The 225655-nt window shown below is 63.2% G+C and carries 225 protein-coding genes, 1 tRNA gene and 2 pseudogenes (1 of these 228 cut by a window edge); 127 read left to right on the top strand and 101 right to left on the bottom strand.

Annotated elements, in window-relative coordinates; all coding sequences use genetic code 11:
- Together ASR47_RS17875 and ASR47_RS17870 are read right to left on the bottom strand one after the other, a co-directional pair.
- Positions 1 to 1611: the 5' portion of a type II secretion system protein GspD gene (locus tag ASR47_RS17875; RefSeq protein WP_065309130.1), read on the bottom strand. It extends 345 nt beyond the left edge of the window; the window shows 1611 of its 1956 coding nt (coding positions 1-1611); its start codon is at positions 1609 to 1611; its stop codon lies beyond the left edge, outside the window.
- 157 nt (positions 1612 to 1768) lie between these two features.
- Positions 1769 to 2497 carry an ABC transporter ATP-binding protein gene (locus ASR47_RS17870; protein ID WP_065309129.1) on the bottom strand — a complete coding sequence of 243 codons (729 nt, stop codon included), beginning with the start codon at positions 2495 to 2497 and terminating at the stop codon, positions 1769 to 1771.
- Positions 2498 to 2707: 210 nt separating this feature from the next.
- On the opposite strand from ASR47_RS17870, the gene ASR47_RS17865 reads away from it, so the two are divergent.
- From ASR47_RS17865 to ASR47_RS17780, 18 genes are all read left to right on the top strand, one after another.
- Complete coding sequence (locus tag ASR47_RS17865; protein WP_065309128.1) at positions 2708 to 4411, top strand: GspE/PulE family protein; 1704 nt, start codon at positions 2708 to 2710, stop codon at positions 4409 to 4411.
- A 1-nt stretch (position 4412) separates the two neighbouring features.
- Positions 4413 to 5645: a type II secretion system F family protein gene (locus ASR47_RS17860; RefSeq protein WP_065309127.1), complete on the top strand. Its 1233-nt coding sequence runs from the start codon at positions 4413 to 4415 to the stop codon at positions 5643 to 5645.
- Between the two features lie 8 nt (positions 5646 to 5653).
- On the top strand, positions 5654 to 6190 hold the full coding sequence (locus tag ASR47_RS17855; protein ID WP_171898982.1) for a type II secretion system protein: 537 nt from the start codon (positions 5654 to 5656) through the stop codon (positions 6188 to 6190).
- A gap of 45 nt (positions 6191 to 6235) precedes the next feature.
- Positions 6236 to 6688 carry a type II secretion system protein gene (locus tag ASR47_RS28210; RefSeq protein WP_082989002.1) on the top strand — a complete coding sequence of 151 codons (453 nt, stop codon included), beginning with the start codon at positions 6236 to 6238 and terminating at the stop codon, positions 6686 to 6688.
- 169 nt (positions 6689 to 6857) lie between these two features.
- Positions 6858 to 7415 carry a pilus assembly FimT family protein gene (locus ASR47_RS28205; protein WP_082989001.1) on the top strand — a complete coding sequence of 186 codons (558 nt, stop codon included), beginning with the start codon at positions 6858 to 6860 and terminating at the stop codon, positions 7413 to 7415.
- Positions 7405 to 7998, top strand: coding sequence for a prepilin-type N-terminal cleavage/methylation domain-containing protein (locus ASR47_RS17840; protein WP_065309124.1), 594 nt, complete (start codon positions 7405 to 7407; stop codon positions 7996 to 7998). The genes ASR47_RS28205 and ASR47_RS17840 overlap by 11 nt, the downstream gene beginning before the upstream one ends.
- Complete coding sequence (locus tag ASR47_RS17835; RefSeq protein ID WP_065309123.1) at positions 7995 to 8894, top strand: prepilin-type N-terminal cleavage/methylation domain-containing protein; 900 nt, start codon at positions 7995 to 7997, stop codon at positions 8892 to 8894. The genes ASR47_RS17840 and ASR47_RS17835 overlap by 4 nt, the downstream gene beginning before the upstream one ends.
- Complete coding sequence (locus tag ASR47_RS17830; RefSeq protein ID WP_065309122.1) at positions 8891 to 9328, top strand: pilus assembly PilX N-terminal domain-containing protein; 438 nt, start codon at positions 8891 to 8893, stop codon at positions 9326 to 9328. The genes ASR47_RS17835 and ASR47_RS17830 overlap by 4 nt, the downstream gene beginning before the upstream one ends.
- 334 nt (positions 9329 to 9662) lie before the next feature.
- Positions 9663 to 10613, top strand: a complete 951-nt coding sequence (locus tag ASR47_RS17825; RefSeq protein ID WP_065309121.1) for an agglutinin biogenesis protein MshI — start codon at positions 9663 to 9665, stop codon at positions 10611 to 10613.
- On the top strand, positions 10610 to 11392 hold the full coding sequence (locus ASR47_RS17820) for an MSHA biogenesis protein MshA (protein ID WP_065309120.1): 783 nt from the start codon (positions 10610 to 10612) through the stop codon (positions 11390 to 11392). Before ASR47_RS17825 ends, ASR47_RS17820 begins: the two co-directional genes overlap by 4 nt.
- Complete coding sequence (locus ASR47_RS17815; protein WP_150127860.1) at positions 11389 to 12117, top strand: type II secretion system protein GspM; 729 nt, start codon at positions 11389 to 11391, stop codon at positions 12115 to 12117. The genes ASR47_RS17820 and ASR47_RS17815 overlap by 4 nt, the downstream gene beginning before the upstream one ends.
- Positions 12102 to 12470 carry a hypothetical protein gene (locus ASR47_RS17810; protein WP_065309119.1) on the top strand — a complete coding sequence of 123 codons (369 nt, stop codon included), beginning with the start codon at positions 12102 to 12104 and terminating at the stop codon, positions 12468 to 12470. The genes ASR47_RS17815 and ASR47_RS17810 overlap by 16 nt, the downstream gene beginning before the upstream one ends.
- Entirely contained in the window at positions 12460 to 14268 is a 1809-nt protein-coding gene (mshL, locus tag ASR47_RS17805; protein ID WP_245714394.1) for a pilus (MSHA type) biogenesis protein MshL, read from the top strand. Before ASR47_RS17810 ends, mshL begins: the two co-directional genes overlap by 11 nt.
- Entirely contained in the window at positions 14269 to 15165 is an 897-nt protein-coding gene (locus tag ASR47_RS17800) for an ExeA family protein (protein WP_065309118.1), read from the top strand.
- A 13-nt stretch (positions 15166 to 15178) separates the two neighbouring features.
- Positions 15179 to 16234 carry a tetratricopeptide repeat protein gene (locus tag ASR47_RS17795; RefSeq protein WP_065309117.1) on the top strand — a complete coding sequence of 352 codons (1056 nt, stop codon included), beginning with the start codon at positions 15179 to 15181 and terminating at the stop codon, positions 16232 to 16234.
- A gap of 270 nt (positions 16235 to 16504) precedes the next feature.
- On the top strand, positions 16505 to 16816 hold the full coding sequence (locus tag ASR47_RS17790; protein WP_150127859.1) for a hypothetical protein: 312 nt from the start codon (positions 16505 to 16507) through the stop codon (positions 16814 to 16816).
- Positions 16817 to 16839: 23 nt separating this feature from the next.
- Entirely contained in the window at positions 16840 to 17064 is a 225-nt protein-coding gene (locus ASR47_RS17785; RefSeq protein WP_065309115.1) for a hypothetical protein, read from the top strand.
- 50 nt (positions 17065 to 17114) lie between these two features.
- Positions 17115 to 17453: a hypothetical protein gene (locus ASR47_RS17780; RefSeq protein ID WP_065309114.1), complete on the top strand. Its 339-nt coding sequence runs from the start codon at positions 17115 to 17117 to the stop codon at positions 17451 to 17453.
- On the opposite strand, the gene ASR47_RS27110 is transcribed toward ASR47_RS17780, so the two are convergent.
- From ASR47_RS27110 to ASR47_RS17765, 3 genes are read right to left on the bottom strand one after another with little or no spacing between them, the layout of a single operon-like run.
- Positions 17389 to 17715 carry a hypothetical protein gene (locus ASR47_RS27110; protein WP_150127858.1) on the bottom strand — a complete coding sequence of 109 codons (327 nt, stop codon included), beginning with the start codon at positions 17713 to 17715 and terminating at the stop codon, positions 17389 to 17391. The two genes, ASR47_RS17780 and ASR47_RS27110, sit on opposite strands and share 65 nt — an antisense overlap.
- Positions 17716 to 17757: 42 nt before the next feature.
- Complete coding sequence (locus tag ASR47_RS17770) at positions 17758 to 18936, bottom strand: pyridoxal phosphate-dependent aminotransferase (RefSeq protein ID WP_065309112.1); 1179 nt, start codon at positions 18934 to 18936, stop codon at positions 17758 to 17760.
- Between the two features lie 25 nt (positions 18937 to 18961).
- A complete protein-coding gene (locus ASR47_RS17765) occupies positions 18962 to 19399 on the bottom strand; it encodes a putative toxin-antitoxin system toxin component, PIN family (protein ID WP_065309111.1) in 438 nt (145 codons plus the stop codon).
- Between the two features lie 29 nt (positions 19400 to 19428).
- Between ASR47_RS17765 and yaaA the strand changes: the two genes are divergently transcribed.
- Positions 19429 to 20199, top strand: a complete 771-nt coding sequence (gene yaaA, locus ASR47_RS17760) for a peroxide stress protein YaaA (RefSeq protein ID WP_065309274.1) — start codon at positions 19429 to 19431, stop codon at positions 20197 to 20199.
- Positions 20200 to 20233: 34 nt separating this feature from the next.
- Here yaaA and ASR47_RS17755 read toward each other — a convergent pair whose 3' ends face one another.
- Positions 20234 to 21037 (bottom strand): outer membrane protein assembly factor BamD, encoded by an 804-nt coding sequence (locus ASR47_RS17755; RefSeq protein WP_065309110.1) that lies wholly within the window; start codon positions 21035 to 21037, stop codon positions 20234 to 20236.
- A gap of 101 nt (positions 21038 to 21138) precedes the next feature.
- Between ASR47_RS17755 and ASR47_RS17750 the strand changes: the two genes are divergently transcribed.
- Positions 21139 to 22152 carry an RluA family pseudouridine synthase gene (locus ASR47_RS17750; RefSeq protein ID WP_245714393.1) on the top strand — a complete coding sequence of 338 codons (1014 nt, stop codon included), beginning with the start codon at positions 21139 to 21141 and terminating at the stop codon, positions 22150 to 22152.
- Positions 22152 to 22934, top strand: a complete 783-nt coding sequence (pgeF, locus tag ASR47_RS17745; RefSeq protein ID WP_065309108.1) for a peptidoglycan editing factor PgeF — start codon at positions 22152 to 22154, stop codon at positions 22932 to 22934. Before ASR47_RS17750 ends, pgeF begins: the two co-directional genes overlap by 1 nt.
- A gap of 26 nt (positions 22935 to 22960) precedes the next feature.
- Here pgeF and ASR47_RS17740 read toward each other — a convergent pair whose 3' ends face one another.
- Positions 22961 to 23161 (bottom strand): hypothetical protein, encoded by a 201-nt coding sequence (locus ASR47_RS17740; RefSeq protein ID WP_245714392.1) that lies wholly within the window; start codon positions 23159 to 23161, stop codon positions 22961 to 22963.
- 89 nt (positions 23162 to 23250) lie between these two features.
- On the opposite strand from ASR47_RS17740, the gene phaC reads away from it, so the two are divergent.
- From phaC to ASR47_RS17720, 4 genes are all read left to right on the top strand, one after another.
- Positions 23251 to 24993 carry a class I poly(R)-hydroxyalkanoic acid synthase gene (gene phaC / locus ASR47_RS17735; protein WP_065309107.1) on the top strand — a complete coding sequence of 581 codons (1743 nt, stop codon included), beginning with the start codon at positions 23251 to 23253 and terminating at the stop codon, positions 24991 to 24993.
- A gap of 223 nt (positions 24994 to 25216) precedes the next feature.
- On the top strand, positions 25217 to 25783 hold the full coding sequence (gene phaR, locus ASR47_RS17730; protein ID WP_065309106.1) for a polyhydroxyalkanoate synthesis repressor PhaR: 567 nt from the start codon (positions 25217 to 25219) through the stop codon (positions 25781 to 25783).
- Positions 25784 to 25965: 182 nt separating this feature from the next.
- Positions 25966 to 27321, top strand: coding sequence for a 30S ribosomal protein S12 methylthiotransferase RimO (gene rimO / locus ASR47_RS17725; protein WP_171898986.1), 1356 nt, complete (start codon positions 25966 to 25968; stop codon positions 27319 to 27321).
- A gap of 97 nt (positions 27322 to 27418) precedes the next feature.
- Positions 27419 to 28585: a cystathionine beta-lyase gene (locus tag ASR47_RS17720; RefSeq protein ID WP_065309104.1), complete on the top strand. Its 1167-nt coding sequence runs from the start codon at positions 27419 to 27421 to the stop codon at positions 28583 to 28585.
- A 58-nt stretch (positions 28586 to 28643) separates the two neighbouring features.
- Here ASR47_RS17720 and ASR47_RS17715 read toward each other — a convergent pair whose 3' ends face one another.
- A complete protein-coding gene (locus ASR47_RS17715) occupies positions 28644 to 29003 on the bottom strand; it encodes a DUF4870 family protein (RefSeq protein ID WP_065309103.1) in 360 nt (119 codons plus the stop codon).
- A gap of 86 nt (positions 29004 to 29089) precedes the next feature.
- On the opposite strand from ASR47_RS17715, the gene ASR47_RS17710 reads away from it, so the two are divergent.
- On the top strand, positions 29090 to 30940 hold the full coding sequence (locus ASR47_RS17710) for a serine hydrolase domain-containing protein (protein ID WP_171898981.1): 1851 nt from the start codon (positions 29090 to 29092) through the stop codon (positions 30938 to 30940).
- On the opposite strand, the gene ASR47_RS17705 is transcribed toward ASR47_RS17710, so the two are convergent.
- From ASR47_RS17705 to ASR47_RS27505, 4 genes are read right to left on the bottom strand one after another with little or no spacing between them, the layout of a single operon-like run.
- Complete coding sequence (locus ASR47_RS17705; protein WP_065309101.1) at positions 30941 to 31198, bottom strand: hypothetical protein; 258 nt, start codon at positions 31196 to 31198, stop codon at positions 30941 to 30943.
- Positions 31195 to 32040, bottom strand: a complete 846-nt coding sequence (locus ASR47_RS17700) for an MbnB/TglH/ChrH family RiPP precursor modification enzyme (RefSeq protein WP_065309272.1) — start codon at positions 32038 to 32040, stop codon at positions 31195 to 31197. Before ASR47_RS17700 ends, ASR47_RS17705 begins: the two co-directional genes overlap by 4 nt.
- Positions 32030 to 32959, bottom strand: coding sequence for a TIGR04222 domain-containing membrane protein (locus ASR47_RS27510; protein WP_065309100.1), 930 nt, complete (start codon positions 32957 to 32959; stop codon positions 32030 to 32032). The genes ASR47_RS17700 and ASR47_RS27510 overlap by 11 nt, the downstream gene beginning before the upstream one ends.
- Positions 32956 to 33684 (bottom strand): nucleotidyltransferase domain-containing protein, encoded by a 729-nt coding sequence (locus ASR47_RS27505; protein WP_065309099.1) that lies wholly within the window; start codon positions 33682 to 33684, stop codon positions 32956 to 32958. The genes ASR47_RS27510 and ASR47_RS27505 overlap by 4 nt, the downstream gene beginning before the upstream one ends.
- 166 nt (positions 33685 to 33850) lie before the next feature.
- Here ASR47_RS27505 and ASR47_RS17685 point away from each other — a divergent pair, with 166 nt between their 5' ends.
- On the top strand, positions 33851 to 35299 hold the full coding sequence (locus ASR47_RS17685) for a cyclic nucleotide-binding domain-containing protein (protein ID WP_082988996.1): 1449 nt from the start codon (positions 33851 to 33853) through the stop codon (positions 35297 to 35299).
- A 1-nt stretch (position 35300) separates the two neighbouring features.
- Here ASR47_RS17685 and serB read toward each other — a convergent pair whose 3' ends face one another.
- From serB to ASR47_RS17670, 3 genes are read right to left on the bottom strand one after another with little or no spacing between them, the layout of a single operon-like run.
- Positions 35301 to 36143, bottom strand: a complete 843-nt coding sequence (gene serB, locus ASR47_RS17680) for a phosphoserine phosphatase SerB (RefSeq protein ID WP_065309271.1) — start codon at positions 36141 to 36143, stop codon at positions 35301 to 35303.
- A 43-nt stretch (positions 36144 to 36186) separates the two neighbouring features.
- Complete coding sequence (mfd, locus tag ASR47_RS17675; protein WP_065309097.1) at positions 36187 to 39630, bottom strand: transcription-repair coupling factor; 3444 nt, start codon at positions 39628 to 39630, stop codon at positions 36187 to 36189.
- Positions 39631 to 39690: 60 nt separating this feature from the next.
- Positions 39691 to 40635: a 5'-nucleotidase gene (locus tag ASR47_RS17670; protein WP_065309096.1), complete on the bottom strand. Its 945-nt coding sequence runs from the start codon at positions 40633 to 40635 to the stop codon at positions 39691 to 39693.
- 117 nt (positions 40636 to 40752) lie between these two features.
- Here ASR47_RS17670 and ASR47_RS26575 point away from each other — a divergent pair.
- The 4 genes and pseudogenes from ASR47_RS26575 to ASR47_RS17645 all read left to right on the top strand — a co-directional run.
- Positions 40753 to 41208, top strand: a pseudogene (locus ASR47_RS26575) (methyl-accepting chemotaxis protein); the annotation flags it as partial.
- A gap of 346 nt (positions 41209 to 41554) precedes the next feature.
- Entirely contained in the window at positions 41555 to 43159 is a 1605-nt protein-coding gene (locus tag ASR47_RS28200) for a methyl-accepting chemotaxis protein (RefSeq protein ID WP_171898980.1), read from the top strand.
- Positions 43159 to 43935: a putative bifunctional diguanylate cyclase/phosphodiesterase gene (locus ASR47_RS17650; RefSeq protein WP_065309093.1), complete on the top strand. Its 777-nt coding sequence runs from the start codon at positions 43159 to 43161 to the stop codon at positions 43933 to 43935. Before ASR47_RS28200 ends, ASR47_RS17650 begins: the two co-directional genes overlap by 1 nt.
- A gap of 81 nt (positions 43936 to 44016) precedes the next feature.
- A complete protein-coding gene (locus tag ASR47_RS17645) occupies positions 44017 to 46800 on the top strand; it encodes an ATP-binding protein (RefSeq protein WP_065309092.1) in 2784 nt (927 codons plus the stop codon).
- Between the two features lie 4 nt (positions 46801 to 46804).
- On the opposite strand, the gene ASR47_RS17640 is transcribed toward ASR47_RS17645, so the two are convergent.
- On the bottom strand, positions 46805 to 47713 hold the full coding sequence (locus ASR47_RS17640) for a lipase secretion chaperone (RefSeq protein ID WP_065309091.1): 909 nt from the start codon (positions 47711 to 47713) through the stop codon (positions 46805 to 46807).
- A 9-nt stretch (positions 47714 to 47722) separates the two neighbouring features.
- Positions 47723 to 48640 (bottom strand): esterase/lipase family protein, encoded by a 918-nt coding sequence (locus ASR47_RS17635; RefSeq protein ID WP_065309090.1) that lies wholly within the window; start codon positions 48638 to 48640, stop codon positions 47723 to 47725.
- Between the two features lie 305 nt (positions 48641 to 48945).
- Between ASR47_RS17635 and ASR47_RS17630 the strand changes: the two genes are divergently transcribed.
- On the top strand, positions 48946 to 49659 hold the full coding sequence (locus ASR47_RS17630) for a TetR/AcrR family transcriptional regulator (RefSeq protein ID WP_082989018.1): 714 nt from the start codon (positions 48946 to 48948) through the stop codon (positions 49657 to 49659).
- An 87-nt stretch (positions 49660 to 49746) separates the two neighbouring features.
- Here the strand turns inward: ASR47_RS17630 and ASR47_RS17625 are convergent, their stop codons facing one another.
- Positions 49747 to 52074: a penicillin-binding protein 1A gene (locus ASR47_RS17625; protein WP_245714391.1), complete on the bottom strand. Its 2328-nt coding sequence runs from the start codon at positions 52072 to 52074 to the stop codon at positions 49747 to 49749.
- Positions 52075 to 52261: 187 nt separating this feature from the next.
- Here ASR47_RS17625 and ASR47_RS17620 point away from each other — a divergent pair, with 187 nt between their 5' ends.
- Positions 52262 to 54523: an OPT family oligopeptide transporter gene (locus tag ASR47_RS17620; protein ID WP_065309089.1), complete on the top strand. Its 2262-nt coding sequence runs from the start codon at positions 52262 to 52264 to the stop codon at positions 54521 to 54523.
- A gap of 323 nt (positions 54524 to 54846) precedes the next feature.
- Here ASR47_RS17620 and ASR47_RS17615 read toward each other — a convergent pair whose 3' ends face one another.
- Positions 54847 to 56538, bottom strand: coding sequence for a hypothetical protein (locus ASR47_RS17615; RefSeq protein WP_065309088.1), 1692 nt, complete (start codon positions 56536 to 56538; stop codon positions 54847 to 54849).
- 12 nt (positions 56539 to 56550) lie between these two features.
- The gene (locus ASR47_RS17610; RefSeq protein WP_065309087.1) at positions 56551 to 57240 is read right to left on the bottom strand and encodes a UPF0149 family protein; all 690 of its coding nucleotides are present in this window, start codon (positions 57238 to 57240) and stop codon (positions 56551 to 56553) included.
- Positions 57241 to 57435: 195 nt separating this feature from the next.
- Between ASR47_RS17610 and ASR47_RS17605 the strand changes: the two genes are divergently transcribed.
- A complete protein-coding gene (locus ASR47_RS17605) occupies positions 57436 to 57987 on the top strand; it encodes an SRPBCC family protein (protein ID WP_065309086.1) in 552 nt (183 codons plus the stop codon).
- A 67-nt stretch (positions 57988 to 58054) separates the two neighbouring features.
- On the opposite strand, the gene ASR47_RS17600 is transcribed toward ASR47_RS17605, so the two are convergent.
- The gene (locus ASR47_RS17600) at positions 58055 to 59560 is read right to left on the bottom strand and encodes a peptide MFS transporter (protein ID WP_065309085.1); all 1506 of its coding nucleotides are present in this window, start codon (positions 59558 to 59560) and stop codon (positions 58055 to 58057) included.
- Between the two features lie 310 nt (positions 59561 to 59870).
- Between ASR47_RS17600 and ppnN the strand changes: the two genes are divergently transcribed.
- From ppnN to ASR47_RS17580, 4 genes are all read left to right on the top strand, one after another.
- Entirely contained in the window at positions 59871 to 61241 is a 1371-nt protein-coding gene (ppnN, locus tag ASR47_RS17595) for a nucleotide 5'-monophosphate nucleosidase PpnN (RefSeq protein ID WP_065309084.1), read from the top strand.
- Positions 61242 to 61425: 184 nt separating this feature from the next.
- A complete protein-coding gene (locus ASR47_RS17590; RefSeq protein ID WP_065309083.1) occupies positions 61426 to 63153 on the top strand; it encodes a methyl-accepting chemotaxis protein in 1728 nt (575 codons plus the stop codon).
- Positions 63154 to 63176: 23 nt separating this feature from the next.
- Positions 63177 to 63803, top strand: a complete 627-nt coding sequence (gene cysC / locus ASR47_RS17585; RefSeq protein ID WP_065309082.1) for an adenylyl-sulfate kinase — start codon at positions 63177 to 63179, stop codon at positions 63801 to 63803.
- 55 nt (positions 63804 to 63858) lie between these two features.
- Positions 63859 to 64950, top strand: a complete 1092-nt coding sequence (locus ASR47_RS17580; protein ID WP_245714390.1) for a sulfotransferase family protein — start codon at positions 63859 to 63861, stop codon at positions 64948 to 64950.
- Positions 64951 to 64992: 42 nt separating this feature from the next.
- Here the strand turns inward: ASR47_RS17580 and lysS are convergent, their stop codons facing one another.
- The 4 genes from lysS to ASR47_RS17560 all read right to left on the bottom strand — a co-directional run bounded on the left by lysS (position 64993) and on the right by ASR47_RS17560 (position 69002).
- On the bottom strand, positions 64993 to 66522 hold the full coding sequence (gene lysS / locus ASR47_RS17575; RefSeq protein ID WP_065309080.1) for a lysine--tRNA ligase: 1530 nt from the start codon (positions 66520 to 66522) through the stop codon (positions 64993 to 64995).
- 22 nt (positions 66523 to 66544) lie between these two features.
- A complete protein-coding gene (locus tag ASR47_RS17570) occupies positions 66545 to 67225 on the bottom strand; it encodes an HAD family hydrolase (protein WP_065309079.1) in 681 nt (226 codons plus the stop codon).
- Between the two features lie 15 nt (positions 67226 to 67240).
- Positions 67241 to 68345, bottom strand: a protein-coding gene (gene prfB / locus ASR47_RS17565) for a peptide chain release factor 2 (RefSeq protein WP_150127855.1) whose coding sequence is annotated in 2 segments (ribosomal slippage) — positions 67241 to 68263 and positions 68265 to 68345 — 1104 coding nt in all. Because the reading frame shifts where the segments join, the coding sequence is not laid out codon by codon here.
- 303 nt (positions 68346 to 68648) lie between these two features.
- The gene (locus tag ASR47_RS17560) at positions 68649 to 69002 is read right to left on the bottom strand and encodes a hypothetical protein (protein WP_065309077.1); all 354 of its coding nucleotides are present in this window, start codon (positions 69000 to 69002) and stop codon (positions 68649 to 68651) included.
- A gap of 101 nt (positions 69003 to 69103) precedes the next feature.
- Between ASR47_RS17560 and ASR47_RS17555 the strand changes: the two genes are divergently transcribed.
- Entirely contained in the window at positions 69104 to 71116 is a 2013-nt protein-coding gene (locus ASR47_RS17555) for a bifunctional 2',3'-cyclic-nucleotide 2'-phosphodiesterase/3'-nucleotidase (RefSeq protein ID WP_065309076.1), read from the top strand.
- A 26-nt stretch (positions 71117 to 71142) separates the two neighbouring features.
- A complete protein-coding gene (locus tag ASR47_RS17550) occupies positions 71143 to 71613 on the top strand; it encodes an SEL1-like repeat protein (RefSeq protein ID WP_065309075.1) in 471 nt (156 codons plus the stop codon).
- Here the strand turns inward: ASR47_RS17550 and ASR47_RS17545 are convergent, their stop codons facing one another.
- Both ASR47_RS17545 and ASR47_RS17540 read right to left on the bottom strand, forming a co-directional pair.
- Positions 71614 to 72030, bottom strand: coding sequence for a hypothetical protein (locus ASR47_RS17545; protein ID WP_065309074.1), 417 nt, complete (start codon positions 72028 to 72030; stop codon positions 71614 to 71616). It abuts the gene before it with no gap.
- A 16-nt stretch (positions 72031 to 72046) separates the two neighbouring features.
- On the bottom strand, positions 72047 to 72955 hold the full coding sequence (locus ASR47_RS17540; RefSeq protein WP_065309073.1) for a hypothetical protein: 909 nt from the start codon (positions 72953 to 72955) through the stop codon (positions 72047 to 72049).
- Positions 72956 to 73266: 311 nt separating this feature from the next.
- On the opposite strand from ASR47_RS17540, the gene ASR47_RS17535 reads away from it, so the two are divergent.
- The 4 genes from ASR47_RS17535 (at position 73267) to ASR47_RS17520 (ending at position 78104) form a co-directional block, all read left to right on the top strand.
- Complete coding sequence (locus ASR47_RS17535; RefSeq protein ID WP_065309072.1) at positions 73267 to 74424, top strand: ABC transporter substrate-binding protein; 1158 nt, start codon at positions 73267 to 73269, stop codon at positions 74422 to 74424.
- Positions 74425 to 74532: 108 nt separating this feature from the next.
- Positions 74533 to 75423 carry a branched-chain amino acid ABC transporter permease gene (locus tag ASR47_RS17530; protein WP_065309071.1) on the top strand — a complete coding sequence of 297 codons (891 nt, stop codon included), beginning with the start codon at positions 74533 to 74535 and terminating at the stop codon, positions 75421 to 75423.
- A 7-nt stretch (positions 75424 to 75430) separates the two neighbouring features.
- Positions 75431 to 77371, top strand: coding sequence for a branched-chain amino acid ABC transporter ATP-binding protein/permease (locus ASR47_RS17525; protein WP_065309070.1), 1941 nt, complete (start codon positions 75431 to 75433; stop codon positions 77369 to 77371).
- 10 nt (positions 77372 to 77381) lie between these two features.
- Positions 77382 to 78104, top strand: coding sequence for an ABC transporter ATP-binding protein (locus tag ASR47_RS17520; protein ID WP_065309069.1), 723 nt, complete (start codon positions 77382 to 77384; stop codon positions 78102 to 78104).
- On the opposite strand, the gene ASR47_RS17515 is transcribed toward ASR47_RS17520, so the two are convergent.
- Complete coding sequence (locus tag ASR47_RS17515; RefSeq protein ID WP_150127854.1) at positions 78083 to 78772, bottom strand: hypothetical protein; 690 nt, start codon at positions 78770 to 78772, stop codon at positions 78083 to 78085. The genes ASR47_RS17520 and ASR47_RS17515 overlap by 22 nt on opposite strands.
- A 170-nt stretch (positions 78773 to 78942) precedes the next feature.
- Between ASR47_RS17515 and ASR47_RS17510 the strand changes: the two genes are divergently transcribed.
- Positions 78943 to 81072: a TonB-dependent receptor plug domain-containing protein gene (locus ASR47_RS17510; RefSeq protein ID WP_245714389.1), complete on the top strand. Its 2130-nt coding sequence runs from the start codon at positions 78943 to 78945 to the stop codon at positions 81070 to 81072.
- Between the two features lie 16 nt (positions 81073 to 81088).
- Here the strand turns inward: ASR47_RS17510 and ASR47_RS17505 are convergent, their stop codons facing one another.
- Complete coding sequence (locus ASR47_RS17505) at positions 81089 to 82003, bottom strand: LysR family transcriptional regulator (protein ID WP_065309067.1); 915 nt, start codon at positions 82001 to 82003, stop codon at positions 81089 to 81091.
- A 102-nt stretch (positions 82004 to 82105) separates the two neighbouring features.
- Here ASR47_RS17505 and ASR47_RS17500 point away from each other — a divergent pair, with 102 nt between their 5' ends.
- Entirely contained in the window at positions 82106 to 82891 is a 786-nt protein-coding gene (locus ASR47_RS17500; protein WP_065309066.1) for an SDR family NAD(P)-dependent oxidoreductase, read from the top strand.
- 27 nt (positions 82892 to 82918) lie between these two features.
- Here the strand turns inward: ASR47_RS17500 and ASR47_RS17495 are convergent, their stop codons facing one another.
- The 6 genes from ASR47_RS17495 to ASR47_RS17470 form a co-directional block, all read right to left on the bottom strand.
- Positions 82919 to 83239, bottom strand: coding sequence for a DUF2288 domain-containing protein (locus tag ASR47_RS17495; protein WP_065309065.1), 321 nt, complete (start codon positions 83237 to 83239; stop codon positions 82919 to 82921).
- Between the two features lie 37 nt (positions 83240 to 83276).
- Complete coding sequence (locus ASR47_RS17490; protein ID WP_425402741.1) at positions 83277 to 83975, bottom strand: RES family NAD+ phosphorylase; 699 nt, start codon at positions 83973 to 83975, stop codon at positions 83277 to 83279.
- Between the two features lie 2 nt (positions 83976 to 83977).
- Positions 83978 to 84415, bottom strand: a complete 438-nt coding sequence (locus tag ASR47_RS17485) for an antitoxin Xre/MbcA/ParS toxin-binding domain-containing protein (protein ID WP_065309064.1) — start codon at positions 84413 to 84415, stop codon at positions 83978 to 83980.
- A gap of 118 nt (positions 84416 to 84533) precedes the next feature.
- Positions 84534 to 85502, bottom strand: a complete 969-nt coding sequence (locus ASR47_RS17480) for an IS1595 family transposase (protein ID WP_065309063.1) — start codon at positions 85500 to 85502, stop codon at positions 84534 to 84536.
- A 356-nt stretch (positions 85503 to 85858) separates the two neighbouring features.
- On the bottom strand, positions 85859 to 87559 hold the full coding sequence (gene recJ / locus ASR47_RS17475; RefSeq protein ID WP_065309062.1) for a single-stranded-DNA-specific exonuclease RecJ: 1701 nt from the start codon (positions 87557 to 87559) through the stop codon (positions 85859 to 85861).
- Positions 87556 to 88668: a hypothetical protein gene (locus tag ASR47_RS17470; RefSeq protein ID WP_245714388.1), complete on the bottom strand. Its 1113-nt coding sequence runs from the start codon at positions 88666 to 88668 to the stop codon at positions 87556 to 87558. Before ASR47_RS17470 ends, recJ begins: the two co-directional genes overlap by 4 nt.
- A 41-nt stretch (positions 88669 to 88709) precedes the next feature.
- Here ASR47_RS17470 and ASR47_RS17465 point away from each other — a divergent pair, with 41 nt between their 5' ends.
- From ASR47_RS17465 to ASR47_RS17440, 6 genes are all read left to right on the top strand, one after another.
- A complete protein-coding gene (locus tag ASR47_RS17465) occupies positions 88710 to 89054 on the top strand; it encodes a hypothetical protein (protein ID WP_065309061.1) in 345 nt (114 codons plus the stop codon).
- 127 nt (positions 89055 to 89181) lie between these two features.
- Complete coding sequence (locus ASR47_RS17460) at positions 89182 to 90459, top strand: lipoprotein-releasing ABC transporter permease subunit (protein ID WP_065309264.1); 1278 nt, start codon at positions 89182 to 89184, stop codon at positions 90457 to 90459.
- A 49-nt stretch (positions 90460 to 90508) separates the two neighbouring features.
- Positions 90509 to 91768 carry a lipoprotein-releasing ABC transporter permease subunit gene (locus ASR47_RS17455; protein ID WP_065309060.1) on the top strand — a complete coding sequence of 420 codons (1260 nt, stop codon included), beginning with the start codon at positions 90509 to 90511 and terminating at the stop codon, positions 91766 to 91768.
- 15 nt (positions 91769 to 91783) lie between these two features.
- Positions 91784 to 92512, top strand: a complete 729-nt coding sequence (lolD, locus tag ASR47_RS17450) for a lipoprotein-releasing ABC transporter ATP-binding protein LolD (protein WP_065309263.1) — start codon at positions 91784 to 91786, stop codon at positions 92510 to 92512.
- Between the two features lie 14 nt (positions 92513 to 92526).
- The gene (locus tag ASR47_RS17445) at positions 92527 to 93336 is read left to right on the top strand and encodes a TatD family hydrolase (protein ID WP_065309262.1); all 810 of its coding nucleotides are present in this window, start codon (positions 92527 to 92529) and stop codon (positions 93334 to 93336) included.
- Entirely contained in the window at positions 93329 to 94549 is a 1221-nt protein-coding gene (locus tag ASR47_RS17440) for a PQQ-dependent sugar dehydrogenase (RefSeq protein WP_065309059.1), read from the top strand. The genes ASR47_RS17445 and ASR47_RS17440 overlap by 8 nt, the downstream gene beginning before the upstream one ends.
- Here the strand turns inward: ASR47_RS17440 and ASR47_RS17435 are convergent, their stop codons facing one another.
- From ASR47_RS17435 to ASR47_RS17425, 3 genes are all read right to left on the bottom strand, one after another.
- The gene (locus tag ASR47_RS17435) at positions 94550 to 96991 is read right to left on the bottom strand and encodes a TonB-dependent siderophore receptor (RefSeq protein ID WP_065309058.1); all 2442 of its coding nucleotides are present in this window, start codon (positions 96989 to 96991) and stop codon (positions 94550 to 94552) included.
- 86 nt (positions 96992 to 97077) lie between these two features.
- On the bottom strand, positions 97078 to 98121 hold the full coding sequence (locus ASR47_RS17430; RefSeq protein WP_065309057.1) for a FecR family protein: 1044 nt from the start codon (positions 98119 to 98121) through the stop codon (positions 97078 to 97080).
- Between the two features lie 7 nt (positions 98122 to 98128).
- Complete coding sequence (locus ASR47_RS17425) at positions 98129 to 98659, bottom strand: sigma-70 family RNA polymerase sigma factor (protein WP_082988993.1); 531 nt, start codon at positions 98657 to 98659, stop codon at positions 98129 to 98131.
- Between the two features lie 208 nt (positions 98660 to 98867).
- On the opposite strand from ASR47_RS17425, the gene ASR47_RS17420 reads away from it, so the two are divergent.
- Together ASR47_RS17420 and ASR47_RS17415 are read left to right on the top strand one after the other, a co-directional pair.
- On the top strand, positions 98868 to 99197 hold the full coding sequence (locus tag ASR47_RS17420) for a Rap1a/Tai family immunity protein (RefSeq protein ID WP_150127853.1): 330 nt from the start codon (positions 98868 to 98870) through the stop codon (positions 99195 to 99197).
- Between the two features lies 1 nt (position 99198).
- Positions 99199 to 99672, top strand: a complete 474-nt coding sequence (locus ASR47_RS17415) for a T6SS effector amidase Tae4 family protein (RefSeq protein ID WP_065309054.1) — start codon at positions 99199 to 99201, stop codon at positions 99670 to 99672.
- On the opposite strand, the gene ASR47_RS17410 is transcribed toward ASR47_RS17415, so the two are convergent.
- Complete coding sequence (locus ASR47_RS17410) at positions 99669 to 101657, bottom strand: helicase-related protein (protein ID WP_065309053.1); 1989 nt, start codon at positions 101655 to 101657, stop codon at positions 99669 to 99671. The two genes, ASR47_RS17415 and ASR47_RS17410, sit on opposite strands and share 4 nt — an antisense overlap.
- A gap of 131 nt (positions 101658 to 101788) precedes the next feature.
- Here ASR47_RS17410 and ASR47_RS17405 point away from each other — a divergent pair, with 131 nt between their 5' ends.
- Positions 101789 to 104209: a DNA internalization-related competence protein ComEC/Rec2 gene (locus ASR47_RS17405; RefSeq protein ID WP_065309261.1), complete on the top strand. Its 2421-nt coding sequence runs from the start codon at positions 101789 to 101791 to the stop codon at positions 104207 to 104209.
- A 60-nt stretch (positions 104210 to 104269) separates the two neighbouring features.
- On the opposite strand, the gene ASR47_RS17400 is transcribed toward ASR47_RS17405, so the two are convergent.
- Positions 104270 to 105193, bottom strand: coding sequence for a LysR family transcriptional regulator (locus tag ASR47_RS17400; protein WP_065309052.1), 924 nt, complete (start codon positions 105191 to 105193; stop codon positions 104270 to 104272).
- A gap of 156 nt (positions 105194 to 105349) precedes the next feature.
- Here ASR47_RS17400 and ASR47_RS17395 point away from each other — a divergent pair, with 156 nt between their 5' ends.
- The 5 genes from ASR47_RS17395 to ASR47_RS17375 all read left to right on the top strand — a co-directional run bounded on the left by ASR47_RS17395 (position 105350) and on the right by ASR47_RS17375 (position 108987).
- Complete coding sequence (locus ASR47_RS17395) at positions 105350 to 106111, top strand: sulfite exporter TauE/SafE family protein (RefSeq protein ID WP_065309051.1); 762 nt, start codon at positions 105350 to 105352, stop codon at positions 106109 to 106111.
- 7 nt (positions 106112 to 106118) lie between these two features.
- Entirely contained in the window at positions 106119 to 106814 is a 696-nt protein-coding gene (locus ASR47_RS17390) for an HAD family hydrolase (protein ID WP_065309050.1), read from the top strand.
- Between the two features lie 58 nt (positions 106815 to 106872).
- Positions 106873 to 107676, top strand: a complete 804-nt coding sequence (locus tag ASR47_RS17385) for an alpha/beta hydrolase (RefSeq protein ID WP_082988992.1) — start codon at positions 106873 to 106875, stop codon at positions 107674 to 107676.
- 124 nt (positions 107677 to 107800) lie between these two features.
- Positions 107801 to 108367, top strand: coding sequence for a dCTP deaminase (dcd, locus tag ASR47_RS17380; protein WP_065309048.1), 567 nt, complete (start codon positions 107801 to 107803; stop codon positions 108365 to 108367).
- Positions 108368 to 108615: 248 nt separating this feature from the next.
- The gene (locus tag ASR47_RS17375) at positions 108616 to 108987 is read left to right on the top strand and encodes a FlxA-like family protein (RefSeq protein WP_065309047.1); all 372 of its coding nucleotides are present in this window, start codon (positions 108616 to 108618) and stop codon (positions 108985 to 108987) included.
- Between the two features lie 9 nt (positions 108988 to 108996).
- Here the strand turns inward: ASR47_RS17375 and ASR47_RS17370 are convergent, their stop codons facing one another.
- Both ASR47_RS17370 and ASR47_RS17365 read right to left on the bottom strand, forming a co-directional pair.
- The gene (locus ASR47_RS17370; RefSeq protein ID WP_065309046.1) at positions 108997 to 110517 is read right to left on the bottom strand and encodes an ATP-binding protein; all 1521 of its coding nucleotides are present in this window, start codon (positions 110515 to 110517) and stop codon (positions 108997 to 108999) included.
- A 2-nt stretch (positions 110518 to 110519) separates the two neighbouring features.
- A complete protein-coding gene (locus tag ASR47_RS17365) occupies positions 110520 to 111209 on the bottom strand; it encodes a response regulator transcription factor (protein WP_065309045.1) in 690 nt (229 codons plus the stop codon).
- A gap of 205 nt (positions 111210 to 111414) precedes the next feature.
- On the opposite strand from ASR47_RS17365, the gene ASR47_RS17360 reads away from it, so the two are divergent.
- Genes ASR47_RS17360 through ASR47_RS17355 form a run of 3 tightly spaced genes read left to right on the top strand, consistent with a single transcriptional unit; the run spans position 111415 to position 112822 of the window.
- Entirely contained in the window at positions 111415 to 111858 is a 444-nt protein-coding gene (locus tag ASR47_RS17360; RefSeq protein ID WP_065309044.1) for a Spy/CpxP family protein refolding chaperone, read from the top strand.
- Positions 111855 to 112019, top strand: a complete 165-nt coding sequence (locus ASR47_RS27500) for a hypothetical protein (RefSeq protein WP_171898979.1) — start codon at positions 111855 to 111857, stop codon at positions 112017 to 112019. Before ASR47_RS17360 ends, ASR47_RS27500 begins: the two co-directional genes overlap by 4 nt.
- Positions 111977 to 112822 (top strand): dioxygenase family protein, encoded by an 846-nt coding sequence (locus ASR47_RS17355; RefSeq protein WP_065309043.1) that lies wholly within the window; start codon positions 111977 to 111979, stop codon positions 112820 to 112822. The genes ASR47_RS27500 and ASR47_RS17355 overlap by 43 nt, the downstream gene beginning before the upstream one ends.
- 9 nt (positions 112823 to 112831) lie before the next feature.
- On the opposite strand, the gene ASR47_RS17350 is transcribed toward ASR47_RS17355, so the two are convergent.
- The 6 genes from ASR47_RS17350 to ASR47_RS17325 all read right to left on the bottom strand — a co-directional run bounded on the left by ASR47_RS17350 (position 112832) and on the right by ASR47_RS17325 (position 121559).
- Entirely contained in the window at positions 112832 to 114280 is a 1449-nt protein-coding gene (locus tag ASR47_RS17350) for a DUF1501 domain-containing protein (protein WP_065309042.1), read from the bottom strand.
- Between the two features lie 11 nt (positions 114281 to 114291).
- On the bottom strand, positions 114292 to 116118 hold the full coding sequence (locus ASR47_RS17345; RefSeq protein ID WP_065309041.1) for a DUF1800 domain-containing protein: 1827 nt from the start codon (positions 116116 to 116118) through the stop codon (positions 114292 to 114294).
- A 411-nt stretch (positions 116119 to 116529) separates the two neighbouring features.
- Complete coding sequence (locus tag ASR47_RS17340) at positions 116530 to 117663, bottom strand: acyltransferase family protein (protein WP_065309040.1); 1134 nt, start codon at positions 117661 to 117663, stop codon at positions 116530 to 116532.
- Positions 117664 to 117805: 142 nt separating this feature from the next.
- Positions 117806 to 120064 carry an arginine/lysine/ornithine decarboxylase gene (locus ASR47_RS17335; RefSeq protein WP_065309039.1) on the bottom strand — a complete coding sequence of 753 codons (2259 nt, stop codon included), beginning with the start codon at positions 120062 to 120064 and terminating at the stop codon, positions 117806 to 117808.
- Positions 120065 to 120291: 227 nt separating this feature from the next.
- On the bottom strand, positions 120292 to 120777 hold the full coding sequence (locus tag ASR47_RS17330; RefSeq protein ID WP_065309260.1) for a dihydrofolate reductase: 486 nt from the start codon (positions 120775 to 120777) through the stop codon (positions 120292 to 120294).
- Positions 120778 to 120830: 53 nt separating this feature from the next.
- Positions 120831 to 121559 carry an alpha/beta fold hydrolase gene (locus tag ASR47_RS17325; protein ID WP_065309038.1) on the bottom strand — a complete coding sequence of 243 codons (729 nt, stop codon included), beginning with the start codon at positions 121557 to 121559 and terminating at the stop codon, positions 120831 to 120833.
- Positions 121560 to 121758: 199 nt separating this feature from the next.
- Between ASR47_RS17325 and ASR47_RS17320 the strand changes: the two genes are divergently transcribed.
- The 4 genes from ASR47_RS17320 to ASR47_RS17305 all read left to right on the top strand — a co-directional run bounded on the left by ASR47_RS17320 (position 121759) and on the right by ASR47_RS17305 (position 127587).
- Positions 121759 to 122334 carry a TerD family protein gene (locus tag ASR47_RS17320; protein WP_065309037.1) on the top strand — a complete coding sequence of 192 codons (576 nt, stop codon included), beginning with the start codon at positions 121759 to 121761 and terminating at the stop codon, positions 122332 to 122334.
- A gap of 68 nt (positions 122335 to 122402) precedes the next feature.
- The gene (locus tag ASR47_RS17315; RefSeq protein ID WP_065309036.1) at positions 122403 to 123653 is read left to right on the top strand and encodes a TerD family protein; all 1251 of its coding nucleotides are present in this window, start codon (positions 122403 to 122405) and stop codon (positions 123651 to 123653) included.
- 19 nt (positions 123654 to 123672) lie between these two features.
- Positions 123673 to 125013, top strand: coding sequence for a VWA domain-containing protein (locus ASR47_RS17310; protein WP_065309035.1), 1341 nt, complete (start codon positions 123673 to 123675; stop codon positions 125011 to 125013).
- A 330-nt stretch (positions 125014 to 125343) separates the two neighbouring features.
- Positions 125344 to 127587 (top strand): TonB-dependent receptor domain-containing protein, encoded by a 2244-nt coding sequence (locus ASR47_RS17305; RefSeq protein ID WP_342670545.1) that lies wholly within the window; start codon positions 125344 to 125346, stop codon positions 127585 to 127587.
- A gap of 4 nt (positions 127588 to 127591) precedes the next feature.
- On the opposite strand, the gene ASR47_RS17300 is transcribed toward ASR47_RS17305, so the two are convergent.
- Entirely contained in the window at positions 127592 to 128629 is a 1038-nt protein-coding gene (locus ASR47_RS17300; protein ID WP_065309033.1) for an SMI1/KNR4 family protein, read from the bottom strand.
- Complete coding sequence (locus ASR47_RS17295; protein ID WP_065309032.1) at positions 128629 to 128829, bottom strand: hypothetical protein; 201 nt, start codon at positions 128827 to 128829, stop codon at positions 128629 to 128631. The genes ASR47_RS17300 and ASR47_RS17295 overlap by 1 nt, the downstream gene beginning before the upstream one ends.
- A gap of 79 nt (positions 128830 to 128908) precedes the next feature.
- On the opposite strand from ASR47_RS17295, the gene ASR47_RS17290 reads away from it, so the two are divergent.
- Complete coding sequence (locus tag ASR47_RS17290) at positions 128909 to 129199, top strand: hypothetical protein (RefSeq protein ID WP_065309031.1); 291 nt, start codon at positions 128909 to 128911, stop codon at positions 129197 to 129199.
- Positions 129200 to 129207: 8 nt separating this feature from the next.
- Here the strand turns inward: ASR47_RS17290 and ASR47_RS17285 are convergent, their stop codons facing one another.
- Positions 129208 to 130179, bottom strand: coding sequence for a thymidylate synthase (locus tag ASR47_RS17285; protein ID WP_065309030.1), 972 nt, complete (start codon positions 130177 to 130179; stop codon positions 129208 to 129210).
- Positions 130180 to 130346: 167 nt separating this feature from the next.
- Here ASR47_RS17285 and ASR47_RS17280 point away from each other — a divergent pair, with 167 nt between their 5' ends.
- On the top strand, positions 130347 to 133109 hold the full coding sequence (locus ASR47_RS17280) for a bifunctional diguanylate cyclase/phosphodiesterase (RefSeq protein WP_082988991.1): 2763 nt from the start codon (positions 130347 to 130349) through the stop codon (positions 133107 to 133109).
- A gap of 125 nt (positions 133110 to 133234) precedes the next feature.
- Positions 133235 to 134668, top strand: a complete 1434-nt coding sequence (locus tag ASR47_RS17275; RefSeq protein ID WP_065309029.1) for an OmpP1/FadL family transporter — start codon at positions 133235 to 133237, stop codon at positions 134666 to 134668.
- Positions 134669 to 134966: 298 nt separating this feature from the next.
- On the opposite strand, the gene ASR47_RS17265 is transcribed toward ASR47_RS17275, so the two are convergent.
- From ASR47_RS17265 to wrbA, 9 genes are all read right to left on the bottom strand, one after another.
- Complete coding sequence (locus ASR47_RS17265) at positions 134967 to 136046, bottom strand: threonine aldolase family protein (protein WP_065309027.1); 1080 nt, start codon at positions 136044 to 136046, stop codon at positions 134967 to 134969.
- Between the two features lie 15 nt (positions 136047 to 136061).
- Positions 136062 to 136733 carry a leucine efflux protein LeuE gene (leuE, locus tag ASR47_RS17260; protein ID WP_065309026.1) on the bottom strand — a complete coding sequence of 224 codons (672 nt, stop codon included), beginning with the start codon at positions 136731 to 136733 and terminating at the stop codon, positions 136062 to 136064.
- 8 nt (positions 136734 to 136741) lie between these two features.
- On the bottom strand, positions 136742 to 138589 hold the full coding sequence (locus tag ASR47_RS17255; RefSeq protein WP_065309025.1) for an ABC transporter transmembrane domain-containing protein: 1848 nt from the start codon (positions 138587 to 138589) through the stop codon (positions 136742 to 136744).
- Between the two features lie 76 nt (positions 138590 to 138665).
- Positions 138666 to 139742, bottom strand: a complete 1077-nt coding sequence (locus ASR47_RS17250) for a lipocalin-like domain-containing protein (protein ID WP_065309024.1) — start codon at positions 139740 to 139742, stop codon at positions 138666 to 138668.
- Entirely contained in the window at positions 139742 to 142294 is a 2553-nt protein-coding gene (locus tag ASR47_RS17245) for an FtsX-like permease family protein (RefSeq protein WP_425402744.1), read from the bottom strand. Before ASR47_RS17245 ends, ASR47_RS17250 begins: the two co-directional genes overlap by 1 nt.
- A 41-nt stretch (positions 142295 to 142335) precedes the next feature.
- Positions 142336 to 142752 (bottom strand): DUF4124 domain-containing protein, encoded by a 417-nt coding sequence (locus ASR47_RS17240; RefSeq protein WP_065309022.1) that lies wholly within the window; start codon positions 142750 to 142752, stop codon positions 142336 to 142338.
- A gap of 2 nt (positions 142753 to 142754) precedes the next feature.
- A complete protein-coding gene (locus ASR47_RS17235; RefSeq protein WP_065309021.1) occupies positions 142755 to 144170 on the bottom strand; it encodes an FAD-binding oxidoreductase in 1416 nt (471 codons plus the stop codon).
- On the bottom strand, positions 144167 to 144580 hold the full coding sequence (locus tag ASR47_RS17230; protein ID WP_082988990.1) for a DUF2069 domain-containing protein: 414 nt from the start codon (positions 144578 to 144580) through the stop codon (positions 144167 to 144169). Before ASR47_RS17230 ends, ASR47_RS17235 begins: the two co-directional genes overlap by 4 nt.
- Positions 144577 to 145185, bottom strand: coding sequence for an NAD(P)H:quinone oxidoreductase (gene wrbA, locus ASR47_RS17225; protein ID WP_065309257.1), 609 nt, complete (start codon positions 145183 to 145185; stop codon positions 144577 to 144579). The genes ASR47_RS17230 and wrbA overlap by 4 nt, the downstream gene beginning before the upstream one ends.
- 68 nt (positions 145186 to 145253) lie before the next feature.
- On the opposite strand from wrbA, the gene ASR47_RS17220 reads away from it, so the two are divergent.
- A complete protein-coding gene (locus ASR47_RS17220) occupies positions 145254 to 146630 on the top strand; it encodes a YihY family inner membrane protein (RefSeq protein ID WP_065309020.1) in 1377 nt (458 codons plus the stop codon).
- Position 146631: 1 nt separating this feature from the next.
- Here ASR47_RS17220 and ASR47_RS17215 read toward each other — a convergent pair whose 3' ends face one another.
- The 3 genes from ASR47_RS17215 to ASR47_RS17205 are packed head-to-tail and all read right to left on the bottom strand — an operon-like array spanning position 146632 to position 150756.
- Complete coding sequence (locus tag ASR47_RS17215; RefSeq protein WP_065309019.1) at positions 146632 to 148617, bottom strand: DUF6630 family protein; 1986 nt, start codon at positions 148615 to 148617, stop codon at positions 146632 to 146634.
- Positions 148614 to 149444, bottom strand: a complete 831-nt coding sequence (locus tag ASR47_RS17210; protein ID WP_065309018.1) for an alpha/beta fold hydrolase — start codon at positions 149442 to 149444, stop codon at positions 148614 to 148616. The genes ASR47_RS17215 and ASR47_RS17210 overlap by 4 nt, the downstream gene beginning before the upstream one ends.
- A 1-nt stretch (position 149445) precedes the next feature.
- Positions 149446 to 150756, bottom strand: a complete 1311-nt coding sequence (locus ASR47_RS17205; protein WP_065309017.1) for an O-acetylhomoserine aminocarboxypropyltransferase — start codon at positions 150754 to 150756, stop codon at positions 149446 to 149448.
- Between the two features lie 196 nt (positions 150757 to 150952).
- Here ASR47_RS17205 and ASR47_RS17200 point away from each other — a divergent pair, with 196 nt between their 5' ends.
- Together ASR47_RS17200 and ASR47_RS17195 are read left to right on the top strand one after the other, a co-directional pair.
- Positions 150953 to 151558, top strand: a complete 606-nt coding sequence (locus tag ASR47_RS17200) for a 2OG-Fe(II) oxygenase (protein WP_065309016.1) — start codon at positions 150953 to 150955, stop codon at positions 151556 to 151558.
- 134 nt (positions 151559 to 151692) lie between these two features.
- Positions 151693 to 152139 (top strand): CBS domain-containing protein, encoded by a 447-nt coding sequence (locus ASR47_RS17195; RefSeq protein WP_065309015.1) that lies wholly within the window; start codon positions 151693 to 151695, stop codon positions 152137 to 152139.
- Between the two features lie 49 nt (positions 152140 to 152188).
- Here the strand turns inward: ASR47_RS17195 and ASR47_RS17190 are convergent, their stop codons facing one another.
- Complete coding sequence (locus ASR47_RS17190; RefSeq protein WP_065309014.1) at positions 152189 to 154450, bottom strand: putative bifunctional diguanylate cyclase/phosphodiesterase; 2262 nt, start codon at positions 154448 to 154450, stop codon at positions 152189 to 152191.
- Between the two features lie 281 nt (positions 154451 to 154731).
- Here ASR47_RS17190 and aroC point away from each other — a divergent pair, with 281 nt between their 5' ends.
- The gene (gene aroC / locus ASR47_RS17185; protein ID WP_065309013.1) at positions 154732 to 155826 is read left to right on the top strand and encodes a chorismate synthase; all 1095 of its coding nucleotides are present in this window, start codon (positions 154732 to 154734) and stop codon (positions 155824 to 155826) included.
- A gap of 114 nt (positions 155827 to 155940) precedes the next feature.
- On the opposite strand, the gene ASR47_RS17180 is transcribed toward aroC, so the two are convergent.
- Positions 155941 to 157437: an HDOD domain-containing protein gene (locus tag ASR47_RS17180; RefSeq protein ID WP_065309012.1), complete on the bottom strand. Its 1497-nt coding sequence runs from the start codon at positions 157435 to 157437 to the stop codon at positions 155941 to 155943.
- Entirely contained in the window at positions 157434 to 159173 is a 1740-nt protein-coding gene (locus tag ASR47_RS17175; RefSeq protein WP_065309011.1) for a putative bifunctional diguanylate cyclase/phosphodiesterase, read from the bottom strand. Before ASR47_RS17175 ends, ASR47_RS17180 begins: the two co-directional genes overlap by 4 nt.
- A gap of 384 nt (positions 159174 to 159557) precedes the next feature.
- Between ASR47_RS17175 and ASR47_RS17170 the strand changes: the two genes are divergently transcribed.
- From ASR47_RS17170 to ASR47_RS17155, 4 genes are all read left to right on the top strand, one after another.
- A complete protein-coding gene (locus ASR47_RS17170) occupies positions 159558 to 161276 on the top strand; it encodes an isovaleryl-CoA dehydrogenase (protein ID WP_065309010.1) in 1719 nt (572 codons plus the stop codon).
- 143 nt (positions 161277 to 161419) lie between these two features.
- Positions 161420 to 162070: a uracil phosphoribosyltransferase gene (gene upp, locus ASR47_RS17165; protein ID WP_065309256.1), complete on the top strand. Its 651-nt coding sequence runs from the start codon at positions 161420 to 161422 to the stop codon at positions 162068 to 162070.
- 22 nt (positions 162071 to 162092) lie between these two features.
- Positions 162093 to 162455, top strand: coding sequence for an Hpt domain-containing protein (locus ASR47_RS17160; protein WP_065309009.1), 363 nt, complete (start codon positions 162093 to 162095; stop codon positions 162453 to 162455).
- 309 nt (positions 162456 to 162764) lie between these two features.
- Positions 162765 to 162968 (top strand): cold-shock protein, encoded by a 204-nt coding sequence (locus ASR47_RS17155; protein WP_010398811.1) that lies wholly within the window; start codon positions 162765 to 162767, stop codon positions 162966 to 162968.
- Positions 162969 to 163178: 210 nt separating this feature from the next.
- Here the strand turns inward: ASR47_RS17155 and ASR47_RS17150 are convergent, their stop codons facing one another.
- Positions 163179 to 164090, bottom strand: coding sequence for a LysR family transcriptional regulator (locus ASR47_RS17150; protein ID WP_065309255.1), 912 nt, complete (start codon positions 164088 to 164090; stop codon positions 163179 to 163181).
- A gap of 172 nt (positions 164091 to 164262) precedes the next feature.
- On the opposite strand from ASR47_RS17150, the gene aceB reads away from it, so the two are divergent.
- Positions 164263 to 165861 carry a malate synthase A gene (gene aceB / locus ASR47_RS17145; RefSeq protein ID WP_065309008.1) on the top strand — a complete coding sequence of 533 codons (1599 nt, stop codon included), beginning with the start codon at positions 164263 to 164265 and terminating at the stop codon, positions 165859 to 165861.
- Between the two features lie 70 nt (positions 165862 to 165931).
- Here aceB and gloB read toward each other — a convergent pair whose 3' ends face one another.
- The gene (gloB, locus tag ASR47_RS17140; protein ID WP_065309007.1) at positions 165932 to 166741 is read right to left on the bottom strand and encodes a hydroxyacylglutathione hydrolase; all 810 of its coding nucleotides are present in this window, start codon (positions 166739 to 166741) and stop codon (positions 165932 to 165934) included.
- Positions 166742 to 166760: 19 nt separating this feature from the next.
- Between gloB and ASR47_RS17135 the strand changes: the two genes are divergently transcribed.
- The 4 genes from ASR47_RS17135 to ASR47_RS17120 all read left to right on the top strand — a co-directional run bounded on the left by ASR47_RS17135 (position 166761) and on the right by ASR47_RS17120 (position 168940).
- Positions 166761 to 167537 (top strand): class I SAM-dependent methyltransferase, encoded by a 777-nt coding sequence (locus ASR47_RS17135; protein WP_065309006.1) that lies wholly within the window; start codon positions 166761 to 166763, stop codon positions 167535 to 167537.
- Entirely contained in the window at positions 167530 to 167967 is a 438-nt protein-coding gene (gene rnhA, locus ASR47_RS17130) for a ribonuclease HI (RefSeq protein ID WP_065309005.1), read from the top strand. The genes ASR47_RS17135 and rnhA overlap by 8 nt, the downstream gene beginning before the upstream one ends.
- Before the next feature lie 101 nt (positions 167968 to 168068).
- On the top strand, positions 168069 to 168782 hold the full coding sequence (dnaQ, locus tag ASR47_RS17125; protein WP_065309004.1) for a DNA polymerase III subunit epsilon: 714 nt from the start codon (positions 168069 to 168071) through the stop codon (positions 168780 to 168782).
- An 83-nt stretch (positions 168783 to 168865) separates the two neighbouring features.
- Positions 168866 to 168940 (top strand) — tRNA-Val (locus ASR47_RS17120).
- 86 nt (positions 168941 to 169026) lie between these two features.
- On the opposite strand, the gene ASR47_RS17115 is transcribed toward ASR47_RS17120, so the two are convergent.
- The 30 genes and pseudogenes from ASR47_RS17115 to ASR47_RS16990 all read right to left on the bottom strand — a co-directional run bounded on the left by ASR47_RS17115 (position 169027) and on the right by ASR47_RS16990 (position 186208).
- On the bottom strand, positions 169027 to 170031 hold the full coding sequence (locus ASR47_RS17115) for a tyrosine-type recombinase/integrase (RefSeq protein WP_065309003.1): 1005 nt from the start codon (positions 170029 to 170031) through the stop codon (positions 169027 to 169029).
- Complete coding sequence (locus tag ASR47_RS27105) at positions 169920 to 170279, bottom strand: helix-turn-helix transcriptional regulator (RefSeq protein ID WP_150127851.1); 360 nt, start codon at positions 170277 to 170279, stop codon at positions 169920 to 169922. The genes ASR47_RS17115 and ASR47_RS27105 overlap by 112 nt, the downstream gene beginning before the upstream one ends.
- Positions 170276 to 170857 carry a hypothetical protein gene (locus ASR47_RS17110; RefSeq protein ID WP_245714387.1) on the bottom strand — a complete coding sequence of 194 codons (582 nt, stop codon included), beginning with the start codon at positions 170855 to 170857 and terminating at the stop codon, positions 170276 to 170278. The genes ASR47_RS27105 and ASR47_RS17110 overlap by 4 nt, the downstream gene beginning before the upstream one ends.
- Positions 170854 to 171087, bottom strand: a complete 234-nt coding sequence (locus ASR47_RS17105; protein WP_065309002.1) for a hypothetical protein — start codon at positions 171085 to 171087, stop codon at positions 170854 to 170856. The genes ASR47_RS17110 and ASR47_RS17105 overlap by 4 nt, the downstream gene beginning before the upstream one ends.
- Positions 171084 to 171404, bottom strand: coding sequence for a hypothetical protein (locus ASR47_RS17100; protein WP_065309001.1), 321 nt, complete (start codon positions 171402 to 171404; stop codon positions 171084 to 171086). Before ASR47_RS17100 ends, ASR47_RS17105 begins: the two co-directional genes overlap by 4 nt.
- A 110-nt stretch (positions 171405 to 171514) precedes the next feature.
- On the bottom strand, positions 171515 to 171784 hold the full coding sequence (locus ASR47_RS17095; RefSeq protein ID WP_065309000.1) for a hypothetical protein: 270 nt from the start codon (positions 171782 to 171784) through the stop codon (positions 171515 to 171517).
- The gene (locus ASR47_RS17090; protein WP_065308999.1) at positions 171781 to 172215 is read right to left on the bottom strand and encodes a hypothetical protein; all 435 of its coding nucleotides are present in this window, start codon (positions 172213 to 172215) and stop codon (positions 171781 to 171783) included. The genes ASR47_RS17095 and ASR47_RS17090 overlap by 4 nt, the downstream gene beginning before the upstream one ends.
- A complete protein-coding gene (locus ASR47_RS17085) occupies positions 172212 to 172973 on the bottom strand; it encodes a hypothetical protein (RefSeq protein WP_065308998.1) in 762 nt (253 codons plus the stop codon). Before ASR47_RS17085 ends, ASR47_RS17090 begins: the two co-directional genes overlap by 4 nt.
- Entirely contained in the window at positions 172970 to 173287 is a 318-nt protein-coding gene (locus ASR47_RS17080) for a hypothetical protein (RefSeq protein WP_065308997.1), read from the bottom strand. The genes ASR47_RS17085 and ASR47_RS17080 overlap by 4 nt, the downstream gene beginning before the upstream one ends.
- Positions 173284 to 173691: a hypothetical protein gene (locus ASR47_RS17075; RefSeq protein ID WP_150127850.1), complete on the bottom strand. Its 408-nt coding sequence runs from the start codon at positions 173689 to 173691 to the stop codon at positions 173284 to 173286. The genes ASR47_RS17080 and ASR47_RS17075 overlap by 4 nt, the downstream gene beginning before the upstream one ends.
- Positions 173688 to 173993 carry a DNA translocase FtsK gene (locus ASR47_RS27970; RefSeq protein ID WP_281218456.1) on the bottom strand — a complete coding sequence of 102 codons (306 nt, stop codon included), beginning with the start codon at positions 173991 to 173993 and terminating at the stop codon, positions 173688 to 173690. Before ASR47_RS27970 ends, ASR47_RS17075 begins: the two co-directional genes overlap by 4 nt.
- A 279-nt stretch (positions 173994 to 174272) precedes the next feature.
- A pseudogene (locus ASR47_RS17070) lies at positions 174273 to 175160 on the bottom strand (recombination-associated protein RdgC); the annotation flags it as partial.
- Between the two features lie 8 nt (positions 175161 to 175168).
- Positions 175169 to 175582, bottom strand: a complete 414-nt coding sequence (locus tag ASR47_RS17065) for a recombination protein NinB (protein WP_065308995.1) — start codon at positions 175580 to 175582, stop codon at positions 175169 to 175171.
- Positions 175579 to 175764 (bottom strand): hypothetical protein, encoded by a 186-nt coding sequence (locus ASR47_RS17060; protein ID WP_065308994.1) that lies wholly within the window; start codon positions 175762 to 175764, stop codon positions 175579 to 175581. Before ASR47_RS17060 ends, ASR47_RS17065 begins: the two co-directional genes overlap by 4 nt.
- The gene (locus ASR47_RS17055) at positions 175761 to 176396 is read right to left on the bottom strand and encodes a hypothetical protein (RefSeq protein WP_065308993.1); all 636 of its coding nucleotides are present in this window, start codon (positions 176394 to 176396) and stop codon (positions 175761 to 175763) included. The genes ASR47_RS17060 and ASR47_RS17055 overlap by 4 nt, the downstream gene beginning before the upstream one ends.
- A complete protein-coding gene (locus tag ASR47_RS17050; RefSeq protein WP_065308992.1) occupies positions 176393 to 176641 on the bottom strand; it encodes a hypothetical protein in 249 nt (82 codons plus the stop codon). The genes ASR47_RS17055 and ASR47_RS17050 overlap by 4 nt, the downstream gene beginning before the upstream one ends.
- The gene (locus tag ASR47_RS27715) at positions 176638 to 177390 is read right to left on the bottom strand and encodes a KTSC domain-containing protein (protein ID WP_217270584.1); all 753 of its coding nucleotides are present in this window, start codon (positions 177388 to 177390) and stop codon (positions 176638 to 176640) included. The genes ASR47_RS17050 and ASR47_RS27715 overlap by 4 nt, the downstream gene beginning before the upstream one ends.
- A 27-nt stretch (positions 177391 to 177417) precedes the next feature.
- Positions 177418 to 178902 (bottom strand): coiled-coil domain-containing protein, encoded by a 1485-nt coding sequence (locus ASR47_RS17040; protein ID WP_065308991.1) that lies wholly within the window; start codon positions 178900 to 178902, stop codon positions 177418 to 177420.
- Positions 178899 to 179669, bottom strand: a complete 771-nt coding sequence (locus ASR47_RS17035) for a lambda exonuclease family protein (protein WP_065308990.1) — start codon at positions 179667 to 179669, stop codon at positions 178899 to 178901. The genes ASR47_RS17040 and ASR47_RS17035 overlap by 4 nt, the downstream gene beginning before the upstream one ends.
- The gene (locus tag ASR47_RS28195) at positions 179666 to 180787 is read right to left on the bottom strand and encodes a RecT family recombinase (protein WP_065308989.1); all 1122 of its coding nucleotides are present in this window, start codon (positions 180785 to 180787) and stop codon (positions 179666 to 179668) included. The genes ASR47_RS17035 and ASR47_RS28195 overlap by 4 nt, the downstream gene beginning before the upstream one ends.
- A gap of 100 nt (positions 180788 to 180887) precedes the next feature.
- Complete coding sequence (locus tag ASR47_RS17025; RefSeq protein WP_065308988.1) at positions 180888 to 181121, bottom strand: hypothetical protein; 234 nt, start codon at positions 181119 to 181121, stop codon at positions 180888 to 180890.
- Positions 181118 to 181252, bottom strand: a complete 135-nt coding sequence (locus ASR47_RS28190; RefSeq protein ID WP_281218451.1) for a hypothetical protein — start codon at positions 181250 to 181252, stop codon at positions 181118 to 181120. The genes ASR47_RS17025 and ASR47_RS28190 overlap by 4 nt, the downstream gene beginning before the upstream one ends.
- The gene (locus ASR47_RS17020; protein ID WP_065308987.1) at positions 181249 to 181473 is read right to left on the bottom strand and encodes a hypothetical protein; all 225 of its coding nucleotides are present in this window, start codon (positions 181471 to 181473) and stop codon (positions 181249 to 181251) included. Before ASR47_RS17020 ends, ASR47_RS28190 begins: the two co-directional genes overlap by 4 nt.
- Before the next feature lie 10 nt (positions 181474 to 181483).
- On the bottom strand, positions 181484 to 181924 hold the full coding sequence (locus ASR47_RS17015; protein WP_150127849.1) for a hypothetical protein: 441 nt from the start codon (positions 181922 to 181924) through the stop codon (positions 181484 to 181486).
- A gap of 533 nt (positions 181925 to 182457) precedes the next feature.
- Positions 182458 to 182691 (bottom strand): hypothetical protein, encoded by a 234-nt coding sequence (locus tag ASR47_RS17010; protein ID WP_065308985.1) that lies wholly within the window; start codon positions 182689 to 182691, stop codon positions 182458 to 182460.
- Positions 182688 to 182912 (bottom strand): hypothetical protein, encoded by a 225-nt coding sequence (locus ASR47_RS17005; RefSeq protein WP_065308984.1) that lies wholly within the window; start codon positions 182910 to 182912, stop codon positions 182688 to 182690. Before ASR47_RS17005 ends, ASR47_RS17010 begins: the two co-directional genes overlap by 4 nt.
- Positions 182913 to 183003: 91 nt before the next feature.
- A complete protein-coding gene (locus ASR47_RS17000) occupies positions 183004 to 183186 on the bottom strand; it encodes a hypothetical protein (RefSeq protein ID WP_065308983.1) in 183 nt (60 codons plus the stop codon).
- An 866-nt stretch (positions 183187 to 184052) separates the two neighbouring features.
- Positions 184053 to 184580 (bottom strand): ATP-dependent Clp protease proteolytic subunit, encoded by a 528-nt coding sequence (locus tag ASR47_RS26565; RefSeq protein WP_171898978.1) that lies wholly within the window; start codon positions 184578 to 184580, stop codon positions 184053 to 184055.
- 122 nt (positions 184581 to 184702) lie between these two features.
- The gene (locus ASR47_RS16995) at positions 184703 to 185395 is read right to left on the bottom strand and encodes a hypothetical protein (RefSeq protein WP_150127848.1); all 693 of its coding nucleotides are present in this window, start codon (positions 185393 to 185395) and stop codon (positions 184703 to 184705) included.
- An 18-nt stretch (positions 185396 to 185413) separates the two neighbouring features.
- Positions 185414 to 186208, bottom strand: a complete 795-nt coding sequence (locus ASR47_RS16990) for a S24 family peptidase (protein ID WP_065308981.1) — start codon at positions 186206 to 186208, stop codon at positions 185414 to 185416.
- A gap of 54 nt (positions 186209 to 186262) precedes the next feature.
- Here ASR47_RS16990 and ASR47_RS26560 point away from each other — a divergent pair, with 54 nt between their 5' ends.
- From ASR47_RS26560 to ASR47_RS27960, 9 genes are all read left to right on the top strand, one after another.
- Positions 186263 to 186616, top strand: coding sequence for a transcriptional regulator (locus ASR47_RS26560; protein WP_082988987.1), 354 nt, complete (start codon positions 186263 to 186265; stop codon positions 186614 to 186616).
- Positions 186613 to 186753, top strand: a complete 141-nt coding sequence (locus tag ASR47_RS27495; protein ID WP_171898977.1) for a hypothetical protein — start codon at positions 186613 to 186615, stop codon at positions 186751 to 186753. The genes ASR47_RS26560 and ASR47_RS27495 overlap by 4 nt, the downstream gene beginning before the upstream one ends.
- 69 nt (positions 186754 to 186822) lie before the next feature.
- Positions 186823 to 187110 carry a hypothetical protein gene (locus ASR47_RS16980; protein WP_065308980.1) on the top strand — a complete coding sequence of 96 codons (288 nt, stop codon included), beginning with the start codon at positions 186823 to 186825 and terminating at the stop codon, positions 187108 to 187110.
- Positions 187111 to 187127: 17 nt separating this feature from the next.
- Positions 187128 to 187343 carry a hypothetical protein gene (locus ASR47_RS16975; protein WP_065308979.1) on the top strand — a complete coding sequence of 72 codons (216 nt, stop codon included), beginning with the start codon at positions 187128 to 187130 and terminating at the stop codon, positions 187341 to 187343.
- Between the two features lie 154 nt (positions 187344 to 187497).
- Positions 187498 to 187698, top strand: coding sequence for a hypothetical protein (locus tag ASR47_RS16970; RefSeq protein ID WP_425402740.1), 201 nt, complete (start codon positions 187498 to 187500; stop codon positions 187696 to 187698).
- An 11-nt stretch (positions 187699 to 187709) separates the two neighbouring features.
- On the top strand, positions 187710 to 187877 hold the full coding sequence (locus ASR47_RS27490) for a hypothetical protein (protein ID WP_171898976.1): 168 nt from the start codon (positions 187710 to 187712) through the stop codon (positions 187875 to 187877).
- Positions 187819 to 188691, top strand: coding sequence for a KilA-N domain-containing protein (locus tag ASR47_RS16960; protein WP_217270583.1), 873 nt, complete (start codon positions 187819 to 187821; stop codon positions 188689 to 188691). The genes ASR47_RS27490 and ASR47_RS16960 overlap by 59 nt, the downstream gene beginning before the upstream one ends.
- A gap of 97 nt (positions 188692 to 188788) precedes the next feature.
- Entirely contained in the window at positions 188789 to 189226 is a 438-nt protein-coding gene (locus ASR47_RS16955) for a helix-turn-helix domain-containing protein (RefSeq protein ID WP_245714385.1), read from the top strand.
- Positions 189223 to 191520 (top strand): DNA cytosine methyltransferase, encoded by a 2298-nt coding sequence (locus tag ASR47_RS27960; RefSeq protein ID WP_245714384.1) that lies wholly within the window; start codon positions 189223 to 189225, stop codon positions 191518 to 191520. Before ASR47_RS16955 ends, ASR47_RS27960 begins: the two co-directional genes overlap by 4 nt.
- A gap of 1 nt (position 191521) precedes the next feature.
- Here ASR47_RS27960 and ASR47_RS16945 read toward each other — a convergent pair whose 3' ends face one another.
- A complete protein-coding gene (locus ASR47_RS16945) occupies positions 191522 to 191779 on the bottom strand; it encodes a hypothetical protein (RefSeq protein WP_065308976.1) in 258 nt (85 codons plus the stop codon).
- A gap of 31 nt (positions 191780 to 191810) precedes the next feature.
- On the opposite strand from ASR47_RS16945, the gene ASR47_RS16940 reads away from it, so the two are divergent.
- Together ASR47_RS16940 and ASR47_RS16935 are read left to right on the top strand one after the other, a co-directional pair.
- The gene (locus ASR47_RS16940; protein WP_065308975.1) at positions 191811 to 192242 is read left to right on the top strand and encodes a hypothetical protein; all 432 of its coding nucleotides are present in this window, start codon (positions 191811 to 191813) and stop codon (positions 192240 to 192242) included.
- Entirely contained in the window at positions 192239 to 192853 is a 615-nt protein-coding gene (locus ASR47_RS16935) for a hypothetical protein (protein WP_065308974.1), read from the top strand. Before ASR47_RS16940 ends, ASR47_RS16935 begins: the two co-directional genes overlap by 4 nt.
- A 62-nt stretch (positions 192854 to 192915) precedes the next feature.
- On the opposite strand, the gene ASR47_RS16930 is transcribed toward ASR47_RS16935, so the two are convergent.
- Positions 192916 to 193533, bottom strand: a complete 618-nt coding sequence (locus ASR47_RS16930; protein ID WP_065308973.1) for a hypothetical protein — start codon at positions 193531 to 193533, stop codon at positions 192916 to 192918.
- Between the two features lie 56 nt (positions 193534 to 193589).
- On the opposite strand from ASR47_RS16930, the gene ASR47_RS16925 reads away from it, so the two are divergent.
- The 10 genes from ASR47_RS16925 (at position 193590) to ASR47_RS27485 (ending at position 201014) form a co-directional block, all read left to right on the top strand.
- On the top strand, positions 193590 to 194126 hold the full coding sequence (locus ASR47_RS16925; protein WP_245714383.1) for a Ref family recombination enhancement nuclease: 537 nt from the start codon (positions 193590 to 193592) through the stop codon (positions 194124 to 194126).
- Positions 194123 to 196750 carry a DNA methyltransferase gene (locus ASR47_RS16920; RefSeq protein WP_065308972.1) on the top strand — a complete coding sequence of 876 codons (2628 nt, stop codon included), beginning with the start codon at positions 194123 to 194125 and terminating at the stop codon, positions 196748 to 196750. Before ASR47_RS16925 ends, ASR47_RS16920 begins: the two co-directional genes overlap by 4 nt.
- Before the next feature lie 8 nt (positions 196751 to 196758).
- A complete protein-coding gene (locus ASR47_RS16915) occupies positions 196759 to 197082 on the top strand; it encodes a hypothetical protein (protein WP_065308971.1) in 324 nt (107 codons plus the stop codon).
- Positions 197075 to 197986, top strand: coding sequence for a hypothetical protein (locus tag ASR47_RS16910; protein ID WP_065308970.1), 912 nt, complete (start codon positions 197075 to 197077; stop codon positions 197984 to 197986). The genes ASR47_RS16915 and ASR47_RS16910 overlap by 8 nt, the downstream gene beginning before the upstream one ends.
- Entirely contained in the window at positions 197983 to 198837 is an 855-nt protein-coding gene (locus ASR47_RS16905; RefSeq protein WP_065308969.1) for a hypothetical protein, read from the top strand. The genes ASR47_RS16910 and ASR47_RS16905 overlap by 4 nt, the downstream gene beginning before the upstream one ends.
- Entirely contained in the window at positions 198834 to 199193 is a 360-nt protein-coding gene (locus ASR47_RS16900; protein ID WP_065308968.1) for a hypothetical protein, read from the top strand. The genes ASR47_RS16905 and ASR47_RS16900 overlap by 4 nt, the downstream gene beginning before the upstream one ends.
- A complete protein-coding gene (locus ASR47_RS16895) occupies positions 199190 to 199537 on the top strand; it encodes a PDDEXK family nuclease (protein WP_245714382.1) in 348 nt (115 codons plus the stop codon). The genes ASR47_RS16900 and ASR47_RS16895 overlap by 4 nt, the downstream gene beginning before the upstream one ends.
- Positions 199537 to 199962 carry a hypothetical protein gene (locus ASR47_RS16890; RefSeq protein WP_065308967.1) on the top strand — a complete coding sequence of 142 codons (426 nt, stop codon included), beginning with the start codon at positions 199537 to 199539 and terminating at the stop codon, positions 199960 to 199962. Before ASR47_RS16895 ends, ASR47_RS16890 begins: the two co-directional genes overlap by 1 nt.
- 81 nt (positions 199963 to 200043) lie before the next feature.
- On the top strand, positions 200044 to 200586 hold the full coding sequence (locus ASR47_RS16885) for a hypothetical protein (RefSeq protein ID WP_065308966.1): 543 nt from the start codon (positions 200044 to 200046) through the stop codon (positions 200584 to 200586).
- A 257-nt stretch (positions 200587 to 200843) separates the two neighbouring features.
- On the top strand, positions 200844 to 201014 hold the full coding sequence (locus ASR47_RS27485) for a hypothetical protein (RefSeq protein WP_171898975.1): 171 nt from the start codon (positions 200844 to 200846) through the stop codon (positions 201012 to 201014).
- 45 nt (positions 201015 to 201059) lie between these two features.
- On the opposite strand, the gene ASR47_RS16880 is transcribed toward ASR47_RS27485, so the two are convergent.
- Entirely contained in the window at positions 201060 to 201434 is a 375-nt protein-coding gene (locus ASR47_RS16880; RefSeq protein ID WP_150127847.1) for a hypothetical protein, read from the bottom strand.
- A gap of 165 nt (positions 201435 to 201599) precedes the next feature.
- Here ASR47_RS16880 and ASR47_RS28185 point away from each other — a divergent pair, with 165 nt between their 5' ends.
- From ASR47_RS28185 to ASR47_RS16775, 23 genes are all read left to right on the top strand, one after another.
- Positions 201600 to 201722: a hypothetical protein gene (locus tag ASR47_RS28185; protein WP_281218450.1), complete on the top strand. Its 123-nt coding sequence runs from the start codon at positions 201600 to 201602 to the stop codon at positions 201720 to 201722.
- Positions 201723 to 202159: 437 nt separating this feature from the next.
- Positions 202160 to 202408, top strand: coding sequence for a hypothetical protein (locus ASR47_RS16875; RefSeq protein WP_065308964.1), 249 nt, complete (start codon positions 202160 to 202162; stop codon positions 202406 to 202408).
- Positions 202409 to 202502: 94 nt separating this feature from the next.
- A complete protein-coding gene (locus ASR47_RS16870) occupies positions 202503 to 203144 on the top strand; it encodes a putative metallopeptidase (RefSeq protein ID WP_065308963.1) in 642 nt (213 codons plus the stop codon).
- Positions 203145 to 203174: 30 nt separating this feature from the next.
- Complete coding sequence (locus ASR47_RS16865) at positions 203175 to 203636, top strand: DUF2280 domain-containing protein (protein ID WP_065308962.1); 462 nt, start codon at positions 203175 to 203177, stop codon at positions 203634 to 203636.
- Complete coding sequence (locus ASR47_RS16860) at positions 203623 to 204903, top strand: terminase large subunit domain-containing protein (protein WP_065308961.1); 1281 nt, start codon at positions 203623 to 203625, stop codon at positions 204901 to 204903. The genes ASR47_RS16865 and ASR47_RS16860 overlap by 14 nt, the downstream gene beginning before the upstream one ends.
- A 14-nt stretch (positions 204904 to 204917) precedes the next feature.
- Positions 204918 to 206285: a DUF4055 domain-containing protein gene (locus tag ASR47_RS16855; RefSeq protein ID WP_065308960.1), complete on the top strand. Its 1368-nt coding sequence runs from the start codon at positions 204918 to 204920 to the stop codon at positions 206283 to 206285.
- Positions 206286 to 207623 (top strand): structural protein, encoded by a 1338-nt coding sequence (locus ASR47_RS16850; protein WP_065308959.1) that lies wholly within the window; start codon positions 206286 to 206288, stop codon positions 207621 to 207623. It abuts the gene before it with no gap.
- Positions 207624 to 207696: 73 nt separating this feature from the next.
- Positions 207697 to 208629, top strand: coding sequence for a hypothetical protein (locus ASR47_RS27100; RefSeq protein WP_150127846.1), 933 nt, complete (start codon positions 207697 to 207699; stop codon positions 208627 to 208629).
- A 134-nt stretch (positions 208630 to 208763) separates the two neighbouring features.
- On the top strand, positions 208764 to 209576 hold the full coding sequence (locus tag ASR47_RS16845; RefSeq protein ID WP_065308958.1) for a DUF6651 domain-containing protein: 813 nt from the start codon (positions 208764 to 208766) through the stop codon (positions 209574 to 209576).
- Between the two features lie 158 nt (positions 209577 to 209734).
- Positions 209735 to 211102, top strand: a complete 1368-nt coding sequence (locus tag ASR47_RS16840; protein WP_082988985.1) for a major capsid protein — start codon at positions 209735 to 209737, stop codon at positions 211100 to 211102.
- Between the two features lie 57 nt (positions 211103 to 211159).
- A complete protein-coding gene (locus ASR47_RS16835) occupies positions 211160 to 211531 on the top strand; it encodes a hypothetical protein (RefSeq protein ID WP_065308957.1) in 372 nt (123 codons plus the stop codon).
- Between the two features lie 52 nt (positions 211532 to 211583).
- Positions 211584 to 212096 (top strand): DnaT-like ssDNA-binding protein, encoded by a 513-nt coding sequence (locus tag ASR47_RS16830; RefSeq protein WP_065308956.1) that lies wholly within the window; start codon positions 211584 to 211586, stop codon positions 212094 to 212096.
- Positions 212093 to 212464 carry a hypothetical protein gene (locus tag ASR47_RS16825; RefSeq protein ID WP_065308955.1) on the top strand — a complete coding sequence of 124 codons (372 nt, stop codon included), beginning with the start codon at positions 212093 to 212095 and terminating at the stop codon, positions 212462 to 212464. Before ASR47_RS16830 ends, ASR47_RS16825 begins: the two co-directional genes overlap by 4 nt.
- Positions 212465 to 212467: 3 nt before the next feature.
- Positions 212468 to 212842 (top strand): hypothetical protein, encoded by a 375-nt coding sequence (locus tag ASR47_RS16820; RefSeq protein ID WP_065308954.1) that lies wholly within the window; start codon positions 212468 to 212470, stop codon positions 212840 to 212842.
- Complete coding sequence (locus tag ASR47_RS16815) at positions 212842 to 213339, top strand: hypothetical protein (RefSeq protein WP_065308953.1); 498 nt, start codon at positions 212842 to 212844, stop codon at positions 213337 to 213339. Before ASR47_RS16820 ends, ASR47_RS16815 begins: the two co-directional genes overlap by 1 nt.
- Positions 213336 to 213737, top strand: coding sequence for a DUF4128 domain-containing protein (locus tag ASR47_RS16810; protein WP_065308952.1), 402 nt, complete (start codon positions 213336 to 213338; stop codon positions 213735 to 213737). Before ASR47_RS16815 ends, ASR47_RS16810 begins: the two co-directional genes overlap by 4 nt.
- Positions 213738 to 213792: 55 nt before the next feature.
- On the top strand, positions 213793 to 214998 hold the full coding sequence (locus ASR47_RS16805) for a phage tail tube protein (RefSeq protein ID WP_065308951.1): 1206 nt from the start codon (positions 213793 to 213795) through the stop codon (positions 214996 to 214998).
- A 46-nt stretch (positions 214999 to 215044) separates the two neighbouring features.
- Positions 215045 to 215551 carry a BRO family protein gene (locus tag ASR47_RS16800; protein WP_065308950.1) on the top strand — a complete coding sequence of 169 codons (507 nt, stop codon included), beginning with the start codon at positions 215045 to 215047 and terminating at the stop codon, positions 215549 to 215551.
- Between the two features lie 122 nt (positions 215552 to 215673).
- On the top strand, positions 215674 to 216138 hold the full coding sequence (locus ASR47_RS16795; protein WP_065308949.1) for a hypothetical protein: 465 nt from the start codon (positions 215674 to 215676) through the stop codon (positions 216136 to 216138).
- Positions 216135 to 216485 (top strand): phage tail assembly chaperone, encoded by a 351-nt coding sequence (locus ASR47_RS28380; RefSeq protein ID WP_425402743.1) that lies wholly within the window; start codon positions 216135 to 216137, stop codon positions 216483 to 216485. Before ASR47_RS16795 ends, ASR47_RS28380 begins: the two co-directional genes overlap by 4 nt.
- Complete coding sequence (locus ASR47_RS16785; RefSeq protein ID WP_150127845.1) at positions 216486 to 221852, top strand: hypothetical protein; 5367 nt, start codon at positions 216486 to 216488, stop codon at positions 221850 to 221852.
- Complete coding sequence (locus ASR47_RS16780) at positions 221849 to 223318, top strand: hypothetical protein (protein ID WP_065308946.1); 1470 nt, start codon at positions 221849 to 221851, stop codon at positions 223316 to 223318. Before ASR47_RS16785 ends, ASR47_RS16780 begins: the two co-directional genes overlap by 4 nt.
- On the top strand, positions 223315 to 225655 hold a 2341-nt coding region (locus ASR47_RS16775; protein WP_425402739.1), incomplete at its 3' end, for a phage tail tip fiber protein. The genes ASR47_RS16780 and ASR47_RS16775, both read left to right, overlap by 4 nt.

Genomic DNA, 225655 nt, shown 5'->3' with positions numbered 1-225655 from the left:
TTGCACATTGGCCGTGGCCAGCGCCGGGTTCGGGTCCTGCACATAGCCGACGATGCGCGTGATGGTGGGGCGCACATTGAGGGTGACCACGTCGCTGTCGGAAATTTGCGGCGTCACACTCATCACGAAGCCGACCGGCACCGTTTCCAGCTTCGATTCATAGGTGGCCGGCGTGGTGATGGTGCCGGTCGAGCTGATCACGGCGGGCGTGACCTTGATGGTAAAGAAGACGTTGTTGTCGACCACTTTCAGCATCGCCGTCTGGTTGTTCAGCACGCTGATCTTGGGGCTGGACAGCACTTTCACCTTGCCGAACGATTCGAGCAGCTGGATGGTGGTGGAGAAACTGTCCTTCAGATAGTTCAGCACGAAGATGCCCGGCGTGGCGCCGGGCGTGACGGCGCTGGGCAGGGCCAGGTTGCCGACCTGGCCCTGGTTCAGGCGCAGGCTGCCCGTCAGGCGCGACCAGTTGATGCCCTGCTGGTATTCGCGGTTCAGCCGCACTTCCATGATGGTCGCCTCGATCAGCACCTGCCGCTTGGCGCTGCTGGTGACCAGGTCGAGAAATTCACGGATTTTTTCATGCTGGCGCCCGGTGGCGCGCACGGCGATCAGGCCGCCTTCGGTATTGACCACCACCGACGACGACGCGCCCTTGTTGGCCAGTTTCAGCAGCGGCAGGCCATTGGCGTCGAGCTGCGCCGCATTGTTATTGGCGGCCGTGTTCCGGTTGGGGGCCTGGCCCTGCGGCATGGCCGGCACTGGCGGCATCTGCGTGCCGTACTGGCCCGGCGGCAACGCCGCGGGATTGCCGCCAGGGTTCTGGCTGCCTTGCTGGCCCAAGGTTTGTCCTTGTCCTTGTCCTTGTCCTGGCGCCTGGCCCTGCATGGCCGTCAGTTGCTGGTTCAGCTGCGCCAGCGGGTCGGCCAGCGGATCGTTGAGCGTGGTCTCGCGCAGCAGGTCGCGGATATTCTTTTCCAGGCTGTACCAGAAATTGTTTTCCGAGCGGTTCACTACCAGGGTGGTGGAATTGTTGTTGCCATTGCCGCCGCTGCCCTGATTGCCGCTGGTGCCGGTGTTGCCAGCGCTGCTGCCGGCGCCGCCGCCCGCCGTGGAAATCTGCGTGGCGATATTGACGCTGCTGTTGGTGCTGCGCGCCATGTTCACGTAATCGATCTTGTAATTGCGCCAGACCGGCGCGTCCGGCATGACCAGCAGATTCTTGCCGTCGATTTCATAGCGCATGTCCACCTGGTTGCTGATACGTGACAGCAATTGCGGCAGGGTCTGGTTCAAGGCGTTGAGCGTGACATTGCCCGCGATGTCCGGGTGGATGTCGATATTCATGCCGGCGTCGCGCGCCAGTGCAAACAGCAGCGACTGCACCGGCACTTTGTGCACGGTGACGCTGTAGGTTTCGACCTTCGGCGCGGCCAGCGGCGCGGGCAGGGCGGCGCTTTGCCGCACCGGCTCGGGTATCGTTCCGGCAGGCCGTGGCGTTGCGCCGATATGCGCGGGCGACAGTGGCAGTTGTGGCGAGGCGCAGCCGGCAAGCAGGGCGCAGCAGGCCGCGGTGACGCAGGAAGCGAGCGCAGTAGAGGGGGTGGTCATGCGGCGTTCGCCCGTGAGGTCATGTTGTGCTTTTGTACTTTTATCCACCATGATCTCCTAAAAGCCACCGGGCCGCCAGCGCTTGCCGGCCGATCGGGAAAATAAACCACTTGTTGCCATGTTAATTCAGTTGTCAAATACGTCATTGCATGCTGCTTCATGCGTGTATGCAATTGAGAAAAGCCTGCTCCAGGCTGGCGTGCGGGCCGCCGCCGTGCAGCTGGCGGCATTGCGCCGGCGTGCCGACGAACACCATCCGGCCCTCGTGCAAGATCGCCATGCGGTCGCACAGCTCGTCGATGTCCAGCAGCGCATGCGAGGTGAGCAAGACCCCGCGGCCGTCGGTGCGCAATTGGCGCAGCGCCTGCTTGAACAGGGCGCGCGCCTGCGGGTCCAGCCCGCTCATCGGTTCATCGAGCACCAGTTGCTGTTTGCCCGACAGCAGGCAGGCGGCCAGTCCCAGCTTTTGCATCATGCCCTTGGAATAGCTGCGCGCCTGGCGCCGCAAGGCCTCCGGCGCCAGTTCCAGCGCGGCGCAGGCCCGCCTGGCGGCGCCTTCGTCCCACGCCACTTGCTGCAAGCCCAGCAGATAGCGCAAGAAATCGTGGCCGGAAAGGTAATACGGCGCCTGGAAACGTTCGGGCAAAAACGACAGCGGCGCGCGCGACGCGCTGTGCTGGTGGGCCTGGCCGAAGATGCTGATCTGGCCCGCGTCAAGCGTGCAGAAATCGAACAGGCAGTGCAGCAGGGTGGTCTTGCCGGCGCCATTCACGCCAGCCAGGCCGAACAGTTCGCCTGGCTTGAGCGCCAGGTCGACGCCGCGCAGCACAGGGTTGCCTTTCAACTGTTTATGCACGTTGTGGTAGCGGATGGCGCAGTCGCTCATGAGGGCAGGCAGAGGGGATCGGTCTTCATTATCGCCAAGGGCGCGTCCGCCCCGCAAGTGTTAGTTGGTGTTAGTTGGAACAGTGTTGGATTGCGTGGTGATCAAGCTGGCAAATAGTTTTTCTTTAAGAAACAACAGGTTCTGGAATAAAATGCCGGTGCAATACCAAGCCGTCAGGCGCGTGGGCGTCGAACCTGTTGAGGAGCAAGCATGGCAAGGCCAGAGAAAGTCCGGCTCGGGGAAATTTTGGTGCAGCAGAAGTTGCTGACGGAAGAACAGTTGGGCCTGGCCTTGACGGAACAGAAGCGTTCGGGCCGCAAGCTGGGCCGCGTGTTCATCGAGCATGGCTATGTGACGGAAGAGCAGATTTCCGGTGCGCTGGCGCGCCAGCTCGACATTCCCTACATCAACCTCAAGTTCTTCAATATCAACGCCGAACTGGTGCGCCTGCTGCCCGAAACGCAGGCCCGCCGCTTCCGCGCGCTGGTGCTGGAAGACCGCCGTGAAGGCTTGCTGGTGGGCATGTCCGACCCGACCGACCTGTTCGCTTACGACGAGATCGCGCGCCTGGTCAAGCGCAATATCGAGCTGGCGGTGGTCAACGAAACGGAAGTGCTGGCGGCGATCGACCGCATCTACCGCCGCACCGAAGATATTTCGACCCTGACGCGCGAGCTGGAGCAGGACCTGGGCGACGTTTCGGTCGACTTCGGCGCGCTGGCCGCCAATCCCGGCCTGGAAGAAGCGCCCATCGTCAAGCTGCTGCAATCGGTGTTCGACGACGCCACCCAGGTGCGCGCCTCGGACATCCATATCGAGCCGCAGGAAAGCCGGCTGCAGATCCGTTTCCGGATCGACGGCGTGCTGCACCTGCAGACCGAAGCCGATATCAAGATCGCGCCCTCGCTGGCGCTGCGCCTGAAACTGATGTCGGACCTCGATATTTCGGAAAAACGCTTGCCGCAGGACGGCCGCTTCGCCATCCGCGTAAAAAACCAGCGCATCGACGTGCGTATTTCGACCATGCCGACGCAATATGGCGAATCGGTGGTGATGCGGCTGCTGAACCAGGGCGGCACGGCGCTGCGCCTGGATGCGATCGGCATGCCGCCGGCGCTGGTGAAGAAATTTCGCGCCATCGTGCAGCGCCCGAACGGCCTGGTGCTGGTAACGGGCCCGACCGGTAGCGGCAAGACCACCACCCTGTATTGCGCGCTGGCCGAGCTCAATTCGGTGGAAAAAAAGCTGATCACGGTGGAAGACCCGGTCGAATACCGGCTGCCCGGCATCAACCAGGTACAGGTCAACGACAAGATCGAATTGAACTTCGCGCGCGTGCTGCGCTCGGCCCTGCGCCAGGACCCGGACATCGTGCTGGTGGGCGAGATGCGCGACCAGGAAACGGCCCAGATCGGCCTGCGCGCCGCGATGACCGGTCACCTGGTGTTGTCCACCTTGCACACCAATGACGCCGCCAGCACCCCGCTGCGGCTGATGGACATGGGCGTGCCGCGCTATATGGTGGGCAGCTCGCTGCAGGCTGTGCTGGCGCAGCGCCTGGTGCGCGTGATCTGCGAAAGCTGCACCACGCCCTATACGCCGACGCCGACCGAGGCCGAATGGCTGCGCATGGAACTGGGCGAACTGGTCGACCGCACCCAGTATCACCACGGCAAGGGCTGCTCGCACTGTAACGGCATGGGTTATCGCGGCCGTACCGGCGTGTATGAACTGCTGGAAATGACGCGTGAAGTGGTCGATGCCGCCAACCACGCCGACCCTTCGCACTTCCTGAAGGCGGCCAACGCCGAGATGGCCGGTGAAACCCTGCGCCGCCACGCGGTGCAACTGGTGGTCCAGGGCCGCACGACGATTTCCGAAGCGATGCGCATCAGCAACCAGAACGAGGAGTGACGTGCCGTTCTTTGCCTACAAAGCCCGTAGCGCCAGTGGCGAACTGCTGCAAGGCGTGATGGAGGGCGCCGACAGCGGCGCCGTGGCTAACCAGCTGATGGCTGGCGGCAGTACGCCGGTTGATATCGTGGAAACGAAGAAGGCGGTGACCACCAGCGGCGATATCAGCCTGTGGCAGCGTTTCTCGGAGAAAAAAGTCACTTCGATGGACGTGCAACTGTTCAGCCGGCAGATGTACACCCTGCTGAAAGCCGGCGTGCCCATCATGCGCGGCCTGGCCGGCCTGCAGGAGTCTGCCGTCAGCCCCGCCTTCGGCCGCGTCATCAAGGACATCCGCGAATCGCTCGACGCCGGGCGCGAACTGTCGGCCGCCATGGCGCGCCATCCGGCCGTGTTTACGCCTTTTTACCTGTCGATGGTGCGCGTGGGCGAAATGACGGGCCGCCTCGATGGCGTCTTCCTGCGCCTGTTCGATCATCTGGAGTTCGACCGCGACATGCGCGCGCGCGTCAAGTCGGCCACGCGGTATCCTACGTTCGTGATTGTCGCCATGATACTGGCGATGGCGGTCGTCAATATTTTCGTGATTCCCCAGTTTCAACAAGTGTTTGCCAGCTTCAAGGCTGAACTGCCATTGATGACGCGCATCCTGATCGGCACCTCGTCGTTTACCGTCAATTACTGGCCCGCCATGCTGGCCGTGATGGTGGCCGGGGTAGCCGGTTTCAAAGCATGGCTGCGCACGGTACCTGGCCGCTATAACTGGGACCGCTTGAAGTTGCGTTTTCCTCTCGCCGGCAAGATTTTACTCAAGGGCACCATGGCTCGCTTTGCGCGCAGTTTCGCCCTGTCCAGTTCCAGTGGCGTACCCATCGTGCAGGCGCTGACGGTGGTGTCGCAAACGGTCGACAACGCTTATTTATGTGCGCGCGTGGAGCAGATGCGCGATGGCGTCGAGCGCGGCGAGAGCATCTTGCGCACCTCGGTAGCGGCCGGCGTCTTCACGCCGGTGGTGCTGCAGATGATTGCGATTGGCGAAGAATCGGGTTCGCTCGATGAGCTGATGGATGAGATCGCCGCCATGTACGAGCGCGAAGTCGATTACGAACTGAAGACCTTGTCGGCTCAGATCGAACCCATTCTGATCACATTTTTGGGCGCCATGGTGCTGGTGCTGGCGCTGGGCATCTTCCTGCCGATCTGGGACCTGGGCCGCGTGGCCATGAACAAATGACAGGGCGTATGCCGATATCGCAGAAGCTGGTGCGCGGCCAGTGGGCAGGGCAGGGCTTTACCCTGTTCGAGTTGGCGGTGGTGGTGGCGGTGATCGGCATCCTCATCGTGGTACTGCTGAGCCGGGTGGCTTTTTACCGTGACGAGGCGGAGCGGCTAGCTTATGAGCAAACGCTCACTGCCTTGCGCACGGAAGTGCAGATGCAGACGTATGCCTTGATGATCGCCGGCCGGCCAAAGGAGATTCCTGCGCTGGCCGGCCAGAATCCCATGAACTGGCTGTCGCAGAAACCGGCCAATTATTTGGGAGAATTTTATTCCCCGGATGTAAAAAAACTTGTCACAGGCAATTGGTTTTTTGACAGGAGTGATGGAAAATTGGTATATTTGTTAAATCAAAGTAATACTTTTGATGCTAAGGGTTTCGACTTGCTGCAATTCAAGGTAAGCTTGTCGCAGGGAGCGGAAGTCGCGCTCGCCGGCGGTGCCGCAAAGGTTGAATTGGTGCTGCTGGTGAGCAAGAAAGTGCCGCAAAGTAGTCATTAGTATTTAAAATGCAAGCAGCTTGCTGTTTTTGGGTGAAACATTTACATGATTTTGGAGATCCGGATGAATAAGTCGTTACGCAGTTTCAAACAAGGTGCCCAAGCGGGTTTTACATTGATCGAACTGATCGTCGTTATCGTTATCCTGGGCATTCTGGCGGCGACCGCCATTCCCAAGTTTATCGACATGGGTACGCAGGCGCGCGTCGCCAGTGTCACTGCGGCGGAAGGTGCGTTGCGCGGCGGAGCTTCCCTGGCTCATGCACAATGGCTGGTGGGTGGAGGCAGCGCTCCTTCGATTACCATGGAAGGTGCGAACGTTGATATTACTGCGGGTTACCCGACTGCCGACACGATCGGCAATGCTGTGAATATGTCTGGCTATACGAATACCACAGCTGGCGTTTATGTGGTAGATGGACGTGCTACGTGCAGTGTCACCTATACTACAGCGACGACTGGCTTGCCGGGCATCGTGCGTAATATTGCTGGTTGCTAATAGCGCCAGAAGTATGCATTGAGAACAAATGTGCAGTACCCGCATGAATGGGGGCGCTGTGCAAAATGGAGCCCAACATGATTTTCGCTTGTTGGGCTTTTTTATGGGTGTCAGCGGACAGGCCCTGGCAGTTGAAGGTTAACGTTTTGGATTGCATGATGGCGTTCCTATGACGTTGAGATATCGGATTTTCATGACGTACACGCGCACGCGCGGCTTCACCATGATCGAACTGGTGGCCGTGATCGTGCTCGTCGGTATTCTGGCTGCCTTTGCCGCGCCGCGCTTCATCTCCAATGAAAGTTTCGATGCCCGCACCTTTGCCGACCAGAACATGAGCATGCTGCGCTATGCGCAAAAGCTGGCGATCGCGCAGAACCGGCCCGTGTTTGCTGTACTCAGCGCCAACCGCATTGCCCTGTGCTTCAATACCGCTTGCGACGAGGCCAACCGCGTGCTGGCGCCGGCCGGCGCCAATTCCGGCAGCAGCGCGACCGTGGCGCAATGCGGCGCGCCCGCCACCTGGTTTTGTGAAGGCCGGCCGAATAACGTCAGCTACACCATGCTGCCAGCCTATCCCGTGTTGTATTTCAATGCTCTCGGACGGCCTTTCCTGAACGGGAATGTCGATCCGGTGTCGACATTCGCGGGCCTGAATATCGAGATTGCGGGCGGCGGCAACACGCGCAATGTGGTCGTCGAAGCGGAGACCGGCTATGTCCACTAGCCGCAAGTGCGCGCCGGCGAGTGCGCAACGTGGCTTCACCCTGATCGAGCTGACGGTGTTTATCGTGATCGTCAGCGCGGCCGTGCTGGGCGTGCTGCGTGTGATCAGCTTTACCACCGCCAACAGCGCCGACCCGCAGCTGCGCAAGCAGGCGCTGGTGCTGGCCGAATCGATGCTGGAAGAAGTACAACTGGCGCGCTATACCTTTTGCAACCCGATTCAAGACCCGGCGGCCGAGACGGCCGCCAATGTTGCTGGCTGCGCCGTGCCGCAGAATGTGGGCGCCGCGCCGTCGACCCCTGATCGGCCCTATTACAATGTGACCGATTACGTGCGGGCTTTCAATACGCCGGTGGCATACCCGAAGGATGCGTCCGGTATCGATTTTCCGGCCGGCTACACCGTGACGGTGGCGGTCGCGCCCGAGGCGGCGCTGGGGCCCGCCGGTGCTCAAATCGCGCCGGTCAACGCCACGCCGGCCAACCTGGACGCGCTGCGCATCACGGTGGTGGTCACGTACGGCGGCAACCAGGCGATTACCCTGGTCGGCTACCGCACGCGCTATGCGCCCAATCTGATATGAGTCGCCTGCATTTGCGCCGCACGCGCGGCTTTACCATGGTCGAGCTGGTGGTGGTGATCGTCATCCTCGGCATCGTGTCGAGCATGGTGGCGGTGTTTGTCACCGTGCCGGTGCGCAGCTATATCGATACTGCCGCGCGTGGCGAGCTGGCCGATATCGCCGATACGGCCACGCGCCGCATCGCGCGCGACGTGCGCCTGGCACTGCCCAACAGCGTGCGGGTCGATTCCACCGGCCGCTACCTGGAGCTGCTGCTGACCAAGACCGGCGGGCGCTACCTGTCCGTCAACGACAATACGCCCGGCAATGTGCTGGCCTTCGATACCGATCCGGCGCCGGCCACGCCCGCCAATGTCTTCACCATCGTCGGCGCCGCACCCACCGGTGCGCAGGCCATCGTGCCCGGCGACTTTATCGTGGTCAACAACCTCGGTGGCGGCATGCCACCCGTCGATGCTTATTTTTGCAATGGCAAATGCAACCGGGCCACGGTGTCGGCCGTCAACGGCACCAATATTACCCTGGCCGCCAATCCGTTCCTGGTCAGCGATCCGGCCACGCTGTCGATACCGTCGCCGGGCAACCGTTTCCAGGTGGTGACGACACCCGTCACCTATTTCTGCGCACCCGATGGCAATGGCGGCGGCACCCTGCGGCGCTTTTCCGGCTATGCGATCGGGCCGAACCAGCCGGTCAATGCGGGCGCCGCGCCGCTGAGCAATGCGCCCGTCAGCGCCTTGCTGGCAGGCCGGGTAAACGAATGCCGATTTATTTTCACCGAACTGGCCAACGTCCAGCGCGGCCTGGTGTCGATCAGCCTGGTGCTGGGCACGGCCACCAGCAGCAGCGGGCAGATCGCGCTGCAACAGCAAGCACAAGTCAACAATACGCCATGAAGACCAGATTTCAATGCCAGCGCCAGCGCATTTGCCGTCCAGCCCGCGGTTTCGGCATCGTCACCGCCGTATTCCTGCTGGTGGTGCTGGCCGGACTGGGCGCCGCGCTGGTCAACCTGACCACGGTGCAGCACACTACGTCCTCGCTCGATATCCAGGGTGCGCGCGCTTACCAGGCGGCGCGCGCCGGCATCGAATGGGGCTTGTTCCGCCAGTTGCGCAACAACAATTGCGCTGCCAGCAGCAGCTTCGTGGTGCCGGCCAATGGCTTTACGGTGACCGTGCAATGCATCCTGACCGTCGGGCCCGGCGCCTTGCAGCGCTTCCAGGTGGTGGCGGTGGCATGCAACCAGCCGGTGAATGGCGACTGTACGGCCACCGCGACCAGCACCAGCAGCGATTACGTGCGGCGCAGCTTGCAGGCGGAGTTCTAAGTAACCCCCAATAAATTCTTGTGATTTCTGACTTCCATAAGCGGCGTTCTGCAAGATGGCCGACGAGGCTTGCCTGCTGCTAGCAGTGCTCGCACTGCGTCGCAACCGGCGCCTTGCATAGCATCCGTTCTGTTCGTCATAACTTCACAATCATTTCCTGGCGATTACTTAGCAAGTTGGCGCAAGTGCTTGATTATCCGTGGTCTTTTCGCGAATATTTATTGTCAATTATTAATTTTTTAGCCTGCAACGCAGCGCGATGAATTAAAATTGACTCAATACATTATTCTGGTGGCAACATCGCCGTCGGTACTTTTGATCGTGGATTGGTGGCATGGCTTTATTCGCAAGAGCAAAAAAACGGGAGGGCTTGCTGGCGACGGCATGGACGAACGAGGGCGTGTGCGCCGCGCTCGTGCAGCTGCGTACCGGCGACAAGCCCCAGGTGAAAGCCGTGCTGTGGCATGCGGGCGCAAAACTGGCGGCGGCACCGGCTCCGGCCATGGAAAAGCTGAACAAGGAAATGCAGGCCGCGTCCTACCGTTGCAGCACCTTGCTGGGCGCGGCCGACTACCAGCTGCTGTCGCTCGAAGCGCCCAATGTGCCAGCCGAGGAACTGAAGACGGCGGTGGGCTGGCGCCTGAAGGATATGCTCGATTTTCCTTTGGCGGACGCCACCATCGACGTGTTTGACATACCGCCTGACCAGAATGCGCCCGTGCGCGGCCAGTCGGTGTTTGCCGTGGCGGCCAGAAATGCTGCCGTGGCCCAGCGCCAGGGCAACTACGCGGCCGCGAAGATAGCCTTGTCGGTGATCGATATTCCGGAAATGGCGCAGCGTAATATTGCCGCGTTGCTGGAAACGCCGGGGCGTGGCCTGGCCATGCTGTCGTTCGACGGCGATGGCGGCTTGCTGACAGTGAATTTCAATACCGAGTTGTATCTGTCGCGCCGCATCGACGTCAAGCTGACCCAGCTGGCCGAAGGCAGCGACGATCAAAAACAGCAGTATTACGACAAGATCACGCTGGAATTGCAGCGCTCGTTCGACCATTTTGACCGCCAGTTTCACTTCATTAATGTGATCAAGCTGATACTGGCGCCGACCGGCACCGACGGCCTGCACGGCTACCTGGCCGACAATCTGTATATGCCGGTCGAGGTGCTGGACCTGTCGGCCGTGTTCGACCTTGCTGGCCTGGCGCCACTGCAGGATGCGGTTGGCCAGGCGCGCTTTTTCCTGACCCTCGGCGCGGCGCTGCGCCAGGAAGCGGCCGCGCCATGAGCCAGCAGATCAACCTGTTCAATCCCGCTTTCGAAAAACGCAAGCAGGTGCTGGCGGCGGCCACGATGGCCCAGGGATTGGGGCTGATCGTGCTGCTTGGTGCCGGCCTGTACTGGTATGGCGCACGCCAGGTGGGCCTGCTTGAAGTTGCTGCGGCGCAATCGAAGCTGCTGCTGGCCGAGCGCGAGGCGCGCCGCGCCAAGGTGGCGGCCGAGTTTCCCGCGCGCCTGAAAGACCCGGCCGTCGGCCAGGCGCTGGCGCAGGCCGAGGCCGATCGCACCGCCTTGCTGGAAGCACAAAAAATCCTCGCCGGCGGCGCCTTGGGCAACACGCAAGGGTATTCATCCTATTTTCGCGCCTTTGCCCACGCCAGGGTCGACGGCTTGTGGCTGACCGGCGCCAGCATCACGGGCGTGGGCGGCCAGGTCGGCTTGCAAGGCCGGGCCTTGCGGCCGGCGCTGGTGCCGGCGTATATCAATGCGCTGGGCCACGATCCTGTGCTGCGTGGAAAATCGTTCGCGCGGCTCGATATCGCCGCCAGCTTGCCGAAAACGCCGGCCGATGCCGCAGCCCCGCCAGTCGCCGCAGCCCCGTCGGTGCCGCTGTCGGCCTTGCCGGCCCTGGCCAACCTGCCGCCCGGGACATTGCCGGCGCCAGCCGTGGGTGCACCAGCCGCAGCGCCGGTGGCGCCGGCCGCCCCGCGCCTGCCTTTGTCGTATGTGGAATTTGATTTGCAATCGAAGGCTGCGCCAGCCGAAGCGGGAGGCCCGGCACCATGAAAGACCAAAGCTTGAAACAGGGCTGGCACAAGCTGGCCGCCAGACTCGACGCCCTGACCCTGCGCGAGCGCGTGATGGGATTTGGCGCCGGCGCCGCGCTGCTGATTTTCCTGCTGTTTTCGCTACTGCTCAATCCCCTGTTTGCGAAACAGAAGATGCTCAATGAAACCATCGCCCGGCAACAACAGACGATGGCCACCATCGATGCCGAGATCTTGCTGAAAATACGCGGCAACAGCGTCGATCCCGATGCGCAGGAGCGCCATTCGCTCGAGCGCCTGCGTCAGGAAATGACCGGCCTGGGCACCACCTTGCGCACGGCCCAGAGCGGCCTGGTGGCGCCGGACCGTATCGTGTTCCTGCTCGAACGGTTGCTGCGCCAGCATGCCAGGCTGCGCGTGGAGTCGCTCAGGACGCTGCCTTCCGCGCCGGCGGGCACTGCCGCCGCCGCCGCGCCGGTGGCGGGCGCGGTACCGCCCGCGCCAGGAGCTGCCACGCCAGCCGCATCCCTCATCAAAACCTCGCCGCTGCTGTACCGCCATGGCGTGGAGGTGGTGCTGCGCGGCAGCTATATCGATATGGTCAACTACATGGAAGCGCTCGAGGCGATGCCGACGCGTGTTTTCTGGGGTGACGCCAGGCTGGAAGTGGAACAGTACCCCGACGCCAGCCTGCGCCTGACCCTGTTTACCCTGAGCCTGGATGACAAATGGATTTCACTTTGAAGGTGGCGGCGCTGGCCCTGCTGGCGGCCTTGTTGCCGCAGGCAATGGCGCAAGGACTGGTCGACCCGACCCGTCCGCCCGATGCGCCGCTGCCCGGCAATCAGGCCGGCGCCATCGACAGGCGCGTCGCGCCGCAGCTGCAATCGGTACTGGTGGCCAGCAGTGGGCGCCGGGTGGCGGTCATCGACGGGCGCACGGTGCGTGTCGGTGACAAGGTGGGCGCGGCCAGCGTGGCCGCCATCGGCGACACGACGGTGTCGCTGCAGCGTGGCAAGAAGATCGAAACCATCCGGCTGTATCCGCAAGCGGCAGGGCAAAACAAGGCAGGGAAGAAGCAAATTCATGCATATTAATCAAGACAAGGCCAGCATGTTCAAGTTAACCAGAATGGCCGCCGCGCTGGGCCTGTCCGCCAGCCTGTGCGCCTGCGTCGCGCCGGCCCAGCGCGATACCTATGATGCGATCAAGGCGCAGGTGGCAAGCGCCGGCACCACCACCAGCGCCGCGACGCAGTCGGACGCGGTCGACAACGCGCTGCTGCCGCCCGTCTCCGCTTTGGCCAGCCAGCTGCCCAAGGCGCGCGCGGTGCTCGACGAGCGCTTCAACGTGGCGTTCAACAATGTCTCGGCGCGCCAGTTCTACAATTCGATTGTCACCGGCACGCGCTACAACATCCTGGTCCATCCCGATGTGCAGGGCAATGTCTCGGCCAACCTGAAGGACGTGAGCCTGTTCGAGGCGCTCGACGCCGTGCGCGAGATGTACGGCTACGATTACAAGGTCGACGGCACGCGCATTTCGATCCGGCCACTGACGATGCAGACGCGCATGTTCCAGGTCAATTATCTGACCGGCAAGCGCAAGGGCAGCTCCAACCTGCGCGTATCGTCCACGTCCGTCAACAGTGTCGGCAGCAGCAGCAGCGGCCAGAGTTCGGGCGGCGGCAACAACCAGTCTCAGTCGCAGCAGCAACCGGGTCAGCCAGGCCAGGGCGGGCAGGGGGCGGTGCAGGACAGCGCCAACGTCAGCACCAGTTCCGACAGCGATTTCTGGAAGGAACTCAAGGAGTCCCTGGTCGCCATCGTCGGTGGCGACGCCGATGGCCGCAAGGTCGTGCTCAGTCCACAGTCGGGCGTGGTGGTGGTGCGGGCCATGCCGGAAGAACTGCGCAATGTCGACGCCTATCTGAAGGCGACGCAATTGTCGGTCGACCGCCAGGTGATCCTGGAAGCGAAAATCATTGAGGTCGAACTGAACGACAACTTCCAGACCGGCGTCAACTGGGCCTCGTTTGCCTCCATCAAGAGCGGCCACGCCAACCGTATTTCGACCGGTTTCCTGGCGCCCGGCAGCAGCCTGGCGCCGCTGCCGTTCGCCGGCGGCCAGCCGCCGGCCATGGCCAATGGCGCCAGCGGCATTTCCGCCAGCACCGGTTTCGGCCTCAGTTCGGCGGCCAACGCGGCCGGCTCCATGTTCGGCCTGGCGCTGCAGACCAGCAATTTTGCCGCCATGATTTCCTTCCTGGAATCGCAAGGCAGCGTGCATGTGCTGTCGAGTCCGCGTATCGCCACCATGAACAACCAGAAGGCCGTACTGAAGATCGGCACCGACGAGTTTTTCGTCACGGGCGTGAGCACCACCGTCACCTCGACCGGCACCAACGGCGGCAACACCTCCAGCCCCAACGTCACCTTGCAGCCTTTCTTTTCCGGCGTGGTGCTCGACGTGACACCGCAGATCGACGAGAACGGCAATATCATTTTGCACGTGCATCCGTCCGTCAGCCAGGTCACCACCGTCACCAAGGATGTCGACCTGGGCAGCGCGGGGTCATTGAAGCTGCCGCTGGCCGCGTCGAGCACATCCGAGATGGACAGCATGGTGCGCAGCCAGGATGGCCGCATCGTGGCGATCGGTGGCCTGATGCGCCAGTCGACCACCAATGACCGCTCGCAGGTGCCGGGCGCCGGCAATGTGCCGCTGCTCGGCGCGCTGTTCCGCAATACCGGCCAGGTAGTGCAGAAGCGCGAGCTGGTGGTGCTGATCAAGCCGACCATCGTCGAAGGCGCCAACAGCTGGAATGCCGACCTGCTCGATTCGGGCAAGCGCATCGAGGCGCTCGACCCGCGCCGTCCGGCGGAGCGGCCTTAAATGTACCAGGCCCATTTCGGCTTGCGCGAGGCGCCGTTCGGCCTCACGCCCGATACCAGTTTCTTCTTTAACGGCCCGCAGTCGCAAAAGGCGCTCAACACCTTGCTGGTGGCGGCGCGCAATGGCGAGGGCTTTATCAAGATCACCGGCGAAGTGGGCACCGGCAAGACTTTTTTGTGCCGCAAGTTCATGCAGTCGCTGGGGCCTGACTTTGTCACCGCGTATATTCCGAATCCCAACCTGCCGCCGCAGGCGCTGATTCTGGCGCTGGCCGATGAATTGTCCGTGCTGCTGCCGAAAGACGCCGACCAGCATCAGCTGCTCAAATCGATCAACCTGCGCCTGCTGAACCTGGCGGCGCAGGGCAAGCATGTGCTGCTGTGCCTGGACGAAGCGCAGGCGATTCCCCTCGACAGCCTCGAAGCGTTGCGCCTGTTGACCAACCTGGAAACGGAAAAGCGCAAGCTGCTGCAGATCGTGCTGTTCGGCCAGCCGGAGCTGGACGCCAAGCTGGCGCGCCCCGAGATACGCCAGCTGGCCCAGCGCATCACCTTTCACTACGACCTGGGGCCGCTGTCGCGCGACGATGTCGAGTTCTACGTGGCGCACCGCCTGCGCGTGGCCGGCTTTGACGGCGCGCGCCTGTTCAGCCGTGGCGCGGTGGCGCGGCTGTATGTCGCCAGCGGCGGCATCCCGCGCCTGGTCAACATCATGGCGCACAAGGCGCTGATGGTGGCCTATGGCGAAGGGCGCCAGCAAGTCAGCCGCAGCCACGTGGCGCTGGCCGCCAGCGACACGGTGGCCAGCAAGGCGCCCTGGCGCGCGCGCTGGCCCTGGCTGGCCGGCGCCGGCGTGCTGGCCGCCTGTACCCTGAGCTGGACCTTACTGAACCGATGAGACGAGATTGTAGATGAGCCTGATTAACAAGATGTTGCAAGATCTCGATGCGCGCAGCAAGGATGGCCATGGCCAGGGTGCCGACACGGGTGGCATCCGCTCGGTGCCGGAACGCGAGCGCGGCCTGCCGCGCGCGGCCGTGCTGGGCGGTGCGGCCGGCCTGACGGCGATTGCCATCGCGCTGGGCTGGCTCTACCTGAAGCGCCCGGCAGTGCCGCCGGTGCTGGTGAATGTGGCGCAAGCGCCGGTGGTTGTTCCGGCGCCGGTTCCCGTTCCCGTTCCCGTGCCGGTTGCTGTGCCCGAGCCTGTTGCAGTTGCCGCGCCCCAGCCTGAACCCGTCGCCGAAGCTGCCGCTGCCGCACCGATGGCGCGCGAACTCAAGGCAAGCGAACCGCGCCGCGTGGCGCCCAGGCCAGTGACGGCAGCGGTTGCCAGGCCGGCGCCCGTCATCAGCGAAAAAATCATCGAAGGCAAGCAGGTCACGCCGCAGCAAAGCATCGACAATACCTGGCGCCGCGCGCTGGGCGACTTGCAGGACGGCCGCGTCGACGAGGCCATCGTCGGCCTGCAGCGCACCCTGCAGCGCGATCCGCGCCACCAGGGCGCGCGCGAAACGCTGGTGCGCCTGCTGCTTGAAGCGCAGCGCCCCGACGACGCCATGCGCCAGCTGCAGCAAAGCCTGGCGCTGGACCCGAAACAGCCGGCCCAGGCGATGATGCTGGCCCGCTTGCAGCTCGACAAAGCCGGTGGCGGCGCGGCCGCGCTCGACACCCTCAAGCGCAGCCTGCCGTTCGCCGCCGACCACCTCGACTACCGCGCCTTTCTGGCCGGCGTGCTGCAGCGCGAACAGCGCTACCATGAAGCGGCCGAACAATACCAGCTGGCGCTGCAGGCCGCGCCCGACAACAGCGTCTGGTGGATGGGGCTGGGGATCGCCTTGCAGGCCGACAATCAACTGGCGCAGGCGCGCACGGCATTCGAGCGGGCGAAAGGCTTGCAGACCCTGTCGCCGCAATTGCAGGCCTTTGTCGAGCGCAAGCTGGTGCAGCTGGCGGCGGCTGGAAAATAAGACGCGCCATGGCCCTGTGCTTCAATCTGGCGCATGGAAGGAAACCGCTGTGTTGACGGTGCGCAGGGCCTGGCGTACGGCCGAACGATAGGCTCGACATGCGGATAATCAGGCTGCTTTGTATCCTCGTCGCATGCATGGCGTCGATTGCGGTGGTGAAATGGGGCATGCATGAAATGCGGCTGGACCGGTGCCTGGATCATGGTGGGCGCTGGAATGCCGGGAGTGCGGCTTGTGAAGGCTTGCCGCCTTAAACACAGGGGAGTTGACTTGACTGCTGAATTGATGACATCGGGTGTACCCCTCAGGCGCGGGCAAAAAATGTCGCGTGTCGCACTGGTCTTTTTCGCGCTGCTGTTCGCCGCTGGCGCCTGTATGGCCGGGGCGTGGCCGGTGCACGTGAGATTGTTTTCCCTGACGATCTGCGCACTGTTTCTTTGCGTTGCCGCCAACAGGAATGCCATAGCGTCGCCAGGCAAGAGTTTGCTGTGGAAAACCATGCCGCCGCTATCGCGTGCGGCGTGGCTGGCGTGTATTCTGTTGTTTGCGTTGTCAGCTGTCTTGCGGCTGGCAGATATTTGACTTTTTCTTGACGAAGGCACCCCATGAAAAACCTCCCGCAACTGCGCGCCCGTCTCCTGGTATTCGGCGGCCTGCTCGGCATGTCCGCCTATCAGATCATGCTGCATGTGCAGCATCCGGCCCTGATCGACAACGATCTGGTGCACGGCCTCTGGCTGGGCGCCTGTTTCGGGCTTGAGCTGCTTGGGCTGTATTTGCTGGCCAAGCAAAGCCGGGTACCGGTGGCGCGCAAGCCGGATCGTTCGTAGCCACGGTGCCTGGCAGCGAATTCAAACCGCATCAAACTGCCTGATACGCCATGGCCCTGTACTTCAATCTGGCGCATGGAACCAAGCCGCTGCCTCATGCGGCCGACTTCCCGTGGCCGTTCGATATCGACCTCTGCTTCGAGCCTGTACCGCATCCCGTCACGTTCAGCGAAGGCGTCGGCCATGGCGCCGCCGGCTGTGCCGTGTCCGCCGTCGACGCGCTGCAGCCAACATGGCGGGCGCATTTCGACATCACGCAGTCATGGTGGCTGATTCCCTATATCGAGCGCCTTTCGCAAGGCGTGCCGCTGCCTCGCGCTGAAATCATGCGCCGCTATGTCGATCTGCATGGCAGGCAGCCGGAGTGCTACCAGTCGAGTTACGCTTGACGACAATGTCAGTGTCCGGCCGCCGGCAGCACCGCCGTATCGCGTCGATCACGATCTCGTGTGAGAGTTGCTGCTGGCGCAGGCGCGAACGCCACCAGGCCCAGTTGACGCCCAGCACGAACAGGATAAACACGGCAAACTTGGTCAGCGCGGCCGGTAGCGAGATGAACATGCCCCACACATTGAAGCCCACCAGCATCGGCACGATGGTGAAGCCGATGGTCATGCCGAGGATGATCGCCGCCAGGGAGAATGAGCTCAAGGCCATGCCGGCGCGGATGTCGCGCACTTCATGAACGAAGGTTCAGATCGTCCGCAGCCGCGCCAACGCCAGGTTCAGCGTCTCGTCCCGCTTGGCAAAGCAGAAGCGCACGATGCCCGACTCCTTGCCCTGCGCGTAGAACGCCGAGACGGGAATCGCCGCCACTTTCAGTTCGGTGGTCAGCCACTCGGCGAATTGCGCTTCGCTGTCCTGCGAGATGGCGGAATATTTCACGCATTGAAAATAGGTGCCGTCGGCGGGCAGCAGTTCGAAGCGGCTGCCGGCCAGGCCGGCGCGGAACAGGTCGCGCTTGCGCTGGTAAAAGGCGGGCAGCTGCAGATACGGTTGCGGATCGGCCATGTAGCTGGCCAGGCCGTGCTGCATCGGCGTGTTGACGGTAAACACATTGTACTGATGCACCTTGCGGAACTCCGCCGTCATGGTCGAGGGCGCCGCCACATAGCCGACTTTCCAGCCCGTCACATGATAGGTTTTGCCGAAGCTCGAAACGATAAACGCGCGCGCCGCCAGTTCGGCGTGGCGGCTCAGGGAAGCGTGCGGCACGCCGTCGTAGACCATGTGTTCATAGACTTCGTCCGACAGCAGCACGATCTGCGTGCCGCGCACGATGTCGGCCAGTTTTTCAAGGTCAGCCACGCGCACGATGGTGCCGGTCGGGTTGTGCGGGGTGTTGATGATGATCAGCCGCGTTTGCGGGCTGACGGCGGCGGCCAGCTTGTCCCACGGCACGCTGTAGCCGCGCTCGTCCACTTCCATGGCTACCAGCACCGGCACGCCGCCGGCCAGCGCGATGGCCGGCAAATAGCTGTCGTAGGCCGGTTCGATGACGATTACCTCGTCGCCCGGATGCACGCAGCACAAAATCGCCGTGGTCAGGGCCTGGGTGGCGCCAGCGGTGACCGTGATTTCGCTGGCGGCGTCGTAGTCATGGCCGTACCGGCTGGCGATCTTGGCCGCGATCGCCTCGCGCAGGGGCGCCGCGCCCGTCATCAAAGGATACTGGTTGTTGCCGGCGCGCATGGCGTCGCTGACGGCATCGATCAATGCCGGCTCGCAGTCGAAATCGGGAAACCCCTGGCCCAGGTTGACGGCGCCGTGCTGGGCCGCCAGCGCCGACATGCGGGTAAACACCGTGGTGCCGACGGCGGGCAGGCGGGTGTGCAGGACGGGAGTCAGGATGGGATGCGAAGATGGATTCATGGCTGTGCGGAAGTGGAAACGTTGCTTATTCTAGCGCAGCGTGCCAGCCTTCCGGCACCATGATCCTGAACATGCCGGCCTTGGCCGTCTTGCGCGCCAGTTTCAGCAGCGCCTTATCCTTGGTGATGAGCACATCGGCGCTGGCGTCGCGCGCCAGTTCCAGGAATTTCTGGTCATCCTTGTCGGTGCACACGGGCAGGCGCACGCCCGAGACCGCCGGCGCCACCACCGTGATCAGGGCGTCGAAACGGGCGGCGGCCACCGCGCGGCTCGCTTCATCGAGCGGCAAGTGTTTGTAGTGCAGTACCACCAGGTATTCGGCGCGGCAGTCTTCGCGCGTGATGGCCTGCACCGCGCCGCTTTCCATGGCGGCCAGCAAGGGCGCCCAGCGCGGATCGTTGAAGACGAACAGGTCCAGGCAGACATTGGTGTCGAGGACGAGTTTTTGTGGAGCAGGTATCATGTCGGCAATTCTATTTTGTAGTGAATATTATGTTGATCGTGCTTTCGCCCGCCAAGAGTCTCGACCTGGAGACGCCGCCAACCACCTCGTTGCACAGCACCCCCGATTTTCTCGACCATTCCGCGCAGCTGATCGAGCGCATGCGCCAGTTTTCGCCCGCCGAAGTGGGCAGCCTGATGGGCATTTCCGACGCCTTGTCGAGCCTGAACGTGGCCCGCTACGCATCGTGGACGCCGCAGCTCGACGATGCCCGCCAGGCCATCATGGCCTTCAACGGCGACGTCTACGCCGGTTTCGAGGCGCGCACCCTGCAGCCTGCCCAGCTCGCTTACGCCCAGTCGCAGGTGCGCATTTTATCGGGCCTGTACGGCTTGCTGCGCCCGCTCGACCTGATCCACCCGCACCGGCTGGAAATGGGCACGCGCTTGTCGACCGCACGCGGCAAGGACCTGTACGCGTTCTGGGGCGACACCATCACCAACGCCCTGAACCGCACGGCCAGCGAGCAGCAAGCCAAAGTGCTGCTCAATCTGGCGTCGGAAGAATACTTCAAGTCCGTCAAGCCGCGCCAGCTGAGCGTGCCGGTGATCGCGCCCGTGTTCGAGGACTGGAAAAACGGCAAGTATAAAATCATTTCGTTCTACGCCAAGCGCGCGCGCGGCATGCTGGCCAGGTATGCGGCGGTCAACGCCATACGCGACCCCGAGCAGCTGAAGCAATTCGATGTCGATGGCTATGCTTATGTGCCGGAGGCATCGAACGACAGCAGCTGGGTGTTCCGGCGCAAGGTCGCCGAGTAAGAAAAAACCGGAGCAAGCTCCGGTTTTTTATTGCTTACTGCCAGAAATTCCACCAGCGGCGTTCCTTTTTTACCCCTTCAGGGCTGAGGAAGGCGGTGGTCGGATAGTTCTTGGTCAGCACGCGCAGGGTGTCGTCGCGCAGGTCGGTCATGCCCAGCTTGTCGTACGAGCGGTACATGATGAACAGCGCTTCTTCGATCGCCGGCGAGGCGGCGAAGTCCTTCACAGTCGTTTGCGCGCGGTTGGCGGCGGCCAGGTAGGCGCCGCGGCGGTAGTAATAGCGCGCCACATGGACTTCGTACTTGGCCATGGCGTCGATCAGGTAGTTCATGCGCGCCAGCGAATCGGGCGTATACTGGCTGTTCGGGAACTTGTCGACCAGCTGCTTGAAGGCCGCAAACGCTTCGCGCGTGGCTTTCGGGTCGCGCTCGGTCGGGTCCTGTTCGTACAGGAAGTTCATGAAGCTGATCTGGTCGTTAAAGCTGATCAGGCCACGCAAGTAGTACATATAATCCACATTGGCGTGGTTAGGATGCAACTTGATGAAGCGTTCGACAGCGGCCAGTGCCTGCGCCTGGTCTCCCGACTTATAATACGCGTAAGCGATCTCCATCTGCGCTTGCAGAGCGTAGTTGCCGAAAGGGTAGTTAGCCTCCAGCTTCTGGAACAGTCCGATTGCAGCCTCATAGTGCTGGCCGGACATTTCTTCACGCGCCTCCGAGTATAATTTCGTAACAGACCAGTTTTTGGTCTCATCCACTTTTTCCGGCAACAAGCTGCAAGCGGACATGCCGAGCAGAACGACTGAAGCGACTACCAACGATAATTTTTTTTGCATGACGTTTTGCAAGAAGGTTTTAACCAAGATTTTACAATAGGCTGATTATAGCCGATGGGAATGCTGTGATATTAACTCCGAAGCCTAATTTGGCTGACCCCGTGTTTGACTCCCTTTCTGAACAAGACGCGGACGACGTCTTTGACGGCGATTTTGGCGCCGACGAGATCGTCGACGACATGGCGCCGATCGAACTCGAGCTGACGCCGGACGCCTGTGGCCAACGCCTCGACAAAGTCATTTCCAAGCTGGTGCCGCAGTACTCGCGCAGCCGCTTGCAGCTGTGGGTCGAGGCTGGATTCGTCACCGTCGATGGAAAAGTTGCCAAGCGCAATATGACCGCGTATGGCGATGAAAAGATCGTCATTCTGCCGCAAAGCGCGCCGGAAGACGAGGCTTTTAAGCCCGAAGCGATGGAATTGAACATCGTGCACGAAGACGAGCATATCATCGTCATCAACAAACCTGCCGGACTGGTGGTGCATCCCGGGCCGGGCAACTGGTCGGGCACCTTGCTCAACGGCTTGCTGCACCACTGCCCGCAACTGGGTGGCGTACCGCGCGCCGGCATCGTGCACCGCCTGGACAAGGATACCAGCGGCCTGATGGTGGTTGGCAAGACGCTGGCCTCGCAAACCGACCTGGTGCGCCAGTTGCAGGCGCGCACCGTCAAGCGCGAATACTTTGCGCTGGTATGGGGCACGCCGAAACCGTCCGGCACCATCGACGCCTCGATCGCGCGCCACCCGCGCGACCGCGTGAAGATGGCCGTGTCGGAAAACTTCACGGCCAAGCCGGCGATTACCCATTACGAACTGCTCAACAGCGGTGAGCTGGACCGCCGACCCGTCAGCCTGATGCAGTGCCGCCTGGAAACCGGGCGCACCCACCAGATCCGCGTGCACATGCAGCACCTGGGCTTTGCGCTGGTTGGCGACGCCGTCTACGGCAAGCAGCACCTGGTGTCGGTGTTCCCGCGCCAGGCGCTGCAAGCGCGCCGCCTGGGCCTGGTGCATCCGGGCAGCGGCCAGCCCTGCGAATGGATCGTCCCGGTGGCCGACGACTTTGCCGAGCTGCTGGCCACGGCCGGCATTGCCGAGCCGGAACAGGTGTAATGGCTGGCTTGCCCGTCATGATTCCGCACTGGCCCGGCCTGCCCGCCAACGTGGGCGCGCTGTCGACCACGCGCGCGGGCGGCGTCAGCCTGGCGCCGTATGGAGACGGGCAGGGCGGCGGCGGCCTGAACCTGGGAGTGCATGTCGCCGACGACCCCAACCACGTGGCGCAGAACCGGGCGCGGCTGGCGGCCATGCTGCCGGCGCAACCAGCCTGGCTGAACCAGGTGCATGGCGTGGCGGTGGTCGATGCCGCCAGCCTGGCCGGAACGGTCCCGGACGCCGACGCCAGCGTGGCGTCGACGCCGGGCGCGGTCTGCCTGGTGATGACGGCCGATTGCCTGCCGGTGCTGTTCAGTTCAAACGACGGCCAGGTGGTCGGTGCGGCCCACGCGGGCTGGCGCGGCCTGGCCGCTGGCGTGTTGCAGCGCACGGTGGAAACCATGCGTGAGCGTGGTGCTGCCGATATCCTGGCCTGGCTGGGGCCTGCCATAGGCCCACAGCAATTTGAAGTGGGGCAGGAGGTGTTGCAAACGTTTCTCGACGGCGCGCTCGATGCCGGCGAGCGGCAGGCGTTCCAGGCGGCGTTTGCGGCCATCGCCGGCAAGCCGGACAAATTCCTGGCCGACATGTATGCGCTGGGCCACCTGATGCTGGCGCGGGCCGGCGTGACGCAAGTGTCGGGTGGGCAATATTGCACCGTCAGCGAGGCGTCGCGGTTTTATTCGTACCGGCGCGACGGCGTCACGGGAAGACAGGCCAGTTTGATCTGGCGCAAATAACCTCGGCGCACCCCAGCGGCAGGCACTTATGTGTCTGCCGTTTTTGTTTTATCGTCTGTGTCTGCCTGTTGCTGCCGCCTGCGTTTGCGCCGCCGCGAACCCGTCAGATAGAATAGGATCGACAGCGGTACCACGCAGTACAGCAAAAACGTCATCAGGCCGGCGACGACGGACGGTTCCGTCAGCGCCATCAGGCCGACGACGTAGATCCAGGCGATGGCGGTCATCAGCATCATCTGGCAGGACGATCAGTAAAGTTTTGCATGCAGGACCCAGGTAGCGACGACTTTTTAAATTCTTGAATGGACTTAACCATATGAATATGCCCGATCCTCAAGCAATGACCAAGGAGTGGATGGCGCAGATCGGCGACCCGAACCACTGGAAGACGTGGTTCAACATGGTGCCGCAGCCAGCAAGCAATCCGATTGCCGGCATTTTGCAGGATGCCGGCGCCAGCATCAAGCCGGAAGTGATCGAGCAACTGAAAAATGCCTACATGGCCAAGCTGACGGGCTTGTGGGCAGACTTTATGGCCGGCAAGACGCCGGAGGTGAAGGACCGCCGCTTTGCCGCACCGGCCTGGCACGCCAGCCCGCTGTCGGCCTTCAACGCGGCAGCCTATCTGCTCAATGGCGAATTCCTGACCGCCATGGCCGACGCCGTGGAAGCGACGCCGCACCAGAAACAGAAGATCCGCTTTGCGGTGCAGCAGATTGTCGACGCCATGTCGCCGGCGAACTTCCTGGCCACCAATCCCGACGCCCAGCAGACCCTGATCGAGACCAAGGGCGAAAGCCTGGCCAAGGGCCTGAGCAATATGCTGGCCGACATGCAGAAGGGGCGCATTTCGCAATCGGACGAATCGGCCTTCGAGGTGGGCCGCAACGTCGCCACCACGCCGGGCACGGTGGTGTTCGAAAGCGCGCTGTTCCAGCTGATCCAGTACACGCCGACGACCGCCACAGTACACCAGCGTCCGCTGTTGATGGTGCCGCCGTGCATCAATAAATTCTATATCCTTGACTTGCAGCCTGAAAATTCGCTGGTGCGCTACGCCGTCGAGCAGGGCAATACCGTATTCCTGATGTCCTGGCGCAACGCCGACATGAGCATGCAGCACATCACCTGGGACGATTACGTGGAGCAGGGCGTGATCGAAGCGATCAAGGTCACGCAGGATATCTCGGGCCAGGAAAAACTCAATATGTTCGGCTTTTGCGTCGGCGGCACCATCGTCTCGACCGCGCTGGCCGTGCTGAAAGCGCGCGGCCAGGAGCCGGCCGCCAGCCTGACCCTGCTGACCACCTTCCTCGATTTCTGCGACACGGGCGCACTGGAAGTGTTCATCGACGAGCCGCAAGTGGCGCTGCGCGAGCAGAGTCTGGCAAAAGGCGGGCTGATGTCCGGACGCGACCTGGGCAGCACTTTTTCCAGCCTGCGCCCGAACGACCTGGTATGGAACTACGTGCAGTCGAACTACCTGAAGGGCAAGGAGCCGCCCGCATTTGACTTGCTGTACTGGAACAGCGACGGCACCAGCCTGCCCGGACCCATGTTCTGCTGGTACTTGCGCAATACCTACCTGGAAAACAGCCTGAAAGTGCCGGGCAAGCTGACGGTGGCCGGCGAAAAAGTCGACTTGTCGAGCATCGATGCGCCGGCCTTTATCTACGGCTCGCGCGAAGACCATATCGTGCCCTGGGGCGCGGCCTATGCCAGCACGGCGCTGCTGAACCCGAAACAGCCCAAGGCCAACCGTTTTATTTTGGGTGCTTCGGGCCATATCGCTGGCGTGATCAATCCGGCCTCGAAGAAGAAACGCAGCTACTGGAGCAATGACCAGCCTGTTTCCGCGCGTGCCAGGGCCAAGGTCCTGAGCGCCGAGCAGTGGATGGAAGGCGCCACCGAGCACCCTGGCAGCTGGTGGCCGGAATGGGCCGCTTTCCTGGCCCAGCACGGCGGCGCGGACGTGAAAGCACCCGCCAAGCCCGGCAACAGGCGCTATCCTTCCATCGAAGCGGCGCCCGGGCGCTACGTGAAGGTGAGGGCGGACTGAGCTGCTGTCACTCGCACGGCAAGGCCGGGCAACATGCCCGCCTTGTCAAGAACTTACTTTTAGTTGCGTTGCAATAAAACCCGGAAACTTCGGCACGAATGTGCAACGTCGCCGTTTTCCACTCTATAATGCAAAAAGTAAGCAGGTGCGAAAGCGAACCTTGCGTTCGCTTTTTTTTCGGATCAACTCAGTATGCGCTGCGGCGCAATAAGTGGAACTTCTGATGAGCAGTGCAAAAAAAAGTATAGACCGCCTGATTAAAAAATACCCTAACCGCCGGCTGTACGATACCCAAACCAGTTCCTACATCACCTTGACGGACGTCAAGCAACTGGTGCTGGACAATGAAGAATTCACGGTCGTCGATGCCAAATCGAGCGAAGACCTGACGCGCAGCATCCTGCTGCAGATCATCCTGGAAGAAGAGGCCAACGGCGCGCCGATGTTCTCGAGCGGCGTGCTGTCGCAAATCATCCGCTACTATGGCCACGCCATGCAGGGCATGATGGGTTCCTATCTGGAGAAGAACGTGCAAGCGTTTACCGATATCCAGCACAAGTTCACGGGCACCTCGGCCGGCAGCTTCGAAGGCAAGCCGTTCAGCCCTGAAATGTGGACCCAGTTCATGAACGTGCAGGGCCCCATGATGCAAGGCATGATGAACAACTATATCGACCAGAGCAAGAGCCTGTTCGTGCAGATGCAGGAACAAATGCAGAACCAGAGCAAAAGCCTGTTCGGCAACTTCCCGTTTGTGCCGCCGGTGGTGCCGCCAACGGACAAGAAGTAAGCAGATTGTTACTGTTCAGCTCGGTTTGCGCCGCCTGGCAGTTGTATTCGCAGCATAGTTGTGCAGCCCAGGGGCGGCTCGGGGTACAATAGCCGATTCGCCTCACCATTTCCCAGCTGCCAACTATGTCTGAAATTCACCGTATTCCTGTTCCTTCCGCCCAGCCCGAGGCCATGCTGGCCATGCCAGGTGCGGCGCCGAAAGTGGGCTTTGTCTCGCTCGGTTGCCCGAAAGCGCTGGTCGATTCCGAACAAATCCTGACCCAACTGCGCGCCGAAGGCTACGAAACGGCGAAATCCTATGCGGGCGCCGATCTGGTGATCGTCAATACCTGCGGCTTTATCGATGCCGCCGTGCAAGAGTCGCTCGACGCCATCGGCGAAGCGCTGGCTGAAAACGGCAAAGTCATCGTGACCGGTTGCCTGGGCGCCAAGAAAGATGCTGCCGGCGACGACATCATCATGAAGGTGCACCCGAAAGTGCTGTCCGTGACGGGCCCGCATGCGCTGGCCGAAGTAATGGATTCGGTGCACTTGCACCTGCCGAAACCGCATGCGCCGTTTCTCGACCTGGTGCCGCCGCAAGGCGTCAAGCTGACGCCGAAACACTATGCCTATCTGAAAATTTCCGAAGGCTGCAACCACCGTTGCAGCTTCTGCATTATTCCGTCGATGCGCGGCGACCTGGTGTCGCGTCCGATTGGCGAACTGATGATCGAAGCGGAAAACCTGTTCAAGGCCGGCGTCAAGGAATTGCTGGTCATTTCGCAAGATACCTCGGCCTACGGCGTGGACGTGAAATTCCGTTCCGGTTTCTGGAATGGCCGCCCGGTCAAGACCCATATGACGCAGCTGACCGAAGCGCTGGGCGAACTGGCCAAGTCCTACGGCGCCTGGGTGCGCTTGCACTACGTCTACCCATACCCGCACGTCGACCAGATCATTCCGATGATGAGCGGCGGCCATATCCTGCCTTACCTCGATATCCCGATGCAGCACGCCCACCCCGACGTGTTGAAGCGCATGAAGCGTCCGGCCAGCGGCGAGAAAAACCTGGACCGCATCCAGGCCTGGCGCGCGATCAACCCGGATCTCACCATCCGTTCGACCTTTATCGCTGGCTTCCCCGGTGAAACGGAAGCGGAATTCGAGTATCTGCTGGACTTCCTCAAGGAAGCGCAGATCGACCGCCTGGGCTGCTTTGCCTATTCGCCGGTGGAAGGCGCGACCGCCAACGAGATCGCCAATCCGGTGCCGGAAGAAGTGCGTGAAGAGCGCCGTGGCCGCGTGATGCTGCTGCAGGAAGAAATCTCGAAAAAGCGCCTGCAGGCCAAGGTCGGCAAGACCGTGCGCGTGCTGATCGACGAAGTGACCCGTACCGGCGGCGTGGGCCGCTCCAGCGCCGATGCGCCGGAAATCGATGGCGTGGTGTATGTCAAGCCGCCGTATGAGCCGCACCGTAAACTCGCCGTCGGTCAGTTCTTTGATGTAAAAATTACGTCAGCGGACGCGCACGACCTGTGGGGCGCTGCCGAGTAAGCAGGTGTAACAACTGTACGGCAGTCAAGCGCGCTAGCCCTTACAATCAAGGCGGACCAGCAATATTGCGGGTCCGCCTTTTTTAATTGTCGCCGCCATGACCACACCAAAATCGCTACAGACCGCACTGATCCACAGTGACTACCAGGCGCCGCCTGGTTTTTCCGCCTTTCCCAACGCTATCCACCATGCGTCCACCGTGCTGTTCAAGGATGTAGCGGCCATGCGATCGGGCAACTGGAAGGACAAGAACGCCTATACCTACGGCCTGCACGGCACGCCCACCACCTTCACGCTCGAAGCGCGGCTGGCCCAGATCGAAGGCGGCCAGTATTGCCTGCTGGCGCCGTCGGGCCTGGCGGCGATCGCCATGGCCAACCTGGCCTTGCTCAAAAGTGGCGACGACTTGTTGCTGCCGGAAAACGTGTATTACCCGAATAGCGAGCTGGGGCGCTGGCTGTCGCAGGATTTCGGCATCACCACGCGCTATTACGATCCACTCATCGGCGCCGGTATCGCCGCGCTGATACAGCCGAACACCAGGCTGATCTGGACGGAAGCGCCCGGTTCCGTGACCATGGAAGTGCCGGACCTGCCGGCCATCTGCGCCGCCGCCCATGCGCGCGGCGTGCTGGTGGCGCTGGACAATACCTGGTCGGCCGGCCTGGCACTGCGCGGCTTTGACCTGGGCGCCGATATCGTCATGCAGGCGCTGACCAAATACCAGTCGGGCGGCTCGGACGTGCTGATGGGTTGCCTGACGACCCGCGAGCCCGCGCTGCACGACCGCCTCGCCTTGGCGCATATGCGCCTGGGGCTGGGCGTGGGGGCGGACGATGCCTACCTGGTGCTGCGCAGCCTGCCGACCATGAAGCTGCGCTTTGACGCGCATGACGCCGGTGCGCGCGCGGTGGCCGGCTGGCTCAAGGGCAGGCAGGAAATTTCCACCGTGCTGCACCCGGCTTTCGAGGATTGCCCTGGTCATGACATCTGGAAACGCGACTTTACGGGCGCCGGCGGCTTGTTTTCCGTGCTGTTCGACGCCAGCTATACGGAACAGCAGACCGACCGCTTTGTCGATGCCTTGAAATTGTTCAAGATCGGCTACAGCTGGGGTGGCGCCAACAGCCTGGTCATGCCTTATCGCATCGCCGGCATGCGCAAGGGCTGGCGGCACGGTGGCCAGCTGGTACGGTTCAATGTGGGACTCGAAGCGCCGCAGGATCTGATCGCCGATATCGAACAGGCGTTCGCGGCGATGTAGCGGGATGTGGCTGGACGGGCGGGAAGCGGCAGGCCGGCTGGCCCGCCGCGAAGCTGCCTTAGGGCATGGGATTATTATTGTTCAGGTCGATAAAACCGCGCAGCAGCCGGTAGGCCTTCCACAACCAGGCCAGGCCCCATACCGCGAGGGCGACCGGAATGCCGATCAGCGTGATCCACAGGATGGCGCCGACCACGATCCAGAACACATACCACCAGAACGAGCGGATCTGCCAGTCGTGATGGCTGTGTACAAACGTGCCGGCCGACTCGCCGCGCTTCAGGTAGTTGATGATCAAAGGAATGAAGGACAAGGCGCCCAGCGAAAACACGAAGCTGGCGCCGTGCACCAGGTACAACCACCAGGCCAGGGTCTTGGCTTGTTGGACATTGTTATCCAGAATAAGTTGTTGTGACATGTGTGCTCCCTTGCTTGCAATGGTTTTAATTGTAGCAAGCCGCCATGCGCAGGGGCGTACGCCATGCAAAGAAAGAGAGTTCACCAGTGCGATATAAAGAACAATTGACAGCCTTCGTGCGCCATCTGCGCCGCGGCTGCCAGGCGCTGTTGCTGTGCGCCGTGGCGCAGGCGGCCCAGGCCGCTGGCGGCTCGCTGGCTGGCGATATCGGCGCGAGCTTGCAGGAAGAAGGCTTGAGCGGCGCCGTCTGGAGCGAAGTGCGCGATGACGGCGCCATCAGCACCGGCGCGGCCGGCCTGGCCAATGCCGCCAGCAAGGCGGCCATGCGCGCCGACACCAAAGTGCAAGTGGGCTCGGTGGCCAAGGTCGGCCTGGCGCTGGGCGTGCTGCGCCTGGCGACGGAAAACAGGCTGGCGCTCGACACACCTTTGGCGCAGATACTGCCCGACCTCAAGCTCAAAAATGCGTGGCAGGGCAGCGATCCGGTGCGCATCCGCCATCTGCTCGACCACACGTCCGGCTTGGATAACGTCCGCTTCTGGCAGGCCTTCAGCAGCAAGGCCGCCGCCGGCACGCCGCTGGCCGACGCTTTTGACGGTGGCGGCGGCCTGCTGCGCGTGCGCGACCGGCCGGGCAGCCGCTATGCCTATTCGAACATGGGCTATGGCATCCTCGGCATGGTGATCGAAAAGGTCACGGGCCAACCCTACGAGCGCTATCTCGACGCGCAGGTGCTCGCACCCTTGGGCATGAAAGACAGCACGTTCGGGTTTGTCACGCAGACCGGCGCCAAACCGGACGCTCGCCTGGCCATGGGTCACTTTGAGCACGGCGTCACGCATGCGGCCATGCCCATGTATTTGCGGCCGGCAGGGCAGCTGACCACCACCGCGCAGGACATGGCCAGGCTGGCGCAATTCCTGCTGGGCGACGGCAAGGCGCAGGGCAGCGCGTTCATCACACCGGCGCTGATGCGGATGCTGTCGCGGCCAAACGGCACCGAAGCGTCGCAGGCGGGGCTCGACGCGGGCCATGGCCTCGCGCTGGCGGTGCGCGACCGCCACAATGTGGTCGGCGAGTGCCATCCTGGCACCACCGCCGGTTTTCGCGCCATGCTGTGCATCTATCCTGAACAGAAAAGCGCGTTTTTCATCGGCTTCAATACCGATGCGGAGCACGCCGACTACGAACGCTTCAACCGCCTGCTGATGCGCGACCTTGAGCTGCCGTTGCGCCCGCCCGCCGCCCATGGCGCGCCAGCGCCGACGGTGGAGAACTTCCAGGGCGTGTATGTGCCCGCGCCCAGCCCGATGGCCAGCATGGCCTGGCTCGACGCGGTGTTCGGTTTCGTGCGCGTGAAATGGGACGGCGATTCGCTGTTCCTGATTCCGTTCCAGGGCGAGCCGAAGGAACTCGAACCGGTGGGCGGCTTTCTGTTTCGCGCCAGCGACCGCAGCGCGCCGTCGCACGTGCTGCTGCAAACCGATGGCCGCCATGTGCTCAGCGACGGCCTGCACAGCTACGAGCGCGTGTCGATGCTGCGCATGCTGGTGCTGTGGGGCAGTCTGGCGCTGGGCGTAATCGGCCTGCTGTATGTGCTGGTGGTGGGGCTGTGGCGCGCGGCTGGCCGCAATTTGCCTCGCAACGATCATCTGTTCGCACCCTTGCTGTCGCTGCTGGCGCTGCTGCTGCCGCTGCCGTTTTTTTACTTTCAATCGTTCATGCGGCTCGGCGACGTGACCTTTGCCAGCGTGCTGGCGGCCCTCGTCACGGGCGCGCTGCCGCTGGCCGTCGCCGTTGGCCTGGCGCGCTGCTGGCGCACGCGCGGTACCGGCGCGGTGGAAAAGCTGGACGCGATACCGCTGCTGGCGGCGCTGCAGCTGCTGCTGGTGCTGGCCTGGTGGGGACTGCTGCCGCTGCGCCTGTGGCAGTTGTAGTCAGCGCCAGCGTTCCATCCAGCGGCGCCACCAGCCTGGCCGTGGTCTGGCATGGCCGGCATGGGCGGCGCGCTTGTGACTGAAGCTGGCGGCCGCCATCCGCAGGCCGATGCGGTCAATCGCCGCCATGGCGTCCGCTTCGTCCTGGGACAAGCCATGCAACAGCGCTTCGGCGCGCGGCGCCTGCAAAAAGGCGTGGCGTTTGGCCTCGTCGGTGTAGAGCACCGCCAGGTAGGCTTCGAGGGCGGGAGAGCTCATGCGGATCTTCCTGCGCGCAAGGCGGCGCGCGCCAGCGCCAGCTGGCCCAGCACATGCCCGAACGACGGGTAATTGCCGTCGCGTTCAACGATCACCGTCAGCGGCTGCGGCGCCTGGCGCGCCAGCGAGGTCAATAGATCGAAGACCTCCGGCGGCACATCGTGCAGATGGTCGTCCAGCAGGCGCCGGCCCGCGCCGCCAGGTTCGTCCACCCAGTGGCCGCCACTCAAGTGCACGGCGCCGACCCTGGCCAAGGGCAGGCGCAGCAGCATTGCCTGCGGATCCAGGCCGCTGTTGACGGCGTTCGCATACAGATTGTGCAGGTCGAGCAGCAGCGGCACCTGCGCGCCGTCGATGATATGCGCCAGCCATTGCGCCTCGTCCATGGTGCTGGCCGGCGGGTTGACCAGGGTGGCGATATTTTCCATCAGCGGCGCGCTGCCGACGATGCGCGTGGCCAGCGCGATATTGGCCACGGCGCCGGCCACGCTGGCCGGCGTGCGCGGCGGCGCGGCCAGGTGGCCGATCTCGACGCCGCCGGCGCGCACGAAGCTCAGGTGCTCGGACCACGATTCGGCTTGCACGGCGTTCATCAGGCGCGCCATCGCCTGCAGCCGGCGCGGCTCGGCGGGAATGGTTGACGCCAGTCCCATGCCGACGCCGTGCAGGGTGAGCGGCACCTGGCGCGCCAGGCTGCGCAGGGCGTCGATGTCGCCACGGCCGGCGCGGTAATAATCGTCGGCAATCACTTCCAGCACATCGATGTGCGCCAGGCTGGACAGGATGCCGGCCGCCAGCTCGCCGCGCCAGCCCAGGCCGACGCGGTCCCTCTTAACTTCCACAGCCGCCACCACCGCAACCACCGCAGCCGCTGCCGCCCCCTCCGCAAGACGAGCCACCGCCATCGCCGCCGGACGAAGCATCGCCGGAGCCGCCCGAGGAACTGTCGCCGCCCGAGTTGTTGAGCGGCCTGGGCGCGGGGTACATCTCGCCCACATAGGCATACACCGACAGCGGCAGGGCGGCCACGCCAAAAATGGCCGCCAGCAGCGCCATGTCGGCCGTGCTGGTGCCGGGCGCCAGGCGCGCCGAACGCATGTTCAGGCGGCCGAACAGCATGCGCAAATCTGTCAGCAGCCGCTGCGCGCTCCAGCTGGTCGCCTGCGTGCGCAAGCGGCGCAGCTTGAGCAAAAACGCCGCCGTCAGGATCGCCAGGAACAGCAGGTTGTAGTGCTGGTGGCTGATGGCGATGATGGCCTTGACCAGCGCCACCGTCAGCAGCAGGTAATGCACGACCCAGGTGAGCTTTTCGCGCCGGCGCAGGAGCGGCGGGCCGACCAGCAGTTCATGGTCCGTCAGGGTTTGCCGATAGTCGTTACAGGAAGGGAAGGCCTCTGCCTGCACCGCCAGCTCACGGCTGTGGCCCTGGCGGCCCAGGTAAAGCCGCAGCACGTCGCGTTCGATGTCGCGCGTGGCGTAGCGCAGACTGTCGGCGCTGCTCGTTTCCAGCAGCGGACCGTCGGCGCGCAGCAGGCCGCGGTCGACCAGCACGATGGCGGCTACCTTCACGGCTTCGAGCGCGCCGCCGCGCAAGAAGGCCACCAGATAGGGATCGTCCGCCAGGCTCAGTTGCGCATGCGGATTGCGCAGCTCCCGGCGGATCAGCAGCTCGCGCACGCCGTAGTACACCAGCAGCCCGAACACCAGGTAGGCGGCCAGGAACCAGGGGCCGGTCCAGTAAAACGGATTGGGGCCGGTCACCGCAGCTGCTCCGCGTGCTTGCGCAGGTGTTGCGTGATCGTCATCAGGCCAGTAAAGGTGGGCAGGGCCAGGCCGGGCGCCAGGCGCGCTGTTTCGCGCGCCACCGACATGCTGTGCAAGGCCGTGTGCAGGGCAGGCTCGCCGAGCCGGTCGACAAACGCTTCGAGCGCCTGCTTGCCCGGCAGGGCAGGCTGTCCGTCCAGCTGCGCCAGCGAGGCGGCCGCCGAACGCAGTGGCCCGGCCGCGTCGGCAATCGCGCCTGCCAGCTGTTCCTCGTTCAGGCTCAATAACAGATAGCGCTCGCGCATGCGCAATTGCTGGTTCAGCAGCACCTGGCGCAATCGCCGCAGCACCGCCTCGCGGCTGGTGTGCAGGCTGGCGAAGGGATCGCTGCCGAACAGTATCCTGTGACGCGCGATGATGTCGGCGAATTTGACGGCAAAGGCGTCGGCCGCCGGCGCCAGTTCGTCTTCCAGCAAAAACATCACCTGCAGCTCGACGGCGGCGTGCGCCAGGCGCAAGGGCGCGCGCAGTACATCGGCCGACTGCGGTGTAAAGCGCCGCAGCAACAGCAGCAGGTTGACGTCGGACGTGGCGCGCAGCTGGCCGTCGGCGGCGGAACCGAACAGCACGGCCGCTGTCAGGTCCGCGCCGAAGGCGTTTTGCGCGGCGCCGACAAACAGCGCCAGGTGGCGTTCGATCTCGGTGGGCAAGGGTGGCTGCATCGCGTCTTCTTTCAGGGTTGGCAAGCAAGGTGTTCACTTATTTGCAATATAGCAAAAATATCGCGCCCGGCGCGCGCGTGGCAAGCGCTTGTCATGCCGGCGTCACAATCGGACGCTATGATGAACACTGGGGCAGTGATGCCATCGATTTGAACAACGGGGCATCATGAACAGGTATTGGACGAGGAGTGCATTGCTGGCCGTGGCCGGCATCTTGCTGGCTTTCGCATCGCTGGAAGTATTGGGCGGGCCATTCGGCTGGCTGGCGGACGGTCGCGAGGCGGCCGGGCTGCTGGCCGGCGACGGCATCCCGCTGCTGCAATTGCTGCTGCTGGCCATGCTGCTGGACCAGCTGATCTGGGCGCTGGCCGCGCGCGGGCGCACCCTGGACATGCGGGTGCCGCGGCTGGCGCTGCAGATCGTCACCTTCCTGATCTACGCGCTGTTTTTCTGCGGCATATTGAACCAGGTGTTCGGCCTGTCGATGACGGCCATGCTGGGCGCGTCCGGGGTGATCGGCCTGATCCTCGGCTTCGGCCTGCGCGGCCTGGTGGCCGACGTGTTTTCCGGCATCGCGCTGCACCTGGACGCCTCGATCAGCGTCGGCGACTGGGTCGACCTGCAATACCGGGGCCGCGACATGTCGGGCAAGGTCGTCGATTTCGCCTGGCGCACCGTGGTGCTGGCCGACCGCGCCGACAATCTGGTGCTGATACCGAACGGCGAATTTGCCGGCGTGATGGTGACCAACCGCTCGCGCCCGGGTCCACTGTCCAAATACGAGTGCTTGCTGGAACTCGATGCCGGCCATGACACGGCGCGCATCCTGGCCATCCTCGACAATGCCCTGGCGCGCGCCGTGCAGGACGGCCTGCTGTCCGCTGGCAGCGCACCCTACACGCAGCTGGCGGCCCTGAAGGACGGCCTGGCCACGTACCGCATGGTGTATTTCGTCGAGGTGGGCGCCCGGTCGCCCGGCACCCACAGCCACGTGGCACTGCAGTACGGCGCGCAATTCCTGCGCGCCGCCGGCGTGCCGCTGGCCAGCAGCCAACAGGTGGAATGGCGCCGCCAGGATGGCCCGGAACGGCATCACCTGGCGCGGCCCGAGGCGCGCGCCGGTGTGCTGGCCGGCGCGCGCTATCTGTCGGCGCTGTCGCCGCAGGAACTGGCCGTGATCGCGGCCGAGACGGTGACGGTGCGCACTGGCCCAGGACAGGCGCTGCTGAACGCCGGCGACCCTGGGGAGACCATGTTCGTGGTGCTGGAGGGCAGTTTCGAGGTGGTCATCGACGGTCCGCACGGCCCGCTGGAGGTGGCGCGGCTGTGGCCCGGCGACTGCTTCGGCGAGATGTCGCTGTTTACGGGCGCGCCGCGTTCGGCCCATGTACGGGCGCGCACGGCCAGCGTGACGCTGGAGGTCGCCAAGCACACCATGGCCGGTATTTTCGAGCGCAATCCGAAGCTGGTCGAGCGTATCGCCGCACTGATCGAGCAGCGCCGCAGTGTCAACGAAGATGCCTTGCTGCGCCCGGCGGGATTGCCGGCCGGTGCGCCGCAGTCGCCGGGCATGCTCGAGCGTATCCGCGAGTTCTTCAGGCTCGCCCGCAGCTAGTTCAGGACAGCACGTTCAGCACGCCGTCGAGGCCCACGAAGTTGAGCGCCACGTCGGCCTGGGCGCGCACCACGGGCTTGGCGCGGAAGGCCACCGACAGGCCGGCGATGCCCATCATTTTCAGGTCGTTGGCGCCGTCGCCCATGACGATCGCTTCGGACGGCGAAATGCCCAGTTCCTTGCACACGCGCTCGACCGTGCGCTGTTTTTCTTCGGCGTCGACGATGCCGCCCAGGACCTTGCCGGTCAGCTTGCCGTCGACGATTTCCAGCGCATTGGCGTGCGTGTAGTCCAGGCCCAGGCGCTCTTTCAGGCGCTCGGTAAAGAAGGTGAAGCCGCCCGACACCAGCAGGGTTTTCAGGCCCGCCGCCTTCACGGCCGCCAGCATTTTCTCGGCGCCCGGCGATAATTTCAAACGTTCGTCGTAGACGCGCTGCAGCGCCGAGGCGTCCAGCCCTTCGAGCAGCGCCACGCGCTGCGTCAGGCTGGCGGCAAAATCGAGTTCGCCGCGCATGGCCGCTTCCGTGATCGCCGCCACCTGCGGTTTCAAGCCCTGCATGTCGGCGATTTCATCGATGCACTCGATGGTGATCAGGGTCGAATCCATGTCCATCGCGACGAGCTTGAATTCGCTCAGTGCGCGCCGGCCCATGAGATAGGTAGCGTCCAGCTGCGCCGCCTGCGCCGCCACCTCGATGGTCGGCAGCAGGGCCTGCGAATAGCTGATTTTTTCGCAGCGCAGCGCATGCGGCCCCAGGCGCGTGATGCTGGTGGGCGCAGCCAGCGCGGCGATGCGCTCGAGGCGCGCCGGGTCGCCATCGACGCCTTGCAGTATCAGATTCATGGTCATGGAAGAGGTATTGGTCATGGTAGCCTGCGGTAAAAGTCTAAACGGTCAATTGCTTGATGGTGGTCTTGATTTGCGTTACGCGCGCCGCCAGGTCCGGCATGGCGGCGCTGATCTTCAGCTTGTCCTGGCCATGCAGCTTGATATGGCGGTTCTTCTGTATCAGTTCGATGATGCGCATCGGATCGATCGGCGGCTGGGCCATGAATTGCAGGGTAGCCGCCTCGCCATGCACGTCGATCTTGACGATGCCGACGGTTTTCGCCGCGATGCGCAGGCGGTGCGTTTCGATCAGCGCTTTCACCGGGTCGGGCAGCTTGCCGAAGCGGTCGATCAGCTCTTCCTGGATATCGTCGATCTTGTCCTGCGTGGCGCAGTTGGCCAGGCGCTTGTAGATCGACAGGCGTTCGTGCACGTCGCCGCAAAAATCGGCAGGCAGCAGCGCCGGCACATGCAGGTTGATTTCGGTGGTCGAGGCCAGCGGCGCGGCCAGGTCCGGCTCCTTGCCGGCTTTCAGGCAACGCACGGCTTCGTTGAGCATGTCCGAATACAGCTGGAAGCCGATTTCCGTCATCTCGCCCGACTGGCTCTCGCCCAGCACCTCGCCGGCGCCGCGAATTTCCAGGTCGTGCATGGCCAGGTAAAAGCCGCTGCCCAGCTCTTCCATCTGCTGGATCGCGTCCAGCCGGCGCTGCGCCAGTTTGGTCAGGCCCTGCACGTCATTCACCAGCAGGTAGGCGTAGGCCTGGTGGTGCGAGCGGCCGACCCTGCCGCGCAGCTGGTGCAGCTGCGCCAGGCCGAACTTGTCGGCGCGGTGCATGATGATGGTGTTCGCGGTCGGCACATCGATGCCGGTCTCGATGATGGTGGTGCACAGCAAAATGTTAAAACGCTGGGCCACGAAGTCGCGCATGACTTTTTCCAGGTCGCGCTCGTGCATCTGGCCGTGCGCCACGGCGATGCGCGCCTCGGGCAGCAGTTCGGTCAGCATGGCCAGTCGGTTCTGGATGGTCTCGACCTCGTTGTGCAGGAAGTAGATCTGGCCGCCGCGTTTCAGCTCGCGCAAACACGCTTCGCGGATGATCGCTTCGCCTTCGCTGCGGACAAACGTCTTGATGGCCAGGCGCTTTTGCGGCGCCGTGGCGATGATGGAAAAGTCGCGCAAGCCTTCCAGCGCCATGCCCAGGGTGCGCGGGATCGGCGTGGCGGTCAGGGTCAGCACATCGACTTCGGCGCGCAGCGCTTTCAACGCTTCCTTCTGGCGAACGCCAAACCGGTGTTCCTCGTCGATGATGACCAGGCCCAGGCGCGTGAACTTCACGTCATCGGACAGCAGTTTGTGGGTGCCGATAATGATGTCCAGCGTGCCGTCGGCCATGCCCTTGAAGGCCTGCGTGATCTCCTTGCCGCTACGGAAACGCGACAGTTCGGCAATGCGCACCGGCCAGTCGGCAAAGCGGTCGGCAAAGGTCTGCGCATGCTGTTCGGCCAGCAGCGTGGTCGGCGCCAGGATCGCCACCTGCTTGCCGCCCATCACGGCGATGAATGCCGCGCGCAGCGCCACTTCCGTCTTGCCGAAACCGACGTCGCCGCACACCAGGCGGTCCATCGGTTTGCCCGAGGTCATGTCGCGGATCACATTGTGGATAGCTTCGGCCTGGTCGGGCGTTTCGTCGAAGCCGAAGCTGTCGGCAAAGCGCTCGTAGTCATGCGAGGAATACTCGAAGGCATGGCCCTGGCGCAGCGCGCGGCGCGCATACAGGTTGAGCAGTTCGGCGGCCGTGTCGCGCACCTGTTCGGCAGCGCGTTTTTTCGCCTTTTCCCACTGGCCCGAGCCGAGCGAATGCAGCGGCGCGTCTTCCGGCGAGGCGCCCGAATAGCGCGAGATCACGTGCAATTGCGACACCGGCACATACAGCTTGGTGTCTTTCGCGTATTCGAGGTGCAAGAACTCGGTTTCGCCTTCGCCCAGGTCCATGCTGGTCAGGCCCATGTAGCGCCCGATGCCGTGGTTGATGTGGACCACCGGGTCGCCGATCTTCAGCTCCGACAGGTCGCGCACCATCGACTCGACCTGCGTCACGCCTTCCTGTTTTTTCTTGCCGACGCGCCGGCCCGAACCCGCATACAGCTCGGTTTCGGTGATGAAGGCCAGGTTGCCTTCGTCCGTGTACAGCTCGAAGCCCGCATGCAGCGGCGCCACGCCCAGCATCAGCTTGGCGTCGGACTGCAAGAAGCCGTCGCTGCCCTCCACGGGCGTCAGCTGCAGGTCGTATTCGGCAAAGTACTGCTGCAAGGTTTCGCGCCGGCCGTTCGATTCGGCGCAGACCATCACCCTGCGGCCCGGCTGCAGCAAAAAGCTGCGCAGGTTGGCCAGCGGATCGTCGGCGCGGCGGTTCACGGCGATGTTGGGCAGCGGCGCCGACAATTCGGAGGCCAGCGCATCGTTCGACTTGGCGATCGCCAGGCGCGCATACGGTTTGGCCAGCGCGAAGAACTGCTCGTCGCCGAGGAACAGCGACTCGGGCGGCAAAATCGGACGTTCGCGGTCGGCCTTCAGGAAGCGGTAGCGCGACTGGGTATCGGTCCAGAAGCGGCCGATCGCCGCGTCGATCTCGCCGACCAGGGCCAGCGAGGCGTCGGGCGGCAGGTAGTCGAACAGGGTGGCGGTTTGCTCGAAAAACAGCGGCAGGTAGTATTCGATGCCGGCCGAGGCGATGCCGCTGCTGATGTCCTTGTAGACCACCGAGCGCGACGGGTCGCCTTCGAACTGCTCGCGCCAGCGGCTGCGAAAGGTGGTGCGCGCCGCCTCGTCCATCGGGAATTCGCGCCCCGGCAGCAGCCGCACTTCGTGCACAGGGTAGAGTGAGCGCTGCGTGTCGGCGTCGAAGGTGCGGATGGTCTCGATGGTGTCGCCGAACAGGTCGAGCCGGTACGGCAGGGCGGACCCCATCGGGAAAAGGTCGAGCAGGCCGCCACGCACCGAGTATTCGCCGGGCGACATCACCTGCGACACATGGCTGTAGCCGGCCAGGGTCAGCTGCGATTTCAATCGCGCTTCATCGAGCGTTTCGCCCTTCTTGAAAAAGAAGGTGTAGGCGGCCAGGAACGACGGCGGCGCCAGGCGCACCAGCGCCGTGGTGGCCGGCACGATCAGCACGTCGCACTGGCGATTTTGAATCTCGTGCAGGGTCGCCAGGCGTTCGGAGACCAGGTCCTGGTGCGGCGAAAACGCGTCGTAGGGCAGGGTTTCCCAGTCCGGCAGCAGATGGCAGCGCAGCTCCTGGCCGCCAAACCACGGGATCTCGTCGAGCAGGCGCTGACCGTCGCTGGCCTGCGCCACCACCACGGCCAGCATCTGGCCGCGCGACTTCAGTTCAAGAGCGGCCAGCGCCAGCGCATAGGCGTCGGATGAACCATACAGGGCGGGCAGCGCGTAGCGGTTGCCGGGCTTGGGGAGCGATTTTTTCAGGGCTAAGGACATGCAGGCGATGACACAGGTGACAGAGGCAGTTGACAGGAGTGGCTGGAAAGCCATGCGCGATTATAGACCATCACCCGCGCGCACATTGGCCACACCAAACGGCACGTGCACCATCGGTATGGTGCCGCCGGCTGACTTCAAATGGCTCAGCTGGTCATCGAAAAAGATATGCGGCCTGAACACGGCCAGCACGCGCGACTTGTCCATGCCGCCGAGGAAAAACGTTTCGTCGGCCGCCACGCCCCAGCTTTTCAGGGTCGTCACCACGCGTTCGTGCGACGGCGCGTTGCGGGCGGTGATGATGGCGATGCGCAGGATCTTTTTGTAGGCCGGATCGCGCTGCTGGGCCTGTTCTTCCAGGCGCTGCATGGCGGCCAGTTTCTGGAACAGGGTGGCCAGCGGGCCCGGGCGGTGCGGCGTGCCCACGTTCAGGGTTTCATGGGCGTGGAATTCATCGACGTCGTTGTTGCGCTTGAAGACGGTTTCGGCCTCGTCGTCGGCGATCACGCCATCGAAATCGAAGGCCACGCGCAGCTCTTCGTCGGCCTCGTCGTCTTCGGTGCGCGAGGGCAGTACCAGGCCGGCGGGAAAGTTGCAGGCCAGTGCGCCGCGCACATCGTCTTCATTGGCGCTCAGGAACAGCGAGGCGTTGAACGCCGGCAGGTAAGGGTAGGGCGACTTGCCGGTCATGAAAGCGGCGCGCGAAATATCGAGGCCATAGTGGGCGATCGAGTGCATCACGCGCAAGCCGGTTTCGGGTGAGTTGCGCGAAAATAGCACCACTTCCACCGGCGCCTCGTGCGGATGGTGCTTGTTGATGTTCAGGAACCGGCGGATGAAGGGAAAGGCCACGCCGCGGCCCAGCACCGTATCGAGGTGGGTTTCCTGGTATTTGCGGTATTCCTCGGGGCCACGGTCGAGGTAGACCTGGTGCGATGCCGACAGGTCGAACAGTGCGCTCGAGGCGACGCCGATCACCAGTTTTTGTTCGATAAGATAAGCCATGGTGTTTCCAGTGTGGTCTTGTCGGCCATCTTAGACGAATATCAATGGCGCAGCCAGCTATCCTTGCCCTGCACATTGCGCCAGGCCGGCGCCAATGCTGCCCTGGTCGGTGTCATGATGGCGGAGCTGACCTCGACCGTACGCCAGAACGCCGACAATGCCCAGCAGGCCAATCAGCTGGCGCGCAGCGCGTCCCGGGTGGCGGTGCAGGGTGGCGCCGTGGTGGGCAAAGGTGGTGCGGACCATGGACGCCATCAACGGCGCGTCGCGCAAAATCGTCGACATCATCAGCGTAATCGACGGCATCGCCTGCCAGACCAATAGGCCATCAGCCAGATGGACCAGGTGACGCAGCAGAACGCCGCGCTGGTCGAAGAGGCGGCGGCCGCGGCCGCGTCCCTGCAGGAGCAGGCGGGCGCCTTGTCCGGCGTGGTGAGCGTGTTCAGGCTCGATGGCGTGGCGCCGGCGCCAGTGCGCGCCAGCGTGCCTGCGGCCGTGGCGCGCACTGCCTTGCAGACGGCGCCTGCCACGCGCAAGGGCAGGCCGTCGCACGACGAATGGGAACAATTCTGAGCCGTCGCCACGACGCGGGGAGTGGTACGGACGGCCGCCTTGTGCGGCCGTTTTGCACGGACGCATGCTTGCCGGTAAAACAGTGTTATGAAAATGGATGTTTTGTTATCTAAGCAAAATTTTGCAAAAATTAACGCGACATTGCTTGTCGGATAACTCACACTGGCCGCCGTAGCACCATGCGCCCTGGCGCGGAGGACGGCGTACGCCATCTTCGCTCCTGCCTTTGACCACTCCCGGCCGACCCTGCTGCCTGTTGCGCCCGTTCATGACACGTGAGGCATGGCCGGTGGCGGCGGCCATGGCGATCTGCCTCATCTTGAAGAATGCAAACAATATGGCGAATATGAATATAGGAACGCGTTTGCGCTGGGCTTTCGCGGTGCTGACCTTGCTGTTGCTGGCCACCGCCGCGCTCAGTGTGTTGCGCTTGTCCTCGCTCGACGAGCGCATGCGCGGCGTGGTCGATCGCGAGTATCCGAAAACCGTGCTGGCCAATGAGATCATCAAGCAGGTCAACGTGATCGCGCGCTCCTCGCGCAATCTGTTCCTGATGTTTGAGCTGGACCAGGTGGCGCAGGAGCGCGACACCATCGCCAGGGCCAGCGCGGCCACCGAGAAGCTGCTGGGCGAGCTCGATGGCAAGATCGGCGGCGAGCAGGGCAAGCAATTGATGCAGGCGGTAAAAGAGGCGCGCGGCGTGTTCAATACGGGCCGCGACAAGGTGCTGGCGCTGCTGTACGACGGCGCGCGCGACGAAGCGTCGGCGCTGCTGCTGCAAACCGTGCGCGCCGATCAGCTGCGCTACATGGGCGCGCTAGAAAACCTGATCACACACCAGCACAACCTCATGGTCGAAGCGGGCAAGCAGGTGCGCGAGGAATACCTGGCGGCGCGCGCCATGGTGCTGGCGCTCAGTGCTGCGGCCATTTTGTTCTCCATTATCACGGCCTGGCTGGTCACGCGCAGCATCGTGCGGCCGCTGCAGCATGCGCTGGGCGTGGCGCAGACGGTGGCCGCCGGCGACCTCAGTTCCACCTTTGGCCAGCACGCCAGCGATGAAACGGGCCGGCTGCTCGACGCACTGGCCATCATGAATGACAACCTGCGCGATATCGTGCGGCAGGTGCGCAGCGGCACCGATACCATCGCCACGGCGTCGACCGAAATCGCGGCCGGCAATATCGACCTGTCGGCCCGCACCGAAGAACAGGCCAGTTCGCTCGAACAGACGGCGTCGGCGATGGAGGAACTCAGTTCCACAGTGCAGCAGAATGTCGACAATGCACGCCAGGCCAGCACCCTGGCGCTGGCGGCGGCGCAGGTCGCCAACCGCGGCGGCGAGGCCGTCGGGCAGGTGATCAACACGATGGAAGCGATCAGCAGTTCTTCGGCGCAGATCGCCGAGATCATCGGCGTGATCGACGGCATCGCGTTCCAGACCAATATCCTGGCCCTCAATGCGGCGGTGGAAGCGGCGCGCGCCGGCGAGCAGGGACGCGGCTTTGCGGTGGTCGCCACCGAGGTGCGCAACCTGGCGCAGCGCAGCGCCTCGGCCGCGCGCGATATCCGCGCCCTGATCGCCACCTCCGGCGAGCAGGTCTCGAACGGATCGGCGCTCGTCGTGCAGGCCGGCGCCACCATGCATGAGGTGGTGCAGGCGGTGGAAAAGGTCAGCCGCATGGTCAGCGACATCACCACCGCCAGCGCCGAACAGAGCACGGGCATCGGCCAGATCAGCGAAGCGGTGTTGCAGATGGATGAAGTGACGCAGCAAAACGCGGCGCTGGTGGAAGAAGCGGCGGCCGCATCACAATCGCTGGAAAGCGAGGCGGCGCGGCTGCAGCGGGTGGTCAGCGTGTTCCGCCTGCGCCAGGAGCATGCCAGCCTGCCGCCGGCGGACAGCGGCGCCACTGGCCAGACGCGGCCCGTGCTGCGCCTGCCCGCCTAGTGGCTGGCCTGGCCAGCGCGCTGCGCAACGATGAATTCTGCTTTCACTACCAGGGCAAGTTCGATACCGTGCAGCTGCGCCTGGTGGGTCTGGAAGCGCTGCTGCGCTGGCGCCAGCCAGGGCGCGGCCCCGGTTTTCCGCAGGAGTTTGTCGACCTCGGTGAACACAGCGGCACCATCGTCGAACTGGGCAACTGGGGTATCGCCGCCGCATGCGCGCAACTGGCGCAGTGGCGCCAGGCACGGTTGCCGCTGGTGCCGGTGGCGGTCAATCTGTCGGTCCGGCAGTTGAGCGACCCGCGCCTGTTCTTTACCGTGCTGTCCTGTTTGCGCCAGCATGACGTGCCGCCCGGCTTGCTGGAACTGGAGGTGACGGAAAGCGGCCAGATCGTCGATATGGCGCAAGCGTGCGCCGTGCTCGCGCGACTGCGCGCGCTGGGCGTGCGCATCGCGCTCGACGACTACGGCACCGGCTATGCTGGCCTGCACCACCTCAAGATGCTGCCTGTGCATACGGTCAAGATCGACCGCTGTTTCATCGCCGATATCGCCAGCGATGGCAAGGACGCCGTCATTGTCGACTCGACCATCGCGCTGGCGCGCAGCCTGGCGCTGCAGGTGCTGGCCGAAGGTGTCGAAGATGGCGCGCAGCTGGCCATGCTGCGCAGCCTCGGTTGCCAGCAGGTGCAGGGCTACTACCTGCACCGTCCGGCACCGGCCGACGCCGTTGCGGCCCTGCTGGATGGCGCGCATGCGTCGCCGGATTGCAACAAGTAGCAGCTCGTGCGTGCGGAGTGCGGATTTTCCGTAAAATGCCTGCCACACCGCATGTCCTGAGACCCTTCTTCCCCAAGCACCATGATGAACAGCTCCGTCCCGGCCTATGTTTTCGGCCCGTTTCGCCTATTGCCGCTCGAACGCCGGCTGCTGGAAGGCGAACGTGCGGCAAGGCTGGGAAGCCGCGCCATGGACTTGCTGCTGGCCCTGCTGGAACGCGCCGGCGATATCGTCGACAAGCATGAATTGCTGGCCCTGGTCTGGCCCAATGCCGTAGTCGACGACGCCACCTTGCGCGTGCACCTGGCGGCGCTGCGCAAGGTGCTGGGCGACGGGCGTGATGGCCAGCGCTACATCACCACCGTGGCCGGCCGTGGCTACGGTTTTCTCGCCCCCGTGTCGCGCGATGGCGAGACGGCCGCCGCCGCTGCCTCCGGCACCTCCGCCGAGGTGCGCTACAACCTGCCGGTGCTGTTCACGCGGATGATGGGCCGCACCGATGCATTGCATGCGATGGCTGGCCAACTGCTGCATGTGCGCCTGCTCAGCATCGTTGGCCCGGGCGGCATCGGCAAGACCATGGTGGCAGTGGCGCTGGCGCTGCGCGTGCAGCGCCGCCATGCCGACGGCATCTGCTTCGTCGACCTGGCGCCGGTGACGGAGGGGCGGCGGGCGCCGCTGGCGCTGGCCTCGGCGCTGGGCGTGGCGGTGCCGGCGCACGATCCGATGCCGGCCCTGCTGGCCTATCTGCGCCAGCGCCAGATGCTGCTCGTGTTCGACAATTGCGAACACGTGATCGCCGCCGCCGCGGCGCTGGCCGATGCCCTGCTCAAGGGAGCACCGGCGCTGCAGGTGGTCGCCACCAGCCGCGAACCGCTGCGCATCTCGTGCGAGTACCTGCTGCGCCTGCCGGCGCTGGAGCTGCCGCCGCCCGACACGGTGGCCGACGCGGCGCTGCGCCACTATGCGGCGGTGCAGCTGTTTTGCGAGCGCTGCATCGCGGTCGACGCCAGCTTCGTGCTGGCCGACGCCGACGTGCCGGTGGTGGCCGAAATCTGCCGCCGCCTCGACGGCATTCCGCTGGCGCTGGAACTGGCGGCCGGGCGCATCGGCCACTTCGGCCTGCATGGCTTGCGGCGCCAGCTCGATGACCGTTTCCGCCTGCTGGTGCGCGGTCCGCGCAACGCGCCGCCGCGCCACCAGACCCTGCGCGCCACGCTGGACTGGAGCTATGGTTTGCTCGATGCCGAAGAGCGCAGCGTGCTGCGGGCGCTGAGCGTGTTCAAGAGCCGCTTCCGGCTCGAATCGGCCAGCGCCGTGGCCGGGCGCGACGTCTACGACGCGGTGGCCGACCTGGCCTCGAAATCACTGGTCAGCGTCGAGACCTGCTGCGAGCGCGTGTATTACCGGCTGCTGGAAACGACGCGCGCGTATGCTTGCGCGCTGCTGTCCGAAGACGGCGGGCAGGCGGCCGTATTGCGCCGCCATGCACTGCATTGCCTGGCGCTGGCGCGCCATATCGCGCACGACCGGGGGCGCTTGCCGGCGGCCAGCTGGAGCGCCGCCTGCCGCTGCCATGTGGACGATATGCGCGCCGCCATCGACTGGGCCTTCGGCACGCACGGCGACCCGGCGCTGGGGGTGGCGCTGACCCTGGCAGCGCACACGCTGTTCTACTCGTTGTCGCTGATGGACGAATACCGGGTGCGGGTCGAACATGCGCTGGCGCGCATGGCCGCGCATGGTATCGAGGATGCCTGCGGTGAAATGCAGCTGTGCGTGTCGCTGGGGCACTTGCTGCTGCATACCGGGGGCGTGAGCGGCGCCATGCTGGCGCAATTCCAGCGCGCTTGTGCGCTGGCCATCACCACAGGCGAGGCCGCTGGCTGCGCCGAAGCGATTTGCGGCATGTGGATCGCGCACATGGTGATGGCCGATTACCGCGCCGCCGACGCCTGCGCGGCGCAGTTTGCGGCGCTGTGCGAGCGCGAGGGCGATACCGCCATGCAGCTGTTGCGCGCACGCATGCTGGCCGCTGGCGAACACCTGCAGGGACGGCATGCGGAGTCGGCGGTGCTGTCGCGCCTGGTGCTGGACCATCCCGATGCCGCCGGCCAGCACAGCCTGAACAGCGCCTTGCTGGCCGACTACCAGGTTTGCCTGCGCGGCAACCTGGCGCGCTGCGTGTGGCTGATGGGCCGTCCCGACGATGCGCTGGCGATTGCCCGCGAAACGGTCGAGCAGGGCTTTGCGCACAATGGCGTGTCGCTGTGCGTGGCGCTGGCCGTCAGCGCCATCCCGGTGGCCTTGTGGTGCGGCCGGCACGATCTGGCGCGCGAGTGGACCGGCACGCTGTGCGAACATGCGGCGCGCCACGGCTTGCGGCACTGGCAGGAGTGGGGCGCCAGCTATCAGGGTGTGCTCGACAGCCTGCGCCAGGGCTGCGCCGTCGCCTGGCCGGCGGCGCGCGGCTGGTCGCTGCAGGTCGACCTGATGGCGACCTTGCTCGATGCGGCGGCCAATGGCGAAGCGCTGCGGCGCGCCCGTGGCGGCGACGCGCCATGGAGTGCGCCTGAAGTACTGCGCCGCGCGGCGCTGCGCCGCTGGCAGGCCCTGCGCCCTGGCGACGTGCAAGGGCAGGAACTGGTGCGCCGGCTGCTGGAGGAAGCGCTCAGGCTGGCCGGCGCCCAGCGCGCGCTGGGCTGGGAGCTGCGCTGCGCCACCAGCCTGGCGGCAGTCTTGCGCGAACAGGGCCGCTCGCGCGAAGCGCGCGCGCTGCTGCTGCCTGTGCACGCGCGCTATACGCAAGGCCATGCCAGTGCTGACATGATGGCGGCGGCGCAGCTGCTGGCGCAGATGGACTAGCCCTTTATTCGTAGGCGCCCAGGCGGCGTTGCTCGTCGGGTGAGAAGAGCGCGTCATTGAGCCTGGCGACCTGCGCCGCGTCCTGCGTACCTGCGCCCAGTGCCGCCTTTTGCGCGCGCCAGGCAATGATGCGCTGCTGCCACTGTGATTCTTCGCGGTCCAGTTCGGCCAGCCGCGCCGCCGCCTCGGGCGTGAAAGTGGCCGCGCGCAGGCGATAGACTTCATTGTCGCCGCCGCCTTGCGCGCGCAGCGTGCGCACCGCGTCGTCGAGCCGGCTCACCTGCTGCGGCGCGTCGCGCTCCAGCCGCTGCGCCGGTGTCAGGGCGGCGTCGAGCGCGGCCAGCCTTTGCTGCCGCCCGGCTTCGCTCAGCTGCTTGTCGCCCAGCACCGCCATGCGCGCCACGGCGTCGTCGTCGCGCACGTCGCTGGCGCCGAACAGGCCGGCGCTTTCCTGGGCCGTGAAGTACGCCGGGCGCAGCGCGCGCATCGCCTGCAGCCGCGCCAGCGGCGCGTTGCCGGAAGGCGCCAGGCCTTGCTCGATGCCGGCCAGCGCCTGCTTGTAGGCCAGGTACGCCCCCAGCAGGCGCTTGGCTTCGCGTGCCGGCGCCGGCGCCAGGCGGCGGTCGAGTTCCAGCTCGATCTGGCTGCGGATGGCGGCCAGCGGCTTTTCGCCGAGGCCCGCCAGGTAGTAGTCGAACAGATGGCCCAGTTCCGCATCGACCACCAGGGTGCCGCCGGCGGAGGCGGTCAGATTGCCGTCGGGCCGCGTGCCCTCCATCGAGCGCACGAACGCGAACAGATCGGGGTCTTCCTTGGGTGGCGCTGGCGCCGGCGGCTCGCCCGGCGCCAGCGACCAGTACAGCGCCATGGCGGCCAGTGCGCCGGCCGCGATCAAGCTCTTGTTCGTGCGCATGGCGCCTCCTTACAAGCCCAGGCCCTGCAGGCGGTTGGCCTGCTGGCGGAACACCGTGACGGGCGAGGTCTCGAACAGGTTGACGATGCCGACGAACTGGTTGACTTCATCGAGGTGGTTCATGGCGTAGTCGTCGCGGATCACCTTGCCCAGGTGGCTGGAACAGCTGCTGACCAGGCCGTCGTTCTTTGCGCCGCCGAAGGCCAGGCTGATGGCCGCCAGCGCCGGGTCGCCGACGTCCAGTGCATTGGTGTAGGGCTGGGCGCCGCTCCATGAAAAATAATGCACGCCGCGTTCCTGGTAAGCGCCTTCGCCGCAGGCGGTGGCCGGCACGCCCTGCGGATGGCGGGTATTGAAAGCTAGCGAGCCGGCGGTCGACAGCGACGCCATGGCCGCGCCGGCGTTTTGCGGCAAGCCCTGGTTGCCCGAAATGATGCCGATCAGCGCGGCGAGGGCGTCGCCCAGCGCGGCGCCGGTGTGGGGGATGCTGCCGGCCAGGATGTCGGCCACTTTCGAGCCCTTGTTGACGCCCGCCACGCTGGTCACCGAGGCCACCAGGTCGGGCCGCACCGAGGCGACATAGCGCGCCGTCGGCCCGCCGTGGCTGTGGCCGATCAGGTTGACCTTGGCCGCGCCGGTGGCCGCGAGGATTTGCCGCACCTGCGACAGCAATTGTTCACCGCGCACTTCGGTGCTGTTGGCGGCCGACACGGTCACCGTGTAGACGCTGGCGCCGCCGCTGCGCAGGGCGGCGGGGACGCCATAGAAGTATTCGACCGGGCCCAGCTTGTCGAAGCCGAACAGGCCGTGCACCAGCACGATGGGATATCTGGTTTGCGTATAGCCGGCGGCGCCGGCGGTGGCGGGCAGGCCGATGCAGCAAGCCAGGACGAGGGTGGACAGCAGTTGCCAGAAGCGGGTCTTCATTTTGTCTCCGATATTTTTTGTGGGAAATGTCGATGCTGTAGCGGTACCGGCGCCGCCATCCGCCGCCATCTGCGTGACAACTAATATAGCGAGCGCTCGGTCTATTAAATGTAGCACCGTCGTGCCGCAATGGCTTGCCAATTCGATATTGCACTGCAATATGAAAGGTCGGGATGTTGCGATTAACCCGCATGGTCAAATTGAAAAGACTGGGCGCGATTTCGCTGCGCTATAATCAGGGCCGATTTGCGCCCCCGCCGAGCCTGCGCTACCTGGCGGCGCCGTTTTTACACTGTCTTTTGGGAATGCACTTGTCGACCCATTTCAACTTTGAACAGTTCCAGCAGATGACGCCTTTGGATGGCGTCAATATCTGGGAATACATCCTCGACCGCCACGCGGGCCGCATCGGCGTCAAGCGCCGCAAGCCCGCGCTGGAAAACCTCGAACGCATCTTCGGCGCCACCTTCAGGCTGGCCAACGACGTCGGCTTTCGCGCCATGAGCTTGCGCGACCTGTGCCGTGAAACGGGGCTGTCGATGGGTGGCCTGTATGGCTATATCACCGGCAAGGACCAACTGGCCGAAATGATCGAAGACGTGGTGCGCCACGCCACGCAGGCCTTGCCGCAGCTGTTCGTCGACGTCAAGTCGCCGCTCGACCGCCTGGAGGCGATGATACGCTCGTCGATCTACCTGTCCGAAATCCTGCAGCCCTGGTTTTATTTTGTGTACATGGATTCGCGCGTGCTGCAGGTCGAGCAGCGCAGCATGGCCAAGCAGTCGGAGTTGTATGTGCAGGCCTTGCTGGCCAGGACCATTCTTGAAATCCGCCCGCAGCCGCAGGGCGACCCCACCATGCTCGCCTCGCACTGCCTGGCGCTGTTCCAGGACTGGTATGTGAAACGCTGGAAGTACCGCGCGGCCAAGGTCAGCGTCGATGACTTTGCCGACAGCACGGTGCGGACGGTGCGCGGGTATCTGGTAGGTCGGATTAGCGGGACCGCAGGTCCCGCGTAATCCGACAACATTGTTGGCTTCATCGGGCACCTGCGGTGGCGTCGGATTACGCGCGCAGCGCTAATCCGACCTACTCGACTTTTCCACCTATTGCGTGGTTTCCACCGGCAACGCCTCCGGCACCGCCGCCGGATCGGTCGGCGTTTCGGTGTCCATGTCCAGCGTCCTGACGCCATTCATGTCGATGAATTCGTCATACATCCATTCCCCATCGACCTGGCTCAGGCCGGGCGGTGCAACGCGCGTGATCTGCGGACGCGTGGCCAGCGCCGTTTGCATGTAGTCGATCCAGATCGGCATGGCCAGGGTGGCGCCGAATTCACGCCCGCCCAGCGACTTCGGTTCGTCGTAGCCCATCCACGCCACCGCCACGATGCCGCCGCTGTAGCCGGCGAACCAGCCGTCGACGGCGTCGCTGGTGGTGCCGGTCTTGCCGGCGATATCGCTGCGGCCCAGCTTGCGCGTGGCGCCCGCGCCCGTGCCCGAACGCGCCACTTCGCGCAGCATGCTGTCCATCACGAAGGCATTGCGCGGGTCGAGCGCCAGGGTCTTGTCGTCGCCGGGCGCCGGTGGCTTGGTCTGCATCAGCACCACGCCCTTGGCGTCGACGATGCGGTCGATCAGGTACGGCTCGACCTGGTGGCCGCCATTGGCGAACAGCGCATAGGCGCCGGCCATCTGCACCGGCGTGACCGAGCCGGTACCGAGCGCCATGGTCAGGTTGTTCGGCTGGCGTGCCGGGTCGAAGCCGAATTTTTCGATAAACTCGTGGGCATACGGCACGCCCAGTGCGCGCAGGATGCGCACCGAGGCCACGTTCTTCGACTGCGCCAGCGCATAGCGCATGGTGATCGGGCCGTCGAACTTGAAGTCGTCATTCTGCGGCGACCAGATCTTGCCGCCCGCCGGCAATTCCAGTGGCACGTCATTGATCAGGGTGGCCGGCGAAAAGCCTTTTTCCAGTGCTGCTGAATACACGAACGGCTTCATGGCCGAACCGGGCTGGCGCCACGCCTGCGTGACGTGATTGAACTTTTGCAGGTTGTAGTCGAAGCCGCCCACCATCGCATGGTAGGCGCCGGTGTCGGCGTCGAGCGAGACGAAAGCGGCGGCCACCAGCGGCACCTGGGTGATGGCCCAGTTGTCTTTCGCATCCTTGCTGACCCGGATTACGGCGCCCGGGCGCAGTTTGATGCCGGCCGCCGCTTTGGCGGACAAGGCAGGGCCGGCGAAGCGCAGGCCGGCGCCGGTAATGACTTTCGCTTCGCCGTCGCCGGTGTCGACCGTCACCTTGCCGTTGGCCACGTCGGTAACGACGGCGGCGACCAGGCCGTCGCTGTCGGGGCGCTTTTGCAGCGCGGCGTCGATGGCGTCGTCGCGCAGTTCGGGCTCGGGCGGCAGTTCAATGAAGGTTTCAGGGCCGCGATAGCCATGGCGCTGGTCATAGGCGATCACGTTGCGGCGGGTCGACGCGTAGGCCGCATCCTGGTCGGCTTTCAGGATGGTGGTGTAGACGCTGATGCCTTTGGTGTAGCTGTCTTCCTTGTACTGCGCGAACACCGCCTGGCGCGCCAGTTCGGCCACGTATTCGGCGTGCGTGTCGAAACCCTGGCTGCCGCGCGTGTTGTAGCGCAGCGGCTGTTTCAGCGCCTGCTGGTACTGGCCGTCGCTGATGTAATCGAGCTCGCGCATGCGCTTCAATACCAGCTGCTGGCGCGCGTGTGCGCGTTTCGGATTGCTGATCGGGTTGTGGCGCGAGGGGTTTTGCGGCAGGCCGGCCAGCATCGCCATTTCGGCGATCGACAGTTCGCCCAGCGGCTTGCCGAAATAGGTCTGCGCCGCGCTGGCAAAGCCGAATGAGCGCTGGCCCAGGTAGACCTGGTTCATGTAGAGTTCCAGGATCTGGTCCTTCGACAGGGCGGCCTCGATTTTCAGGGCCAGCATGATTTCATTGAGCTTGCGCGAGGCGACCTTGTCGCGCGTGAGGAAGAAGTTGCGCGCCACCTGCATGGTGAGGGTGGAGCCGCCGCCGTGGCCAAAGCCGTGGCGCAGGTTGGACATCACGGCGCCGCCGACGCGCACGAAGTCGATGCCATTGTGTTCATAGAAGCGGCTGTCCTCGATGGCCATCAGCGCCTTCTTCATCATGTCGGGCACTTGCGCGATCGGCATGAAGTCGCGGTGTTCCTCGCCGAATTCGCCGATCAGCACATGGTCGGCCGTATAGACGCGCAGCGGTATCTTGGGCTGGTAGTCGGTGATGACATCGAGCGCCGGCAGGCGCGGTTTCACATACAGGAACAGATAAGCAGCCATCCCGATGGCGCAGGCCAGGGCGGCGCAGCCGGCAAGGAGCAGGCCGCGCACCACGGCGCGGCGGGATGGCCAGGGGAAGCCGGATCGGTTAGCAGTCAAGACATTCTCGCGTGAGCGTGCAGGGCACGGTGGCCGCGATTATAGACCATGAGCGCGCCGGCTTTGCGCGGCTCTGTCCGCGCAAAAAACCTTTTCAGGGAAACGCGGCTGTGCGATAGTCACGGCTTCAACAAGAGCCCGGGCGCCAATCCGGGCTGTTTTGCTTTATACCTCATAAGGAATGTCCATGGCAAAAGATGCAATACCGGCGACCGTGAAACCGTATATCCCGGCCGACGCGCAGCTGCCCGAGATGACCTTGCGCGCGCTGCTGATGGGCGTTGTCCTGGGCATGGTCTTTGGCGCCTCGTCGCTGTACCTGGTGCTCAAGGTGGGCCTGACCGTCAGCGCCTCGATCCCCGTCGCCGTGATTGCGATCACCCTGTTCGGCCTGGCCAAGAAGGTGGGCGGCAAGGATTCGTCGATCCTGGAAAACAGCATCACGCAGACGGCCGGTTCGGCCGGCGAATCGCTGGCCTTCGGCCTGGGCGTGACGATGCCGGCGATTTTGATCCTGGGCTTCGACCTGGAGATTTCGCGCGTCATGCTGGTTGGCGTACTGGGCGGCCTGCTGGGCATCCTGATGATGATCCCGATGCGCCGCACCATGATCGTCGACCAGCACAAGGAACTCAAGTTCCCCGAAGGCACGGCCTGCGCCGAAGTGCTCAAGGCCGCCGCCACCGACGAATCGCGCATCGCCGCCGGCGAGAGCATCGCGTCCGATTCGGCCGCCGCAAAAGACGCCAAGCGCCGCGCCAAGATCATCTTCGGCGGCTTTGCCGTCGGCCTGCTGTATAAAGTGTTCAATATCTCGTTCAAGGGCTGGAAAGATACGCCCGGCGTGGAGTTCGGCGCGCCGCTCAAAGCCGGCTCGATCGGCGCCGAGATTTCGCCCGAGCTGCTCGGCGTCGGCTACATCATCGGACCGCGCATCGCCGCCACCATGGCGGCCGGCGGCGTGCTGTCGTATTTGCTCCTGATCCCGATGATCAAATTCTTTGGAGACAAGCTCACCACCGTGCTCTCGCCGGGCACCAAGTTGATCAGCGAGATGGGCGCCGACGATATCCGCAGCGCCTATGTGCTGTATATCGGCGCCGGCGCGGTCGCCGCCGGTGGCCTCATTTCGCTGGTGCGCGCCATGCCGATGATCTGGCGCAGCCTGTCGGCCGGCCTGGCCGGCATGGGCAAGGGCAGCAAGGCCAACGCCACCCTGCGCACCGAGCAGGATATCCCGCTCAAATGGGTCATCATCGGCTGCCTGGCGATTATCGCCGTGATCACCTTTGCCACGCCGCTGCACATGAACGTGCTCGGTGCGCTCTTGATCCTGGTGTTCGGCTTTCTGTTCGCCACCGTGTCGTCGCGCCTGACCGGCGAAATCGGTTCCTCGTCGAATCCGATCTCGGGCATGGCGGTGGCCACCTTGCTGTTTACCTGTCTGATCTTCCTGCTGATGGGCTGGACCGGTGGCCGCTACTACGTGACCGCCTTGTCGGTCGGCGCCATCGTCTGCATCGCCGCCAGCAATGCCGGCACCACCTCGCAGGACCTGAAGACCGGCTACCTGATCGGCGCCACGCCGCGCCTGCAGCAGTATGCGATCCTGGCCGGCGCCTTGTCGTCGGCGCTGATCCTCGGACCGATCCTGCTGAAACTGAACGAAGCGAGCACCGTGTACGTGCCGGCCGCGCAGGTGGCGCCAGGCTTGACGGTCGATGTGTCGAAGCTGACGGCGACGGGCGAGCTGCATGGCCCGCAGGCCGAAACCGACCGCAATACCTACAAGGTCTGGCAGAAGACCGACACCGTCGGCGGCCCGGCCGGCAAGTATTTCGTCAAGGACGACGGCCAGCTGGCCTACCTGGTCGACCCGGGCATCAACGGTGCCTACAACAAGCGCCCGGACGGCTCGGAAGTGAAGAAATACGATGCGCCGAAGGCCGTGCTGATGTCCTATATTATCAAGGGCATTCTGGACCAGCAGCTGCCGTGGACGCTGGTGCTGTTCGGCGTGATGATCGCCGTGGTGCTGGAAATGGCCGGCATCGCCTCGCTGGCATTCTCGGTCGGCGTCTACCTGCCGCTGTCGTCGACCCTGCCGATCTTTGTCGGCGGCGTGATCCGCTGGCTGGCCGACCGCCGCAACAACCAGCTCGAACATAATGCGAAACTCAACGAGGAAGAGCGCCAGCTGGCCGGCGACCGCAGCTCGGGCGTGCTGCTCGCTTCCGGCTATATCGCCGGCGGCGCGCTGGCCGGCATCATTATCGCCATCACGGCCGGCGTGCTGACCCACTTCGACCAGATGATGGCCGACTGGGCCGAACACGGCAACCCGTTCTACGCGGGCGGCAGTTCGGACGCGCTGTCGCTGCTGCCGTATGCGGTGATCATCGTGCTGTTGTATGTGGTGGCGCGCGAGAAGAAAAAGGACGACGTGTAGGTAATGCCGTTCAATTGTAAAAATGGCGGGCCGGAGACGCGAGCCTGAGAAAATGCCGATGGCCGCGTTGCAGCTCCTCGCCGACCATGCGTACTGTCTTCGTCGCTGCGCCTTGCCCTCGACATTTTTCGGACCCGCTTGGCCCGGTGGGCCTGTGCTGGAGACCGAGGCCTCAATCCGTTTTGCGAGTTTCCTGACAGCGTAGGCGAGCTAACTGAACGGCATTGCAGCGTGTAGGGTGGCGTGCAGTATTGGATTTTGCCGCTCTCGTGAAAAGCCGCCCGTGTCTTGGCTGATGTGGGCGGTTTTTTTCTTGGCGGCGGCTAGATGCCGAACACCTTCAGCACCGCGTCCGTGAACCCTTCGAACCAGCTGCCCACCTTGCCCGGCTGCTTGCCGTGGCGCGGGGTTTCTTCGTAAAGATAGACGCCGTCGCCGTCGAAACGGTCGTTGAGCAGCGCCTGCTGGCCGCGCAGATAGGGAATGAACGTTTCGCTGCGCACGGTCGCATACAGCACGCCGGTGGAAAAGCCCAGGGTGGCGGCCTGGCTGATGCTGCGGCCCTGGCCGGCCGGCTCCATGCGCACGCCGCGCGTGCCGCGCACGATCAGGGTAACGGGGCCGCGAAACACGATAAAGCGCAGCTGCAGGGTCAGCCACGCATGCAGGCTGGCCAGGCGCCAGTGGCTGCTGATGGCCGGTTTTTGCTGGCCGTGAAAAATCAAACCCGCCAGGCCGCGCGGCTGGAACACCAGCGCCGCACCCGGGGGCAGGTGCAGCACCGACACTTCCATCAACGGGTCGTCGCTGGCCGACAGCGTGACCGACGCCGGCTCGCTGCTGGTGATGCGCGTCAGGGCCGCCATGCCGGCGGCCAGGCTGGTGAACGGATACGACCAGTCGAGCAGCCACTGCGTGCGCTTGCGCGTTCCCACCGGTGACGACTGCAGGTAGGCCGGATGAATCAGCATGGTGTCGCCCGGCGCCAGCAGCAAGGCCTGCGCCACGCCGGAGATGCGCGATTGTGGCGCCAGCGGCGGGCAGGCGCCCGCGCCATCGAGGCGCAGCTCGTGGGCGATCGACAAGGGCTTCAGGCGCGACGCCAGCGGCGCGAGCACAAAGTAGAAAAAGGCCTTGATGGCGAGCGGCGTCAGGATCGCCGACAGCACCAGCAGCGCGGCCATCGGTATCACCTCGAGCACGGGCGCGCGCCAGCGGGCGAGCCAGTGTTGCGCCAGCCGCGCTTCGCTGGTCCGGATGGTTTGCCGCAGCGGCGCCAGCGCGTTTTCCAGGGCCGGTGTATCGATGGCGAACGGTGCGGGCCGCACGGCGTTGCTGGTGCGCGCACGCTGCAGCAGATACTGTTGATAAGCATCCAGATTGGCTAGCCGCAAGCGTTCCTCCTGTTGTTCCAGCGGCGCCATTTGTCCATATGCCGCACTGCCCGGCAGGTGCGCCGCCAGCGGGTGGGCCAGTTCGAGCTGGCGCTGCTGTTGCAGATTGGCCTGCAGCGCGGCATAGGCCTGCACATGTTCGCGATGCCGCCGCGCCAGCAGCTGGCGCGCATCGTCGCCGCGCAGCGCCGCCTGCAAGGCGCCAAGATAGCGCGCTTCCTGCGCCAGCACTTCGATCTCTACCTGGCGCGTCGCTTCCTGCCGCGCGTGCCCGGCCAGCTGGCTCGCATCGGGCAAGGGCAGGGTAAACAGGGACGCAGCTTGTCGGGCGTGCAGCTGGGCGCGCTGGGCCTGCACCTTGGCCAGGCGCGCCTCGACGGCGGCCTGCGAGGCGTGTTCCAGGGCGGCCAGGCGGGTGCTGGCCGCTTGCGCCAGGGTGGCGCCATGCTGCTCGCCGGTGCTGGCGGCCGCGCGCAAGATGCCGACCGAGGCGCTGATGGCCTGGAACTCGCGCCATTCGGCCAGCAGATGGCGCCCGGCCAGCAGGATCACGATAAACAGCAGGAACTGCAGCGCATGGCGCAGCAGGAAGCGGAAAACCGTCGTCAGCAGCTGGCGCAAGGCGGTCGCGCTTCAGCCTGCCGCGCTATCGGCGCCGGCGCAGCATTTCTTGTATTTTTTGCCGCTGCCGCAGTGGCAGGGGTCGTTGCGGCCGGTCTTTGGCACCTCGCGCAAGACCGTGCTGCCAGCCTGGCTGTGGGCCTGGCTTTTCAGGTGGCGCTGGCGCGCCCAGGCTTCGTTGATGGCGATCACGGAAGGGATCACCGCCTCCATCGCTTCCTCGGCCGCTTCGTCGTCCAGTTCGGTGGCGCAGGCCAGGTGTTTGAATGGCGCCAGGTATTCGGGGTGGCTGACGGCAAGCGCCGCCCACTGCGGCTTGTCCAGGGCCGTGCCGCGCATGAAGCCCGTGCACCAGCCGGGCACGCTCCATTCGCGCCCGCATTCGTAGATCGGCTCGAAACTGTTCGGGTCTTTCGCCAGCCATTCGACCATATAGTCGAAGTGGCGCCGGGCCAGCGCTTCGGCGCGCGCGGTGTCCGCTGCGTCCAGCGTGGAAGCTTCAGCGCCGGCGGCGCGGTCCCAGACCCATGGCAGCCATAGGCTGCTTGCGAGCTGGTTCGGGCTCAGCGCCGCGGCGGTAATCAACCCTTCCAGCATCGATACGTCCATCGCGCGCTGTGCGAGCGCCGGCTTGGCCAGCAAAAGGTCGAGTTCGGCGTATTCGTCGTCGGAGAGGGGCGAGGTGGTGGAGATGCTGGACATGGGTTTCGTTGAGCCGGAATAAGAGTAGGCGGTATTGTACCGCTGACCACAAACGCCAGGCGTCATGCGCGGCGAAAAAGTCTTGCTTCAGGCCGAACTAATGCCGATTGCGCAAGTCATAAACCTGACAAGCCTGCCAATCTTGTCAAACTCCCATCAGGATTTTTGCAACGGTTTTTATCAAGGAGACCAGCCATGCTGAATCGTATCGTCACTGTCGCCGCGCTTGCCGCCGGCGGAATTTTGTTGTCGCAGCAATTGAAAAAAACGCAGCGCCGCGGTGCCAGCGGCAATTCATCGGTGGAGGAATCGATCGAGGTCAACCTGCCTGTGAGCACGGCATACAATCAATGGACCCAGTTCGAGGATTTTCCGCAGTTCATGGAAAGCGTGCACGAAGTGCGCCAGCTCGATGACAAGCGCCTGCATTGGCGCGCCGACGTGGCCGGCAAGGAAAAGCAATGGGATGCCGAAATTACCGAGCAGGTGCCCGACAAGCGCATCGCCTGGCGCAGCGTCAACGGGGTGCGCAACAATGGCGAGGTGCGCTTCGAGAAAATATCCGATACGGCCACGCGCATCATCCTGACAATGGATTACCAGCCCGAAGGCATGGTGGAACAGCTGGGGGACGCGCTCGGCGCGGTACGCTTGGAAGCACGCGGCAATTTGCAGCGCTTCAAGGAGTTGCTGGAGAGCCGCGGCAAGGAAAGCGGCGCCTGGCGCGGCAGCATCGCGCAGCATTGATTGATGTTTGACTGATGAAATAAAAACGGCGGCCCGCAGGCCGCCGTCTTGTCCAAACATTGCGTGATTATTTCACGCCGTGCATCAGCTTGTTGATCAGCGGTGCGATCAGGAACAGCACCACGCCGGCACCCAGCAGCGACCAGAAACCGAAGGTATAGCCAGCCAGTGCGGACTGGGCCGACATGCCGCTCTCGCCGCTGACGTAGCTGGCAAAGATGCCCGACAGGTTGTTGCCGATACCGGTCGACAGGAACCAGCCGCCCATGCCCATGCCGACCAGGCGTACCGGCGCCAGCTTGGTGACCATCGACAGGCCGATCGGTGACAGGCACAGCTCGCCGATCGACTGGATCACGTAGACCATGAACAGGGTCCAGAACGGGATCTTGTTGTCGGCGCCAACCAGGCTCGAAAGGGCGAAGATCAGCAGGCCGAAGGCGGCCGCATTGCCCAGCAGGCCCAGGCCGAATTTGCGCGGGATCGATGGGTTGACGTTGCGGCGCGCCAGGAATACCCAGACGGCGGCGATGATCGGCGCGAACACGATGATGGCCACCGAGTTGACGCTCTGGAAGTAGGCGGTCGGGAAGATCCAGAAGCCCAGGTCGCGGTTGACGATGTTCTCTGCCAGGAAGGTAAACGAGCTGCCGGCCTGTTCGAAGAACATCCAGAACAGGATGTTGAAGGCGAAAATCACCAGCATGGCGATGGTCTTGTCGCGCGCGACCTTGCCGTTGCGGATGCCTTCGACCATCAGCATGACTGCCAGGCCGACAAACAGGATGGTCAGCACGATCTGCAGGTTGGCCGCGCCCACGGTCAGCAGGAAGTACATCAGGGGAATCACGCACAGGCAACCGAGCGCCACCCAGACCACGCGCATCGGATTGGCCGCCTGCGTTTCCGGCGCGCCGATGCCCTTGAGGGCGTTGCGGCCGATATAGAACCATACCAGGCTGATCAGCATGCCGACGCCGGCCGCCATGAACACGACTTTGTACGACGGCATGCCGCCGGTGCCAAAGATCGATTCGGCCAGCCATTGCGTAAACACCGGCGCGATCATGGCGCCCATGTTGATGCCCATGTAAAAGATCGTGAAACCGCTGTCGCGGCGCGGATCGGCGGTCGTGTACAGCTTGCCGACCATGGTCGAGATGTTCGGCTTGAACATGCCGTTGCCGACGATCATGGTGGCCAGGCCCAGGTTGAAGATATCCTGGTTCGGCACGGCGATGCAGAACAGGCCGGCTGCCATAAAGACGGCGCCCAGCAGGATGGAGCGCTGGTAGCCGATGACGCGGTCGGCGATATAGCCGCCGAACAGGGCGCCGGCGTACACCAGCGCGAGGAAGGAACCATAGGTAAGGTTGGCCGCAGCCTGGCCCGACGCATCGCCACCATGGAACTGGGCAACGATGTACAGGACCAGCGCCCAGCGAACTCCGTAGAACGCGAAGCGTTCCCAGAATTCAGTCATGAACAACATCCACAGTGGGCTGGGATGGCCCATGATCTGCTTGAACTCTGGAATTACGGCTTCCTTGTTGGGCGTAGTCGCACCGCTCATGCGGTTCCTCCTGAAAATTATTATAGTCAATCGATAAAACAACCATATGCAATCCTGCGGCCAGCTTGCACTCTCATGAAGTGCCGGACGGACGGCAATCGCAATAGGCAGGCATTCTAATCTACAAATTGCGCTGAGCGAAGATTTCGATTTGCATTAGCAAGAACAGTTGTTTCATATCGGTCAAACCGGTTTGTGCGCCAGCAAGCAGGGCGCCGTTTTTTCCTTGTTGCAGCACAAGCGGGCTGACTTGTCGTATATTGGCAGTGCAACACATCCGAGGATCGATTTTTAAAGGAATTTTCGCACTATGGAACACGACGTTATCGATGCTCTGGTTTCACCGGAGGGCCGCCTGGACGTGCTCTCCAAAACCGAAGTCAACAAATTGCTCGACACCAGCCAGGGCGGCCTGTACAACACCTTCCGCCGCTGCGCGCTGGCGGTATTGAACTGCGGCAGCACCATCGACGATGGCCGCGCCTTGCTTGAGCGCTATGAGGCGTTCGAGATTTCGATTATCCAGCGCGAGCGCGGCATCAAGCTCGACATCAAGGGCGCGCCGGTGATCGCCTTTGTCGACGGCAAGATGATCAAGGGCATCCACGAGCATCTGTTTGCCGTGCTGCGCGATATTATCTTCGTCAGCGATGAGGTGACGGGCAATCCGAAATTCGACCTGCACAGCACCGAAGGCGTGACCGACGCGGTGTTCCATATCTTGCGTAACGCCAATGTGCTGCAGACCCAGCTCAATCCCAACCTGGTGGTGTGCTGGGGCGGCCATTCGATCAACCGCGCCGAATACAATTATTCGAAGGAAGTGGGCTACCAGCTGGGCTTGCGCGGCCTCGATATCTGCACCGGTTGCGGCCCCGGCGCCATGAAAGGCCCGATGAAGGGCGCCACCATCGGCCACGCCAAGCAGCGCTTGCACAACGGTCGCTATCTGGGCATCACCGAGCCGGGCATTATCGCCGCCGAATCACCGAACCCCATCGTCAACGACCTGGTGATCATGCCGGACATCGAAAAGCGCCTGGAAGCGTTCGTGCGCGCCGGCCACGGCATCGTCGTGTTCCCCGGTGGCGCCGGCACGGCCGAAGAGATTCTGTATATCCTGGGGATATTGCTTCATCCGGAAAACGCCGAGATCCCGTTCCCCCTGATTTTCACGGGGCCGGAAACCTCGCGCGAATACTTTGTGCAGATCAACCAGTTCATTCACGACACCCTCGGGCCGGAAGCGCAGCAGCGCTACAAGATCATTATCGACGACCCGGAACTGGTGGCGCGCGAAATGCTCGAAGGCATCAAGCAGGTGCGCGAATTTCGCAAGGCGCACAGCGACGCCTATTATTTCAACTGGCTCTTGAAAATCGATCACGAATTCCAGAAGCCGTTCCACCCCACCCATGAAAACATGCGCAACCTGAGCCTGCACAAGAACCAGGCCACGCACTTGCTGGCGGCCCAGCTGCGCCGCGCGTTTTCGGGCGTGGTGGCTGGCAACGTCAAGGATGACGGCATCCGTTCGATCGAACAACACGGCAACTTCGAGATCCATGGCGACAAGGACATCATGGGGCCGATGGACGCGCTGCTGGCCTCGTTCGTGGCGCAGCATCGCATGAAGCTCGCGGGTACCGCCTATGTGCCATGCTATACGGTGATTCAATAGCCGTTTTCCGGCATGCCACGCCGGTGTTCGCACCGGCGTGGTATTTCTCGACAAGTCTGTGCACTTGTTACTTTTGAGTAGTTTGTTTGATCGCAATACGCTTTAAGATTGCTCCACGTCAATGCTTTAACCGCATATCGTTATGCGGAAAAGTTTGAACCATGCCTTTGGGAGCAAGAAAAGTATGAAATTGCAGAATCTGACAATTGCAAAACGCCTGGGCCTCGGTTTCGGGCTGGTGGCCGTGCTGCTGGCGGTGGTGATTGTGCTGGGCCTGAGCAGCATGCGCGATATACAGGGGCGCATGGAGGAGATCACCAAGGTCAACGCTGTCGAGACGCGTCTGGCGCAGGCGATGGACCTGACCGTCACCGAACGTGCGCTGGCGATGCGCAACCTGATTTTGCTCAAGGAACCGAAGGAAATCCAGGTCGAGGTCAAGCGCATCGCCGAGCAGCAGGTGAAATACACCAAGGTGCAGGAGCAGCTGACGACGATGTTCGGCTCCCTGCCAGGCACCTCGGACGAGGAAAAGACGCTGCTGGCGCAGATCGGCAAGCAGGCCGCGCTGGCGGCGCCGTTCATCGAGCGCGCCACCACGCTGGCGCGCAGTGAGCAACAGGAAGAGGCGTACAAAGTGCTGCGCTATGAATTCCGCCCGGTGCAAAAAGCCTGGTGGGAGCAGATCCGCCAATTGATCGCCATCGAGGAAAAGCAGAACGTCGAAGCGACGGAAGCGGCGACGACGGCCTACGATCGAGCGCGTACGCTGATGCTGGCGACCGGCGCGCTGGCGCTGATGGCCAGTATGGTTGCCGCGCTGCTGATTACCCGCGGCGTCACGCGCCAGCTCGGTTGCGAACCTGATCATGCCGCCGAGATCGCCAGCCAGATCGCCGCCGGCAATCTGGTCGTGCGCATCGAGCCGCGTGCCGGCGACAAGTCCAGCCTGATGTTCGCCATGCGCTCGATGCGCGACAGCCTGGCGCTGATTGTCAGGCAGGTCCACACCAGCACCGAATCGATCTCCACCGCCGCCGGCCAGATCGCCTCCGGCAATCTTGACCTGTCTTCGCGTACCGAGCAGCAGGCCAGCACGCTGGAGGAAACCGCCTCGTCGATGGAAGAACTGACCAGCACCGTGCGCCTCAATACCGAACATGCGCGGCAAGCCAACGCCCTGGCCGAATCGGCATCCGATGTCGCCGTCAAAGGCGGCGCGGTGGTGGCGCAGGTGGTCGATACCATGGCCGCCATCGATGGCTCGGCGCGCAAGATCGTCGACATCATCGCCGTCATCGACGGCATCGCCTTCCAGACCAACATCCTGGCGCTGAACGCCGCCGTCGAGGCGGCGCGGGCCGGCGAGCAGGGCCGCGGCTTCGCGGTGGTCGCGACCGAGGTTCGCAACCTGGCGCAGCGTTCGGCGGCGGCGGCCAAGGAAATCAAGACCTTGATCAACGATTCGGTCGACAAGGTACAGGTTGGCAACAAGCTGGTCGAGCAGGCCGGCTCCACCATGCACGAGGTGGTGACCAGCGTCAAGCGGGTGACCGACATCATGTCCGATATCCTGTCGGCCAGCCAGGAACAGTCGTCGGGCATCGAGCAGATCAATACGGCCGTCACGCAGATGGACGATGTGACCCAGCAGAACGCCGCGCTGGTGGAGCAGGCCGCCGCCGCCTCGCAAGCCATGCAGCAACAGGTCAGCAGCCTCAACGAAGTGGTCAGCGTGTTCCAGATCGGCGCCCATGCGGCTGTGGCTGCGCCGCGCGCGGCGCTCAAAGTGGCGGTGCCGCGCGCGCCGGTCCAGCGTGCCACGCCGGCGCGCGTACCGGAGACGCGCGTGGTAGCGATGCGCAAGCCGGCCCAGGCCAAGGCGGCCGAGCCTGAATGGGAAGAGTTCTGAGCCACTGACAGGGGAGCTGAACGATGACGATGATGAATACGGCAGGCGACGCCTGCGGCGGCGCAGCGCATGTTTTCTGGCATGCCGGCCAGGTCACACCCGAGGAGCGCCGCCTGCATGCCGGCCAGCGGCCCGCCACCGTATGGCTGACGGGCCTGAGCGGCGCCGGCAAGTCGACCCTGGCGTACGCGCTGGAGCGACGGCTGATGCATGCGGGCCGCTCGGCCTGTGTGCTCGATGGTGATAATTTGCGGCATCGGCTGAACAGCGATCTCGGCTTTTCGGCTCAGGATCGCCAGGAGAACATCCGCCGCAGCGCCGAAGTGGCGCGGCTGATGAACGACGCCGGCCTGATCGTCATCTGCGCCTTTATTTCACCGCTGCGCGCCGACCGCGAGATGGCGCGCGCCATCGTTGGCGACGGCAACTTTTTTGAAATTCATGTCAGCACGCCACGCGCGGTGTGCGAACAGCGCGACCCCAAGGGTCTGTACCAGAAGGCCCGCGCCGGCCTGATCCCGGAATTTACCGGCGTCTCGGCGCCGTACGAGGCGCCTTTGCCACCGACCCTGGCGCTTGACACCGCGGCGCTGTCGCTTGACGAGTGCTGCGAGCGCCTGTTCGGGCACCTGACGCAGCGCCTGGATTGAGCTTCGAATGGCCGTCTCGCTGGCGCCCCGAATGAATGTGAAACCGAAAGACACTATGTCGCGTCCACGTCCCGTGATGATGATACCGCTGCGCCGCTGCGGCAGCCATGCGCTGCGCCTGCGGCTGAACATGTCGCCGCAGTTTTATGCCCCCTATCCGCTGCACATTGTCGACCTGATGCCGCTGCTGCCGCTGTATGGCGACCTTGGCGACGATCACGCCTGCTTTCGCATGGTGACCGATGTGATCGGCCTGCAGGCGGCCAGCATGGTCAAGTGGCCGGATATGGCCTTCGATCCGGTCGAGATCTTCGAAGCGATCCGCCATGGGCCGCGCAGCATCCACCGCGTGGTCTGGGAGCTGCTGCTGCGCGCCGGGCAGCGCCGCGGCGCCGCTGTGGTGATGGACAAGTCGCTCGACAGCGTGCATTACGCCGACGAACTGATGACGCTTCATCCGGACATGCTGTTCATTAATATGGTACGCGATCCCCGCGCCCAGGTCGCATCGATGAACCGCGCCATCATCCACGATTTCGACACGCTGCTCAACGCCCGCGCCTGGGTGGCCGCGCATCGCGCCGCCGATCATGTGACGGCGCGCTATCCGGACCGTGTGCTGACCATCCGCTACGAAGATTTTCTGTCGCGGCAGCAGGCCACGCTGGAGCTGGTGTGCGGTTTCCTCGGCATCGATTTCTTGCCGCAGATGACAGACATTGTCGCGTCCAGGGAGGCGCGCCAGCTGTCGCAGCTGTCGGCCTTGTGGTCGTCCAACAGCCATGCGCCGATCGCCGCCAATATCGACAAGTTCAAGCAGCAACTGTCGGACGATGACATCGAGGTGATTGAAACACTGGCCGGCGACACTATGGAGCGCTACGGTTATGCACGGCTCAGCCGTGGCGGCGCGGTCGTCTCGCCCGAACGGCTCGCGTTGGCCGTCGAACGTTCTGGCCAGGGCCGCGAGCGCGCATGGCGCGAGCTGGAGCAGACCAACTTCCGTGATTTCGTGCTGCGCCGCTGCCGCGCCGACTATCTGGCGCAATTGCGCGCGCGCCTGGAGCGGCAGGCGGCACAGCCGGCCTCGAACACCAAAGGCAAGCTCGATGAGCTCGACGCCAGGCTGTTCGAGGTATCCGACTGAATCGGCGACAGGCCCGTGGACGTCACGAGCCTGTGCGCCTGATCACTCTTCGCGGCGCAGGTGCGGGAACAGCAGCACGTCGCGGATATTCGGCGAGTCCGTGATGATCATCATCAGGCGGTCGATGCCGATGCCGCAGCCGCCGGCTGGCGGCATGCCGTATTCGAGCGCGCGGATGTAGTCGGCGTCGTAGAACATCGCCTCTTCATCGCCGGCGTCCTTGGCCGCCACTTGCGCCAGGAAGCGGGCCGACTGGTCTTCGGCGTCGTTCAGCTCCGAGAAACCGTTGGCGATTTCGCGCCCGACCATGAACAGCTCGAAACGCTCGGTGATGCCGGCCACCGTATCGGAGGCGCGCGCCAGTGGCGACACTTCGACCGGGTAGTCGATGATGTAGGTCGGTTCCCACAGCTGGGCTTCCGCCGTTTCTTCGAACAGCGCCAGTTGCAGCGCGCCCAGGCCGGCGGTGGCGAATGGCTTCACGCCGAACTTCTTCAGCTCTTCCTTGATGAAGGCGGCGTCGTTCAGCTGTTCGGCCGTGTAGTGCGGCGCGTACTTGTTGATGGCGCCGACGATGGTCAGGCGGTGGAACGGCTTTGCCAGGTCCAGCTCGCGGCCGCCATAGGTCAGGGTGGCGGTGCCGTGGGCGTCGATGGCGGCCTGGCGGATGACCGCTTCGGTGAAATCCATCAGCCATTTGTAGTCGGTATAGGCCGCGTAGAATTCCATCATCGTGAATTCAGGATTGTGACGGATCGACACGCCTTCATTGCGGAAGTTGCGGTTGATCTCGAACACGCGGTCAAAGCCGCCCACCACCAGGCGCTTCAGGTACAGCTCGGGCGCGATGCGCAGGTACATTTCCATGTCCAGCGCATTGTGGTGCGTGACGAACGGTTTCGCGGCGGCGCCACCGGGGATGGTGTGCAGCATCGGCGTTTCCACTTCCATGAACTCGTTCTTTTCCATGAAGCGGCGGATCGACGAGATGGCGGCCGTACGGGCCTTGAAGGTGCGGCGCGTCTCCTCGTTCATGATCAGGTCGACGTAGCGCTGGCGGTATTTCGTTTCCTGGTCGGCCAGGCCGTGGAATTTGTCCGGCAGCGGGCGCAGCGACTTGGTGATCAAACGCAGTTCCGACACCTTGATGGTCAGTTCGTCGGTCTTGGTCTTGAACAGGGTGCCGGTCACGCCGAGGATATCGCCCAGGTCGTAGTGGTGCAGGGCGGCCATGGCCGCTTCGCCCGTCAGGTCCAGCGTGGCGTAGATCTGGATGCGGCCGTCGGCTTTCGCGCCCGACGCATCTTGCAGGGTGGCGAAAGCGGCTTTCTTGCCTGCTTCGCGCTTGAGCATCATGCGCCCGGCCAGCACCACGGTAACGGGTTCGGCTTCCAGCTCTTCGCGCGTCTTGCTGCCGTATTGTGCGTGCAGATCGGCCGCCTTGTGCTGCGGGCGGAAATCGTTCGGGAAGGCGATGCCTTGTTCGCGCAGTGCGGCCAGCTTGACGCGGCGCTCGGCGATGATCTTGTTTTCATCGGGGGCGGCGACTTGTTCTTGGATGTCCGTGGTCATGATTGAGGTCTGTTCTTGTTGATTAAATGGGGGTGGCCATGGCTGGCGTACTGGCAAACAGCGCGTCGAGATCGAGTTCGGCAAAATCGGCGGCGATGCAGATCACGTTGTCGAATTGGGCAAACGCCGAGGCGGGCAGGGTGGTGGTCAGCACCACCGCGCGCATGCCGGCGCGGCGCGCCGCTTCCACGCCCAACGGCGCGTCTTCGAAGACGATGCAGTCGGCCGGCAGTACGCCAACTTTTGCGGCGCCGGCCAGGAACACGTCCGGGTTCGGCTTGCCGCGCGCGACGTCGCCAGCGCCGACGATGGCGTCGAACTTGCTGCGCAGGTCGAGGCCATCGAGGGTGAAGACGATGTTTTCATTCGGCGCGGCCGTGCCCACCACCAGCTTGACGCCGGCGGCGGCTGCCTTGGCGATCAGTGCGTCGAAGCCCGGCACGGTGGCCAGGTGCGGCGCGTACAGTTCACGGTACAGCGCTTCCTTCTCGGCGTTCAGGGTGACATGGTCGACATCGTCGCCCAGGTAGCTGCGCATGATTTCATGGCCCTGGCGTCCTGCCGTGTCGAGGAAAAACGCATCGGGATCGATCACATGGCCGCGGCGCTGGAAAAATTCCAGCCACGACTTGGTGTGGAAGGCCATGTTGTCGACGATGGTGCCATCCATGTCAAAGATCAGTGCACGCTGAGAAGTGGTCATCTGTGGTTTGCCTTGTTAAACGCCTTGCTTCAGGGAAGCGGAAATGAAGTCGTCGATGTCGCCATCGAGCACGCCCTTGGTGTTGCCGGTCTCGAAGCCGGTACGCAAATCCTTGATGCGCGACTGGTCCAGCACGTAGGAACGGATCTGGTGGCCCCAGCCCACATCGGTCTTCGAGTCTTCCAGCTTCTGCTGCTCGCTCATGCGCTTGCGCAATTCATGTTCGTACAGCTTGGCTTTCAGCATTTCCATCGCTTCGGCGCGGTTGCGGTGCTGCGAACGGTCGTTCTGGCACTGCACCACGATGCCGGTCGGTGCGTGCGTCATGCGGACGGCCGAGTCGGTTTTATTGATGTGCTGACCACCGGCGCCCGAGGCGCGATAGGTATCGACGCGGATATCGGCCGGATTGACGTCGATCTCGATCGAATCGTCGACTTCCGGATACACAAACAGCGAGGTGAACGAGGTATGGCGGCCATTGGCCGAGTCGAACGGCGACTTGCGCACCAGGCGGTGCACGCCGGTTTCCGTGCGCAGGAAGCCATAGGCGTGATCGCCCTCGACCTTCAGGGTGGCAGTCTTGATGCCGGCGACTTCACCATCGGACTGCTCCAGGATTTCCACTTTGAAACCCTTGCGTTCGCAATAGCGCAGGTACTGGCGCAGCAGCATCGAAGCCCAGTCCTGGGCTTCGGTGCCGCCGGCGCCGGCCTGGATGTCGATAAAGCAGTTGTTCGGGTCCATCGGATTGTTGAACATCCGGCGGAATTCCATGCTTTCGATGACCTTGCGGATCTCTTCCACGTCGACTTCGATCGCTTCGAGCGTCTCGTCGTCGCCTTCTTCGCGGGCCATGGCGAACAGGTCGGCCGTATCGCGCAGGTCGGCGTCCGCCTTGGTCAGGGTAAAGACGATGGCTTCGAGCGCCTTCTTCTCTTTACCAAGATCCTGGGCGCGTTTGGGATCGTTCCAGACGGTAGGGTCTTCCAGTTCTTCGTTGACCTGCTCTAGTTTCTCCGACTTGACAGTGAAGTCAAAGATACCTCCGAAGTTCGGCTTCGCGAACCGTCAGGTCGGAGAGCAGGGCGGAGATGATATTGATGCGTTCGGCTTCCATGATTTTGGTCTTTTAGTAGTGTAATCAAACCTCCGATTATACTCTACAGGGGACGCAAGGCGGCCATCGCAGAGCGGCGCGCGAGAATTAAACGCTTGCGGGAAGGCTGACAAGGGATGTGGGGAGGGTGGACAACAGCAGGCGATACGCTGCATTAAAGGCGCGCGCATATTTCCAAGGTGTGGCAAGCACTGCTATATCGATGGTCATGCGGCAGGCCAGCATTGCCCGTTGCGCAAGCAGCCTGTACAAGACTCATCTTGTTTCTTTGGTCGCCAGTTTCATGACAAGCTCCTTGAAAATTTACTCCTTGATGATCACCAGTGCATACCCCTGTCCCGGCAAAAGCAATTTGCCCGGTACGGCCAGCACCCAGCGCAGATAGCCGTCGGTATCGACGACCGGATCGTCATTGGCCATCTCGATGCTGTCATTGATAAAGCATATGTATTTGAAAATCACGGAAAATACGCCGGTAAGCACGATGGTGCGGCCCAGGTCGGTCAGGTAGGGAGCGATATCGACACAGAAAATGATGCGTTCGCGCGTGCCGGCAAAGAACAGCAGGGTACCCAGCACCAGAAAGGCCAGCGCCGGATTGCCGGTGAAGGGCTTCACGAGTGCCGTATCGATGAATTTTCGATAGAGATCCATCATCGGCCTTCCTGCGGCGCCGGTTCGCCATGCTTGGGCGCATCGATTGCGTGCCAGGGGAGCGGCGCGTATGATGGCCAGTTTTACTTAATCTGCCCCTGCCCATGTCGACTGCCTTGCGCCTGCTCATACTCCCTATCGCTCCTGTCCTGCTGGCTGCCTGCAGCACCTTGCCGGCCTCGACCCCGGCCGGCAGCACGGCCACACTGGCGCTGCTGGAGACGACGGACTTGCACGCGAACGTGCTCAGTTATGACTACTACAAGCTGCAGGACGAGCCGTCGATCGGCCTGGAGCGCACGGCGGCGCTGATCGCCCAGGCACGTACGCAATTTCCGAACAACCTGCTGCTCGACAATGGCGACACCATCCAGGGCACGGCGCTGGCCGATTACCAGGCGCTGGTCAAGCCGCTGGCCTGCGACCAGACCCTGGCCATTTACAAGGCGATGAACCTGCTGAAGGTCGATGGCGGCGGCATCGGCAACCATGAATTCAATTACGGCCTGGCGTTCCTGAGCCAGGTGACGGGCAACCGCTTCGACGTCGACAGCGTCGATGCGGCCAGGCCGCGCTGCGCCGGGCCGCAGTTTCCGCAAGTGCTGGCCAATGTCTACAGCGTAAAAAGCGGCAAGCCGCTGTTCGCGCCGTACCACATCATCGACAAACAGATCACGGCCGCGGGCGCCGATGGCAAAGCCATCACCAGCACGGTGAAGGTCGGCATCATCAGTTTCGCGCCGCCCACCATCATGTCGTGGGACAAGCGCTGGCTCGAAGGCCGCGTCTACACGCAAGGCGTGCGCGAGACGGCGGAAAAGTTTATTCCCGAAATGCGCGCCAGGGGCGCCGAACTGGTGGTGGCGATTTCGCACGGTGGCCTCGACAACAGCCCGTACTCGCCGACCATGGAAAACGGCAATTATTACTTGTCGCAAGTGCCAGGCGTGGACGCCATGCTGATCGGCCACTCGCACCAGCTGTTTCCGAACGCGGCCAGCACCGTGCCGCAATTTAACCTGCCTGGCGTCGACAAGGTGAAGGGCCTGGTCCATGGCGTGCCGACCGTGATGGCCAGTCTGTGGGGCAAGCACCTGGGCGTGATCGGCCTGCGCCTGCGCCACGACGGCAAGCAGTGGGTGATCGACAAGGCGCAAACGACGGTCGAGGCGCGCGGCATCCAGAACGCCGACAAGAGTTACGTCCAGCCCGATCCGGCGATCGCCAAATTGATCGCGGCCGAACATGCCGCGACCATCGCCTACGTGCAAACGCCGGTCGGCGCAACCGACTTCCGCATGTCGACCTATTTTGCCGACGTGGGCGATATCAGCGCCATCGAAGTGGTGAACCAGGCGCAGGCCGGCTACCTGGCGGCCTACGTGAAAGCCAATTTGCCGCAATACGCACACTTGCCGGTGCTGTCGATGTCGTCGCCATTCAAGAGCGGCTCGGCCGGCGTGACCGACTATACCGATGTGAAAGCCGGCAATGTCGCGCTGAACAATGCGGCCGACCTGTACCTGTATCCGAACGCGCTGTACGGCGTCAGGATGACGGGTGCGGAGCTGAAAGCCTGGCTGGAACACTCGGCGCAGCGTTTCAATACCATCGACCCCGCCAAGGCCGCGCCGCAGGAGCTGATCAACACGGCCCATCCGAGCTACAACTTCGACACCATCACCAGCAAGGATGTGCGCTACGAAATCGATGTGACGCAGCCGCCGGGCCAGCGCATCAAGCGCCTGTCGTACAAGGGCAAAGCGGTGGGTGCGCAACAGGAGTTCCTGATCGCCACCAATAACTACCGCGCCAGCGGCGGCGGCAATTTCCCTGGCCTGGACGGCAGCAAGACGGTGCTGGCCTCGCCCGACAACAACCGCGAATTGCTGATCGCCTATATCACGCAACAAAAAAACCTCACGCGCGCGAACAACGGCGCGGCGCGCAGCTGGCGCTTCGCCAGGGCCGCCACCAAGGGGCCGGTGGTGTTCCACACGGCGCCCGATGTGCTGGATCTGGCGCAAGCGGCCGGCATTGACAATGTGACTTTGTTGAAAGCCGATGACGGCGCGGGCAAGGGCTTTGCGCTGTATCAGCTCGATCTGTCGAAGTGAGCTTCAAGGCAATTCTTGTCGCGGTAATGCTCATCACCGCGCCAGGGGCCGACGCCCTGGACGCGGCAGGGCAAGTGGATCAGGCCAAGGTCCTGATGCGCTCTGGCGAAGCGGGTGGACCACAGGCGCGCCAGCTGTTTGAACAGGCAGCCGGCCAGGGCAGTGGCGCGGCGGCTTACTATCTGGGGCTGATGTTCAAGAACGGCATCGGTGGCGTACAGGACAGTGCGACCGCCTTGCGCTGGCTGGAACTGGCGGGGGAGCGGCAGGTGGCGCCGGCCATGTTTATCGCCGCCAATATGCTGGCCGGCCGCGATGCGGCCCGGGCGCGCCGCTGGCTCGACGCCGCCTGCGCGCTGGAGTACCCGGAAGCCTTGCTGCAAAAAGCCATCGCCCTGCAGGAAGGAACGATGGCTTATGCAAAAGACCTGAAGCAGTCGGCGCTGTACTTCAGGATGGCGGAACACGCGATGGGCCACCGCCAGCCTGAGCCGTAATCAGCCTGCCGCCGCGTCTTTCTTTGGCTTGCTGCGCAGGCTGGCGGCTGCCTCCAGCACCGCTACCGGATCACGCGACAAGATGGCGGCGCCCAGGTCGACCAGCCTGGCCGCCGTGTCGATGCCGGCCTTGACATCGGTAGTGCGCTTGAGCCGGGCCTTGCCCTTGTCGATCGCCTGCACCAGCTCGCTGCTGGCCTGTTGCGCATCTTCGGTGATCAGATAAATGCCGTAGGCGCGAAACAGCGAGACCAGCATATCCAGGTGATCTTCATGCTTTTCCAGCAGCGCCTGCTCGTCATTGGACAGGCTGGTGCGCAGGCGGATGCGCAAGTCCAGCACCAGGCTCGACGCCTGGGCCAGATTGTCGGCGATGGCGTAGGTGGCTTCTTTTGTCAGTGCATATGGCGTGGCCATGGGTTTCTCCTGTCAGTTACCAGCGCGACGGCGAGGGCAGGGCTGCCTGGCGTTCCAGCATGGCCACGCGCTGCGCAAACGCGTCGACCTGTGCCTGCCATTGCGGGTCCTGTGGGCTATCAACAGACGTGGCCAGCCCGGCCAGGCTTTGCTGCATGGCGTCCACGGCCTGCGCATAAGCGGTGGCGGCCTCCTGCCGCCGGGCCAGCAGCTTGCGTTCCTGATAGAGATGGCTGCCGACATAATTGGCGGCCAGCGGTTCCGCAGCCGACATGGCGCCCACGGCGCCGCGCAACTGATCGACTTCACGCGCTTCCTCGCGCAAATTCGGCAGGTGAACGCGCAATGCATATTCCTTCAAGGCATTACTGACGATGGTGATTGCTTCCTGATGCGCGAGCAGCTCGCGCAGGCTGGCCTTTTGCATGCGCTGGGTTGCCAGCGTATTCATGTATTGCGCCAGTTTCATCACCACCGACAACTGGCTGGCGTCGAGCAGCGGCGCGCCGCTGCCGGGCTGCGCCAGTCCTGCCAGCGCATCGCCGAGTCCCTTGTACTGTTCTTTGTAAGACGGCAATTTACCATCGGCCGTGTCGACCAGCAGCTTGCCGTAGGCAAGCAGTATTTCATTGAGCGCCACCAGCCGCGGACTCATTTTTTCTTCCATGGCACAGCGCTGGCGCGCCGCCTGTTCGCTGGCCTGAGCGTCAAAGCGCATGGCCATGATCAGTTGCTGGCGCATGGCCTTGGCGATGCAGCTGTCGGCGGCGCCGGCCAGCATGGGGTGGGCCACGGCGGACAGCTTTTGCGTCTGCTCGCCCATGCTGCGAACCGGTCCCTGCTTGCTGGCGCAGGCGCTCAGGAACGACGCTGCCAGCAGGCTGATCAGGATAGGGCGGGATGGAAGAAAGGCGGGGTATCGCATAGGGCCTCCAGGTAAATCAAGCCCGCGCACGCGCGCCGGCATGGCCGACCTTAGCACGGCGGCTTGGCACGGTTTTGCGCCAGATCAGCCCGTTTGAAGTGCTGTGGTGTGCCGGTTTTACGCCACAGATTCCTTACAGAATACTGACAGGCAGCGCAGCAATATGTGGTTTTTGATATGTTGCGACGCGTCATATGTAGTTGTTGCTGGTGCCACATTACTACCCTACAATGATTTATCGATGGGGCGGTTATCCAGCGTACGACTATAAAAATAAGTGGCTCAAAAACGTTGTATCAGAGGAGATGACAATGAAGTTCAAACAGAAATTGCTCGTGGCAAGTTTGGTGTTGGGTTTCTCGCAAATGGCGGTGGCAGCCGACCCCATCAAGATTGGCGTATCGGGTCCGTTTACGGGCGGTTCGGCGCCGATGGGCGTGTCGATGCGCGACGGCGTCAAGCTGGCCGTGGCGGAAATCAATGCCAAGGGCGGCGTGCTGGGCCGTTCGCTGTTGCTGATCGAGCGCGATGACGAAGCCAAGAACGAACGCGGCGTGCAGATCGCCCAGGAACTGATCAACAAGGAAAAAGTGGCCGCCACCGTCGGCTATATCAATACCGGCGTGGCGCTGGCCTCGCAGCGCTTCTACCAGGAAGCCAAGATTCCGGTAATGAACAATGTGGCCACCGGTTCCATCGTCACCAGACAATTTGCCGACCAGCCTGAAAACTATATTTTCCGTAACGCCGCCAACGACCAGATCCAGTCGCACATGATCGTCGAGGAAGCCGTCACGCGCCGCAATTTCAAGAAAGTGGCGATCCTGGCCGACTCCACCAACTACGGCCAGCTGGGCCGCGAAGACCTGGAAAAGGCGCTCGACAAAAAAGGCCTGAAAGCGGTGGTGGTCGAGAAATACAATATCAAGGACGTCGACATGACGGCCCAATTGCTGAAAGCCAAGCAGGCCGGCGCGGAAGTGGTGCTGACCTACGGCATTGGCCCGGAGCTGGCGCAGATCGCCAACGGCATGGAAAAACTGGGCTGGAAAGTGCCGATGATCGGCAGCTGGACCCTGGCCATGGGCAACTTCATCGACAATGCCGGCAAGAACGGCAACGGCACGCGCATGCCGCAAACCTTTATCCAGGACGCCAGCACGCCCAAGCGCAAGGCCTTTATCGACGCCTATGTCGCCACCTACAAGCCATCGGGCGGCCGCATGCCGTCGGCCGTCTCGGCCGCGCAAGGCTATGATTCCATCTACCTGCTGGCCGCCGCCTTCAAGCAGGCCGGCGGCACGGACGGCCCGAAAGTGCGCGCCGCGCTGGAAAACCTGACGGAAAAAGTGGAAGGCGCCGTCACCACCTACGACAAACCGTTCAGCAAGACCGATCACGAGGCGATTACCGCCGACCTGACGGTGTTTGGCGAAGTCAAGGACGGCAAGGTCGTGCAGGCCAAATAAGCCGCCTCGCCCGTCACTTGTCCTGTGGCCAGCCTTGATTGATTCAAGCCTGGCCATTCTTTTGTCGTCCGTCGGCAGCTGCCAGGCTGCCGCCACACGGGGAATACCATGGAAATCTTTCTGCAGCTCGTGTTTAGCGGCGTAGCATTGGGCATGATTTACGCCGTCATCGCCTTCGGCTACCAACTCACCTTTGCCACTTCCGGCACGCTCAATTTCGGCCAGGGCGAATCGCTGATGCTGGGCGCGCTTGTCGGCCTGTCCCTGGTGGGCAGCATCCACGGCGGCCCCTACATGAGCTATCTGCTGATGATTCCCATCGTCATCGCCTTCGGCGCGCTGCAGGGCGTGTTCGTCGAGTGGATCGGCGTGCGCCCGGCCATCAAGATCAAGTCCGAGTTCGGCTGGATCATGTCGACCATCGCGCTGGCCATCATTTTCAAGAATGTGGCGGAAAATATCTGGGGCAAGGACGACCTGATGTTCCCGTCGCCGCTGTCGGCCGCGCCGTTCCAGGTGTTCGGCGCCAATGTGCAGCAGATGCAGGTGGCCGTCATCATCGGCGCGCTGGCCATCATGCTGGCGGTCGAACTGTTCAACCGCAAGTCGATCTATGGCAAGGCCGTGGTGGCCACCGCCAATGACCGCGACGCCGCCGGTTTGATGGGCATCAATACCGGCATGGTGATCACGTTTTCGTATGCGCTGTCGTCCGCCACGGCCGCGTTCGCCGGCGTGCTGGTCGCGCCATTGACCCTGACGGGCGCCACCATGGGCGCCTCGCTGGGCCTGAAAGCGTTTGCGGTGGCGATTATCGGCGGGCTGACCTCGGGCGTGGGCGCCATTGTCGGCGGCCTGATCCTCGGTATCGCCGAGACCACCACCGGCTATTACATCTCCACCGGCTACAAGGAAGTGCCGGGCCTGCTGTTGCTGCTGCTGGTGCTGGCCATCAAGCCGTCCGGCCTGTTCGGCAAAGCCGCGATCAAGAAAGTCTGAGGCAAACATGAACAAACTCACCAAGCTGGCGCTGTGCGCGGCGGGACTGGCCTTGCTCGCGCTGTTCCCGGTCGTCATCCCCAATCCCTATTATATTCACCTGGCCGAAACCATCCTGATCTATGCCATCCTGCTGTTCGGCCTCGATATCGTGGTCGGCTACACGGGCCAGGTGTCGCTGGGCCACGCCGGCCTGTTCGGCATCGGCTCGTATGCCACCGGCGTGCTGGTGTTCAAGCTGGGCCTGCCGTTCTGGCTGGCCATGCCGGCCAGCATCTTCGGTGCGGCCGTGTTCGGCGCCATCCTGGCCCTGCCGGCCCTGCGCGTGACCGGGCCGTATCTGGCCATGGTGACCCTGGCGTTCGGCACCATCGTGCAGATACTGATCAATGAAATGAGCTTCCTGACGGAAGGCCCGATGGGCATCAAGATCCACAAGCCGTCGATGTTCGGCCATAAACTGTCCGAGGTCGAGTATTACTATATGGTGGCGGCATTGATGGTGATCTCGCTGATCGTCGTGCACCGCATCCTGAAATCGAATCTGGGGCGCGCGTTCGAGGCGCTGCGCGACAGCCCGATCGCGTCCGACTGCATGGGCGTGTCGGTCTACCGCTACAAGGTGTATGCCTTCGTCATCAGCGCCGGTTTCGCCGGCCTGGCCGGCAGCCTGTATGCGTATTCGGAAGAATATATTTCGCCCAATACCTACAACTTCGAGCTGACCATTCTGTTCCTGCTGGCCGTGATCATGGGTGGGCGCAAGACGCGTTCGGGCTCCCTGATCGGCGCGCTGATCGTCGTGATGCTGCCCAGCCTGCTGTCGGACATCGAACTGTTCCGCAAGATTGCGGTCACCGCCGCCGTGCTGGGCGTGGTCGGCTCGGCCATCATGCTGGCCAAGAAACGTACTACCGTGCGCGGCGTGATCGTGCCGGTGGTCGCCACCATTGGCCTGGCCGCGTTTTCCTACAAGCTCGACAATATGGTGGACTGGCGATTGACCATCTTCGGCCTGATGACCCTGTTCGTCGTGTACTACCTGCAAGACGGCATCGTCGGCTTTCTGATGAGCTTTGTCGGCAAGGGCCGGCGCCATGTGGCCGCCGTGGCCGCCAGCGGCGTGGCGCCATTCGACCACGCCCAGGGCGGCGTTCAAGGCACGACCCTGCTGCGCGTCGACCAGGCGCTGATGCAGTTCGGCGGCCTGAAGGCGCTGAACCAGGTCGACCTGAACGTCACCCAAGGTTCCGTCCACGGCCTGATCGGCCCCAACGGTTCGGGCAAGAGCACCATGATGAATGTGCTGACCGGCATCTACAAGCCGACCGCCGGCAAGGTGGAATTCGCCGGCGCCGTCATTTCGGGCCGCACGCCGTCCGAAATTGCCCTGGGCGGCGTGGCACGCACCTTCCAGAACGTGCAGCTGTTCGGCGAAATGACGGCCACCGAAAACGTGCTGGTGGGCCTGCACAACACGTTCCAGTCGAACGTGCTGGACGTGATGCTGCAGACGCCGCGCTACAAGCGCGAGGAAAAGGCGGCGCGCGCGCGGGCCGCCAGCATCCTCGAATTCGTCGGCCTGGCGGACCTGGCCAATGAGGAGGCGCGCAACCTGCCTTATGGCAAGCAGCGGCTGCTGGAGATCGGCCGCGCGCTGGGGCTCAATCCGCGCCTGCTGCTGCTCGACGAGCCGGCCGCCGGCCTGACGGCGCCCGATATCAAGGAGCTGATGGCGATTATCCGCAAGATCCGCGAACACGGCATCACCATCATCCTGATCGAGCACCATATGGATGTGGTGATGGCCCTGTCCGACGTGGTAACCGTGCTGGACTTCGGCCAGAAGATTGCCGAAGGCATCCCGAGCGCGGTACAGAGCGACCCGAAAGTGATCGAAGCCTACCTGGGCGGCAGCGAAGAGACCCTGGCCACCGCGCCCCACTGAAAGGAAGACCATGCTGACCATTAACAATCTGCACGCCGCCTACGGCAAAGTGGAAGTGCTGCACGGTATTTCGCTGGAGGTGCCCAAAGGCAAGCTGGTGACCCTGATCGGCTCGAACGGCGCCGGCAAGACCACCACCATGCGCGCCATTTCCGGCATGATCAAGCCGAAGGCGGGCAGTGTCACCCTGGGCGGCAAGGACGTGACGGGTCTCGATTCGCACCGAATCGCCCGCGCCGGCCTGGCCCATTCGCCGGAAGGGCGGCGCGTGTTCGCCTCGATGTCGGTCACCGACAATCTGCTGCTGGGCGCCTTTCCCCGCTTTACGCGGGCGCGGCCCAAGGGCGACATCAAGCGCGACCTGGAAAAAGCGCTGGAGCTGTTTCCGCGCCTGAAGGAGCGCCAGCACCAGCTGGCCGGCACCTTGTCCGGCGGCGAGCAGCAGATGCTGGCCATGGCGCGCGCCGTGATGCTGAACCCGGAAGTGATCCTGCTCGACGAACCGTCGATGGGCCTGGCGCCCATCCTGGTCGAGGAAGTGTTCCGCATTATCACGCGCCTGAAGGGCGAGGGCGTGACCATGCTGCTGGTGGAGCAGTTCGCCGCCGCCGCCCTGAATGTCGCCGATTATGGCTATGTGCTGGAAAACGGCAGCATTTCGGTGCACGGGCCGGCGCACAGCCTGAAAACCGATCCGAAGGTGATCGCGGCCTACCTGGGCGGCGGGCACTGAGCAAACATCGCTTCCAGCCGCGCATCGCGTGCATGCAGCAGCAGCACGCAACGCATCGATGGGGAGGGTTCGAAAAACAGGCTGTAGCCGTCGCCGAAAATGCCGGGACCTGCCACCGTGCGGGTCCAGCGTACGGTGGCGGCGTCCTTGGTGATGCGCGTATAGGTAACCCGCTTGCCTTCGGCGCCGGTATCGTCAATGTCGTATTGCGCCTCGAACGGCGCCAGTGCGCGCGCGCTTTTCAGCTGTTGGCTGGCCAGGCGGCGCGCCAGGGTGCGCCACAGCCATTCCCACGGCTGCTGCTGCCAGCGGATCACGCGTGGCACCAGCACCAGCAAGGCAAAAATCAGGCCGAAAAAAGCCATGCAAATAATGTCCAGCCGAACGCCGTGCACCAGCAGGCCGCCGCCCACGGCAAAAGCGGCCGCCGTCGCCAGGCCGATCACGCTGCTCCACACCATCACGGCGTGGACTCCGGGCGCGCGGGTGAACGCCTGTTGCATCCGCCGCTCGCTGGCCCGCAGCCGCTGCTCGACGCCGCCGCGTACCCGGTTCGCCAGCAATCTGGCGTGGAAGTGCGCTTCGAGGTCTGGCGCCATGCGTTCGAGGGCGTCGGCAGTGATGAGTGTGCGCAGTCGTAGAGTAGGGGTATCTGGCTTGGTTTGCATGCAAAGTCAGTTGGTTATCAGTGAATGGCTGCCATGTTAACCGATAGACATCGCTTTTGCGCACACTGTCCGCCGCAGTCGGGTATATACAGCTTGAAATAATCAAGCTGGCTTTGGCTTGTCAAATCCTCTACACTGCGCGCTCCCTCACGTGGTGTAGAGCAGCTCTCATGCGCAGCAACTTCAGGTATCGCCCCCTTGCTTTATTGCTGCTCTCCGGCGTGGCCTGCGCCGACGATGGCACGCTGCAAAAAGTCGAAGTCTCCGCCGCCAGTGGCACGGTCCAGCGCGAAGCCGATACGGCCGCCCGTATCATTATCGGCCGCGACGAGAGCGGCCAGTATGGCGACAATAACCTCGCCGCCGTGTTGAAACGCCAGCCCGGCGTATCGGTGGTCGGCAACGAAGTGCGCATGCGCGGCCTGGGCGCCGGCTATACGCAAATCCTGATCAATGGCGACCCGGCGCCACCGGGCTTTTCGATCGAGTCGATGGCGCCCGAGATGATCGAGCGCATCGAAATCATGCGCAGCGCGACGGCCGAATACAGCATGCAGGCGGTGGCCGGCAGCATCAACCTGGTATTGCGCAAGGGCGCCAGCCACGCCGAGCATGAGTGGAAGCTGGGCAGCGGGCGCGTCGATGAGCGCTTCAATCCTTCTGCCTCGCTGCGCGTTGCCGACAAGTTGTCAGGGTTTGCCTATGCCGTCACGGGCGCGCTGGATCGCACCGCGGACGACACGTCACCCATGACCACCGAGCGTGCGTTCGGTCCGCAGGGTCAGCTGCTGGCGCTGCGCCGCATGCAGTCGCGCAACGCCTCGTCCGTCAACAAGGCCAGCCTGAGTCCGCGCCTGAACTGGACCCTGGACCATGGCGACAGCATCACCTGGCTCACCTTGCTTGACTGGTCTCGCACGCGCTTCGACGGCGCTGCGCGTGAAACGCTGGTGCTGGGCCCGGCCAGCGACTATCCGCATAATGACGCCACTGCCCGGGCCAGCATTTTTTCGGCGCGCAGCGATGCCAGCTGGGTACACTCGTTCGGCACGGCCGGCAAGCTGAGCGTCAAGCTGGGCCTCAACCACAGCCGGCGCGATACGGATTACGCATTTCAAGGCAGCGGCAGCGACGATGCGCCGCTGCTGCTGCGTGCGGTAATATCGAACGCCATCGACGACAGCTTGACCAGCAGCGGCAAATACCTGGCGCGGCTGGCGGCCGGCCACGCGCTGAGCGTGGGCTGGGACGGCGGCGCGATCCGCCGCAGCGAAGCGCGCCGCCAGCGCGATACCTTCTTTGCCGGCGGCCAGCCTTATGCGCTCGACGAAGACTACATTGCCAACGTGGGCCGGCTGGCCGTCTTTGCGCAGGATGAGTGGGACATGACGCAGCGCCTGCAAGTCTATGCCGGCATACGCTGGGAAGGGCTGCGCACCACCACCGAAGGGCGCACCTTGCCGCCGGTGCGATCCAGTTCCGGCGTGTGGAGCCCGGTGGCGCAGCTGCTGTGGAAGCTGCCCGGCACGGCGCGCGACCAGCTGCGCCTGGCGCTGGCCCGCACCTACAAGGCGCCGACCACGCGCAACCTGGTGCCACGCCGCTACACCGTTAACAATGCCAACAGCGCCACCAATCCCGATTTCCAGGGTAATCCCGCGCTGCGCCCGGAACTGGCGTGGGGGCTCGATGCGGCCTATGAACATTATTTCGGCAAGAGCGGCGTGGCCAGCGTGTCGGCGTTCGCGCGCCGCATCAGCGATGTGACCTTGCAGCAGTTGAGCTTGCAAAATGGTATGTGGATCACCCGCCCGTTCAACAACGGCGTGGCGCAAGTGCGCGGCGTCGAGATGGATGTGAAATTCCCCTTGCGCACCTGGCTGGCCGATGCGCCCGAGATCGACCTGCGCGCCAACGCCGCGCGCAACTGGTCGAGCGTCGACGCCGTGCCAGGGCCGGGCAATCGCCTGGCCAGCCAGGTGCCGGCCACCCTGAACCTGGGGCTGGACTACCGGGTCTCGCCGATGACCAGCGTGGGCGGCAACCTGAATCTGCAAACAGGCGGCTGGGCGCGGCAGGACGCGCAGGCCGGCAGCTATGCCGGCGTGCGCCGTACCCTGGACGCCTACGCCCTTTGGCAGCCCGACGGCAAGACGCGGCTGAGGCTGTCGCTAGCCAACCTGCTGGGTCAAAAGCAGGTGCAGGGGCTGTCGTATGCCGGTGATGCGGGCCTGCGCGAGAGCATGACGGCCACGCCGGGCAGCGCATCGCTGCGGCTGATGCTCGAGCGCAATCTGTAGCGCTGCGCCAGGCCGGCTACAGCGGCGCCGGCGTTTCCAGCAGCGACGGCCGCGTGACGCGGGCGATCCAGTTCAGCACCATGTCCACCCGCGGTGCGATATGCCGGCGGTGCGGCAGCAGCAGCGTCACCGGCACCGGCGCCCTGCGAAACGCCGGCAGCACTTCCACCAGCTGGCCGCTGTCGAGCAGGCGGCGGTTGGTCGGCAGCGCCGCCTGCATGATGCCCAGGCCGCGCAGGCAGGCCGACTGCATGAAGGCCGAATTGTTGACCGCCAGCGCGCTGCGCATCGGCACGACTGTCGGCGCACCGTCGACCAGGCAGCGCAGCGCCGCTTCCTCGTTGCGCAAATTGCCCGCGTGGTACACCAGGCGGTGGCCGGCCAGGTCGGCCAGCGTGTGCGGCGTGCCGTGCTCGGCCAGGTAGGCGGGGCTGGCGAGGTTGGCCATTGCCAGCCACCCCAGGGGCCGGGCCACCATATCGGAATCGGGCAAGGGACCGATCCTGATCAGGGCGTCGAAACCTTCGCGCACCATGTCGACCTGCCGGTCGTTGGTGCTCAGGCCCAGATCGAGTTGCGGGTGGGCCGCCAGCAGCGCCGGCAGGTGAGGCATGATCAGCTCCTGGGCGAACATGCTGGGCATGTCGATGCGCACGCGGCCGCGTATCTCCCCGGCGGCCAGCTGGAACATGCCCTGCAGCTGTTCCGCATCCGTCAGCAACTCCTTGCAGCGCACCAGGAACAGTTCGCCCTCGGGCGTAAGCCGCACGCTGCGCGTGGTCCGTTGCAGCAGACGCGCGCCGATCTTCGCTTCCAGTGCCTGCACCACGGTCGAGACCCGGCCCTTGGCCATGCCCAGCTGGTCGGCGGCGCGGGTAAAACTGCCCAGTTCGGCCACCCGTCCAAAAATTCGCAGTTCGGACAAATCCATGATTGTTCTTCCATAGAAAACAGTCATTTCATTTTAAGCTGATTTATCAATCATGGACAGAACGGTACAGTGATTGCCTCTATTAACGTTCAAGGAAATGCCATGACCAGCACCGCCTCCACCCCACTTCCGAAGCAGCGCATCGCGCTGATCACCGGCGCCAATCGTGGCCTGGGCCGCAGCACGGCGCTGCATCTGGCCCGTGCAGGCGTAGACGTCATCATCACTTATCTGAACGGCGCGGCGCAGGCCGCCGAGGTGGTGCGCGAAGTACAGGCGCTGGGGCGGCGCGCGATGGCGCTGCAACTCGATGTGGGGGTGTCGGCCACCTTCGCCGGCTTTGCCGAGCAGGTGCGCAGCGCGCTGGCCGAGCATTGGCAGCGCCAGCAGTTCGACTATCTGGTCAACAATGCCGGCGGCGGCGTGCACGCCACCCTGGCCGAGACCACGGAAGAACAGTTCGACCTGATGATCAACACGCATCTGAAAGGCACGTTCTTCCTGACGCAAAAGCTGCTGCCGTTGATTGCCGATGGCGGCCGCATCCTCAATACCTCGTCGGGCCTGTCGCGCTTTACCTTCCAGGGCTACGCCGCCTATGCATCGGCCAAGGGCGGCATCGATGTGCTGACGCGGTATATGGCGCTGGAACTGGGTCCGCGCGGCATCAGCGTCAACGCGCTGGCGCCAGGCCCGACGGAAACCGACTTCGGTGGTGGCGCCGTACGTGACGACAGCGCCCTGAACCAGCAACTGGCCGCGATGACCGCGCTGGGCCGTACCGCCAAGGCGGACGATATCGGCGCCATGGCCACGGCCTTGCTGACCCAGGGTAGCGGCTGGGTTACCGGCCAGCGCATCGAAGCGTCGGGCGGCCTGCTGCTGTAAGCGTCACGGTGCGCCTGGCTTGCGGCGTCAGTGCTTGGTGGGTTTGTCCTGCTGCACCAGAATGAACGGGCTGACGACGACGGCCCACAGCGAGGCATCGGCCGCCTGCCAGTCCAGTGCCTGCTGGTCCGACACCTTGGCCAGCTGGCCGTTGGCCATCCATTGCGTAATGGTCGACTTGTCGTCGTGCGAGATGCGCACGGCCACTTCGACCAGGTCGAGCTCGTTGGCGATCCACACCACATTGCCTTGCGCAAAATGCTTTTCCAGCTCGCGCCAGGGCAGGCGGGCGGTTTCACTGTTTACTTTCAGGCGCAGGTCGGTATCTTTTTCTGGGTTGGTTTGCATGCGAATAATCTGGTTTGATGGGAAAGTTGCCCGGCCGCTAGAGCGTTTCAATGTGTGGCACGGGCGTTCCCCGCCATGTTAACCGATAGGCCGCGCCTTTGCGCACATTGCCCACCAGGGCCGGGCGGAAGCAGGCCAGGTTGGTGCCTTCCGGGCGCCGCGTACTGGGGAAAATCACGCCCATCGAGCCCGCCTCGAGCAGGGTGGCCGCCAGCTCCTGCGAGGCGATATAGCTGGCCGGGTCCAGGCAGGCCTGGAAGCGGGGTTGGCCGCGCAGGTCGTGGAAGGTGGCGGAAAAGTCCGCCAGCAGCGACTGGTAGCTGACGCTGTCGGTGAAATAATCGATCTCCTGGTATTCCACTGTTTTGTGGAAAATGATCTCGGCCAGCGCGGTGTCCATATCGAAGGCGCAATACCACGCGCCGCGTTCGCTGTCGTTGAAACGCGCGCCTTCCGGCCGCGCATACGTGTAGGCGGCATTGATAATGCGAAAGTGCGGCACGCCAAAAACCAGCTCGTCCACGCCAATTCCTGGCGTGCCGCCGTACTCGGCGATGAGGCGCGCATTGGTGGCGTTGTCCAGTTCGAACAGCTCGGCCAGGTGCTCGTTGTTCTCGGCCAGCGGCGCCAGCACCGAGTCTTCCATGTCCGCAAAGCGCGACGGGATCAGGCGGCAGGTATCGATCTGCCGCAGCGCAGAACGTGGCGGCAGGCCGTCAGGGATGGCGCGCGCCACCGTTACAACCCGCCACGGCGCGCGTCGAGCAGCTTCCTGACCGTCTGCATGGCCAGCAAGCCACCGGCCAGCATCTGCGACAAGGGCGTGCGCCCGCCAAAGATGGCGTTCTTGTTCGGCAGGCTGACCCATTCGTCGGCCAGCTGGTCGCCGTACAGAATGTGCAACGCCTTGTAGATACCGAGCAGATAGGAAATGCGCGTGATGCGATCCACTTCCAGCACCCGGTCCGGATTTTTTTTCCACTCGTAATATGCGCTGCTCGACAGGCCGCCGAGCAGCTCGCGCGCATCGTCGTCGCGCAGGCGCCAAGCGGCCGCCAGCTTGAAAAACCCCTTCAGCGCCGCCTGCGACAAGCGCTCGCGCTCGGCTTTGGCGTTCAGGTCGACCAGCACCGCAGGCTCGAAGCGGCTCTTGGGGTAAGCATAGGCTAGATTCATGGTGGCTCCTTTTATGGATTAATAATACTCCATTTTTGGAAAATTGTTCAATGCGACGCAATCGTGCGCCACATCGGTTTCGGCCATGAAATCGTGTTGGCCCCGGCGTTTTTTATGGCTATGTCACCAGCAAATGTGGGAACGTCCCCAAAGTGGCCCTGAGCAAGCTTTCGGGGGACAATATTCTCTTTGCGTCGAGTATCCAGCGCCAGCCCAGGTAGTTGGGCAGGTAGCGCGTGGCCACGCCATGAAACGCACGTAGCCAGCCACGCAACCGGCTGTGATAGGCGTTGACATTCTGCACATGCACCGTGCCGCGTACGCGGATGCCAGCGCGCAAGTTGACCGCTGCATGTTCGATGCCGATCTCCCTGGCAAAAGCAGGATAGGCAGGATGGCCATCGCTGACCAATAAAATGTCACGGTCGATCACCGGCGGCAGGCAGGCGTGCAGTGTGGCCTTGGTCAGCTGGCCCAGGCCGGCGACGAAATCGATGGTTTGGCCGGTGCGGTCGCGCGCCACCAGCACGCACACCTGCTCGTTGGAAATGCCACGCTGGCTGGCGCGGCCACCGCGCTGGCGCGCCGGCCGCGTCATGTGTCTTGAACCTTTTTGCGACTCCAGCAGATACATGTCGTCGGCCTCGGTGATGCCGTGCAGGCAGCGTGGCCGGTCGGTTTTGGCCAGCGCCAGAAACCGGTGGCGCCAGCGAAAACTGGTGTTGCGATGGATGCTTACCTGGCTGGCGGCCTTGCGCACCGAAAACGAGTTGAGCAGACAGTCGGCATAAGCCAGCCAGCGTTCCTTGTGGTGCAGATGCGCCAGCGGCGTGCCGCTCAAGGCGTTGAAGGTTTTGCGGCAGGGTACGCAGCGATAGCGCTGCAGGCCGTGGGCCTGGCCGTGGCGGTGGAAGTGTGTCGATAGACATGCCGGACAATGCAGTTGCGCCTGCGCTGTCTGCTCGATCAGGGTGACGGCCGCAGCCTGCGGCGCGCTGGTGCGCAACAAGTCGCTGCTGGCAAGGCGCTGGCGGTGCGACAGTTGCGCAAATTGCCTGGCGAAGGCCTGCCACTGGGCGGTGTCCATGATCGGCTCCTGGAAGGAAATACCTGATCAGTTAGACCTCAGCAACTGCGGCGCGTTCCCACCGTATTGGGTGACATAGCCTTTTTTATTGAATAAAAAGGACGACGAATTCGCCAATGCCGTTCAGTTAGCTCGCCTACGCTGTCAGGAAACTCGCAAAACGGATTGAGGCCTCGGTCTCCAGCACAGGCCCACCGGGCCAAGCGCGTCTCCGGCCCGCCGTTTCTACGTTTTCAGGCCTTACGCATTTAATGCATCAGACAGCTTAACTGAACGGCATTACGACGAATTCGCCAGATTGTGGTGTTGCAAAAGACCGACGGCGTTACGGCACCTGGCAAAACGGCCAGGTGCTATCAGACAGGCTCCGCATGCTCGACCATCAGCTGCACCTTGGTCGTGCCATTGTATTCATTGGCATCGAGGCGGAACGCCACGCGGGTGCGTTCGCCCAGCGCGTCGGTATGGCCGAACCAGATGGCGTCGAAGCGCACGCCGTTTTTTTCCAGCAGCAGCTTCAGATGGCGTTCCTTGAGGATGCGCTGGCTGACGACGCGGAACTCATCGCAGAACACGGGCGGCGCGAAGCCCTGGCCCCAGACCTGGCCGTCCATCAGTTCGATAAAGGCGGTGGTGTAATAGGCGTCTTCCAGCGGGCCGTCCGTTTCCACCACCCGTTCCAGCTGCTGCTGGCTGAGCCAGGCCTGGCCCACGGCCTCGAACGCCTTGGAGAACGCATCAAAGGCGTCGGCGCGAATGGTGAGGCCGGCCGCCATCGCGTGGCCGCCGAACTTGTCGATCAGGCTGGGCGCGCGCTTGGAGACCAGGTCGAGCGCGTCGCGCAGGTGAAAACCGGGAATCGAGCGGCCCGAGCCCTTGATCCAGCCGTCGGCGCCCGGTGCGAAGGTGATCGTCGGGCGGTAGAATTTTTCCTTCAGGCGCGAGGCGACGATACCGATCACGCCCTGGTGCCAGGCTTCATCGAACACGCTGATGGTGCTGCTGTTGGCAGGCTCGAAATCGTCCAGGTGCAGCAGGGCCGTGTCCTGCATTTCCGCCTCGATCTCGCGGCGTTTCAGGTTGATGTCGTTCAGCTGCTGGGCCAGCGCCCAGGCGCGGCCTTCGTCGTCGGTGATCAGACATTCGATGCCGAGCGACATGTCCTGCAGGCGCCCGGCCGCGTTCAGCCGCGGCCCCAGCGCAAAGCCCAGGTCGAACGGCGTGGCGCTGCGCGCTTCGCGGCCGGCCACGCGGAACAGGGCGGCGACGCCCGCATGCATATTGCCCTTGCGCATGCGTTTCAGGCCTTGCGCCACCAGCACGCGGTTGTTGGAGTCGAGCCGCACCACGTCGGCCACCGTGCCCAGCGCCACCAGGTCGAGCAGGTTGTCGAGTTTGGGTTGCGGCAGGGTTTCATAGGCGCCGCGCCGGCGCAGTTCCGCGCGCAGGGCCAGCAGCACATAGAACATCACCCCCACGCCGGCCAGGTGTTTCGAAGGAAAGCCGCAGGCGGGCTGGTTCGGGTTGACAATGACGGCCGCGTCGGGCAGCGTATCGGCCGGCAAATGATGGTCGGTCACGACCACCTGGATGCCGCGCCGGTTCGCCTCGGCCACGCCATCGATGCTGGCGATGCCGTTGTCGACCGTAATGATGATGTCGGGCGATTTCTCGCGCGCCGTCAGCGCGACGATTTCAGGCGTCAGTCCATAGCCGTATTCAAAACGGTTCGGCACGATAAAGTCGACATTGGCGCCCATCGCGCGCAAGCCGCGCAGGGCCACGGCGCAGGCGGTGGCGCCGTCGCAGTCATAGTCGGCCACGATCACCAGGCGTTTGCTGGCAGCGATCGCGTCGGCCAGGAATACGCCGGCCGCGTCGACATGCAACAGCCCGGACGGTGGTATCAGCGCCGTCAATTCGCTCGACAGTTCCGCCGCATTGGACAGGCCGCGCGAGGCGTACAGCCGGGCCAGCACGGGGTGGATGCCGCCCTGGCGCAGCAGTTCGGATTCGCGGTAGGGGCAGGGGCGGGTGGCGATACGGGTACGTGTCATGATGAAGTCAACTTGTTCAGGGTGTGGGCGCGCCAGAATTTGCGCTGCGCATGCTTGCTGGTGGTGCAGTCCAGCCAGCCATCGCGGTGGCTCAGCACCAGGCGCAGCTGGCCCAGGCGGCCATCTTTCAGGGCCGCCAGCAAGGGCGCAAACCACAGCTGTTCCAGCGCCTGCAGTTGCGCCAGCCAGGTGCCCCAGTCCTGGGCCATGGCAGGTTCGACCAGCCCGGCATGCACCACCAGCGCATCGGCCTGGCCGCCGATGATGCTGGCCGGGTCGGCATCGCGGCGCGACGGTTCGGCCAGCGCCGACAGCCAGCCGGGAGCAAAGCTCACATGCAGGGCGTGGGCGCAGGCAGGCGCGCTGGCCTTCGCTTCGTTTGCGCCCCACAGCCAGTAGCCGTTGACGGTTTTCAGGCCACGCGCCTCGCGCGCTTGGTTGACCGGGTGTTCATGCCACAGCATCTGCACTTCGTTTTGCAGCCGGCGCGAGGCGCGCGCATGCTCGCCTTCGGGCATCCAGTCGGCCAGGTTCTGGCTGGCGGCCACGTCCGGCGACGCACAGCGCAGATCGCTCCACGCATCGGCGCGCATGAACCAGGTATGGGCGTCGCCGTAATACAGCGGCTGGCCCAGGCCGTCGAAATAAGGACGGGCCAGCTCGAACAGGGTGCGGCTGTCGGCCTCGCTCAACTGCAGCTGGCGCAGATCGTCCATCATCAAATGCTTGCGCGTGATTTCAATATGCACGGGGTGGATCAAAAAATAGCGCGCGCCTGGCTCCGGCGCCAAGCCAAAGCCGCGCATGGCGGCCGCCGCGAACGGCGCGGCGGCGTCGTCGCTGGCCGCCGGTGGCGCCAGCTCGAGCGCATGCGCCAGCCACGCTTCGTGCGGCAGCAGGCGGGTGGTGCCGTCAAATTCATGCAGGCTGGAGCTGGAGGTGCGCGAGATCAGGGCCGCCAGGGCCGGTGTTTGCAGCGCCTTGATCAGGTCGCCAGCCAGTGCGGCATGCGGCAGGGCAAAGGGAAGAGCGAGGGTCAATTGATTCATGCCGAGATTGTAGGCCATTGTGGCCTGGTGCGAGAAGCGCGCGATGTTTTTACGCTGCATGGTTACAATAGCAAGCAGTCAAAACACGAATAGGGCATGCAATGAAACTGAACTGGATGGCGGCTGGTGTGTTATTGATGGCGCAAGTTTCCCTGGCGGGCGCGGCGGACCCTGCGCCCGCCGATGCAATGAAGACCTTTTACACGCTGTACGACGACGGCGGCGAGCACCTGGCGCAAGCCTGCGGCAAGGCCAGGGCCATGCCTGAAAAATTCAAGCGCCTCAAGCGGCTGTACGATCAAAAAGACTACCTGGGCTCGAAACAGACGCAATTTGCCGACCAGAACGAGGCCGGCATCGACGCCTGGGATCATTTTTTCAGCTCCGCCAGGGCCTGCGAAATAGCACGGCTGCAACTGGAAAAAGAGGCGTCAGCGGGCGGCTGATGATTTTCCCCTGGTTGGAACGCCTGTAACCCACGTCTGCGTGGCGTGTTTCACGCATGAAATGATGATTATGTGGCACACTGCGCGCTCGCCTATCATCGTTGTCGCCGGAGCGCATAAGCATCAAATGAGCATCATCAAACAATTTCCCTACGAGTGGCAGGTTGGCGTGCGCTATACGCGCGCCGGCAAGCGCAGCGGCCGCAACAGTTTTATTTCGTTTATCTCCATGATTTCCGTGGCCGGCATTGCGCTGGGCGTGGCGGCCCTGATCGTGGTGCTGTCCGTGATGAACGGCTTCCAGAAGGAAGTCACCGACCGCCTGATGTCGGTGCTGGCCCACGTCGAGGTGTTCGACACGCGCGGCGCCATGCCGAACTGGCAGGAGCAGGAAAAAGCCGCCTACGCCAATCCGCAGGTCAAGGCCGTCGCGCCGTTCGTGGAAACCCAGGGCATGCTGCTCAACGACGAGACCATGCGCCCGTCGGTGGTGCGCGGCGTGCTGCCGCAGCAGGAAGCGAAAGTGTCCAGCGTGGCCGGGCAGATGAAACAGGGCCAGTTCGCATCCCTCACGCCCGACTCCTTCAACATCGTGCTGGGCATCGACCTGGCCAAGGCGCTGGGCGTGACCGTCGGCCAGAACGTCACCCTGATGCTGGAACGCGAACCGCGCGCCGGCGACTCGCTCAACAGCATGGTGATGCCGCGCATGCGCGCGCTGAAGGTCTCGGGCATCTTTGAAGCGGGCCACAATGAACTCGACGCCAGCCTGGCCTTCGTCAACATGCAGGACGCCGAACAGCTGCTGATGCTCGACGGTCCTTCCGGCCTGCGATTGCGCCTGCACGACATGAACCAGGCGCCGCAGGTGGCGCGCGAACTGAAGGCTTCCATGCCTGGCGAACTGTGGATGCGCGACTGGTCGCGCGCCAGCGCCAGCTGGTATGCGCTGGTGCAAAGCCAGAAGAACATGATGTTCATTATCCTCAGCATGATCATCGCGGTGGCCGCCTTCAACCTGGTGTCGACGCTGGTCATGTCGGTGACCGACAAGCAGGCCGACATCGCCATTTTGCGCACCCTGGGCGCCTCGCCGTTTTCCATCATGAAGATCTTCATGATCCAGGGTGCGCTGGTCGGTTTGCTGGGGAGTGCTTTGGGCGTGGCCGGCGGCGTGCTCCTGGCGCTGAACGTGGGCGTGATCGTGCCGTTTATCGAAGGGCTGTTCGGCCTGCACTTCATTTCAAAAGAGATCTACCAGATCAGCGCCGTGCCGTCCGACCTGCACTGGCTGGACGTGGCGCAGATCGGCCTGATCGCCTTTGGCCTGGCGCTGGTGGCGACGCTCTATCCGAGCTGGCGCGCGGCGCGCGTGAAGCCGGCCGAAGCGCTGCGCTACGAGTAAATACCAGAGTAAATACCAAGTACCGATTAAATCTGCTGGAATCACAAGTATGTTAAAGAATCTGCCCTTCGAATGGCTGGTCGGCCTGCGCTACACGCGCGCTGGCAAGCGCAGTGGCCGCAACAGTTTTATCTCTTTTATTTCGCTCATTTCCATGGCCGGCATCGGCCTGGGCGTGGCCGCCCTGATCATCGTGCTGTCGGTGATGAACGGCTTCCAGAAGGAAGTCACCGACCGCATGCTGTCGGTGCTGGCCCACGTTGAAGTCTTCGACAACAGCGGCAGCATGACAGACTGGCGCGCCGAAAAGGCCGAGGCCTTCAAGAATCCGGCCGTCAAGGGCGCCGCGCCTTTTGTTGAAACCCAGGGCATGCTGCTGCGCGACGACGCGCTGCGCCCGGCCATCGTGCGCGGCGTGCTGCCCGAGGAAGAGCCGAATGTGTCCGACGTGGCTGGCCAGACGCGCATGGGCAGCTTCAAGGCGCTGCAGCCGGGCACCTACAATATCGTGCTGGGCATCGAGCTGGCGCGCGCGCTGCGCGTCAACCTCGGCGAAAAAGTCACCCTGATGCTGGCGCAGGGCCAGGTCACGCCGGCCGGCGTGCTGCCGCGCATGCGCAGCTTTACCGTCAGTGGCATCTTCCAGGCTGGCCACAATGAATTCGATGCGGGCCTGGCCTTTATCAATATCGAAGACGGCCAGCGCTTGCTGCGCCTGGCAGGCCCATCCGGCCTGCGCCTGCGCCTGGCCGACATGAACCGCGCGCCAGAAGTGGCACAAGAACTGAAAAAATCCATGCCGGGCGACCTGACCCTGCGCGACTGGTCCAAGCTCAACGCCAACTGGTTTGCCGCCGTGCAGACCGAAAAGCGCATGATGTTCATTATCCTCACGCTGATCATCGCGGTGGCCGCCTTCAACCTGGTGTCGACCCTGGTGATGACGGTCACTGACAAGCAGGCCGATATCGCCATCTTGCGTACCCTGGGCGCGTCACCTGGTTCCATCATGAAGATATTCATGATCCAGGGCGCGCTGGTCGGCATCCTCGGCACCATACTCGGTGTCGGCGGCGGCGTGCTGGTGGCGCTGAATATCGACGTCATCGTGCCCTTTATCGAACACCTGCTGGGCGTGCAGTTCCTGTCCAAGGATATCTATTTCATCAGCACCGTGCCGTCCGACCTGCGCTGGCCCGACGTCACGAAGATCGGCGTGCTGGCCGTGATCCTCGCTTTCCTGGCGACCCTGTACCCAAGCTGGTGGGCCGCGCGCGTGAAGCCGGCCGAAGCCCTGCGCTACGAATAACTCAAGACCATGACCATGACCGATCTGAATAAAAATACCGTTCCGTCTACCCCGACCGCCGCGCCGGTGGTGCTGTCCTGCCGCGGCCTGGGCAAGACGTTCACCCAGGGCAGCTACAAGGTGCAGGTACTGGCCCGCATCGATATCGATATCCACCGCGGCGAGCGCGTCGCCATCGTCGGCGCTTCCGGTTCCGGCAAGTCGACCCTGCTGCACCTGCTGGGCGGCCTCGATACGCCAAGCAGCGGCACGGTCAGCCTGCTGGGCAAGGACTTTGCGACCCTGAGCGAAAAGGCGCGCGGCGACCTGCGCAACGCCTCGCTCGGTTTCGTCTACCAGTTCCATCACCTGCTGCCGGAATTCTCGGCGCTCGACAACGTTGCCATGCCCTTGATGATACGGCGCATGAAGCGCGCGCCGGCCACCGACCTGGCGCAGCAGATCCTCGCGCGCGTCAACCTGGCCAAGCGTGTGACGCACACGCCTGGCGAACTGTCGGGCGGCGAGCGCCAGCGCGTGGCCCTGGCCCGCGCCCTGGTCACGCAGCCGGCCTGCGTGCTGGCCGACGAACCGACCGGCAACCTCGATCACGCCACGGCCGAACAGATTTTCGACCTGATGCTGGAACTGTCGCGCACTCTGGGCACGGCTTTTGTCATCGTCACCCACGATATCGAACTGGCCAGGCGCTGCGACCGCGTGCTGCGCCTGACCGACGAAGGACTGCAGCCTTACCAGTATTGAGGAGCCTGGCCATGCTGTGGATCGATACGCACTGCCACCTGGACGCCCACGAATTCGGTGCCGAATCGCTGCCGGTGGCGCAGCACGCGGCCGGTCTGGGCGTGGCCATGATCTTGATTCCCGCCGTCGAAAAGGCGAATTTTGCCATCGTGCGCGAGCTGGCCCACGCCGCGCCCAATGGCTGCTACGCGCTGGGCATTCATCCGATCTATGTGCCCAACGCCACGGAAGACGACTTGCTGGCGCTGCGCGCCACGGTCGAAACGGCGATGAGCGACCCGCGTTTTGTCGCCATCGGCGAGATCGGCCTGGACTTCTTTATTCCCATGCTGGCGGAAGCTGCCATGCGCGCCAAACAGGAACACTTCCTGCGCGAGCAGCTGAAAATCGCCCGCGATTTTGATTTGCCGGTGCTGGCCCATGTGCGCCGCTCGCAGGATATCGTGCTCAAACACGCGCGCCAGATCCGTCCGAACGGCGGCATCGCCCATGCCTTCAACGGCAGCTTTCAACAGGCGCAAGGCTATATCGACCTCGGTTTCAAGCTCGGCTTCGGCGGCGCCATGACCTTTACACGCGCGCTGCAGATACGCCGCATGGCTGCCGACCTGCCGCTGTCGGCCATCGTGCTGGAAACCGATGCGCCGGACATTTCACCTGCCTGGATCCACCCTGGCCGCAACAGCCCCGAACAACTGCCGCGCATCGGCGCCGTGCTGGCCGAACTGCGCGGCATCGACCTTGCCGATGTGGCGGCGCAGACCAGCGCCAACGCCCGCGCGGTACTGCCGCGCCTACCCCTGATGGAAAGCTCACATGAATAAGAAGATACTTGCCGCCGCGCTGGCTGGCTGCCTGTCCGGACCCGCCATGGCGGCAGCTCTCTGCGACGGCTTGCCGCGCCTGAACGTCACCACGCCGGCCGGCTTTTGCGTCGGCATGCTGGCCGACGGCATGAAATTTCCGCGCGGCGTGCTGCCGCTGACCAATGGCGACGTGCTGGTCACCGACATGGCCGGCTGGACGGCAAACCAGGGCAAATTGTGGCTGCTCAAGCGCCAGGCCGATGGCAAGTTCGAGCGCAAGCTGCTGCTCGACAAACTCGACCGCCCGAATGGCATCGTGCAGGGCCCCGACGGCATGGTGTATGTGGGCGTGGTGGGGCGCATCTTCCGCTTCGACCTGCGCGACCCGGCCACCATCACCGACGTGATCGGCGGCACGGCCAAGACGCCGCGCCTGCCGGGCCTGGGCCTGCACCTCTTGACCACCATGCGCTTCAGCCCCGCCGGCGACCTGTATGTCAACGTGGGCTCCAGCACCGACCACTGCGAAGGCAAGGACGGCAAGGCGCCGGACGCTTCCAAACCCTGCGCCTCCGGCGAAGGCAAGGAAGCGCTGGGCGCCATCCGCGAATACAAGATGGCCTGGCCGGCCGGCACGGTGACCAGCTGGAGCACCCATGTGCATGGCCTGCGCAACTCGATGGCGCTGGCGTTTCACCCCGCCAGCGGCGCCCTGTGGCAGGCCGAAAACGCGCGCGACGCGATCCAGGCCGCCATGCCGCAACTGAAAAGCGACGAAGACCTGCCGCACGAGGAGCTGAACCTGATCAGGGCCGGCCAGCATTACGGCTGGCCCTACTGCTACGACAACAATGTCGCCAGCCCCGAATATCCGAAGACCGATTGCGCCGCCAGATACACGGCGCCGCAGCGCTTGCTGCCCGGCCACGCCGCGCCCCTTGGCATGACGTTTTACACGGCCAGCCGCTTTCCCGCCACCTATAAAAACAGCCTGATCATCGGCTACCACGGCTATCGTGCCAACGGCCACCGGCTGGTGGCGCTACTGCCCGATGCATCCGGTGCGCCGCTGGGAAAATCGGTCGAATTGATCGGCAACTGGGAACGCAGGGGCAAGCAGGGCAGGGGCGCGCCCGTCGATGTGAAGCAGGGCCAGGACGGCGACATCTACCTGGCCGACGATCACAATGGGCTGGTGCTCAAGCTCCATTACGAGGCGCCGGCCAGGTAATTACAGCGAGCCGCGCAAGGTCAGCACGAGGTTGCGCGGGTCGCCATAGTAGTTGGCGTTCACGAAACTCGACAAGGTGCTGTAGTAGCGCTTGTCGAACAGATTGTTGACGTTCAGGGTGGCCGACCAGCGCGGATTGATCTGGTACTTGAGCATGGCGTTCCACACGGCGCGTCCGCTGACGTCGGCCGTCAGCAGGCCGACCGTCCGGTAGCTCGAACTCTGGCTGTTGACGCCGCCGCCAAAGGTGAAGTCGCGCAGCGCGCCCTGTGCCTGGTACGTGCTCCAGATGCGCAGCATGTGCTTGGGCGTATAGGTGTTGAACGACAGGCCGCCGCTGTTGACGTCGGCCACATACCTGGTGCGGTTGTAGGTATAGCCGGAAAACAGATTCCAGCCGGTGGCCAGCTTGCCGCTCACTTCCATGTCGACGCCTTCGCTGCGCACCTTGCCCGTATCGGTATAGCAGTAGTAGTCGCTGCGGCAGGTGTCGCTGGTGCTGTAGTCTTCCTGCGCGCGGTTTTTCTGGTCGACGCGGAACAGCGCCAGCGCCGTATTGACGCGGCCATCGAGCAATTCGCCCTTCACGCCCAGTTCCATATTCGCGCCCGTCAGCGGTTTCAACGCTTCGCCCGATTCCTTCTGCTCGTACTGCGGCGAGAAGATCTCGGCATAGCTGGCGTAGGCCGACCATTGCGGATTGACGGCATAGACCAGGCCCGCGTACGGCGTCAGCCTGGCGTGCTCGCCCTGGTTGGTGGTCGACACCGACGGGCTGCGGCCGGTGGTGTCGGTATCCCAGACGGTGCGCGACCAGCCCAGGCGCCCGCCGACGATCAGCTTGAGCGGATCGCTCAGTTGCAGGCGCACGGTGCCGTAGGCGCCGGTTTCGCGCGACTTGCCGACCCGCGCTTCACGCAGGTTGCTGTTGATAAAGGCATCGCTCGGCTCGGGGAAATCGGGGTTGAAATTGTTGATGTCGAAGCTGTAGTAATTGCTGCTCACGCCATACACGGTGCGGGCCGTGGCGCGCGCATGGTTGACGCCGAAGACCACCTCATGCTGGCGCCCCAGCGCGTCGAATTTGCCGGTGATATTGGCGTCGACGCCGGACAGCTCGTTCTCGGCCACCGTGGTCGACGCGCGCAAGGCGCCGCGGTTGGTGAGCGGATTGACGGCCAGGCCCGAGCCGGCGTATTTCATGTCGTTTTTTTCCTTCACGTAGGCGCTGCTGACCTTGAGCGTCCAGTCGTCGTTGAAGTGATGCGACAGGTCCAGGTAGGCGCCACGGTTGGTATTGTCCTGGCGGTTCCAGCTCGCGCCGAGAAAAGTCGAGCGCGGCAGGCCCAGGTCGCGCGCATTGCTGTAGCGCGGCAGGCCGTTCAGGAAAGGCAGGCCCTTGACCTGTTCGGAACTCATGGCCAGGTTGACCTGGGTTTGCGGCGACAGATCGTATTCCACGGTGGCGAACAGGGTCGGGCTGCGGCGCTCGACGTAATCGATAAAGGAATGCTTGTTTTCATGGTCGGCCACCACGCGCCCGCGCAGGGTGCCGGCGTCGTTCAGCACGCGGCTGGCGTCGAGCTGCAGGCCGTAGCTGTCCCACGAGCCGGCCTTGGCGGTCACGCTGGTGGCGTTGCCGGCCAGCGGACGTTTGCGCACCAGATTGACGGCGCCGCCCGGATTGCCGGCGCCTTGCAGCAGGCCGGCCGCGCCGCGCAGCACTTCCACGCGGTCGTAGATCGCCGTGCCGGCCGAGAAATTGCTGGCGCGGCCATACATGCCGCGATTGAGCGGCACGCCGTCATACTGCACCGTGGTCAGGTCGAAGCCGCGCGCATAGATGTATTTGCCGCCCTGCGGGCTTTGCTGGATGGTCATGCCGGTGGTGCTGGCCAGGGTGTCGTACACGGTGGTCAGGTTCTGCTCGTCGAGCAGCTGGCGCGTGACCACGCTGACCGATTGCGGGATATCTTTCAGGGCCTGTTCGCCCTTGCCGATGGTAACGAGCCGCGCGGTATAGGCGCCGCTGCCTTCGGTGCTGGCGCTGACCACGGGCGCGGCGCTGACCGTTACCGGCGCCATGGTCTGTTCGGCGGCCTGTCCGGCACCCCGGGGACGCACCGTAACGGCCGTGCCTTCGATGTCGGCTGCCAGGCCGCTGCCGGCCAGCAGGCGATCGAGCGCGTCGCGCGGCGTCATGCGGCCCGTCACGCCGGGAGCCGTCTTGCCGGCCACCAGCGACGGCTGCACCATCAGATCAAGACGGCTCTGGCGCGCCAATGCGTCGAGCGCCTGCGCCAGCGGCTGGGCGGTGATGCGGATCTCGATCGGTGCGGCCGGTGCCGCTGCTGATAAAGCGACCTGGGCGTGAACTGCGGGTGCGAACGCCAGGGCGACGGCCATGGCCAGGGGAACAGGGGTAAAGCAAAAACGTGACATGCCATCTCCAGAGAGTGTAAATAAGAATCCTTCTCATGCAGACGCATGGCAGGTGGCCAGCCCCAACCCCGTTTGTAAAAATATTTTCAGCGCGCGGCGGCGATCTCGGTGACGTCGCCGTCGCGCCGCAATGCAACCGGCAGCACGCGCGGCAGCACGCGCATGAAATTGGCGAGCCGCAGCGGGTCGAACGTACCCGTCACGCCCAATTGCGCCACCTGCGCGTCGCGCACCACCAGGCCCGTCGCGCCATAGCGCTCGAACTCGGCCAGCACCTGCGCCAGCGGCGTGTCGTCGAAACTGACACGGCCTTCGCGCCACGGCGCGATGCCCCGGGCCGCCACCTTGCCGATGGCGCCCAGGCGTCCATGCTGGTCGGCGCCCACGCGCTGGCCGGCTGTCAGCAAGATCGCCGGGGTCCCCGCGGGCGCCGTGCCGCGCGCCACGCTGACCCGGCCTTCCTCGACCTCCACCCGCACATCGTCCTTGCACGCCATGCCTGGCGTATGGCGCACCGAAAAGCGCGTGCCCACCACCGTGATGCGCACGGCGCCGGCCAGCACGTCGAACGGCCGCTTCGCATCCCCCCGCACCTGGAACATGGCCTGGCCATCGAGCAGCCGCACCTCGCGGCGCTGGCGGTACAGGGTGACGGCCACGCGTGTGGCGGTATCCAGGCGCAGCACGCTGCCATCGGGCAGGGTGACCGACTGCTGCTGTCCGCGCGCGGTGGCAAAGCTGGCCGCGTAAAGGGGCTGCTGTTGCCAGTGTTGCCAGGCAAGGATGCCACCGCCCGACGCCGACAGCGCCAGGGTGGCCAGCGCCGCCCTGGGCGCCAGCGTGGCCAGCCAGTGGCGGCGCGCCGGCGACGGCGCCGCCGCGGCACTCGCCTTATCCAAGGCCAACTGGCGGCGCAGCCGGTCGATGTCGGCGGCGGGCAAGGCGTCCAGCCGCGCCCAGTCGCCGTGCCAGCGCGCATAGGCCTCGCCATGCGCGGGATTGGCCGCCAGCCAGGCATTGAACTGCGCCGCTTCGTCCGCGCTCAGGCTGCGCTCGCGGCGCGCGAACCAGTCCAGCGCCTGCTGGTCGATGTCGCACAGGGCTGGGACGGATGGCGATGGCTGGGTCATGGCGGTTTCAGTTGATCGTGGAGGTCGAGGCGCCGTCTTGCGCGTCCTGGCAGCGGCGGCAGGCCTGCATGGCCAGCTTGATATGGCGTTCGACCATGGTGACGGAAATGCCCATCTGGCGCGCCACTTCCGCTTGTGGCAGGCCGTCGAATTTATGCAGGATAAACGCTTCGCGGCAGCGCAGCGGCAACTGGCCGATCACGGCCAGCATGGCTTCGACCGCTTGCGCCGACATGGCGGCCGTTTCCGGTTCGCTGGCGGCGGGCGCGGCGAGGGTGTCGACGATATCAAGGCCGGCATGGTCGTCGAGGTCCGTCTCGGTTGGCTGGCCGCGCACGGCGCTGCGCCGGTGCCGGTCGATCACCAGGTTGCGCGCGGTGCGGTACAACAGCGCGCGCGGCTCGGCCACCTGCTGGCCCGACTGCTGCAGGGCCAGCACGCGCAGATAGCTTTCCTGCGCCAGGTCGGCCGCCGCATGGCGGTCATTGACCGCGCGGGACAGGAAATTCAACAGTTCTCGGTAATAGCGTGTGAGCACAGATATCCAAAGCCAGGGAAGGGCGCATGTCGCTTGCAGGCTGGCTTTGCTACGTTGGCTGACCCGGGGGCGCGGGAAAACCCCCTTGTTTTTTGCGGCGGCCCTGATTCTACAGGCTGCGAGACCATGCCGTCCATGCTTGACCTCGCTCAGTGCAGGGGTATGGGCGCTGCCTACAATGTCCGAACGCCCCTACGCCAGGCCCGCCATGCGCTCACTTCTGTTCCTTGCCGCCATCTTTGCACCCTGCGTGCACGCCTGGCCGACGGCGCCGCGCCTGACTGGCGCGCAGCTGCTGTTTCAATTCGAGCAGGACCCGCGCTACGCCAGGGGGTACCTGGCCGGCGCGGCGGACGCGGCGCAAGGCCGGTCGTGGTGCGACACGGGCCGTGTCAAATCCGTGGAGCTCGACGGCATCGTGATCGCCGGCCTGAAGGCCCTGCCCATGCAGCAGCGCCAGGGCGACGCGGCGCGCCTGGCCGTGGCCATCCTGGCGCGCCGTTTCCCCTGTCCCCATCCAGCAAAAAACGGAGATTGAGATGAAACCTGCATTCATCAAGCTGCGTGAAAACTACTACAGCGTGGCGGCCGTCGACCAGGCGGCCCTGTTCGGCGAAATCGGCTGGGAAGACCTGATCGGCAAGGACAGCTTCATCAACACCTGCGCCATCCGCGTCAGCCTGGCCCTGATCAAGTGCGGCATCAGGCTCAAGGGCCGCATGCCGATCAACAAGGGGCCGTTCAAGGGCGCGCTGATCGAGCCGGGCCAGGCCAGGCTGGCGCATATGCTGGCCAGCCCCTCGCTGCTGGGCGACCCCGAAAAATTCGGCCGCGAGGCGGCCATCGCTGGCATCGGCCAGCGCAAGGGCATCGTGGCCTTTTTTCGCATTCCCGGCTACCTGGGCGGCGCCGGCGGCCATATCGACATCCTGCTGCCGTCAAACGGCGTCAAGGTGTGCGGCTCGGAGTGCTACTGGGCCTGTGGCGAAGTATGGTTCTGGGAATTGCGTTAGCTGCGGACCTTCTTGCTGCGTCCGCGCGAGGCCGCATTGTGCGCGCGCAGGATGGAGTCGACCCGCTCGGACGCGTCGCGCGACAAGTTCTGCGCCACCTCGATATCTGGGAAAAATTCCGGCAGCCGGTAGCTGAGCCAGGCGTAGGCCGAATAGTAGCGGCAGGTGTCTTCGACCTGCTGCAGATTCTGCGTGCCGCCGCCATACGCATGCTGGCGCAAGGTCGACACCTTGCCCTGCGACAGATTTTTTGCCCAGTGTTCCCACGCCGTCTGCAAGGATGGCACCTTGCTCGATATCGGCACCAGCGACAAGGTAAATTTGTTGGCCACCGACAGCGCCAGGGTGTCCAGCCACAGCGCGCGCTCTTTCTGGTCTTCCGTGATGCGCGGGAAGAAAAAACCGTCCGGCACGTCGATATTGTGGATAAAGCGGCGCAGCAGTTTGGACAGCGACTGCTCGCCCGTCACCGAGGAAATGCGGTGCAGGTGTTCCAGCGACGGCGCCACGGCAAAGCCGCTGGTGTTCAAAGGGTGCAGCTTTTCCTTGAGCAGGGCGCGCATCACTTCATGCGTTTCATTGTCGTAGCCGGCCACCAGGCCTTCTTCATGCACCCCATAGCGGCCGGCGCGCCCGGCGATCTGGCGCGCCAGCGCGGCCGAAATCTCTTCCTCTTCGCGGCCGTTGTATTTGACGCTGGTGGTCATCACGATGCGCGCGATCGGCATGTTCAGGCCCATCGCCAGCGCATCGGTGCCGACGACGATATCGGCCGTGCCGTCGCGAAAACGCTGCGCCTGGGCGCGCCGCACTTCGGGCGACAGATTGCCGTAGACGGTGGCCACCGACAGCCCGGTTTCGGTGATCATGTCGCGCCACATCAGCACTTCGCGGCGCGAAAACGCGATTACCGCGTCGCCACGGCGCAGGTTGCGCACCTTGCGCACTGCCGTCGCTTCCATCGACAGCGGCGCCATGCGCTTCAATACATGCACTTCCAGCGGGCATTCGAGGCGCTCGGCCAGCGCTTCGATGGCGCGCCGCGCTTCCGGCGCGCCCACCAGGTAGACGGTGTGGGCCGGCGCACCGCAGACGGCCGCCGTCCACGCCGCGCCCCGGTCCGGGTCGGCCAGCATCTGGATCTCGTCGATCACGGCCACTTCCACCACGGTTTTCGTGTCGAGCATTTCCACCGTGCTGGCCACGTGGGTGGCGTCGTCCACCGTGCGGCGCTCTTCGCCGGTGATCAGGTTGACGGCCAGCGGTTTGCCATGCGGCCGCGCTTCCTGCAGGCGCTCGTAGTTTTCAAGCGCCAGCAGGCGCAAGGGGGCCAGGTAGATGCCGCTTTTGGCTTTCACCAGCGCTTCCATTGCGCGGTGCGTCTTGCCCGAATTGGTGGGGCCCAGCAGCGCAATAAAGCGGCGCGGCAGCCGGCGCGCCATCTCGAACGAGGCCGGATATTCGGCCAGGTTGATGCTCTGGCGCGTGCGCGCCGCATGCTGCTCTTCCTGCTGGCGTTCGATCGCATGGTTGAAGCGCTGGCGGATGCGGTCGAATACCATGCCGGCCGGCTCGGATGTCTGCATGTCGGCCAGGGTATGCAAAAACAGCATCGGGTCGGCATTGACGTCTTCGCTCTGGCCGGCGATATCGGCCACGAAATCGATCACGTGCTGGCGCAATTCGTCAAAGGCGGCCTTGCCGGCGCGTTCGCGCACCAGCGCCAGCTTGGCCTCGCGGTCCATCTTGCGCCACTTGGCCGGCCGCGCCAGCACGCCCTGGCTGGGCACCAGCGCATACGGCACGCGCAAGCCGCCGGCCCGCACCTCGCCCGAAAAGCGCACGAACACGCGGCCTTCCATCTTCACCAGCCGTACATGCCCGGCCAGTTCGCCCAGTTCCGCCACCAGGGTGGCGTCGTTATTGTCTTCGGCGAGGTCGCCGAGGTCGGTCGGTGTGGTAGCGGGCGGGACGGAGGAAGTCATGGGAAGCCTGGGTGTCGGGATGCAGCGTCGATTATACCGTGCCGGAAAGGGATGATTTGGCGCAAACCGGCGCCCGGCGGGCGGGGCTACAGTAGGCGACCCGCTGTTCATATCACTGCCACCGACTGATGATGCGCATCGCTCTCCTTGCCTTTGCCTTTGGCGCAGCATGGCTGCAGACGCAAGCGAGCCTGCCGCACAGGCCTGGCCTGGTGCTGGCCCTGCTGTTGTTCGCCAGTCTGCTGGCGCTGTTGCTGCAAGGCCGTCATCCCGCGCTGAAGGCCTGCGCCGCGCTGGCCTGCGGCATGGCGCTCGGTTTTTACCGGGCCGCATGGCTGGCGCAACTTGCCCTGGCTCCCCAGCTGGCGCTGGCCGACGAAGGCCGCGATATCACCGTGGTGGGCACGGTCGCCAGCCTGCCGTATCAGTTCCAGCAGGGCGTGCGCTTCAACTTTGCCGTCGAAAGCGCCGCTGGCGCCGTGCTGCCACCGCTGATCGCGCTGTCCTGGTACGCCGGCTTTCGCGATGAAATCAGCTATGTAGTCGGCGATGTGCAGCCGGGCGAACGCTGGCAGCTGACGGTGCGCCTGCAGCGTCCGCACGGCAATGCGAATCCGCACGGTTTTGACTATGAAGTGTGGCTGCTGGAGCAGGGCGTGCGCGCTACCGGCTATGTGCGGCCGGCGCCGCGCCTCGACACGCCGAATGTGCGCCTCGACAGCTTTGTACCGGGCTTCAACAATGTGGTGCAGGCCAGCCGCGCCGCGCTGCGTGCGCGCATCCTGCGCAGCCTGCGCGGCAAGGAATATGCGGGCGTGATCGTCGCGCTGGTGGTGGGCGACCAGCGCGCCATACCGCAGTCGGACTGGCAGGTGTTCAACCGTACTGGCGTGAGTCATCTGATATCCATCTCCGGTCTGCATATCACGATGATTGCCGGCATGGTGGCGCTGGGTGTGGGCGCCTTGTGGCGGCGCTCGTTTTTCACCGGCCGGCAACTGCCCTTGCTGCTGCCCGCGCAAAAAGTGGCGGCGCTGGCTGGCGCCGTGGCCGCCTTGCTGTATGTGCTGCTGGCGGGCTTCGGCGTGCCGGCCCAGCGCACCCTGTATATGCTGGTCGTGGTGGCGCTGGCCCTGTGGCTGGGGCGCATTGCCAGTATCACCCACGTGCTGTGCCTGGCCCTGGGCGTGGTCGTGCTGATCGACCCGTGGGCCGTGCTGTGGCCCGGCTTCTGGCTGTCGTTCGGCGCGGTCGCCACCATTTTATATGCGACAGTCGGCCGCACGAGCAGCCACGCGGAAGCGACCGCCAGCCGCTGGCAGAAGGCCAGGGCGGCCATTGCGCTGGGCGCGCATACGCAATATGTGGTGACGGTGGGCCTGGTGCCGCTCACCATGCTGCTGTTCGCGCAAGTGTCGCTGGTGTCGCCGGTCGCCAATGCGCTGGCGATACCCGTCATCAGCCTGCTGGTCACGCCCCTGTCGCTGCTGGGCAGCGTGCTGCCCGCGCCCTTGTGCGACTGGATACTGCTGCTGGCGCATTGGCTGGTGCAACTGCTGGCGCAAGTGCTGGACTGGCTGGGCGCGCGCCGCTTCGCTGTCTGGACCGCCCCCATGCCGCCGGCGTGGAGCTTTTGTTGGGCGGCGTTCGGCACACTGTGGCTGCTGGCGCCGCGCGGATGGCCGCACCGCTGGGCAGGGATGCTCACCTGGATACCGCTGTTGACGGCCTTGCCATCGAGCCCGCCGCCGGGCCAGCTGTGGGTCACGGCCTTCGATGTGGGCCAGGGCATGGCCCTGCTGGTGGAAACGCACAAGCATCGATTGCTGTACGACACGGGCCCGGCCTACGGCCTCGATTCCGACGGCGCCAGCCGCGTCATCGTGCCGTATCTGCGTGCGCGCGGCATCGGCCGGCTCGACGGTCTGATCATCTCGCACAGCGACACCGACCACGCGGGCGGCGGCATGTCGCTGCTGGAAAATGTACCGGTCGGCTGGCTGTCCTCGTCCTTGCCCGATGGCCATCCGGCCGTCGATTTCCAGCGCCAGCTTGCCAGGCCTTATATGCGTTGTGTGGCGGGCCAAAGCTGGACCTGGGAAGGCGTGCATTTCGAGATGCTGCATCCGCTGGCGGACGACCATCACAACATTACCCTGAAACCGAATGCCCGCAGCTGCACCGTGAAAATCACCGCCGGCAAGCACGCGATACTGCTGGCCGGCGATATCGAAGCGGCGCAGGAAGGACAGTTGTACCTGCGCGCGCGCGAGTCGCTGGCGGCCGACGTGCTGCTGGCGCCGCATCATGGCAGCGGCACCTCGTCGACGCAGGCCTTCCTCAATGCCGTCCATCCGTCCGTGGCGATTTTCCAGGTGGGGCATCGGAACCGGTATCGGCATCCGAAGGCGGAGGTGTATCAGCGGTATGGGGAGATGGGCGTTACGCGGCTGCGCACGGATGTCGAGGGGGCGGTAGTGATGGAGATGGGAAAAGGCATATTGATCAATCAGTATCGCGGCAGTCATCGCCGGTACTGGTATGGGAAATAGATCTGACATCTTGAGCGGGTCAGCTTAATAGTCTACGCAGCGCGTAGACAATCTTGCCAATCACCCCACCCGCTCATCCGGAATCTCCAGCCCCCGTTTCTTCACATACTCCAGAAACAACCGCGCCCCCTTGGCCATCCTTGACGTGCCATACACCGCATGCATGCTGGGATCCATCTCCTTGGACGACGTCAGCCGATAAGAGGAGCACACGCGTACCAGCCTGCCGCTGGCCACCGCCGGTTCCGCCAGCCAGCTGGCCAGGCGCGCGATGCCGGCGCCTTCCAGGGCTGCCTGGAAGGTCGCGATGCCGGAGGTAAAGCGAAAGCGCGGCTGGACCTGGTAGCGCACGTTGCGCTCGCCGGAAACAAAATGCCAGTCGCGCAGGATGCGGGGGGCGGAGTGCATGATGATGTCGTGGGCGGCCAGGTCTTCCGGTTCGGCAGGCAGCCCCATGCGGGCTATGTAGTCGGGCGCGGCGTACATGTAGCGGCGGTAGTTCCACAGGGCGTAGCCGATCAGTTCGCTGGACTGGGGGAAGGCGCCGCGGATGGCGAAGTCGAGCTTTTCCTGGATCGGGTCGATCGACTTGTCCGAGAAGTGGATGTCGACCGACACATTCGGGTAGTCGCGCGAGAACTGCGCCACCAGTTTGGGCAAAAAGCCCAGCGACAGGATCTCGGGCGCCGAGATGCGCACCCAGCCTTGCGGGGAGTTGCTCAGCTCGGCCAATTGATCTTCGGCCTCGGCCTGGGTTTCCAGCAGGTGCTTGGCCGAGGCGTAATAGGTTTCGCCGGCGGTGGTCAGGGTGAACTGTTTTTGCGTGCGCAGGATCAGTTCGGCGCCGATCGCCTCTTCGAGGAACTGGATGGCGCGCGTGACGGCCGACGGCGAGCGGCCCAGCATGCGCGCCGCGTGCACGAAACTGCGTTTTTCCACCACCGTGCAAAAGGCGCGGATTTCCCACATCAGCTTGATCGACATTCCCGTATTCCCGCAGCATAAAAGAGCAGTAGAGCGCACAGGTGCCCATTTCGTCAAGCGTTACGCCTGATTGCGTTTTGCGCAATATGAAGTTGCATCCTTAAAAATGCACGCGGCCTATACTCGCCCTGTTCCCATCCTTCCCCCCATGCCGCCATGCTGACCATCTCACTGCTGTGTTTATTTGCCTTTTTTGCCGGCCTGATCGATGCCGCCGTGGGCGGGGGCGGGCTGATACAGCTGCCGGCGCTGTTCAACCTGATGCCGAACATGGCGTCGACCTCCTTGCTGGGCACCAACAAGCTGGCGTCGGCTTGCGGCACCACGTTTGCCGCGCGCTCGTTTATCGGCAAGGTGCATGTACCCTGGCTGCTGGTGCTGCCGGCTGTCGCCGCCGCCTTCGTGATGTCGTTTATCGGCGCGGCCGCCGTGTCCTATGTGCCGCAGCAGGTGGTGCGGCCGATGGTGCTGGTGCTGATCATCATTATGGCGATCTATACCTTCATCAAGAAGGATTTTGGCAGCATGCGCGAGGCGCGCACGGTGGGTACCCGCGAGCGCATCCTGGCGGTGGTGATCGGCGGCGCCATCGGTTTTTATGACGGCCTGTTCGGGCCGGGTACGGGCAGCTTTCTGATCTTCCTGTTTATCCGCGTGTTCGGCTTTGATTTCATTCTCGCTTCGGCCTGCTCGAAACTGGTCAATATCGCCACCAACGTCGCCGCGCTGGCCTTCTTCATCCCCGCCGGCCATGTGGTCTATGCGGTGGCCGCGCCTATGGCGGTGTGCAATATCCTCGGCGCGCTGACCGGCACCTGGATTGCCGTGCGCCGTGGCGCCGCCTTTGTGCGGGTGCTGTTCCTGGTGCTGCTGGTAATGCTGATCGTGAAATTGTCTTACGACATATTTTTCAAATAAAACTGTCATGAAAACCATCCGCGGCGTGCTGTGGGACAACGATGGCGTACTGGTCAATACCGAGCAGCTGTTTTACGAAAGCAACCGCGACTTGCTGCTGCCTTACGGCATCGACCTGACGCCGAAGCAGTTTTTCGACTGGTTCCTGGACAACAACTACGGCGCCTGGCATCTGCTGCTGGGGCAGGGCCATGAGATGGAACTGGTCGACCGGCTGCGGCTGGAGCGCAAGCAGCTGTTCGGCGAGCGGCTGCGCCAGGCGCGGCAACTGGCCATGCCGGGCATGGGCAACTTGCTGGACGCCTTGCGCCCGCATGTGGGCATGGGCGTGGTCACCAGCGCCTACCGCGAACATTTCGAGCTGAGCCACGCGCACAGCCGCTTGCGAGAACAGTTTGACTTTGTGCTGACGCGCGAATCGTATGCGGCCAGCAAGCCGGCGCCCGATGGCTATCTGCTGGGCTTGCAGCGGCTGGGGCTGGCGGCTGAGGTATGCGTGGCGGTCGAAGACGCGCCGCGCGGCTTGCGGGCGGCCAATGCTGCAGGGCTGGAATGCATTATTTTGCGCAACCATATGAACCGCCACCACGCGTTCGACGGCGCTTTTTGCGTGGTCGAGTCGGTCGCCGAACTGGCCGAAGTGCTGGCCTCGTTCGTGCCTGGCGCGGCGAAGGTGGCGCCGCAATTAGAGTGCACGCTCTGATCCGTATGGCTGGCCTGCCATTACAATCATCCATCGCCCAGCCCGCAAGAACCCCACCATGACACTACCGCAGCTCCACTTTGCCCACGCCAACAGTTACCCGGCCGGCACCTACCGCCAGCTGTTTTCCCTGTTAGGCGCGCACTACCAGGTGCAGGCGCTGGACATGCATGGCCACGATCCGCGCTATCCGGTCACGGCCGGCTGGCCCGAGCTGGTGCGCGAACTGGTCGATGACCTGGAACGGCGCTACAGCGCGCCGGTGATCCTGGTCGGCCATTCGCTGGGCGGCATGCTGAGCGTGATGGCGGCCAAGGCCCGGCCCGACCTGGTGCGCTGCGTGGTGCTGCTCGATTCCCCGGTGGTGGCCGGCTGGCGCGCCATGTTCGTGCGCCTGGCCAGGAACACGGCCATTGGCGAGCGCTATTCGCCGGCGCGTTTTTCGGCCCGGCGCCGCAAAGTGTGGCCCGATGCGCAGGCGGCGCACGATCACTTTGCCGCCAAGGCGCTGTTTGCCATCTGGGCGCCGCAGGTGCTGCGCGACTATATGGCCAGCGGTCTCGTACCCCACCCGGACGGTGTGCAGCTGCGCTTTACGCGCGAGGTGGAAACCGAGGTCTACCGGGGCTTGCCGCACCATGTGGGCGCGCTGGTGAAACACGGCTTGCCGGTGCCGGTCGGCTTTATCGGCGGCCTTGACTCGGTCGAATGCCGGCAGGCGGGCCTGGCCGCGACCAGAAAACTGGTGGGCAGGTTTTTCCGGCAAGTGCCGGGCGGCCACCTGTTTCCCATGGAGTCGCCCGAGCTGGCGGCGCAGGCGGTGCATGAAATGATCACGGCCTTGCTGGCGGGGCACGCTTAGGCCATCAATTTGGCGCACGAGGGGCCAACGCCGGCAGGTTTTCGCGTAAAATCCTGCCATTCGGGCCGCTGCCCCCAAGGCTGCGCGCCCCAGCCCTTCCGATATTCTAGAAAGATGCCCAGCGATGACGATTAAAAGCGATAAATGGATACGCCGCATGGCGGAACAAACGGGCATGATCGAGCCGTTCGAACCGAATCAGGTGCGCGCCGTCGATGGCCGCAAGGTGATCTCCTACGGTACCTCGTCCTATGGCTATGACATCCGCTGCGCCGACGAATTCAAGATTTTCACGAATATCAACAGCACCATCGTCGATCCGAAAAACTTCGATTCGAACTCGTTTGTCGATGTGAAAAGCGATGTCTGCATCATCCCGCCGAACTCGTTCGCGCTGGCCCGCACCATCGAATATTTCCGCATTCCACGCAGCGTGCTGACCATTTGCCTGGGCAAGTCGACCTACGCCCGTTGCGGCATTATCGTCAACGTCACCCCGTTCGAACCGGAATGGGAAGGCTATGTGACCCTGGAGTTTTCCAACACCACGCCGCTGCCGGCCAAGATCTACGCCGGCGAAGGCTGCGCGCAAGTGCTGTTCTTCGAAAGCGATGAAGTGTGCGAAACCTCGTACAAGGACCGCGACGGCAAGTACCAGGGCCAGAGCGGCGTGACCCTGCCAAAAGCATGATCTAGCGTTTTGCCAGCCAGGCCGCCAGTTCCGGCGACGCCTGGCACAGCGGCATATGCCCGCGCAGCAGCATTTGCGTGCTGCGCAGGCAGGCCGCGCTGTCCCATCATCAATCCCGCCTCGCTGCACAGACTGCGCACCGCCTGCATGATACAGGCTGCTTTTACCCGTCTTTACACCGGTGCCTGTTTATCTATAGTAAACTTTGCCGATAATGACAGTATTGAAACAGACGAGAGGGAAGCATCATGGTATCGCCAATCAGTTCGGGTAGCGGAGTCAGCTCGGTGATTACGGTCACCGGCAGCGGCGGGGCCAGCGGCAGCGGGTCGAGCAGCGCCAAGCAGATCGCCGCACTGCAAGAGCAGATTGCGGGGGCGCAACAGCAGTTGAAGGAGTCGCAGACGGGCGAGCAGACGGAAGCGTCGAAAAAGATGCAGAAGCAGCTGGCGCAGCAGATACAGCTGCTGCAGGCGCTGATCGCGCAATTGCAGGCGGCCGCCGCTCAGCAGGCGCAGCAAAAACAGGACAGCCAGGCCGCCAGCAGCGCGGACACCAGCAGCAGCCCCGCGCGTTCGGCCACCTCGACCCTGGGCAGCATTATCGATACCCAGGCATAAGCATTGAGGTCAGCCCGGCTGTTTTGCGGGCAAGCGTATTTCCACGCACAGGCCGCCGCTGCTGCGGTTCCTCGCCGCAATCGAGCCGCCATGACCCTTGACCACATGCTGGGCAATCGCCAGCCCCAGGCCGTGGCCATCGGTCGATTTCTGCGTGTTACTGGCGCGGAAAAAGGGCTCGAAGATGGCGGACAGGTCGGTCTCGGCCACGCCGGGCCCATGGTCGAGCACCGTCACATGCACTTGCCGCCCCGCATCGTGGCGCGACAGCACCACGCTCACCACGCCGGCGTCAAGGCTGTGCTTGATGGCGTTGCGCACCACGTTTTCCACCGCGCGCCCCAGCAATTCGGCCTGTCCATTGACGATGGCGCTGGCGATATCGGTGTCGCCGCTGACGGTAATGCCGATCTGGCGGCCATCGCCCCCGGCCTCGAAACGCGCGTCTTCGACGATGTCGTGCAATAAATCGGCGATGCTGAAGTCTTCGTTGAGCGGATTGACGGCGCCCGCTTCCAGGCGCGACAGCGTCAGCAGCTCGCCGACCAGCTTGTCCATGCGCACGCTTTCGCGCTCGATGCGATCCATCGACGCGGCCAGCTTGTCGGGCTGCTGGTGGGCCAGGCCGATGGCCGCCTGCAGGCGAGCCAGCGGCGAGCGCAATTCGTGCGATACATCGTGCAGCAGCCGGGTCTGGCTATCCATCAGGTTGCGCAAGCGGCCCGTCATGCGGTCGAAATCGCGGCCCAGGTCGGTCAGTTCATCGCCGCGCTTGTTCGTTGCGGCAAAGCGCGGCGCCAGATCGCCTTGCGAGGCCGCTTCGAAAGCGTTGCGCAGGTCGCGGATCGGGCGCGAAAAATACCAGGCCAGCAGGAAGGCAAACAGCAGGCTGGCGACGGTGGCGGCGAGAATCGGAATAAAGGCACGATACGGGCTGTCCATGCGCGGGCCGGGCGGCATGCCACCCGGATTGCCCATCTCGTCGCGGTTGGGCGGCGTGTACCTGCCGTTCATCTCCGTTGGCTGGCCGGCACCGTCCATGCGCGGGCCTGGCGGCAGGCTGCCGCCGGCCATGCTCATTGCGTTCAGGGTGGCGCGCGCGGTGATGTTCTCGGCGGTACGGAAATGTTCGGAATAGGGCAGGAACAGCAGGTAGCGCACGCCATCGCTGCCGGTAACGTCGCGCACGACGGCGCGCGGCTGCTCCTGCGCCAGCAGGGCGCGCGCCTTGGCCAAAACGGCCGGCTGCACCGTGCGGCCCATCAGCTCGTGACCCTGGCTGTCGACCGCCATCACGCGCCGGCGTTCGAGCTTGCTTATAAACTGGCGCAGCGCCTTGCTGCCGCCCGCTTCCAGGGTGGCGGTGGCCGCCTCGATGACCATCTGCGCGGGTGGGCTGGTATCGATGTCCTGCGCCCGCGCCTGCTGGGCGGCGCGGCTTTTCAGCCAGAACGTGCCGCCGATGCCGATGGTGGCGGCCACCTGGGCCAGCAGGATGCACAGGAAAAACTTCCAGAACAGGCGGCCCACGTTTATTCCTTGATCAACTGGTAGCCGAGCCGGTACACGGTCTGCAGGCAGGAGCGGCCATCGTCCAGGCTGCCGAGCTTGCGGCGCAGGCTGCTCAGGTGCACGTCGATATTGCGGTCGAAGCGGGCCATCGGCCGGCCCAGTCCCAGTTCCGACAACTGATTCTTGCTGACCGGCTTGCCGGCGTTACGCACCAGCACTTCCAGCAGATTGAATTCCGTGCTGGTCAGTTCCAGCGGCACGCTGTCCCAGGCGGCGCGCCGCTGTTCGGGCCACATCGTCAGCTTGCCCACGGTCAAAGGCGCACTGGCCGAGGTGTCGAGCGGCGCCGCCTGCGCGCGGCGCAGGATGGCGCGGATGCGCGCCGTCAGCTCGCGCGGCGTGCAGGGTTTGGTCACATAATCGTCAGCGCCCAGCTCCAGCCCCACGATGCGGTCGGTATCGTCGCCGCGCGCCGTCAGCATCAATATAGGCAGGCGGCTGCCGGCGCGGATGCGGCGCAGGGTTTCCAGGCCGTTCATGCGCGGCATCATCACGTCGAGGATGGCGATGGCGTACTGGCCCGTGAGCGCTTCGGCGGCGCCCCGTTCGCCGTCATGCACGGCCTTCGCTTCAAAACCTTCCTGCTCCAGGTATTCCTGGAACATGCCGACCAGTTCGATGTCGTCGTCGATTAACAATACCTTGCTCATGCGGATGTGTCTTCCTGATTTTTCCCGAGGTGGATCGGCCATGATAGCAGCCCCGGCCAAGGGTGCCGGGCCGTTTTACCCGCTTTTACATCGCTTCCTTTATACAGTTTCTCACATTGCTTTACACGTTTTTACCTGGCGCTGACGTTGCTTTACACGCCAGCGCCAGACAATGGACGCTCATTGAAACGAGAGGAAACCGAGCATGAAACAAGCCACTGTCATGATGTCGCTGCTGCTGGCCACCGCCATGGGCGCGCCGCTGGCCGCCCACGCCCAGCACGGTCCGGGACCGATGCCGGGCCCGCGCATGGAAGGCCCGGGCGAGGGCTTGCCGCCGGTGCTGCGTGGCGTGGACCTGAGCGAAGCGCAGCAGGACAAGGTCTTTGCCGCCACCTGCGCCCAGGCGCCGCTGCTGCGCGAACAGCAGAAGATCGCCTTCAGGGCGCATGAGCAACTGCGTGAGCTGGCCTCGTCGAATCACTATGACGATGCGAAGGCGGTCACTCTGGCCAACAGCGCGGCGCAGGCCATGGCGACAATCAGCCTGCAGCATGCGCGCCTGGAACAGCAATTGCTGGCCGTGCTGACGCCGGAGCAGCGCCAGCAGATAGCTGCGCGCCGCAGCGAACAGGCAACCAGGCCATGAAACGCAAGCCAGCCAGCACGGCCGACACCAGCATGGGCCAGCACGCCATGCGCCTGGTGTACCTGTGCGCCAGCCTCAGTCCCGCGCTGGCCGGCTTGCCCCACCTGATGGAGTATGTATGGAATTACATGATGTCGGCCTCGCGTGCGACCTCGAAGTGATGGAGCGGCAGGCGCTGGAACGGCGCCGGCTGATGCGCTGGGTGCTGGCGGGTGCCGCCGGCTTGCCGTTGATCAGTTGCGGCGGCTCCGGTAGCGGCAGCACTGCCACCGAGACGGCCACCGGCACCGCCACCACGCCGACGACAATTACCACCGCCTGCGCGGTGATCCCGGACGAGACGGGCGGACCGTATCCGGCCGATGGCAGCAATACCAATGGTGGCAGCATCATCAATGTGCTGAACCAGTCGGGCGTGGTGCGCAGCGATATCCGCGCCAGTTTCAATGGCGCCACCGGCGTGGCGGCAGGGGTTCCCCTGACCATCAGGCTGCAGCTGGTGAACGCCAACGCCAGCTGCGCCAGCCTGGCCGGCTACGCGATCTATCTGTGGCATTGCGACCGCGACGGCCTGTATTCGCTGTACTCAAACGGCGTGACGGCGCAGAACTATCTGCGCGGAGTGCAGGAAACGGACAGCAGCGGCACACTGTCGTTTACCACCATCTTCCCCGGCTGCTATGCGGGGCGCATGCCGCACGTGCATTTCGAGGTCTACCCGAGCCTGGCCAAGGCGGCCGCCGCCAGCAAGCGCATCAAGACCTCGCAATTCACGTTTCCGCTGGCGACCCTGAACGAGGTGTACACGGCCAGCGGCTACACGGCCAGCGTGCGCAACCTGGCGCAGATCAGCTATGCCACCGACAATGTCTTCAGCGACGGCACCAGCCTGCAGATGGCCGGCGTGACGGGCAACGCCACCGATGGCTATGTCGTCACGCTGACCATTGGCGTCAATGGCTAGACTCAAGGGCTAGACGCTCATGAAACCCAGGTCGCGCTGGGTAAAGTTGGCCAGGTTGGGGAACACCTCGCCCAGCCGGCTGTCCGGCACGCCGAACCATTTGGCCAGGGTGGCGCCGTACTGGTCGACGGAAATGGTCGGCAGCAGCGAGCCGGAACCGACATCGAGCGCGTGGCCCAGGCCCGAGGCCGGGAAGGCGCCGTAGATATCGTGCCCGCGCACGGCGCCGCCGACCACGAAGTGGTGGGCGCCCCAGCCGTGGTCGGTGCCGTCGCCATTGCTGGTAAAGGTGCGGCCAAAGTCCGAGGCCGTGAAGGTGGTGACCTGGCGGCGCAGGTCGGTGCCCTGCAGCGTGGCCAGGGTGGCGTCGAAATAGGCCAGCGCGTGCGCCAGGCGGGCCATCAGGTCGGCCTGCTGGATCTTTTGCCGGTCGTGCGTGTCGAAGCCGCCCAGGGTCACGTAAAACACCTGCCGTTTGGCGCCCAGCGCGCTGCGCCCGCCGATAATGCGCGCCACCGTCTGCAGTTGCACCGCCAGCGGATTGGTGGCCGCCACGCCGGTGGCCGGACTGATGTAGCTGGTCGGGTTGGGCACGCCGGCGGGGCCGGCCGCCAGCATGGCGCCGCTCAAAATGGCCTGGCTGGAAATGGCGCGCTGCACCGCCGCTTTCTGTTCCTGTTCGATCAGGTCATTGCCGGCGTCGGCCAGGATGGCTTGCAGCGCCTGCGTGCCGGCGGCGCTGCCGTACAGATTGGCGCTGAGGCCTCGGATCGCCACGGCGCCGGCCTGGCCGACCTGGAACTGGCGCACCTGCTGGCCGCTGAGGAAGACCGTGTTGCCGGCCGCCGAAATGGTGGTAAACATGGCATTGGCATTGGCATTGCCGGCCATCGCCAGGTCGCCCAGGCGGCCGCCCCAGCCCACGCTGGCGCCTTCGGGCTGGCCCGATTGCCAGGTCGACTGCTGGTCGTTGTGCGAAAACAGCTTGGGCGGCAGCGCCACGCTTTTCGCCTTGTACTGGGCCAGGGTGGTCGGCGCGATCAGGGTGCCGACATTGGCCACCACGGCCGCGCGGCCGCCATCGAACAATTCCTTCAGCGGGCCCAGGCCAGGGTGCAGGGCGAAGCTGCGGCCGGCCTGCGCGGTGGCGGGAACGATGGGCAGCACGCCGCCCGTTTCGCTCACGCCGGGCAGGTGGATCGAGTCGCTGCCGCCGGTGTTGCGCACGCGCAGGTATTCGTTCCAGGACGCGTTGTCGGTGGCCAGCACGGTGTTGAAGGCGTCGTTGCCGCCATTGAGGAACAGGCAGACCATGGCCTTGTAGTCGCCGGACGATTGGGCGGCGGCGTTGCCCATGGCCGCCAGGTTCAGCGCGAATGGCGCGGCGCCGGCGCTGGCCAGGGTCAGCATGGAGCCAAGGAAGCGGCGGCGGGGAAGGTGGGGAAAATGGCTGCTCATGGCATGGTCCTTTACTTTTGCACCAGGTAGTCGGTCGAGGCCATGGCCAGGAAAATCGCCAGCTTGACCCGGTTCGCCTGCAGATTGGCGATCTGCGGTCCATTGGTGGTGCTGGCGGCGGGCAGGACGATGCTGTTGACGGCATTGACGATCTGCCCGCGCAGCCTGGACGTCATGGCGCCATTCAGCAGCAGCAGGTCGACCCGGTCGACCAGCGCGTTGGCGTCGGCGCTCGCTGCCAGTTCCTGCGTGTAGTCGGGTTTGACCAGGCGCGCGTCGCCGACGCCAGAATTGACCGCTTCCTGCATGAAGTTCAGGTAGCCGGTGACGGACGGCTCGGAGGTGAGCTGCATTTCAGGCGCCACCAGCCCTGCGCTGGCGATGGCCGAGTTCGGCGGAACGTAAGACGGGCGGTAGTAATTGAAGACCGATGGCGCATTGAGCGGATTGCCTGCCAGGCCGCTCAGCGGGTCGTCCAGGTAGTAGATATTGTAGATGCCGTTGGCGGGCTTGGCGTCGAAGGCGCGCATCCAGTTGGCCAGGCGCAGCAGGGGTTCGCGCAATTTGCCGGTGCGCTGGGTGCTGCCGGGCAGCGCGACCGCTTCGGGGTCGAGCAGCACGGCGCGCACGATGGCCTGCATGTCGCCGCGCACGCCCTTGCCGTTGTTGGCAAACACGGCCGACACGCGGCCCACGTAGGCGGCGCCGGGATTGCTGGTGACCAGGCGCTGGATCAGCTGGCGGCTGAAGAACGGCGCCGCGTTCGGATGGTTGAACAGGGTGTCGAGCGCGACCCTGATGTCGTCGTCGCCGCTGGTGGCGCCGGAGATGGTCTGTCCCAGAAAGCGCTTTTCGCTGGTCGAATGGAAGGCCGGATACATCTGCATCGGCTTGGAGTCGCGCTCGGGATCGGCGATGCTGCCATTGAAACGGCCGGTCGACTGGTCCGGCCCGGCCCAGCTCAGGCCCGTGAATACTTTGGCCAGGCCCGCCACATCCTCGCGCGAGTAGGTATCGATCGGCTTGCCGCCGGACAGTTTCACGCTGCCGTCCGCATTGAGCTGGACCAGGCCGATGGTAAATAACTGCATCACTTCGCGGGCGAAGTTTTCATCGGGCGTGCGGGTACCGGATTCCTTCTGGTTGCGCATGTGGGACAGGTAGATGCCCATCATCGGGTGCCTGGCCACGCCGTCGAGCAGGTTGCGGAAGTTGCCGAAAGCATGCTGGCCCAGCATGTCGTAGTAGCTGGAGGTGCCGCGCACCAGCGGCCGCACCGTCTCGTTCTGCATCGAGATGACGAAAATCTGCGACAGGGCGAACGCCACGCGCTGGCGCAACTGATCTTCGCCGCGGATGGCCTGCTGCCAGAAGGTTTCATAGAATGCCGTGAAGCCGACGCGGGGACCATTGGCGGCGACCTGCGCCGCGATCAACTTGTCCATATAGCTCAGGTGCGTGGTTTGCGGCCTGGCGAATTGGTCGGCGAACCAGGCGTCGCTGTCGCTGGCGGCCAGCGCGTCGATGGCCGCCATGTTCGGGCCGAACGTGGCGCGGCCGAGAAAGCGTGACGCTTCCTTGCGTGTAAACACGCGCCCGGCCACCGGCATGGGCGCTGGCGCCGCCGGCGTGACCACGACTGGCGGTGTGGCCGTGCCCTGGTCCGCCGGTGTCGTCGGGGTGGCGGGTATCGATGGCGTGGACGTCGCTGGCGGCGGATTGGTAACTACCGGTTGCTGCACCGCAGGGGGCTGGCTGTCGCCACCGCCACCACCGCAGGCAGCCAGCAGGCTCAGCAAGGTCGACGCCAGCAGGCGGCGCAAAGTCGTGTGGGTCATTTCATTTCCGTTGTGCAAGTGATTCATGACCAAAACATTGTAAAACCTGGTGTCTATACCTTGGCTCATCAATTTAATGTTTTCGTCTTGACCATTTTTCGGGATGCACGAGGATGGCGAGTGTTTTGGCGAAGAAGAGCGCTCGTTGCATGCACTTTTCATTTTGCAAATAAGAAATATTTTTATTTCTTGGCGGCAAGTGTCGCATATTCGAGACGTATAAATTTCTCTCGATAAAGGTTGTCGGAAAAGCTCATGACGAAGCGAAACCAGCTGCGCGGGAAACCATGGTCGTTACGCCATACGCGTAGCCTGTTTTGGCAATATTGTCACTTTTACTTGCATTTTTGCCGGCACGCCACCCCTGCGGCACGCGGTAGGGATGGCCCTGGCGCTGGCGGTGATCATCGGCTATGAACGCGCCCCATGCGCGGCTGGCAGCACGCAGGCGTTGGCGGGCGCCGGCGCGAGCGAGCAGGGCCGCTCCACCAGCAAATACAGCAGCACTGCCGGCGGCAAGGTGGCCGCCAGCATGGGCGCCAGCATCACCATGAAAAATCCCGCTCCATGGGGATGGGGCGCCACCAGCAGCGCCAGCGCCATGAAGGCGGCCTTGAGCGCCAGGCCGTGGATCAGGTAGTAGGAGTAGCTGATATTGCCCAGCCAGCGCAGCGGCGTCCAGCACAAGGCTTGCGCCAGCAGGCTGTCCGGCTGCCGCAAGCAGCTGAAACACAGCAGGAAAAATGCGCCGCACAGCGCGGCCAGTTTCAGCCATAGCGCCAGCGGTAACAGCAGCATGGTCCATGCCGCCAGCACGGCGCCGCTGGCAAGCAGGGTGCCCGGTACATGACGCACGGGCCCTGCCATGGCCTCGTGGACAAAAATACCGGCGATAAACAACAGCATGCGCGCCGGACCGCCGAAGGTGGCGAAGCCGAACGCCGCCGCTGCCCCCAGGCAGGCGAAAAACAGGCAGCGCCAGCGGCGGCTGCGCAAGCGCAGGCGCAGCGCGCCGACCAGCAAGGCGATCAAGAGGTAGGACAGCATTTCGTAGCTGAGCGACCAGGCCACGCTGATGAACGGCGGCGTGGCGCCAAAACCGGTGAGCAGGAAAAAGTTTCCGGCTATATAGCGCAGTGCCTCCGGCCAAGGCGCCGGTATGCGGTTTTGCGACGGCAGCGCCCACGACAGCAACAGATATATCAGAAACACGCAGGCATAGACCGGATAGATGCGCCGTACGCGGCGGCGCAGGAAGTGGCGCAGGGGTTGCGGACGCCCCAGCAGCGAGCCATAGATCAGATAGCCGCTCAGCACGAAAAACAGGTCGACGCCGGCATTGCCCACCGTATGCAGGCCGCTCGCGATGGTCGCCAGCGTTGTGCCGTCGCTGCGCCAGGGTGCGCTCAGGCTGACATAGTGCACCAGGAACACCAGCAGCACGGCCAGCCCGCGCAGGCCTTCCATTGGCCGCAGCGCCGCGCCGCTACCGGTTTCGGCACGCGAGAGTTCAAAATACGGCGACAGGGCTGAGCGGATGGACATCCGCCGACTATAGCGCTGTGCCAGCGGGCGGCTTTATGGCGGCGCAAGCGGCTGCTGGTCTGCCGCAAGCGTCCAGGCTGGCGTAAACGAAAAACGCCGCCAGACATCAATCCAGGCGGCGTTCAATGGGGCGCAATAAAACTTAATCGTCCTGGCGCACGCAGTCGACAAAGTAACCGCGCTTGCCATCGACTTCACGTTTCACCAGGCCGTGCACGTCGGTCTCGAAGCCGGGGAAGCGCTCGTTGAAGTCGCGTGCGAAGCGCAGGTAGTCGACGATGGTCTTGTTGAAGCGCTCGCCCGGGATCAAGAGCGGAATGCCCGGTGGATACGGCGTCAGCAGGATCGACGTGATGCGTCCTTCCAGTTCGTCGATGGCGACGCGCTCGATTTCGCGGTGCGCCATCTTGGCGAACGCGTCCGATGGCTTCATGGCCGGGATCATGTCCGACAGATACATTTCCGTCGTCAGGCGGGCCACGTCATAGGCCTTGTAGAAGTCATGGATCTGCTGGCACAGGTCGCGCAGGCCCATTTTTTCATAGCGCGGGTTGGCCGCCGCAAATTCCGGCAGGATGCGCCACATCGGCTGGTTCTTGTCGTAGTCGTCCTTGAACTGCTGCAAGGCGGTCAGCAGGGTGTTCCAGCGGCCTTTGGTAATGCCGATGGTAAACATGATAAAGAACGAATACAGGCCGCATTTTTCAATGATGACGCCGTGTTCGGCCAGGTATTTGGTGACGATCGAGGCCGGGATGCCGGTCTCGCCGAACTGGCCGTCCAGCGACAGGCCCGGGTTGACGATGGTCGCCTTGATCGGGTCGAGCATGTTGAAGCCGGGAGCCAGATCGCCGAAGCCGTGCCAGTCGTCCTCGGCGCGTATCATCCAGTCTTCCTGCTGGCCCATGCCTTCGTCGTTGAAACTGTCCGGTCCCCACACCTGGAACCACCAGTCCTGGCCCCACTCCTGGTCGATTTTTTTCATGGCGCGGCGGAAATCGAGCGCTTCCATGATCGATTCTTCCACCAGCGCGGTGCCGCCTGGCGCTTCCATCATGGCCGCGGCCACGTCGCACGAGGCGATGATGGAATACTGCGGCGAGGTCGAGGTGTGCATCAGGTAGGCCTCGTTGAAGGCGTCCTGGTCCAGCTTGACCTGTTCCGATTCGCGCACCAGAATTTGCGAGGCCTGCGACAGGCCGGCCAGCAATTTGTGCGTCGACTGGGTCGAGAAGATCATCGATTCCTTGGCGCGCGGACGGTCCTTGCCGATGGCGTGCATGTTCTTGTAGAAATCGTGGAAGGTGGCGTGCGGCAGCCATGCTTCGTCGAAGTGCAGGGTGTCGATCTTGCCATCCAACATTTCGCGCAAGGTTTCCACGTTGTAGATCACGCCGTCGTAGGTTGACTGCGTGATGGTGAGAATGCGTGGCTTCTTGTTCTTCGCTTCGCGCGCGAACGGATTCGCCTCGATCTTGCGGGCAATGCTTTCCGGCGTGAATTCAGCCAGCGGGATCGGGCCGATAATGCCGAGGTGATTACGCGTCGGCATCAGGAACACGGGAATCGCGCCGCACATGATGATCGAGTGCAAGATCGATTTGTGGCAATTGCGGTCGACCACCACGATGTCGCCAGGCGCCACCGTCGAGTGCCACACCATCTTGTTCGAGGTCGAGGTGCCGTTGGTGACGAAATAGCAATGGTCGGCATTGAAGATGCGCGCCGCATTGCGTTCCGATGCGGCGACCGGGCCGGTATGGTCGAGCAGCTGGCCCAGCTCTTCGACGGCGTTGCAGACGTCGGCGCGCAGCATGTTTTCGCCAAAAAACTGGTGGAACATCTGGCCGATCGGCGACTTCAGGAAGGCCACGCCGCCCGAGTGACCGGGGCAGTGCCACGAGTAGGAGCCGTCATTGGCGTAGTGCACCAGCGCGCGGAAGAACGGCGGCGACAGGCCGTCGAGATAGCTTTTCGCTTCGCGGATGATATGGCGCGCGACGAACTCGGGCGTATCTTCGAACATATGGATAAAGCCGTGCAGTTCGCGCAGGATATCGTTCGGGATATGGCGCGAGGTGCGCGTTTCGCCGTACAGGTAAATCGGAATATCGGCGTTCTTGTGGCGGATTTCTTCGACAAAGGCGCGCAGGGATTTCAACGCCTCGTCGGTTTCCTCGACCGAGCCGGCGCCGAATTCTTCATCGTCGATCGACAGCACAAAGGCCGACGCACGCGATTGTTGCTGGGCAAATTGCGACAGATCGCCGTAGCTGGTCACGCCCAGCACTTCCATGCCTTCTTTTTCCATTGCGGCGGCAAGGGCGCGAATGCCCAGGCCGGACGTATTTTCAGAACGGAAATCCTCGTCAATAATGACGATGGGGAAACGAAATTTCATGCATGTCTCCAAAAAAGCAAGCCGCCCCTGACTTGTGTGGAGGGGCGGACTAGGGCGCGACCGCCGGCGGAACAGTTTGCCAGGCAATCGCAGAAAAAAAATAAGAACGGGATTCTCGCAGAAATGCGGCGTCTGCGGGAAAAAAATATCGTAACGAAATTACGCACAGTGCGCGCCAGCATGCCTGAATGGTGTGACCAGCGTATGACGGCGAAAAAAGCCCGTTTTCAACGCTGGCGCTGCAAAGTGACTAACGCATACGGCAAGCCGGAAGCGTTGGAAACATGCGCCTCGCGCGCCGTTTCCTGCCATTCGGCCTGGTCCAGCTTGGGGAAAAAAGCGTCGCAATCGTAAGTGCCGCCAATTTCCGTGATAATCAGTGTTTCGGTCAGCGCCAGCGACTGCCGGTAAATCTCTGCGCCGCCAATGACAAACCCTTGGGCGCCGTCCAGCAGCGCGATTGCTTCCTGCACCGAGCCGACCGCTTCCACGCCGTCATGACTCCACTGGCTATTTCGCGTGATCACGATATTGCGGCGGTTCGGCAGCGGCCGGCCGATCGAGTCAAACGTCTTGCGGCCCATGATGATGGGGTGGCCGGTGGTGACACGCTTGAAATGCGCCAGGTCTTCCGGCAGCTTCCACGGCAGGGTGTTGTTGATGCCGATGCCGCCTTGTTGGTCGGTGGCGACAATAATGGTCAGTGTGCTCATTGAATCAATCACTTTGCTGTTCTCGATACCTGCCATTATCGTTGATATCGGCCTCACGCTCCAGATGGCGCCGGATTGAGGAAAGCGAGCATGGCGCACGCCAGTTCGGCAGGTGCTTCGAGCGGGATCATATGGCCGCTGGGCGCCTGCAGCAGATGCAGGGTGGCGCGCGGCAGTTGCTGCGCCATCGCCACCAGGTCGGCACTGGCTACCAGCTGGTCGCCCTCGGCGCCGACAATCAGCACCGGAAAGGGCAGGCCAGGCAGGCAGTCCATCAGGTCGGGGCGGTCGAAGGTCTGGGCGAACTGGGCCAGCAGCACGTCCTTGCCCAGGTCCAGCGCCATCTGTCTGATCAGGCCGGTGATGGCGGCATCTTCCAGGTGGGCCGGGTGCAGCAGCTCGCGCAGGCGCTGGCGCGTGATGCCGGCATAGGTATTGCGCTCAAGCAGGGCAATCACGCGCTTGCGCGTGGCGATCTCTTCTTCCGCCAGGCCGCGCGCCGAGTTCGCAATCAGCGTCAGCGAGGCGATCCGTTCAGGATGCCGGACCGCATGCTCCAGCGCCAGGTAGGCGCCCAGCGAAAAGCCGACCAGGTGCGCTTGCGGCGCGCTGAGCGCGGCGATCATGTCCCGCATCTGCTGGCGCGTGCCCGCTTGCTGCAGGGGAATATGGTGGACACTGGCGTGGCCGGCCAGTTCGCGCTCCAGTCTGGCCCACAGGCGCGCATCGCACAAGGTGCCGGGAATCAGGTCGAGGCGGGGGATGGTATTCGGTGCGGTCATGGCTGGAACGGCGGTGCAGGGAGAAGTATTATCGGCCATTTGCAAGAGCGCTGCCGAAGAGGACGCCATCATCTTTTTCTTTATGGCATTATTTTCAATAGTGCGCGTCTGGCACATAGGGACTTTGTGGTAGGCTGGCGACGCTTACCGAATTGGCATCACACTCTTTATCCACTGACTTAATCATAGAGGACATATCATGGCGATCAGTTTGCAAAAAGGCGGCAATGTCAACCTGAGCAAGGAAGCTCCGGGACTGAAAAAAATCGTGGTCGGCCTGGGCTGGGACCCGCGCGCCACCGATGGCGCCGCGTTCGACCTGGACGGCAGCGCCTTCCTGCTGAAAACGGACGGCAAGGCCCGTTCCGATGCCGACTTCATTTTCTATAACAACCTGAAATCGAGCGACGGCTCCGTCGTGCACGCTGGCGACAACACCACCGGCGGCGGCGACGGCGACGATGAAAAGGTCGCCATCGACCTGGCCAACGTGCCGGCCGAGATCGACAAGATCGCCGTCGCCGTGACCATTCACGATGCGGACAACCGCAAGCAGAACTTCGGCATGGTCAGCAAGGCTTATATCCGCTGCCTGAACGGCGACAACGGCCAGGAAATCGCCCGCTACGATCTGTCGGAAGACGGCTCGACCGAAGCGGCGATGATCTTCGGTGAAATCTACCGCGCCGGCAGCGAGTGGAAATTCAAGGCCATCGGCCAGGGTTTCAAAGGCGGCCTGGGGCCTCTGGCCGTATCGTTCGGTATCAACGCATAATCAGTAAGTTCGCCGGGATGGCCTGCGCCGTCCCGGTTCCCGCCCGTTCTTCACTCTCTATTCTGCTTATGGACACTCTGATCAAAGGGCAGCGCCTGGCGCTGGCCGGCCTAGTCACGGGCAACGTTTTGCAACTCGGTATTGCGGGCGAGGGCGTGGCGCTCGACTATGCCTGCTTCGGCCTCGATGCGGCGGGCAAACTATCCGACGACCGCTACATGACCTTCTTCAACCAGCCGCGCACGCCGTGCGGCGCGGTGGAAGTGCGGGCGCCGGCGTGCGACCCTGCCGGTTTCCATTTCGAGCTGGACCGCTTGCCGGCCGCCATCGAGCGGCTGGTGATCACGGCCGCCATCGACGGCGCCGCCACCTTGTCGCAGCTGGGCAGTGGCTATGTGCGCCTGCTCGATGGCGGCCGCGAGCTGGCGCGCTTTGCCTATGGCGGCAAGGATTTCGCCGATGAAAAAGCGGTGATGCTGGGCGAGTTCTACCGCAAGGACGGGCAGTGGCGCTTTATGGCCGTGGGCCAGGGTTTCAATGGCGGGCTCGACGCGCTGGTCAGCCACTTTGGCGGCGAGGTGGCGCAGGCCGTGGCCGAACCGGTGGCGCCAAAAATATCGCTGTCGAAGATTTCGCTGACCAAGCCTGGCCAGACGCATAAATTGTCGCTGGCCAAGGGCGCCGGTGCGCCGAAAAAGCTGATCGTCAAGGCCGCCTGGGTCGACAACGGCGATGGCAGCGACGATAACGACGACCTCGACTTGCGGGTCGGCATCTTGTTGCCGGACGGCCGCATGCGCTGCATCCAGGCGCCGGAAAAGTCGGGCAGTTTCGACGCCATGCCCTATGTGCGCCACCTGGGCGACGTGACCAACGCCACCGGACGCGAGCCGGCCACGGAAACTGTCGAAGTCAATCCCGCACTGGCGCAGTTCTATGGCGGCACGGTGGGCCTGGTGTTCAGCGTCTATTCCGCCGTGGCCAATGGCGCCGTGTCGGTTGCCTCGATGCGCCCGAAAATGGTGATGGAGTATGGCGAGCAGGTGGTCGAGTGCGCGTTTGACTTCCGCGATTCGAGTGCCGCCGGCGATGACGATGTCTATACCTATGTGATTGGTCTGGCGCGCGTGTCCGCCGACAGCATCGTGCTCGAACCGTCGGGCAAAACCTCCGAAGATGGCAGCGAGGCGACGCCGTGGCTGCGCTGGCAGGGCGAGTCCTTGCAGCTGGCGTTTGACGGCCCGGCCGTTTTCAAAGGCGAGGACAAGGAAGACGAGGACGACTACAACGCGGGCAATCCGCGCCGCTATATCGCTTGAGTGAAATAGGGAGAACAGCATGGAAACATTGTCCAAGGGCCAGCGCCTGCCGCTGGTGCAACACGCTGCCGATGGCGCGCTGGAAATTGGCGCCTATGTTCACGGCCTGGCGCTCGACTTTGCCTGCTTCGGCATCGATGCCGCCGGCAAGCTGTCCGACGAGCGCTACATGACGTTTTTCAATCAGCCGCGCACGCCCTGCGGCGGCGTGGAAGCCAAACCGGGCACGCAAGGCGACAACGCCGCGTTTGCTTTCCAGCTGGCGCGCTTGCCGGCCAGCATCGATCGCGTGGTGCTGACGGCCAGCATCGACGGCGGCGCGGTGATGTCGCAGATGCAGTCGGGCCATGTGCGGCTGCAGGCGGGTGGCCGCGAATTTGCCCGCTTCGCCTTTGCCGGCAAGGACTTCGCGCAGGAAAAAGCCGTCATGCTGGGCGAGCTGTACCGCAAGGATGGCCAATGGCGCTTCATGGCCGTCGGGCAGGGTTTCAATGGCGGCCTCGATGCGCTGGTGCGCCATTTCGGTGGCGAGGTCGACCAGGCGGCGCCGGCCGCCGCCGTACCTGCCGCTGTGTCCGCCGTGGTGCAAGCCAAGATCAACCTGGAAAAGCGGGTCGAGCGCGAAGCGCCGCAACTGGTGAGCCTGGTCAAGCAGGCCGGTGTGTCGCTGCAAAAAGTGGGTTTGTCGGAACACCGCGCCAGGGTCTGTTTGTGCCTCGATATTTCCGGTTCCATGGGCCGCTTGTACCGCGACGGCCTGGTGCAGCAGTTCGCCGAGCGCATCCTGGCGCTGGGCTGCAAGTTCGATGACGACGGCGAGATCGACGTTTTCCTGTTCGGCAAGAACGTCCACCAGCCCGATCCGATGGACCTGCGCAACTGCACCACCTATGTCAGCCGCGCCATCGACCATCATCCGCTCGAAGGCGACACGCGCTACGGCCGTGCCATGGAAGCGATCCGCGCATTCTACTTCCCTGACGCGCGTGGCGGCGAGCGTACGCGCCCCTTGCGCGCCGAGCTGCCCGTCTACGTCATGTTCGTCACCGACGGCGGCACCAGCGACCAGGCGACAACGGAAAAGCAGTTGCGCTGGTCCAGCAACGAGCCGATCTTCTGGCAATTCATGGGCATCGGCAAGGGCCGCAAATCGAAAAGCAAATTCCTCGCCGCCTTTGCGGACTCGGATTTCCCCTTTCTGGAAAAACTCGACGAACTGCAGGGGCGCCTGGTCGACAACGCCAACTACTTTTCCGTCAGCTCGCCCGATGAGCACAGCGACGGCGAGTTGTATGATCTCCTGATGACCGAATATCCGGGCTGGCTGAAGCTGGCGCGGCAGCATGGCTTGCTGGCCTGAGCCGCACCTGGCAAGACAGGCGCAGGCACGGCCTGCGCCGCGCACGGCCGCCTGGCAGACCGCTGGGCCAGCCTTGCCGGCCAGATTGATACATGCCGATACACTTTGATACGCCGTGAGGCCTTCTGGCCACAAGTTGCACGAGATTTGTAAATTAAAGTAAATGGCAATTCTTTCAAGCTGCGTCTGACCCTCGATCCCCCTTAAAATCGATGCCAATGATGCAGCTCGCCAAGCAAGCGCTGCGCAGTATTCCATTCCTGGCGTTCTTACTCACTACTTCAGTTCATGCAAAAAATCGTACTTTGCTGCCTCGCCGGCGGCAGCCTTTTGTCCGCCAATACCGCCGTCCAGGCGCAGACCCAGGCCGTGGTGACGGCCGCCACGCCTGCCAAGGCCGTGCCGGTTGCCAAAGTACCGGCGGCCGACACCACGCCCTCCGTCAGCGTCACCGCCGAACGCCCCACCGGGCGCATCGACCGCCAGGTCTATGACGTCAAGTCCGACGTCAGCAGCACCAACGGCACGGCGGCCGACGCGCTCAACAATGTGCCGTCGGTGGCGGTCGACCCGGACGGCACGGTGTCGCTGCGCGGCAGCAGCAATGTGCAGATCCTGATCGATGGCAAGCCGTCGGCCATGCTGCAGGGCGATTCGCGCGGCGCGACCCTGAACGCGATGGCGGCCGACGATATCGAGTCGGTGGAAGTGATCAACAACCCCGGCGCGCAGTTCGGCAACGAGGCTGGTGGCGGTCCCATCCTGAACCTGGTGATGCGGCGCAACCGCAAGCCCGGTGGCTTTGCCACCGTCAACGCCAACGCCGGCATTGCCGGGCGCTACAACACCTCGACCTCGGGCACCTATAACGAAGGCCCATGGGGCTTTCAGGGCGGCATCAATTTCCGCCATGACGGGCGCAATTCGACAGGCGAGACCAGCCGCGAGCGGCTCGACCGCCAGACCGGCGCGTTCGCGCCCAGCAGCCAGAGTTCCGTCAGCAATGGCCTGAACGATTCCCTGGGCGTGAACGGCGCCGTCAACTACAACCTGGGCGCCAGCGACACCCTGGCCGCCAGCGTGTCGTACAACGGGCGCAGCAACGACGCGCGCTCGGCCGACCGCTATATCAACGGCGACAGCCTGGGCAACACCATCGGCGACTATGTGCGCAGCACCCTGCGCAACGGCGACAGCCGCAACTACAGCTGGGGCGCACGCTATGACCACAAGGGCGAGTTGCCGGGCGAAACCCTGAAGATCGACCTGCGCGTCTCGTCGTCCGATAATGAAAATACCAGCGACTACGCCAACGTCTATGCGCTCGCCACCGGCAATGCGCAAGACAGCCGCGCGCGCCAGCACAGCGACACGGGCAACCGCATCATCGACTTCAGCGGCGACTACGAGCGGCCGCTGGCCGGCGGCACGGCCAAGCTCGGCTACAAGGTGGCCGACAACAAGAGCAGTTTCGATACGCTCTATACCGACATCCATCCTTCGAGCCTCGGTGAAACGGTGAACGCCATGCGCAGCAACCGTTTCGAGCTCGACGAGCGCACCATCGCGCTGTATGGTTCCTACCAGATGCGCCTGTCCGAACGCTGGGGCGCGCTGGCCGGCCTGCGCGCCGAATACACGGACCTGGACGTGCGCCAGATCACGGGCGGCATCGAGGCCGGCAACAGCTATGTCAACTATATTCCCAGCCTGTTTGCCACCTACAAGGTCAATGACGAGAGCAATCTGCGCTTCAGCTACGCGCACCGCATCCGCCGGCCCAATGCGGGCGACCTGAACCCCTATGTGGTGTACCGCGACGAATTCAATGTCTCGTCCGGCAATCCGCAGCTGCGCCCGACCCAGACCGATTCCTTCGAGGTCGGCTATGAAACCAAATTGTTCGGCCTGGAAAGCAGCTTGCGCGGCTATCACCGCCGCGACAAGGACGCCATCGTCGACTACCGATACTTCATCAGCGACAATGTGCTCCTGACCACGCGCGAAAACGGCGCCGGCAGCCATGCCAGCGGGCTGGAGTTCAGCCTGTCTGGCAAGCTGACGCCGTCGCTGACATTGAACACCAGTGGCAACCTGGCGCGCAACCAGCAAACCTCGCAGGATGACCTGGGCAACCGCAGCACGCGTACCGTCAATTCCCTGAGCGGCCGCGCGCGCCTGAACTACCAGCTCAATCCCGCCAACCAGCTGCAGCTGGCCTTGCAGATGCAGGGCAAGACCTTGTCTGGCCAGGGCTACCGCTCACCGAACAACACGCTCAACATGAGCTGGCGCCATATGCTCACGCCGCAGCTGAACCTGGTCATGAATGTGACGGATGTGTTCAGCACCAACAAGATGGAAACCGTCATCAACAGCGCCTCGCTGCGCGAAACGAGCACGCGCCGTTTCGATGGCCGCATGATTTATGTGGGCCTGTCGTACCGTCTGGGCGGCGCCAGTTCGGCGGCGAAAGAGGGCGAGCGCGAACCGCGCTTCGGGCCGCCGGGCGGCCGCGGACCGGGCGGACCAGGTGGCCCTGGCTCCGGTGGCCCGGGCGGTGAAGCGGGTTGAACCATCAGGCCTGCGCGACTTCCTTGAGGAAGTCGGCAAAGCTGTCCGCATGGCGCGCGAACTCCCACGCCCCGCGGCCATGTTCGGCCGTATAGACGGGCGCGTCGCCGCCAGCGATGGCCGACAGGTCCAGGCAATACGGGTCGGCGCCCGCATCGGCGATCACCACGTAATGCGCGGGCCAGTTGGCGATGGCTTCCTGGTCGACCGGATTGTACGAGTAGCCGTGCTGGGCCTTGAGCAATTCTGACGCGCCGTACAGATGCAGGCCCTGGAAATAGCGCTGGCTGTCGATATACACGCGCAGCGGCGAAAAACGTGCGAGAAAATCGCGGTAGTGCGAGGGCAGGGTCCAGCGCGCGTCGATGGCGGCCAGGTCGGCCGGGCTGGCAATCACCAGCCAGTTCGACGGGCGGGCCGGGTCGTGCTTCTTCTTGCGTTTGGCCGCGAGTTTTTTTGCCAGCCTGGCGGCCGCTTTTTCCAGCACCGTTTCCGGCGCTTCCAGCGACGCATGCGTGGCCGGTGGCGCATGGCCCGCGCCATCCGGGTAGCCGGCGCGTTGCCAGGCCAGCACATCGCCGAGCGGCAGGCTGTCCGCTTTCCAGTGGCCGGGATCGGGCGACAGGCCGGCGTCAAACGGCTGGCGGCTCAGCATGGCCAGGCTTTTCACGGCCTTGGCCCTCACGTCCAGCCGCAAGTCGCTTGACATGGCCAGCGCGACAACGCTGTCGTACGCGTCCTTGCCCCGGCTTTTCAGCAAGCCGTCGATGCCCCAGTAAGCCAGGTCCGGCATGGTCACGGCCCAGTTGAAAAAGTCGGGCAGCTCCTGCGGTTCCATCAATTTCACGATCTCGTTGACCAGCGAGCTGCGCCAGTGCAGCAACTGGCCGTCGCGCGCATAGGCCATCAGGATGTCGAGCACGGCCACGCGGTCGGTCTCGCCGAATTTCTTGATCAGCCGGTCCTTGAGCACGGCAAATTTCACGCCGCTGGTTTCATCAAACAGTTTGCGGTGCAGCGCCGCCAGTGGTGTGACCGCCATCAGGCCGCCATCGGCTGCTTGAGCAGTTGCTGCAGGGGCGCGCCTTGGGTGAGTTTAAAAGGTGTCATCATGTTCCTGATTATGCGTTTGTCCAGCTCGCAGCGAGCCTGTGCTCGGCCGTACGGGCGTCTGATGATTTTACAAGAAACATGCTTGTTCATGAAATATTTCATGAATTGCAACATCGCGGCGGTGAGCATGCCGTCACGGCCCGAACCTCCTGTTTTGCCTTGAGTGTCATATCATGGCGGCTTCACGATATCAGGCGGGCTAAAAACGATGAGAGCATATTTCAACACCAGCGTGTTTTTGAGTTGTCTGCTGTCCATCGTGTATCTTCTTTTGATGCGCGCCCCTTTTCCCATGGCCAGTGACGGCAACGGGCCCGACGGCAGAGCCGTGCTCGCTTATCTTGTCTCTATTCTTGCCTGGATCGTGCATGGCCATACGCTTGTGTTTGGGCTTTTTCTATATGGCAAGAATAAAAAGGCGACCCAAATAGCCTTCGGCATTCTGGTCGCCAGTGCGCTGTTACTTTCGTTTCATGCAGTTAAAGCAATGATGAGATGACAGCGCCATCAGACCGCCATCGCCGCCTTGATCGGCGCGTGGTGTTCATAGCCCTCCAGCGAGAAATCGGACGGCTCGATTTTTTCCAGCCATTCCGGCTCGTACTTGCCGGTTTTGGCGAAGTCCGGCACGCGCTCGGCAATCACGAAGTGGGGCGCGGCGAACGGGGTGCGCTTGAGTTGCTCCTGCACCATGTCAAGGTGGTTTTCATAGATATGGGCGTCGCCGATAAAATACGTGAACCAGCGCGGCGCGTAGCCGGTCAGGCGCGCCACCAGGTGCAGCAGGGCCGCGCCTTCGGCGATATTGAAGGGCGTGCCCAGCCCGATGTCGTTGCTGCGCACATACAGGCACAGCGAGATTTCACGCGTAGTGGCGTTCGGGATGAACTGATACAGCAAATGGCAGGCGGGCAGGGCGACGGCGTCGAGCACGGCCGGGTTCCAGCCGTGGAACAGGATGCGGCGGCTGCCCGGGTTGTTGATGATGGTGTCCAGGCATACGCGCAACTGGTCGACGGCCTTGTACAGCAGCACTTTTTGCACGCCTTCTTCAACCATGGGTGCCACCAGCGTAAAACCGTTGGCCTGGGCGTCGGCAATCTGGGCCGGTGCGCTGGCATCGAGCAATTTGTAGGCCGGCCACTGGCGCCACTGCACGCCGTACACGGGGCCCAGGTCGTCCTCGCCTTCGCGGTAGGGATTCGCCAGCCACTGCGCGTTTTCGTTGGCGTTCTGGTCCCATACCTTGCAGCCCAGCGCGCGGAACTCGCTGGCATTGCGCGAAGCGCGCAGGAAGGCGCACAATTCGCCAATCACGGATTTGAAGGCCAGCTTCTTGGTGGTGACGGCAGGAAAACCGGCGGCCAGGTCGAAACGCATCATGGCGCCAGGCACGCTCAGGGTACGGATGCCGGTGCGGTTGTCTTGCCAACTGCCAGTGTCGAGGACGGTCTTGATCAACTCTTGATATTGCTGCATGTTACGCTCCAACGGTAAGGACGGTAATTGTAACGCAGCAGGCTGTTTCGCCTTGCATCATGCTCGCACCTTGCAGATATTGCTATCTTAAATTAGCTACAAGCATGACTCTGTGGTAACTTATGTGTACATAAAGAAATAATCAAGAAACGGCAGATCCCCGCATCATGTTCCTGCGACAATTTTTCAAGCGCCATCACACCGCCATGACGCAGATGGGCAAGGCCGACTTCCTGAAACCCAACCTGCGCCTGATCCTGGCCTGGCCATTGCTGGGCCTGGCCCTGTGCGCCGTGCTGTGGGCGGCCACCATGCTGCAGCTGGAAGCGGAAAAGCAGGTGGCGCAGCAGCAGGCGCTGGACAACGTGTCCTCGCTGTCGAAAGCCTACAGCCAGTATCTGCTGCGCACCGTCGAGCAGATGGACCAGCTGACCTTGCAGCTCAAGTATGAATGGGAAAACGCCGGCGGCAAGCTCAGTCTGGAGCAGCTGAAAACGCGCGGCATGTATGCCTTGCCGCAGTTTGCCATCGTCGCCATCTTTGACCGCAAGGGCCATGCCGTGACCACCACGGCGCCGGTGCAGCGCCTGCGCGCCAGCGAGCGCAGCGACTTTTTGCTGCGTCACTGGCGCAGCAATTCCAGCGCCTTGCGCATTGCGCTGGGCAAGGAGGGCGAGGAAGCCGATACCGGCCAATCCGGCAGCCTGGTGCATTTCACGCGCCGCCTCGAGGACGCCGATGGCAACTTCGACGGCGTGCTGCTGATCTCCATCCATTCCGCGTATTTTTCCGAATTCTACGACAGCGTCAATTTCGGCAAGCTGGGCATGTCGGCCATGGTCGGCGAGGAGGGCGAACTGCTCAGCGTGCGCCTGGGCGCCACCGTGCTGGCGCCGCGGGGCACGCCGTTTCTCGACACCAGTTTTTTGGATGGCGACAGCGGCGCCATGCAGTCGGCCGGGCGCACCGCGTTTGCCGACGCGCAAAGCCGCTATGTGGGCTGGCAGGCTTTGAAGGCCTATCCGTTTACGGCCGTGGTGGCGCTGGCCGACACGCAAGTGCTGCAACCCTACCAGGAAACGCGCACGATTTACCTGGGCATCGCCTCGGCCGTCAGCCTGCTGCTGCTGGCCTTTACCTGCATCGCCACCGGCTTGTCGCTGCGCCTGGCCTGGCGCCACCATCAGTCCGAGGGCGTGCGCAACGCGTATCGGATGGCGACCGAAGGCACCAGCGACGGTTTTTACATTATCGCCGCGCTGCGCGGTGACGACGGCGCCATCATCGATTTCGAGCTGGTTGACTGCAACGAGCCGGGCGCCGATTTTTTCGGCGTGCGCCGCGAGCAGTTGCTGGGCATGCGCCTGCAGTCGCGCGCCGACGAGCCGTATTTCCGCGACCTGATGCATAACTACCGGGCCGCCATGGTGTCGGGCTTTTCGGAAGAAGAGATCGAACTGGCCGAAGGCAATCCGTTCAAGCTGCGCTGGATACGCCGGCGCCTGGTGCGCAGCGGCGACCGCCTGGCCGTCACCCTGCAGGATATCAGCGCAGCCAAGCTGCACGAACAGGACCTGCGGCGCCTGGCCAACGAAGACGGCCTGACGGGCCTGCCGAACCGCTACTGGCTGCAGCAGTTCCTGCCCGAAGCGCTGGCCAGGGCGGCGCGCGACGGCCATATGCTGGCGCTGTTGTTCATCGACTTCGACGGCTTCAAGGACATCAACGACACCCAGGGCCATGCCGAAGGCGACAAGGTGCTGCGCGCGGCCTCGCTGCGCCTCAATGCCGTGCTGCGCCCGGGCGACCATGTGGTGCGCCTGGGCGGCGACGAATTCGTGGTGCTGCTCGATCCGGTCGACGATGACAGCCGCGCCGAACAGGTGGCGCAGCGCATCGCCATGGCGTTTGACGAACCGTTCTACCTGGGCGCAGAACGCCACAAGATGGGCGCCTCGATCGGCATCAGCATGTATCCGCGCGACGGCGCCGAGACCGACGTGCTGATGAAGAATGCCGACATCGCCATGTACGCCGTCAAGACGGCCGGCAAGGGCCATCATCGTTTCTTCCAGCCGGCCCTGTTCGAAACCATCCGCCACCGGCGCGAGCTGGAACAAAGCCTGGTCACCGCGCTGGAGCAGGATCAATTCCTGGTGGTCTACCAGCCGCGCGTCGACACCATGAGCGGCCTGCTGTGCAGCATGGAAGCGCTGGTGCGCTGGCAGCATCCGCAGCACGGCATGGTGCCGCCGCTGGAATTCATCCCGGTGGCCGAGAGCAGCGGCCTGATCTCGCAGCTGGGCGAGGTGGTGATCGAAAAAGTCTGCCAGCAGATGGCGCGCTGGAAAACCTATGGACTGGAGCTGGTGCCGGTGTCGATCAACGTCTCGGCGCGCCAGTTCGGCCGCGGCGATGTGCACCGCGTGCTGGCCTCGGCGCTGGCCCGCCATGGCATCGACGCGCGCCTGATCGAGGTCGAGATCACCGAGTCGGCCATGATGGATGAACAGAACCGCGCCGTGGAGCAGCTGGCGGCAATCCGCGCGCTGGGCGTGCGCCTGCTGGTCGACGACTTCGGCACCGGCTACTCGTCGCTGTCGCAGTTGCAGAAGTTCGCCATGGACGGCCTGAAGATCGACCGCGCCTTCACCATGGAGCTGGGCCGCTCGGAGCAGGGCGAAGTGTTCGTGCGGGCGATCGTGTCGATGGCCCATGCGCTGGGCATGAGCGTGGTGGCCGAAGGGGTGGAAACGCGCGAGCAGCTCGACATGCTGCATGCGTTGCACTGCAACGAAGTGCAGGGCTATTTCATCTCGCGCCCGGTGCTCGCCGAGCAGATGCTCGAACTGATGCTCAAGCGCTTCCTGATCGATCATCCGGCGCAGCCACGGTCGCATCCGCACACCCCCTGCAGCCTCGCTTCGTAAAAAAGAGCGATCGTTCGCTTTTTTTTCCAAACTCGGCTATGCTTGCCGCATGTCGACCGTGACGCGCGTCACGCTTGACATGCCCGAGACAAAACAAGCCTGCCAAACAATAAAGAGAGACTCACTTGAAACCATCGTATCTGCCCCTGCTCATCGCCGCCGCACTGGCCGGCCTGTCCACCACCGCCCAGGCATCGGGCTACCGCTTCGGCTCGCAAAGCGTGTCCGGCCAGGGTAGCGCCGACGCCAATGGCGCCGAAGCGTCCGACGCCTCGACCATTTTCTACAACCCGGCCGGCATGTCGCGCCTGGAAGGCACGCAGCTGCTCGGTGGCGGCACCCTGGTGCTGCCGCATTCGACGTTTCAGGACACCGGTTCGCGCACCTTCACCAACCGCGTGTCCGGCGGCACCACCAAGGATTACGCGCCGGACGCCGTGTTTGCGCCAGCCCTGTACGCCAGCAAGAAGATCAATGAGCAGTGGACCATCGGCGCCGGCCTGTTCGTGCCGTATGGCGCCAAGCTCGATTACGGCAACGACTGGAGCGGCCGCTACGCGATCACCAATATCAAGCTCGAAGCCATTGCGCTGAACCCGTCGGTCTCGTTCAAGGCCAATGAACATCATTCCTTCGGTTTTGGCGTGACCGCCGAACACATGAAGGCCGAACTGGGCCAGGCCGTCGATGTGCCGGGTTCCGTGGCCTTTCTGGCGCAGCACGCGCCGGCCGCCTCGACCGCCTTCATCAACAATATCGCCCGCACCCAGGGCCTGGCTGCGGCGCAAGCTGCCGGCGCGGCCCTGCGCGGCGCCAGGGATGGCCATGCCGAGATGGATGGCGACGACTGGGGCTTCGGCTTCAACCTTGGCTACCTGTACCAGCCGACCGAAAGCACGCGCGTCGGCATCGCCTACCGCTCGTCGATCTCGCACAAACTCAAGGGCGACACCGTGTGGGACTTCTCGCAGGTGTCGAACAACGCGGCCGTGAACGGCTTTATCGCCGCCGCGTCGCGCAAGGTCAACTCGGGCGCGCTGGTGGAACTGCGCACGCCGGAAACCTTGTCCATCAACGGTTTTCACCAGATGGACGACAAATGGGCGCTGATGGGTGACGTGACCTGGACCCGTACTTCGCGCCTGCAGAACCTGGACATCCAGTTCCCGCCGACGGCCGAAGGCGACGAGCGCATCCGCCAGCAGTGGAAGGACACCTACCGCGTCTCGCTGGGCACCAACTACAAATACAGCGAGAACCTGCTGCTGCGTGCCGGTATCGCCCACGACCAGGCGCCCGTGCGCAGCGCCGAACTGCGCCACCCGGCACTGCCGGACAGCGACCGCATGCAATACTCGATCGGCGCCAACTGGAAGCTGAACGCCAATTCCTCGCTGGACCTGGCCTACAGCTTCATCGACTTCAAGGACGCCGCCGTCAATTACACGAATCTCTGCTCGCCGGTGACGGTCGGTTGCACGGGTAATGGTGAAACCACCAGAGGCCTGTTCAAAACCCGCATGCAGTTGCTGGGTGTCGCTTATAACTACAAGTTTTAAGTGACTGCGGGCTGATGGTGCTCATTCAGCCCGCCGACGCATTTAAAGGCGCGAGGTGTAAAAACGTAAAAATGGCGGGCCGGAGACGCGAGCCTGAGAAAATGCCGATGGCGGCGTTGCAGCTTCCTTGTCGTACATTCGTACTGCCTGCGTCGCTGCGCCTTGCCCTCGACATTTTTCAGGCCCGCTTGGCCCGATAGGCCTGTGCGAGCGGCTCGGATTTTAATTCGCTTTGCAGGTGTGCTGGTGGCGTAGGGGGCTAACTTGACGGTACCAGCCTGCGCGGGTTTTTTTCGTTCTAGAATCCCTGAACCAGCAAATCCAGAGCTTGTCGCACAGTTTCGTCTGGCATCTCCAGCAACTGATCCCCCACATACCATTCCACCACGCTATGCTCCGGCAGCGCCGCATGGCTGGCGCGGCCGAACAGCCAGATGCCGTGTTCCTCGGCCACCTGGTTGCGGATCGCGATCGCCCGTTCGCGCGACACAGGCAGATGCAGGTGCAGCATATTGGCTTGCGGGCGGGCCGGATTGACGGCGATCGCCGGATAATCCTTCAGTACCTGATACAGCCACTGCGTGCGCGCAAAGTAGCGCGGCATGGCGGCGATGCGTGCGTCGAACTGCATCGCGGCGGCCACCACATACGGCGTGCGGTGCACGATATTGCCGCCCTGGCGGTGGAACCAGGCGCGCGCCCTGGCGACAAACGCCGGGCTACCGGCCAGCACGGCGCCGCCCAGTCCCGCAATGCCCTTGTACAGCGACACATAGACCGAATCGAAGCCGTCGCAAATCGACGCCAAAGGCTGGCCGAAACCGGCTTGCGCCTCCCACAGGCGCGCGCCATCCATGTGCAGATGGATATTGTGCTCGCGGCAGTGGCGCTTGATGTCGTTCAGCTCATTCCACGACGGGCACTGGCCGCCGATCTCGCGCATCGGCAACTCCACCTGCGCCGCAGCCAGGGCATCGGGCACGGCGCGCAAGTCGTCCACCATCCAGGGCCGGTGCGCATCGCCTATGAACAGGGCCTTGAAATGGTCGAGCAGTTCATGGTTGCCGCGTTCGTGGCGCAGGATATGCGAGGTCGGGTGCAGGGCCACCAGGCGCGAGCCGCGGTCCTGGCAGGCCAGGCGCAGCGCGGTGACCTGGGTCATGGTGCCGGTGATGCAGAAGACAGCCGCTTCAAAACCCAGCAGCTTGGCGATCTTGTTTTCGAACGCTTCGATCAGCGCACCCTCGCCATAGGTATCGTGCGCCACCTCGTTGGCCTCGCACCAGGCGGCCATGGCGGCAAAGGTGGCGGCGGGCGTGGGCTGGCGCTGGCCCGGCAAGATCGTATGGCAGCGCTGGCGCAGTTCAAGATCGGTCATGCGAAACTCCGTGGCTTACAAGGTGGCGGTGGCCAGTTTCGCGCCAAAGCCGATAAACATGGCGCCCACGCCGCCGCCCATGCCGGCCGACAGGCGGCGACGGCGGCGGAAGGTCTGGGCCAGCCGCGCGCCGAGGAAGATGATGGCGGTCAGGTAGGTAAAACTGAGCACCTGGCAGATCAGGCCCAGGCCGACAAATGACAGCGCCGGCGCGGCAAACTTCGGATCGACGAACTGGATAAAGAAGGAGATGAAGAACAGGATCGCCTTCGGGTTCATCAGGCTGATGATCAGCGCCTTGCGAAACGGATTGCTTTCCTTCTGCGTCACCGGCGCTGCGGCAGCCGTTTCCGTGGATTCTTTTGCGCGCAGCTTGCGCCAGCAGCCCAGCAGCATTTGCAGGCCGATCCAGCCCAGGTAGGCCGCGCCGATGTACTTGACCACATAAAACAGGGCAGGGCTGGCTTTGAGCAGGGACGCCACGCCGCAGGCCGACAGCACCATCAAAATCAGGTCGCCGAGGAAGATGCCGCCAGCGCCCTGGTAGGCCGGCCGCACGCCGCGCTGGGCGGCCACCGACAGCACATACATCGAATTGGGGCCGGGCAGGATCACGATAAAGACCGTGCCGAGCAAAAAAGTCCAGAAGTCGGTAATGCCCAGGCTGGCGTGGAAAAAAGCGTTCATGGCGGCACTCAGTTGATCTGCACGTTGTGGAACTGCAGCGCGGCCAGGTTGGCGTAGATGCCTCCCAGGGCGACCAGCGACGCATGCGTGCCGGTCTCGACGATCTTGCCGTCCTCCATGACGATAATGCGGTCGGCGCGCTGCACGGTGGCCAGGCGGTGCGCGATGATGACGGTGGTGCGGCCGACCATGGCCGCTTCCAGCGCCTTTTGCACCAGGCGCTCCGATTCGGCGTCCAGCGCGCTGGTGGCTTCGTCGAGCAGCAGCAGCGGCGGGTTTTTCAGCAGGGCGCGCGCGATGGCGATGCGCTGGCGCTGGCCGCCGGACAGGCGCACGCCGCGCTCGCCGAGGAACGATTTGTAGCCGTTCGGCAGGCGCTCGATGAATTCGTGGGCCGCCGCCATCTTTGCCGCCGCGATCACTTCCTCGTCGCTGGCGTTGGCGCGGCCATAGCGGATGTTTTCCATCGCGTCTGCCGAGAAGATCACCGTGTCTTGCGGCACGATGCCGATGGCGTCGCGCAGGGTATGCAGGTCGAGCTGTTTGATGTCGACGCCATCGAGACGGATGCCGCCGCTTTGCGGATCATAAAAACGCAAAAACAGCTGGAACAAGGTGGTCTTGCCGGCGCCCGACGGGCCCACCACGGCGACGGTTTCGCCGGCGCGGATATCGAGGCTGACGTGGTCGAGGGCGGCCGTGTCGGGGCGCGACGGATACGAGAACATCACGTCATCGAGGCTCAGTGCCGCGCCATTGGCGGCGCGCGCCGGCAGCGCCAACGGTGTTACAGGCGACTCGATCTCCGATTTGACGGCCATCAGTTCGAGCAGGCGTTCGGTGGCGCCGGCCGCGCGCTGGGCTTCACCCATCACTTCGGACAGGGCGCCGATGGCGCCGGCCACGATGGACGCGTACAGGATGAACTGGCCCAGGTCGCCGCCCGTCATCGAGCCGTCGAGCACGGCGCGCGCCCCCAGCCACAGCACGAAGACGATGGCGCCGAACACCAGCAAGATGGCGATCATGGTCAGCATGGCACGCGCGCGGATGCGGCGCATGGCTGTCAAGAACGCGCCTTCGACCGAGTCGCCAAAGCGTTTCGACTCGATGTGTTCGTGTGTAAACGCCTGCACGGTCGGCATGGCGTTGAGGATTTCGCCGGCCATGGCCGAGGCGTCGGCGATGCGGTCCTGCGAATCGCGCGACAGTTTGCGCACCTTGCGGCCGAACACGATGATGGGCACGATCACCAGGATCAGCAGGCCGATAATGATGCCGGCCAGCTTGGCGCTGGTGACGAACAGCATCACCAGGCCGCCGAGGAACAGCAGCACGTTGCGCAGCGCCATCGAGATGCTGGTGCCGACCACGGCCTGTATCAGGGTGGTGTCGGTGGTGATGCGCGACAGCACCTCGCCGGTCTGCGTGGTTTCAAAAAACTCGGGGCTTTGCGTGACCACATGGCGGTACACGGCGCTGCGGATATCGGCCGTGACGCGCTCGCCCAGCCACGACACGGTATAAAAACGCGCGGCCGTGGCCAGCGCCAGGACCGACGCCACGCCGAACAGCGCCAGGAAAACCAGGTCGACATGCTTGATGCTGCTCGAACCGGCCGCGCCGCCGAAACCGAGGTCGATCATCTGCTTGAAGGCGGCGGGAATCGCCAGGGTGGAGGCGGCGGCCACCACCAGCGCGATGCCAGCGAGCATGAACTGCTTGCGGTACGGCGCCAGGAAGGGCATCAGGCCCTTGAAGGCGGCCAGGCTGCCTTTTTGCAGTTCGCGGCCGCTGCCGGTTGCGGCGGGTGCTGTGCTGATGGTGGTCTTGCTTGCTTCGGTGCTGGTTGTCATTGGTTTTCGCTTTGATTTACTTATTCCTGATCCGGGGCAAGACCTGTCAGGTCTTGCCTCGGCATTTCCTGGCTTCCTACAGTTTCATCGGCGCCACATACCCCGTCATTTCCAGATAGGCGTGGCCGGCCGGCCGGCCGTCGCGCTTCACTGTCACCGCGCCTTCCCAGTAGACGGCGCCGGTGGAGCGGCGCGAATCGAGTTCCTGGTCCGGCTGCAGCGGCGTGATCTGCCAGCGCGTCGACCCGGTGCGTATCTCGGTGGCGACCGGGTATTCGGCCCTGGTGCGCGGCGACCGCCACAGCTGCGTGGGCGTGAAATCGACTTCGCCGGGCGCGAACTGCGTCACCTTGCCCTGCGCATCGCGCCAGCTGGCATGGGCCCATAGTTTAGCACCTGTCTTGCTGCGGATCTGGAAGGCCATCAGGGCGCCGCCGTCGTCAAGGTTGGCACCGATCCAGTTCCAGCCGCTGGCGTTTTCGTCCAGCACCTGGCTCGACCACTCATGGTCGAGCCAGGTGGTGCCGGTCACCGCCTCGCTCTTGCCGCCCGCGCGGGCGATGGTGCCGCTGGTCGCAAGCTGTGGCACGCTGTAGTAATAGCTGGCCTGGCTAGCCTGCGGACCCTTGCGCGAAAAGCCGTTTTCACCCTGCAGCAGCTCGGGCTGGGTCGGCGCCAGCCGCAGTTGCAGGTTGAAGTCGCGCGCCGCCAGGCTGACCCGGTAGCTGCCGTCCTGGTCGCGCCGCATGCGCCAGTCGTCGAGTTTCACGTCCGTGTCGCCGACCTTGGCGTAAGCCAGGCCAAAGCCCTCGCGCGCGCTTTTTTCATCGTGCAGCAGCTTGCCCACTTTCGGGTCCGACAGCGCCGCATGGCCGATGATCAGCTGCTTCGGTGCGAACGCACTGGGGTTGTCGGCGTCAAAGCCGGTGGCGCTGCGAAAAAACGTCACCTGGTAGCCCAGCTGTTCGCCGCTGGCCGTTTTTACCCAGCCGGTGGCGTACCACCATTCCGTCTTGTAGGCGGGGTGGGCACCGAAATCATGCGGCAGTTTCAAGGACTGGCCGGCGGCCAGCGGCGTGACGGGGGCAAAGGCCGGCGGCGCGGCAAACACTGGCAGGGCCAGGGCGATCAACAATACAAACAGACGGCGCATTACCAGTCCTCCCTGACGGCGCGGATGGGACCACCGGACAGCGCCTGGCGGCCGGAGACCAGCGCCGTGGCGGCGGCGGCCGCCAGCAGCGCGCCGGCCACGGTGGCGATCAAGGGCCAGGGCAGGTGCAGCTGCATGGTCCAGTGGAACGATTGCGGGTTGACGACAAACACCAGCACAAAGCTGATCAACAGGCCCAGCACAAAACCGGTGGCGATGCCCAGCGCCGTCAGCGCGCCGCCCTCGAAGGCCAAAATACCAAGGATCTGCCCGCGCGTCACGCCCACATGGCGCAGCATGCCGAACTCGCGCGCCCGCGCCAGGGTCTGCGCGGAAAACGTGGCGGCCACGCCGAACAGGCCGATCACGATGGCGATCGCCTCTAACAGATAGGTGACGGCAAAGCTGCGGTCAAAGATTTGCAGGCTCAGCGCCCTGATCGCGGAGGTCTCCGACACTTCGAGGCTGTCGCCAAAGGGCAGGGTTTTCAAGGCTTGCTTCAACTGCTCGGCGGAGACTCCCTTGGCCAGCCAGATGGCCGCGTCGCTGACATCCATGTCGCGCGTCATGGCGCGGTAGGCGTCCAGCGGCATCTGGATAGCCCCGCTGGAACGCGCATAGTCGCGCCAGATGCCGGCCACGAAGAAGGAATGCAGGCCGCCGGCCAGCGGCAGGTCGATCCGCTGGCCGGGCTTGCGGTTGTACAGGTCGGCGGCCGCCTCGGACAGCCATACGGGGCTGGCGCCGGCGGGCACCGGCAGGCTGTCGCCCACCAGTACCAGGCTCTTGCCCGGGTCCTGCAGGTTGACCGGCCGCGCGATCAGCACCACATTGGGGCGGTCGGGGGCCAGCGACATGCTGCGCAGGCGCTGGAAATCGACCTTGGCCACGCCGGGCAGGGCGGCGATCAGGGTCTGCTCGCGCGGATTCATGCCTGCGGTGCTGCCGGCGGCGGCCGTGCGTGCATAGACATCGGCCGGCAGCACCTGCAGCAGCCAGTCGTCGACCGAGACGCGAAAACTCGACACCATGATGGCCATCGCCACCATCAGGCTAAAGCTCGACAGCACGCCGCCCAGCGCGATGCCGGCCTGGCCCGAGGCATTGGCCAGGCGCGCCAGCGTCAGGCTGATCACCGGCAAGCGGCCGCTCATGGCCGTGCGCAGCCAGGCGCGGTGCAGGAAGCGAAATACCAGCGCCGCCAGTTGCGGCATCAGCGCAATGGCGCCGATCAGCAGCAGGGCGATCGACAGGTAACCGAACAGCGGCAGCTCGAACACCGGCGGCAGCTGGCTCAACACACCGGCCAGCAGCAGGCAGGCCAGCGCCGGCCAGCTTTTCGCCAGGCGGGTGGTCACCGCTTCTTCGCTGCCCGACTTCAAGGCGATGGCCGGCGCCGCGCGCGCCGCTTCCAGCGCAGGCGCTGCGCAGCCCAGCAGGGCCACGCCCAGGCCCAGCGCAAAATACACCAACGCGGCGACAGGCGTGAACTGCACTTCGGGCTGCACGCCCGCAAAGTAACCGGCGCCCAGGTCGCCGCCAAAAAAGCGCAGCGCCACGGCCGCCAGCGCGTAGCCGCAGGCAATGCCCAGCGCCGAGCCGACCACACCGAGGCTGGCGCCTTCGAGCAGCACCTGGCGCAGCAGGCTGGCGCGCTCCATGCCCAGCACGCGCAGCAGCGCGAACTGGCTGCGCCGGCGTATCACCGACAAGGCCTGGGTGGAAAACACCAGGAACGCGCCGGTGAACAGGGCGACCAGCGCCAGCACGGTCAGGTTGACGCGGTAGGCGCGGCTGAGGTTGTTGTTGCGGCTGTTCTGGTTTTCATCGTTGGGCTGGCTGACGCTGAAACGGCCCGGATACCGTGCTTCCAGGTCGCGCGCCAGCGCCGCCTGGAAGGCGTCGCGGTTGACGCCATTGCGCAGTTTCAGCTCGATGCGCGACAGCTGGCCCAGCTTGCCGAAGCGCCACTGGGCCGCGCCGATATCCATCACGGCCAGGCGCTGGCCGGCGCGCGCGCGTTGCAATGACCCGGCCATGCGCAGCGTCACGCTGCCGGTGCCGGCGCGCAGCGCCAGTTGGCCGCCTTCCTTGAGATTGAGCCAGCGCTGCGCCGCCGGCGATAAAAAGATCGCGTCATCGGCCAGGGTGTCGAAGGGCTGGCCATTATCGGCTGAGCCGATCAGGTCGGGCGAGATAAAGCCGACGCGAAATACGTCGAACGCCAGCACATGCAGCGGCTCGCCACTCTTGTCCGGGCCATCGACGACGCCGACCTGCAGGTCGAGCACCGGCGAGGCGACCGCCACGCCGTCGCGCTGCGCCAGCTGCGGATAGATGTTTTCATCGAACAGCGCTTCGCGCCCGGCCACCTGCACGTCGGCCTGGCCGGACAGGCTTTTCACGGCGCTGGAAAACTCGTTGAATGCGGCCGCATTGATCAGGTGGATCGCAAAGCCCAGCGCCACGCCGATGGTAATGGCCAGGATGGCGACCAGCGCGCGCACCGGGTGGGCGCGCCATTCACCGAGCAGCAGCCAGCGCGACAGCATGCGGCGCGAGGAAGGAGCGCAAGGAGCCAAGGGCTTCCCGCTCAATTGAGGCATTCGATGGCGAGTTTTTCACCGGCGCGGCGCACCTTGGTCTGCGCCGCATCGCGATTTTTATCGCCGGCGCCGACGGCGTCCTGCGCCGCCCACTTCTGTTCCAGGCGCAGCTGGGCGCAGCGTTTTTCACGCACTTCGGCCTGCTGGGCGCCACGCGCGCGAGCCTGGTCTTCGCGTGCCTCGCGCTGCTTGCGCGTGGACTCGAGCTGGCTGGCGACCCGCTGCTGGCGCGTGGCCGCGCCCTTGTCGACGACGGGCGGCGGTGGCGGCACCTCGATGATCTGCAACTGGCCGGCCGCGCACGGCGTTTCGCTGTAGCTGGTCTGGCCGTTCTGCACGCATTTGTAGACGGTCTGCGCGCTGGCGGCACTGGTGGCTGCCAGCAAGACGATGGCGGCGAACATTTTCACAATATCTTCCCCGGATTCATGATGTTCTGCGGGTCCAGCGCCTGTTTGACCGCGCGCATCAGCTGCAGTTCCAGCGGCGATTTGTAGCGGGCGAGGTCCGCCTTTTTCAGCGCGCCGATGCCGTGCTCGGCCGAGATCGAGCCGCCAGACGCGTGCACCTGGTCGTGCACGATGCGGTTGATGGCGTCCTGGTTGGCGAGAAAAATCGTGTCCGTCATGCCCAGGGGCGGCGCCACGTTGTAATGCAGGTTGCCGTCGCCCAGGTGGCCGAAGCAGACCAGCTGGCAGCCGGGAAAAGCCGCTTCCAGCGCTACATCGGTCAGGGCGATAAAATCGGCGATGACGGAGATCGGCAGCGAGATATCGTGCTTGATGTTCTTGCCGGCCTGCGCCTGGGCCAGCGGAATATGCTCGCGCAACTGCCACAGCCCTTCGCTTTGCGCCACCGAACTGGCGACCACCGCGTCTTGTATCAGTGCTTGTTCCAGCGCCGCACCGATGCTCGCTTCGAGCAGTTCGATCGCATGCGCTTCGGACTGGCTGCTGGACAGTTCCAGCAGCACATACTGGCCATGCGCCTGCGCAAACGGGCGCGGCAGTTGTGGAAACTGCTCGGCCACCAACCGCAGGCAATAGGTCGACATCAGCTCGAAGGCAGTGAGGCTGGCGCCGCAGTGGTCCTGCATCAGGCCGAGCAGCCGCAGCGCGTGGGCGGGAGACGCCATCGCGGCCAGCGCCGTGATGCTGGCCTTGGGCTGTGGATACAGTTTCATTACCGCGCCCGTAATCACGCCCAGTGTGCCTTCGGCGCCGATATACAGGTCGCGCAAGTCGTAGCCGGTATTGTCCTTGCGCAGGCCGCGCAGGCCGCTCCACACCTCGCCTTGCGGCGTGACCACTTCCAGGCCCAGGCACAGTTCGCGCGTATTGCCATAGCGCAGCACGGCCGTGCCGCCCGCATTGGTGGCCAGGTTGCCGCCGATGGTGCAACTGCCTTCGGCCGCCAGCGACAGGGGGAACAAACAGCCAGCCGCGGCCGCCGCTTCCTGGATGGTTTGCAGGATGCAGCCGGCGTCCACCGTGATGGTGCGGTTGACGGCGTCGACCTGGCGTATGCTGTTCAGGCGCGCCAGCGACAGCACCACGGCCGTGCCGGAAGCGTCGGGTATGCTGCCCAGCACCAGGCCCGTATTGCCGCCTTGCGGCACCACGGGAATCGCCCACTGGCTGCAGGCGCGCAGCACGCCGGCCACCTGTTCCACGCTGGCGGGACGCAGCACGGCCAGCGCGCTGCCGGTAAAACGGTCGCGCCAGTCGGTGAGGAAGGGCGCCATGTCGGGCGCCGCTGTCAGTACGTAGGTCTCGCCCAGCAGTTCGCGGCAGGCGTTCAGAAACGTGGTTTGATCGCTCATTTTCGGGTACTGACCTTATTCACTTTTTCCAGCAATTCCCTGGCCATGCGCTTGGCGGCTTTCTTGTACGGGCGCAGGTACAGCACGGCGCAGAAAAAATACACGACGACGATGAGCGCTTCGCCCCAGGCCATGAAGGCGGAGTTCGGATTGGTGTCGCTGTAGCCGCGCACCACGCCCTCGGTGAAATACAGCAGGATCACCATCGACGACCATTGCAGGGTGTAGACATCGCGCTTGATCACGCCATACAGTGGAATCAGCAGCGGCACGGCTTTCAGCACCAGCCAGGAGCCGCCCGGTTTCAGTGGCGCGACCACGGTTTCCCACAATGCGCACCAGACGATGAGCGTGGCCAGGCTGGCGATCGCGCCCCAGTGGAAATACTTGTGCAGCGCGCCCGTCATCATGCCCCCGCAAGTTTGACGGCGTTTTCGGCCAGGCGGCGGCCCAGGGCCAGCGCCAGGCGTTTTTCATCCTCGCTGATGGCCTTGTCGCCGTCGATGCCGGACCAGTGCGTGGCGCCATAGGGCGAACCGCCGGTGGAGGTGGTCATCAGTTGCGGGTGAGTGTAGGGCAGGCCCATCACCAGCATGCCGTGGTGGAACAGCGGAATCATCATCGACAGCAACGTCGCTTCCTGGCCGCCGTGCAGGCTGCCGGTGGAGGTGAACACGCAGGCCGGCTTGCCGGCCAGGCTGCCGGCCAGCCAGTCGCTGGCAGTGCCGTCCCAGAAATACTTCATGGCGGCGGCCATATTGCCAAAGCGCGTGGGCGAACCGAGCGCCAGGCCCGCGCATTCCTGCAGGTCTTCCTGCTCCACGTACGGCGCGCCATGCGCGGGCACCTCGGGCGCGGTCGCTTCGGCCACGGTGGAGACGGCCGGCACGGTGCGCAGCCGGGCGTCGCAGCCCGGTACGCTTTCCACGCCTTGCGCGATCAGTTCGGCCAATTGGCGCGTGGCGCCGTGGCGGGAGTAGAACAGGACGAGAATAATCAGATTGGTAGGCTTCATCATTGGTATTATAGGGCGCTTTGCAGCCCGATACGAAGCCATCATGGCGCCGTTCTGATTTCGATTACATGTTTTTAAAAACCATACAGTCCTTCTTCCTCTACCTGTCGCAGACCTTGCGCTTCGGCATTGCCGTCATGCGCGGCGTGAAGTGGCCCGAAGTGCGCGACCTGCTGCAGTTCGCCGGGCGCCGCGTGCGCGAGGAAAGCCTGCCGCAGGTGGCGGGCAGCCTGACCTTCGCCACCGTGTTTGCGCTGGTGCCGCTGTTGACCCTGGCGCTGGCGATCTTTACCACTTTCCCGCTATTTAATACCTTCCGCCATGCGCTGGAGGATTATTTCGTGCAAAGCGTGATGCCCAAGGGTATCTCTAACACCATCCTCGGCTACCTGACCACGTTTGCCTCGAAGGCGACGCGCTTGTCGGCGATCGGCGCCGGCGCACTGATCTTTACGTCGGTGGCGATGATGAATCTGATCGAGCGCGTCTTCAACCGCATCTGGCGCGTGCGCCAGGAACGGCGCTGGACCAGGCGCTTGCTGGTGTACTGGGCCATCGTCACCCTGGGCCCGCTGCTGGTCGGCGTGTCCCTGACTGTCACCACGCGCGTCTTCATGGCCACCAGCGGCCTGGTCGGTGATGTGCCTTTCATCGGCGCCGTGTTCTACACGCTGGTGTCGATAGGCCTGACCATGCTGGCCTTTACCTTGCTGTACATGACGGTGCCGAACCGCGACGTCGACTGGCGCGACGCGGCCTGGGGCGGCTTGCTGGCCGCACTGGCGTTCGAGGTGGCCAAGCGCGGTTTCGGCGAATTCATCCAGGACTTCCCCACCTATTCGCGCATCTACGGCGCACTGGCCGCGCTGCCGCTGTTCCTGGTGTGGATCTACCTGAGCTGGATGATCACCCTGGTGGGCGCCTTGCTGGTGGCCGCCCTGCCGGTCGTCAAATACGAGCGCTGGTGGTACGAGGCGGCGCCCGGCAGCGAATTCGTCGACGCCGTGGCGATCCTGAAAGTGCTGCACCAGGCCTGCCACTGCGCCGATTCGGCGCTGGTCGGCGCGGCCGAAATCCGCAGCCGCACGCGCCTCGGTTTCGATGAAATGGAAAAACTGCTCGACAAGATGGTCGAGCAGGGCTGGGTGGGCCGGGTCAACGTGGACGCGGCCGTGCGGGTGCAATGGGGCAAGCGAGTCGCCGACAGTTCCGACCACTGGGTCCTGCTGGGCAATGTCAACCGCATCACCCTGGCCGACGTCTACCGCCTGTTCGTGTTCGGTGGCATGCGGGTGAACTCCGGCTACCCGGCCGGCTCCACCAACGAGCGCGACATGCAGGCGGCCGACGAAGCGGCGCGCCTGGCCGCCCAGGTCGAAGGCGCGGTGGAAGAGGGCCTGGGCATGAGCCTGGCCAAGCACTTCGGCGAAGTGCGCTGCAAGTGAATCAGTAGACCCGCGGATTGATTGCCGACTGCCGCGCGATGGCATCGAACGCTGCCATGTCCTGCTCGCGCAGCACGGCCAGCCAATACGTGTCTTCGCCGTCGTGCATATTGACCAGTTTTAATCCATGCGGCGCCAGATGGTGCGCGATGGCGTGGAAACCGTCGGTGATGGTCTCGCCATCGTCAAAGCCGCTCCAGCTGAAGTCCTGCAGCGCCGGCACGGCGATATGCTGGCCGATGATGGTGATTTGCTCGACCGACTTCCAGTCCAGCGTGGTGCCATGGCCGAGCACGTCGGAAGCGTTGGACCACAGCAGGAACAGGCAGGCCGCTTCGGGCGTGTCGCCGTCGCATTCTTCGTCGGGGTGGTCTTCCGCCAGCTCTTCCAGGGTGAGGTCGACGCAGCGCCGCGCCAGTGCTTCGTCACCCTGCAGCAGCAGGGCGGCGATGGCGCGCAACTGGTCGCGGTCGGCCTGCTCGATGACCTGGGCTGGTGTGTAGCTGTTGCGCTCCACGGGCGCTTGCCGGCCCAGATTCATGGCCTGGTTCAGCTGGGCCGAGATATCGGCCTTGAAGCCGTCCACCGTATCGACCTGCGCCAGCAGTATGCCCGCAAAATCCATGCGCCACACCATGCCGTCCTTGATCACGAACAGGAAGTCGCTCTGCGCGGTGATGCCGGGCAGATAGTGGGCGGGCGCATATTGGGGCGTGAACGCCTGCTTGCCGTCCAGGCTCAGCATGCACACCAGACCCTGCGCATCGGTGGCGTAGATCAGGTTCTTGCGCAGCTTCGGTGGCGAGGACGTGGTGGCGCTGTCGATCAGGCTGTACTGGCAGGGCGCCAGCAGCTCGCCTCTGATGTTGACCAGGCCGAACAGGAAGCGGCCGGCGATGCGCTGGCTGACGATGGCGATTTTTTTCCGGGTGCCGAAGTCCTGCACCGAGCTGTAGACGGGCGGCACCGCGATGGCGCCATGCTGATCCATCACGCCTTGCACATTGCGTTCGTCCTCGTCCTGGGTGGGCCGCTCGAATTCGAGCAAGCCATCGTTGCGCTCGCAGGTGTTCTCGACGCCTTCCATCACGACCGCGCCATCGGGCAGGTGCAGCAGGCTGCTGGCGCCGTGCTCGCGCAGGCGCAGCGCCAGGTGCGGGCTGATCACGTACAGCTTGCCGGGGGCGGGCGGCAGCACGACCGTGCCGTTCAGGTCCAGCAGGCCCTGGCAGCCGGCCTGCGACGCCGGTTCGTAGGTGAACCAGCCGTTTTCGGCATCGTGCGTGCACAGTTCGACCGCCTGCAGCGACAGCGGCACGATCCAGCGGCCATACGGCGTCACCAGCCCATGCACGCCCGGATCGCCGACGGCGCTCACGTCGTAGCACTGCGCATCGTCGACCCATGCGTGTACCTGCAACTGCTGCAGGAAGGGCAGTTCTTCCACGTCGCGTTCTTCGATATTGCCCAGGTGGGCGCAGGCCGACGAGCACCAGTAGCCGATCGCGTCCATATCGGCCGCCAGCAGCGGCTGCAAGGCCGGCTGTTCGCCACGCAGCAGCGCCGTGTGCAGCGCCGCCGATTCATCGGCGATCGCCCGCAGCTGCGCCGCAAACGCCGGTGTGCCGATATCTTCGTCGATCAGCTGCACGCAATCGAGCAGCAGCCACTCGTCGCCCTCTGCCAGCAAGCTGGCGATGGCGCTGCGCGCGACAATCGCTTGCGCGTCGCGCGGCGGCGCCATCAGCGACGACAAGGCCTGCCAGCTGGCGCGCGCCTGCGCGATCGGCGCGGCCAGCGCGCAAACGTGTTCCACGCCATCGTCGTACAGCGGCCAGGCGACCGCTTGCGCCGCGCCGCCCAGCAGCAGCTTGAACAGCATCGGCGTGGTTTGCCGCCATTCGGCCAGGCCCTTGACGTCCTCGATGTCGAAATCGGGATGGTCGGGAAGCGTGGGGGTACTGAACAGGACTGCGGTAGAAATCATCGTGAGGTCGTCAGGAAAACAGGTTTGGTGGCGGCAAAGGCGTACAGGGCGTCAAGCACGGCGTCGGGCTGTTCGGCCATCAGTTCGTGCCCGGCGTCGACCTGCACCACCTTGCCGTGGGCGATGGTGGAGGTCAGCAATTTTGTCGATTTCGGCGGCGTCATCATGTCGCGCGCACCGAAAATGAACAGGACCGGGCAGGTAACCGAGGCGGCGGCAAGCTCGCCGTTGGCATAGGCATTGCAGGCGTAAAAATCGGTATGGAACACGTGGCCGGGATTGATGGCCGAGATGCGCTGCTTGAGCCGGCGCGCGCCGCCCATGGCGTAGAAGCCGGGGCCGGGAAACGAGGGCTTTTGCGCGATCGAGGAATGCGACCAGAGATTGACCATGTCGATCGCCGCCTGTTCGTCGTTTTTCGACGTGGCCAGCAGCGCCGGCGAGACGGTCATCGGATAGGTCGAACCGAGCATGGCCAGCTGGCTGACGCGCCCGGGCGCCAGATGCGCCGCTTCCAGCGCGATCAAGGAACCCATGCTGTGGCCGACCAGCATCGCCTGCGCCACGCCAGCGGCGTCCAGCACGGCCAATATCCAGCGCGCCAGTTCCTCCACGCTGGTCCTGGCGTCGCCTGCGCTCCTGCCATGGCCGGGCAGGTCGACGGCCAGCACGTTCCAGCCATGGTGGGCAAAGTAGCGCGTCTGCAGCGCCCACACGCAATGGTCGTTCTGCGCGCCGTGGATAAACACGGCGGTGGGCTGGGCGGGGTTGAAAACCTTGCCACCCGTGTAGCAATACGCGGCGTGGTTGTCGACGGTATGGATCATCTCAGGCGCCTTTCTGCGACAGTTTCAGGCCACGCGCGAGGTCGCCGATCAGGTCGTCCGCGTCTTCCAGGCCCACCGACAAACGCATGGTGCCTTGCGTGATGCCGGCTTGCTCCAGCTGCTCGTTGGGCACGCGGAAGTGGGTGGTGGAGGCGGGGTGGATCACCAGCGACTTGGCGTCGCCGACATTGGCCAGGTGCGAAAAAATGGCCAGGCTGTCGACAAAGCGCTGGCCGGCCGCGCGCTCGCCGCGCAGGTTGAAGGTGAAGACGGCGCCCGCGCCCTTGGGCAGCAGGGTCTTGGCCAGTTCGTAATCGGGGTGGGACGGCAGTTCGGGGTAGGACACCGATTCCACGGCCGGATGGGCCAGCAGGAAGTCGATGACCTTGCGCGTATTGGCCACGTGGCGATCCATGCGCAGGCCCAGCGTTTCGATACCCTGCAGTACGGCAAACGCGTTGTGCGGACTCATCACGGCGCCAAAATCGCGCAGCCCTTCGCGCCGCGCGCGCAGGGCGAACGGCGCCACGGTCGATTCTTCGGCAAACACCATGCCGTGAAAGCCGTCATACGGCTCGCACAGTTCGGCAAAGCGGCCGGTCTTGTCATAGCTGGCCTGCCAGTCAAAGGTGCCGCCGTCGACCAGCAGGCCGCCAATCGCCGTGCCGTGGCCGCATAAAAACTTGGTGGCCGAGTGGAACACCAGGTCGGCGCCATGGTCAAAAGGTTTCAGCAGATACGGCGTGGTAAAGGTCGAGTCCAGCATCAGCGGCAGGTGGTGTTCATGCGCCAGGGCGGCCACCCGGGGAATGTCCAGCACATCGAGGCCGGGGTTGCCCAGCGTTTCGGCGAACAGCACCTTCGTTTCGGGCCGGATCGCGGCGCGCCAGGCGTCGATATCGCGCGGGTCGACAAAGGTGGTGTCGATGCCGAAGCGTTTCAGGGTGTAGGCCAGCAGATTGTGCGAGCCGCCGTACAGGGCGCGCGAGGCCACCACGTGCGAGCCGCTGCCGGCGATCGTGCACAAGCCCAGGTGCATGGCGGCCTGGCCGCTGGCCGTGGCGATGCCGGCCACGCCGCCTTCGAGGGCGGCGATGCGCTCTTCGAGCACGGCGTTGGTGGGGTTCGAAATGCGCGAGTACACATGGCCGGCGCGCTCCATGTTGAACAGCGAGGCGGCATGGTCCGAACTCTTGAAGGCGAACGAGGACGTGAAATGAATCGGCGTGGCGCGCGCGCCCGTGGCCGGATCGGGCGCGGCGCCCGCGTGCAGGGAAAGAGTGTCGAAACCCAGGTACTTCGGACCGCTCATGATGTCTCCGCCATTATTTTAGTGCCCAGATCGTAACCCGATTGGCCGCGGAATAAAAGTCCAGCCGTGCAGGGCGCATGGATGGTAGGATGTCGGCGTCAGCGATCTTTGGCGTCTGCTTCACTGAAATCCTGGGCTAATGACTGCGCCTGCAATGGCACGCGCAGGTGTACTTCCACCAGGAAAGATTTGCCCGATGCTGACTTCGCCCACCGCATGCGACCTGTCGTTCGACGAGTTGCGCCGCCACGGCTGGTCGCAGCACGACGGTTTCCTGTCGCCTGAACTGGCGCGCCAGCTGGCCGCGCAGTGCGTGCGGGCGCGCACGGATGGCCGCATGAAGGTGGCCGGCACCGGCAGCGGGCGCACACCAGGCGTGCACGGCGCCATCCGCGGCGACAGCATCGCCTGGCTGGAACAGGGCCAGTCCGATGCCTGCGACCAGTACCTGGAACGGATGGCGCACTTGCGCCAGCAGCTGAACCGCGAGCTGTTCCTGGGCCTGGACGACTACGAAAGCCATTTCGCCCTGTATGCGCCTGGCGCGTTTTACCGCACCCACCTCGACCGTTTTCGCGATGACGATCAGCGCACGGTGTCGGTGGTGATCTATCTTAATGAAGGCTGGCTGCCCGCCCACGGCGGCGCGCTGCGCCTGCATCCCGAGGGCGAGGCCAGCCTCGATATCCTGCCCGAAGCGGGCCGCATGGTGATGTTTTTGTCGGCCGAGATGCTGCACGAAGTGCTGCCGACCGCGCGCGAGCGCCTGTCGCTGGCCGGCTGGTTGCGCCGGCGCGCCTAGGGTGCAGTGCGATTGCGCTGTCCTGTGGGATTTGATTGATCGCAAGGCTGGATTTTTTGGCAGGCATAGGCTACAGTCCCAGTCAGGGCTCAGAACAACTACAATACCACTCTCACGCGGACAGGACGGCCAATATGAAAGTATCTGAAATTCTCCAAGTCAAGGGCAATATCCTCTATACGGTGACGCCCGACCAGCCTTTGCTGGATGCGGCCAACACCATGGCGGAAAAAGACATCGGCTCGCTGGTGGTCATGGAATTTGGCGACCTGGTCGGCATGCTGACCTTCCGCGAGGTGCTCAATGCGCTGCACGAAAACGCCGGCCAGATCGGCGGCGGCACCGTGCGCAAGCACATGGATGACCACCCTATCACCGTCACGCCCGATACGGAAGTCAACGAAGTGCGCCGCATCATGCTGGAAAAGCATGCGCGCTACCTGCCGGTGATGAACGCCAAGACCCTGCTGGGCGTGATTTCCTTCTACGACGTGGCGCGCGCCGTGCTCGAAGCGCAAAGCTTTGAAAACCAGATGCTCAAGGCCTATATCCGCGACTGGCCGGCCGAAACGCCGGACTGATGTTGGTCTGAATGAAACAAGACGCCGGCAGATGCCGGCGTTTTTATTTTCAGGCCGCGCCCTGCATCGCTTCATCGCTGAGCCAGCTGGACAGCGCATCGGCCGTCATCGGCCGCGCGAACAGAAAGCCCTGGGCGATCGGGCAGCCCAGCGATTGCAAAATCTGCGCCTGGCGCTCGTCCTCGACGCCTTCGGCGATCACGGCCAGACCCAGGTTGCGGCCCAGCTGGATCACCATTTCGGCGATGCTGCTGCCGCGCGCCGAGCCGGTGATTTCAGTGACGAACGCGCGGTCGATCTTCAGCCGGTCCACCTGCAGCCGCTGCAAATACGATAGCGAGGAAAAGCCCGTGCCGAAGTCGTCGATGGCGATGCTCACGCCGGTCTGCTTGATCTGCCACAGCATCTTGATCAACAGGTCCGGCTCTTCCATCGCCATCGATTCGGTGATCTCCAGTTCGATGAATTCGGGCGGCGCCTGCGTGTCTTCCAGCGCCCGGCGCAACATTTCCAGGAACAGCGGATGGCGGAACTGCACTTGCGACACGTTGACCGACATCACGAAATTGCGGTTGCCCTGTTCGCGCAGCCGCACCAGTTCGCGGCAGGCGGTGCGCAGCACCCATTCGCCGAGTTCGATGATAATGCCCGAGTATTCGGCGATCGGAATAAAGCGGTCGGGCGAGATGAACTTGCCGTCCGGCGTCTGCCAGCGCAGCAGCGCTTCGGCGCCGACCGGGCGGCGCGTCGACAGGTCGATCTGCGGCTGGTAGACGACAAACAGCTCGCCTTGCGCAAAGCCGGTGCGCAGCGCGTGCATCATGCGCACGCGCTCGCGGATCTCGATGCCCATGCTGCGCGAAAAATAGAAGTGGCCGGCACGCTGCTGGGTCTTGGCGCGTTTCAGGGCGATATCGGCGTCTTTGAGCGCATCGGCGCCGGTGCCCGCATGTTCGCCCAGGCGCACCAGGCCCAGGGTGGCCGACAATTGCACGTCCTGGCCGTCGATGCTGAACGGCGTCTGGAACAGCGCCAGGATCTGCACCGGATTGACTTCGCTGGCATCGCCCAGCACGCAGAAAATATCGCCGCCCAGGCGCGCCACCGTCAGCTGCGAACCGAGCTGGTTTTGCAGGCGTTCGGCCACGGCGACCAGCAGCAGGTCGCCGAACTTGTGGCCGAGCGCATCGTTGGTTTCGGCAAAGTGGTCGAGGTCGACCAGGCACAGCGTGGCGTCGTCGCGGGCCGGGCCGGCCAGCGCCGCGTCAAGGATCTCCACCAGTCGTGTGCGGTTCGGCAACTTTGACAGTTGGTCGTAAAACGCCGCATTATGCAGGTGGCTGACCAGCTCCACATTGTCCAGTCCGACGGCGACATTGCTGCAAAACACTTCGAGCAGGCTTTCCTCGATCGCCGTCAGGGGGCGCGGCAGCAGCAGGTAGGCGGCCGAGTCGCGGCTCGACTTGCCGGCGAAATACAGGGTGGCGTAATCGTGGGCATACACATTGCGCCGCTGCGCCAGCGCATGTTCGATCGCGCCGGCAATGCGCGGATTGTCGATGCTGCACAAGGTGCCGTGCGCCACGCCCGAAAAGCAGCCGGCATGGGCGCAGACCAGCAGGCTGCGCTTGCCCTGCTCGCTCACTGCCTGGGTGCACAGCACGCCGTCGGCGCGCAGTTGCAGCAGGTCGGCCACCAGCGCCAGCACGCCGGCCGAGAAATTATGCACGCCATGCAGGGCCATCAGCTGGGTGCTGGCGTGGACGATGCGGTCCAGGCCCAGCCGGCTGTTGCTGATGGAACGGATCTGCTCGTACGAGCGGATGGCGGCCGTCACGGTGGTAAACAGCTTGATGCGGGTCAGCTCGGATTTGGTCTTGTAGTCGTTGATGTCGAAATCGCGGATGGCGTCGATTTCCGGCGCATAGCCGGGCTGGCCGGTGCGCAGGATGATGCGCACATCGCTCAGCTTCAGCGTTTCGCGGATATGGCGCACCAGATGCAGGCCGGCGTCGTCCTGCTCCATCACCACGTCGAGCAGGATGACGGCGATATCGCTTTCATGCTTGAGCAGCTCGCGCGCCTGGCCGGCCGAATAGGCGTGCACGAACTCGAGCGGACGGTTCTGCATCTCCAGGTTGCCGAGCGCAAAGGTGGTGGTGGAATGGACGTCTTCATCGTCGTCGATGATCATCACCCGCCACACGCTGCGCGCGCCGCTACTGGCCGGCGCGGCAGGCTGCTCGTCAAGGAATACCAGGTCGTCGTGATCGTCCTTGTCGGCATCAAGGGGGGTGATCGGTTCGGGCATGTAGTTTACTTCTCCAGAGCGCAATGAGGTAGGCGTATCGGCAAGCACGGGGCAATATCAATCACAACATCCAGCCAGCTATCTTGATCCAAGTATATAGCGATTTAACAAGCCAAATATTTTTTTTAGGTTTATTCAATGCGGCAATATTTGCAGCTTTGCATGATTGTAACTGTTACTCCACATTTTCTACTGAAACTCTGCTGCCGCGCGCCGCCGGCGGGCCAGGGCAGGGCGTGGGCTGGTAGAATGGCGTTTTCCAGTCTTTCATATTCCCTACTATGTCCGGCAACTCTTTTGGCAAGCTGTTTACTGTTACCACTTTCGGCGAATCGCACGGTCCGGCCATCGGCTGCGTGATCGACGGCTGCCCTCCCGGTCTGGTGTTGTCGGAAGCCGATATCCAGCCAGAGCTCGATCGCCGCAAGCCGGGCACCTCGCGCCACGTGACGCAGCGCCAGGAGTCCGACACGGTTGAAATCCTGTCCGGCGTCTACCAGGGCGTCACCACTGGCACGCCAATCGCCTTGCTGATCCGCAATGAAGACCAGCGCAGCAAGGACTACGGCAATATCGCCGAAAGTTTCCGCCCGGGCCACGCCGACTATACCTACTGGCATAAATACGGCGTGCGCGATCCGCGCGGCGGCGGCCGCTCGTCGGCGCGCCTGACGGCGCCGGTGGTCGGCGCGGCAGCGATCGCCAAAAAATGGCTGTTGCAGCAGTACGGCACCACCTTCAAGGGCTGCATGAGCCAGCTTGGCGATATCGCCGTGCCGTTCCAGTCCTGGGATCACGTGCACGCCAATCCTTTCTTTGCCGCCAGCGATGACGCCGCCCTGATTGCCAGCATGGAAGAGGCGATGGACCAGCTGCGCCGCGACGGCGACTCGATCGGCGCCCGCATCGACGTGATTGCACAGAACGTGCCGGTGGGACTGGGCCAGCCGATCTACGACAAGCTCGACGCCGACATCGCCTACGCGATGATGGGCATCAATGCCGTCAAGGGTGTGGAAATTGGCGCCGGTTTTGATTCGGTGGCGCAAAAAGGGTCCGAGCATGGCGACGAACTGACGCCGGAGGGTTTTGTCGGCAACAACGCCGGCGGCGTGCTGGGCGGTATCTCGACGGGCCAGGAGATCAGCGTCTCGATCGCCATCAAGCCGACCTCGTCGATCCGCACGCCGCGCCGTTCGATCGACAAAGAGGGCCATCCCGTGATGGTGGAAACCTTCGGCCGCCACGACCCCTGCGTGGGCATCCGCGCCACGCCGATCGCCGAAGCCATGCTGGCGCTGGTGCTGATCGACCATGCGCTGATGCACCGGGCGCAGTGCGGGGATGTGGCGGTGTCGACGCCGAAGTTGAAATAAGAATCGCGTAGGTCGGATTAGCGCTTCGCGCGTAATCCGACATCATCGTTGGCCGCGTTAACAATGTTGTGGGATTACGGCGCTTCGCGCCTGAGCCGACCTGCGCTGTAAACGTCAAGCCACCTTGTTCGCCACCAATTCCAGCTGGTGCCGCATCTCCACCGACTGCACCAGTAACGCCCGGATATCGTTGATCAGATTGAATTCCGTCTGGTTCAATTGGATCGGCGGGAAGCTGTCATCCCAGTCGCCATATAGGAATCCGGTCGGATGGCCGTTGGCCGACAGCGGCAGCACCACGAAGCAGCGCGCGTCCGACAGGGTGCTCTTCCACCATTGCGGCAGCTTGGCGGCGAATTTCGGGTCGCGTGCATTGTCGATGAAGATCACGCGGTCGCTATTGAGAGCCGCATGGAACACGTTAGGCTCATAGGCGTCGCCAAACACCATCAGATCCTGCAGCTCGGCCGCGCCTTCGCCCATGCAGATGCGCGCCGAATACAGGTGCTCCTTGTGGTTGCGCACAAAGGCCACCGAGCGTGAAAAATCGAAGCCCTGATGCAAGGTTTCCAGCGCCATCGAGACCATCTGGCCCGGATTGGCCGTGCCGAGCGCGCCGCGCAGGTCCGACAGGCCACCGATCAGGATGCGGTTGCCTTCGGCGCGCAGGCGGGTCGAGGCCAGCTGGCGCGCGCGCCGCTCGGCCGGTTTCGACAGCGGCGCGATGGTCAGATCGGCCACCGCCATGACCTTGGCTTTTTCCACCGCTTCCACCACCACTTCAGGCTGCATGCCCAGCATGCCGGCGTAGTTGTCGATCAGCGCATGGACTTCAGCGGCGCCATTGGCGTCGTCATGCCACAGCACGTCGGCGCAGCGCGCCGCCATGGTCGACAGGCCCGCCATCCAGTCGGCGCCGCTGACTTCTTCGCCAGGCTGCATCGGCGCCAGGGGGCGCATGCCGTCGATCAGGTGCTGCGGCAAGCCCCAGTGGGCGGCCGTGGCGTAACCAACTTCGGGCAGGCTCAGGCCCAGAATTTCCGGCGCCGCCGCCGCTTCATTGCCGGGGCCGCCGTGCGCCTGCAGCCGCGCCCAGTAATCGGTCATGTAAAAGGTCACCATCATGCGGCCCAGGGTATGGAGCATCGAGCACACCACGGCCTGTTCTGCCTTCAGGTTGCCGGCGCTGCTGGCCACCTGTTGCGCCACCATGCCGGCCAGCACGGCTTTTTCCATCTCCACATGGGCGCTGACCGAGTCCGGTGTGGCCTGAGACAATTCCTCGATCAGTTTCAGGCCCAGCGCCAGGTGGCCGATGGCGTCCAGGCCCAGCACCAGCACCGCTTTCGACACCGTGTTGACCCTCTGGCCAAAGGCCGAATACATGCCACTGTTGGCCAGGCGCAGCACCTTGTGCGTCAGGACCGGGTCCGACAGCACGGTTTGCGTCATGTCGAATTCATGGTCGTCCTCGCCACGCATGGCGCCCAGGATGGCGCTGATGGCCTTGGCAAAGCCGGGCATGTCGCCCTGCTGGCGCGTGCGTGACCACAGCAGGTCCAGGGTGTTCCTGCCGAGCTGGGTCGGCGGCGTGTAGTGGCCTGGGTTCATTGCACGCCTCCGCGCGGTTCATGGGCAGGCGGCGCCGTCACCAGCGCCGCATAGGTTTTTTCGCTCAGTGCCGCCAGCGCCGCATGGGCGGGCATCGGCTTGCCGGTGAGGTAGCCCTGCACATAATGGCAGCCGCGTGATTCGATGAAATGCATTTGTTCTTCGGTTTCCACGCCTTCTGCCACCACCGACAGATTCAGGTGCTTGGCCAGGTCGAGAATGGTGTTGCAGATGGCGGCGTCCTTGCTCGATTCGGGCAAGTCCTTGATGAAAGTACGGTCGATCTTCAGCACCGAGATGGGGAAACGCTTCAGGTAGGCCAGCGATGAATAGCCAGTGCCGAAGTCGTCGATGGCGATGCGCGCGCGGCGTTCCGTCATTTTCACCAGGATGGCCTCGGCGTGCACCGGGTCGATCATCAGGGTGCCTTCGGTAATTTCCAGCACCAGGCTGTCGCCGGACAGGCCGGAAAACGCCAGCGCGTCGTCGAGCACGTCGAGGAATTTGTCGTTGCGGAACTGGCGCGGGCTGATATTGACCGACATATAGAGCGCGCGCTGCGCCACTTCCTGGAATTGCCGCAGTTGTACGCAAGCCGCTTTCAGCGCCCAGGCGCCCAGCAGGTTGATCAGCCCATTGGCCTCGGCGATCGGGATAAAGCGCACCGGCGGCACCAGTCCCAGGGTCGGGTGCTTCCAGCGCATCAATGTTTCAAAACCCTGGATCTGGCGCGTGCGGGCGTCGACGATGGGCTGGTAATACAGCAAGAATTCGCCTTCGCGCACGGCCTGGAACATTGCCGCTTCGAGCGAGATATCGTGTTCGGACGGGCCGTTCAGGCGCGGGCTGTAGATCAGGCAGCGCGCCTTGCCGGTGTCCTTGGCGCGCGACATGGCCGCGTCGGCCAGCGCCACCAGGCGCACTTCATCTTCCGCATGCAGCGGGTAGATCGACACGCCGATCGAGGCGCCCACGTAGATCTTGTGGCCATCGACTTCGAACGGTGCCTGCAAGGTGGCCAGCAAGCGCCCCGTGACCAGCTTGATCTGCGCATCGGTGGCGCTGCCGGGCAGCACGGCAACGAATTCGTCGCCGCCGGCGCGCGCCAGGGTATCGCTGTCGCGCAAGGTCTTGCGCAGGCGGCCGGCGGCCAGGCGCAGCACGGCGTCGCCCACCGGATGGCCCAGGCCGTCGTTGACTTTCTTGAAGCCATCGAGACCGATGGTGGCCACCGAAAAGCCCTGGCCCGAGCGCGCCGCCTGGGCGATCACCATGCGGATACGGTCCGACAGCAGCAGCCGGTTCGGCAGTCCCGTCAGGGCGTCGTGGGTGGCCATATGGCGCAGGCGCTCTTCCGTATTGTGCTGGGCCGAGGTATCGCGTCCGACCACCAGCAATTCGGCCAGCCCGCCCTGGTTCATATAGCACGACAGGCGCAGTTCGAACCAGATTTCCTGTTCCGGCGTCTGCAGCCGCACGTCGAGGCGGCCCGGCTCTTCGAGCGCGTCCTGCAGCGCCGCCTGCAGCGCGGCGCGCGAGCCTTCGGCCGCCAGCGGCAGCAGCAACTGGCCGGCCAGGCCGGCCGGTGCGGCGAACAGCATGGCGGCGCGCTTGCTGGCAAACAGGATCAGGCCGTCCGCATCGAGCCGGAACACGATATCGCCTGCCTCTTCCATGAGGTTGTCCAGCGCGTGGCGTGTCTCGCGGTGGGCGGCGGAGGGGGTACTGGAAAACATCGTGCTGGCTTAACCTTTATCAGTGCTGCCGCCCAACTATGCGCATGGCGGCGAGCAAAATCATTGCGCATGGCGCGCCGCATCATCGCTAGCGCGCCGGGTAAGTGGAATCATCTTGAAAGGACAGCAACAAAATCGCCGCTGCCTGCACGATGGCCCCGATCTATAGGGAATGTATCATTGAAAACCTGGCAAAAACATGAAATTAAGCAACATTCCTCCAAGTAATATGAAGAGTGTTGTTCAGCGTGAATGTCATTGACACCCCGGTGCCACGCTTGCCGGCGCCATGCCTTTGCGCTAGTCTCGCCGGAGGAACTACGGTATTTCGCGCCGCCTGCCAGACCAGTGCGCCATGATAGCAAACCGCGATGGGGAACCGCCATGAATGCTTGTCAACTGCCAGCAAATACGCATGAAGTTTTCAACCAGGCCACGCCATTCGAGAACATCAATCTGTACACCTGCGATCCAGCCTTGCAAGAAGCGGTGCGGCGCGAGGGCGGCGGCGCCGCATCGGCTTGCCTCGCTGCGCTCGGCGAACGGCTGGGCAGCGCCGAGCTGATGGCGCTGGCGCAGCTGGCCAATGTGCACGGGCCGCAACTGCAGCAGTTCGACCGCAGCGGACGGCGCATCGACGAAGTGACATTTCACCCGGCCTGGCATGGCCTGATGGAGGTGCTGGTCAAGGCCGGCCTGCATGCGGCGCCGTGGGTGGCGCCAGCCGCCGGGGCCGGGACCGGGACCGGAACCGGGACCCATGTGGCGCGCGCCGCCGCCTATATATTAGTGGGGCAGCTGGAAAATGGCGTGCAATGCCCGCTGACGATGACGTTTGCATCGGTGCCGGTGCTGCGCCAGGCGACAGGCTTGCCGCAGATTATGCAGCGCTGGCTGCCGAAAATTCTTTCCTCCGAATACGATCCGCGCTCCCTGCCGGTCGAGCACAAGCGTGGCGCGCTGATCGGCATGGGCATGACGGAAAAGCAGGGCGGCACCGACGTGCGCAGCAATACGACCTGCGCCGAGGCGCTGCCGCTGGACCAAGCGCAGGCGCTGTTTGGCGCCGAGGCGAACAAGGTGCACCGCATCGTCGGCCATAAATGGTTTTTCTCGGTGCCGCAAAGCGACGCCCACCTGATCCTGGCGCAGGACGCTGGCGGCGCCGGCCTGTCGTGCTTCTTCCTGCCGCGCTACTTGCCCGATGGCAGCCGCAACGCCATCCGTGTGCAGCGCCTGAAGGACAAGCTGGGCAACCGCTCGAACGCGTCGGCCGAAGTGGAGTTTGCCGGCGCGTATGGCTGGCTGCTCGGTGCGGCGGGCAGGGGCATTGCGACCATTATCGACATGGCCAGCCATACACGGCTCGATTGCGTGCTGGGCAGTGCCGGCATCATGCGCGCCGCCTTGAGCCAGGCGTTGCATCACGCGCGCCAGCGCATGGCCTTCGGCAAGGTGCTGGCCGAACAGCCCTTGATGCAAAATGTGCTGGCGGACCTGGCGCTGGAATCCGAAGCGGCGACGGTGTTCGCCATGCGCCTGGCGCGCTGCTTCGATGAAAAAGACGACCAAGGGCAGGCAGCGCTGGCGCGCGTGCTGACCCCTGCCGGCAAATACTGGATCTGCAAGCGCGGCCCCGGCTTTGGCGCCGAGGCCATGGAGGTACTCGGCGGCATTGGCTATGTGGAGGAGGCGCCGCTGGCGCGCCTGTACCGCGAACTGCCCGTCAACTCGATCTGGGAAGGTTCCGGCAATGTCATGTGCCTGGACGTGCTGCGCGCGCTGGCGAGGTCGCCGGCCGCGCGCGTGGCACTGGCGGCGGAACTGGCGCTCGGGGGTGACGCCGACGCCACCTTCGTGGCCTGCCGCGCGCGCTTGCTGCAGACGCTCGAGCAGGGCGATGCTGACGAATTCGACGCGCGTAAATTGGCCGAGCGCATCGTGCTGGCGGTGCAGGCGGCCTTGCTGCTGCGCCATGCGCCGGCCTGCGTTTCCAGCGCCTTTGTCGCTACGCGGCTGGCGCAGGCGCCCGGTGGCGCCTATGGCCGATTGCCTGCCGGCACTGACTGCGCGGCCATTCTGGCGCGCGCCTTGCATGAATAGGGCACGGCAGGCGCTGCAATTATTTCTGAAATTCCAGCCACAGCAATGCTTGAGGCTGGGATAATGCGGTCATCCATCATTCATCGACAGCTATGCGCGGGCAGGGCCAGTGGCCGCCGCGCTTGACGAAAGAGCACAAGCACATGAAACAAGACCCGCGGTTTCCCAATCTGTTCATCACCGATCACCCGCTGATCCAGCACAAGCTGAGCCATATGCGCGAGCACGACACCTCGACGCGCACCTTCCGCGAACTGCTCAAGGAAATCACCCTGCTGATGGGTTATGAAATCACGCGCGACCTGCCGCTGACCACGCGTGAAATCACGACCCCGCTGATGACTGTCGACGCCCCCGTTATCGCCGGAAAAAAACTGGCCATCGTGCCGATTCTGCGCGCCGGCATCGGCATGAGCGACGGCCTGCTGAACCTGGTGCCCTCGGCGCGTGTCGGCCATATCGGCGTCTATCGCGACCCGGCCACCCATATGCCGGTGGAATACCTGGTGCGCTTGCCGGACCCGAGCGAGCGTACCTTTATCCTGTGCGACCCGATGGTCGCCACCGGCAATTCGGCCGTGTACGCCGTCGACGTGCTGAAAAAACGTGGCGTTTCCGACGAGCAGATCATCTTCCTGGCGCTGGTGGCGGCGCCGGAAGGCGTGACCGTGTTCCAGAACGCCCATCCGAACGTCAAAATGTTTGCCGCAGCGCTCGATTCGCACCTCGACGATCATGCCTATATCGTGCCTGGCCTGGGCGACGCGGGCGACCGTATCTTCGGCACCAAATAACTCACTGACGGGTAATCACCACATGGCCACCTTGATCGATCCCGACTTTCGCGCCCGCTTGCGCGCCCTCAATGACAAATACGCGGCCGGCGTGCCGGCGCTGATGCAGGCGATCGCCGATGCCCAGGTGCGCTGCGATACCGAAGGGCCGCGCCTGGAGCAGTTGACCGCCTTGCACCATGCGCTGCATGCGGTGGCCGGTTCCGCCGCCACCTTCGGCTTTGCCACCCTGGGCCAGGAATGCCGCCGGCTGGAACAACTGGCGCGCCAGTTGCTGAACGAGCCGGCCCATGTGCTCGCCGAGTGGCCCGTGCTGAGCGGGCAAGTGGGTGCCTTGCTGCGCTGGGCCGCGACGGACCCGGCCGCCACCCATTTTTCGGCCTGACGACAATGTTAGATGGGCGTGGTTCAAATGATATATTTGATACAACGCAAAACGTATGCGGCTTGGATTAGGATATAGTGTGTTCATGCCGCTGCTTCAGCGGCGCCGCAAGACCGGGATTTTTGGCTGTTTTGACTATGAAAGTAGGCCACGCAAGTTTATTTTGCGAAAAAATGGTTTTTCCCAGTTTTGTTGGTATAATTGGGCATCGTTGGATTCGAGGTAGTAGTGCAGTTTGTCTGTCATTTCTTTCTTGCTTCAAACGATATAACGGGCGCAAGCCCAACTTAACTGAAATAGGAAATTGTAATGGCAACTGGCATCGTAAAATGGTTCAATGATTCGAAGGGTTTCGGCTTTATTACCCCTGACGAAGGCGGCGAAGATCTGTTCGCTCACTTCTCGGCTATCCAGTCGAACGGCTTCAAGTCCCTGCAAGAGAACCAACGCGTTTCTTTTGAAGTGACTGCTGGCCCTAAAGGCAAGCAAGCTTCGAACATTCAGCCAATCTAATACGCTGGATCAAACGAAATAAAGAAATCCTCGGTCTCCGGGGATTTTTTTTCGCCTGAATTTTCGCATATCCCGGCAAATGCTGGCGCATATCGGAACATATCGGGTAGGTCGGCGTAGGTCGGCTTGGCCTTGCGCATAAGCCGCCAACATAGTTATCCGTGATCGCATAACAAAGTTGTCCGCTATCGCATGCATGCCGAAGCACTCTCAAATCGCCCGCTCCCGCCAATAGTCGGGCTGCGAATAGCTGTGCCGCAAAAAATCGACAAACGCCCGTATGCGCAAGGGCAGGTGACGCCGCTGCGCAAACACGGCATAAATATCATTGCCTGGTGCGGCAAACTGGTCGAGCATGGTCACCAGTTGTCCCGATGCTATCTCCGCCCCCACTTCCCACATCGATCGCCAGGCCAGTCCCTTGCCGGCCAGTGCCCAGTCGTGCAGCACTTCGCCGTCGTTGCAGACCATATTGCCCGATACTTTCAAGGTCACGTTCTTGCCGTTTTCGCGGAAAGTCCAGCCGCGCTGGCTGCCTTCACCACTGATCGCCAGGCAATTGTGCTTGATCAGGTCGCCCGGCACCCGTGGCGTGCCGGCCCGTTTCAGGTAAGAAGGGGCGCCCACCACCACGCGGTGATTGTCGGCCAGCTTGGTGCTGACCAGGGAAGAGTCGGACAGGCTGGCAATCCGGATCGCCACATCGATGCCTTCGCCGATCAGGTCCACCAGGCGGTCATTGAGATTGAGCGCCACCGTCACGTCGCGGTGCTCGGCAACAAAAGAGGGGATCAGCGGCGCCACGTGCTGGCGGCCAAAGCCGGCCGGCGCGGAAATGAGCAGATGGCCGCTGGCTTTGACGCTGCGCTCGGCCACCGCCAGTTCCGCTTCCTCCAGGTCCGCCAGGATGCGCTGGCAGTCTTCCAGGAAAGCCGCGCCTTCGTTGGTCAGGGCCAGCTTGCGCGTGGTGCGCTGCAGCAGCTTGACACCCAGGCGCTGCTCGAGCGCATCGAGACGGCGGCCTATCATGGCCGGCGCGATGCCCTCGGCGCGCGCGGCGGCCGACAGGCTGCCCCTGGCGACCACTTCCACGAAGGTCGAAATTTGCCGGAACTGTCCCATGATGCCCTTACACTTGTGATAAAAACGCATGAATGAAATGATTTTTAGTCTCGTTTCCATGCCTGATAGTGAATATACTATAGAACAACAGCGCGCTAGACTACCGTGCCGCAGCATCGCCACCGCTTATACTTTGCCTGCAAGATTACTTTTATCAATAACGGAGAACATCATGACGCAATCCCCCATCGCTTTACCGGAAGGCATGCAGATCACGGGCAAAATCCAGCCTGGCTATGAGCAGATCCTGACTCCCGAGGCGCTGGCGCTGGTCGCCAGACTGACGCGTGCCTTCGAGCCACGTCGCCAGGAACTCCTGGCCGTGCGGGTCGAGCGCGCCAAGCGCCTCGATGCGGGGGAGCGTCCTGATTTTCTGCCGGAAACCGCACATATCCGCGACGGCGACTGGAAAATCGCGCCGATACCCAAAGCGCTGGAATGCCGCCGCGTGGAAATTACCGGTCCGGTCGAGCGCAAGATGGTGATCAATGCCTTCAATTCCGGCGCCGACAGCTATATGACCGACTTCGAAGATTCGAACACGCCCAACTGGGACAACCAGTTGACGGGCCAGATCAATATGTTCGACGCCGTGCGCAAGACCATTTCGCTGGAGCAGAACGGCAAGTCGTACAAGCTCAACGACACGATCGCCACCCTGGTCGTGCGCCCGCGCGGCTGGCACCTCGATGAAAAGCATGTGCTGGTCGACGGCAAGCGCATTTCGGGCGGCATTTTCGATTTTGCCCTGTTCATGTTCCATAACGCCAAGGAACAACTGGCGCGCGGCGCCGGCCCCTATTTCTATCTGCCGAAGATGGAATCGCACCTGGAAGCGCGGCTGTGGAACGATATTTTCGTCATGACGCAAACCGAGCTGGGCCTGCCACAAGGCACCATCAAGGCGACCGTGCTGATCGAAACCATCCTGGCCGCCTTCGAGATGGATGAAATCCTGTACGAACTGAAAGAGCACAGCTCGGGCCTCAACGCCGGTCGCTGGGATTACATCTTCTCGTGCATCAAGAAATTCAAGCTCGACAAGGATTTCTGCCTGGCCGACCGCGCCAAGGTCACGATGACGGCGCCCTTCATGCGCGCTTATGCCTTGCTGCTGCTGAAAACCTGCCACAAACGCGGCGCACCGGCGATCGGCGGCATGGCGGCTTTGATCCCGATCAAGAACGACCCGGAAAAGAACGACGTCGCCATGGGCGGCGTGCGTAACGACAAGGCGCGCGACGCCACCGACGGCTACGACGGCGGCTGGGTCGCCCACCCCGGCCTGGTCGAGCTGGCCATGGGCGAGTTCACCAAGGTCCTCGGCGACAAGCCGAACCAGATCGACAAGCAGCGTCCCGACATCGACGTCAAGGCGGCCGACCTGCTGAACTTCCAGCCGGAAGCGCCGATCACGGAAGCGGGCTTGCGCTACAACATCAATGTCGGCATCCACTACCTGGGCAGCTGGCTGGCCGGCAATGGCTGCGTGCCGATCCATAACCTGATGGAAGACGCGGCCACGGCCGAGATCAGCCGCTCGCAAGTCTGGCAATGGATTCGTTCGAGCAAGGGCGTGCTGGAAGACGGCCGCAAGGTCACGGCCGAGATGGTGCGCGCCATGATTCCGGAAGAGCTGGCAAAGGTGCAGCGCGATGCTCCGGGCGGCGACGGCCCGACCTATGTGCGCGCCGGCCAGATTTTCGAGGAGATGTCGACTTCGGCATCGTTTGCCGAATTTTTGACCTTGCCGCTGTACGAAGAAATCTGATTGTTTTCTTGAGTTAAATGAAAAATCCCGGCATGCCGGGATTTTTTTCGTGCACAGCTGCGGTGAAAAATTAAAAATTGTTCTTCCACATGCGCAGCGCCGCAAACGCTTCCACCGGCGAGGCATCATTGCCCAGCTTGCCAGCCACTTTCAGGCTGGTCAGGATGGCCGGTTCGCGATAGCGCAAAAACGGATTGGTGGCTTTTTCCAGTCCCACGGTCGATGGCACGGTCGGCAAGCCCTGCTGGCGTTGTTCCGTATCGATGGCGATGCGTTCCTGCAGCGCCAGGTTGCCAGGCTCGACCGCGCTGGCAAAGCGCAAGTTGGACAGGGTATACTCGTGGGCACAATAGACCAGCGTGTCGTCGGGCAGGGCGGCCAGCTTGCCCAGCGAGTCGGCCATCTGGCCCGGCGTACCTTCGAACAGGCGGCCACAGCCGCCGGCAAACAGGGTGTCGCCGGAAAACAGCCACGGTGCACCGTTGGTGCCGCCGCGCTGGCGTACATAGGCAATATGGCCCCTGGTGTGGCCGGGCACGTCGATCACGGTGAGCTGCAGGCCCAATTCGGCGACAATGGCGACATCATTTTCGGCCAGCGGTTCCGTAATGGCCGTGATGGCGTCGTTGCGCGGACCGAAGACGGGAACGGCGAAATGCTGTAACAATTCAGGCACGCCACCGGTGTGGTCGGCATGGTGATGCGTCAGTAGAATGGCGCACAAGCTCAGCCCATGGGCCGCCAGTGCCTCGAGGATGGGCTTGGCGCCGCCGGGGTCGACTACGGCGGCTTGCTTGCCGTCATGGATCAGCCACAGGTAATTGTCGTTAAAAGCGGGCACGGCAAGTACCGATAAAGCGTGTTCAGGGGAGTTGATCATGTGTAAGAGAGAAAACTGAATGGACAGTGCGGCATCCGAAAAATCCATTATAGCGCTTGACGGCTGGTTGCAGACGCCGGCCGGCTTGTACGTGCGTCAATGGGAACAGCAATGCCTGGACAGCCTGACGGTCGATATCTTCGGCTTTAACGCCGTGCAGCTGGGCTTGCCCCAATTTGACGCGCTGGCCGCCAGCCGCATGCCCAACAAATGGCAGATCGACGCACGCCTTCCGGGCAGCCAGCCGCAGGGCAGCGCGCTCAAGCTGGTTTCCGCGTTTGACGAGCTGCCCTTCGATACCCACAGCCTGGACCTGGTGGTGATGCCCCATGTGCTTGAATTTGCGGCCGAGCCGCACCAGGTACTGCGCGAAGTCGAGCGCGTACTGATCCCCGAAGGCCAGCTCATCATCTGCGGCTTCAACCCGGCCAGCCTGTGGGGTGCGCGCCAGGGCCTGGCCCGCCTGACGGGTCGCCATTACCTGCCCAGGGCAGGCGAGCTGATCTCCATGCCGCGCATGAAGGACTGGCTGAAATTGCTGAACATGGGCGTGAGCCGCAGCCATTTTGGTTGTTACGCGCCCGCCTGCAAGACCGATAAGTGGCTGCGCCGCCACGCTTATATGGATCGTGCCGGTGCGCGCTGGTGGCCATATCTGGGCGCAGTGTATATAGTGCAGGCCATCAAGCGTGTCAAAGGGATGCGATTGATCGGTCCGGCATGGACCAAGAAACCGGCGACGGCGCCCGCAGGCGCACCGGTTACCAACAAAAGGCGGGAACAGGAACATGGATAAGGTAGAAATTTACGCCGATGGCGCGTGCAAGGGCAACCCCGGCACGGGCGGCTGGGGCGCCCTGATGGTGGCCGATGGCGCCAAAAAGGAAATTTACGGCGGCGAGCTGAACACGACCAACAACCGCATGGAATTGCAGGCCGTGATCGAAGCCCTGACGGCGCTCAAGCGCCCCTGCCAGGTGGTGTTGTACACCGACAGCCAGTATGTGCAAAAGGGCATCAGCGAGTGGATTCACGGCTGGAAAGCGCGCGGCTGGAAGACGGCCGCCAAGGCGCCGGTCAAGAACGTGGACCTGTGGCAGGCGCTCGACCTGGCCCAGTCCGTGCACCATGTGGAATGGCGCTGGGTGCGCGGCCACAACGGCCATCCGGGCAATGAACGGGCCGACCAGCTGGCCAATCTGGGCGTGGAAACCGTGCGCGCATAAGTTGACGCACGCGTTGTCGCCAGCCGGTAGCAGGCCATAAATGAAGGGCGCAGGTTTGCTATACTGCGTCCTTCGCTTTTTTGCTTTTATATGAGTGCCCCATGCGTCAAATTGTTCTCGATACTGAAACCACCGGCCTGAACCCGCGCACGGGCGACCGCATCCTGGAAATCGGTGCGGTCGAGCTGAACAACCGCATGCTGACCGGTAACAATTTTCACCACTACATCAATCCCGAACGCGATTCGGAAGAGGGCGCCTTGGCGGTCCACGGCTTGACCACCGAGTTCCTCAGCGACAAACCCAAATTCGCCGAGATCGCCGACGAGTTCCGCGCTTTCATCGCCGGCGCCGAACTGATCATCCATAACGCCCCGTTCGACATCGGCTTCCTGAACGCCGAATTCAAGCGCCTGAACCTACCGCCCGTGCACGAGCAAGTGCACGGCGTGATCGACACCTTGGTGCAAGCGAAGGAAATGCATCCCGGCAAGCGCAACTCCCTCGACGCCCTGTGCGACCGCTACGGCGTCTCGAACGCCCACCGCAAACTGCACGGCGCGCTGCTCGACTCGGAATTGCTGGCCGACGTTTATCTCGCCATGACCCGCGGCCAGAACAGCCTCAGCATGGACGAAGAAGTAGTGGCCCCTGTCGACGGCGCCATCCTGGAAATCGTGCCGCTGGCCGAAGTTATCTTCCAGGCCGCCAGCGACGACGAGCTCGCCGCCCACGAAGCCACCATCGCCGGCCTCGACAAGGCTGTCAAGGGCCAGTGCATCTGGACTGCCGTCAGCACCGCACCTGCGGCCTGAAGGCAAAGAATGGCCGGCTTACATTTTTCTTGCCCCGGCCCTTGCAGATGGCGCAATACATATGCGATAATTCGCCTCGCTTCGGGAGGTTAGCTCAGGGGTAGAGCACTGCATTCACACTGCAGGGGTCGCAAGTTCGAAACTTGCACTTCCCACCAGAATTCGTAATGAAATCAAGTAGTTACATAAAAGCCTTCTAGTAAAATAGAAGGCTTTTTTTATGGGTGTAAATTTTGGGTGTAATTTACTTCGCCACCACCAGTGCTGATAACTTATCGAGCGCCAGGCGCTGAGCATCTACCTGCAGGTGTGCGTAGCGCTGGGTCGTTTGCACATTGGCATGGCCGAGAATTTTGCTGATGGTGTATAGGTCCACGCCCAAGCCCAGCATGATGCTCGCGCAAGAATGGCGCAGGTCGTGGAAGTTCACGTGGGGCATACCTGCCTTCACGCGCGCGCGGCGCCACGCTGACTGCACTCCGTACAAGGTCATCTCCAAGGGAAAGTACTTCAGCCATGGCCGTAGCGCCGGAATGATCGGCACAACGCGCATCCGAAGTGTTTTAGTATTACTTGCAGGGAAAGTAATCGAATCCTTTCCAATATGCTCACGCTGAATTTGGAACAGCTCACCGCGGCGGGCGCCGGTCAGTAGCGCGGCCCATATAGCAGCCTGCGCAATTGGCGTGCAGAAAGAAGCGATCTTTCTTACCTGCTCAACCGTGAGAAACACCTCGCGCTTGTTGTTGACGACCACGTTATCTATTCGCAAACCATAATTTTCAGGGATCAGACGCTGGCGCCATGCCAATTGCAGGCCTTTTTTTGCACAGGCCAATGACCTGTTCACGGTTGCCGGCGCATAGACGGGTTCCAATTTCCCTGTCTTCTTATTAGGCGTGAGTTTGCACATGTCGCGAATGACATGATCGGCAAACTCCTGGGCCTGGCTCGCCTTGTACCGTTCCGCCCAGGCGCCCAGCCGTTTCGCATGATGCTTCGATGTGTCGCCACTGCGTAGACTTGCGGCATGCTCGACGTAGAGCGCGAGTATGAAGGCCATCGGCGGGTCGCCGGGAATGTGCACATGTTGGCTCTTCGGCGCGCGCGCAATCGCAGCACGCAACTCGGCCTCGGCTAACTTGGCATCACTCGTAGTTGCGCCTTCCGGCAGCTTTCTGTGAATTCTTTTGCCATCGACCATGATGCCGACGTGCTTCCTGCCTTTTTTGTCGTCCCAGATGGACATTGGTTGTTTTCCTTTAACCAGTTCTTGCATTCTTCAAGGTCGTAGCGCTTGGATCGCGCGCCGACCGGTGTATATGGCAGCCCGCCCTGCTCAAGGCGACGGATCGTTGATTCACTTACGCCGAGCGCTGCGCAGATCTGCTGCCTGTTCAATTCCCCGGATGTGCTGGTGGGCCTCTTGCCTGCGGCCTTATCCAGTGCTGCCACCATTTCGGCGATGTGGCGCATTTCGACATCGCTCATGTTCATGGCGCGCTCCCCGCCGCCGCCGACACAGCTACCGGCAGCGGCGAATGCTTCGGCTTTGCCGCCTGCTTGGCGCGGATCGCCTCGACCTTCGTCCAGATCCTGGCCAGCTCCGTCTCGCCGGCGGCGTGCATGTCCAGACCCTGGGCCAGGCACAGAGCGGCCAGCGTGACCATCACGCCGCCGACTTCCTGCGCTCGCTCGCCGACTGGGCGGCCGTACACATAGTCGACCAGTTGATGCGCCTCGCTGGCCGTGCAGCCGCATGCCTGCACCAGTTCCAGCGATTCTTCCAGGAAGCGGTGATTGCGCTCAGCGCCATCGGCTGAAATTTCGGCACCGAAGCATGCCATCATCCACGGCTGCACGCGGGCCTGGAACAACTCGACTGGTGCGGCGCGCGCGTCAGCTACTGCCAAATATGCATCCAGCAGTCGACCGGAGAGCTGGGCCAGCGCATTGCCTTGCTTCGCAGGATCGAGTTGCAGGATGACGCGGTCGCTGTCGATCGTATGTCCGCAGTCCACTGCCGCCACCATCAGTGCATTTCTGATTTGCTTGTGTTGCTCGTTATTCATCATTGTGGTTGTTCCAATATGGTTAATTCGGCGGGCGCGACCGGTTCGGCCAGGCCCTCAATGTAGACGGTCATGTCGGCATCGCCCTTGTGCCAGCAGAAGCCGGCAATGAAGCAGTTCTGGCCCTGATAGCCGACCGGCCTGGCCAGCTGCTTTGCGCGGTGCAGGCGCAGGTCGTGCTGGTCGGCCAGCTCGCGTGGCGATTCGGCCGGCGCCGGCGCGCGGGTGCTCATGTTGTTTCAGGCTCGCGGCGGGCAAACCAGGCCACCGGGCCGTCGTCGGTGTCATGGATGCCGAGCAGGAACCAGTCCGGGCCCGGCGAGGTCGGCGTCCAGTCGGCGGTCGCGGCGATGTCGCCATCCATGATGCGGTCGTTGAGCTCGTCCGATGCGTCAGCTTCCATGTCGACGCGCTTGGCCGTGATCTGCTGCTGCTTGAGCCATGCGCGGTACTTGTCGCCGTCGCCTTCGTCAAAGCCTGGTAGGTCGGGGTGGCTCCAAAAGCCATATTCATCGCGCGCCACCGGTGCTGCTTCAATCATCTTTTTCATATTTGCCTTTCAGGTTGTCGCGGCCAGCACGCCCGCCAGGGTCGCCGCCACGTAAATCAGGATCAAGGTCGCCGCCACACGGGCGGCGGCCGGCCGTTTCGTTTTGTTGCTCATCGCGTCGCGTGGACGCTGCCAGTGCGAACCCATCGAGCGATGCCCAGCTCGCATGCACTGGTCAGCGCCATGCCGTTCGCCATCCCGCTATGAGTAGCCGGGCCATTGCAACCGCAGTAGCAGGTGCGCCGGCGGCCTGGCCGCGCGGGCTTCTTCTCGCTGTAGCGGATGTGGTCGTCGGCAGAGCCGATCTTGCCCCAGCCGGCAGTGCCGCCACGCATGGCGGCTGACAGCGCGCTTTTGCTCAGGTCGTTCAGGTCGGTCATGGCGCCACCTGCACAGCACGGCCACCGCGCCACCGCCAGCCGGGCGCAATCTGGCTGTGCCGCCACATGCCCATGCGATCGCTGGTGGTCATGCGCGGCCATGGCTTGCCGCCGGACTCCCATTCCGAGCCTTCCCAGTAATCAGCCGGCAGCCGGGCGTGATCGTAGTGCTGCACCCAGCCGACCCTGGAATCCCGGCCATCCCAGTCCCCATCCCAATCGCACCAGGTGTGCTCCGGAATGCCGCTGATGCGTTGCCACAAGCCGTATTCGGCGGGGCGGTGGCGGCGCAGCCACGTGCCTCGTTTCCACGAAAACGGCTCATCGGCGATGCCTGGTTCGATCGACGGCGCGTATTTCGTCGTGTCGCCATGGCTGCGCAGCAACTGGACGGCGCGTTTTGCCTGCTTCTTATAGATGCGCGGGTTCATGGTGCCACCCGTTTGAAGGTAATCGCCCAGCACCACGGGTTTGCAGCCCAGCTGCCGGCGCCGTTGATTGCCTCCCAAAGGTGGCGGTAAAGCTTGAGATGCGTATCGCATTCCGAACAGTCCACATCGAAGTTGACGCCGCCGCCTGCGCCCAGCGTGCTGCGCAAGCCGGTGCCGGCGCACGTCGGGCAGAGTTGCCAGCCATCCTTGGTCCGCACTTCCGGGCGCTGGCTGTCGTCGGCATCCAGCTGCATGACGCCCTCGGCCTTGGCGTCAGCCTCGCTGCAGTCGTTCAGCCGCTCGACGCGCACCGAAACGATCTCCATCAGGATCCGACTGGCCCAGCGCGGCATGTGGATCGAGGTGCGAGTTTTCCCGGTGCATTCGCTTTCCGGCGCGGCGCCGTCCGCTTCGTACCAGACCTGGTGCGGCTGCATGTCTCGCGGGGCCATATAGTCGGCGCGGCCTCCGTCGCCGGTCGAGCGCCACGTCTCGCGCACCCAAATGCGATCGCCTTGCTGGCCGTGCGGGCAGCTGAGGGTCTTGCCAGTGCGTGTGTGCCAGATAACCGCTTGCAGCGGGACTTTATTGCTGCCCGCCGTCCGCCCGCCGTTCTCGCCGCCGATAGTCGATGCCTGCCACTCGCCCAGCGCCGCCGGTGCCGGCGGCAGCTTGATAATCCGCCTGGTTTGCGTCTTGGCGTCAGCCAGGGTGGCGCGCACCATGGCGCCGTTCATAAGGATAGGGTGCTCTTTCATGCTTTTTCTCCAGCGGCCGGCGTGGCCGCAAACATATCGACGGTTTTGGTATCGCGCACCACCAGCGGCGGCAGCACGTCCAGGAATTCGCCGATGGTCAGGGTGTTGTCGCGCGGGCCGTACGGCATGCATTCGACGTCCCAGTGTCCCGGCAGATCATCTTCGGTCCGAATTTCTTGATCGGCCACCGCATCGATGGGCTGGTCTTTGATCTCGCCGAAGCTCAGCCCGAAACGGATCTCGGCTTCGCGCTCGCTGGTGGCCATAATGACTGCCGTGAGGGTGGCGCTGACGGTGTAAAGGCGGTTTATCATGTGGGGCCACTTTTCAGGAAGTCGCGTATCTGGATGGCCAGCGGATTGACGACTGTTTGCTCGCCGGCGGCCTTCAGGGCTTCCACATGGTCGTCGTGCGGCTTGACCGCCTCGGTGAGCAGTGCCCTCGCTGCGGCAAGTTTATTTTCCAACCCCTTGACGTAGGCGCTCATGCTGCGCGCGTTCCAGCCGCCAGCAAGATGCTCATCGGACAGGCCGTCGAGCGCATTCCAGCAGGCAACCAAGCGTTGCGCGTTGGCTTGATGGTCGAACCCTTCCATCGGCATTGCAGCAAAAACCTGTTGCTGAGCAGAGCCGTTCACATAGCTAATTAATGGGCCGCCGTGTGCGCAGGCAAATTTGCCGAGCGTCAGGATTCCTGCTGTCCGCGAGAGCGCGCTCATGCTGCCGCTCCCGCTACGGCCGCCACCGTATAGATGCCCTGCGTACCCTTGATCACGCCGGCGGCTGCCATCGCCTCGATCAGGCGCTGCGCTCGGTTGTAGCCAGTTTTCAAGGTGCGCTGCACCAGCGAGACTGAAGCGCGCTGCTGCGCGCGCACCACCTTGACGGCCTGCTCGTACAGCGGATCGCTCGCGCTGCCGTCGCCGGCCGGCACGGCTCCCGCCGCTTCGCCGTTCAGCTGCAGCACCGGGCGCTGCTGGCGCACAGGCTCATCGCCTGCCGCCGGCGCGCTCGGCTCCATGATCTCGACCGCCGCCACCAAGAAGAGCGGGGCCGACGATGATCCGCTGGGCAGTGCCTTGGCCAGGGCGAGGGCGGCCGCGATTGCGCCTTCGCCGGTCTGGCTCATTTGCTCGCGAACCTGCGCGATCACCGGCTGGATCGTTTCTTGGTACAGTTCGTTGAGCACATCACGATGGCGGGCGCGCACCTGGTACAGTTCGGCCGTCAGGCCGACGGCGCGCTCGGTCTTCGTCTGGCAGCCAGCAGCCGGGTGTGGCACCGGCGCCGGCGCATCCAGGCGCGCCTCACCGCCCAGGGCCTCGACCAGGTCGGCCAGCATCTTCGCCAGTTCGCCCGTCATCAGCGCCATGTCGCTGTCGAAGCGCTCGTCGTCGTTCCGCGTGGCGCTTTCCTTGATAATTTCCAGCGGCTTGATCGACTTGATGGCCAGGCTCTCGTCCAGCACGAAGCTGATCTTGTCGTTCCATGTCATGGCCAGGCGAGTGCACTGCTTGCCTGCAGCGATGTGGCGGCGGATATCGTCCGCTTCCAGCGTGTGGCGCTTGTACGCCACTTGGGCCTTGCTCTCGCCGGTGGCGCGCATGATCGCGTCCTGGTCGACCGTGAATCCGGCAGGGGATTCGTCAGCTTGCAGCCATTCCGTCATGGCGCCGACCGGCGAGCGCTGAACGCGCAGGCCTTCCAGCGGCAGTTTGTCGACGGATTTCAGCAGCAGCTTGACCACCTCGTCGGCCTTGGCCGGGCTGGCCGCATCGACCACCAGCCAGCCATTTACCGAGTCGATCCAGACGGCCGTGGTGCTGAGGATGGCGAAGGCGCGCGGCAGCAGCTCGTCGGTGACGCGCTCCTTCAATTCCTTCATGGCCTTCTTGCCGGGCGCGAAGCCTTGCGCTTCTTCCATTTCCAGCGCGCGGGCGGCGGCCACCTGGTTGATCACGGTCGACGGCAGTAGCTTCTTCTCGGTCTTTAGCTGGAGCAGGAACTGGCCGGCGACGGCGTGCACCAGCTGCTGGCCAGCGCCGCGTGGTGGGGCCCAGCCTTGGCTGACCATATCCATGCTGGTGGCGTCGGTGAACTTCTGTGGCGCCAGCGCTTCGGCGAGGGCGTCAGCCGTCATCGGCCAGTTTTGCGGCAGGCGATATGCCTGGATATTTTTGAAAAACATGGCGGTTCCTATTCTGAAAATACGACGTCGCGCGCGGCGCCGAAGGCATACAAAAATTCGATGAACTGCGCGGCTTCCTTCACATAGAAGTCGCTGGTCTGGACGCCCAGCTGCACAATGCGGCGGCCGTCGAAGCTCGGCGTCACGCGTCCGTCGTGGTGCAGTGGCGTGCCAGCCAGGCGCATTTCATCGGCAAACTCGTCCACCAGCAGCCGCTTCATGTCATCCGCATCCCATTTGCGCCCGATGTGCTCCACCTGCTTGGCGATCTCGCCGATCATGGCGTGGTACTTTTCTTCCTGGGCGCGCTTCTTCTTGGGCTCGGAGAACACCACCATCCAGCCGACTGGCGCAGTACCGGCGAATGCCGCTGCGCCCCGGCGCGCTTCGTCATGGGAGAGGAAAAACGTTTTCTTGGTCATGGCGGCGTCTCCAGCCGGATCGTCACCGCCTGGAAGAACAGCGCCGCCGCCGCGCGCGTCTCATCCAGCGTCAACCCCTTGACGGTGATGAATTCGCCGTTGGCCCGCTGGATGACGAAGCCAAGCGCGCCATCCTCGCCATCAAGCTGGCCGACCTCCACTACAGTGCCGGCGGCGATCATGCCGGCACCGCCTCGGACGCCAGCCGCTTGGCCGCGTCGTATTGCTCGATGCCCCAGGCCAGCGCGTAGCAGCACCAGACGAAACGGTGCGAGTAATCCTCGCTGTCTACCTCGTAAAAGTCGGGGAAAACGCGCTTCCCGTTCCAGTCGAAGTCCATCGCCGTGCGGTAGGCTGCGTCGGCGCCATCATCCGCGTGGTCTAGCACTTCGGATTGAAGCTCATCGCGCAGGCCGTGCCCGAGCTTTCCAGTCAGCCCCCGTTGCTCAATCCAGTCCATGACATTCGCCCTGAATTTTTCGGCCGAATATTTCCGGTAGCCGTCGCGATCTGTCGCCTGAAGCTTTTCGCCCCAGTACGAGAGGTTGACCGCCAATTTGGCGCCGTTGCGTTTTTTGTAGTCCCGATCAGTACGGAAGAACTCGAACATGTCGGTCAATCGCTGAAACACGTAGGTTCCCATGTCGCCGGTGTAGCAAAGGTAGCCCGGCCAGGTGATCAGGTCGAAGTGCATGCAGCTCGTGCCTGGCTTGGCGAACCGGATATGTCGGCTCACGCCGTCTTCGCGGATCACGGTCATCGTGTGTTCGGCGACGTCGCGAAGGAATTGCTCTTCGGGGGAGGTGGTGCTCATGCTTTTGCCGCCTTCAAAGCCGTCACGCGCTCCAGGTCATAGCAGCCGCTGATGCCATCGAGCCAGATCACCGCGCTGTGGCCGCTGAGCACCTGCGCCTCGCTGGTGGTAACCGTCTCGCGGATCTCGCCGCTGTCCAGCTCGACGCTGATGGCGGCGCCGACCTGGTGCGCAGCGTTGAACTTGTCGCATACGGCCTGGAGCCTGGTGGTCGCCTGTGCCTGGCGTTCGGCGCGCGTGGTCACGCTGCACCGCCCAGGTCGGCCACGTCGATCACGATGCCGCGGCAGTACGGCTCGCCGTCTTCCACGATTTCGAAGGTCGTGTGCGGCATGTCGGTGCGGTAAGTCCAGGTGTAGCCGTCCTCATCGCTCCAAAGCGCATCCACGGCGCGCACCTGCGGCGCCCGGGCGAAATAGTCCTTGAGCACTTCGTCGTCATGCTCGATATCCTCGCGGAACGGCAGCAGGCCTTTGGCATCGATCAGCGCTACAGTCGGCGCGCCGCGCTCGTCCTCCACGAAGCCACGGAATTCCATCAGGTCATCGCTGGCGCCGAAGATTACGATCAGGCCGGCGGCCTTGGCCTGCATTTCCTCTTCCTTCAGCATTTCCTTGCCGTATTCACGACCCGTCAGCAGGCCGGCCAACAATTCTTTGCTCAACTTGACCGGCGCAGCTTCGGCCAGGCTGGCCGGTTTGACGGCCGGCTGCGGCGCGGTGTGGTTGAACGCGGCCTGGTCGACCTTCGAATATGGGAACTGGTCAGCGCATTTCTTGATGCGCTGGATGAAAAACGAGCCATGCGACTCGGCGCCCAGGAATTCGGCGAACAGGTCGGCGCTGAAATTCTGGTAGTGGTAAATGTCGCTTTGGCCGGTCGACTTCTTCGGGTGGAACTGGATGGCCAGCAGGCCGAGCTCAGGCGCATGGCCGATGGCTGCAAACTGGCTTGACTCGACCTGGTGCATGACGATTTGAGGGGTGGCGCTCATGGAGATTCCCTTGTGGGTGGCGATGGTTTAAATGGCGTGCTTGATTTGTACGGCGCTGATGTGGCGGCAGATGGCCGCGCACATGCTCTTGAAATCACCTTCGTGGTACAGCTTCGCGGCCTTGTCCGTGGCCGCCGGCGAGAAGCCGATGGATTCCATGAATGTGGCGGTGACCGTGAAGCCGAGGCGGTCGCTGATCTGGCCAAGGCGCAGGGTAGGCGGCGTGTGCGCGCGCTGGAAGTTCGCCGCACCCTCCTGCTCATACAGGGCTTGCGCAGCCGGCGACAGCTCGGCGCCTTCTGGCGAGGCCTTGGCGGCGGCCAGTTCGTCAGCAGCGTCGGAGAGGCGGTTCTGCTCGATCAGGGCGGCGGCGCGGACGTCAGCTTCGACCTGTGCATCTGCGTCGGCGGTCGCGTTCGCGGCGGCCACGCTGGCGGTGCGTTCGTTGTCGGCGTCGACAGCAGCCTGGCGGTCACGCTCGGCGCGCGCAGCGGCTGCCTGCTCGTCGGCGAGGCGCTCGGCTTCGGCGGCGGCGCGATGACGGTCCGCTTCTTCGGAGTCGGCCTTGACTTTTGCGGCGGCGGCTTGCATGTCGAGCAGCTCCTGACGCTGGCGCGCAATCTCAGCCTGCTCTTTCCGATTCTTCTCGGCCTGGGCGTCGGCTTCCTGTTTCAGCTTGGCGGCGTCGGCTTCGCGCTGGCGCAGCGCCGCAGCCTCCTGTTCGGCGGCCAGCGCGGCCAGCCGGTCAACTTCAGCCTTATGTTCAGCGGCCACGCGCGCCGCGTCGGCTTGAGCTTGGCGCTGGCGTTCGGCGGCCGCTTCGCGCAGCTGGGCCAGCTCGGCGCGCTCGGCGGCGATGCGAGCGGCTTCTTCCTCGCTGGCGATGGCGGCGGCCTGGACGCCGGCCAGCTTGACCAGCACCTCGGCGCGAGCGGTGACTGCCGCGTCTTGCAGCTTGCCAAACGACTCGTCCGGGACATCAGCTTCCAGCGCCGCGATCATTTCCGCAATTACAGCGGCCGACTTCCCGACGGTTGCCAGCGGCAGTTCGCGGATAGTGACGATGCGCGAGCGCACCTTTTCCTCGCGCTCGGCCTCGGCCTTTTTCAGATCGTCCTTGCGCTTCTCTTCGGCCTTGATGGCCGCGTCGAACTTGGCTTCGTAAGGAATGACTGCGTTTTTCAAATCGGCGTACTTCGAGTCCAGCAACTTGCCGATGGTCAGGATGGGAGCTTTGCGCTCGACACGCGCTTTCTCGCCGGCCACTCGCACATCGTCGCGGAACGCGGCACGGTACTTGATACAGATTTCCATGCCCGCTGGCGTGCTGGCGTCCGGTGTGATCGTGTCGGCCTCGGCCCTTAAGATGGCGAACATGTCGTTATATGGCTTGAAAACCTCGGCGACGTACGCGACCGGGTCCAGGGTGATCAGTTGGCTGCCGGCAGCCGCCGCGATTGCTTGGGCGGTGGTGGCGCCAACTGCTGCGATTTCGTTAGGTTGATTGTTCATGCTGCTTCCTTCATCCGTAATAGTTTTTCGTTATGGGAAACCAATTTTTCAAACTCGGTCAGCTCCTCAACCATCTGATCGATGTATTCGTCGTCGCGCTGGAAGGTGCGCATCCACAAGTGTTTGTCGATGATCTCCAGGGCAGGGCAGTACAGGCAGAAGTCCCACCAATTGCGCGCCGTGATCCACATGCAGCCCTGCACCTGGTCCATGAACTCGCTGGCGTCGTTCTCGATGTAGATGCGCTGCAGGCGCTCCGGCGAGATCAGGCATTTGTATTCACTGCCGCCGTCGCTGCCGATCAGCCCGTCAGCACTGGCGCCGAACAGTCGGTCGCCGGTCAGTACGAAGCCTGCGCGCTCCACCATGTGACCGCTGGCGATCTCGTGCTCGCGGCGTGCCGCCGGTTCCAACTCGTGGCCGCGCCGCATGGCGTACGTCTCGAAGCTCTCGTCCAATGGCTTGCCGCTGATTCGCTCAATGGCCAGACGGAAGGCATAGGCCTTGGCCGCTTCCGAGAAGTCGCCGACCGGCAGCCCTTCGATGGCGCGCTGAACGGATTCAGCCTTCGGCGTAGCGCGGTAGCCCGCGATTTCGCGGGCATAGCCTTCGCTGTATCCCTGCCGGATGGCGTCGACGTAGACCTGTTGCTTCTCGTCCAGGCCGCCGGTGCGCGAGCGTGCGACCACGAACATGCTGGCGGTGATCACGCCGGCGCGCGCCTGATGCCATGAATCGCTGCCTTGTTCGCAGTTGAGGACGATCATTGCGCTGCCTTGACTGCCTCGGCGCGGGCCTTCAGCTTCGGATATTCGGCGGCGAGGCCGTCTTGCGTTGCTGGCGACAGCCGGCCCCAGCTTTCGTTGAAGATATCCAGACCCTCGTCGGCCAGTGCGCTGAAATCGGCAAGGATCGCCTGCATGTGCTCGGACAGTGGCTTGGCGGCGCCGGCGGCCGGCTCCGCGTCGACGGTGCGCGCCCGGTCGGCGGCCGTGGCGTCAGCCTTCCAGCCGTCGTGATAGGCGGCCAGCGCCTTACGGTTCGGCGCGCCGGCTTTGCTCCAGAACTCCTGATAGGCGGCGACGCCCCGGGCGGCGGCTGCTTTGGCTTCTTGAATCAGGCCCGGCGAGGCTTCGGGCGCCGCCGGCGCACTGGCGACCTGCTCGCCAGTTGGTGTGATGTCGCGCATTTCGCGATTCACTTCTTCCAGCTCGTCGGGGGTATAGACGCCGAGAATCACGTCCGGCGCATACAGGCGGGTCCAGCGCTTGACTGCGAGGTAGGCCAGTTGTTGTTTAGGATCAGTGGCCCACAGCGGCGAATTGCGTACGCTGGCCTGCACCAGCAGCAGTTCAAGCACGCGCGGCTCGGTTTCACCCTTCAGCGTGCATGACACGCGTACGCCCAAGCCGTCCTCGTCCTGCATGCCGTAGTCCGGCACTCGGAACTGGTATTCCTTCTTGTCGCCTTTGGCGGGCATGGTGATGACCTTCGTCTTGCCAATGATCTTTTCCCAGGGCCCATACCATTCGTAGTTGAAGCGGTCCAGCGTAACGCCACTCGACTGGATCACGGCATTGACCAGCTGCGCCTCGTAACCGAGCGTACCGTTGACCAGGTGCGTTTTCTGCGCCACCGCGAATGGGTTCATGCGCCACTGGATGGCCTGCATCACCACAGCCGCACAGTCGGCAGCATTGCCGCGCAGGTGTTCCGGGACGGTGGCGCGGCCCTTGGCCATGATGTCGGCCAGGCGCATCATGCTATCCATGCTTGCGCTGTCGAGGATCAGCGAGGCGCTGCTGGTGGCCACGACGGGCATGTCGCCCTGTTCGTATTGCGTGGCCTGCATGGCGGTGCGGCTTTCTTGCGTAACTGCGTTCATGACGTTTTCCTTGTAAGTTTTGTAATTTCCGCCTTCAACAGCGCCAGGCGGACGGCGTGACCAATGGCGTGGCCGGCGCGCCAGTTGCGAAAGACCTGGCCTACTGCACGCATTGCGACTCCCGGTGGGCGTGGCCCAGGCGCCGCACGCGCGCTGCTGATGCGTCAAGGTCGATCAGCGCTTCGATCTGCTCGGTCAGCAGTTCCTTGCGGATTTTTTCGAGGCCGGCCAGCTCGCGGCGCACGCCGACTAGGTACATTTCGTTCATGCGGTGCTGGTGCTGCGCCTGGTAGAAGCGGTGGGCGGCGAGCAGGCGGCGGAGCAGGGCGCTCACGGCGACACCAGCACGGTGATGCTCATCGGCTCGTCTTCCGGCAGCGCGGCGAGGGCGGCGTCAGGGCTGCCGGTGCCGGCGTAGGTGCGCTGGCTGCCGTTGGCGGTGCAGGTGGTGATGACGTAGCTCACGATGCGCTCCGTTCGCGGCAGGTCAGCACCAAGCGAACACCGTTGCGCTTGGCCGTGGCCTGCACGCCGTAACAGGCGCCGCACGGAATTTGCTCGGTCGCGTCCAGGCAGCCGCTGTTCAGCGCTGATTCGATGCCAGCATCCTGATGGGCAAAGGCAAGGGCGGCAGACACGGCGAGGCGGGACTGGCGGCCGGCGGTAGTGTGGTTGGTGGTGCTCAAATTTCTCTCCTTAATCCGTTCCGTCAAACTGACACCCAAAAACTTCCCTGCTCTCGCGCACCCACACGGCGGCAACCGCTTTTTCCTTTTCGCGCTTCTCCAGCCACTCCAAGTACTGATGGCTTTGGTTTTTCATAAGCTTGAAAAACGGGCGCTTCCGCTGCACGATCCACTCCGACACAATCACTTGATGCGCGACTATTCGGCGGATTTGTGAACGCGGCAGCCATACCTCCGTGACCCCGTTGAATACTTTCACCGCTCTACTGCGGTGCTCAACAGGTTCGGCCGTGAGCGAGTAGTCGCCCCCGACAAGTGGCAACGCGTAAATTGGATAGACCTCGCGCGGCAGCTTCTCGGGCTCAGCATCAGCGCAGTCGCGCAGCATGCGATTCACTTCGTCGGCGAAAAGATCGCCGGGCGTTCCGCGAGTTTTTGTCAACATCGACATCTCATCCCCTCTTCGAATCGTTGTTGTCTGGCGCCCCTGCCGAGAATCGAACTCGGCCAGTTCCGGCCCTTGCTGTCCGGCCCTGAACCACTCCGGGGCTTTCGTTCGGCTTTATCCATGTCCGACATGGGCCTGTGCGCACTCAGGCTGGCGTGTGGCGGCCGGCGCTGATCTCCGGCTTGTTTTTGAGCTGGCACCCAGCCAACTCTCTTGTGCGCGGGTTCGAACCGCGTTTCTTCCTGTCTGCCAGGCGTGCTGCCGGATACACTTTCACAAGTTGCGCATCAGCCTGCGCTTTCACCACACAGAGTCGGGCTTGGCTTTCCCAAGCGGCATCAGGCGTAGTTCCTGAAATTTGCGTTGGCCAGGCCGCGCTGCACGCAAATAATCGAATCCTTTTCAGGTCGGCGGCGTCACCGACTCTGTGTGGTTCCTGCGCTCGCCTGGCGCAGGTCAGGGGCCATGCTGGGCTCCAGGGGAATTTATGCGGCCTTCCGGGCCTGTCCCGCCATGACTGCGGCGGCGGGCAGCCGCTAAACCTTCGCCAACTCCGCAATCCAGTTCAATTCCTTGCCGTAAAACGTCCCGCTGCACGCGGCCATGCGGGCGTCCGCTCGGACCAGCTCATGCGCGCGGTTTGCGCTGCTGGCCCAGGCGCTGCCGCGAAACGTGCCGTCTTCGAAGTCGATGCGCACGTCGTATTTGCGGACGGTTGCGCGCGCCGGCGGCGCCGTGAACAAGCCGGGCAGGGCGTCCCGTGCGCTCATACCGCTTCCATCCGCCAAGGGCCGGTGTAGTTCCGGTAGGCTTCGGCGCGCATCGCGTCGGCAGCGCCGCACTCCAAGTAGCGCAACTGACCACGCGGGAGGGTAGCGCCGAACGAGTTGCAGATTTCCAGGCGGCGCGGGCAGCCGATGCTGGCGACCAGGCCGGCGCAATGGCCATCGTTGGTGGTCTTGGTGGCGACGATGCTTGAGGTGGTTTTCATGGCGATCAGCCGCGCGCTGGGATGACGATTGCCGGGATCACTTCGCCGTGGGCGATAAGGACCGCTGCGAGTGCTGCGAGTTCGGCGGGGCTCATGCTGCGCTCCGGGCTGCATCACGTTTTGCGACGAAAGCACCGAACGCGCGGCCATCGGCCACAGCCTGGTCGTACACAGCGCGGCTGATGCGGTTTTCCACGAAGATGCGCGTGCATGTCCTGATGTCGCCTTTGGCGGCATTGGCCTTGATCAGTGCGATTGCTTGGGTGCGGGACATGTCGTACTCCTGTGGTTGCTTTCGATGGAGTGAACTATAGCAATTTGCTTTTAGCATAGCAAGAGCAATTTGCTTTTATTTTCTTCTTTTCATGTAAAATGTTTTCGTCGCCAGAGGTTTGGGCGACCGGATGCCCGGACAAAATCACGTCGGGCAGCGCACGTCCAGATAGATGGAGCCAGCGAACGCTACGCAGTACCTAGGGTATTAACGCGAAACGGGCGTAGTGGAAGTGCCGCAAGAAGGACGACAGGCGGCGACGATGGGTGATAGTGGGGAGAGTCGAGTCGGGGGCCGCAAGCGGTCAAAGTCTCCCCTATGCGCAGTGTCCGAAGTCGAAGAGGGGCATTCAGCGTTCTCACGGAGCCAGGCTTTACCGCCTGGCTACTGGGAGAGTGCTGCTCAGGAACCAAGCCTCCAAGGGCATAGGCTTCAAAACGGAAGCTTTAGAACTTGGAAAAGCGAAATCAAAAGTTTACTTCAAGAGTAAAAAGAATGCCTTTTGAGTGGCTGCAGAAGGAATAATAAGTGTGAAAATAAATTCGACCCAACCGGGTGAGGAAAATATGGAATTATGCGCAGAAGATTTTAGCGTTACAGGGCGCGAGAAAATAACGGCCCACTTGCAAAGGATGACGGATACCGGGCCGCGTGCCGGGTATGCAAAAATATCGATTTACTATCGGATACCCAACTTTGGCACTGGTCCGATGGAGAGTGCCAGCTCAGCAGTGGGCGCAGCAGGCAGCAAATCTGCCGCCTCACCCGTCGCACCATCAGGGCGCGCGGCTAGGGGGCACCGGACCTGCCATTGCAGCAACCCCGATTGTTATGCAAACGGCTGTCGAATTGTGAGGCTCGTAACTCTATGATACCGGTATATTTACATGTGTAACGGTATCAGTGGTTTCTATTTTTATGTCTCTAATTGCACTAATTATTCCCAAATCTAGGGCAGTATGCGGCGAAATAAACTTCTCCGTACTATTATCGAAATATTTCTCCGATAATTCGCTAGTCCATTTAGTTAATGCTTCAAATGGGTATGCAATCAATTCAGTATTTTCTGATTTTTCTCCCTTTCTTGGTCCGGTACTATACGTCGCTGCATGCAATGAAAATGTCGAGACATTTGCTGCGATCCTGGTGGTACCTGCCATAAACATGGTTGCGGCAATAGAGCCGCATACCCCACTTACATAAGTAGTGATTGCAATCGGCTGCATCAGCAGAAAATTATATATGCCCAGCCCTGACGCTACATCGCCACCGTGGCTGGAAATGCAAATTGTTAGATTTTTAACCCCATTATTTACGGCAGCAGTTACGAGATGTCTCAGATTTGCAGTGCCAGCGTGAGATACGTCACCGTGATAAAAAATGAATTCAGTCATGCCTGCCTTCGTTGATAATTTATTTTTTAGAATTTGGGACTGCATTGGGGTGCTTATTATCCAGCAACACACCCACCGCCGGCGAGGTGGTGCGATTGTCTGTTGTTGAAGTTCTTATGCTACTAATTCTGAATTGACGATACGATGCCGTTTTCAAAATAAATGTAGTTGCCGCCGCCGTAAACCCATTGTTCATGAGTGCCGTATGATCCAGTGCTGCGATTGATACTCTCCGGCCCACCCCAGTTGGATGCGCGAACCTGCTTTGCGGTCATTCCAATGCTAACTCCGCCGCGTGCTTTCCAAGCGGCAGCAGCATTTGCCGCCTTGGTTTTAGCCTTTTTTTCCGCAATGCGTAATTCTTCTGGCGATACCGGGAGGATGTATTCAACAAAATTGTGCTTGGCCCTCCCAATCTCATATAGATCATCAAAAAGAGCATATTTTTTCGGGTTGCTATCGAATAATATACCCTCTGCTAAATATGCAATTTTTCCATCGGGGAAATTTATCTTAACGTAATTTCGATATCTGTTAGTTGTGAAACCAATAACTGAAAAGCTGGTCGCCTCAGTCACCACGAACTTTTCACTGCCAATAGAGCCATCTTCCTCAGCGCTAATAAATTCCTTTCGTCTAATTGCAGAAGCATTCGGCTCGATCCAAAACGTCACGCCTGCCATTTTTTCACGCGCCGCCAACAGAGTTGATTGTTTAATATCCTCTGCCGAGGCGGCATTCTGTGTCAATGATGCGTATTGCGCATGGGCGGGGAGGCCTGCAAGGGCGACTAGCGCCAAGACTAAGCTTTTCATGATCATTCTAGTAGTGAATTAGAGGCGGTCTTTGAAGTTGCGCGCTTCAAACCGAACGATACGCCCGACAATAATGCATGCGCCGCCTTTGCATAGTCGGCGTGGATGGGTGGCATTTTCAGACGTCATGTACCATTCATTTCCCTCGTAACGCAGGCGCTTTACCACTGGCTCGCCATTAAAGTTAATGGCGTATACGCCCCCGCTCACTTTCTTTGTATCGGCGATATTGACGACGGCGATGTCGCCTTGGTAGAGCAGCGGCTGCATACTGTCGCCGCGAACCTTTATGGCCATTAGGCAGTGCGGTACATAGTCCCCATCGTTGATCCAGAGAGTAGGGACATCCAGTGTTCCGCCATCATCAAAGTCTTGCTGTACTTCAAATCCCATAATGCCAGCCTGCAGATGCATAGTCACCAGCTTGATGGGCGTCATGTCAGCTGTCGGCTCCCCAACCCGGACGCGGCTTACTCCAGCCATAAAGGGCATGGCAGCCAGGCCATCTACAGGGTCGCCATGATCTTCGGGCAAATCAGTCTCCGGCGCCAGGCCATGATCCGCATCCATCCAGCCCTCGGGCTTTCCACAGCCAGCCTCAAGTTTTCGGGCCAGCTTGTCGCCCACGCCACGAGCGGTTCCGGTGGATGACTTTGCGCTGTTCAGTATTTGACTGAGGTACATAGGCGCCGTGGATGCGCGTTGCGCCACTGCGTCCGCCGTCTTGAATTCCTTGACGAGCGCGCGGAGATTTTCGATGCGGATTTCTTTAGATGTAGCCATAGAGTCATTTAATAGCAAAACGCTTTGCATAGGAATATGCAAATTGCTATTGCAAGAGTAAAAGCAAATTGCTATAGTGAGGTTATGAAACTCATCGAATACGTCAAAAGTCACGGTTCGCAACGTGGCCTCGCCGACAAGATCGGCATTACCCCGGTGCTCATCAGCCAATGGGCGAACGAATTACGGCCCGTGCCACCAGAGCGTTGCGTCGAAATCGAGCGAGCTACGGATGCCCAGGTTACGCGCAAGGACTTGCGCCCCAAGGACTGGCACAAGATCTGGCCGGAGCTGGCCAATGCGCCGGCGCCGCGCCGCGCCACTGATCCTGTTCCAGCGCCAGGCCACGCCGGCCGCCAGCCGCCCACGACGAACGGCATCCTCGACACCGTGCCAGACCGTGCTGCTGTTGGCATCGACGCGAGAGCAATTCCATGATCCGCCTGATCCCCATTTCTCCGCCGCGCCCGGCGGATGACTTCGTGCGCATCCCGCTGCTCGAACTGCACCAACTGCCGCCAGGTGTGCCGTTCGATGAATGCCTGAAAGCGCTCGAAGAAGACCGGCCGCCGTAACGCGCGCCGAGCGTCGCCCTGCAATTTCGCTGTACCCAAACCCTGTAACACCGACCACCAGGAGAAACCATGAAGTTGAAACAAAAACGCACCGCGCTCGTCAAGAGTTACATCACGGAAGAGAACAAGGATGCCCTGCAAGCCGCCTGCGCGGCCAAGGGCAAGTCGATCAGCGACGTGCTGAACGAATGCACCATCGTGATCATCCGTGACCACCACGACACCCGGCCGAAACGAAATGATACGCCGCCGTTCTCGGGCGGGAATAGACCCAAATCGCGGGAAAAGCTGGGCCCACTCCAGGCGCAGCGTCCCAGCTTCGGCGTCGTCCCGCGCGTCGTTCGGATGCGGGTTTAACGGCATGGAGGCGGCTATTGAATAAACAACCCGAGGTCACGGCCGAGGAAAAAGAGCTCGTTTTCCAGCGCTCCATGATTTACCGCCAGGCAGAGAAAGACCTACAGGGCGCGAAGGACGGGGAGGGCGAGAGCGCGGCGAAGGCCGCACACAAGGAAGCGCGCCAGAAATGGCGCGATGCCACAGACAGGGTGGCGCGGAAATTTGAAGTGCCGCGCCGCGAGCCGCCGTAACTGGGCCTGCACCCGACAACTACAGCATCACACGGCCGCTTGGCGGCCGATTTATCCACCATCAATCAGGAGCATGACATGTCGCAAACCCCCCATCCATTCCCAGAGCCAGGCGCTGGGCAACGCCGCCGGCAACTGCCAGCTGCTCGACGCCGTGATGGCGAAGTTGGGCCTCAAGAATGATGCGGCGCTGTCGCGCGCGCTCGAAGTGGCGCCGCCAGTCATCAGCAAGATCCGCCATGGCCGCCTGCCGGTAGGCGCCACGCTGCTGATCCGCATGCACGAAGTGACCGATATCGCAATCCGCGAATTGAAGGCGATCGCCACGCCGGCCGCGCCAGAGGTGGCGGTTTGACCTGGAAGACCATGCAGCCGGATGGTGGCGCGCTGGCGCAGGCCGGGCAGGGCGCGCAGCAGCACGACCTGGTCGAGCCGAATCCGGATTACGTCCGGCCACACGATCCGGACCCTGGCCATGTTCGCGCGCGGGCGCACTACAGCGCAATGCTGGCCGAGTTGCTGGCCGACCAATAAAAAAGCCCGCTGGCAGGCGGGCTTCCTTGAAACATCAAAATTCGCGAAAGAATTTATGACACCGATTGTACAACACAAAGGCATCACCATCGCCGATACCATCATCGCGGTGGACAGCGTGGGGCGTTTTTGCCTCAACGATCTGCACAAAGCCGCCGGCGCCGAGAGTCGGCATCAGCCCGCGTTCTTCTTCCGCCGTTCGGAAACCCAAGACCTGGAGGCGGAATTAAACTCTGCGCCGGAGCAGAGTTTCACGACCGTGACCACGCCGGGCCGCAACGGCGGCACCTACGTATGCAAGGAGCTGGTCTACGCTTATGCCATGTGGATCAGCGCAAAGTTCCACCTGCAGGTGATCCGGACCTTCGATGCTTTGGTCGCTACCCCGGCGCCGGCCGCCGCACCGAAGCCCAGCGCAATCTCGCCCGCCAAGGAATTCCGCGCCATCTTCGGCATCGCGCGCCTGATCGGCCTGGACAAGAATGCCGCGGCGATCAGCGCGAACCAAGGCACGGCGGCGCTGACCGGCGTCAACATGCTGCAGCTGATGGAGCGCACGCACCTGGCCACGCCCGAACAAGATATTTGCTTCACGCCCACGGAAATGGGCCGCCGCTTTGTCAAAAGCGCCAAGGACTTCAACCAGCTGCTGGCCCAGGCAGGCCTGCAAGAGCAGATTGCCGGCCACTGGGTACCGACGGCGAAAGGGCGCGCTCATGCTGTGGTGTTCGACACGGGCAAGGCGCACGGCAGCGGCGCACCGATCCAGCAGGTGAAATGGCGCGACTCGGTGCTGGGCGAGGTGGCCTTGTGAATAGCCGACCAACTTATTCGGCGCGCCAGCGCGCACTGATTGCCCTCACGGCGGTGCATCCATGACCGCCCCAGCTATGCGCACTCGCTGCACCAGCATGACCGAGCAGCGCACTGCCAACCTCAAAAGCCTGGTCGCAGAACTGGCCGCCCGCGAAATGCAGGCCGACGATATCTGCGCCTATCTCAAAATGTCGCCATCCGGCGCACGCAAATACATCGCTGACCTGCGCGCTGCTGGCGTGGCGGTGCTGGCGCGCTACGCTGACGGCACAGCGACCTACTTGGGCAAGGCCTGCTACCGCCTGGTGAGCGACCCGCTGCTCGTGAGCGAGTTCCTGGGTCAGATCGAGCAAGACAAGCACCAGCCGCGCATCCCGGCTCCACCAGTGCGCGCGCTGCCTGTGCTGCCTGGCCGCAGTTTCCATATCATGGCAGACGATACCCATTTCGCAGTCCGCATCAACCGCTACCCGGCGATGCGCGATCCGCTGGTGGCCGCGCTGTTCGGGCCGGCTGGCGAGGTGCACCCATGAAGCGCGACCTCTTCACCTTGTCGCTCGATCTTGGTAGCGAATTGATAATAGATAATTTTGCCGGTGGTGGCGGAACCAGCACCGGTCTGGAGCAGGCGTTCGGCCGCCCGGTCGATATCGCCATCAACCACGATCCCGAGGCGCTGGCTATGCACGCGGCAAACCACCCGCACACTACGCACCTGTGCGAGAGCGTGTGGGACGTCGACCCGATCAAGGTCACAAACAACCGGCCGGTGGGCCTGGTCTGGCTGTCGCCCGACTGCAAGCATTTCAGCAAGGCCAAGGGCGGCAAGCCGGTCGAGAAGAAGATTCGCGGTCTGGCCTGGGTGACGTTGCGCTGGGCGGCGAAGTGCAAGCCGCGCGTGATCATGCTGGAGAACGTCGAGGAATTCAAAACGTGGGGTCCGCTGCTGATCGCCGCCGACGGCAGCGCGAAGCCTGACCCGGAGAAGAAGGGCAAGACCTTCGACAGCTTCATTCGCCAGCTGCGCGCGCACGGCTACACCGTCGACTACCGCGAAATGCGCGGCTGCGACCATGACACGCCAACCATCCGCAAGCGTTTCTTCCTGGTGGCGCGCCGCGACGGCATTACCATCAAGTGGCCGGAGCCAACTCATGGCGCGCCGGACAGCATCGGGGTGCGCGCCGGCAAGCTGAGGCCGTACAGAACGGCGGCCGAGTGCATCGATTTCAGCCTGCCATGCCCGTCGATCTTCGAGCGCGACCGGCCGCTGGCGCCGGCCACACTGCGCCGCATCGCCAAGGGGATTATGCGGTATGTGGTCGACGCGGCGGATCCGTTCATCGTTGGCCAGGGCGGCCCGGTGTACGGCGGCAAGCCTGTGTCGGCAAACCAGCCCTTCGGCACGCTGACCACTGAAAACCATCGTGCTGTCGTGCTGCCGACCATCGTCCCGGTCACGCACCAAGGTGGCGATCGCACGGAATCGATCGACGAGCCATTCCGCACCATCACCGGCGCGCACCGCGGTGAGAAGGCGCTGGGCGTGGCCACGCTGGTGCAGGTTGGATATGGCGAGCGCGAGGGCCAGGCTCCGCGCGCGCTTAACATCGAGAAGCCGCTGGGCACCGTTGTCGGCGAAAGCAAACACGCGCTGGTATCTGCTGCACTGATCCATGCCGGCGTAAAACGCTGGTTCGACAAGGAAAAGCTGCCGGTCGAAGTAGATATTGCGCCTTTCGTCATGACCAATACCACTGGCCACCCCGGCGCCGGCGTCGACATGCCGGTACCGACGATCACCGCTGCCGGCAACCAAGCACTGGTTTCCGCCGTGCTGATCGACGCCGCGCACGGCGAAGTATCGCCAAGCGGCGTGAAGCGCTGGGGCACCGGTGCGCACCACGTCGAGGCTCCGCTGGGCACTGTGACGGCCAGCGGCAACAAAGCGGTGGCCACCGCATTCCTGGCCAAGCATTACACGGGCGTGGTCGGCTCCGACCTGGCCGACCCTATCGGCACGGTCACTGCATGCGACCACCACAGTCTGGTGACGGCTTTCTTGACCGAGCACGCCAATGCGAGCACACAGCGTGTGATGCCGGTCGACGCGCCGCTGCGCACGATCTGCGCCCAGGTCAAGGGCGGGCATTTCTCGATGGTGTCGGCGCACATCACGAAGTTCCGCACCGGCGCCACCGGCAGCGCCCTCGATGAGCCAATACACACGGTCACGGCCGGTGGACCGCACGCCCGGCCCGGTACCGGCAATGCCATGGGCATCGTCACAGCACACATCCAGCGCGACATGGGCGCCAGCGTCGGCCACGCCTCTGATGCGCCGCTTGGCACGGTCACAGCCGGCGGTGGCGGCAAGTCGGCGCTGATCACCAGCAACATGATCAAACTGCGCGGCACCAGCACGGCAGCCGGTACCGACGAGCCGCTGGGCACGGTCAGCGCCGGTGGCCAGCACCACGCCGAGGTGCGCTCATTCCTGCTGGCCTACTACGGCGCCAGCGAGACGCACAGCCTTACCGATCCGCTCAATACGGTCACGAGCCGCGACCGCTTCGGCCTGGTCACGATCCAGGGTCAGGATTATCAGATTGTGGATATCGGCCTGCGCATGCTGCAGCCGCGTGAGTTGTTCCGCGCCCAGGGCTTCCCCGACGATTACATCATTGGCGACGATCCGACACAAGGCCTGAAACTGACGAAGTCGGCCCAAGTACGCATGTGCGGCAATTCAGTCTGCCCGCCCATGGCCAAGGCACTGATCCTCGCCAACTTCGCGCATGAGCGCGAGATTGCGAGGGTTGCGTGAATTACTTAAGGCCCAGCCATGAAAGACCTATAAGAATAACGCCGGCTAAGACGGCAGTTACCGTCCCAATCCCAATTTCTTTATACCAAGGCTTCCCAGTTCCAGCTGTAAAAGCATGCAAAGAAATGTTCTCGCGAACATCAAGATCCTGTACGTCTTCAGCATCAAGAATTTTCTTTCCGTTGGTTATATTCCCAGTCACCGTGGCCTTGCCTATACCTCTGATCCTTATTGCGGACGGCTCTTCCTGTTCCTGCATGGAAATCTCCTTATCAAAGGCACATCATATCATGATCGCCAATCCCGCTCAGACCACACGCCACCACTTGGCGAACCAGGCCGCGCCCGACTTTTCCCTGATCCGCAAGATCTGCGCCTGCGGCAATGCCAGCACCGCCAAACAACTATCCCAGCACGGCAAATGCGCCGCCTGCGCGCTGGCCGCCATCCGCGACGCAATCATGCCTGGCGACTTCGCCAAGCTCCAGCACATGCTGGGCGCCGTGAAGCAATACCCGAAATCGAAGTGGGGCTGGCGTAACTACTATGCCGCCGGCGGCGGACAGACGCACGAGGCCATGCAGCGCCTGGTGGTCGCCGGCCTGGCCACGGCCGGCCGTGCTGCCAACGAAATGACGTACTTCCACGCCACCCGCTTGGGTTGCAAGGCGGCTGGCCTCGATGGCGCTGGCATCAAGCGCGCGATGGAGGATGAATCGTGACCATTAAAATTTCGACCGCAACTGTATTCCACGGCGGCCGGCGCCGCTGGCTATCTCTGGCTGCCGCGTGCAATGCCGAGGCTGCCGCCATCTTGAGCAGGTTTTGCGACTGCTCGCCCGGCAACGGGCGTGACGTCGCCCCGGAAACTTGCACCATGCATCAGGATGCCGATCGATATCACCGGGTTCGCGCCAAGCTGGCGGCCCGGGCGCGCCGGCGCGCTGTGGCGTCGCCTGCCGACTTGCCTGCACCCGAACAGCGCGCGCTGGCCGCCTGTCGGGAGTTGGTAGCCGCAGCCGGCGAGGTCAAGCGCATCAGCAAGGTCATCGGCGACAGCCTGAGCGCATGCCCGATGATGAAAGACCCTGTTGAATTCAACGACAGAGGGCCAGCTACACATCTGTCGCAGGCCTACGCCTCCGAAAACGTCGAGAACGACAGCGGCCATGGCATGCACAAGGAATGGATGGAGCCGAGCGACGCGCTGGAAATCATTAGCGCATGCCCGCATTGCCTCGCCGCCCACAACGCAATTCAAGAGCGCAAGGTCGCGCGCCGCCGGCTGGGCGCGGCGCGCCGTGTTGTGACGATGATCGGAAAGTCAACATGAGCCAAGCAGATATTTTCTTAGCCGGCACCCAGCGCCTGCAAATGACCGACTATCACAACGCATCAGTTTTCAGTGATTGCACCGTGTTCAAGCAAAAACTTTACAAGTTCGCGTGCCGCGTCACTCAATCCTTCATGGGCGAATGCGAGCCTATTGGTGACTGCTTTGTCAGCGTCGGAAGTATGCAGGATAACACCCCGCGTTACAGCTTCGTCGAGCACTCTAATCATCGGGATACTGCCAAGCAAATTGCTAGAAGCTACCATGAGATTTGTTGCTATATCACGTTCGGCAACCACAAGCGGCGCTACGTCTGCGCTAGTCCAACTACCGATAGACTCAAGCGCTTTAGCGCATTGGTTATAGTCCGGCAGATTAAAATCCCCAGGCTCAACATCCAAAGTATTCATAATACTTTTCAACGTTGCCTGTATGAATCTGAGACGGAAGGACCATTCGATTGCCATAACGATTGCAAGAGAGAGTTGCTCCTTGCGGCGACGTCTAGACTCAACCGTTGCAAGCCAAATGGTTCCTATAAGGGTGCACACGGTCCCAATCGCACCAACCCAGTACGCCCACTCGGCCACGCCCATTTTGCACCAGGGAATGCCGTTATATCCGGCCATGCCAATGGCGGCGGCGATAACCATGACTGCCCACTTATCGTACCAAGCCATTCCGCCTCCAATTTAAGTTGGCGGAATGGTAACACGTTGAGTATTGGCGGTGGGAAATGAAACGCTCATCCATTAAACCGGGCGCCGGCCTGAAACGAACGGCCTTCGCGCGCGGCGAGCGCATCGAGGAGCGCGAAGTGTCAAAACTCAAGCGCGCCTCACCCATGTCCAGCACCGGCATACTCTCCGTGCAGGTACACCAGCGCACGGCGCCGAAGCGCAAGGCCGGCTTGAAGTCGAAGGAGCGCACCGTCACGGCCGCCGAAAAGCTGCTGTGGTCCCGCCTGGCCGCGCTGGGCTGCGTCGCCTGCAAGAAAGACGGCAATTTCAATACGCACGTCAGCATCCATCACGTCGACGGCCGCACGAAGCCTGGCTGCCACCAGCTCGTGCTGCCGCTTTGCGCCGGTCACCACCAGGACGGCACCGGCGAAGATAAAACCCTGATTGCGGTTCATCCATGGAAGGCCCGCTTCGAAACGCGCTACGGCACGCAGGCCGAGCTGATGGATGAGTGCGCGCAACTCTTATTTGAACAGCGGGACGCTGCAGCAGCGCCTGTCACCACACCACCTACATTGGAACACCCATGAGCGCATTTAGCCCGCAAGAGCAAAAACACCTGAAAGAAGCCGCGTACAGCGAATTCCTGCGCGCCAAGATCAAGCTGGCGCAGCGCAAGGGTTTCGACGTGCCGCTGGCTGATATCCACCCCGGCCTCAAGCCGCACACCCGCGACATCGTGCGCTGGGCCTTGGCCGGCGGCCAGCGCGCCATCTTCGCCTCGTTCGGCCTGCACAAGACCAGCACCAACCTGGAAGTGATGCGCCAGATCGGCATCCACCGGCCAGGCCTGCGCCTGATCGTGCTGCCGCTGGGCGTGCGCCAGGAGTTCATCCGCGAGGCCGCCAAGCGATTCACCGGCGAGTACGAGGTGCAAGTGCGCTTCATCCGCACGGATGCCGAGATCGACGGCCAGGACGTCGTCTACCTGACGAACTACGAATCGGTGCGCGAAGGCAAGATCGACGTGCGCAAGTTCCGCGCCGTCGGCCTGGACGAGGCCAGCGTGCTGCGCAGCTACGGCAGCAAGACCTATCAGGAGTTCCTGCCGCTATTCGAGCAGGTCGAGTTCAAGTTCGTCTACACGGCCACGCCTTCGCCGAACCGTTTCAAGGAACTGATCCACTATGCCGGCTTCCTGGGTGTGATGGACACCGGCCAGGCCCTGACGCGCTTCTTCCAGCGTGACAGCGAGAAGGCCGGCAACCTGACGCTGTACCCGCACAAGGAACAGGAATTCTGGCTCTGGGTGGCCAGCTGGGCCGTTTTCATCCAGCGCCCCAGCGACCTAGGCCATTCGGACGAAGGCTACGACCTGCCAGCGCTCGATGTGCGCTTTCACGAGGTGCCGAGCAATTACAGCACGGCCGGCGCCGAGAAGAACGGCCAGGGCCTGCTGATCCCGAACGTGGCCATGGGCCTGTCGGCCGCCGCCGGCGAGAAGCGCGACAGCATGACCGCGCGCGTCGCCAAGGTGGCCGAGATCATGGCTGCGGATCCTGATGATCACTTCCTGATCTGGCACGACCTGGAGGATGAGCGCCACGCCATCCAGGCGGCCGTGCCCGGCGTGGTCAGCGTGTGGGGTACGCAGGACCTGGACCAGCGCGAGCAGCGCATCGCCGACTTCAGTGACGGCAAGATCAAGGATCTGTCGACCAAGCCGATCATCGCCGGTAGCGGCTGCAACTTCCAGGTGCACTGCCACCGTGAGATTTTCGCGGGCATCGGGTTCAAGTTCAACGATTTTATCCAGGCCGTCCACCGCGTCCAGCGCTTCCAGCAGCGGCACCCCGTGCGCATCGACATCATCCACACGGAGGTAGAGCGCAAGGTACTGGCTGACCTGATGGAGAAGTGGCGCCGCCACGACGAAATGCAGGAAACGATGGGCAAGATCATCCGCAACTATGGCCTGGACCAGCTGTCCATGCAGGATTCGCTGGCGCGCACCATCGGCGTCGAGCGCGCCGTGGTGGCCGGTGAGCGGTTCTCGGTGGCTAATAACGATTGCGTGCTCGAAGCGATGCAGCAGCCTACCAACTCGGTCGGCATGATCATCACCAGCGTTCCATTCGCCAACCATTACGAATACACGCCGAGCTACAACGACTTCGGCCACACGCAGGACAACGATCACTTCTGGGCGCAGATGGACTTTCTTACGCCCGAGCTGCTGCGCATCCTGCAGCCGGGCCGCATCTACGCCTGCCACGTCAAAGACCGAATCAACTTTGGCAACGTCACCGGCGCCGGCATCCCAACGGTCAGCCCGTTCCATGCCGAGGCGATCTTCCACGGCATCAAGCACGGCTTCGACTACATGGGCATGATCACCGTGGTGACCGACGTGGTGCGCGAGAACAACCAGACCTACCGCCTGGGCTATTCCGAGGTGTGCAAGGACGGCACAAAGATGGGCGTCGGCTCGCCGGAATACATCCTACTGTTCCACAAGCCGCAGACGGACCGCTCGCGCGGCTATGCCGATGTGCCAGTCACCAAGGCCAAGCCGATGTGTCTGGACGATGCTGGCACCCGGATCCCGTTTGATCGCAAGGCCGCGCCGATTCCCGGTACCGGCTACAGCGTGGCGCGCTGGCAGGTCGACGCGCATGCGTTCTGGCGCTCCAGTGGCGATCGCCTGCTGGGCGCGGCCGAGCTGGCCAGTTTCGGCCCGGGCAAACTGGCGAAGCTGTTCACCAGCATGTCGCTCGACAACGTCTACAACTACGAATACCACGTCGAGGTGGGCGAGGCGCTGCTGGCCGGGAAGGCCTTGCCGGCGGATTACCTCAGCCTGGCACCGGGCAGCGCCGACCCGGCCGTGTGGCACGACATCGTGCGCATGCGCACCCTGAACGGCGAGCAGTCGGCGCGCGCGGTCGAAAAGCACGTTTGCCCATTCCAGATCGATATCGTGGACCGCCTCATCGGCCGCTATAGCAACCCGGGCGAGGTGATCTACGACCCGTTCTGTGGCCTGGGTACCGTGCCCGTGCGCGCGATGAAGCTGGGCCGCCGCGGCGCCGGCAGTGAACTGAACCCGGCATATTTCACCGACCAGGTGCATTACTGCCAGGCGATGGAGCGCGAGGTGAGTATGCCTACGCTGTTTGACTTTGAGGCGCTGGATGCGGAGCGTGAATCGTGAGAGCCGCCATGAATCGTGATGACTATCTGATGCGCGCGTATGAGTTCGCGCCGCGCGGCCAGGCGCTCCCGCAAACGAAACTGACGGATGACCAAGTGCGCGAGATTCGCTCGGCGCAGGAAAAGCGCCAGGACCTGCGCGCCCACATCCGCGACAACTTGAGCAATGAGGCGCTGGCCGCGCGCATGGGCGTGCACGTACGCACCGTAGAAAAGGTGCTTGCAGGCGAGACGTGGGCGCATCTGATCGCTACACAGCCGCGCCTGGAAGGTGAGCCGTTGGCGGCCGCACTGTTCGGCGCAGCGCGCGCGCAGGAGGGCGGTCATGCGTGACTATGCAAAGGTCAGCCCTAAATTCTGGATCGGCAAGACCGGCAAGGCTCTGCGCAAGCAGGGCATGGAATCGCTGGTCGTCGGTATGTACCTGATGTCAGCACCTACGTCCAACATGCTCGGCCTGTATTACCTGTCGATCGTCACCATCGCTCATGAGACTGGCCTGGGCATGGAAGGGGCTTCGAAGGGGCTTCGAGGAGCCATTGAAGCCGGGTTTTGCGCCTACGACCACGAAGCTGAGGTGGTTTGGGTTTACGAAATGGCCGCGTACCAGATCGCCGACCAACTGAAGCCGGACGACAAGCGCTGCATCGGCATTCAAAACGATTACAACGATCTGCCGGAGAGTGAGCATCTGCGACGCTTCTACGAGAAATATGCCGCCTTCTTCCACATGAAAAACATGCGGGATTTCGGTAGCCCCTCCGAAGCCCCTTGCAAGCCCCTTCGAAGCCAAGAACAGGAACAGGAACAAGAACAGGAACAAGAGCAGAAGAAAAACCCCCTTGTCGAGCAAGCCCAGCTCGACCCCGTGAAAACGATTTTCGCGTTTTGGCAAAAAGTCATGGATTCGCCAAAGTCGGCCTTGGACAGCAAACGAAAGCGCCTGATCGCCAAGGCGCTCAAAAATTATTCTCCGGCCGACATCTGCAGGGCCATTCGTGGCTGCTCGAAGACGCCGCACAACATGGGCCAGAACGACCGCAACACGAAGTTCAATGGCTTGGACCTGATCCTGCGCGATGCTGATCACATCGATCGCTTCATCCGCAACGATGCCGGCCAGGCCCGTGCAAGCGCCGGCAGCGAGACGATCGAGCAGACGAATGAGCGGGTCATGCGTGAGCTGCTGGGCACGGCCACGCCGGCCGGCGACATCATCGACATGGTGCCCGCATGAACGCCGCCGACACGCCGCGCTTCATGCAGCTGCTGGCCGAGACGCTAGCCGCCTACGGCAAGTCGCTTCCCGAGCCCGCCATGGTGCGCGCTTGGCAGGCTAACCTTGAGCCTTACCCGCTGCGCACGGTGCAGGCTGCCATGCAGGCCTACCAAGACGAAAACGGTGAGTTTGCTCCGGTACCGGCCGGCATCGCCAAGCGCTGCAAGCTCATGGACGGCCGGCCAGGGGCGGAGGAGGCCTGGGCCATCGCGCTGACCAGCCAGGACGAAATGGCCAGCGTGGTCTGGACGACCGAGATCGCCGAGGCGTTTCGGATCTGCCGGCCGGTGCTCGACTCCAGCGGCGCCATCAGCGCGCGCAAGCCGTTTCTGGAAGCGTACGAGCGCATCGTTGCGGCGGCGCGCCTGGCCCGCCGGCCGGCCGAGTGGGTGGCATCGGTGGGCTGGGACAAGACCCGGCACGTCGAGGTGCTGGATAGCGCGGTGAGGGCGGGACTGCTGCCGGCGCCGGCCGTGGCAGGCCTGCTGGCGGGAAAGAAAGACTCAACGCCGGACGACGCGGCACGCGCGCAGCTGGCGAGGATCAAGCAGATGCAGGTGGAGGCGGCCGCCGCCAAGGAAACGGCCCGCCTGGCGGCCGTCGAGCAACAGCGTCTGGCTGACATCGAATTCAAGCGTGCGACGAACGATCGCGTGCGCCAAATCGATCCGCGCGCCGAAATGCAGGCTGCTGATCCACGGCAAATACTGCGCCGCGCTCACGTGCCGGGCCGCCACGCGACGAACGATAGCGGCCCGCTACCCGAGGTCATCCGCAATCAAAAAAACGGCTCAAAAGGCTTCAAATGAAAAATCACGAAAATAAAATCGCAGCAAACAAACGCCTGGCCGAGCTGCTTGGCTGGACCAACATTGCCGAAGTAGGCGGCGCCCTGGTCGGCACGCCGCCGGCGGGCGCGGCAGAGAGCCGTGGCCAGGCGCTGGTACCGGACTGGATGAGCGACTGGGCGGCGGCCGGCCTGCTGGTCGTCGAGCACCGCGTCGATCTGGAGTGGTCGCATGACGGACAAGATGTGGTGGCGATCATCAATCGAAGCGACATGTACGGGAAGTTCCCCGTGCTGCTGGGCGACTTCAGTACCCCCGATGAGGCTGCACGTGCGGCCGTTGTGCGCGCGGTCACCGAACTGGTTGGCTGCTCATGATGGCCCGTGGCTTGCAGGCGCTGGGCCGCCTCAAGGTCGGCGCCATGAACCAGACCGAGGCTGCCTACGCGAGGACGCTAGAGCTGCGCAAGGCCGCCGGCGAGGTGGCCTGGTACAAGTTCGAGGGTCTGAAATTCCGCCTGGCCGACAACACGTTTTACACGCCAGATTTTGCCGTGCTGCTGGCCGGCGGCGCGCTGGAGGCGCACGAAGTCAAAGGCCACTGGCAGGACGACGCGCGCGCGAAGATCAAGATCGCGGCCGATATGTACCCGCTGCGTTTCGTCGCCGTGCAGGCGCTGCCGAAGAAGGCGGGTGGCGGCTGGAAGATGGAGGAATTCTGATGGGTGCAAACAAGAAGCCGCGCAAGCGGTACGTGCAGAAGCCAGCCGTGCTGCCGGCTGGCCTGCGCAAGGACATAGCCTTCGAAATGCCGGGCTTTCAGGCGAGTGAAGCGATGGGTAAGGGCCACTTCCAGGAGCAGCACGTCTACGACCTGCTGAGCAACGCCGACTTGACGCGGCGAACGGCGCCGGACGGCCACGAGATCCTGCCGGTGGCACAGGCCATGGTCGAGGCGATCGCTGAAATCCAGGCGCGAGCCAAGCGCACCGGCACCTTTGGCGTCAATGGCGACGAGATGCGACTGCTTCGCGATGGCATTGGCAAAACGATGGTTTTCCTGCGTAGCGTGTCGAATTTCGACATTTCCCGAGCTTCACTGGCGGCGATCCGCGAGTTCAACAAAACAGGGGTATTGAGGGTATGAAAAATCATCACAGGAAACACTATTTCGAACTGGAACTGGGTGAAATGGGTGTTAACATTGGACAACAACTGAAAGGCACCCATGGGATTTCCTGACCGCTACATCGCTTCAATCGGATCGACCAACCTGCTGGACGATGCGCTGCACCACCAGACCGAGCCGCTGGCCGCCGCAGCACTTGCCGGTAATATCGGCGCGCTGCTTTGCCGCGTGAAGTACGCGGATGGCACGCTTATGCGGCAGTTCGAAGGCAACGCAGGCAACCTGGCGCAACTGCTGCGCATCTGGACGGCTGAGGTGATCCGGCGTGGTCAAGCGCGCCGCTGGGTGCCAGCAAACACGGCCTGGGATGCTGCCGCTGCGCAAGCGCTGTATCGCCGTGTTGCCGAGAAGTCACTGGCGCACTGGCTCGACAGCACCTGCAAAGGCTGCAGCGGCACCGGCGTCAAGGCGCTGCTGGGTAACGGCATCTGTACCAGCTGCAAGGGTTCGGGTACCGCCGCGATTCACGGCACGGCCGGCCTGGAGTTGGAGCGCGTCAAGGACATGGTGTCCGAATTGAGCGCCATTGCCGACAGCCACTCGGGCCGCGCCTCCGGCCTGTTGCGCGGTGGTGACCGGTAGCGAGAAATGTAGCGCGCCTGTGTTTACAAACACTATTTCGTTGTATAATGCAGGCTCTTATTCAAGAAAAATCTTCCGGAAATCGTAATGTGCGCCTGGCGCCACCGATAGCTGGAACTAGCGACAGCACCCGGACCCAGCGCCGTATCTGCTCGTCTTGAATTTGCCGCTCACCACGCGCTATAGTCGTTGGAGCAAGTCAAGCCCGACGCTCACGCGATTCGGGCTTTTTTATTTTCTGGCCACGTAGCGAGGCAATGATGGCCGTAGCAAAGTCGTTCATTTGCCGCCGCACGCCACAGGAATTGACTGCCATCGTCGCCGACATGGTGGAGGTCGAGCCGCCCACGCTGCAGGACATCATCGACCAACTTGACGCCAACATGGCGCGGCAATTCCAACGCATGCTTGATTCGCAGCGCGACTAATTGTGACAACGCCAACATCGAGCTCTAGATCCGTGTCGATAAGGATTACGTTTTCTCGCTGCTATACACTAGGGTAAGGTTTCGCGCCGATTGGTCTGGTTCACTGTTATTCGTGTTGGCACCAACGATGTTGATGAGAGCATTTGCCGTTTCCTTCCACTCGGAACTGATTTCCGGCTGCTCGGAAAAGTTTCTCAGGACGCGCAGCAACTCTTCTGGCAACTCAGGGAAAGTCGATGATAACTGGTTAAAAAGAGCTAGTGAAAACAGGTCAGGTAGTGCGCTGCGTGCATCCAGTCTTCCTTCAAGTGCGGCTATAGACTGCGCCTGCTCCTTAATCGTCTCACCTAAAGACGTGACAACGTCCGAGATCAAGGCTACATTTTCGAGTAGCAGATTATTCATTTCTTCTTGTGTCATCGTCGTATTTGGTTGTTTAAGTAATAATTTAATTATAACGCAATAAGTCCAACATCTCTCTTCAATTCTCCTTGCCCGGCACGCCGGGTTTCGCCGCCGACCGCATCACTGCGCTGGCGGCTTTTCTATTTGAGGTGCTGCATGTTCGATATCGACTTCCGCTCCATGATCATCACCCTTCTGTGCCTGGGCTCGCTGATCGGCGGCGCCATCGTCGCGGTCGTCCTGCTGACCTGGCCCTGGCTGTGGGCCATGATCAAGCCGGCGCTGCACGCCTGGACCAGCTGACACTTGCGACTGCCAGCGCGCTCCAGTGGCAGGGCTTTGAAAAACGGGCACAGTCACCGACGCATCATGGCCAAGAGGCTCCACCGCAATTCATCGCGGCCCTGCTTGGCACGGGCGGTGACACCAGGTTCAGTAATCTATCGCGGCCTTCGGCGCACTAAGGGGTTGTGGCTCAGCACCCGCAAGGACGTTTTTATGCTCACTCCATGATTACGCAAATAGTCCTCAGCTGCGGTCAAGCCAACTTCCATAATCATCCGCACGGCGGTTTCAATTATCTGCTCGGTTACGGTGTCTGGCCGAGAGAGTAGGGGTAGCGCTGGTGCGCCGTTGGAGCGAGTGTCGAGGTCCATATAGTTCTTTGCGGGAAATTAATATAGTGCCTCACGGAAATATTTAGGCGTTGATTTTTATCAAACTTTGTTCACTCTATTGCCATGGATAAAATTCAACACCCTTCGAACAACGGCGTGCTCGGCGCGCCTGTAGGATGGGATCAAGGCGAGCTGCCATGCAACGCGCTGCCGGTCACGCACACGCATGTCGGCGACCTGCCGGCCGTGCTGTCCTATTGGCGGCCTGATGTTGACGAACTGGCTGTGCTGAATGCCGGCGGTGCCGTCCGGCTGTGGGTGGCGGGTGCAACGATGCCGCCCGTGATGCTCGACGTCGACGGCGCGCGGTAGACACCACATTTAGTGCACCACCAGCCGAAAGTGTCAAAAATCACGGGAAAACACCCGAAAATCTGGCCTCAAACACTACATCTAGTGATTCTCGATGAAAAAGACGCGCAGCGCACCACCAGCAGGCTCCGGCCGCCCGGTACCGCCACCCGAATTCACCGACCCGCTGAACAACCGCTACCTGCCCGCGCCCGAAGTGCTCAAGTGGGCGCGCGCAACCATCCTCACCGAAGGCGGCGCGCTCTACAACGAAAACCACGCCCACTTGGAATATGCCGACGTGCAGTTCTTGTGGGCGCCCCAGGGTTTCGTGAAGACAGGCCGCACCGTGCTGGGCCAGTGCGAAGAAGTGACATTCCGCTGCGGGCCATGGCAGAAAGGCCGCCAGCAACAGCAGATGGCCGACTGGTTCGGCGTGGTGCCGGACTTCCTCATCACCCTGGACGCATCGTATTGCCTGACCTGCAGCGACGCCGAATTCTGCGCGCTGCTCGAGCACGAGCTTTATCACATCGCCCAGGAGATGGATGACTTCGGCGCGCCGGCCTTCAACAAGTACGGATTGCCGAAGCTGTGCATGCGCGGCCACGACGTCGAGGAGTTCATCGGCGTGGTCCGGCGCTACGGCGCCAGCGACGACGTGCAGCGCATGATCGACGCAGCAAAGACACCACCCGAAGTGGCAAGAATCAACATCGCGAGGGCTTGCGGAACCTGTTTGCTGAAGGCTGCGTAGGCTTTACGTTGCTTTACAGGAAACTAAAACATGGCCGCACTCAAGGACGAGGTGAAGCTGTACGTCGTCACAGCGCTGGCCTGTTTCGACTCGCCGACGCAAGTATCTGTTGCAGTAAAGGAAGAATTTGGCCTCGATGTGAGTCGCCAGCAAGTTTCCTGCTACGACCCGAACACGTATGTCGGCCGCAACCTCAGCCAGAAATGGCGAACGATCTTCGAAGAAACGCGCGCCAAGTTCCGCGCCACTGCCGAGGAAATCCCGATCGCCAGCAAGGCATTTCGCCTGCGCGGCCTGGCCCGACTGGCACAGAAGGCCGAGAACATGCGCAACTTGCCGCTGGTGGCCAGTCTCTACGAGCAGGCCGCCAAGGAAGTGGGCGATATCTACGTGAACAAGGGCAAGGCCGAGCCGAGCGATCAGCTGCCGACGCCCGTGCAAATCATCATCGGCGTCAAGGATGGGGCGCGAAAGAACGATGATCCAGCTTGACCTGAATATCCCGCAGGCTGCCTTCCTGAACCTGCCCCATAAGTACAAGGCCTATGTCGCGGGTTTCGGCTCCGGCAAAACCTTCGTGGGCTGCGTCGGTATCTGCATGCATTTCTGGCAGTGGCCAGGCATCAGCCAAGGTTACTTCGCGCCGACCTATCCGCAGATCCGCGACATCTTCTATCCCACGATGGAGGAGGTGGCCTATGCGATGGGCTTGCGCATCAAGGTGAAGCAGGGAGATCACGAGGTCGAGGTGTACGAGGGGCGGCTATATCGCGGCACGGTCATCTGCCGCTCTATGGAGAAGCCTGAAACCATCGTCGGCTTCAAGATCGGCCACGCGCTGATCGATGAGCTGGACGTGATGCCGATGCTCAAGGCACAAACGGCCTGGCGCAAGATCATCGCGCGGATGCGCTACAACGTGCCGGGCCTGCTCAACGGCATCGACGTGACGACCACGCCGGAAGGCTTTAAGTTCGTCTACCAGCAGTTCGTGAAGGCGGTGCGCGACAAGCCCGAGCTGGCGACGCTGTATGGCCTGATTCAGGCGAGCACGTTCGACAACGAGCTCAATCTGCCCGCCGACTACATTCCGTCGCTGCTGGCCAGCTACCCGCCAGCGCTGATCGATGCCTACTTGCGCGGCAAGTTCACGAACTTGACCAGCGGCTCGGTTTATCCGGACTTTGACCGCTTCAAAAACCGCACGACGCAGATCATTCTGCCTGGTGAGCCGCTGCAGGTGGGCCTCGACTTCAACGTGCTGAACATGACGGCGTGCATCAACGTGGTTCGCGAGGGCCAGCCGATGACACTGGCCGAGCGTGTGAAAGTGCGCGATACGCCGGCCATGGCTAGGATCCTGACGGAGGACTTCAAGGACAAGGGCCACCAAGTGAAGATTTTCCCGGATGCTTCCGGCCAGAACACCAGCAGCAAGAACGCCAGCGAGTCCGATCTGTCCATTTTGCGCCAGGCGGGCTTCCTGCTCGAAGTGAACCACTCAAACCCTGCGGTCAAGGACCGGGTCAACGCCTACAACGGCATGATCCTGAACGCCCAGGGTGAGCGCCGCTGGAAGATCAATACCGACCAGTGCCCGACCACCACCGAGGCGCTGGAGCAGCAGGTATGGGGCGCCGACGGCCAGCCGGACAAGAAGTCTGGCCATGACCACCCGAACGATGCGAACGGCTACTTCCTCGTGAAGCGCTACCCGATCGTGAAGAGCACGACGACCACCGCGCCGCTGCGCATGTAACAACAAGGATTTCCATGACCGACGCCGTACGCAAACAATCAGCCGAAGCCGCGAAGCTGAACGAGGATTGCGCCCTGGTTGCCGCGCTGCTGGGCGGCACCAAGGCCATGCGGGCCGCCGGCAAGACGTATTTGCCGCAGTGGCCGGGCGAGGATGACGAGACCTACAAGCTGCGCCTGGCCGTGGCCACGTTGTTCCCAGCCTACGGCCGCACCATCGATGTGCTGTCGGCCAAGCCATTCAGCAAGCCCGTCACGCTGGGCGAGGATGTGCCGGAGCGCCTGAAGCCTTGGCTGCAAAACGTCGACCTGGCCGGCCGCGACCTGCACAGCTTCCTGTCGGAGATCACCCAGGAGGCGATGGGCTATGGGTTCTCGGGCATCCTGATTGACTTCCCGAAGGCGGGCAACCTGGTGACCAAGGCCGACGAAGAGGCCGCTGGCGTGCGCCCGTACTTTGTTCAGGTGCATGTGCAGAACATCCTGGGCTGGCTACCGAAGACCGCCACCAGCTTGGAAGGTCTGACGCAGCTGCGCCTGCTGGAGTGCGTATCCGAGCCGAACGGCGACTTCGACACCAAGGAAGTCGAGCAGGTGCGTGTGCTGGGCCGTGGCACATGGCAGATCTGGCGCCAGGTCGAAACCGGCAGCAAAAAGGAGTGGACGCTGCATGAAGAGGGCATCACCAGCCTGAAAATCATCCCCTTTGTGCCGGTCTACGGCAAGCGCCTCGGCTACATGCAGGCCACGCCGCCGCTGCTGGAGCTGGCATACACCAACATCGAGCACTGGCAGAGCAAGAGCGACCAGCAGAATATCCTGCACGTTGCGCGCGTGCCGATCCTGTTTGCCAGGATGCTGGGCGAGGGTGGAATCACGGTCGGCGCCGGCAGTGCGGTCAAGTCGGATTCGCCCGAAGGCGACTTGAAGTTTGTGGAGCACACTGGCGCTGCAATCGATGCCGGGCGCATGTCCATCCTCGATCTGGAAGACCGGATGCGTCAAGCCGGCGCCGAGCTGCTGGTGATTAAGCCAGGGAATGTGACCGAGAGCCAGACGCTGGCCGACAACGAACAGGGCGCATGCGCGCTGCAGAAGATCGCGGGCAACGTGGAAGACGCAGGCGACCAAGCGCTGCAGCTGATGGCTGAATGGGTCAATGAGCCGGAAGGCGGCCACATCACCATTTTCAAGGACTTCGGCGCCGCCACCTTGGCCGAAGCCAGTGCGGAACTGCTGTTCAAGAGCGTGGCCAACGGCCGTATCTCGGGCGAAACCTACTTCAACGAGCTGCAGCGCCGCGGTATCCTGTCGCCTGACCTGAAATGGGAAGACGAGCAGGAGCGCATCCAGTCGGCACCGCCTGACCTGGTGGGGGTATAAATGGGCGCGCTCGAAGAGTGGATCGCTGAAATGTTCCTCGTGCACTCCCTGAATCTGCTGCGCTTCTCCTCCGGCACGCAAGAGAAAATCTTGCTGCTGATGGCTGCCATGTCGAAGGAGCTCACGGCCAAGCTGAACGAGGGCGAGATATCGACGTATGGCAAGCAGCGCCTGGGCGCACTGCTGCGCGAATCGAATGCCGTGATCTCATCGCACTACACCGGCATGCAGGCCGAAATGACCCGCAACTTGACCGGCATGGTGCGCATCGAGGCCGATTACACGGCCAAGGTGCTGACGCAGGCGCTCAAGATCGAGCTGGGCGCGAAGCTGCCACCGGCAAACTACCTCGAAAAGCTGGTCGGCGACACGCTCATCAAGGGCGCGCCGTCGGCGGACTGGTGGAAGCGCCAGGCGCTGGATACGCAATTCCGCTTCGCCAGCCAGGTGCGGCTCGGTGCTGCACAGGGCGAAACGACGTCGCAGATCGTGTCGCGCGTGCTGGGCAAGAGCGCCAAGGCGGCTGATGCGCTGGCCGACAAGCCTGCGCTGCCCGCCACGCCGCCGATCCCGGACCCGAAGGCCGCGCCGCCGTTGAGCAAGCCGGGCAGTGCGGCGCCAGATGCTGGAACTGGACCGAAAGGCAAAGCGCCTGGGGCACCTGGTGCGCCAGGCTCGCCAAATGCTCTGCCTGCCGGACCGACAGCGAAGCCTGGTGCGCCGGCAGCCGACCCGGCCGCCAAGCCAGCGGCCAAACCGCCAGGCGCCGCACCGGATCCTGTGGCGCCGGGCGAGCAGGGCATTCTCAGGGCGTCGGCAGCCAATGCGCGCGCGCTGGTGCACAGCTCGGTGCAAGCTGTGGCCAATGCTGCGCGCCTAGCCTCGTTCCAGCAGAACGCGGACCTGATCGAGTGCTTGGTATGGCTGTCGACACTGGATTCGCATACCTGTTTGCTGTGCGCCATGCGGGACCTGCAGGAATACACGCTGGACGGGCAGGAGCCGATCAACCATACGCACGAGTGGGCGGGCGGGCCCGGCGCCATTCATTTCAGCTGCCGCTGCGTGCTCAGTACTCGCGCCAAGTCATTCAAAGACCTGGGCATCGAGCTGGACGAGCCGGGCGAAAGTACGCGCCCAAGCGACAGCGGCCCGGTCAGTAGCAAGATGAACTTCAAGGACTTCCTGGCCAGCAAGGACGCGGCGTGGCGTGCTGAATACCTGGGCCCGGGCCGTGCTGAGATGTATGAGGCCGGCAAGATTACGCTGAATGACCTGATGAACCTGAAGGGGCGAAAGCTGACGCTGGAGGAACTGCAGGCAAGGTACGCCCGATAAGTTAAAATGTGCTTTTAATTATCAAATTGGCTGTGAGGACTGGCTAAATTGATCCATTTCAAAAGAGTCGAAATTGATTGATCACATAATTGAGCAGGATATCGCTGCCGTTGAACGATATAACTTGAAAGCGAAGCCGCATCATGCTTTGCAAACAAGCATGGGACCAAGTCCATTCGAAGGCAATATCCACAGCAGTCCAGTAGTTTTGCTTTTAGCAAATCCAGGTTTTGATGAAAATTCATCTGTGGATGATCATCATTTTAAGGTCGACGGATGGCCACTTGCCGGAATGCATCCAAGCGCCCCCTCCGGCATGCGTGATTGGTGGCGGCCGCGATTGCGAAAGCTCTGCGAGATACATGGAGAGCAAACTATTGCATCAAACGTTGCCGCGCTTCAAATTAATCCGTGGGCGAGCACGAATTACGATGCGGGGTTGAACTTGCCAAGCCGAAAAGGTCAAATTGCTTTAGCTGAAGCGGCTGTAAATCGTGGGGCCGTGTTGATTATCATACGTGCTGAGAAGCTTTGGCGATCCAGCGAAGTGATCGATAAGTATAGTAAGACCTTTCGCACTAACTCTTATCAAAGCTCCTATATAACGGAGGGCAATCTGCCAGCCGAGGCGTGGCGTGAATTAAACGAGCAGATCTCGCGCGCCTCTAGCGGGCAGGTTAGCACTCAGACGCGAGTTTTAAATCGTGCAGCAGTAGAGCAACTGGTGTTGCCAGAAGTTTCCGCTGATGTCGAATTTTTATCGTTAAGCACGCGTTTGAATGGCAATATACCCGCGCTCTCTAAAGTAGAGCTTGGAAATGGCCGCCTTCATTTTGACGTCACAGGCGATATTGACCAAGTGACCTGGGCTCGCAAACAGGTTGAGGCAGGAGAGTGTATCGTGCGAATTCGCGGCACGTTGTTCCGCGCGAAAAGCACCTTGGGATTCCTGTTTCCTGAATGGCTCAGTATTAGCGCAACCCTTGAGCCGCTGACCATAAAGTAATTTCAAGCAAGATAACATTAACGATCTTGAGGCCGCCCGGGCAACCTGGCGGCTTTTTTTATGCCGCAAGCGGACGCGACGCGGTGCACCGGCCGGAAGGCCATCGATAGGGCGGATGCCCGGAAAGAACGACCATGCCATTTAAATTCAACGCAGACGGAACCATCGCAATCGACGGCGAGAAGAAGCTACCGATCTTCATTCACCCGAACGGTACCGAAGCACCATTCGACGCGGATACCACGCTCGGTACCATTACCCGCCTGAATGGCGAGGCCAAGACGCACCGCGAGGCGAAGGAGGCTGCCGAGCAGCGCCTGAAATCGTTCGACGGCATCGAAGATGGCGTGGCCGCCCTGGCGGCGCTGAACACAGTGAAGAGCCTCAGTTCCGGCGAACTGAAGACAGCTGCCCAAGTCAAGGAAATCCAAGACGCGGCAGCCAAGACTGCGCAAGAGCAGGTCGCTGCGCAGGCCAAAGCGAGTGCCACGCAGCTGCAGGAACTGACCGCGCAGCTGGAAAAGCGCACCAGCGAACTGAATACCCACATGATCGGCGGCGGCTTCTCCGGTTCGAAGCTGTTCACCGACGACAAGCACCCGCTGCGCCTGGCCATCCCTCCAGAGATGGCCAAGGCTTATTTCGGCAACAACTTCAAAGTCGAGGACGGCAAAACCGTCCCATACGACGCCGCCGGCAACAAGATTTTCTCGCCGACCCGTCCTGGCGAAATCGCCGACTTCGATGAAGGCCTGGCGCAGCTGGTGCAAGCCTGCCCGTTCAAGGATCAGATCCTGAAAGGTTCCGGTGCATCTGGCGGCGGTGCTACTGGCGGCAGCGGCGGCGGTGCCGGCAATGCCAAGCAAGTTACCCGCGCCCAGTACGAAGCAGCCGATCCATCGGCGCGCGCTGGCTTGCTGAGCGGCGGTGCGGTGCTGGTCGACTGATTCGAATTCACCTTTTTGATGATTGGCCCGCCGCGCGCGGGCTTTTTTCATCTGCATCACCGCAACACATTTGCCGGCGCCTGGATGGGCAAGTCGGTGCTTTGGGCTGGATGGCCTGCTGCATGAAATCCCAAACCACTTACCTTTAAGGCAATCACATGAAAAAAATGTTCGCTTTTGCCGTGGCGCTGGCCGCCATGGCATTGTCCAGGGCCACTTCGGCCGCAACAACCAGCGCCCAAGCGGTACAGGGCTTCGCTGCGCCGGCTATCAGCAAGGCAGTCTTCTGCGCACGCGTGGTGCGCGAGCTGGCGTACGGCTACATCTGGAATTACGCAGCCAAGACTGGCTTGGTGCTCGGCGCCAACAACCTGACAGGCCTGATCAATACGCTGTACAACGCGATGGACGTCGTGTCCCGCGAGCAGATCGGCATGATCTCCGCTGTATCGAGCGACATGACCTTCGCGCGCGCTGCTGTCGGCCAGACCGTCACTTCGCCGGTTGCGCCGCCTGCTACGGCAACGGATATCGTGCCGGCCGTTACGCCACCCGATGACGGCGACCAAAATATCGGCAATAAGGGCGTCACGCTGACGAAGGCGCGCCGTGTGCCGATCCGCTGGAACGGTGAAGAAAAGCTGGCTCTCGACAACAGCGGCAACAGCTACAACATCATCCTGCGCGACCAGTTCGCGCAAGCGATGCGCACGCTGGCCAATGAGGTCGAAAGCGATCTGACGGCGCTGCATGTCAAAGCGTCGCGCGCGTACGGCACTCCGGGCACCGCCCCGTTTGGCATCGCCAACGAGCTGAATGACACTGCCGGCGCACTGCGCATCCTGGAAGACAATGGCGCCCAAGGCCTCGACTTCCAGCTCGTCCTGGGTAGCGCCGCCATGCAAAACATGCGCAGCAAGCAGTCGGGCCTGTTCAAGGTCAATGAAGCGGGCCGCGAAGATATGCTGCGCAACGGCATCACAGATCGCCTGCAGAATTTGGCGCTGCGCCAGTCGTCCCAAATCAAGCGCCCAGCTAAGGGCACTGCCGTCGCTGTCACCACCAATGCTGCAGGCTATGCCGTTGGCGCCACCATTATCACGTTGGCGGCCGCTGGTACCGGCGCAGTTGTCGCTGGCGATGTGGTCAGCATTGCTGGCGATCCGGAAAACAAGTACGTGGTGGCCTCCGGTGATGCGGACGCCTCGAACGGCGGCACCATCACCCTGGCTGCGCCTGGCCTGATGCAGGCAATCCCTGCTGCCGCAACTGCGATCACCGTTGCCAACGTCGGCTTCCGTAACTTGTTCTTCGCCCGTTCGGCGATCGTGCTGGCGACCCGCGTGCCCGCCCTGCCAGCGCAGGGCGACTCGGCGGTTGACCGCACCATCATCACCGATCCGATCTCGGGATTGTCGTTCGAGGTCAGCATGTATATGCAATACCGCCAGGTGCAGTACGAAATCGCACTGGTGTGGGGCTGCGGCACAGCCAAGGATGAGCACTTCGGCATCCTGCTGGGCTAACCATCAACCCGGCCCGGCCAGCACTGCGGTGCTGCCGGGCCTCACCTGGAATTCACCATGGATACCATCAAAATCGTATCGACTGACCTGCGCACGCAGGGCCCTTTCGTCGTTATCAACACATCCGACTTCAATCCCGACGTGCACGAGCTGTACGGGGGCCAGGAACTGGGCGCGCCATCCGAACGCGTGCCGACCATGGCCGAACTGCTGGCCGCGCGCGATCAGCTGCTGGAGCGCGAGCGCGAACTGGCCGCCGAGAAGGAACGCGTTGCCGAGCAGGCGCGGGCCAATGAAGTGGAAGCGCAGCGCCTGTACGGCGAGCGGGCCGCTGCTGCCGATGCAGCGACCAAGGCTGCCGTCGAAAAAGTCGCCGCTGATAAAGCTGCAGCAAAGGCTGCCGAGAAGGCCGCCGGCGACAAGAAGTAAGTCAGCAGTACAACAAGCCCGCCCCGCGCGGGCTTTCCACATCAGGACCATCATGCTCATCACTGAAACTGGCGCTGGCCTTGCCGATGCCGAATCCTATGCCAGCGTCGCCGCGGCTGATGCGCGCTGCGCCAGCCTGGGCCTGGCCGCCTGGGCTGGGCTGGCCGAAGCAGACAAGGAGATCGCTTTGCGCCGGGCCACGCTGTTCATGGCCACCTACCGCACGCGCTGGGCCGGCCGCCGCGTTTATCAGCGCCAGGCGCTGGACTGGCCGCGCTACAACGTTGCAGTGGACGGCTTCACCGTGCCAAGTACCAGCGTGCCGCTGGACGTGGTCAATGCCTGTATCGACCTGGCCGTGCGCGCCGGCAGCGGCGAGGATCTGCTGCCCGACCTCGACACCGGTTCGAACGCCATCAAGAAAGACAAAACCGGGCCGCTTGAAACGGAGTACTTCCAGAACACCACGGACGCGCGCGAACGCTTTGTGGCCGTGGATGCGCTCCTGGCGCCGTACTTCGGCTCGGCCGGCGGCGGCAATTCCATGAAGGTGACACGAGCATGAGCAGCTACCCAGCAGTGAAGATCGACGGCTGTTTCGTCGCCGATAACACCTACAGTGCCGATGGCAAGGTATGGACCGTTACCAACTTGATCGCGCGCGCCAAGGATCTCACGCCGTTCGACCTGCCGCTGGCGGCGATCTATTCCGGTACCGAGGTCTGGACGCCGGTCGGCTCGGCCTACGGCATCGCACACCATGTGCGCCGCGCGTTGGACGTCGACACCGAATACCCGATCATTCTGTGCCAGCAGGGCTTCATCATGGACGGCTGGCACCGGGTGTTGCGCGCGCTGATCGATGGCAAGACCACGATCAAGGCGGTGCGCTTCGCTGAGACGCCGCCATACGACTATCTGAAGGTGGGGTAGGGCATGGCCGACTACACCAAGACCGCCTCGCGCGCCGACCAGTCGCTGCGCCGCAAGGGCGGCATCGTGATGCTGCGCCAGGTCGTGACCGGCGTGTACGATCCAGGCTTGGGCGCGGCGCCCAGCATCGCCACCGACTACGAAGGCACTGGCGTCAAGATCGCCTACGAGGCCGAGAACATCGACGGCACGCTGATCCAGGCGGGCGACCAGAAGCTGCTGCTGTCACCGCTGCAGCGCAGCGGCCTGCCAATGCCGACGCCGACAACGGCCGACCTGGTGCTGTTCGGCGGCGCCAGCTACACGGTGAAGGCGGTCGGAACTACGGCGCCGGTCGACGTGGCCGTGCTGCACACGCTGCAACTCAGGGGGATTTGATGGCCAGTATGTCCTTTTCCATGCAGATCGCCGAATTCATCGCCAAGACCAAGGCCAACCAGGACTTGGTGGTGCGCGCGATCACCCTGAAGATCGACAACAAGCTGGTGCAGCGGTCGCCGGTGGGCGACGCAAAATACTGGAAGAGCAAGCCGCCGCCTGGCTACACGGGCGGCCGCTTCCGCGCCAACTGGCAGCTTTCCATCGGGTCGCCGACCGCCGGCGTGCGCGACCTGATCGACAAGGACGGATCGGCCACGATTGCCGCACACGGTAGCGTCATCAGCACCGCCAAGGCGGGCGACGTGATTTACCTCGTGAACAATCTTCCTTATGCAAAAAGAATCGAGGAGGGCTGGTCCCGCCAGGCGCCCGTCGGCGTCGTTGCGCTGACGGTCGTGGAATTTCGCACCATTGTGGACAACGCTGTGAATGGCGTGCGCGATGGCACCACCGCCAGCGAATTCGCACAGGGCTATTCGACATACAAATTATGAGCCAACCAACAATACGCGCCGCGCTTGAGGCGGCCCTGGCCAGCCTCGCGCCAGCGATCGAAACAGCCTGGCAGAACGTGCCGTACACGCCAGTCACTGGCCGGCCATATCAGGCCGCCTACTTGCTGCCAGCGGAACCGGACAACCGTTCCATGGGTGACGGGTCGCGCCAGGAGCGCGGCGTATTCCAGGTCAGCCTGATGTATCCGCCAGGGCAGGGCAGTGCTGCCGCCGGCGCGCGTGCTGAAATGATCGCTGCGCTGTTCCGGCGCGGCGCCAGCTTCAGCAAGAACGATGTGACCGTGCAGATCGAGCGCACGCCTGAAATCGCCGATGGCCGCGAGGACGGCGACCGCTGGATGGTGCCGGTAAAAATTAGATATTTTTGCAACTTGTAAATCCCACACAGATCGCCTCGGCGGTCTTTTTTTTCGACCAAAGAAAGGCATCATCATGGCAACAGCAAATGGTATCGACAGCCTGCTCGTCATTGGCAAGCAGCCTAGCGAAGGCACGAAGGCGCTGGCCGCCAACGGCCGCTTGTATCCGCGCGTGACCGCGACCTTCGACACTGACGCCGACAAGTACTCGAGCAACGAGATCGACCCGAGCCAGCAACAGGGCGACACGCGCCTGGGCAACTTCCGCACCTCTGGCGCCATCAAGGGCGAGGCCAGCTGCGGCACCTACGCCGTGCTGCTGGCCGCGCTGCTGCGCCGGGACTTCACGGCCGGCGGCGTCACTGCAGCGCAAAACACTATCGCATCGGGTGCGACGGGCCTGACGCGCAGCGCCGGCTCGTTCCTGGCCGATGGCCACCGCGCTGGCACCGTTGTGCGCATCGGCGGCTTCCTGACCACGGGCGCCGCCAACAACGGCAAGAACTTCTTCGTCACGTCGGCCACCGCGCTCAAGCTGACGGGTCAGTTCATGGACGGCAGCGCCATGACGGTGAAGGTCGAAGGCGACCCAGTGACCGTGACCGCGACCGGCAAGCGCAGCTTCACGCCGCTGACCGGCCACACCACCGACTGGTTCACTGCGGAAGTGCAGGATCCTGGCATTGCCGTCAACCGCTGCTTCATCGACCAGCTGGTGAGCAAGGTTGATATCGCAGTGCAGCCGAACGGCATCACGAGCATGGACTTTACCCTGATGGGCAAGTCGGAAGATGCAACTACTCCGGCCGCTTACTTCAACGCACCGGCTTCCACGCCTGGTACCGGCAAGTTCTCCGGCGCCACCGCCATGCTGTCGGTCGCCGGCATTCCGTCGCAAATCTGCACGGGCATGTCGCTGTCCCTGGACGGCCAAGTCAAGATCGATCCGGTGATCGGCTCCAAATTCGCCACGGCCGCCTCGCGCGGCAAGGTGGTGGGCAGTGGCCAGTTCACGGTGCTGATGCAGGATTCGGCATACATCGACTACTTCAAGCAGGAAGTCGAGCTGCCGCTGGCCTACGCCATGGCGGCCAGCACGGCGCCGCTGGCCGAGGTGATGACCATCGCCATGGGCCGCATCAAGATCACCAGCGCCAAGGTCGATGATGGCGAGAAAAACAAGATCGTGACCTGCGCCTTCGACATCCTGCGCTACCAAGGCACCGACACCCAGCACGAGGCCACCACCGTGGCATTCCAGGATACCAGCCTGGCGTAACCATCCCGCCCGGCCCCGCGCCGGGCTTTTCATGAAAGGCTCTGCCATGCAAGAACTGAAATTCAATGGTCGCAACTTCTCGCTGATAGAGCGCGATGGGCGCGTTTGGCTGACGGCGACCGATATTGCAACAGCGCTCGGCTACAGCCGGAGCGACCAAGTGTCGCGTATCTACCTTCGGCACGAACGGGAGTTTTCGAAGGAAATGACGGCGGTCGTCGAGAACACCACTTTGGGACATATCAATTTGTCCACCGAAGCGCGAATATTTAGCCTACGCGGTGCTCACCTCATCGGCATGTTCGCCCGGACCGCAAATGGCCAAGCATTCCGCGCCTGGGTGCTCGACCAGCTGGATGAGGCGGACCGCCAAGCTGCGCCCGCCCGCTCGCTGATGGCGGCTTGGTTCAAGGCCAAGGCGGCCGTCGACGCGCAAGACAAGTTCGCCAGCATGTGCGGCAAGGGCCTGAGCGAACACAAGCAGGTCAAGCCCCCGTTGAAAAAGGCGCTCGACCAGATAGCAACCCAGATTCAACCATCTCTTCTTTCCTGACCCGGCTCCGCGCCGGCTTTCCTTTTGGCGCAAGCGCCACCCTAGCACCGACTGGTCGCTGTCGCCTTCGTGGGCGCGGCGGCCGGCACGGGCACTATCAAAACCCACGAAAGGCACTGCCCATGAATACCAACGCATCCCCGAACATCGCTCAAACCCTGGCCGTCGCCGGCTTCGACATCGCCAACCTGTCCGCGCCGGCTGCGCGCGTGACTTTCGACGTGCCCGTCCTCTTCAATCAGGACGGTGATCCTATCGCCGGCATCCGTATCGTTGGCAAGAATTCGCCGGAATACCGCGCCGAGCATCACGCCACTCGCGCCAATGGCTATCAGCGCTCGGCAAAGAAATCGACGGCGATCGATGCCACGACCGACGAAGGCGCCGATCAGCTTGTAAGCACCATTGACAGCAATCAAAAACGCATCGCATTGGCGGTGGCGGTTGACTGGTACGGCTTTACGAGCGGTGGCGCTGAGGCGCCACTGGATCGCGCTGTGCTCGCTGCTGCTTACGAGAAGTATCCCACCTGGGTTGATCGCGTCACGGCCGCCCTGGAAAACGACGCCAATTTTTTGAAGGTCTGATCCAGAGCCTGCTGCTGTACGCCGATCACCTGTTTGATCGTGCGGCAGCTGCAGGCGATGGCAATGCCAAGGGCGACCACCTCGACACCGCCCGGCAAAACCCTCTGTACCGCGCGCCCGAGGCGCCGGCCGTGCCGCAATTGCCGCATGAACTGGCCTACCTGTGGACCTGGTTCACGCAACTGAACCAGAAACGCCAGTGCGGCATGGCCGTCAACGCGCTGACCAGCGCCGAGATCCTGGGCTGGCAGGCGCGCCACCAAGTGCGCTTCGATCCGTTTGAAGAAGGCGTGATCGATCGCCTCGACGCGCTGTTCATTCATCACCAGAACAAGAAGGACAAATAAATGCCCGATATCGCCCAACTTGGACTTTCCATCGATACACGCCAGGTGGTCGATGGCAACAAGGCCCTCGATTCCCTTGGCGAAGCAGCAGTACGTGTCGAGCAGAAGACCGCCGGTGCCACGGCGGCCGTCGACAGGCTGGGCGAGGCTAATGCGGCCGCAAAGGCAAAGGTGGTGGAAAGCGCCGCGGCGGTCGATGCTGTTGGCGAGGCTGGCGTGCGTGCTGCTCAAAAAGTAGCCGGCACCACCACGTCGGTAGATTCATTGAGCGCAGCAGCAGTGCGTGTGCGCTCGACGTCGGTGGAGGGTGCGAGCGCGTTGGACGGCTTTACCACTGCATCGGCTGGCGTGTGGCGCCGCGGCGGCGATGCTGCCAAGAGTGTAGATAGTCTTGGCGATGCCACGGCTCGCACTGGTCAGCGCGCAGCCGTCACCAATGGCCAGATGGACGACACGGCCAAGATCATGCGCGCGCAGGCTGAGCAGGCGCGCGCAACCGCTCAGGCCAATACTGCCCTAGGTGCATCAACCACACAGCTCACACTGGGCCAGCAGCAGCTGATTGAGCGCATGCGCGAGCAGGCCGCCACGATTGGCATGAGCCGGACGCAGCTGCTGGCCTACCAGGCGGCGCAGATGGGCGTTACCCAAGAGACGCAGCGAGCAATTGCGACCATTAAAGCGCACGAAGACGCAATCAAGGCGGCGGCGAAGGCGAAAGAGGATGCATCTCACTCATCCGGGATTCTTGCTGGTTCGCTAAAAATTCTTGCGGCGGCCTATGCGGCCCTGAAAGTGGGGGAGTACATCAAGGATGCCGCACTCATGGCAGCGCGATACGAGACTCTTGGCGTCGTTGTCGAGGTTGTCGGGCGCAATGCCGGCTATACCAAGACGCAGATGGATACTGCGACTGATGCTATCGCTAGGCAAGGTATCACCATGATCGAATCACGGGAGTCGGCCACCAAGTTGGTGCAGGCTCACGTTGACCTTAAAAACGCGACCGCCCTGGCGCGAATTGCGCAAGACGCTGCTGTAATCGGCCATTTGAACTCCTCGGATGCGTTCGACCGCTTGGTGAACGGTATTTCTCGCGGCAACGTGCTTATCCTTCGCAATATCGGTATCAACGTCAACTTGCAGTCAGCCTATCGCCAGATGGCCGACTCACTTGGAAAGAGCACAAAGGAGCTTACCGAAAATGAGCGTGTGCAGGCCAGGCTTAATGCCGTGATCGAGCGGGGCGCTGATATTGCTGGGACGTACGAGGCTGCAATGGGGACCGCAGGCAAGCAGTTAACCTCGATGCAGCGGTACACGCAAGATTTGAAAACGAGCATTGGCGAAACCTTCAATGAGGTGCTGACTGTCTCCGTAATGGCTCTAACAAAGCACTTGAAAGATGCGAATGGCGAGGTGAGTGAATTGTCACGCAATGGCCAATTGGCCTCATGGGGGCATTCTTTAGCGCAAGTATTTGTGTCCCTTTCAGACACAATCAACGACGCATATATAAAGATGAAGCTTTTGCATGCTGGCGCCGGATACGTTAGCAATCTAACATCGATTACCGCTCAGTATGGGCGCGATGTTGCCGCAGCAGGCTTTAGCGCGGACGGACAAATTGCCGCATACGCAAAACAGCGTGCGGCAGTCGAGGCGAACAAGGCTGCACTTTCAAAGGACAGGGACGACATTCTTGCCGGAGAGGATAAATTTCAAAAGGCGTTTGACGAGAGGACGGCCGCCGTTGTGGCCAAACGCAAAAAGGATTCCGATGAAAAATTAAAGGTTGATACTGATTACATGCAGAAATCGGCTGCGTTGCTAAAAAAATATGCCAGTGCTCCTGTTGAGGTGCAACAGCAGAAGCAAACGCAATTGGCGTACGAAATTTATGTTGGAAAGCCAAACTATCGAGATACCGAAGGGCGGGAGCCAAAGCCAAAGGCTGACCAGGTCGAGAACACGCAGCTCGCCGATCAAATCAAGCAGTATTCGAAGGAAGCGGCAACTACCAAGGCCCACTACGATGCCTTGGGCAAGCTCGATGACATGTACCTCAAGGGCGGCGAACTGTCCGTGCAGCAGGCCTACCAGAACAAGCGCGACTATGCCCTGAAAACCTACGAGGCCGAGATCGATGCTTTCGACCAGCAGATCGGCGCACTGCAAGGGCACAACAGCGCCACCAAGGCCGAGGCGGCCAAGCACCAGAAAGAACTGAACGAGATCCTGGGCAAGCGCGATGCTGCCGAGAAGGCCTTCTTCGACGCAAGTTTCACCCGCGACGAGGAGGAGCGCTTGCGCCAGGCGGCAACCGCGACAGCCGCCGCCGATGCAGGAAACAAAGAAATCGCTTCGATCAATGCGCAGGTCGCTGCCGTCGAAGAGCAGATCCGCACCTACGGCATGCTGCCGGCGGCCAAGACGGCGCTGGCCATCGCCGATCTGGAAGAGCAGAGCGCCGCGCTGGCCGGCTTCGCGAACAGCGAGAAAACCATCGAACTTAACAATCTGAAAATCGATGGACTGAAACGCCTTCGTGCCGCGCAAGGCATCGCGCAGGCGCAGGAAGCTGTGACGGACGTCGCCAAAGCCAAGGAGTTGCTGGACATTCTGACGGCCATCGACACGGCGGCGCAGGCTGCCGCCACTGGCATGGCCGAGTCGTTCGGCGCCGTGGGCAAAGCCATCGGAGGCCTGACCACAGCGCTGACTGGCTACGAGCGCACGCAGGCGGGTGTCGCCGCGCAGCTCGCGGCTTCGATGAAGGACGCCGGCGGCGACCCGACCAAGGTCGCAAAAGCCCAAGCGGCGGCCGCGCAGCAGGGCGCTCAGGCCCAGGTCAAATCGTATGGCGACATGGCCAGCGCTGCCAAAGGATTCTTCAAAGAGAACTCGGCCGGTTACAAGGCGATGGAGGGCGTCGAGAAAGCGTACCGCGCGTATGAGATGGCCATGGCCGTCCAGAGCATGCTTGCTAAAAGCGGCTTGCTGACCGCATTCACCGGGTTGTTCGTCACGTCGAAAGCTGCCGAGATGACCGCAACCGTGGCGACCGTACCGGTTACCGTGGCCGCGGAGGGCGTGAAGCAGGGTGCCCTGGCGACGACTGCCATGGCCGGCGCTATCGCCGTGCCGTTTCCTGGCAATCTGGCTGCGGTCGGTATCGTGGCCGCCATGCTTGCTGCCATCGGCCTGGCCAGTGGCGGGGGCGGCGGATCATCGATCAGTTTGTCCCAGCAGCGTCAAGCGGCCACCGGCACCGGCTCGGTGCTGGGCGACTCGTCGGCGAAATCGGAGTCGATCGCGCACTCGCTGGCCATCATGGAGAAAAACAGCGGGCTGGGCCTGGCCTATTCCTCATCGATGGTGATATCGCTGAAGCAGATCGTATCCGGCATTGGCGACCTCGGCAGCCTGCTGGTACGTTCCGATTCGCTGACCACGTCGCTGGCAACTCGCAGCGATTCCGGTGGCGGTTGGCTTGGTAATGTCTCCAGCAGCATATTTGGCGGCAAAACGACGGTGCAAGATGCTGGCATCGTCACCGGCAAGACCAGCCTGGGCGCGCTGGATACCTCGGGCCTGAACGTCAGCTCATATGTCGACACCAAAAAATCGGGCGGCTGGTTTTCCAGCGATAAATACAAAACAGCGCTGACCGGCCTGGGCAGCGAGACCAGCGACCAGTTCACCAAGATCATCCTGAGCCTACGCACCACCATCGTTGGCGCGGCAGACATGCTGGGCCTGGGTGGCGATGCCTTCACTTCCCAGCTCAACACCTTCGTGGTCGACTTGGGAAAAATCAGCCTGAAAGACCTTAAGGGCGACGAATTGCAGGCGGCGCTGGAAACCGCGTTCTCGAAAGCCGGCGACGACATGGCGCGCTACGGCGTGGCCGGCCTGGAGCAATACCAGGTCGTGGGCGAAGGTTATCTGGAGACGCTGGCGCGCGTGGCCAATGATTACATGCAGGTGGCCGACGTGCTGGCTGTGCTCGGCAAGTCCTTCAATGTCTCAGGCCTGGGCGCGGTGGCGCTGAGCGAAAGTCTGATCACAGCCACTGGCGGCCTCGACAAGCTGACCAGCGGTACCAGCTTTTTCGTGCAGAACTTCCTGACCGAGGCCGAACAGATGGCGCCGATTACGAAATCGGTGCGGGATGCAATGACGGCACTCGGCTACTCGGGCGTGACGACCAGCGAGCAATTCAAGGCATTGGTGCTGGCGCAGGATCTGAGCACCACGGCAGGCCAAAACCTGTATGCGCAGCTGATTGCGCTGGCTGATCCATTCAAACAAACGGCCGACTACGCCGCCGAATTGGCCGGCAATCTTGTCGACGCCAAAACCGCCAGTGAAATCGCCAGCGAGCGCAAGGATCTGCAGCAGCAGCTGAACGACTTGACGAAAACCGAAACTGAACTGCTGGCCATCCAGCGCGCCGGTATCGCTGACGTCAACAAGGCGCTGTTCGACCAAGTGCAGGCCGCGAAAGCGGTGGTGACCGCCAAGGACGCATTGTCCAAGGCGTATGACACTGAAAAATCGGCAATGACGTCTTCTTTGACTGCCCTGAAATCGTGGGCAGCAACTGTCGGCGGCCTCAACGCCAGCCTGGCGCTGGGCAACCAGTCCACCCTGACGCCGGAGCAGAAATACGCCGAGGCCCGGGCTCAGTTCGAGAAAACCCTCTCGGCAGCGAACGCCGGCGACAGCACGGCGCAGTCTGGCCTGTCTGCCGCTGAGCAGGCGTTCCTGACGGCCTCGCAGGTGGTCAATGCATCCGATGCCCGCTACGTGGCGGACTACGCGCGCGTTATGGCGGCCAACGATGAGGCGATGCGCTGGGCCAGCACGCAGGTCGACGTGCAGCAGGCCAGCCTGGACGCGCTGACGAAACAGGTGTCTGGCCTGATCACCATCAATGACAGCGTGCTGACGGTGGCGCAGGCGATCACCAACCTGCAGGTGGCCATGGGTGTGTCGAATGGCCTGGGCGTGAAGTTCGACGGCTCGCATGCGGGCGGCCTGGCCAATGTGCCGTTTGATGGCTACTCGGCAGAGCTGCACCGCGGTGAGGTGGTGGTCGACGCGCAGGCAGCGGCCGCCATGCGCCGCTACTTCGGCGGCGCGCCGAGCCAGGGCGGTGGCAATACCGATGCGCTGGTGGCTGAGGTCAAGATGCTGCGCGAGGAAATCAAAGGTCTGCGCGGCGACCAGGGAAAACAGACCGACGGCCTGATCCGGGCCACGGTCGAATCGAACATCAAGGCTGCGAAAACGGTGGTGGCCGGCGTTGAGAAAACGGCCAAAACATCGCCCTGGAGACAAACAGTGGAGTATGAAAAATGACGGATGCACAGTTCTTGGCATGGCTGCAGGAGAGCGCCACCGTGCGCATGGTGCTGATCGAGGCCCAGGTCAACGTGGCGGGCGTCGAGGTGACGCGGTATATCGCCTCGCGCCTGTACACTACCGGCCCTGCCGACACACCGGCCAACGTCGAGTACCAGCCTCTGGCCACCGGCGGTCTCGCATTCACCGAGCAGGTCAGCCTGACCGGTGAGGCCGGCCTGTCGGGCGGCGATATCGAGCTGGACAACGCCGACGGCGCGCTCGATGGCTGGCTTACCGACGTATGGTCGAATCGCGCCGTCCGCGTCTGGTCCGGTGACCCGGCCTGGCCGCGCGCCGACTTCCGCCTCGTGTTCGATGGCATCATCGCCGACGTGGCCGTATCGGGCCGCGAATCGATCAGCCTGACGCTGCGCGACAAATTGCAGCGCCTGAACACGCCGATCACCGAGGCCAAGCTGGGCGGCGCCACGCAGAACAAGGATTCCATCCTGCCGGTGCCGTTCGGCGAATGCCACAACGTCACGCCGCTGGCCACCAATCCGGCCGCGCTGGAATATGGATTTCTCGGCGCGGTCGAGTCGATCGCCGAGGTGCGCGCCAACGGCAAGCCGGTGTCGGCTGCGATCAACAATGCGACCGGCCGCTTCACGCTGATCACGAATCCGCTGGCACAGGTGATCACCACCAGCGTGCAGGGCGACAACGTGGCCGGCTACGCGCCACGCATCGCGCCGCTGGTGCAGCGCATCGCCACCGGCTACGGCAAGGTCAGCGACCGATTCACTGCGGTCGATTTGGACCTGGCCAACTTGTCCGCCTTCGACGCTGCCCACCCGCAGCTGGTGGGCCTGTACGTGGCGGACCGGACCAACCAGGCGCAGGCGATCCAGCAGCTGGCCGCCAGCGTGGGCGCGCAGGCGATTATGTCGCGCACTGGCCAGCTGCGCCTGGTGCAGGTCGGGTTGCCGGGCCTGGGCGTGCCGGTGGCGATCGGCCCTGACCACATGCGCGAGCGCAGCCTGCACCCGGTGCAACGCCTGCCGGTGGCGGCCGCAGTGAAAATCGGCTTTGACCGCAACTACACGGTGCAGGCCAGCCTGACCACCAGCATTCCGCCTGAACACGCCGACCTGTACGCCACCGAGTGGCTGACCGAGACCGTGACCGACGAGGCCGTGCGTGCGCGGTACCGCATCAGCGACGACCCGGTGCAGATCGAAACCTTCCTGAAAACCCGCGCCGACGCGCATGCCGAGGCCACGCGCCGCCTGGCCCTGAACAGCGTGCCGCGCACGGTCTACGAATTTGATGGAGAACCCGAGATGATGATGCTGGAACTGGGTCAGGCCGTGACCCTGACCGATGCGCGCTACGGCCTGCAGGAGGGTGCGCCGGGCGTGGTGGTGCTGCTGTCGCGCTACTGGCTGACCGGCCGCGTGACCGTCGGGGTGATGGTTTGAGCGCGCTGCTGGGTGAGCGCGACCGCCTGATCATGAACACGGTGCCGCGCTACGCGACGCCGATGGACCGCGCGCTGATGCTCACGGCCAGCGCCACGATGTTCGAGGTGTCGGCGGCTGGCGTGCCGACGCCGGAAACAATCACGTTCTCGGCGCTGATGCTGGGCGCCGTGGGCGACATCACATTTTCCAGCGAGCCGGCGGTGTCAATGGCCGTGGCCAACGGCAATGCGGTGCTGAACTACGCGGATATGTCGGCCAGCATCGTGACGGTGACGGCCAGCACGGTGATCGAGGGCGTGACCTACCACGCCCGCCAGACGGTGGCTAAAACCCAGGCGCTGGACCTGACGCCGCCGCCGGCGCCGACGGGCCTGGCCGCAACCGGCCACCCGGCGACGATCACCCTGGCGTGGAATGCGGCGCCGGCCAATTACAGCAACCTGTCGCACACCGAGGTGTGGCGCGCGCCGACGAACAATTTCGCGCAGGCGGCGCTGGTGGGCCGTGCTGACGGTCGGGAATATACGGACCCGGTCGGGCCTGGCGCGTTCCGGTATTACTGGATTCGCTATGTGTCGCGCGCGGCCATCCCCGGCCCATACAACGCCAGCAGCGGTACGGTGGGCGCGTCGGATGTTGAGGTTGAGCATCTGCTGCAGGTGCTGACGCAGCAGATCACAGAGAGTCAGCTGTATGCTGACCTTGGCGCGAAAATCGATCTGATCGAGCCGACCCGGGATGCGGTCGCGGATCTGGAGCAGGTTTTCGGCGATACCGTCGCCGCAGCAGCATCGGCAGCCCAGGCGGCGCAGGCCGCGGCCACTGCGCTGCTCGATGCGGCAAAAGCCGAAGCCGCCGCCGGCGGTGCCAGTCAATACGCCAGCCAGGCGAACCAGTCAGCCACCAATGCCAGCACGTCCGCCGGCACGGCGTCGACGTCAGCCGGCCAGTCCTCGCAGGCGGCCACTGCTGCAGGCGACAGCGCTGCAGCGGCGGAAAGTGCAGCCAGCACGGCGGCGAACGCGGCGGGCGAGGCTGGTGCCAGTGCCAGCGCCGCGTTAATCAGCAAAAATGCCGCTGCCGGATCGGTCAGCGCAGCCGGCGTGCAGGCCGCTGCATCCACGCAATCAGCGATCGAAGCGAAAGCCGCGCGCGACGCAGCAAGCGAGTCGGCCAGCGCTTCGCTGCAGTCAGCCGGTTCAGCCAGCGCCTCATCGACGGAGGCCGGCACTGCTGCCAGCCAGGCGGCCAACAGCGCGCTATTGGCTGCAGAATCGCGCAATGCGGCTGGCGGGTCCGCTGCCGCTGCTGCTGGATCTGCCGGTACTGCCGGCGCGAAATCGACCGAGGCGGGCCAGTCAGCCGAAGCTGCACGCGTCGATCGCGTCGCGGCCCAGGCAGCATTTAGCCAGGCGGCAGGCGCTGCCCAGGCAGCCAGCGGCTCAGCAGAAACTGCCGACGCGCGCGCGACAGCAGCTGGCCAGAGCGCTCTGGCTGCCAGCAATGCCGCGACAACTGCCGGTACCGCCGCTGGCCAGGCTGGATCGTATTTGCAGCAGGTCGCGCAGTCGGCGACTAACGCCGATGGTAGTGCGCAGGCGGCGGCATCGTACCTGCAGCAGGCACAGGCAGTGCTGGCTGACCCGATCACCGGACTGGTCGCGTCCTATGCCGCGGTGTCGCAGCAGGCGATCGCGACGGCCACCTCACTCGGCCAGGTGCAGGCGAAATATGCTGTGCGCGTCGATGCGGGTGGTGTTGCGGGCGGATTCGAGTTGATCGGTGGCGGCGGCGCAATCGATTTCGGCGTGCGCGCCACGACGTTTTATGTCGCGTCGCCCGCCGGCAGCGGTATCGCGTCGGCCGTGCCGTTCATCGTGCGCACGACAGAAACTATTATTGGAGGGGTGACTATCCCGATCGGCATGTATGTCGCCGATGCATTTATCCAGAACGCCTCGATCACCAATGCCAAAATTGGCGGCGATATCTGGGCGAGCAATTTCGTTGCTGGCCAGTCCGGCTGGCGCCTGTATCGCAGCGGTGATATGGAGATCAACAATTTGCGCGCGCGTGGTGCGATCGCGGGCGGTGCATTTACCGGCGCGGACTGGCCGGCGGCGGGAGGTGGGTTTTACCTGGGGCCGGACGTTTTTCGGATTGGAAGCCAGCCGTCTGGAAAATATTTCGAGGTGAATTCCTCGGGAGATGTCCATTCGCCGCAATTCAATATTGATGGCGGCCTGGCTCGATTCAGCGGCGAGTTGGCGGGCGTGATCGGTACATTCTCGCTGGTTCGCAGCCCCACGCGTGCGGGGCCGGCCGGCAATGCCG

The sequence above is a fragment of the Janthinobacterium psychrotolerans genome (genome assembly GCF_001677885.1).
GTDB classification, from domain to species: domain Bacteria; phylum Pseudomonadota; class Gammaproteobacteria; order Burkholderiales; family Burkholderiaceae_D; genus Janthinobacterium; species Janthinobacterium psychrotolerans.
This window is presented reverse-complemented; position numbering and strand designations above follow the sequence as displayed.

Bases quoted from the DNA above. Each gene is read 5' to 3' on its own strand.
- ASR47_RS17870 (WP_065309129.1), bottom strand. From the start codon at position 2,497: ATGAGCGACTGCGCCATCCGCTACCACAACGTGCATAAACAGTTGAAA.
- ASR47_RS17865 (WP_065309128.1), top strand. From the start codon at position 2,708: ATGGCAAGGCCAGAGAAAGTCCGGCTCGGGGAAATTTTGGTGCAGCAG.
- ASR47_RS17855 (WP_171898982.1), top strand. From the start codon at position 5,654: ATGCCGATATCGCAGAAGCTGGTGCGCGGCCAGTGGGCAGGGCAGGGC.
- ASR47_RS28210 (WP_082989002.1), top strand. From the start codon at position 6,236: ATGATTTTGGAGATCCGGATGAATAAGTCGTTACGCAGTTTCAAACAA.
- ASR47_RS28205 (WP_082989001.1), top strand. From the start codon at position 6,858: ATGACGTTGAGATATCGGATTTTCATGACGTACACGCGCACGCGCGGC.
- ASR47_RS17840 (WP_065309124.1), top strand. From the start codon at position 7,405: ATGTCCACTAGCCGCAAGTGCGCGCCGGCGAGTGCGCAACGTGGCTTC.
- ASR47_RS17835 (WP_065309123.1), top strand. From the start codon at position 7,995: ATGAGTCGCCTGCATTTGCGCCGCACGCGCGGCTTTACCATGGTCGAG.
- ASR47_RS17830 (WP_065309122.1), top strand. From the start codon at position 8,891: ATGAAGACCAGATTTCAATGCCAGCGCCAGCGCATTTGCCGTCCAGCC.
- ASR47_RS17825 (WP_065309121.1), top strand. From the start codon at position 9,663: ATGGCTTTATTCGCAAGAGCAAAAAAACGGGAGGGCTTGCTGGCGACG.
- ASR47_RS17820 (WP_065309120.1), top strand. From the start codon at position 10,610: ATGAGCCAGCAGATCAACCTGTTCAATCCCGCTTTCGAAAAACGCAAG.
- ASR47_RS17815 (WP_150127860.1), top strand. From the start codon at position 11,389: ATGAAAGACCAAAGCTTGAAACAGGGCTGGCACAAGCTGGCCGCCAGA.
- ASR47_RS17810 (WP_065309119.1), top strand. From the start codon at position 12,102: ATGGATTTCACTTTGAAGGTGGCGGCGCTGGCCCTGCTGGCGGCCTTG.
- mshL (WP_245714394.1), top strand. From the start codon at position 12,460: ATGCATATTAATCAAGACAAGGCCAGCATGTTCAAGTTAACCAGAATG.
- ASR47_RS17800 (WP_065309118.1), top strand. From the start codon at position 14,269: ATGTACCAGGCCCATTTCGGCTTGCGCGAGGCGCCGTTCGGCCTCACG.
- ASR47_RS17795 (WP_065309117.1), top strand. From the start codon at position 15,179: ATGAGCCTGATTAACAAGATGTTGCAAGATCTCGATGCGCGCAGCAAG.
- ASR47_RS17785 (WP_065309115.1), top strand. From the start codon at position 16,840: ATGAAAAACCTCCCGCAACTGCGCGCCCGTCTCCTGGTATTCGGCGGC.
- ASR47_RS17780 (WP_065309114.1), top strand. From the start codon at position 17,115: ATGGCCCTGTACTTCAATCTGGCGCATGGAACCAAGCCGCTGCCTCAT.
- ASR47_RS17770 (WP_065309112.1), bottom strand. From the start codon at position 18,936: ATGAATCCATCTTCGCATCCCATCCTGACTCCCGTCCTGCACACCCGC.
- ASR47_RS17765 (WP_065309111.1), bottom strand. From the start codon at position 19,399: ATGATACCTGCTCCACAAAAACTCGTCCTCGACACCAATGTCTGCCTG.
- yaaA (WP_065309274.1), top strand. From the start codon at position 19,429: ATGTTGATCGTGCTTTCGCCCGCCAAGAGTCTCGACCTGGAGACGCCG.
- ASR47_RS17755 (WP_065309110.1), bottom strand. From the start codon at position 21,037: ATGCAAAAAAAATTATCGTTGGTAGTCGCTTCAGTCGTTCTGCTCGGC.
- pgeF (WP_065309108.1), top strand. From the start codon at position 22,152: ATGGCTGGCTTGCCCGTCATGATTCCGCACTGGCCCGGCCTGCCCGCC.
- ASR47_RS17740 (WP_245714392.1), bottom strand. From the start codon at position 23,161: ATGACCGCCATCGCCTGGATCTACGTCGTCGGCCTGATGGCGCTGACG.
- phaC (WP_065309107.1), top strand. From the start codon at position 23,251: ATGAATATGCCCGATCCTCAAGCAATGACCAAGGAGTGGATGGCGCAG.
- phaR (WP_065309106.1), top strand. From the start codon at position 25,217: ATGAGCAGTGCAAAAAAAAGTATAGACCGCCTGATTAAAAAATACCCT.
- rimO (WP_171898986.1), top strand. From the start codon at position 25,966: ATGCCAGGTGCGGCGCCGAAAGTGGGCTTTGTCTCGCTCGGTTGCCCG.
- ASR47_RS17720 (WP_065309104.1), top strand. From the start codon at position 27,419: ATGACCACACCAAAATCGCTACAGACCGCACTGATCCACAGTGACTAC.
- ASR47_RS17715 (WP_065309103.1), bottom strand. From the start codon at position 29,003: ATGTCACAACAACTTATTCTGGATAACAATGTCCAACAAGCCAAGACC.
- ASR47_RS17705 (WP_065309101.1), bottom strand. From the start codon at position 31,198: ATGAGCTCTCCCGCCCTCGAAGCCTACCTGGCGGTGCTCTACACCGAC.
- ASR47_RS27505 (WP_065309099.1), bottom strand. From the start codon at position 33,684: ATGCAGCCACCCTTGCCCACCGAGATCGAACGCCACCTGGCGCTGTTT.
- ASR47_RS17685 (WP_082988996.1), top strand. From the start codon at position 33,851: ATGAACAGGTATTGGACGAGGAGTGCATTGCTGGCCGTGGCCGGCATC.
- serB (WP_065309271.1), bottom strand. From the start codon at position 36,143: ATGAATCTGATACTGCAAGGCGTCGATGGCGACCCGGCGCGCCTCGAG.
- mfd (WP_065309097.1), bottom strand. From the start codon at position 39,630: ATGTCCTTAGCCCTGAAAAAATCGCTCCCCAAGCCCGGCAACCGCTAC.
- ASR47_RS17670 (WP_065309096.1), bottom strand. From the start codon at position 40,635: ATGGCTTATCTTATCGAACAAAAACTGGTGATCGGCGTCGCCTCGAGC.
- ASR47_RS28200 (WP_171898980.1), top strand. From the start codon at position 41,555: ATGAATATAGGAACGCGTTTGCGCTGGGCTTTCGCGGTGCTGACCTTG.
- ASR47_RS17645 (WP_065309092.1), top strand. From the start codon at position 44,017: ATGATGAACAGCTCCGTCCCGGCCTATGTTTTCGGCCCGTTTCGCCTA.
- ASR47_RS17640 (WP_065309091.1), bottom strand. From the start codon at position 47,713: ATGCGCACGAACAAGAGCTTGATCGCGGCCGGCGCACTGGCCGCCATG.
- ASR47_RS17635 (WP_065309090.1), bottom strand. From the start codon at position 48,640: ATGAAGACCCGCTTCTGGCAACTGCTGTCCACCCTCGTCCTGGCTTGC.
- ASR47_RS17630 (WP_082989018.1), top strand. From the start codon at position 48,946: ATGCACTTGTCGACCCATTTCAACTTTGAACAGTTCCAGCAGATGACG.
- ASR47_RS17620 (WP_065309089.1), top strand. From the start codon at position 52,262: ATGGCAAAAGATGCAATACCGGCGACCGTGAAACCGTATATCCCGGCC.
- ASR47_RS17610 (WP_065309087.1), bottom strand. From the start codon at position 57,240: ATGTCCAGCATCTCCACCACCTCGCCCCTCTCCGACGACGAATACGCC.
- ASR47_RS17605 (WP_065309086.1), top strand. From the start codon at position 57,436: ATGCTGAATCGTATCGTCACTGTCGCCGCGCTTGCCGCCGGCGGAATT.
- ASR47_RS17600 (WP_065309085.1), bottom strand. From the start codon at position 59,560: ATGAGCGGTGCGACTACGCCCAACAAGGAAGCCGTAATTCCAGAGTTC.
- ppnN (WP_065309084.1), top strand. From the start codon at position 59,871: ATGGAACACGACGTTATCGATGCTCTGGTTTCACCGGAGGGCCGCCTG.
- ASR47_RS17590 (WP_065309083.1), top strand. From the start codon at position 61,426: ATGAAATTGCAGAATCTGACAATTGCAAAACGCCTGGGCCTCGGTTTC.
- cysC (WP_065309082.1), top strand. From the start codon at position 63,177: ATGACGATGATGAATACGGCAGGCGACGCCTGCGGCGGCGCAGCGCAT.
- ASR47_RS17580 (WP_245714390.1), top strand. From the start codon at position 63,859: ATGTCGCGTCCACGTCCCGTGATGATGATACCGCTGCGCCGCTGCGGC.
- lysS (WP_065309080.1), bottom strand. From the start codon at position 66,522: ATGACCACGGACATCCAAGAACAAGTCGCCGCCCCCGATGAAAACAAG.
- ASR47_RS17570 (WP_065309079.1), bottom strand. From the start codon at position 67,225: ATGACCACTTCTCAGCGTGCACTGATCTTTGACATGGATGGCACCATC.
- ASR47_RS17560 (WP_065309077.1), bottom strand. From the start codon at position 69,002: ATGATGGATCTCTATCGAAAATTCATCGATACGGCACTCGTGAAGCCC.
- ASR47_RS17555 (WP_065309076.1), top strand. From the start codon at position 69,104: ATGTCGACTGCCTTGCGCCTGCTCATACTCCCTATCGCTCCTGTCCTG.
- ASR47_RS17550 (WP_065309075.1), top strand. From the start codon at position 71,143: ATGCTCATCACCGCGCCAGGGGCCGACGCCCTGGACGCGGCAGGGCAA.
- ASR47_RS17545 (WP_065309074.1), bottom strand. From the start codon at position 72,030: ATGGCCACGCCATATGCACTGACAAAAGAAGCCACCTACGCCATCGCC.
- ASR47_RS17540 (WP_065309073.1), bottom strand. From the start codon at position 72,955: ATGCGATACCCCGCCTTTCTTCCATCCCGCCCTATCCTGATCAGCCTG.
- ASR47_RS17535 (WP_065309072.1), top strand. From the start codon at position 73,267: ATGAAGTTCAAACAGAAATTGCTCGTGGCAAGTTTGGTGTTGGGTTTC.
- ASR47_RS17530 (WP_065309071.1), top strand. From the start codon at position 74,533: ATGGAAATCTTTCTGCAGCTCGTGTTTAGCGGCGTAGCATTGGGCATG.
- ASR47_RS17525 (WP_065309070.1), top strand. From the start codon at position 75,431: ATGAACAAACTCACCAAGCTGGCGCTGTGCGCGGCGGGACTGGCCTTG.
- ASR47_RS17520 (WP_065309069.1), top strand. From the start codon at position 77,382: ATGCTGACCATTAACAATCTGCACGCCGCCTACGGCAAAGTGGAAGTG.
- ASR47_RS17515 (WP_150127854.1), bottom strand. From the start codon at position 78,772: ATGCAAACCAAGCCAGATACCCCTACTCTACGACTGCGCACACTCATC.
- ASR47_RS17510 (WP_245714389.1), top strand. From the start codon at position 78,943: ATGCGCAGCAACTTCAGGTATCGCCCCCTTGCTTTATTGCTGCTCTCC.
- ASR47_RS17505 (WP_065309067.1), bottom strand. From the start codon at position 82,003: ATGGATTTGTCCGAACTGCGAATTTTTGGACGGGTGGCCGAACTGGGC.
- ASR47_RS17500 (WP_065309066.1), top strand. From the start codon at position 82,106: ATGACCAGCACCGCCTCCACCCCACTTCCGAAGCAGCGCATCGCGCTG.
- ASR47_RS17495 (WP_065309065.1), bottom strand. From the start codon at position 83,239: ATGCAAACCAACCCAGAAAAAGATACCGACCTGCGCCTGAAAGTAAAC.
- ASR47_RS17485 (WP_065309064.1), bottom strand. From the start codon at position 84,415: ATGAATCTAGCCTATGCTTACCCCAAGAGCCGCTTCGAGCCTGCGGTG.
- ASR47_RS17480 (WP_065309063.1), bottom strand. From the start codon at position 85,502: ATGGACACCGCCCAGTGGCAGGCCTTCGCCAGGCAATTTGCGCAACTG.
- recJ (WP_065309062.1), bottom strand. From the start codon at position 87,559: ATGACACGTACCCGTATCGCCACCCGCCCCTGCCCCTACCGCGAATCC.
- ASR47_RS17470 (WP_245714388.1), bottom strand. From the start codon at position 88,668: ATGCAGCGTAAAAACATCGCGCGCTTCTCGCACCAGGCCACAATGGCC.
- ASR47_RS17465 (WP_065309061.1), top strand. From the start codon at position 88,710: ATGAAACTGAACTGGATGGCGGCTGGTGTGTTATTGATGGCGCAAGTT.
- ASR47_RS17460 (WP_065309264.1), top strand. From the start codon at position 89,182: ATGAGCATCATCAAACAATTTCCCTACGAGTGGCAGGTTGGCGTGCGC.
- ASR47_RS17455 (WP_065309060.1), top strand. From the start codon at position 90,509: ATGTTAAAGAATCTGCCCTTCGAATGGCTGGTCGGCCTGCGCTACACG.
- lolD (WP_065309263.1), top strand. From the start codon at position 91,784: ATGACCGATCTGAATAAAAATACCGTTCCGTCTACCCCGACCGCCGCG.
- ASR47_RS17440 (WP_065309059.1), top strand. From the start codon at position 93,329: ATGAATAAGAAGATACTTGCCGCCGCGCTGGCTGGCTGCCTGTCCGGA.
- ASR47_RS17435 (WP_065309058.1), bottom strand. From the start codon at position 96,991: ATGTCACGTTTTTGCTTTACCCCTGTTCCCCTGGCCATGGCCGTCGCC.
- ASR47_RS17430 (WP_065309057.1), bottom strand. From the start codon at position 98,121: ATGACCCAGCCATCGCCATCCGTCCCAGCCCTGTGCGACATCGACCAG.
- ASR47_RS17420 (WP_150127853.1), top strand. From the start codon at position 98,868: ATGCGCTCACTTCTGTTCCTTGCCGCCATCTTTGCACCCTGCGTGCAC.
- ASR47_RS17415 (WP_065309054.1), top strand. From the start codon at position 99,199: ATGAAACCTGCATTCATCAAGCTGCGTGAAAACTACTACAGCGTGGCG.
- ASR47_RS17410 (WP_065309053.1), bottom strand. From the start codon at position 101,657: ATGACTTCCTCCGTCCCGCCCGCTACCACACCGACCGACCTCGGCGAC.
- ASR47_RS17405 (WP_065309261.1), top strand. From the start codon at position 101,789: ATGCGCATCGCTCTCCTTGCCTTTGCCTTTGGCGCAGCATGGCTGCAG.
- ASR47_RS17400 (WP_065309052.1), bottom strand. From the start codon at position 105,193: ATGTCGATCAAGCTGATGTGGGAAATCCGCGCCTTTTGCACGGTGGTG.
- ASR47_RS17395 (WP_065309051.1), top strand. From the start codon at position 105,350: ATGCTGACCATCTCACTGCTGTGTTTATTTGCCTTTTTTGCCGGCCTG.
- ASR47_RS17390 (WP_065309050.1), top strand. From the start codon at position 106,119: ATGAAAACCATCCGCGGCGTGCTGTGGGACAACGATGGCGTACTGGTC.
- ASR47_RS17385 (WP_082988992.1), top strand. From the start codon at position 106,873: ATGACACTACCGCAGCTCCACTTTGCCCACGCCAACAGTTACCCGGCC.
- dcd (WP_065309048.1), top strand. From the start codon at position 107,801: ATGACGATTAAAAGCGATAAATGGATACGCCGCATGGCGGAACAAACG.
- ASR47_RS17375 (WP_065309047.1), top strand. From the start codon at position 108,616: ATGGTATCGCCAATCAGTTCGGGTAGCGGAGTCAGCTCGGTGATTACG.
- ASR47_RS17365 (WP_065309045.1), bottom strand. From the start codon at position 111,209: ATGAGCAAGGTATTGTTAATCGACGACGACATCGAACTGGTCGGCATG.
- ASR47_RS17360 (WP_065309044.1), top strand. From the start codon at position 111,415: ATGAAACAAGCCACTGTCATGATGTCGCTGCTGCTGGCCACCGCCATG.
- ASR47_RS27500 (WP_171898979.1), top strand. From the start codon at position 111,855: ATGAAACGCAAGCCAGCCAGCACGGCCGACACCAGCATGGGCCAGCAC.
- ASR47_RS17355 (WP_065309043.1), top strand. From the start codon at position 111,977: ATGGAATTACATGATGTCGGCCTCGCGTGCGACCTCGAAGTGATGGAG.
- ASR47_RS17350 (WP_065309042.1), bottom strand. From the start codon at position 114,280: ATGAGCAGCCATTTTCCCCACCTTCCCCGCCGCCGCTTCCTTGGCTCC.
- ASR47_RS17345 (WP_065309041.1), bottom strand. From the start codon at position 116,118: ATGACCCACACGACTTTGCGCCGCCTGCTGGCGTCGACCTTGCTGAGC.
- ASR47_RS17340 (WP_065309040.1), bottom strand. From the start codon at position 117,663: ATGTCCATCCGCTCAGCCCTGTCGCCGTATTTTGAACTCTCGCGTGCC.
- ASR47_RS17335 (WP_065309039.1), bottom strand. From the start codon at position 120,064: ATGAAATTTCGTTTCCCCATCGTCATTATTGACGAGGATTTCCGTTCT.
- ASR47_RS17330 (WP_065309260.1), bottom strand. From the start codon at position 120,777: ATGAGCACACTGACCATTATTGTCGCCACCGACCAACAAGGCGGCATC.
- ASR47_RS17325 (WP_065309038.1), bottom strand. From the start codon at position 121,559: ATGACCGCACCGAATACCATCCCCCGCCTCGACCTGATTCCCGGCACC.
- ASR47_RS17320 (WP_065309037.1), top strand. From the start codon at position 121,759: ATGGCGATCAGTTTGCAAAAAGGCGGCAATGTCAACCTGAGCAAGGAA.
- ASR47_RS17315 (WP_065309036.1), top strand. From the start codon at position 122,403: ATGGACACTCTGATCAAAGGGCAGCGCCTGGCGCTGGCCGGCCTAGTC.
- ASR47_RS17310 (WP_065309035.1), top strand. From the start codon at position 123,673: ATGGAAACATTGTCCAAGGGCCAGCGCCTGCCGCTGGTGCAACACGCT.
- ASR47_RS17300 (WP_065309033.1), bottom strand. From the start codon at position 128,629: ATGGCGGTCACACCACTGGCGGCGCTGCACCGCAAACTGTTTGATGAA.
- ASR47_RS17295 (WP_065309032.1), bottom strand. From the start codon at position 128,829: ATGCTCACCGCCGCGATGTTGCAATTCATGAAATATTTCATGAACAAG.
- ASR47_RS17290 (WP_065309031.1), top strand. From the start codon at position 128,909: ATGAGAGCATATTTCAACACCAGCGTGTTTTTGAGTTGTCTGCTGTCC.
- ASR47_RS17285 (WP_065309030.1), bottom strand. From the start codon at position 130,179: ATGCAGCAATATCAAGAGTTGATCAAGACCGTCCTCGACACTGGCAGT.
- ASR47_RS17280 (WP_082988991.1), top strand. From the start codon at position 130,347: ATGTTCCTGCGACAATTTTTCAAGCGCCATCACACCGCCATGACGCAG.
- ASR47_RS17265 (WP_065309027.1), bottom strand. From the start codon at position 136,046: ATGACCGATCTTGAACTGCGCCAGCGCTGCCATACGATCTTGCCGGGC.
- leuE (WP_065309026.1), bottom strand. From the start codon at position 136,733: ATGAACGCTTTTTTCCACGCCAGCCTGGGCATTACCGACTTCTGGACT.
- ASR47_RS17255 (WP_065309025.1), bottom strand. From the start codon at position 138,589: ATGACAACCAGCACCGAAGCAAGCAAGACCACCATCAGCACAGCACCC.
- ASR47_RS17250 (WP_065309024.1), bottom strand. From the start codon at position 139,742: ATGCGCCGTCTGTTTGTATTGTTGATCGCCCTGGCCCTGCCAGTGTTT.
- ASR47_RS17245 (WP_425402744.1), bottom strand. From the start codon at position 142,294: ATGCTGTCGCGCTGGCTGCTGCTCGGTGAATGGCGCGCCCACCCGGTG.
- ASR47_RS17240 (WP_065309022.1), bottom strand. From the start codon at position 142,752: ATGTTCGCCGCCATCGTCTTGCTGGCAGCCACCAGTGCCGCCAGCGCG.
- ASR47_RS17235 (WP_065309021.1), bottom strand. From the start codon at position 144,170: ATGAGCGATCAAACCACGTTTCTGAACGCCTGCCGCGAACTGCTGGGC.
- ASR47_RS17230 (WP_082988990.1), bottom strand. From the start codon at position 144,580: ATGATGACGGGCGCGCTGCACAAGTATTTCCACTGGGGCGCGATCGCC.
- wrbA (WP_065309257.1), bottom strand. From the start codon at position 145,185: ATGAAGCCTACCAATCTGATTATTCTCGTCCTGTTCTACTCCCGCCAC.
- ASR47_RS17220 (WP_065309020.1), top strand. From the start codon at position 145,254: ATGTTTTTAAAAACCATACAGTCCTTCTTCCTCTACCTGTCGCAGACC.
- ASR47_RS17215 (WP_065309019.1), bottom strand. From the start codon at position 148,617: ATGATTTCTACCGCAGTCCTGTTCAGTACCCCCACGCTTCCCGACCAT.
- ASR47_RS17210 (WP_065309018.1), bottom strand. From the start codon at position 149,444: ATGATCCATACCGTCGACAACCACGCCGCGTATTGCTACACGGGTGGC.
- ASR47_RS17205 (WP_065309017.1), bottom strand. From the start codon at position 150,756: ATGAGCGGTCCGAAGTACCTGGGTTTCGACACTCTTTCCCTGCACGCG.
- ASR47_RS17200 (WP_065309016.1), top strand. From the start codon at position 150,953: ATGCTGACTTCGCCCACCGCATGCGACCTGTCGTTCGACGAGTTGCGC.
- ASR47_RS17195 (WP_065309015.1), top strand. From the start codon at position 151,693: ATGAAAGTATCTGAAATTCTCCAAGTCAAGGGCAATATCCTCTATACG.
- ASR47_RS17190 (WP_065309014.1), bottom strand. From the start codon at position 154,450: ATGCCCGAACCGATCACCCCCCTTGATGCCGACAAGGACGATCACGAC.
- aroC (WP_065309013.1), top strand. From the start codon at position 154,732: ATGTCCGGCAACTCTTTTGGCAAGCTGTTTACTGTTACCACTTTCGGC.
- ASR47_RS17180 (WP_065309012.1), bottom strand. From the start codon at position 157,437: ATGAACCCAGGCCACTACACGCCGCCGACCCAGCTCGGCAGGAACACC.
- ASR47_RS17175 (WP_065309011.1), bottom strand. From the start codon at position 159,173: ATGTTTTCCAGTACCCCCTCCGCCGCCCACCGCGAGACACGCCACGCG.
- ASR47_RS17170 (WP_065309010.1), top strand. From the start codon at position 159,558: ATGAATGCTTGTCAACTGCCAGCAAATACGCATGAAGTTTTCAACCAG.
- upp (WP_065309256.1), top strand. From the start codon at position 161,420: ATGAAACAAGACCCGCGGTTTCCCAATCTGTTCATCACCGATCACCCG.
- ASR47_RS17160 (WP_065309009.1), top strand. From the start codon at position 162,093: ATGGCCACCTTGATCGATCCCGACTTTCGCGCCCGCTTGCGCGCCCTC.
- ASR47_RS17155 (WP_010398811.1), top strand. From the start codon at position 162,765: ATGGCAACTGGCATCGTAAAATGGTTCAATGATTCGAAGGGTTTCGGC.
- ASR47_RS17150 (WP_065309255.1), bottom strand. From the start codon at position 164,090: ATGGGACAGTTCCGGCAAATTTCGACCTTCGTGGAAGTGGTCGCCAGG.
- aceB (WP_065309008.1), top strand. From the start codon at position 164,263: ATGACGCAATCCCCCATCGCTTTACCGGAAGGCATGCAGATCACGGGC.
- gloB (WP_065309007.1), bottom strand. From the start codon at position 166,741: ATGATCAACTCCCCTGAACACGCTTTATCGGTACTTGCCGTGCCCGCT.
- ASR47_RS17135 (WP_065309006.1), top strand. From the start codon at position 166,761: ATGGACAGTGCGGCATCCGAAAAATCCATTATAGCGCTTGACGGCTGG.
- rnhA (WP_065309005.1), top strand. From the start codon at position 167,530: ATGGATAAGGTAGAAATTTACGCCGATGGCGCGTGCAAGGGCAACCCC.
- dnaQ (WP_065309004.1), top strand. From the start codon at position 168,069: ATGCGTCAAATTGTTCTCGATACTGAAACCACCGGCCTGAACCCGCGC.
- ASR47_RS17115 (WP_065309003.1), bottom strand. From the start codon at position 170,031: ATGTCCATCTGGGACGACAAAAAAGGCAGGAAGCACGTCGGCATCATG.
- ASR47_RS27105 (WP_150127851.1), bottom strand. From the start codon at position 170,279: ATGAACATGAGCGATGTCGAAATGCGCCACATCGCCGAAATGGTGGCA.
- ASR47_RS17110 (WP_245714387.1), bottom strand. From the start codon at position 170,857: ATGATGAATAACGAGCAACACAAGCAAATCAGAAATGCACTGATGGTG.
- ASR47_RS17105 (WP_065309002.1), bottom strand. From the start codon at position 171,087: ATGAGCACCCGCGCGCCGGCGCCGGCCGAATCGCCACGCGAGCTGGCC.
- ASR47_RS17100 (WP_065309001.1), bottom strand. From the start codon at position 171,404: ATGAAAAAGATGATTGAAGCAGCACCGGTGGCGCGCGATGAATATGGC.
- ASR47_RS17095 (WP_065309000.1), bottom strand. From the start codon at position 171,784: ATGACCGACCTGAACGACCTGAGCAAAAGCGCGCTGTCAGCCGCCATG.
- ASR47_RS17090 (WP_065308999.1), bottom strand. From the start codon at position 172,215: ATGAACCCGCGCATCTATAAGAAGCAGGCAAAACGCGCCGTCCAGTTG.
- ASR47_RS17085 (WP_065308998.1), bottom strand. From the start codon at position 172,973: ATGAAAGAGCACCCTATCCTTATGAACGGCGCCATGGTGCGCGCCACC.
- ASR47_RS17080 (WP_065308997.1), bottom strand. From the start codon at position 173,287: ATGATAAACCGCCTTTACACCGTCAGCGCCACCCTCACGGCAGTCATT.
- ASR47_RS17075 (WP_150127850.1), bottom strand. From the start codon at position 173,691: ATGAGCGCGCTCTCGCGGACAGCAGGAATCCTGACGCTCGGCAAATTT.
- ASR47_RS27970 (WP_281218456.1), bottom strand. From the start codon at position 173,993: ATGGAGCCGAGCGCGCCGGCGGCAGGCGATGAGCCTGTGCGCCAGCAG.
- ASR47_RS17065 (WP_065308995.1), bottom strand. From the start codon at position 175,582: ATGACCAAGAAAACGTTTTTCCTCTCCCATGACGAAGCGCGCCGGGGC.
- ASR47_RS17060 (WP_065308994.1), bottom strand. From the start codon at position 175,764: ATGATCGCCGCCGGCACTGTAGTGGAGGTCGGCCAGCTTGATGGCGAG.
- ASR47_RS17055 (WP_065308993.1), bottom strand. From the start codon at position 176,396: ATGAGCACCACCTCCCCCGAAGAGCAATTCCTTCGCGACGTCGCCGAA.
- ASR47_RS27715 (WP_217270584.1), bottom strand. From the start codon at position 177,390: ATGAGCGCCACCCCTCAAATCGTCATGCACCAGGTCGAGTCAAGCCAG.
- ASR47_RS17040 (WP_065308991.1), bottom strand. From the start codon at position 178,902: ATGAACAATCAACCTAACGAAATCGCAGCAGTTGGCGCCACCACCGCC.
- ASR47_RS17035 (WP_065308990.1), bottom strand. From the start codon at position 179,669: ATGATCGTCCTCAACTGCGAACAAGGCAGCGATTCATGGCATCAGGCG.
- ASR47_RS28195 (WP_065308989.1), bottom strand. From the start codon at position 180,787: ATGAACGCAGTTACGCAAGAAAGCCGCACCGCCATGCAGGCCACGCAA.
- ASR47_RS17015 (WP_150127849.1), bottom strand. From the start codon at position 181,924: ATGTCGATGTTGACAAAAACTCGCGGAACGCCCGGCGATCTTTTCGCC.
- ASR47_RS17010 (WP_065308985.1), bottom strand. From the start codon at position 182,691: ATGAGCGCACGGGACGCCCTGCCCGGCTTGTTCACGGCGCCGCCGGCG.
- ASR47_RS17005 (WP_065308984.1), bottom strand. From the start codon at position 182,912: ATGAAAACCACCTCAAGCATCGTCGCCACCAAGACCACCAACGATGGC.
- ASR47_RS17000 (WP_065308983.1), bottom strand. From the start codon at position 183,186: ATGTCCCGCACCCAAGCAATCGCACTGATCAAGGCCAATGCCGCCAAA.
- ASR47_RS26565 (WP_171898978.1), bottom strand. From the start codon at position 184,580: ATGACTGAATTCATTTTTTATCACGGTGACGTATCTCACGCTGGCACT.
- ASR47_RS16995 (WP_150127848.1), bottom strand. From the start codon at position 185,395: ATGAAAAGCTTAGTCTTGGCGCTAGTCGCCCTTGCAGGCCTCCCCGCC.
- ASR47_RS16990 (WP_065308981.1), bottom strand. From the start codon at position 186,208: ATGCAAAGCGTTTTGCTATTAAATGACTCTATGGCTACATCTAAAGAA.
- ASR47_RS26560 (WP_082988987.1), top strand. From the start codon at position 186,263: ATGAAACTCATCGAATACGTCAAAAGTCACGGTTCGCAACGTGGCCTC.
- ASR47_RS27495 (WP_171898977.1), top strand. From the start codon at position 186,613: ATGATCCGCCTGATCCCCATTTCTCCGCCGCGCCCGGCGGATGACTTC.
- ASR47_RS16980 (WP_065308980.1), top strand. From the start codon at position 186,823: ATGAAGTTGAAACAAAAACGCACCGCGCTCGTCAAGAGTTACATCACG.
- ASR47_RS27490 (WP_171898976.1), top strand. From the start codon at position 187,710: ATGCAGCCGGATGGTGGCGCGCTGGCGCAGGCCGGGCAGGGCGCGCAG.
- ASR47_RS16960 (WP_217270583.1), top strand. From the start codon at position 187,819: ATGTTCGCGCGCGGGCGCACTACAGCGCAATGCTGGCCGAGTTGCTGG.
- ASR47_RS16955 (WP_245714385.1), top strand. From the start codon at position 188,789: ATGACCGAGCAGCGCACTGCCAACCTCAAAAGCCTGGTCGCAGAACTG.
- ASR47_RS27960 (WP_245714384.1), top strand. From the start codon at position 189,223: ATGAAGCGCGACCTCTTCACCTTGTCGCTCGATCTTGGTAGCGAATTG.
- ASR47_RS16945 (WP_065308976.1), bottom strand. From the start codon at position 191,779: ATGCAGGAACAGGAAGAGCCGTCCGCAATAAGGATCAGAGGTATAGGC.
- ASR47_RS16940 (WP_065308975.1), top strand. From the start codon at position 191,811: ATGATCGCCAATCCCGCTCAGACCACACGCCACCACTTGGCGAACCAG.
- ASR47_RS16930 (WP_065308973.1), bottom strand. From the start codon at position 193,533: ATGGCTTGGTACGATAAGTGGGCAGTCATGGTTATCGCCGCCGCCATT.
- ASR47_RS16925 (WP_245714383.1), top strand. From the start codon at position 193,590: ATGAAACGCTCATCCATTAAACCGGGCGCCGGCCTGAAACGAACGGCC.
- ASR47_RS16920 (WP_065308972.1), top strand. From the start codon at position 194,123: ATGAGCGCATTTAGCCCGCAAGAGCAAAAACACCTGAAAGAAGCCGCG.
- ASR47_RS16915 (WP_065308971.1), top strand. From the start codon at position 196,759: ATGAATCGTGATGACTATCTGATGCGCGCGTATGAGTTCGCGCCGCGC.
- ASR47_RS16910 (WP_065308970.1), top strand. From the start codon at position 197,075: ATGCGTGACTATGCAAAGGTCAGCCCTAAATTCTGGATCGGCAAGACC.
- ASR47_RS16905 (WP_065308969.1), top strand. From the start codon at position 197,983: ATGAACGCCGCCGACACGCCGCGCTTCATGCAGCTGCTGGCCGAGACG.
- ASR47_RS16900 (WP_065308968.1), top strand. From the start codon at position 198,834: ATGAAAAATCACGAAAATAAAATCGCAGCAAACAAACGCCTGGCCGAG.
- ASR47_RS16895 (WP_245714382.1), top strand. From the start codon at position 199,190: ATGATGGCCCGTGGCTTGCAGGCGCTGGGCCGCCTCAAGGTCGGCGCC.
- ASR47_RS16890 (WP_065308967.1), top strand. From the start codon at position 199,537: ATGGGTGCAAACAAGAAGCCGCGCAAGCGGTACGTGCAGAAGCCAGCC.
- ASR47_RS16885 (WP_065308966.1), top strand. From the start codon at position 200,044: ATGGGATTTCCTGACCGCTACATCGCTTCAATCGGATCGACCAACCTG.
- ASR47_RS27485 (WP_171898975.1), top strand. From the start codon at position 200,844: ATGATGGCCGTAGCAAAGTCGTTCATTTGCCGCCGCACGCCACAGGAA.
- ASR47_RS16880 (WP_150127847.1), bottom strand. From the start codon at position 201,434: ATGACACAAGAAGAAATGAATAATCTGCTACTCGAAAATGTAGCCTTG.
- ASR47_RS28185 (WP_281218450.1), top strand. From the start codon at position 201,600: ATGATCATCACCCTTCTGTGCCTGGGCTCGCTGATCGGCGGCGCCATC.
- ASR47_RS16875 (WP_065308964.1), top strand. From the start codon at position 202,160: ATGGATAAAATTCAACACCCTTCGAACAACGGCGTGCTCGGCGCGCCT.
- ASR47_RS16870 (WP_065308963.1), top strand. From the start codon at position 202,503: ATGAAAAAGACGCGCAGCGCACCACCAGCAGGCTCCGGCCGCCCGGTA.
- ASR47_RS16865 (WP_065308962.1), top strand. From the start codon at position 203,175: ATGGCCGCACTCAAGGACGAGGTGAAGCTGTACGTCGTCACAGCGCTG.
- ASR47_RS16860 (WP_065308961.1), top strand. From the start codon at position 203,623: ATGATCCAGCTTGACCTGAATATCCCGCAGGCTGCCTTCCTGAACCTG.
- ASR47_RS16855 (WP_065308960.1), top strand. From the start codon at position 204,918: ATGACCGACGCCGTACGCAAACAATCAGCCGAAGCCGCGAAGCTGAAC.
- ASR47_RS16850 (WP_065308959.1), top strand. From the start codon at position 206,286: ATGGGCGCGCTCGAAGAGTGGATCGCTGAAATGTTCCTCGTGCACTCC.
- ASR47_RS16845 (WP_065308958.1), top strand. From the start codon at position 208,764: ATGCCATTTAAATTCAACGCAGACGGAACCATCGCAATCGACGGCGAG.
- ASR47_RS16840 (WP_082988985.1), top strand. From the start codon at position 209,735: ATGAAAAAAATGTTCGCTTTTGCCGTGGCGCTGGCCGCCATGGCATTG.
- ASR47_RS16835 (WP_065308957.1), top strand. From the start codon at position 211,160: ATGGATACCATCAAAATCGTATCGACTGACCTGCGCACGCAGGGCCCT.
- ASR47_RS16830 (WP_065308956.1), top strand. From the start codon at position 211,584: ATGCTCATCACTGAAACTGGCGCTGGCCTTGCCGATGCCGAATCCTAT.
- ASR47_RS16825 (WP_065308955.1), top strand. From the start codon at position 212,093: ATGAGCAGCTACCCAGCAGTGAAGATCGACGGCTGTTTCGTCGCCGAT.
- ASR47_RS16820 (WP_065308954.1), top strand. From the start codon at position 212,468: ATGGCCGACTACACCAAGACCGCCTCGCGCGCCGACCAGTCGCTGCGC.
- ASR47_RS16815 (WP_065308953.1), top strand. From the start codon at position 212,842: ATGGCCAGTATGTCCTTTTCCATGCAGATCGCCGAATTCATCGCCAAG.
- ASR47_RS16810 (WP_065308952.1), top strand. From the start codon at position 213,336: ATGAGCCAACCAACAATACGCGCCGCGCTTGAGGCGGCCCTGGCCAGC.
- ASR47_RS16805 (WP_065308951.1), top strand. From the start codon at position 213,793: ATGGCAACAGCAAATGGTATCGACAGCCTGCTCGTCATTGGCAAGCAG.
- ASR47_RS16800 (WP_065308950.1), top strand. From the start codon at position 215,045: ATGCAAGAACTGAAATTCAATGGTCGCAACTTCTCGCTGATAGAGCGC.
- ASR47_RS16795 (WP_065308949.1), top strand. From the start codon at position 215,674: ATGAATACCAACGCATCCCCGAACATCGCTCAAACCCTGGCCGTCGCC.
- ASR47_RS16785 (WP_150127845.1), top strand. From the start codon at position 216,486: ATGCCCGATATCGCCCAACTTGGACTTTCCATCGATACACGCCAGGTG.
- ASR47_RS16780 (WP_065308946.1), top strand. From the start codon at position 221,849: ATGACGGATGCACAGTTCTTGGCATGGCTGCAGGAGAGCGCCACCGTG.